General features: G+C 65.1%; 216 protein-coding genes, 4 tRNA genes, 1 other RNA gene, 1 pseudogene and 1 riboswitch (1 of these 223 cut by a window edge). Of the genes and pseudogenes, 133 read left to right on the top strand and 89 right to left on the bottom strand.

Going from position 1 to position 228,529, the window contains the following annotated elements; all coding sequences use genetic code 11:
- The first annotated feature begins 62 nt into the window (after positions 1–62).
- The 4 genes from AC1DCF_RS02120 to AC1DCF_RS02105 all read left to right on the top strand — a co-directional run bounded on the left by AC1DCF_RS02120 (position 63) and on the right by AC1DCF_RS02105 (position 2,047).
- The gene (locus AC1DCF_RS02120; protein ID WP_477209571.1) at positions 63–593 is read left to right on the top strand and encodes a putative immunity protein; all 531 of its coding nucleotides are present in this window, start codon (positions 63–65) and stop codon (positions 591–593) included.
- Positions 594–701: 108 nt separating this feature from the next.
- Positions 702–983, top strand: coding sequence for a type II toxin-antitoxin system RelE/ParE family toxin (locus tag AC1DCF_RS02115; RefSeq protein ID WP_441792443.1), 282 nt, complete (start codon positions 702–704; stop codon positions 981–983).
- Positions 958–1,278: a HigA family addiction module antitoxin gene (locus AC1DCF_RS02110; RefSeq protein WP_441792444.1), complete on the top strand. Its 321-nt coding sequence runs from the start codon at positions 958–960 to the stop codon at positions 1,276–1,278. The genes AC1DCF_RS02115 and AC1DCF_RS02110 overlap by 26 nt, the downstream gene beginning before the upstream one ends.
- A 277-nt stretch (positions 1,279–1,555) precedes the next feature.
- Positions 1,556–2,047: a hypothetical protein gene (locus AC1DCF_RS02105; protein ID WP_477209570.1), complete on the top strand. Its 492-nt coding sequence runs from the start codon at positions 1,556–1,558 to the stop codon at positions 2,045–2,047.
- A gap of 193 nt (positions 2,048–2,240) precedes the next feature.
- Here AC1DCF_RS02105 and AC1DCF_RS02100 read toward each other — a convergent pair whose 3' ends face one another.
- Positions 2,241–2,825 (bottom strand): DapH/DapD/GlmU-related protein, encoded by a 585-nt coding sequence (locus AC1DCF_RS02100; protein ID WP_477209569.1) that lies wholly within the window; start codon positions 2,823–2,825, stop codon positions 2,241–2,243.
- A gap of 147 nt (positions 2,826–2,972) precedes the next feature.
- Between AC1DCF_RS02100 and AC1DCF_RS02095 the strand changes: the two genes are divergently transcribed.
- The 5 genes from AC1DCF_RS02095 to AC1DCF_RS02075 all read left to right on the top strand — a co-directional run bounded on the left by AC1DCF_RS02095 (position 2,973) and on the right by AC1DCF_RS02075 (position 6,318).
- Entirely contained in the window at positions 2,973–3,377 is a 405-nt protein-coding gene (locus tag AC1DCF_RS02095) for a VOC family protein (protein WP_477209568.1), read from the top strand.
- Between the two features lie 291 nt (positions 3,378–3,668).
- Positions 3,669–4,481 (top strand): alpha/beta hydrolase, encoded by an 813-nt coding sequence (locus tag AC1DCF_RS02090; RefSeq protein WP_477209567.1) that lies wholly within the window; start codon positions 3,669–3,671, stop codon positions 4,479–4,481.
- A gap of 169 nt (positions 4,482–4,650) precedes the next feature.
- Entirely contained in the window at positions 4,651–4,917 is a 267-nt protein-coding gene (locus tag AC1DCF_RS02085) for a hypothetical protein (RefSeq protein ID WP_477209566.1), read from the top strand.
- A 400-nt stretch (positions 4,918–5,317) separates the two neighbouring features.
- Positions 5,318–5,542: a hypothetical protein gene (locus AC1DCF_RS02080; protein WP_477209565.1), complete on the top strand. Its 225-nt coding sequence runs from the start codon at positions 5,318–5,320 to the stop codon at positions 5,540–5,542.
- Positions 5,543–5,922: 380 nt separating this feature from the next.
- Positions 5,923–6,318: a hypothetical protein gene (locus tag AC1DCF_RS02075; RefSeq protein WP_477209564.1), complete on the top strand. Its 396-nt coding sequence runs from the start codon at positions 5,923–5,925 to the stop codon at positions 6,316–6,318.
- A 35-nt stretch (positions 6,319–6,353) separates the two neighbouring features.
- On the opposite strand, the gene AC1DCF_RS02070 is transcribed toward AC1DCF_RS02075, so the two are convergent.
- Entirely contained in the window at positions 6,354–6,782 is a 429-nt protein-coding gene (locus AC1DCF_RS02070; protein ID WP_477209563.1) for a YybH family protein, read from the bottom strand.
- Positions 6,783–6,942: 160 nt separating this feature from the next.
- On the opposite strand from AC1DCF_RS02070, the gene AC1DCF_RS02065 reads away from it, so the two are divergent.
- The 6 genes from AC1DCF_RS02065 to AC1DCF_RS02040 all read left to right on the top strand — a co-directional run bounded on the left by AC1DCF_RS02065 (position 6,943) and on the right by AC1DCF_RS02040 (position 12,212).
- The gene (locus tag AC1DCF_RS02065) at positions 6,943–7,563 is read left to right on the top strand and encodes a hypothetical protein (RefSeq protein ID WP_477209562.1); all 621 of its coding nucleotides are present in this window, start codon (positions 6,943–6,945) and stop codon (positions 7,561–7,563) included.
- Positions 7,564–7,682: 119 nt separating this feature from the next.
- On the top strand, positions 7,683–8,177 hold the full coding sequence (locus tag AC1DCF_RS02060; protein WP_477209561.1) for a hypothetical protein: 495 nt from the start codon (positions 7,683–7,685) through the stop codon (positions 8,175–8,177).
- Positions 8,177–9,211 (top strand): DUF6545 domain-containing protein, encoded by a 1,035-nt coding sequence (locus AC1DCF_RS02055; protein WP_477209560.1) that lies wholly within the window; start codon positions 8,177–8,179, stop codon positions 9,209–9,211. Before AC1DCF_RS02060 ends, AC1DCF_RS02055 begins: the two co-directional genes overlap by 1 nt.
- On the top strand, positions 9,192–9,662 hold the full coding sequence (locus AC1DCF_RS02050; RefSeq protein ID WP_477209559.1) for a hypothetical protein: 471 nt from the start codon (positions 9,192–9,194) through the stop codon (positions 9,660–9,662). The genes AC1DCF_RS02055 and AC1DCF_RS02050 overlap by 20 nt, the downstream gene beginning before the upstream one ends.
- A gap of 420 nt (positions 9,663–10,082) precedes the next feature.
- Complete coding sequence (locus tag AC1DCF_RS02045; protein WP_477209558.1) at positions 10,083–10,670, top strand: RNA polymerase sigma factor; 588 nt, start codon at positions 10,083–10,085, stop codon at positions 10,668–10,670.
- A gap of 69 nt (positions 10,671–10,739) precedes the next feature.
- A complete protein-coding gene (locus AC1DCF_RS02040; protein ID WP_477209557.1) occupies positions 10,740–12,212 on the top strand; it encodes a hypothetical protein in 1,473 nt (490 codons plus the stop codon).
- Between the two features lies 1 nt (position 12,213).
- Here the strand turns inward: AC1DCF_RS02040 and AC1DCF_RS02035 are convergent, their stop codons facing one another.
- Complete coding sequence (locus AC1DCF_RS02035; protein ID WP_477209556.1) at positions 12,214–12,693, bottom strand: methyltransferase family protein; 480 nt, start codon at positions 12,691–12,693, stop codon at positions 12,214–12,216.
- A 136-nt stretch (positions 12,694–12,829) separates the two neighbouring features.
- Here AC1DCF_RS02035 and AC1DCF_RS02030 point away from each other — a divergent pair, with 136 nt between their 5' ends.
- Both AC1DCF_RS02030 and AC1DCF_RS02025 read left to right on the top strand, forming a co-directional pair.
- Positions 12,830–13,621, top strand: coding sequence for an esterase/lipase family protein (locus tag AC1DCF_RS02030; protein ID WP_477209555.1), 792 nt, complete (start codon positions 12,830–12,832; stop codon positions 13,619–13,621).
- Entirely contained in the window at positions 13,602–14,186 is a 585-nt protein-coding gene (locus AC1DCF_RS02025; RefSeq protein ID WP_477209554.1) for a hypothetical protein, read from the top strand. Before AC1DCF_RS02030 ends, AC1DCF_RS02025 begins: the two co-directional genes overlap by 20 nt.
- Before the next feature lie 44 nt (positions 14,187–14,230).
- On the opposite strand, the gene AC1DCF_RS02020 is transcribed toward AC1DCF_RS02025, so the two are convergent.
- From AC1DCF_RS02020 to AC1DCF_RS02010, 3 genes are all read right to left on the bottom strand, one after another.
- Entirely contained in the window at positions 14,231–14,935 is a 705-nt protein-coding gene (locus AC1DCF_RS02020) for a hypothetical protein (RefSeq protein WP_477209553.1), read from the bottom strand.
- A gap of 96 nt (positions 14,936–15,031) precedes the next feature.
- Complete coding sequence (locus tag AC1DCF_RS02015; protein ID WP_477209552.1) at positions 15,032–15,673, bottom strand: response regulator transcription factor; 642 nt, start codon at positions 15,671–15,673, stop codon at positions 15,032–15,034.
- Positions 15,670–16,863: a sensor histidine kinase gene (locus AC1DCF_RS02010; RefSeq protein ID WP_477209551.1), complete on the bottom strand. Its 1,194-nt coding sequence runs from the start codon at positions 16,861–16,863 to the stop codon at positions 15,670–15,672. The genes AC1DCF_RS02015 and AC1DCF_RS02010 overlap by 4 nt, the downstream gene beginning before the upstream one ends.
- Before the next feature lie 302 nt (positions 16,864–17,165).
- Between AC1DCF_RS02010 and AC1DCF_RS02005 the strand changes: the two genes are divergently transcribed.
- Positions 17,166–17,639, top strand: a complete 474-nt coding sequence (locus AC1DCF_RS02005) for a hypothetical protein (RefSeq protein ID WP_441792463.1) — start codon at positions 17,166–17,168, stop codon at positions 17,637–17,639.
- Between the two features lie 23 nt (positions 17,640–17,662).
- On the opposite strand, the gene AC1DCF_RS02000 is transcribed toward AC1DCF_RS02005, so the two are convergent.
- Both AC1DCF_RS02000 and AC1DCF_RS01995 read right to left on the bottom strand, forming a co-directional pair.
- Positions 17,663–18,382 (bottom strand): DUF2071 domain-containing protein, encoded by a 720-nt coding sequence (locus tag AC1DCF_RS02000; protein WP_477209550.1) that lies wholly within the window; start codon positions 18,380–18,382, stop codon positions 17,663–17,665.
- A complete protein-coding gene (locus tag AC1DCF_RS01995) occupies positions 18,379–18,732 on the bottom strand; it encodes a metalloregulator ArsR/SmtB family transcription factor (RefSeq protein WP_441792465.1) in 354 nt (117 codons plus the stop codon). The genes AC1DCF_RS02000 and AC1DCF_RS01995 overlap by 4 nt, the downstream gene beginning before the upstream one ends.
- 142 nt (positions 18,733–18,874) lie before the next feature.
- Here AC1DCF_RS01995 and AC1DCF_RS01990 point away from each other — a divergent pair, with 142 nt between their 5' ends.
- The 4 genes from AC1DCF_RS01990 to AC1DCF_RS01975 all read left to right on the top strand — a co-directional run bounded on the left by AC1DCF_RS01990 (position 18,875) and on the right by AC1DCF_RS01975 (position 21,483).
- The gene (locus AC1DCF_RS01990) at positions 18,875–19,435 is read left to right on the top strand and encodes a dihydrofolate reductase family protein (RefSeq protein WP_477209549.1); all 561 of its coding nucleotides are present in this window, start codon (positions 18,875–18,877) and stop codon (positions 19,433–19,435) included.
- 149 nt (positions 19,436–19,584) lie between these two features.
- Complete coding sequence (locus tag AC1DCF_RS01985) at positions 19,585–20,145, top strand: dihydrofolate reductase family protein (RefSeq protein WP_477209548.1); 561 nt, start codon at positions 19,585–19,587, stop codon at positions 20,143–20,145.
- Between the two features lie 64 nt (positions 20,146–20,209).
- Entirely contained in the window at positions 20,210–20,818 is a 609-nt protein-coding gene (locus AC1DCF_RS01980; protein WP_477209547.1) for an SRPBCC family protein, read from the top strand.
- Positions 20,815–21,483, top strand: a complete 669-nt coding sequence (locus AC1DCF_RS01975; RefSeq protein ID WP_477209546.1) for a DUF4166 domain-containing protein — start codon at positions 20,815–20,817, stop codon at positions 21,481–21,483. Before AC1DCF_RS01980 ends, AC1DCF_RS01975 begins: the two co-directional genes overlap by 4 nt.
- Before the next feature lie 171 nt (positions 21,484–21,654).
- On the opposite strand, the gene AC1DCF_RS01970 is transcribed toward AC1DCF_RS01975, so the two are convergent.
- On the bottom strand, positions 21,655–23,283 hold the full coding sequence (locus tag AC1DCF_RS01970) for an HNH endonuclease signature motif containing protein (protein WP_477209545.1): 1,629 nt from the start codon (positions 23,281–23,283) through the stop codon (positions 21,655–21,657).
- A gap of 389 nt (positions 23,284–23,672) precedes the next feature.
- A complete protein-coding gene (locus tag AC1DCF_RS01965) occupies positions 23,673–24,083 on the bottom strand; it encodes a GNAT family acetyltransferase (RefSeq protein ID WP_477209544.1) in 411 nt (136 codons plus the stop codon).
- A 172-nt stretch (positions 24,084–24,255) separates the two neighbouring features.
- On the opposite strand from AC1DCF_RS01965, the gene AC1DCF_RS01960 reads away from it, so the two are divergent.
- Positions 24,256–24,810 (top strand): GNAT family N-acetyltransferase, encoded by a 555-nt coding sequence (locus tag AC1DCF_RS01960; protein ID WP_477209543.1) that lies wholly within the window; start codon positions 24,256–24,258, stop codon positions 24,808–24,810.
- 48 nt (positions 24,811–24,858) lie between these two features.
- Positions 24,859–25,221 carry a zinc ribbon domain-containing protein YjdM gene (locus tag AC1DCF_RS01955; protein ID WP_477209542.1) on the top strand — a complete coding sequence of 121 codons (363 nt, stop codon included), beginning with the start codon at positions 24,859–24,861 and terminating at the stop codon, positions 25,219–25,221.
- 4 nt (positions 25,222–25,225) lie between these two features.
- Here the strand turns inward: AC1DCF_RS01955 and AC1DCF_RS01950 are convergent, their stop codons facing one another.
- Entirely contained in the window at positions 25,226–25,714 is a 489-nt protein-coding gene (locus tag AC1DCF_RS01950) for an anthrone oxygenase family protein (protein ID WP_477209541.1), read from the bottom strand.
- 81 nt (positions 25,715–25,795) lie between these two features.
- Here AC1DCF_RS01950 and AC1DCF_RS01945 point away from each other — a divergent pair, with 81 nt between their 5' ends.
- Positions 25,796–26,734 (top strand): AraC family transcriptional regulator, encoded by a 939-nt coding sequence (locus tag AC1DCF_RS01945; protein ID WP_477209540.1) that lies wholly within the window; start codon positions 25,796–25,798, stop codon positions 26,732–26,734.
- 64 nt (positions 26,735–26,798) lie between these two features.
- Here the strand turns inward: AC1DCF_RS01945 and AC1DCF_RS01940 are convergent, their stop codons facing one another.
- Positions 26,799–27,530 (bottom strand): alpha/beta fold hydrolase, encoded by a 732-nt coding sequence (locus AC1DCF_RS01940; RefSeq protein ID WP_477209539.1) that lies wholly within the window; start codon positions 27,528–27,530, stop codon positions 26,799–26,801.
- A gap of 85 nt (positions 27,531–27,615) precedes the next feature.
- Between AC1DCF_RS01940 and AC1DCF_RS01935 the strand changes: the two genes are divergently transcribed.
- The gene (locus AC1DCF_RS01935; protein ID WP_477209538.1) at positions 27,616–28,314 is read left to right on the top strand and encodes a helix-turn-helix transcriptional regulator; all 699 of its coding nucleotides are present in this window, start codon (positions 27,616–27,618) and stop codon (positions 28,312–28,314) included.
- A 30-nt stretch (positions 28,315–28,344) separates the two neighbouring features.
- Here the strand turns inward: AC1DCF_RS01935 and AC1DCF_RS01930 are convergent, their stop codons facing one another.
- Complete coding sequence (locus AC1DCF_RS01930) at positions 28,345–28,617, bottom strand: DUF2277 domain-containing protein (protein ID WP_477209537.1); 273 nt, start codon at positions 28,615–28,617, stop codon at positions 28,345–28,347.
- 9 nt (positions 28,618–28,626) lie between these two features.
- Complete coding sequence (locus tag AC1DCF_RS01925) at positions 28,627–29,643, bottom strand: NAD(P)/FAD-dependent oxidoreductase (protein ID WP_477209536.1); 1,017 nt, start codon at positions 29,641–29,643, stop codon at positions 28,627–28,629.
- 75 nt (positions 29,644–29,718) lie between these two features.
- Here AC1DCF_RS01925 and AC1DCF_RS01920 point away from each other — a divergent pair, with 75 nt between their 5' ends.
- Both AC1DCF_RS01920 and AC1DCF_RS01915 read left to right on the top strand, forming a co-directional pair.
- A complete protein-coding gene (locus AC1DCF_RS01920; protein WP_477209535.1) occupies positions 29,719–30,303 on the top strand; it encodes a helix-turn-helix domain-containing protein in 585 nt (194 codons plus the stop codon).
- Between the two features lie 101 nt (positions 30,304–30,404).
- Complete coding sequence (locus AC1DCF_RS01915; RefSeq protein WP_477209534.1) at positions 30,405–32,069, top strand: ABC-F family ATP-binding cassette domain-containing protein; 1,665 nt, start codon at positions 30,405–30,407, stop codon at positions 32,067–32,069.
- An 18-nt stretch (positions 32,070–32,087) separates the two neighbouring features.
- On the opposite strand, the gene AC1DCF_RS01910 is transcribed toward AC1DCF_RS01915, so the two are convergent.
- The gene (locus AC1DCF_RS01910; RefSeq protein WP_441791594.1) at positions 32,088–32,435 is read right to left on the bottom strand and encodes a helix-turn-helix domain-containing protein; all 348 of its coding nucleotides are present in this window, start codon (positions 32,433–32,435) and stop codon (positions 32,088–32,090) included.
- 132 nt (positions 32,436–32,567) lie between these two features.
- On the opposite strand from AC1DCF_RS01910, the gene AC1DCF_RS01905 reads away from it, so the two are divergent.
- Positions 32,568–32,918: a metallopeptidase family protein gene (locus AC1DCF_RS01905; protein WP_441791593.1), complete on the top strand. Its 351-nt coding sequence runs from the start codon at positions 32,568–32,570 to the stop codon at positions 32,916–32,918.
- Between the two features lie 27 nt (positions 32,919–32,945).
- On the opposite strand, the gene AC1DCF_RS01900 is transcribed toward AC1DCF_RS01905, so the two are convergent.
- Together AC1DCF_RS01900 and AC1DCF_RS01895 are read right to left on the bottom strand one after the other, a co-directional pair.
- Positions 32,946–33,506: a MepB family protein gene (locus AC1DCF_RS01900; RefSeq protein ID WP_477209533.1), complete on the bottom strand. Its 561-nt coding sequence runs from the start codon at positions 33,504–33,506 to the stop codon at positions 32,946–32,948.
- Between the two features lie 87 nt (positions 33,507–33,593).
- Entirely contained in the window at positions 33,594–34,802 is a 1,209-nt protein-coding gene (locus AC1DCF_RS01895; RefSeq protein ID WP_477209532.1) for an N-formylglutamate amidohydrolase, read from the bottom strand.
- Between the two features lie 108 nt (positions 34,803–34,910).
- Between AC1DCF_RS01895 and AC1DCF_RS01890 the strand changes: the two genes are divergently transcribed.
- The gene (locus tag AC1DCF_RS01890; protein WP_477209531.1) at positions 34,911–35,516 is read left to right on the top strand and encodes an ArsR/SmtB family transcription factor; all 606 of its coding nucleotides are present in this window, start codon (positions 34,911–34,913) and stop codon (positions 35,514–35,516) included.
- Positions 35,513–35,746 (top strand): hypothetical protein, encoded by a 234-nt coding sequence (locus tag AC1DCF_RS01885; RefSeq protein WP_477209530.1) that lies wholly within the window; start codon positions 35,513–35,515, stop codon positions 35,744–35,746. Before AC1DCF_RS01890 ends, AC1DCF_RS01885 begins: the two co-directional genes overlap by 4 nt.
- A gap of 9 nt (positions 35,747–35,755) precedes the next feature.
- Here the strand turns inward: AC1DCF_RS01885 and AC1DCF_RS01880 are convergent, their stop codons facing one another.
- Positions 35,756–36,274, bottom strand: a complete 519-nt coding sequence (locus AC1DCF_RS01880) for a VOC family protein (RefSeq protein WP_441791588.1) — start codon at positions 36,272–36,274, stop codon at positions 35,756–35,758.
- 77 nt (positions 36,275–36,351) lie between these two features.
- On the opposite strand from AC1DCF_RS01880, the pseudogene AC1DCF_RS01875 reads away from it, so the two are divergent.
- From AC1DCF_RS01875 to gcvP, 6 genes and pseudogenes are all read left to right on the top strand, one after another.
- Positions 36,352–36,648 (top strand): annotated as a pseudogene (locus AC1DCF_RS01875) (DUF6597 domain-containing transcriptional factor); the annotation flags it as partial.
- Between the two features lie 15 nt (positions 36,649–36,663).
- The gene (locus AC1DCF_RS01870) at positions 36,664–37,146 is read left to right on the top strand and encodes a helix-turn-helix domain-containing protein (RefSeq protein ID WP_477209821.1); all 483 of its coding nucleotides are present in this window, start codon (positions 36,664–36,666) and stop codon (positions 37,144–37,146) included.
- 178 nt (positions 37,147–37,324) lie between these two features.
- Entirely contained in the window at positions 37,325–37,750 is a 426-nt protein-coding gene (locus tag AC1DCF_RS01865) for an SRPBCC family protein (protein ID WP_477209529.1), read from the top strand.
- 137 nt (positions 37,751–37,887) lie between these two features.
- Positions 37,888–37,985, top strand: a riboswitch (glycine riboswitch).
- A gap of 225 nt (positions 37,986–38,210) precedes the next feature.
- Complete coding sequence (gene gcvT / locus AC1DCF_RS01860; protein WP_477209528.1) at positions 38,211–39,350, top strand: glycine cleavage system aminomethyltransferase GcvT; 1,140 nt, start codon at positions 38,211–38,213, stop codon at positions 39,348–39,350.
- 65 nt (positions 39,351–39,415) lie between these two features.
- Positions 39,416–39,787 carry a glycine cleavage system protein GcvH gene (gene gcvH, locus AC1DCF_RS01855; RefSeq protein WP_441791584.1) on the top strand — a complete coding sequence of 124 codons (372 nt, stop codon included), beginning with the start codon at positions 39,416–39,418 and terminating at the stop codon, positions 39,785–39,787.
- Between the two features lie 62 nt (positions 39,788–39,849).
- A complete protein-coding gene (gene gcvP, locus AC1DCF_RS01850; RefSeq protein ID WP_477209527.1) occupies positions 39,850–42,798 on the top strand; it encodes an aminomethyl-transferring glycine dehydrogenase in 2,949 nt (982 codons plus the stop codon).
- 146 nt (positions 42,799–42,944) lie between these two features.
- Here the strand turns inward: gcvP and AC1DCF_RS01845 are convergent, their stop codons facing one another.
- Both AC1DCF_RS01845 and AC1DCF_RS01840 read right to left on the bottom strand, forming a co-directional pair.
- Positions 42,945–43,751: a CPBP family intramembrane glutamic endopeptidase gene (locus tag AC1DCF_RS01845; RefSeq protein ID WP_477209526.1), complete on the bottom strand. Its 807-nt coding sequence runs from the start codon at positions 43,749–43,751 to the stop codon at positions 42,945–42,947.
- A 37-nt stretch (positions 43,752–43,788) separates the two neighbouring features.
- Positions 43,789–44,436 (bottom strand): alpha/beta hydrolase family protein, encoded by a 648-nt coding sequence (locus tag AC1DCF_RS01840; protein WP_477209525.1) that lies wholly within the window; start codon positions 44,434–44,436, stop codon positions 43,789–43,791.
- A 364-nt stretch (positions 44,437–44,800) separates the two neighbouring features.
- Between AC1DCF_RS01840 and AC1DCF_RS01835 the strand changes: the two genes are divergently transcribed.
- The 4 genes from AC1DCF_RS01835 to AC1DCF_RS01820 all read left to right on the top strand — a co-directional run bounded on the left by AC1DCF_RS01835 (position 44,801) and on the right by AC1DCF_RS01820 (position 50,158).
- Positions 44,801–46,414 carry a peptide ABC transporter substrate-binding protein gene (locus AC1DCF_RS01835; RefSeq protein WP_477209524.1) on the top strand — a complete coding sequence of 538 codons (1,614 nt, stop codon included), beginning with the start codon at positions 44,801–44,803 and terminating at the stop codon, positions 46,412–46,414.
- A gap of 129 nt (positions 46,415–46,543) precedes the next feature.
- Complete coding sequence (locus AC1DCF_RS01830) at positions 46,544–47,473, top strand: ABC transporter permease (RefSeq protein ID WP_477209523.1); 930 nt, start codon at positions 46,544–46,546, stop codon at positions 47,471–47,473.
- The gene (locus AC1DCF_RS01825) at positions 47,463–48,413 is read left to right on the top strand and encodes an ABC transporter permease (RefSeq protein WP_477209522.1); all 951 of its coding nucleotides are present in this window, start codon (positions 47,463–47,465) and stop codon (positions 48,411–48,413) included. Before AC1DCF_RS01830 ends, AC1DCF_RS01825 begins: the two co-directional genes overlap by 11 nt.
- The gene (locus AC1DCF_RS01820) at positions 48,410–50,158 is read left to right on the top strand and encodes a dipeptide ABC transporter ATP-binding protein (RefSeq protein ID WP_477209521.1); all 1,749 of its coding nucleotides are present in this window, start codon (positions 48,410–48,412) and stop codon (positions 50,156–50,158) included. The genes AC1DCF_RS01825 and AC1DCF_RS01820 overlap by 4 nt, the downstream gene beginning before the upstream one ends.
- 93 nt (positions 50,159–50,251) lie before the next feature.
- Here AC1DCF_RS01820 and AC1DCF_RS01815 read toward each other — a convergent pair whose 3' ends face one another.
- The gene (locus AC1DCF_RS01815) at positions 50,252–51,253 is read right to left on the bottom strand and encodes a patatin-like phospholipase family protein (protein WP_477209520.1); all 1,002 of its coding nucleotides are present in this window, start codon (positions 51,251–51,253) and stop codon (positions 50,252–50,254) included.
- Positions 51,254–51,724: 471 nt separating this feature from the next.
- On the opposite strand from AC1DCF_RS01815, the gene AC1DCF_RS01810 reads away from it, so the two are divergent.
- The 3 genes from AC1DCF_RS01810 (at position 51,725) to AC1DCF_RS01800 (ending at position 56,189) form a co-directional block, all read left to right on the top strand.
- Positions 51,725–53,503, top strand: coding sequence for an ABC transporter family substrate-binding protein (locus tag AC1DCF_RS01810; protein WP_477209519.1), 1,779 nt, complete (start codon positions 51,725–51,727; stop codon positions 53,501–53,503).
- Between the two features lie 110 nt (positions 53,504–53,613).
- Complete coding sequence (locus tag AC1DCF_RS01805; protein ID WP_477209518.1) at positions 53,614–55,152, top strand: ABC transporter permease; 1,539 nt, start codon at positions 53,614–53,616, stop codon at positions 55,150–55,152.
- Entirely contained in the window at positions 55,152–56,189 is a 1,038-nt protein-coding gene (locus AC1DCF_RS01800) for an ABC transporter permease (RefSeq protein ID WP_477209517.1), read from the top strand. Before AC1DCF_RS01805 ends, AC1DCF_RS01800 begins: the two co-directional genes overlap by 1 nt.
- A 29-nt stretch (positions 56,190–56,218) precedes the next feature.
- On the opposite strand, the gene AC1DCF_RS01795 is transcribed toward AC1DCF_RS01800, so the two are convergent.
- The gene (locus AC1DCF_RS01795; RefSeq protein WP_477209516.1) at positions 56,219–56,842 is read right to left on the bottom strand and encodes a PH domain-containing protein; all 624 of its coding nucleotides are present in this window, start codon (positions 56,840–56,842) and stop codon (positions 56,219–56,221) included.
- 89 nt (positions 56,843–56,931) lie between these two features.
- Between AC1DCF_RS01795 and AC1DCF_RS01790 the strand changes: the two genes are divergently transcribed.
- The 3 genes from AC1DCF_RS01790 to AC1DCF_RS01780 all read left to right on the top strand — a co-directional run bounded on the left by AC1DCF_RS01790 (position 56,932) and on the right by AC1DCF_RS01780 (position 61,396).
- Positions 56,932–58,728, top strand: a complete 1,797-nt coding sequence (locus AC1DCF_RS01790) for an ABC transporter ATP-binding protein (protein ID WP_477209515.1) — start codon at positions 56,932–56,934, stop codon at positions 58,726–58,728.
- A gap of 170 nt (positions 58,729–58,898) precedes the next feature.
- Entirely contained in the window at positions 58,899–60,809 is a 1,911-nt protein-coding gene (gene typA / locus AC1DCF_RS01785) for a translational GTPase TypA (protein WP_441791570.1), read from the top strand.
- Between the two features lie 143 nt (positions 60,810–60,952).
- Positions 60,953–61,396, top strand: coding sequence for a hypothetical protein (locus AC1DCF_RS01780; RefSeq protein ID WP_477209514.1), 444 nt, complete (start codon positions 60,953–60,955; stop codon positions 61,394–61,396).
- A 25-nt stretch (positions 61,397–61,421) separates the two neighbouring features.
- Here AC1DCF_RS01780 and efeB read toward each other — a convergent pair whose 3' ends face one another.
- The 3 genes from efeB to efeU all read right to left on the bottom strand — a co-directional run bounded on the left by efeB (position 61,422) and on the right by efeU (position 64,860).
- The gene (efeB, locus tag AC1DCF_RS01775; RefSeq protein ID WP_477209513.1) at positions 61,422–62,753 is read right to left on the bottom strand and encodes an iron uptake transporter deferrochelatase/peroxidase subunit; all 1,332 of its coding nucleotides are present in this window, start codon (positions 62,751–62,753) and stop codon (positions 61,422–61,424) included.
- Positions 62,753–63,922, bottom strand: coding sequence for an iron uptake system protein EfeO (efeO, locus tag AC1DCF_RS01770; protein WP_477209512.1), 1,170 nt, complete (start codon positions 63,920–63,922; stop codon positions 62,753–62,755). The genes efeB and efeO overlap by 1 nt, the downstream gene beginning before the upstream one ends.
- 65 nt (positions 63,923–63,987) lie before the next feature.
- On the bottom strand, positions 63,988–64,860 hold the full coding sequence (efeU, locus tag AC1DCF_RS01765) for an iron uptake transporter permease EfeU (protein WP_477209511.1): 873 nt from the start codon (positions 64,858–64,860) through the stop codon (positions 63,988–63,990).
- 370 nt (positions 64,861–65,230) lie between these two features.
- On the opposite strand from efeU, the gene AC1DCF_RS01760 reads away from it, so the two are divergent.
- From AC1DCF_RS01760 to AC1DCF_RS01740, 5 genes are all read left to right on the top strand, one after another.
- On the top strand, positions 65,231–65,920 hold the full coding sequence (locus AC1DCF_RS01760) for a M23 family metallopeptidase (protein ID WP_477209510.1): 690 nt from the start codon (positions 65,231–65,233) through the stop codon (positions 65,918–65,920).
- 37 nt (positions 65,921–65,957) lie between these two features.
- Entirely contained in the window at positions 65,958–66,929 is a 972-nt protein-coding gene (locus AC1DCF_RS01755; protein ID WP_477209509.1) for a PIG-L deacetylase family protein, read from the top strand.
- A gap of 125 nt (positions 66,930–67,054) precedes the next feature.
- Positions 67,055–67,378 carry a ferredoxin gene (fdxA, locus tag AC1DCF_RS01750; RefSeq protein ID WP_345063980.1) on the top strand — a complete coding sequence of 108 codons (324 nt, stop codon included), beginning with the start codon at positions 67,055–67,057 and terminating at the stop codon, positions 67,376–67,378.
- A gap of 15 nt (positions 67,379–67,393) precedes the next feature.
- Complete coding sequence (gene dapC, locus AC1DCF_RS01745) at positions 67,394–68,497, top strand: succinyldiaminopimelate transaminase (protein WP_477209508.1); 1,104 nt, start codon at positions 67,394–67,396, stop codon at positions 68,495–68,497.
- A 269-nt stretch (positions 68,498–68,766) separates the two neighbouring features.
- Positions 68,767–70,071 carry a citrate synthase gene (locus tag AC1DCF_RS01740; protein WP_441791562.1) on the top strand — a complete coding sequence of 435 codons (1,305 nt, stop codon included), beginning with the start codon at positions 68,767–68,769 and terminating at the stop codon, positions 70,069–70,071.
- A 90-nt stretch (positions 70,072–70,161) separates the two neighbouring features.
- Here AC1DCF_RS01740 and AC1DCF_RS01735 read toward each other — a convergent pair whose 3' ends face one another.
- Positions 70,162–72,861 carry a penicillin acylase family protein gene (locus AC1DCF_RS01735; RefSeq protein ID WP_477209507.1) on the bottom strand — a complete coding sequence of 900 codons (2,700 nt, stop codon included), beginning with the start codon at positions 72,859–72,861 and terminating at the stop codon, positions 70,162–70,164.
- A gap of 182 nt (positions 72,862–73,043) precedes the next feature.
- On the bottom strand, positions 73,044–74,024 hold the full coding sequence (dapD, locus tag AC1DCF_RS01730; RefSeq protein WP_477209506.1) for a 2,3,4,5-tetrahydropyridine-2,6-dicarboxylate N-succinyltransferase: 981 nt from the start codon (positions 74,022–74,024) through the stop codon (positions 73,044–73,046).
- Between the two features lie 17 nt (positions 74,025–74,041).
- Here dapD and dapE point away from each other — a divergent pair, with 17 nt between their 5' ends.
- Genes dapE through AC1DCF_RS01715 form a run of 3 tightly spaced genes read left to right on the top strand, consistent with a single transcriptional unit; the run spans position 74,042 to position 76,660 of the window.
- On the top strand, positions 74,042–75,169 hold the full coding sequence (gene dapE, locus AC1DCF_RS01725; protein WP_441791558.1) for a succinyl-diaminopimelate desuccinylase: 1,128 nt from the start codon (positions 74,042–74,044) through the stop codon (positions 75,167–75,169).
- 35 nt (positions 75,170–75,204) lie between these two features.
- On the top strand, positions 75,205–76,425 hold the full coding sequence (locus AC1DCF_RS01720; RefSeq protein WP_477209505.1) for a hypothetical protein: 1,221 nt from the start codon (positions 75,205–75,207) through the stop codon (positions 76,423–76,425).
- Positions 76,426–76,483: 58 nt separating this feature from the next.
- Entirely contained in the window at positions 76,484–76,660 is a 177-nt protein-coding gene (locus AC1DCF_RS01715; protein WP_441791610.1) for a DUF3117 domain-containing protein, read from the top strand.
- 197 nt (positions 76,661–76,857) lie between these two features.
- Here the strand turns inward: AC1DCF_RS01715 and AC1DCF_RS01710 are convergent, their stop codons facing one another.
- Positions 76,858–77,490: an O-methyltransferase gene (locus AC1DCF_RS01710; RefSeq protein ID WP_441791556.1), complete on the bottom strand. Its 633-nt coding sequence runs from the start codon at positions 77,488–77,490 to the stop codon at positions 76,858–76,860.
- 86 nt (positions 77,491–77,576) lie between these two features.
- Between AC1DCF_RS01710 and AC1DCF_RS01705 the strand changes: the two genes are divergently transcribed.
- Complete coding sequence (locus AC1DCF_RS01705; RefSeq protein WP_477209504.1) at positions 77,577–77,972, top strand: twin-arginine translocase TatA/TatE family subunit; 396 nt, start codon at positions 77,577–77,579, stop codon at positions 77,970–77,972.
- Positions 77,973–77,994: 22 nt separating this feature from the next.
- On the opposite strand, the gene AC1DCF_RS01700 is transcribed toward AC1DCF_RS01705, so the two are convergent.
- Entirely contained in the window at positions 77,995–79,827 is a 1,833-nt protein-coding gene (locus AC1DCF_RS01700; RefSeq protein WP_477209503.1) for a PucR family transcriptional regulator, read from the bottom strand.
- Here AC1DCF_RS01700 and AC1DCF_RS01695 point away from each other — a divergent pair.
- The 5 genes from AC1DCF_RS01695 to AC1DCF_RS01675 all read left to right on the top strand — a co-directional run bounded on the left by AC1DCF_RS01695 (position 79,768) and on the right by AC1DCF_RS01675 (position 84,692).
- Positions 79,768–80,706: a hypothetical protein gene (locus AC1DCF_RS01695; RefSeq protein WP_477209502.1), complete on the top strand. Its 939-nt coding sequence runs from the start codon at positions 79,768–79,770 to the stop codon at positions 80,704–80,706. The two genes, AC1DCF_RS01700 and AC1DCF_RS01695, sit on opposite strands and share 60 nt — an antisense overlap.
- On the top strand, positions 80,703–81,812 hold the full coding sequence (menC, locus tag AC1DCF_RS01690; RefSeq protein ID WP_477209501.1) for an o-succinylbenzoate synthase: 1,110 nt from the start codon (positions 80,703–80,705) through the stop codon (positions 81,810–81,812). Before AC1DCF_RS01695 ends, menC begins: the two co-directional genes overlap by 4 nt.
- A 129-nt stretch (positions 81,813–81,941) precedes the next feature.
- Complete coding sequence (locus AC1DCF_RS01685) at positions 81,942–82,871, top strand: ABC transporter substrate-binding protein (RefSeq protein WP_441791550.1); 930 nt, start codon at positions 81,942–81,944, stop codon at positions 82,869–82,871.
- Positions 82,872–82,875: 4 nt separating this feature from the next.
- Complete coding sequence (locus AC1DCF_RS01680; protein WP_477209500.1) at positions 82,876–83,880, top strand: amino acid ABC transporter permease; 1,005 nt, start codon at positions 82,876–82,878, stop codon at positions 83,878–83,880.
- Positions 83,877–84,692: an amino acid ABC transporter ATP-binding protein gene (locus AC1DCF_RS01675; RefSeq protein ID WP_477209499.1), complete on the top strand. Its 816-nt coding sequence runs from the start codon at positions 83,877–83,879 to the stop codon at positions 84,690–84,692. The genes AC1DCF_RS01680 and AC1DCF_RS01675 overlap by 4 nt, the downstream gene beginning before the upstream one ends.
- 6 nt (positions 84,693–84,698) lie before the next feature.
- Here AC1DCF_RS01675 and AC1DCF_RS01670 read toward each other — a convergent pair whose 3' ends face one another.
- Entirely contained in the window at positions 84,699–86,249 is a 1,551-nt protein-coding gene (locus AC1DCF_RS01670; protein WP_477209498.1) for a succinic semialdehyde dehydrogenase, read from the bottom strand.
- 170 nt (positions 86,250–86,419) lie between these two features.
- Between AC1DCF_RS01670 and AC1DCF_RS01665 the strand changes: the two genes are divergently transcribed.
- A complete protein-coding gene (locus AC1DCF_RS01665) occupies positions 86,420–87,370 on the top strand; it encodes a cyclase family protein (RefSeq protein WP_477209497.1) in 951 nt (316 codons plus the stop codon).
- On the opposite strand, the gene AC1DCF_RS01660 is transcribed toward AC1DCF_RS01665, so the two are convergent.
- From AC1DCF_RS01660 to AC1DCF_RS01645, 4 genes are all read right to left on the bottom strand, one after another.
- The gene (locus tag AC1DCF_RS01660; RefSeq protein ID WP_477209496.1) at positions 87,346–87,789 is read right to left on the bottom strand and encodes a PGPGW domain-containing protein; all 444 of its coding nucleotides are present in this window, start codon (positions 87,787–87,789) and stop codon (positions 87,346–87,348) included. The genes AC1DCF_RS01665 and AC1DCF_RS01660 overlap by 25 nt on opposite strands.
- A gap of 180 nt (positions 87,790–87,969) precedes the next feature.
- Positions 87,970–89,121, bottom strand: a complete 1,152-nt coding sequence (locus AC1DCF_RS01655) for an Mrp/NBP35 family ATP-binding protein (RefSeq protein ID WP_477209495.1) — start codon at positions 89,119–89,121, stop codon at positions 87,970–87,972.
- The gene (locus AC1DCF_RS01650; protein ID WP_477209494.1) at positions 89,114–89,695 is read right to left on the bottom strand and encodes a DUF1003 domain-containing protein; all 582 of its coding nucleotides are present in this window, start codon (positions 89,693–89,695) and stop codon (positions 89,114–89,116) included. Before AC1DCF_RS01650 ends, AC1DCF_RS01655 begins: the two co-directional genes overlap by 8 nt.
- A complete protein-coding gene (locus AC1DCF_RS01645) occupies positions 89,682–91,043 on the bottom strand; it encodes a magnesium transporter MgtE N-terminal domain-containing protein (protein WP_477209493.1) in 1,362 nt (453 codons plus the stop codon). Before AC1DCF_RS01645 ends, AC1DCF_RS01650 begins: the two co-directional genes overlap by 14 nt.
- A gap of 56 nt (positions 91,044–91,099) precedes the next feature.
- Here AC1DCF_RS01645 and AC1DCF_RS01640 point away from each other — a divergent pair, with 56 nt between their 5' ends.
- The gene (locus tag AC1DCF_RS01640) at positions 91,100–91,810 is read left to right on the top strand and encodes a YflT domain-containing protein (RefSeq protein ID WP_477209492.1); all 711 of its coding nucleotides are present in this window, start codon (positions 91,100–91,102) and stop codon (positions 91,808–91,810) included.
- 124 nt (positions 91,811–91,934) lie between these two features.
- Here AC1DCF_RS01640 and AC1DCF_RS01635 read toward each other — a convergent pair whose 3' ends face one another.
- Positions 91,935–93,476, bottom strand: coding sequence for an aminopeptidase P family protein (locus AC1DCF_RS01635; RefSeq protein ID WP_477209491.1), 1,542 nt, complete (start codon positions 93,474–93,476; stop codon positions 91,935–91,937).
- 146 nt (positions 93,477–93,622) lie between these two features.
- Here AC1DCF_RS01635 and AC1DCF_RS01630 point away from each other — a divergent pair, with 146 nt between their 5' ends.
- A complete protein-coding gene (locus AC1DCF_RS01630; protein WP_477209490.1) occupies positions 93,623–94,492 on the top strand; it encodes a PHP domain-containing protein in 870 nt (289 codons plus the stop codon).
- A gap of 214 nt (positions 94,493–94,706) precedes the next feature.
- On the opposite strand, the gene AC1DCF_RS01625 is transcribed toward AC1DCF_RS01630, so the two are convergent.
- Entirely contained in the window at positions 94,707–96,428 is a 1,722-nt protein-coding gene (locus tag AC1DCF_RS01625) for a DEAD/DEAH box helicase (RefSeq protein ID WP_477209489.1), read from the bottom strand.
- 221 nt (positions 96,429–96,649) lie between these two features.
- Here AC1DCF_RS01625 and AC1DCF_RS01620 point away from each other — a divergent pair, with 221 nt between their 5' ends.
- Complete coding sequence (locus tag AC1DCF_RS01620) at positions 96,650–97,366, top strand: ferritin-like fold-containing protein (protein WP_477209488.1); 717 nt, start codon at positions 96,650–96,652, stop codon at positions 97,364–97,366.
- Positions 97,367–97,394: 28 nt separating this feature from the next.
- Here the strand turns inward: AC1DCF_RS01620 and zapE are convergent, their stop codons facing one another.
- From zapE to AC1DCF_RS01605, 3 genes are read right to left on the bottom strand one after another with little or no spacing between them, the layout of a single operon-like run.
- Positions 97,395–98,432, bottom strand: coding sequence for a cell division protein ZapE (gene zapE / locus AC1DCF_RS01615; RefSeq protein ID WP_477209487.1), 1,038 nt, complete (start codon positions 98,430–98,432; stop codon positions 97,395–97,397).
- Positions 98,433–98,473: 41 nt separating this feature from the next.
- Positions 98,474–98,782 (bottom strand): hypothetical protein, encoded by a 309-nt coding sequence (locus AC1DCF_RS01610; protein ID WP_477209486.1) that lies wholly within the window; start codon positions 98,780–98,782, stop codon positions 98,474–98,476.
- An 8-nt stretch (positions 98,783–98,790) separates the two neighbouring features.
- Entirely contained in the window at positions 98,791–99,015 is a 225-nt protein-coding gene (locus AC1DCF_RS01605; RefSeq protein WP_441791534.1) for a DUF3107 domain-containing protein, read from the bottom strand.
- Between the two features lie 98 nt (positions 99,016–99,113).
- Here AC1DCF_RS01605 and AC1DCF_RS01600 point away from each other — a divergent pair, with 98 nt between their 5' ends.
- On the top strand, positions 99,114–102,404 hold the full coding sequence (locus tag AC1DCF_RS01600) for an ATP-dependent helicase (protein WP_477209485.1): 3,291 nt from the start codon (positions 99,114–99,116) through the stop codon (positions 102,402–102,404).
- The gene (locus AC1DCF_RS01595) at positions 102,401–105,829 is read left to right on the top strand and encodes a UvrD-helicase domain-containing protein (RefSeq protein WP_477209484.1); all 3,429 of its coding nucleotides are present in this window, start codon (positions 102,401–102,403) and stop codon (positions 105,827–105,829) included. Before AC1DCF_RS01600 ends, AC1DCF_RS01595 begins: the two co-directional genes overlap by 4 nt.
- On the opposite strand, the gene AC1DCF_RS01590 is transcribed toward AC1DCF_RS01595, so the two are convergent.
- On the bottom strand, positions 105,751–107,085 hold the full coding sequence (locus AC1DCF_RS01590; RefSeq protein WP_477209483.1) for a phosphotransferase: 1,335 nt from the start codon (positions 107,083–107,085) through the stop codon (positions 105,751–105,753). The genes AC1DCF_RS01595 and AC1DCF_RS01590 overlap by 79 nt on opposite strands.
- Before the next feature lie 94 nt (positions 107,086–107,179).
- Here AC1DCF_RS01590 and nudC point away from each other — a divergent pair, with 94 nt between their 5' ends.
- Together nudC and AC1DCF_RS01580 are read left to right on the top strand one after the other, a co-directional pair.
- Complete coding sequence (gene nudC, locus AC1DCF_RS01585) at positions 107,180–108,220, top strand: NAD(+) diphosphatase (protein WP_477209482.1); 1,041 nt, start codon at positions 107,180–107,182, stop codon at positions 108,218–108,220.
- Positions 108,217–109,929, top strand: a complete 1,713-nt coding sequence (locus tag AC1DCF_RS01580; protein ID WP_477209481.1) for an ATP-dependent helicase — start codon at positions 108,217–108,219, stop codon at positions 109,927–109,929. The genes nudC and AC1DCF_RS01580 overlap by 4 nt, the downstream gene beginning before the upstream one ends.
- Here the strand turns inward: AC1DCF_RS01580 and AC1DCF_RS01575 are convergent.
- Both AC1DCF_RS01575 and AC1DCF_RS01570 read right to left on the bottom strand, forming a co-directional pair.
- Entirely contained in the window at positions 109,820–110,812 is a 993-nt protein-coding gene (locus AC1DCF_RS01575; RefSeq protein ID WP_477209480.1) for a TOMM precursor leader peptide-binding protein, read from the bottom strand. The genes AC1DCF_RS01580 and AC1DCF_RS01575 overlap by 110 nt on opposite strands.
- A 64-nt stretch (positions 110,813–110,876) precedes the next feature.
- Positions 110,877–112,181, bottom strand: coding sequence for a zinc-dependent metalloprotease (locus AC1DCF_RS01570; RefSeq protein WP_477209820.1), 1,305 nt, complete (start codon positions 112,179–112,181; stop codon positions 110,877–110,879).
- A gap of 210 nt (positions 112,182–112,391) precedes the next feature.
- Between AC1DCF_RS01570 and AC1DCF_RS01565 the strand changes: the two genes are divergently transcribed.
- The 3 genes from AC1DCF_RS01565 (at position 112,392) to AC1DCF_RS01555 (ending at position 117,055) form a co-directional block, all read left to right on the top strand.
- Positions 112,392–113,504, top strand: a complete 1,113-nt coding sequence (locus AC1DCF_RS01565; RefSeq protein ID WP_477209479.1) for a YlbL family protein — start codon at positions 112,392–112,394, stop codon at positions 113,502–113,504.
- 279 nt (positions 113,505–113,783) lie between these two features.
- A complete protein-coding gene (locus AC1DCF_RS01560) occupies positions 113,784–116,699 on the top strand; it encodes a UPF0182 family membrane protein (RefSeq protein ID WP_477209478.1) in 2,916 nt (971 codons plus the stop codon).
- Positions 116,700–116,981: 282 nt separating this feature from the next.
- Positions 116,982–117,055, top strand: a tRNA-Met gene (locus AC1DCF_RS01555).
- A gap of 127 nt (positions 117,056–117,182) precedes the next feature.
- On the opposite strand, the gene AC1DCF_RS01550 is transcribed toward AC1DCF_RS01555, so the two are convergent.
- The 4 genes from AC1DCF_RS01550 to zwf form a co-directional block, all read right to left on the bottom strand.
- Positions 117,183–118,460 (bottom strand): NAD(P)/FAD-dependent oxidoreductase, encoded by a 1,278-nt coding sequence (locus tag AC1DCF_RS01550; protein WP_477209477.1) that lies wholly within the window; start codon positions 118,458–118,460, stop codon positions 117,183–117,185.
- 79 nt (positions 118,461–118,539) lie between these two features.
- On the bottom strand, positions 118,540–119,481 hold the full coding sequence (locus AC1DCF_RS01545) for an aldose 1-epimerase family protein (protein WP_477209476.1): 942 nt from the start codon (positions 119,479–119,481) through the stop codon (positions 118,540–118,542).
- Positions 119,481–121,028 (bottom strand): GMC family oxidoreductase, encoded by a 1,548-nt coding sequence (locus AC1DCF_RS01540; RefSeq protein WP_477209475.1) that lies wholly within the window; start codon positions 121,026–121,028, stop codon positions 119,481–119,483. The genes AC1DCF_RS01545 and AC1DCF_RS01540 overlap by 1 nt, the downstream gene beginning before the upstream one ends.
- A 36-nt stretch (positions 121,029–121,064) precedes the next feature.
- The gene (zwf, locus tag AC1DCF_RS01535) at positions 121,065–122,525 is read right to left on the bottom strand and encodes a glucose-6-phosphate dehydrogenase (protein ID WP_477209474.1); all 1,461 of its coding nucleotides are present in this window, start codon (positions 122,523–122,525) and stop codon (positions 121,065–121,067) included.
- Positions 122,526–122,802: 277 nt separating this feature from the next.
- Here zwf and AC1DCF_RS01530 point away from each other — a divergent pair, with 277 nt between their 5' ends.
- From AC1DCF_RS01530 to AC1DCF_RS01520, 3 genes are all read left to right on the top strand, one after another.
- Positions 122,803–124,203, top strand: a complete 1,401-nt coding sequence (locus AC1DCF_RS01530) for a cytochrome ubiquinol oxidase subunit I (RefSeq protein WP_477209473.1) — start codon at positions 122,803–122,805, stop codon at positions 124,201–124,203.
- Positions 124,204–124,225: 22 nt separating this feature from the next.
- A complete protein-coding gene (gene cydB / locus AC1DCF_RS01525) occupies positions 124,226–125,260 on the top strand; it encodes a cytochrome d ubiquinol oxidase subunit II (protein ID WP_477209472.1) in 1,035 nt (344 codons plus the stop codon).
- A gap of 53 nt (positions 125,261–125,313) precedes the next feature.
- Positions 125,314–125,387: transfer RNA gene (locus AC1DCF_RS01520), tRNA-Met, on the top strand.
- Between the two features lie 90 nt (positions 125,388–125,477).
- Here the strand turns inward: AC1DCF_RS01520 and AC1DCF_RS01515 are convergent.
- From AC1DCF_RS01515 to AC1DCF_RS01455, 13 genes are all read right to left on the bottom strand, one after another.
- Entirely contained in the window at positions 125,478–126,290 is an 813-nt protein-coding gene (locus AC1DCF_RS01515; RefSeq protein ID WP_477209471.1) for an ABC transporter permease, read from the bottom strand.
- Entirely contained in the window at positions 126,290–127,078 is a 789-nt protein-coding gene (locus AC1DCF_RS01510; protein ID WP_477209470.1) for an ABC transporter permease, read from the bottom strand. The genes AC1DCF_RS01515 and AC1DCF_RS01510 overlap by 1 nt, the downstream gene beginning before the upstream one ends.
- Before the next feature lie 62 nt (positions 127,079–127,140).
- Positions 127,141–128,349 (bottom strand): ABC transporter substrate-binding protein, encoded by a 1,209-nt coding sequence (locus AC1DCF_RS01505; protein WP_477209469.1) that lies wholly within the window; start codon positions 128,347–128,349, stop codon positions 127,141–127,143.
- A gap of 52 nt (positions 128,350–128,401) precedes the next feature.
- Positions 128,402–129,511: an ABC transporter ATP-binding protein gene (locus AC1DCF_RS01500; protein ID WP_477209468.1), complete on the bottom strand. Its 1,110-nt coding sequence runs from the start codon at positions 129,509–129,511 to the stop codon at positions 128,402–128,404.
- 131 nt (positions 129,512–129,642) lie between these two features.
- Positions 129,643–130,785 (bottom strand): cysteine desulfurase family protein, encoded by a 1,143-nt coding sequence (locus AC1DCF_RS01495; RefSeq protein ID WP_477209467.1) that lies wholly within the window; start codon positions 130,783–130,785, stop codon positions 129,643–129,645.
- Positions 130,786–130,806: 21 nt separating this feature from the next.
- A complete protein-coding gene (gene nadC, locus AC1DCF_RS01490; RefSeq protein WP_477209466.1) occupies positions 130,807–131,691 on the bottom strand; it encodes a carboxylating nicotinate-nucleotide diphosphorylase in 885 nt (294 codons plus the stop codon).
- Complete coding sequence (gene nadB, locus AC1DCF_RS01485) at positions 131,685–133,472, bottom strand: L-aspartate oxidase (RefSeq protein WP_477209465.1); 1,788 nt, start codon at positions 133,470–133,472, stop codon at positions 131,685–131,687. The genes nadC and nadB overlap by 7 nt, the downstream gene beginning before the upstream one ends.
- Positions 133,473–133,475: 3 nt before the next feature.
- The gene (gene nadA / locus AC1DCF_RS01480; RefSeq protein WP_477209464.1) at positions 133,476–134,792 is read right to left on the bottom strand and encodes a quinolinate synthase NadA; all 1,317 of its coding nucleotides are present in this window, start codon (positions 134,790–134,792) and stop codon (positions 133,476–133,478) included.
- 70 nt (positions 134,793–134,862) lie between these two features.
- Positions 134,863–135,528 (bottom strand): NUDIX hydrolase, encoded by a 666-nt coding sequence (locus AC1DCF_RS01475; protein WP_477209819.1) that lies wholly within the window; start codon positions 135,526–135,528, stop codon positions 134,863–134,865.
- A 215-nt stretch (positions 135,529–135,743) separates the two neighbouring features.
- Positions 135,744–136,499, bottom strand: a complete 756-nt coding sequence (locus tag AC1DCF_RS01470) for a polyprenol monophosphomannose synthase (RefSeq protein WP_477209463.1) — start codon at positions 136,497–136,499, stop codon at positions 135,744–135,746.
- A gap of 5 nt (positions 136,500–136,504) precedes the next feature.
- Positions 136,505–138,049 carry a glycosyltransferase family 39 protein gene (locus AC1DCF_RS01465; protein WP_477209462.1) on the bottom strand — a complete coding sequence of 515 codons (1,545 nt, stop codon included), beginning with the start codon at positions 138,047–138,049 and terminating at the stop codon, positions 136,505–136,507.
- 123 nt (positions 138,050–138,172) lie between these two features.
- Complete coding sequence (locus AC1DCF_RS01460; RefSeq protein ID WP_477209461.1) at positions 138,173–139,537, bottom strand: sensor histidine kinase; 1,365 nt, start codon at positions 139,535–139,537, stop codon at positions 138,173–138,175.
- Positions 139,534–140,208, bottom strand: a complete 675-nt coding sequence (locus AC1DCF_RS01455; RefSeq protein WP_441791508.1) for a response regulator transcription factor — start codon at positions 140,206–140,208, stop codon at positions 139,534–139,536. The genes AC1DCF_RS01460 and AC1DCF_RS01455 overlap by 4 nt, the downstream gene beginning before the upstream one ends.
- 239 nt (positions 140,209–140,447) lie before the next feature.
- Here AC1DCF_RS01455 and AC1DCF_RS01450 point away from each other — a divergent pair, with 239 nt between their 5' ends.
- Positions 140,448–141,278 (top strand): carbon-nitrogen hydrolase family protein, encoded by an 831-nt coding sequence (locus AC1DCF_RS01450; RefSeq protein ID WP_477209460.1) that lies wholly within the window; start codon positions 140,448–140,450, stop codon positions 141,276–141,278.
- Positions 141,279–141,413: 135 nt separating this feature from the next.
- Here the strand turns inward: AC1DCF_RS01450 and AC1DCF_RS01445 are convergent, their stop codons facing one another.
- Positions 141,414–142,613, bottom strand: coding sequence for an aminotransferase class I/II-fold pyridoxal phosphate-dependent enzyme (locus AC1DCF_RS01445; RefSeq protein ID WP_477209459.1), 1,200 nt, complete (start codon positions 142,611–142,613; stop codon positions 141,414–141,416).
- Between the two features lie 694 nt (positions 142,614–143,307).
- Here AC1DCF_RS01445 and AC1DCF_RS01440 point away from each other — a divergent pair.
- The 6 genes from AC1DCF_RS01440 (at position 143,308) to AC1DCF_RS01415 (ending at position 150,425) form a co-directional block, all read left to right on the top strand.
- Positions 143,308–144,153: a hypothetical protein gene (locus AC1DCF_RS01440; RefSeq protein WP_477209458.1), complete on the top strand. Its 846-nt coding sequence runs from the start codon at positions 143,308–143,310 to the stop codon at positions 144,151–144,153.
- A gap of 121 nt (positions 144,154–144,274) precedes the next feature.
- Positions 144,275–146,155, top strand: a complete 1,881-nt coding sequence (locus tag AC1DCF_RS01435) for a S1C family serine protease (RefSeq protein WP_477209457.1) — start codon at positions 144,275–144,277, stop codon at positions 146,153–146,155.
- A 152-nt stretch (positions 146,156–146,307) separates the two neighbouring features.
- Positions 146,308–147,363 carry a glycosyltransferase family 2 protein gene (locus AC1DCF_RS01430; protein ID WP_477209456.1) on the top strand — a complete coding sequence of 352 codons (1,056 nt, stop codon included), beginning with the start codon at positions 146,308–146,310 and terminating at the stop codon, positions 147,361–147,363.
- 2 nt (positions 147,364–147,365) lie between these two features.
- A complete protein-coding gene (locus AC1DCF_RS01425; RefSeq protein ID WP_477209455.1) occupies positions 147,366–148,178 on the top strand; it encodes a CDP-alcohol phosphatidyltransferase family protein in 813 nt (270 codons plus the stop codon).
- The gene (locus AC1DCF_RS01420) at positions 148,165–149,073 is read left to right on the top strand and encodes a glycosyltransferase family 2 protein (protein ID WP_477209454.1); all 909 of its coding nucleotides are present in this window, start codon (positions 148,165–148,167) and stop codon (positions 149,071–149,073) included. The genes AC1DCF_RS01425 and AC1DCF_RS01420 overlap by 14 nt, the downstream gene beginning before the upstream one ends.
- Before the next feature lie 74 nt (positions 149,074–149,147).
- The gene (locus AC1DCF_RS01415) at positions 149,148–150,425 is read left to right on the top strand and encodes a CDP-glycerol glycerophosphotransferase family protein (RefSeq protein WP_477209453.1); all 1,278 of its coding nucleotides are present in this window, start codon (positions 149,148–149,150) and stop codon (positions 150,423–150,425) included.
- Positions 150,426–150,434: 9 nt separating this feature from the next.
- On the opposite strand, the gene AC1DCF_RS01410 is transcribed toward AC1DCF_RS01415, so the two are convergent.
- Positions 150,435–151,325 carry a hypothetical protein gene (locus tag AC1DCF_RS01410; RefSeq protein WP_477209452.1) on the bottom strand — a complete coding sequence of 297 codons (891 nt, stop codon included), beginning with the start codon at positions 151,323–151,325 and terminating at the stop codon, positions 150,435–150,437.
- A gap of 158 nt (positions 151,326–151,483) precedes the next feature.
- On the opposite strand from AC1DCF_RS01410, the gene AC1DCF_RS01405 reads away from it, so the two are divergent.
- Genes AC1DCF_RS01405 through AC1DCF_RS01395 form a run of 3 tightly spaced genes read left to right on the top strand, consistent with a single transcriptional unit; the run spans position 151,484 to position 153,459 of the window.
- Positions 151,484–151,684: a hypothetical protein gene (locus AC1DCF_RS01405; RefSeq protein WP_477209451.1), complete on the top strand. Its 201-nt coding sequence runs from the start codon at positions 151,484–151,486 to the stop codon at positions 151,682–151,684.
- A 32-nt stretch (positions 151,685–151,716) separates the two neighbouring features.
- The gene (locus AC1DCF_RS01400; protein ID WP_477209450.1) at positions 151,717–152,682 is read left to right on the top strand and encodes an ATP-binding cassette domain-containing protein; all 966 of its coding nucleotides are present in this window, start codon (positions 151,717–151,719) and stop codon (positions 152,680–152,682) included.
- Between the two features lie 12 nt (positions 152,683–152,694).
- Positions 152,695–153,459, top strand: a complete 765-nt coding sequence (locus tag AC1DCF_RS01395; protein WP_477209449.1) for an ABC transporter permease — start codon at positions 152,695–152,697, stop codon at positions 153,457–153,459.
- A 34-nt stretch (positions 153,460–153,493) separates the two neighbouring features.
- Here AC1DCF_RS01395 and AC1DCF_RS01390 read toward each other — a convergent pair whose 3' ends face one another.
- The 3 genes from AC1DCF_RS01390 to AC1DCF_RS01380 are packed head-to-tail and all read right to left on the bottom strand — an operon-like array spanning position 153,494 to position 155,774.
- Positions 153,494–154,240: an ABC transporter ATP-binding protein gene (locus AC1DCF_RS01390; RefSeq protein ID WP_477209448.1), complete on the bottom strand. Its 747-nt coding sequence runs from the start codon at positions 154,238–154,240 to the stop codon at positions 153,494–153,496.
- Positions 154,240–155,040, bottom strand: coding sequence for an ABC transporter permease (locus tag AC1DCF_RS01385; protein ID WP_477209447.1), 801 nt, complete (start codon positions 155,038–155,040; stop codon positions 154,240–154,242). The genes AC1DCF_RS01390 and AC1DCF_RS01385 overlap by 1 nt, the downstream gene beginning before the upstream one ends.
- Positions 155,041–155,081: 41 nt before the next feature.
- Positions 155,082–155,774 carry a phosphocholine cytidylyltransferase family protein gene (locus AC1DCF_RS01380; protein ID WP_477209446.1) on the bottom strand — a complete coding sequence of 231 codons (693 nt, stop codon included), beginning with the start codon at positions 155,772–155,774 and terminating at the stop codon, positions 155,082–155,084.
- A 738-nt stretch (positions 155,775–156,512) separates the two neighbouring features.
- Here AC1DCF_RS01380 and AC1DCF_RS01375 point away from each other — a divergent pair.
- The 3 genes from AC1DCF_RS01375 (at position 156,513) to AC1DCF_RS01365 (ending at position 159,486) form a co-directional block, all read left to right on the top strand.
- A complete protein-coding gene (locus AC1DCF_RS01375) occupies positions 156,513–157,565 on the top strand; it encodes an ABC transporter ATP-binding protein (RefSeq protein ID WP_477209445.1) in 1,053 nt (350 codons plus the stop codon).
- On the top strand, positions 157,541–159,115 hold the full coding sequence (locus AC1DCF_RS01370; protein WP_477209444.1) for a hypothetical protein: 1,575 nt from the start codon (positions 157,541–157,543) through the stop codon (positions 159,113–159,115). Before AC1DCF_RS01375 ends, AC1DCF_RS01370 begins: the two co-directional genes overlap by 25 nt.
- Before the next feature lie 83 nt (positions 159,116–159,198).
- Positions 159,199–159,486 carry a DUF3039 domain-containing protein gene (locus AC1DCF_RS01365; protein ID WP_441791489.1) on the top strand — a complete coding sequence of 96 codons (288 nt, stop codon included), beginning with the start codon at positions 159,199–159,201 and terminating at the stop codon, positions 159,484–159,486.
- A 120-nt stretch (positions 159,487–159,606) separates the two neighbouring features.
- Here the strand turns inward: AC1DCF_RS01365 and AC1DCF_RS01360 are convergent, their stop codons facing one another.
- Complete coding sequence (locus AC1DCF_RS01360) at positions 159,607–160,929, bottom strand: nicotinate phosphoribosyltransferase (protein WP_477209443.1); 1,323 nt, start codon at positions 160,927–160,929, stop codon at positions 159,607–159,609.
- 55 nt (positions 160,930–160,984) lie between these two features.
- On the opposite strand from AC1DCF_RS01360, the gene murI reads away from it, so the two are divergent.
- The 4 genes from murI (at position 160,985) to AC1DCF_RS01340 (ending at position 164,223) form a co-directional block, all read left to right on the top strand.
- Positions 160,985–161,854 (top strand): glutamate racemase, encoded by an 870-nt coding sequence (gene murI / locus AC1DCF_RS01355; RefSeq protein WP_477209442.1) that lies wholly within the window; start codon positions 160,985–160,987, stop codon positions 161,852–161,854.
- A complete protein-coding gene (rph, locus tag AC1DCF_RS01350) occupies positions 161,851–162,591 on the top strand; it encodes a ribonuclease PH (RefSeq protein ID WP_441791486.1) in 741 nt (246 codons plus the stop codon). The genes murI and rph overlap by 4 nt, the downstream gene beginning before the upstream one ends.
- Positions 162,588–163,181: an RdgB/HAM1 family non-canonical purine NTP pyrophosphatase gene (rdgB, locus tag AC1DCF_RS01345; RefSeq protein WP_477209441.1), complete on the top strand. Its 594-nt coding sequence runs from the start codon at positions 162,588–162,590 to the stop codon at positions 163,179–163,181. Before rph ends, rdgB begins: the two co-directional genes overlap by 4 nt.
- A 130-nt stretch (positions 163,182–163,311) precedes the next feature.
- Positions 163,312–164,223, top strand: coding sequence for a cation diffusion facilitator family transporter (locus tag AC1DCF_RS01340; RefSeq protein ID WP_477209440.1), 912 nt, complete (start codon positions 163,312–163,314; stop codon positions 164,221–164,223).
- Positions 164,224–164,262: 39 nt separating this feature from the next.
- Here the strand turns inward: AC1DCF_RS01340 and AC1DCF_RS01335 are convergent, their stop codons facing one another.
- From AC1DCF_RS01335 to AC1DCF_RS01320, 4 genes are all read right to left on the bottom strand, one after another.
- Positions 164,263–164,994, bottom strand: coding sequence for a DedA family protein (locus AC1DCF_RS01335; protein WP_477209818.1), 732 nt, complete (start codon positions 164,992–164,994; stop codon positions 164,263–164,265).
- A 99-nt stretch (positions 164,995–165,093) separates the two neighbouring features.
- Positions 165,094–165,771: a DedA family protein gene (locus AC1DCF_RS01330; RefSeq protein ID WP_477209439.1), complete on the bottom strand. Its 678-nt coding sequence runs from the start codon at positions 165,769–165,771 to the stop codon at positions 165,094–165,096.
- A gap of 3 nt (positions 165,772–165,774) precedes the next feature.
- Positions 165,775–166,428, bottom strand: a complete 654-nt coding sequence (locus AC1DCF_RS01325) for a biliverdin-producing heme oxygenase (RefSeq protein WP_477209438.1) — start codon at positions 166,426–166,428, stop codon at positions 165,775–165,777.
- Between the two features lie 179 nt (positions 166,429–166,607).
- Positions 166,608–166,689 (bottom strand) — tRNA-Leu (locus AC1DCF_RS01320).
- 219 nt (positions 166,690–166,908) lie between these two features.
- Between AC1DCF_RS01320 and AC1DCF_RS01315 the strand changes: the two genes are divergently transcribed.
- From AC1DCF_RS01315 to AC1DCF_RS01280, 8 genes are all read left to right on the top strand, one after another.
- Complete coding sequence (locus tag AC1DCF_RS01315; RefSeq protein WP_477209437.1) at positions 166,909–168,135, top strand: CpaF family protein; 1,227 nt, start codon at positions 166,909–166,911, stop codon at positions 168,133–168,135.
- A 1-nt stretch (position 168,136) separates the two neighbouring features.
- Positions 168,137–169,036 (top strand): type II secretion system F family protein, encoded by a 900-nt coding sequence (locus AC1DCF_RS01310; protein ID WP_477209436.1) that lies wholly within the window; start codon positions 168,137–168,139, stop codon positions 169,034–169,036.
- The gene (locus tag AC1DCF_RS01305) at positions 169,033–169,971 is read left to right on the top strand and encodes a type II secretion system F family protein (protein ID WP_477209435.1); all 939 of its coding nucleotides are present in this window, start codon (positions 169,033–169,035) and stop codon (positions 169,969–169,971) included. The genes AC1DCF_RS01310 and AC1DCF_RS01305 overlap by 4 nt, the downstream gene beginning before the upstream one ends.
- 33 nt (positions 169,972–170,004) lie before the next feature.
- A complete protein-coding gene (locus AC1DCF_RS01300) occupies positions 170,005–170,181 on the top strand; it encodes a hypothetical protein (RefSeq protein WP_441791478.1) in 177 nt (58 codons plus the stop codon).
- A gap of 6 nt (positions 170,182–170,187) precedes the next feature.
- Positions 170,188–170,610 carry a TadE/TadG family type IV pilus assembly protein gene (locus AC1DCF_RS01295; RefSeq protein ID WP_477209434.1) on the top strand — a complete coding sequence of 141 codons (423 nt, stop codon included), beginning with the start codon at positions 170,188–170,190 and terminating at the stop codon, positions 170,608–170,610.
- Positions 170,585–171,046, top strand: coding sequence for a hypothetical protein (locus AC1DCF_RS01290; protein WP_477209433.1), 462 nt, complete (start codon positions 170,585–170,587; stop codon positions 171,044–171,046). The genes AC1DCF_RS01295 and AC1DCF_RS01290 overlap by 26 nt, the downstream gene beginning before the upstream one ends.
- Positions 171,043–171,573, top strand: coding sequence for a pilus assembly protein TadG-related protein (locus AC1DCF_RS01285; RefSeq protein WP_477209432.1), 531 nt, complete (start codon positions 171,043–171,045; stop codon positions 171,571–171,573). Before AC1DCF_RS01290 ends, AC1DCF_RS01285 begins: the two co-directional genes overlap by 4 nt.
- A gap of 168 nt (positions 171,574–171,741) precedes the next feature.
- Positions 171,742–172,626: an EamA family transporter gene (locus AC1DCF_RS01280; RefSeq protein WP_441791474.1), complete on the top strand. Its 885-nt coding sequence runs from the start codon at positions 171,742–171,744 to the stop codon at positions 172,624–172,626.
- Between the two features lie 36 nt (positions 172,627–172,662).
- On the opposite strand, the gene AC1DCF_RS01275 is transcribed toward AC1DCF_RS01280, so the two are convergent.
- Genes AC1DCF_RS01275 through AC1DCF_RS01265 form a run of 3 tightly spaced genes read right to left on the bottom strand, consistent with a single transcriptional unit; the run spans position 172,663 to position 175,067 of the window.
- The gene (locus tag AC1DCF_RS01275; RefSeq protein WP_441791473.1) at positions 172,663–173,319 is read right to left on the bottom strand and encodes a pentapeptide repeat-containing protein; all 657 of its coding nucleotides are present in this window, start codon (positions 173,317–173,319) and stop codon (positions 172,663–172,665) included.
- Positions 173,316–173,765, bottom strand: a complete 450-nt coding sequence (locus tag AC1DCF_RS01270; RefSeq protein ID WP_477209431.1) for a nitroreductase family deazaflavin-dependent oxidoreductase — start codon at positions 173,763–173,765, stop codon at positions 173,316–173,318. The genes AC1DCF_RS01275 and AC1DCF_RS01270 overlap by 4 nt, the downstream gene beginning before the upstream one ends.
- 24 nt (positions 173,766–173,789) lie before the next feature.
- Positions 173,790–175,067: an MFS transporter gene (locus AC1DCF_RS01265; RefSeq protein ID WP_477209430.1), complete on the bottom strand. Its 1,278-nt coding sequence runs from the start codon at positions 175,065–175,067 to the stop codon at positions 173,790–173,792.
- A gap of 62 nt (positions 175,068–175,129) precedes the next feature.
- Here AC1DCF_RS01265 and prfB point away from each other — a divergent pair, with 62 nt between their 5' ends.
- From prfB to ftsX, 3 genes are all read left to right on the top strand, one after another.
- On the top strand, positions 175,130–176,242 hold the full coding sequence (gene prfB / locus AC1DCF_RS01260; RefSeq protein ID WP_441791470.1) for a peptide chain release factor 2: 1,113 nt from the start codon (positions 175,130–175,132) through the stop codon (positions 176,240–176,242).
- 95 nt (positions 176,243–176,337) lie between these two features.
- Positions 176,338–177,663 (top strand): cell division ATP-binding protein FtsE, encoded by a 1,326-nt coding sequence (ftsE, locus tag AC1DCF_RS01255; RefSeq protein ID WP_477209429.1) that lies wholly within the window; start codon positions 176,338–176,340, stop codon positions 177,661–177,663.
- Positions 177,660–178,574: a permease-like cell division protein FtsX gene (gene ftsX / locus AC1DCF_RS01250; protein WP_441791468.1), complete on the top strand. Its 915-nt coding sequence runs from the start codon at positions 177,660–177,662 to the stop codon at positions 178,572–178,574. Before ftsE ends, ftsX begins: the two co-directional genes overlap by 4 nt.
- Positions 178,575–178,662: 88 nt before the next feature.
- On the opposite strand, the gene AC1DCF_RS01245 is transcribed toward ftsX, so the two are convergent.
- On the bottom strand, positions 178,663–179,061 hold the full coding sequence (locus AC1DCF_RS01245) for an SHOCT domain-containing protein (protein ID WP_441791467.1): 399 nt from the start codon (positions 179,059–179,061) through the stop codon (positions 178,663–178,665).
- 185 nt (positions 179,062–179,246) lie between these two features.
- On the opposite strand from AC1DCF_RS01245, the gene smpB reads away from it, so the two are divergent.
- From smpB to AC1DCF_RS01225, 4 genes are all read left to right on the top strand, one after another.
- Positions 179,247–179,723: an SsrA-binding protein SmpB gene (smpB, locus tag AC1DCF_RS01240; protein ID WP_441791466.1), complete on the top strand. Its 477-nt coding sequence runs from the start codon at positions 179,247–179,249 to the stop codon at positions 179,721–179,723.
- Between the two features lie 29 nt (positions 179,724–179,752).
- The gene (locus AC1DCF_RS01235; protein ID WP_477209428.1) at positions 179,753–180,490 is read left to right on the top strand and encodes a tyrosine-protein phosphatase; all 738 of its coding nucleotides are present in this window, start codon (positions 179,753–179,755) and stop codon (positions 180,488–180,490) included.
- 132 nt (positions 180,491–180,622) lie between these two features.
- Positions 180,623–180,998, top strand: a transfer-messenger RNA (tmRNA) gene (gene ssrA, locus AC1DCF_RS01230).
- A gap of 106 nt (positions 180,999–181,104) precedes the next feature.
- Positions 181,105–181,521, top strand: a complete 417-nt coding sequence (locus tag AC1DCF_RS01225) for a cupin domain-containing protein (protein ID WP_477209427.1) — start codon at positions 181,105–181,107, stop codon at positions 181,519–181,521.
- Positions 181,522–181,678: 157 nt separating this feature from the next.
- Here the strand turns inward: AC1DCF_RS01225 and AC1DCF_RS01220 are convergent, their stop codons facing one another.
- A complete protein-coding gene (locus AC1DCF_RS01220; RefSeq protein ID WP_477209426.1) occupies positions 181,679–183,016 on the bottom strand; it encodes an HNH endonuclease signature motif containing protein in 1,338 nt (445 codons plus the stop codon).
- Positions 183,017–183,464: 448 nt separating this feature from the next.
- Between AC1DCF_RS01220 and AC1DCF_RS01215 the strand changes: the two genes are divergently transcribed.
- A complete protein-coding gene (locus AC1DCF_RS01215) occupies positions 183,465–186,035 on the top strand; it encodes an ATP-dependent Clp protease ATP-binding subunit (protein WP_477209425.1) in 2,571 nt (856 codons plus the stop codon).
- Positions 186,036–186,172: 137 nt separating this feature from the next.
- On the opposite strand, the gene AC1DCF_RS01210 is transcribed toward AC1DCF_RS01215, so the two are convergent.
- A complete protein-coding gene (locus AC1DCF_RS01210) occupies positions 186,173–186,991 on the bottom strand; it encodes an inositol monophosphatase family protein (RefSeq protein WP_477209424.1) in 819 nt (272 codons plus the stop codon).
- A 121-nt stretch (positions 186,992–187,112) separates the two neighbouring features.
- On the opposite strand from AC1DCF_RS01210, the gene AC1DCF_RS01205 reads away from it, so the two are divergent.
- The 5 genes from AC1DCF_RS01205 to AC1DCF_RS01185 all read left to right on the top strand — a co-directional run bounded on the left by AC1DCF_RS01205 (position 187,113) and on the right by AC1DCF_RS01185 (position 192,843).
- Positions 187,113–187,188, top strand: a tRNA-Lys gene (locus tag AC1DCF_RS01205).
- 412 nt (positions 187,189–187,600) lie between these two features.
- Complete coding sequence (locus tag AC1DCF_RS01200; protein WP_477209423.1) at positions 187,601–189,061, top strand: NAD-dependent epimerase/dehydratase family protein; 1,461 nt, start codon at positions 187,601–187,603, stop codon at positions 189,059–189,061.
- A gap of 49 nt (positions 189,062–189,110) precedes the next feature.
- Complete coding sequence (locus AC1DCF_RS01195) at positions 189,111–189,416, top strand: hypothetical protein (protein ID WP_477209422.1); 306 nt, start codon at positions 189,111–189,113, stop codon at positions 189,414–189,416.
- A gap of 290 nt (positions 189,417–189,706) precedes the next feature.
- Positions 189,707–191,050, top strand: coding sequence for a quaternary amine ABC transporter ATP-binding protein (locus AC1DCF_RS01190; RefSeq protein WP_477209421.1), 1,344 nt, complete (start codon positions 189,707–189,709; stop codon positions 191,048–191,050).
- Positions 191,047–192,843 (top strand): ABC transporter permease/substrate binding protein, encoded by a 1,797-nt coding sequence (locus AC1DCF_RS01185; protein ID WP_477209420.1) that lies wholly within the window; start codon positions 191,047–191,049, stop codon positions 192,841–192,843. The genes AC1DCF_RS01190 and AC1DCF_RS01185 overlap by 4 nt, the downstream gene beginning before the upstream one ends.
- Before the next feature lie 163 nt (positions 192,844–193,006).
- Here AC1DCF_RS01185 and AC1DCF_RS01180 read toward each other — a convergent pair whose 3' ends face one another.
- The 7 genes from AC1DCF_RS01180 to AC1DCF_RS01150 form a co-directional block, all read right to left on the bottom strand.
- Positions 193,007–193,231, bottom strand: a complete 225-nt coding sequence (locus AC1DCF_RS01180; protein ID WP_441792584.1) for a hypothetical protein — start codon at positions 193,229–193,231, stop codon at positions 193,007–193,009.
- Positions 193,232–193,335: 104 nt separating this feature from the next.
- Positions 193,336–193,707 (bottom strand): VOC family protein, encoded by a 372-nt coding sequence (locus AC1DCF_RS01175; protein WP_441792585.1) that lies wholly within the window; start codon positions 193,705–193,707, stop codon positions 193,336–193,338.
- Between the two features lie 183 nt (positions 193,708–193,890).
- Entirely contained in the window at positions 193,891–194,895 is a 1,005-nt protein-coding gene (locus AC1DCF_RS01170; RefSeq protein WP_477209419.1) for an FKBP-type peptidyl-prolyl cis-trans isomerase, read from the bottom strand.
- A gap of 171 nt (positions 194,896–195,066) precedes the next feature.
- Positions 195,067–195,660, bottom strand: a complete 594-nt coding sequence (locus AC1DCF_RS01165; RefSeq protein ID WP_477209418.1) for an energy-coupling factor transporter transmembrane component T family protein — start codon at positions 195,658–195,660, stop codon at positions 195,067–195,069.
- Positions 195,661–195,670: 10 nt separating this feature from the next.
- Positions 195,671–196,351 (bottom strand): energy-coupling factor ABC transporter ATP-binding protein, encoded by a 681-nt coding sequence (locus AC1DCF_RS01160; protein ID WP_477209417.1) that lies wholly within the window; start codon positions 196,349–196,351, stop codon positions 195,671–195,673.
- 3 nt (positions 196,352–196,354) lie between these two features.
- A complete protein-coding gene (locus AC1DCF_RS01155; protein ID WP_477209416.1) occupies positions 196,355–197,059 on the bottom strand; it encodes a biotin transporter BioY in 705 nt (234 codons plus the stop codon).
- A gap of 93 nt (positions 197,060–197,152) precedes the next feature.
- Positions 197,153–198,940, bottom strand: coding sequence for a glycoside hydrolase family 15 protein (locus AC1DCF_RS01150; RefSeq protein ID WP_477209415.1), 1,788 nt, complete (start codon positions 198,938–198,940; stop codon positions 197,153–197,155).
- A 29-nt stretch (positions 198,941–198,969) separates the two neighbouring features.
- On the opposite strand from AC1DCF_RS01150, the gene AC1DCF_RS01145 reads away from it, so the two are divergent.
- Positions 198,970–200,346, top strand: coding sequence for a glucose-6-phosphate dehydrogenase (locus AC1DCF_RS01145; RefSeq protein WP_477209414.1), 1,377 nt, complete (start codon positions 198,970–198,972; stop codon positions 200,344–200,346).
- Between the two features lie 34 nt (positions 200,347–200,380).
- Here the strand turns inward: AC1DCF_RS01145 and AC1DCF_RS01140 are convergent, their stop codons facing one another.
- Together AC1DCF_RS01140 and AC1DCF_RS01135 are read right to left on the bottom strand one after the other, a co-directional pair.
- Complete coding sequence (locus AC1DCF_RS01140; RefSeq protein ID WP_477209413.1) at positions 200,381–200,827, bottom strand: hypothetical protein; 447 nt, start codon at positions 200,825–200,827, stop codon at positions 200,381–200,383.
- Between the two features lie 86 nt (positions 200,828–200,913).
- Complete coding sequence (locus AC1DCF_RS01135) at positions 200,914–201,102, bottom strand: hypothetical protein (protein ID WP_441792593.1); 189 nt, start codon at positions 201,100–201,102, stop codon at positions 200,914–200,916.
- A gap of 162 nt (positions 201,103–201,264) precedes the next feature.
- Here AC1DCF_RS01135 and AC1DCF_RS01130 point away from each other — a divergent pair, with 162 nt between their 5' ends.
- The 5 genes from AC1DCF_RS01130 (at position 201,265) to ilvC (ending at position 208,749) form a co-directional block, all read left to right on the top strand.
- The gene (locus AC1DCF_RS01130) at positions 201,265–203,505 is read left to right on the top strand and encodes a bifunctional alpha,alpha-trehalose-phosphate synthase (UDP-forming)/trehalose-phosphatase (protein WP_477209817.1); all 2,241 of its coding nucleotides are present in this window, start codon (positions 201,265–201,267) and stop codon (positions 203,503–203,505) included.
- Positions 203,506–203,559: 54 nt separating this feature from the next.
- Positions 203,560–205,254 carry a dihydroxy-acid dehydratase gene (ilvD, locus tag AC1DCF_RS01125; protein WP_477209412.1) on the top strand — a complete coding sequence of 565 codons (1,695 nt, stop codon included), beginning with the start codon at positions 203,560–203,562 and terminating at the stop codon, positions 205,252–205,254.
- A 43-nt stretch (positions 205,255–205,297) separates the two neighbouring features.
- Positions 205,298–207,112, top strand: coding sequence for an acetolactate synthase large subunit (locus tag AC1DCF_RS01120; RefSeq protein WP_477209411.1), 1,815 nt, complete (start codon positions 205,298–205,300; stop codon positions 207,110–207,112).
- Between the two features lie 2 nt (positions 207,113–207,114).
- A complete protein-coding gene (ilvN, locus tag AC1DCF_RS01115; protein ID WP_477209410.1) occupies positions 207,115–207,624 on the top strand; it encodes an acetolactate synthase small subunit in 510 nt (169 codons plus the stop codon).
- A gap of 96 nt (positions 207,625–207,720) precedes the next feature.
- Entirely contained in the window at positions 207,721–208,749 is a 1,029-nt protein-coding gene (ilvC, locus tag AC1DCF_RS01110) for a ketol-acid reductoisomerase (RefSeq protein WP_477209409.1), read from the top strand.
- 311 nt (positions 208,750–209,060) lie between these two features.
- Here the strand turns inward: ilvC and AC1DCF_RS01105 are convergent, their stop codons facing one another.
- Genes AC1DCF_RS01105 through AC1DCF_RS01095 form a run of 3 tightly spaced genes read right to left on the bottom strand, consistent with a single transcriptional unit; the run spans position 209,061 to position 211,762 of the window.
- Entirely contained in the window at positions 209,061–209,969 is a 909-nt protein-coding gene (locus tag AC1DCF_RS01105; RefSeq protein ID WP_477209408.1) for a cytochrome b/b6 domain-containing protein, read from the bottom strand.
- A complete protein-coding gene (locus AC1DCF_RS01100) occupies positions 209,969–210,964 on the bottom strand; it encodes an electron transfer flavoprotein subunit alpha/FixB family protein (protein ID WP_477209407.1) in 996 nt (331 codons plus the stop codon). Before AC1DCF_RS01100 ends, AC1DCF_RS01105 begins: the two co-directional genes overlap by 1 nt.
- A gap of 3 nt (positions 210,965–210,967) precedes the next feature.
- On the bottom strand, positions 210,968–211,762 hold the full coding sequence (locus tag AC1DCF_RS01095; RefSeq protein ID WP_477209406.1) for an electron transfer flavoprotein subunit beta/FixA family protein: 795 nt from the start codon (positions 211,760–211,762) through the stop codon (positions 210,968–210,970).
- 209 nt (positions 211,763–211,971) lie between these two features.
- On the opposite strand from AC1DCF_RS01095, the gene AC1DCF_RS01090 reads away from it, so the two are divergent.
- The 5 genes from AC1DCF_RS01090 to serA all read left to right on the top strand — a co-directional run bounded on the left by AC1DCF_RS01090 (position 211,972) and on the right by serA (position 217,067).
- Positions 211,972–213,525, top strand: coding sequence for a M81 family metallopeptidase (locus AC1DCF_RS01090; protein WP_477209405.1), 1,554 nt, complete (start codon positions 211,972–211,974; stop codon positions 213,523–213,525).
- A gap of 64 nt (positions 213,526–213,589) precedes the next feature.
- On the top strand, positions 213,590–214,339 hold the full coding sequence (locus tag AC1DCF_RS01085; protein ID WP_477209404.1) for a copper homeostasis protein CutC: 750 nt from the start codon (positions 213,590–213,592) through the stop codon (positions 214,337–214,339).
- Positions 214,336–214,884 (top strand): DNA polymerase III subunit gamma/tau, encoded by a 549-nt coding sequence (locus tag AC1DCF_RS01080; protein ID WP_477209403.1) that lies wholly within the window; start codon positions 214,336–214,338, stop codon positions 214,882–214,884. Before AC1DCF_RS01085 ends, AC1DCF_RS01080 begins: the two co-directional genes overlap by 4 nt.
- Complete coding sequence (locus AC1DCF_RS01075) at positions 214,884–215,264, top strand: hypothetical protein (protein ID WP_477209402.1); 381 nt, start codon at positions 214,884–214,886, stop codon at positions 215,262–215,264. The genes AC1DCF_RS01080 and AC1DCF_RS01075 overlap by 1 nt, the downstream gene beginning before the upstream one ends.
- Before the next feature lie 210 nt (positions 215,265–215,474).
- Positions 215,475–217,067: a phosphoglycerate dehydrogenase gene (gene serA / locus AC1DCF_RS01070; protein ID WP_477209816.1), complete on the top strand. Its 1,593-nt coding sequence runs from the start codon at positions 215,475–215,477 to the stop codon at positions 217,065–217,067.
- A gap of 69 nt (positions 217,068–217,136) precedes the next feature.
- Here serA and AC1DCF_RS01065 read toward each other — a convergent pair whose 3' ends face one another.
- A complete protein-coding gene (locus AC1DCF_RS01065; protein WP_477209401.1) occupies positions 217,137–217,691 on the bottom strand; it encodes a TetR/AcrR family transcriptional regulator in 555 nt (184 codons plus the stop codon).
- Positions 217,692–217,789: 98 nt separating this feature from the next.
- Between AC1DCF_RS01065 and AC1DCF_RS01060 the strand changes: the two genes are divergently transcribed.
- The 4 genes from AC1DCF_RS01060 to AC1DCF_RS01045 all read left to right on the top strand — a co-directional run bounded on the left by AC1DCF_RS01060 (position 217,790) and on the right by AC1DCF_RS01045 (position 222,522).
- A complete protein-coding gene (locus AC1DCF_RS01060; RefSeq protein WP_477209400.1) occupies positions 217,790–219,337 on the top strand; it encodes an MFS transporter in 1,548 nt (515 codons plus the stop codon).
- Positions 219,338–219,393: 56 nt separating this feature from the next.
- On the top strand, positions 219,394–220,464 hold the full coding sequence (locus AC1DCF_RS01055; protein WP_477209399.1) for a 3-isopropylmalate dehydrogenase: 1,071 nt from the start codon (positions 219,394–219,396) through the stop codon (positions 220,462–220,464).
- Between the two features lie 74 nt (positions 220,465–220,538).
- Positions 220,539–221,666, top strand: a complete 1,128-nt coding sequence (locus AC1DCF_RS01050; RefSeq protein WP_477209398.1) for a branched-chain amino acid aminotransferase — start codon at positions 220,539–220,541, stop codon at positions 221,664–221,666.
- Positions 221,667–221,757: 91 nt separating this feature from the next.
- Positions 221,758–222,522, top strand: a complete 765-nt coding sequence (locus AC1DCF_RS01045; RefSeq protein ID WP_477209397.1) for a fumarylacetoacetate hydrolase family protein — start codon at positions 221,758–221,760, stop codon at positions 222,520–222,522.
- A gap of 157 nt (positions 222,523–222,679) precedes the next feature.
- On the opposite strand, the gene AC1DCF_RS01040 is transcribed toward AC1DCF_RS01045, so the two are convergent.
- Entirely contained in the window at positions 222,680–223,753 is a 1,074-nt protein-coding gene (locus AC1DCF_RS01040; protein ID WP_477209396.1) for an aminotransferase class V-fold PLP-dependent enzyme, read from the bottom strand.
- A gap of 219 nt (positions 223,754–223,972) precedes the next feature.
- Between AC1DCF_RS01040 and AC1DCF_RS01035 the strand changes: the two genes are divergently transcribed.
- From AC1DCF_RS01035 to AC1DCF_RS01015, 5 genes are all read left to right on the top strand, one after another.
- Positions 223,973–224,878 (top strand): LysR family transcriptional regulator, encoded by a 906-nt coding sequence (locus AC1DCF_RS01035; RefSeq protein ID WP_477209815.1) that lies wholly within the window; start codon positions 223,973–223,975, stop codon positions 224,876–224,878.
- Positions 224,879–224,973: 95 nt separating this feature from the next.
- Entirely contained in the window at positions 224,974–225,549 is a 576-nt protein-coding gene (locus AC1DCF_RS01030) for a DUF2510 domain-containing protein (protein ID WP_477209395.1), read from the top strand.
- Positions 225,550–225,599: 50 nt separating this feature from the next.
- Positions 225,600–227,114 (top strand): glutamate--tRNA ligase, encoded by a 1,515-nt coding sequence (gene gltX / locus AC1DCF_RS01025; RefSeq protein WP_477209394.1) that lies wholly within the window; start codon positions 225,600–225,602, stop codon positions 227,112–227,114.
- 2 nt (positions 227,115–227,116) lie between these two features.
- The gene (locus AC1DCF_RS01020; protein WP_477209393.1) at positions 227,117–228,121 is read left to right on the top strand and encodes an NAD(P)/FAD-dependent oxidoreductase; all 1,005 of its coding nucleotides are present in this window, start codon (positions 227,117–227,119) and stop codon (positions 228,119–228,121) included.
- Between the two features lie 235 nt (positions 228,122–228,356).
- On the top strand, positions 228,357–228,529 hold the beginning of the coding sequence (locus AC1DCF_RS01015; protein ID WP_477209392.1) for an HNH endonuclease signature motif containing protein. It continues 1,519 nt past the right edge of the window; 173 of the gene's 1,692 nt are visible here — the first part of the coding sequence; it begins with the start codon at positions 228,357–228,359; its stop codon lies off the right edge, out of view.

Raw genomic sequence — 228,529 nt, 5'->3', positions numbered from 1 at the left:
TTCCGGTTCAACCTCTGGAAAGTGCGGGGCTCAGATCCGCTCTGCTGTGCCAGGATTTGTTCGTGGCATCGATTCAGACCCTCAGCGATTCAGACCGACGTGCCATCGCGCGTTGGGCGCTGGCCTGTGCTGAGCGTGTGCTCCCGCTATTCGACGCTGATGAGGCGGCGGCGGAAGAGATCCGGGATGCGGTTGCTCGCACGCGTGCGTACAGCGCCGGAGAGAGCAGCGCCGCTGACGAGATCAGCAAGCGCCTCGTTGCGGTGAAGGCAGCGAATGCGGCGACCACTCCGGCCGGTACTGCAGCAGCCAGGGCAGTTGCTCAAGCCGCGGCAGTCGCTCACATGGGTGCCCATGCACTAGGCGCGGCCGCGTACGCGACGAAGGCGGTTGCGCTGGCTCACCCGGATCAGCAGGAAGCGGTTCAGGAAGAGATTCGGTGGCAGGTGGCGCAGCTGAGCGAACGTGAGCGATCAGCGCTGCGGCTGCTTCCGCAGCTGGGCGTTGACTCCTCCGGTCCGCTCGGGGTCGGGCTTCTGTCACGTGGCATCCTGGGCGCGACGATCCGGGAGATTCAGGCGCAGATCGGCTAGGTGCCCAGGCGCAGAGTTACTCATCGTGAGGTTGTCAACTGACGGAACGTGGTGGAGCTCCTCTTTAACGTCTAGCGTTATTGACGCATCGCGTTATACACTGTTCCGGTGATCAGATCGTTCGGGAGCAAAGACACCGAGCGGATCTGGCATCAGCAGTACGTCAAGGGTGTCGACCGGGCCGTGCAGCGAGCGACCCTGAGGAAACTCGAGCTCATCCACGCGGCCAAAGACGTGGAGGATCTCCGAATCCCTCCCGGCAACCGCCTGGAACGCTTGGCCGGGAATCGGCGCGCGCAGCACAGTATCCGCGTGAACGCCCAGTGGCGTATCTGCTTCGCATGGAGAGAGGGAGGTGCGGAAGATGTCGAACTCGTCGACTACCACTGAGAGGGACCTAATTGACCCGATCCATCCGGGGGAGATCCTGATGGAGGACTTCATCGAGGGATTCGGGATCACGCAGAATAAGCTCGCTGTCTCGATCGGCGTGCCGCCACGCAGGATCAACGAGATCGTGCACGGCAAACGGGGAATCACGGCCGACACCGCGATCCGTCTGGCCCGGTACTTCGGGACGTCGGAGGAGTTCTGGATGAACCTGCAGTCGAACTACGAGCTGCGGCTTGAGCGCCGAGCTCTACGGGACAAGGTTGCCGCGATCACTCCGCTGAAGGTTGCATGATGGATTGACGTTTCCGTCTCGCGGCTTGGCTGCTGCTCGTGCAGGGCGTGATCATGGAGCTGTCTGTGGCGATCGCGCTGCCGGTACTGGCTGAGCTAGACGCCGGGCCTAGAGCGATGCCGCTCTGAGGTCAGCGTCCGAGGTGCCTATGTCGCAATAGGCAATGAAGGGCGACGCCGCGTCTCGTTGACAATCCACTCCTCCGGATCCTGAGGGGTTATCCACAGGTTCTGGGTTTCGGCCGTTGGAGATGTTGCGCACTCGGCAGGATCGACACATGGGAATCAGATACTACGCATACGCATTCGACGCAGACATGACCGCACTCGCGCTGGCCGATCCGCTGAGTGTCATCAGCGATGACCCGCTGGCAGACGCCTGGGGCATGCCTCACGGTGCACAGCTGGCGGACACGAACTTCGTGCAGTCTGTGCCTAAGACTGACATGTTGTACCTGGACAAGGCATGGTCCTCGATGCAGGCGCTGACTGCTCCGAGCAGGCCAGGTGAGACGCCCCGAGCCGCCTACCGGATGTTCGAGGGGCAGGTCACAATGAATGGATACGGATGGAGTCCCTGGGCGCGAGCTATTGCTCCCGAGGAGGTCGTGGAGATCGCCGAAGATCTCGTTGAATTGCAGCACAGTGTGAGCGACGACATGACGACGGACCACGACGCGCATTACATTCTCGACTTCCTGCAACGCGCTGTGGAGTTCCTGACGCAGGTGGCGGCGTCGAATCGCGGGTTCGCGTACATGATCGGTTAGCGACCGGGCTGACGGGAAGCCTGGCAGTCCGATGACCCATGCGCAGGATCCCGAGGTGTTGGGCCGCGGCGCGCCAGACGTTTCTCCGTGTGGCGACGTGGTGGAGTTCCGCTTCAACGTCTAGGTTTCGCTTGTGCAACAACGCTGCTCAGCCGATTGAATTCGACTGAGCGGGCGGGCAACGATGAGCCGATTAGTCGTCCGACACCGTGCCTACCTGCTTCGCAGGCACTCCGACGACGATCGCCCGCGCAGCCACGTCCTTCGTGACGACGGCCCCCGCGCCCACTACAGCCCCATCGCCGATCGTCACGCCCGGCAGTACCGTGACGTTGGCCCCGAACCACACGCCCCGGCCGACTACGACGCGGGCCGGGTGCATGTCGGCCCGTCGGCTCAGCGACATGTCGTGATTCAACGTCGTGATGACGGCATTGTGGCCGATGAGCGATCCATCGCCGATGTCGATACCGCCCTGGTCCTGGAATCGGCAGCCACTGTTGACAAACACATCTTCACCGAAGCGGATGTTCTTGCCGAAGTCAGCGCTGAACGGTGGGAAGAGCTGGAAGGAATCGGGGACCTCGTGCCCGGTCAACTCACTCATCAGGGACCTGACCTCATCGGGGGAGTGGTAGCGCCCGTTGAGCTCGGCGGTGATGCGCAGCGATTCTTGGCTCGTGGCGTGCATCGCTGCGTGGTGCGGCGAACCTCCGGGGATCGTCTCTCCGGCGTTCAGCGCCGTTAGAAGGTCGTCGAGTCCTTGTATTTCAGCCATGTACCCACGGTATCGCGCCAGAACAGCACCCGAGCTTGGCACCAGTCGTTATTCGGCTAGGGAACGTGGTGGAGTTCCGCTTCAACGTCTAACCCTCGCCTGAGGGGGTTCCTGATCCCGGGCGGATGCATCCGGTAGCGTGTGATCATGGCCATTTTCGATCATCTCGGCATCACGGTCGACGACGTCACGCGGGCGGTCACGCAGTTCGATCCCGTGCTGGCGGCGCTCGGCTTCGCCCGGTACGACGCCAACGGGTCGGTCTCCTGGAACCTTGACGGCGAGCCGGAGCTCATCCTGATGCCGGCTCGGGATCCGGGTACCGGACCGCACCGTCACGGTCGAGTCGGGTGGCAGCACCTGGCGTTCGCCGTCGCCTCACGCGAGGAGGTGGACCGCCTGCATCGGATCGCGACGGACACCGGGTGGACGGTCGTGCGCGACCCGAAGGAGTACCCCCGGTTCAACGACCGGTACTATGCCTCCTTCGTCGAGGACGAAAACGGCATCCGGATTGAGTTCATGCACAACCCACCGCGCGAGGCCGGCTGACTTGGCGCTTTGATCTTTGGTGGGTCGAGACGGCTGATATTCGTCTGCTACTGCGGATGGCAGCGGCGGGTCGCCCCGTGGGCCGACTGACTAGTGGCACCTCTGACGCGGCCGAGAGTTCTCACTGTCAGCGCTCTGCCGCGTGGCCGGCCAAGAGTTGGGCCTACATTTCGTAGAGTTTCGCTCATGCGACTTGAGGTGTCTTCTCTGATTGATCCGGTGCTCTTGTCGCTCGTCGACGAGTCTCGTGCGTTCTATGGACGCCGACGCCCCGGCCACGGGCCACAGAGCGTGAGCGAGCTCGTCGAGGTCCGTGAAGCAATGCCCGTACCTGCTGAGTGCGAGCCGTCCCCGTCGGTAGAGACGGTGAGTGCTGGTGGTCGAAGCGTGCCCGTGCGAATCCACACACCATCGAGTCGACCCGCCACAGGTGTGCTGTTGGAGATTCACACGGGCGGCTTCTACCTGGGCTCCGCCGCGGGAAGCGATGTTCGGAATCGGCGACTCGTCGACGCTCTCGGCATCGCTGTGGTGAGCGTGGACTATCGACTCGCCCCTGAGCATCCATGGCCGGCAGCGCCTGACGATTGCGAGACGGCCGCATTGTGGCTCGCCGAGCACGCCGAAGCGCGGTTTGGCACGACACGACTGGCCATGAGTGGATTCTCCGCAGGCTCCACGCTGGTGACCGCGACACTGATACGGCTACGCGATCGCGGTATTCATGCATTCGGTGGCGCGGTGGTTCAATGTGGCACGTACGATCTCTCCGCGCAGACACCGGCTGGACGCCTCATCGCCGACGAGTTTTTCCTCGGCGCATATGCAGGTGACGCGCCAGATCGTACGAACCCGGACATCTCTCCCATCTTCGCGGAGTTGAAGAACCTCCCGCCGATCCTGATGGTGATCGGCGCAGAGGATGTTCTCTTTGAAGACAATCTCGCCATGACGGCGAGGTTCCTCGCGGCCGGTGTTGAGGTTGACCTGCGCGTCTATCCCGCGTCGCCGCACGCGTTCACGGGGCACGCAACCCCGATGGCGCAAGCCGCCCTAGAGACTATTGAGGAATGGCTTCGAGGTCAGATCGGAGCGAATGTTTAGATCAATTCCATTCGCGGCCACGCTCCGGTCCCGCAGCAGCCCGTCGACATCGAGTGCGGACGGTTTGGGGGACCTTGTGGCTAAAGCGACACTGCGAAGTGGGTTGAGGCGTCATCGCTCCGAGTAGTTGGTCTACATTGAATCGCTACGCCATTCTGGGCGCCGCAGCATGGTCATTCCTGCCGCCGATCTCGATCGAATCCAGCGAGGAACCGCGATGATCGAACGTGCCTGGCTTGCGCCCGCACTCATTCGATCGACGATTGATCTTGAATTTGCTATGGCCGACCGTGAACCTATCGTCGTGCAGCTCTGCCCGATTCCCATTGGCCAGGAGCGTCTCCACTACTTTCGTCCCTTCGAGCTCGGCGCAATCGCCCAGACAATTGATCAGGCGATCCGCGGCGCCCATCTCGAGGAGCACATGGAGTTGTGATCAGCATCATGCTGGCGTCACGGCACGTGCGTCTCTGTCTTCGGTATCCGGTTAGCGGTCATCATGCAAGTACCGCATGTGATTCGGTGGGGGAGGGTCCGAATCGCGCAGGAGACTGCGAGCGCGAGATAGCCTGTCAGACTTTTTTAGCCCGTAGGATTCACACCGTGAGTTCGAGTCAGGTATTTGCCCTCCTGTGGGCGCCGTTCGCGATTGCATTCGGGGTGATATTCATCGTGAAGCGCGCTCGAATATCAGAGATGGCGAGACTCCAACGACGCCAGCAGGGCATCCGTGTATCGGGACGAACTCAATCACCCGCGCTGATGGCGCTGGCTGGCGCACTTTTCGTGATTCTAGGTATCGGTGTATCCATCGGGGCGCTTACGGGGCAAATTCGATGACTGATCGAGGCTGTCTTGGCTGGCTCACCTCACCAAATGGTCGAATTGCAGCGGCGTGGTGGAACATGCTGATCTGCGCCGCCATCGTCGTGGGGTCGATTGTGGTGGGGGCGACACAGTCTCCAGCCGCATTTGCCTTGACTGGTCTCGGTCTGATCGTGGAGTGGCAATTTGTGCGCGGATATCTGCGCGCACGGCAAGCAAAGGCGACCGAAAAATGACCGAGCACTCAGGCCGGTCACCGCTCTACTGGGCGACAGCACTGGTGCTGCTCACGCTGCGCGGCGTCCTTCTGTGGATCGTCATTCCGGTTGGAGTCGTCGCGTGGTTGTTCTTTCACTCATGGATTCAGAGGGCGGCGTTGGGTCGACTTCTATTGAAGTTTCATTCAAGTTCAGCACATCGCGCCATTCCTATTTTCGGATGACACGTGGCGCTCCGAAGGAGAGCCCACGCGCCCAGCCCAGCGCTCTGATCCGGCCCGCTGCTACGGTTGGCCGGTATGGGGAGAATGCGACGACTCGGATTTGCCGTTGTTCTGCTTGTCAGCTTTGCTGTGTCTGGGTGTGCGACTCCGGGAGTCTGCCCCGCCATCGCGTGGATGAACACCGTCCGTATCGAGCTCAATGGGAACGCGGGCAGCGTTGCTGGTATCGAGCTGTGCGCAGACGGTGTGTGTGCCGCGTCTGCTCCCGTTCAGCAGGTACCGGACGAGCCACTGCGGTTGGCGACGGTGATCCCGAAAGATTCGGCGACCTCCGCACCGGCTCCCACGGACATCCCGTTGTTGTTCTCCATCTCCCGCATTGATGAGCGCACGTGGCAAATCTCATTGGACATGGCGACGCCAGAGAGGCTCACGCTTCGCGCGGTCTCCGCAACAGGCGAGGTTCTCGCCGAGAGGGACGTCGCGCTCGAGTGGCGGCGCGTGGGCGGCAGCGAGCAATGCGGCGGACCGAGTGACGCCGGGCCGGTCAGTCTCGATATCCCCGGCTGAGTCGGACCGGAGGGCAACCCCTCGCCGTTGCATGGTCAGGCCGACGGCGGGCTCTGATCCTCGGGCGCCATGTCGCCGTGGCGGTGAACGATCTTCCACTCGCCGTTCTCGCGCCGGTACACGTGGGTCACCCGCACCGTGATCGGCTCGATCGTGCCATCGTCCGCGACAGAATTGAAGCGTTCGAATCCGACGGTGTACGCCATGTCGCCACTGGCTTCGGCGACGTCGACGTCGAATCTGAAGTCGGTGTAGGTGCCCTGACTCAGCCGGTCGGCGACCCACTGAAACGTGCGGCTCACCGCCTCCCACCCGAGGTTGTTCGGCCCCCACGCGCCGAGGAGCGACACGGGGTCATCCCTGGTCCACAGCTTCAGCCTCGGGGCAACATCACCTTCGACCAGCGCCTTTTCAGCTTCAGCTTGTCGACCGAGGAATTGATTGAAGTCACTCTTCTCGTCCACAGTTGCCTCCCTCGTTTTCGAGGGCGATGCTACGCCGCATCTGCTCCGACGTGTGGGCCCCATCATGCGAGAGAACGCAAACGTCAGTTGCAACGCAACTGACAAGGGGGCCGAATGTCGTATATGGCCGCGAGTCCAACGCGAGCACTAGCCTCGAGTCATGGCAACTCTGATCACCGAAGACGACATTGACGATCTCGAGCTTCGCGACCTTGACGAGGCAACCGGCAGCGTGACCGGCGGCGCGGCCGAGCATCTCGAGAAGGCCGCCATCTTCGAAGAGTGGGCGACGGATGCCGACAACTATGAGCTCGGTGACGGCGTCACTCCCGCACACCTCCTGGTTGTGGCTGCCGAGCACTTGCAACTGGCGCATGACATGGCGGAGGCGTTTCGTCTGGCCAGCGCGGCCAGCGAGCATCCGTCGGCACAACGGTTCGAGGCGCATCCCACGCTCATCAGCCTGCACTTGGAGAACAACGAACTCGATGCGGCTGTGGCTCTCGCTGATGAGGTGCGGAAGGGCGGAGCCGACGAACTTGGAATCTACGAGATGATTGCCGAGAGTTTCGAGATGGCCGGAGAAGTCACATTCGCTGAGCGTTGGTTCGCCATTGGGCTTCGAATGCTCGACCGGGTCGGGTTGGAGAGCCCGGGCGATCGATTGTCTCTGCTCACCGGCCGCTACCGCGTGCGCCGCGACGCCGGCAAAGCTCTCGATGTGCTCGACGTCGAGACCGAAGAGCTGCGCATCGAAAGCGGTCTCGATCCCATCGACTAGGCCGCAGCTATCATGGAGAACCTGACGAATCACAGGCTGGCGGTCGCCAGTCATCTCTCAGGTGCGCTGGATCCGGTTTTGGGGGACGCAGCGAATCGACACGAAAATCGGATCCACACGTGAACTACGCAGCACGGCAACAACGCGCTCAAGAACTGGTGCAGGAGATTGACCTCCCGCGCCCCTTGAGCTCGGAACGCTTGCACCACCACATGGAACAGATCCGCGAGAAGAAGATCGTCATCAGGCAGGCGCCTCAGGGAATGATCGACGCTGGAGTCTGCGCCCTCTGGCTCGAAGTGGCCGGTGAAGGATTTGAGCGGATCCACTACGCGCCAACGGACTCCGCTGTCCACCGCCAACAGTTCGTCAACCACGAGTTCGGCCACATGATCCTCAACCACAAGAAGATGGTCATGCCGGCCGAGCGAGTCGCGCTTCTCGCACCCCTCATCCCGATGAATGCGATCGTGTCGGCGCTCTCCAGAAGTAGCTTCACCGATGAGGAAGAGGCAATGGCTGAAGCCATCGGGGACGAACTCGCGATGATCCTTCGGAAGGACGCAGCACTCAGCCGGCAAGGCGCCCAGACCGGATTTGGGCAAGTTCTCTGATGTTTGCTCTGATCGAGTACTCGGTGCTCGCGGCCCTCTGGGGCACGACCCTCCTGCTCATCCCCAGCGCGATCCGCGGAACACGACGTCTGCTCTTCTGGTTCATGCTGGCGTTTTCGGTGACCATGACACTGGTCTCCAGCGGTCCTTACGCCTTCTTCGACGCGCTCATCGGTGGCACTGACATCACGTATTTCATTTTCCATGCCACCGCGATCATCTGTGTGGCGCTTTTCGACTGCCTCATCCAGACGGCGGTTTCGAAAACGGGTCTCACTCGCGCCAGGAAGCTCTTTGCATTCTGGGGATCCACCGGTCTGATCGCCCTCCAAGCGGCGCTCTTCTTTGGCAACGGATGGGAGATTGACGACATCCAGTTTGTCGGCGCCGGCGACTGGCGCCAGTTGCTCTACAGCTTCACAACGTGGATCGCCCTCATGGTTCTCGCCATCTCGACGATGGTTGCCTGCGCGACAGACTTCAAGCGTCAGTCGGACGCGACGATCAAGACCGCGCTCGTGATCATTGCACTGGGCTGCGCCGCAGTCGTGCTCTATGTGGCCATCCAGATAGAGGTCGCCATCTCAAGGGTGGCGACTGGTGACAAGTCCATCACCACGACGGTTGAGCTACTCGCCAATTCAACGCCACTGGCTGCCTCAGTTCTCCTCTCGGTTGGTCTCGGTCTCCGCCTGCTTGTCGGCGTTGCCAAGAATCTGAGTGACGCACGTAGAAGCCGGCGGCTACTCTGGAAGATCACCCCCCTCTGGGAGCGACTGCTCGCTGACCTGCCTGAGCTCAGCATTGAAGCACCGATCTCACGGGTCGACCTCTATTTCCGGGGTAACCACGCCCTGCACCTCCACCGCCGCTACGTCGAGGTTCGCGACAGCCTGCTGCTCCACCCCGACCAGCCACTCTCGGATCGCGAGGCACAGCTCATCCAACGGATCGAAGCTCACATCCGACGCGTATCAGATACATCCACCGGGATCCACAACGACTCGAGGACCAATGAGTACCAAGACGCCTAATGAAGCGGGTGGGGCCGGGACCCCGCAGTCCACGCCACAGCAGGAGCTCGCACGCAAGCTGAACTTGCTGCTCGACGTGGTCGTGGCCGAGGGAAACACTCCGTACACCTACCGTGAGATCGCTGCCGGTCTCACAGCCAAGTCGGTGTCGATCTCGCGGGCCAGATGGCAGTACATGATCAAGGGTGAAGGCCCGCTGGTCAGCGATGTGCGCCTTCTCACTGAGATCGCCAATTTCTTCGGAATCGCCCCCGCGTACTTGCTTGGGTCTGACGATGACCTCCCGGAGCGCATCGATTCTCAGCTGGAGCTGGTTCGCATGATCCGAGTAAAGCGAGTCATCAACTTCGCAGCCCGCACCCTTGGGGACACCTCACCAGAAGCCCTGCGGGAGATCACGAGGCTCCTCGAAGAAGGGATGTCTGGCAGCTCAGACCAGGCAAACGAGTAGCACCATCCATCGCACCTCTCCGACGCAGCCCAGCGCCCGAACGAACGATCGGCCGGGGGCGCCGTCCCATTGGGGTAGGCTTAGACATGTCCAATCTGGGGGGATAAGGGCCGAAGCGCGCCGGGATCCGGGGGACATGCATTGCGGAGCCGGCGCGCTTCACCATTAAGAGCTTCACCACCCGCAGGTGTGAGGCGGATCTCCTGCCACTAAAACGTCCCGCCGCGTGGGGGGACGCGGCGGGACGCAACGTGCCCCTGGAGTGGGGGGACGCCTCAGGGCACGACCCAATTATGGGGGACGGTAGAACCGGGGAGCGAGCCCCACGCCGTTCGGCGTTTCTCGCATTCGAGATGTGCGCCTTGGCGTTTCTCCGCAAGTTGCGTGCAAGATTCGCAACTCGTGTGACACATTCATGTCGTGAAGACTGACAGCGCTGTGCCAGCCGCCGATGCGACCGAGGCCGATGTGACCAGGGGGACGGCGTTGCCCGATGATGATGCCGTGCCAGAGATGCGCCCGGATGCGGCATGGTTCACCGCCGTAGTCCGCGAGCATTCGACAGCGCTGGTGCGCTACTTCGCCCGACGTGGACCGCGCCAGGATGCTGAGGATCTCGCTGCCGAGGTTCTCACGACGGCCTGGCGGCGACGGGACGACGTGCCGCCGGAGGCAGTCCTTCCGTGGCTCTACCGGACCGCGGGGTTCATTCTTGCCAACCAGCGCCGCAAGAATGTCGACATTCCCGTCGAAGAGGTGCCGGAGACCGGCAGCCTGCGCGTCAGCGAGGACCCCGAATTGAGCGCGCTGTTTGACGCCGAACTGCGAGGTGCGTTGGCGAGCGTGGGGGAGCGCGACCGTCAGATTCTGCTCTTGCACGCGTGGGAGGGCCTCGATGGCGCGGAGCTCGCTGCGGTGCTCGGCATTTCCCGATCCGGGGCGGATGCTGCGCTCTCCCGAGCACGCTCGCGACTGCGCGCCGTCTGGAAAGAACGACTCACGTTCTAGCTTGCCTGCAAGGTTAGGGCCGCAGCGCACATATCAGTAGGTGAACCGCACTCACGGAGGGTGACCAACATGAACGACGACACAGAGCGCGAACCGAGCGATCTCGAACCGGGCGACCTCAACCCGAGCGAGCCCGATTCGAACGACCTCGACTCAGGCGACATCGAATCGGGCGACGTTGAACTGATCGCCCGACTGCGTGCGGCCGATCCGGCAGCCGGTGTCGAGCCTCGAGCAGGATTTGCCGATGAGGTGCTCGCCCGCACTCTGGCAGAGTCGACGGCAGCATCCACGACCGAAGCAGCATCCACGACCGACGCCACATCCACCCCGGCCCCGGTCTCCGACCTCACCGCCGAGCGCGCTCGCCGACGCCCACTCTGGCTTCCGCTGGTCGCTGTGGCAGCGTCGCTCGCGCTTGTCGGCGGTGCCGGATTCGGTATCGGAGCGTCGATGAGCGGAGCCACGAACTCCGCCGATGGTGCGGCTCCGCCCATCACGCTTCAATCGGGCACGGGCACCGGGGCCGGCGGCACGGCGCCTGGCATGGGCCCAGCGCAGAACGGTCCGGTTCAGCCCGGCTTCGCTGGCGCCGCGGGAGCAGGGGGTGCGCAGTCGAAGCTGTCGGCGGGCGGGGCGTCCGACATGGTCTCCCCGTACGGATTCGGCCGCAATAACTTCAGCTCGTCGGGGCTCTCCTCTGCAGCGGGTACGGCATCGGCGTATACCTATGACGCACGCGCGTCGTCGAATGCCGAGACTGTCGCCGCACTCGCCGGAGCGCTCGGTGTCGAGGGAGCGGCCGAGATCAAGGATGGCTCCTGGCAAGTGGGTTCGCAGGACGGAACGTCACCGTCGCTCATGGTGAGTCTCGACGGAACGCTCAGCTTTTACTATTCTGACCCGCGGTCCAACCCCTGGGAGTGCGGAGATGGCACCACTCCCTGCGAGCCGCCCACCGATCTCCCGAGCGAAGACGCTGCGATCACTGCCCTGCGCTCGTTGGTTGCCGCAGCGGGACGCGACCCCGGCGCGTTCGACTTCACCTCAGAGTCCTGGGAGGGCTCGTTCACGCGGAATGCCCAGGCGTGGCCTGTCGTCGACGGCAAGCGTGTCGACCAGTCGTGGTCGCTGGAAATCACTAACGCCGGTGTCGTCAGCGCTTCCGGTGCACTCGCACACATCGTGCCCCTCGGTAACTATCCCGTCGTCAGCGAGCAAGAAGGCTTCAAGCGCCTGTCGGACCCCCGGTTCGGTGCCCAGATGACGATCATGCCGATGGCTATGCGTGCTCAGACTGATGTCGGGCCCTCCGAGTGGGTGCCCCCGACCGAGCCACCGGCTACCCCGGCAACAGGCACCTCGCTGGCGTGGCCGGTAAACAACGTCGACATTGTCAGCGCACGTCTCGGGCTCGCAAGCCAGTGGCAGCCCGATGGGACCGTCTTGATCGTTCCCGCCTATGAGTTCACGGATGCCGGTGGCGGCACCTGGTCTGTCATTGCGGTCGCCGACTCGAAGCTCGACTTCGCGACCAAGTAGCTCATTCTTCGCTCGGCGGTCGCCGCAACCGGCCGAGACCCGGTAAGAAACGCCCGACGCGCGACGCATAGTCGCGGTAGGTGGGATGCGCGGCAGCCAACATCCGTTCTTCCCAGCGCGCCTTGCCCGAGAGCAGCGCCACCAGCGCGAGCCAGAGCAGAATGTGCCAGACGGATGCGCCGTACAGGGTGAGGCCGAGGCCGAAGGTGAGAAACCCGGTGTAGATCGGATTGCGGATGTAGCCGTACACGCCGCGGGTAGCCAGCTGTGTGTTTTCGCGGGGGATCGGGCTCGCCGTGAACGCCGAGCCGAGGGCCAGCGTTCCGGCCAGCATGAGCGCCAGGCCGACTGCATCAAGCACGAGCGACGCGAGCACGAGCAGCGCCCCGCGCGGCCAAAGTGCGCCGTGGGGAATCAGCAAGAGTGCGGCGAGCAGCACAATCTGCAGGGTGACGAGTCCAAACGCGAGTGCACGTTTCATGATGTGAGCGTACGCCGGTGCACCGGTCAGCCGGAGAAACCGCAGGCATCGGCCGCATGCGCGATGATGAAGTCATGTCAGTGTGCTCAGACGGGGATTGCGCCACCGACCTCATCGTCGAACAGGTGAGGTGCCGATGCTGACCTTTCGCCAGCTATCGTCCTGGGGTCTCGACTACGTCTATGCCGGCGTGCAACAGGCCCGCTCCCTTGCTCACCGACGCAGTCCGACGCAGTTCGACGAAGGGGACCCCGGTCTGCCGGCCATCGTGCTGCTACCCGGCGTCTACGAGACCTGGCTGTTTCTGGAGCCCGTCGCGCGCCGCCTCAATGCCCGCGGGTTTCGGGTCTTCACCGTGCCGGAGCTGGCCTCCAACCGGATGCCGGTGCCGCGTTCCGCCGAGATCGTCGCGTCGGAATTGCGACGGCTTCAGGCCGACCACGGAATCACCGAGTTCGTTCTTGTTGCTCACAGCAAGGGTGGACTGATCGGCAAGCACCTGATGCTCGATCTGTCGGGCCCGCCGCACGACCCCCAGTCGACGGGCGCAGTGCGAGGAATGGTCGCGATTGCAACACCATTTTCAGGCTCCAGGTACGCGCGGTTCATGCTCTCCCGAACATTGCGGGCGTTCTCGCCGCGCGACTCAGTCGTGCGTGCCCTCCTCGAACAGTTGCAGGTCAACGAGCGGATCGTTTCGATCTACGGCGAGTTCGATCCGCACATCCCGGGAGGCAGCGGGCTAGACGGCGCACGCAACATCGAGCTCCCCGTCAACGGACACTTCCGAATTCTGCAGAGTGAGCTGCTGATCGCGACGGTCGAGCAGGAAGTCAGCGCGATCTCGCGCCGCATCGGCGATGACACAAGCGAAGACGCAAGCGAGGACACGAGAGAGGATGCGGCGGATGAGTCGCCCGAACGCTGACCGAGACGGCGACCAGGATGCTGGCCGAGACGTCGGGCCGAAGTCTGACGAGGCGCTCGCCGCAGACATCCGTCGCAGTCTCGACCGCGCCGTCGAAACGCTCAGCGCGGCCGGTGCTCGGGATGAAGCGCACGGCCGGTACATCGCACCTCACAAGGTGCTGTTCTTCACCAAGGAGGCCGCGCTGGCGCCCGCCGGTCGCGTCTGGCGACTCGGAGTCTTCCTGCTCGGCCGCGATGGAACGCTCTACGCGACGGGAACCACCACCCGGGCGGTCGAACCGGGCCGGGCCGGCTACCAATCCCAATCGGCTGAGGAGCGTCGCGCCTACCGGGCCGCAGCGTTGAAAGGGCACTTTGCCAAGGGGGAGACAGTGAACTTCGATGCGCCCGAAATTGCGACGGATGCCGCGAGTTTCCATGAGTCGACCGGCCCACTCTTCTTGCGTGGCGGGCGCGCACTCGTGCGTTGGAATACCTCGGTGGCCGACGAGATGGCGATCGACTTCGACAGCTATCTCGCCGAGCGCGTGAGTCTGCTGATCGATCCGCCCGGGGGAGCCTGAGGCCTGCGGACGTCGGTCGGCAGCTGGCTGCCTGAAGGCAGTCGCTACCAGTTGCGGTCTACAGTGTCACGCCACCGGCGGAGGGTGCCGGCGTTTCCGTAGAGGGCGAGTCCAATGCCGAGCGCGATCATCAGGAGGAATTGGATGATGGCGGCGCCAGTCCATACGCCAAGGATGACGGGGGCGAGGGCTTCATAGGTACGGGCGAAGCCCGGCGGAAAGAGGCCAAAGGGAAAGTAATCGAGGCAGGCTCGCACGATGCCCCATCCGACGACGACGGCAGCACCCCACCGCAGGTACCGGGGGATAAGCCGGACCCGCGCGATCACTGCCACGGCGAGGACGGCCGACACGGCCGTCAGCACGTTGAAAAAGATCACCACGTCAAACAGCAAGTCCGCGAGATCCACCGGCGCACTGCTGGAAAAGCGAAGAAACAGATCGAGCGCGACGGGTGCAAGCCCGAGTACCAGGAGTGCGGACTGCCCCCACCGTGAGCCGCCGACGATGTCGCCCTCCCCGCGCAGCCCGAAGGCGAGAATGATCAGTCCGATGGCGAGCACAAGCGACGAGAGCAGATCGAGCGGGCCGGTCCAGAACATGGGGAAGGTTCCGCCATCGAGCGAGCCCAGCGTCACCACGAGTGGCAGTAGCCCGGCCACGACGATGGCAAGTCCACCCCACGTTGTCGTGAAGTGAGTAGTGGCGGATGGCGCCGCCTCTGGCTGCGAGTTTGGTTCAGTCTGCATGTGCTTCCCCCGAGCTCAGAATGATTCTGCGCTCACCTTAGCGCTCGGCTGCGCACCGGCGGGGTTGTGCGAACGCAGTGAGGATCTGGTGAATCTCTAGATCCAACCGTGTTGCCATGCCCGCTCGGCGGCATCGTGCCGGGAGACCGCATCGAGCTTGGTCATGGCCGAGGAGAGGTAGTTGCGCACTGTTCCGGATGCAAGGTGGAGCTGGTCGGCGATCTGTTGCACTCCCAGTGCGCTGCGGCTGACGCGCAGCACATCGAGCTCGCGATCGGTGAGCGGGCAACGATCCGCGGTGAGTGCCGCTGCGGCAATCTCATGGTCGATGTAGCGCTTGCCGGCAGCAACATCGCGAATGACGTTGGCCAGTTCTTCGGCCGGGGTCGACTTCGGCACGAACCCTGAAACGCGGGTGGCGAGTGCCCGTCGCAGCACGCCCGGTCGGGCATGACGCGTGACGATGATGACCCGGGTGTTGACCGTTGACAGGATGCGGGCGGCAGCTTCGAGGCCGTCGGCCTGTGGCATCTCAAGGTCGAGCAGACAGATGTCGGGTCGGGTCTCGATCGCAAGCTCGACGGCGGTCACACCGTTGTCGGCGCTCGCCACGACCTCGATGTCCGGCTCCAACCCGAGCAGTGCTTCGAGCGCGCCGCGAATGAGGTGCTCGTCGTCGGCGATGAGCAAACGGATGCGGCGCGGCGCTGGTGCTGAAACAGCTGCACTGTCGCTCATGATGTGACCCCGTGCTGAGTCGGAACTTGCAGGCGCAGCGTGAACCGATCGTTTTCACCGTCGATCCTGGTGTCGAACTCTCCGCCGAGCCCTATGACGCGTTCCCGTAAGCCGGCGAGGCCGGACCCCGGCGTTCGGCTCGGCTGGCCGCCCTCGACGAGACCGTTGTTGCTGATTTCCAGTGTGCAGACGTCTCGTCCCAGGCGCAGGCGAATTATTGCGTGACTCGCAGCACTGTGTCGCAGAATGTTGGTCGTGGCCTCGCGCACGGCCAGTCCGAGCGCTCGGCGCACCTCGGCGCTGGGCGCTGGCGCTGAGGTGCCACTGTCGCCGTCGGCATCGAGATTCAGTTCGCATTCCGCTCCGGCTGCAAACAACACCTCGCGGGCGTTCCCAATTTCGTCGTCCAGCGCGATCTCGCGGTAGCCGGAGACCAGCAAGCGTGTCTCGTCGAGGGCCTGCTTGGCGATGATGCGGGTCTCATGGATGTTGGCCCGGGCGGCCTCGATATCGATGTCAAGCATCCGCTCGGCCAGCTCAGACTTGAGTGCGATCACCTGCAGGTGGTGACCCTGAATGTCATGCAAATCTGAGGCGAACCGCAGACGTTCGTGGGCGACGGCGAGCTCGGCGGAGGCGCGCCGGTGTCGGTCAAGCTCCACCACGATCTCCCACCACCACAGGCCGCTGAGCAGCATGGCAGGGAACAACGCTCCGTAGGTCAAAAGCAGCCAGGAATTGTTATTGAGCGGAATTTCTGGTGCGGTTCCGTTCAGTGCAAGGGCGAGAAACGGATGAAGCACGACCGCCACAATCCCGCCCGCCAGCAACAGCCGACGCCGGCGCTTGTGCAGGAGGCAGGCCATCAGGCACAGCGCCATCCACAACGGGAACGCGGAAATGACGCCGAGACCCGGCGTGAGAAGGCCAAGAATCCACGCGAGGGCGGGCGGGGCGAGCAGCGCAATCGTCCAGGCGGGGTGGGGCAGGCCGCCGCCCCGTCCGCGTTGCAGAAACCAGCAATACCGCAGCTGGACCGCCGCGGAGACGAGGATTGCCACGAGCACCGCGCCGTCGAGCGGGTTGCGTGAAGAAGAGAAGGTCGACGCGGACATCAGCACGAGAAATGCCGCGAGCACAACGACGACGAAGGCGATCGAGCCGAGGGTGTATGTCCAGGTGGCGTGCACGCCTCGCCCATGATCGAGTTGAACCGGCTGCGAAGAGCGGGCCATCCCGACTGAAGCCCCGGCCAGTGCAGGTTCTTGCGTGCGAGCGCGTCGGGCAAGCGTCGGCATCAGGAGCGCACCCACGGGTGTCGGGGAGCGAGAAGGGCAAAACGGTGCATGTCGACCAGCGTAGGGCAGTGACATTTGTCACGTACTTGTATGCAGAATCACCACAAATGCGGTGACACCACGGCACTACTTCGGCTGCCGGGGCGTCGACAGGATGGACCTATCGCTTCACTCCACCACGAAAGGCACTGCCGATGATTCCCGCTCTGCAAGACTTCACTTCCTCCTTCCCCGAGTTTCTCCAGTGGGTCGGCGTGATGCTCGTCGCAGCCATTCCCTTCGTCGACTCATACTTCGGCTCGGTGATCGGCATTCTCGCCGGGGTCACTCCGGTGGTCGCGATTGCTGCGGCGATCGTGGGCAACATCATCTCGATGATGATCTTCGCGCTCACCGCGCATCGAGTACGCGTGGGTGTCCTGAACGGAAAAACGCCGCCGGAGGAGTCGTCTCGTCGGCGGAAGGTGCGGGCCTGGTTCGACAAATACGGCGTGGCCGGGGTGAGCCTGGTGGGGCCGGTGATTCTGCCGAGCCAATTCACTTCAGCGGCCATGGTGTCGTTCGGTGCCCCGAAGAATTCCGTCATCCTCTGGCAAATCATTTCGATCACGATCTGGGGTGTCGTCGTCGGCACGCTCGCCACGGTCGGCATCACCCTCAGCCGCTAGTGACGCTGAGTCGCTAGCAGCGGCTACCCGTTGCGTGAGTCGAGGCTCTGCGGCGCACTCCACGTGATCGGCACATCGCGCATGACCAAAACGTTGTCGAGCACGGCCGAACCGGCGGGCAACGCGTCGAAGAACGAGGATTCAACGGCGACGGCGGTTCCCGGAGCAACTCGCCACTGCGTTGTTTTCAACTGGAGCCCTTCGAGTGCGCGTCCGTCGTGAGAGGGCGACCAACCGATCGACCCGTTCTGGAAGAAGACCGAGGCATCCGTCACCGTGTCGAAGAGTGAGCTCGTCCAGTTGTCGGTGATCTCCACATCCGCCCGCACGTTCGTATCGGCAGAGGTCATCGTCACCTGCACGCGCTCTGGAGTTTCGGCGCCGCTGAAATTGGCGTGCTTGTGGACTCCGGGAAAGAGCCGGCCACCCACGACAACCGGCAGCCATGAGGCGCTGTGTCTCTCGGGAATGTAGACCCCGGCATGGGTTCCGGATGCGTCGTCCCACTCGACGGCGATGCGGTGCGCTGCGTTCTCGGCACCCCAGCCGACCGGGGGAGCGAACCAGGTGGGGCGCAGCGCGCCGAGGCGAAGCAGGCAGATGCCGGCGACCGCGCTGTCGTTGACCAACTGGGGACGTAGAGATGCGGGCAGCAAAGACTGGGCCACGACCGGATCGAGTCGGTAGTTGATGAGGAGGCGACGCTCAATGGTCGCGGCCAGGTTCGGGGCCCGGTATCTCATGCGCGGTCGGCGCCTTCAGCGGCTGCGCCAATCGACGCAGGCTGCTTCGTTGGGGGCCGGATGCTCCGCAGCAGCATCTGCTCCGGGCAGACCGACGAAAGAAACTCGCCGACTGATAGAGCGAGGCGGTCGCCCACCAGGGAGTAGAGAATGCGGTTCGCGTCGCGTCGCTCGGTGACCAGTCCGGCGACTCTCAAGATAGACAGGTGCCGCGAGATTGTGGGCCCGGAACTCGTGAACCGGGCGGCGATCTCGCCGGCCGCCATCTCGCCATCCTTCAAATCTTGGAGGATCTGGCGGCGGGTGGGGTGTGCCAGGGCGGTGAAGATATCAGCGGTCGACTCGGACATGTTCGCAATCTAGCACTAATGCTAAATAGCAAGCAAGGGTGATGATGATGTTCCGGTCAGTGTCGCTCAGCTGGTTGCCGGTGCAGGCGGTCGGACTTAGGGTCGTCGTGTCGTTCATCGTTCCGAACCCTGGAGGTTTGCCATGACCAATCTCAGCTACTCGATGTTCTCGTCACTCGATGGATACATTTCGGATGCGACGGGCAACTTCGATTGGGCCGAGCCGAATGAAGAGGTGCATGCCTTCGTGAACGACCTCGAGCGCTCGGTCGGAACGTATCTCCTCGGGCGTCGGATGTACGAGACGATGTTGTTTTGGGAGACCGCCGACACTCTGGTCGACCCACCCGGCGTGATTTGGGACTTCACCCGCATCTGGCAAGCCGCCGACAAGATCGTGTTCTCAACGACATTGGATGCGCCAACCAGCGATCGCACCGAAATCGAGCGCAGCTTTGACCCGGAGTTGATTCGGCAACTGAAGCGGACGTCGGAACGGAGCATCTCCGTCGGTGGTCCCGGTCTCGCAGCGCAGATGATGCGGGCCGGCCTGGTCGACGAGCTACAACTGTTCATCGTGCCGATTCTGATCGGCGGTGGAACACGGGCGTATCCCGATGACCTGCGCCAATCGCTTGAGCTCGTCGGCGAGCGTCGTTTCGACAACGGCATGGTCTACCTGAACTATCGCGTCACGGCCTGACTGCTCTTTCGTGCCTGGCACGCAGCGCAGAGACGGTTGCCGGCGCGGGCAGTCGGTTTTACTCTCGTCGTGAGTCGCGCGCTTCGTTGTCGCTGTGTTGTGTGCCGCTTGACGCATGTTTCGTGTTTTCTACACCGGGGAGGTTTGTCATGGCCAAACTCGTCTACATTGTGAACTTGTCGCTCGACGGTTACATTTCGGATGCCACGGGCAGCCTCGATTGGACGACGCCGAGCGACGAGATGCTCGAGTTCATCAACGACCTGGTGCGGCCGGTCGGTACCTACCTCTACGGGCGCCGGATGTACGAAGCGATGGTGTACTGGGAAACGGCTCACACCCTCGTCGACGCGCCCGCTGTCGAAAAAGACTTCACGCACATCTGGCAGGGGGCCGACAAGATTGTGTTTTCGACGACGTTGGATGCGCCGTCCAGCGCTCGAACTGAAATTGAGCGCCAGCTTGATCCTGCGTTGGTTCGGCAACTGAAGCAGTCCTCGGAACAGGATCTCACCGTGGGCGGTCCTGACCTCGCAGCGCAGATGTTGCAGGCTGGGCTGGTTGACGAACTGCAGCTCTTTGTCGCGCCGATCCTGCTTGGCGGGGGAACCCGCGCGTTTCCCGACGGGCTGCTCCAGTCGCTCGAGCTCATGGGCGAGCATCGCTTTGAGAGTGGAACGACCTACCTGAACTATCGCGTCATGGAGTGATCGCCGTTTCGATGCCTGACTCGCAATCAGCGATGTGACGTGAGAAGTACGACATGCTGTCGGTATGGGGGCTCAGAGAATCTATGTCGAGATCACAATCAATGCTGATTGCGACCGGGTATGGGAACTCACCCAGAACACCGACTTGCACCCCCGCTGGGATCTGCGGTTCAGTACCATCACGCCGTCGGGATCCCTGCCGAGCGGAGGCTATCGCTTCGACTACGCGCGTCGAGTGTTCTGGCACACGATCGTCGGCACCGGCACCACGATCGGCGAGCTGACCCGGCCCGACGGCACGCGCACTTCGGCCCTGCGGTTCACGACAACCGACCGGGTGTCGCCAATCGGCGAGGGACGTGGATACTGGCGCTATGCGCCCGGCCCCGACGGAACGACCTTCGCCACCGGATTCGACTACGAACCAGGCTGGGGCGGTTTCATCGACCGTGTTGTCATGCGGCGACTCATCGGCTGGATGACCGCGTGGAGTTTTGACCGGTTGCGCATCTGGGTAGAGTCGGGCATCGAGCCCGAACGTTGGTCGCTGGCATCCGTCTTCGCTTTCTGGAAACCAGACCGCCCACGCGCTTCGCGCTGTCGCAGGCAGCTGCACGACCTGCGGGCATCGACCAAAGCGCCGCAGACGCTCAACATTCTGGAGGCGCCATGAGCTCGATCTTTGAGCAAGCGATGGGTGCAGACTTCGACCGGCTTCATCCCATGCTTCAGCGCCGATTCGGGGTCGGACTCGATTCCGGATATGGCTGTGTCGGGCACGGCACGATGTCACAGATCAGGAGGGGGCCATGGTGGGTTGTTCCGTTTCTGTATGTCGGAAAAATTCGCAATATCCTGATCCCCGACAGCGGCGCCGACGTGCCGTTCACTATCGAGAACTATCCCTATCTCGACCCGTATGGTCGCGAGACCGTGACTTTCGTTCGTGAGTATCGGGTGCGGCGAAAGCCGAGTCGATTCGATGCGACGATGATCTTCAGTGATGGGCGAGTGCTGGACTATTTGGGCACTCATCAGCATCTCGCTGTCGATCTTGATCTCGCGGTCGGGCCCGAGGGTGAGCTTCTCCTGCGCTCAGGTGCTCAGCGTTTCTATGAGGGACCCATTGCGTTTCAGTTTCCGATGCTGTTCAGCGGGCGGGCCGAGCTGCGCGAGTCATTCGATGACGAAAAGAACGTGTTTCGAGTGCGCCTCGAGGTGCGCAACAAGGTATTCGGTTTTCTCTTTGGATACGAGGGCGAGTTCAGCTGCGAGTTTCCGCCGGCCTCTGATGCCGTGGAAAGGCTGAAACCAGTGAGGCACGAACGACGAGTCTAGGGATCTGTGAGCGATGGCAAGGTCGCGAGTCCGCGCGGCCCCAGCCTTCTCGGTGATCGAGGAGCACCCGACGGAGTCGGCCGCATCTCGAGATCCCGTGACCCGATCCCGGGAACGCGGTCATCCCGGTGGTCGAGCCTGTCGAGACCCGGCGAGCCGGTCCCTGGACCGCTACCGGCCGAGGGTGGTGTGGGCGCGGTGTTGGTTGGCGGGGAGCCAGTCTCCGCCGAGTCCCATCCAGGGTGGTGCCTTGACCTGCACGGCCCCGTCGACGAGTTGGATCAGCCAGCCGGAGGTGTCGATGGTGTGGTGGTGGTACCAGCAGAGGGCGACGCCGTTGTTGATGTTCGTTGGGCCGCCGCGGTACCAGGGGATGACGTGGTGCATCTCGGCCCAGTTGGGCGGGGACAGACAGCCGGGGATGACGCAGCCGCCGTCGCGGGCGAGGATCGCCCGGCGTTGCACCCGGGTGAAGAACCGCGTCGTCATGTCGAGCTGGAGCACTTCACCGTTGGCGGCGAAGACGATCTTCTGCATCCCGCCGGCGCAGACCAGGCGTTGCACGGTGCTGATCGACAGGGGTGCCTCGACGCCGTCGGCCCAGCCGACCCCGGTGCCGTCGAGGAGATCGGTCGCGTTCACGTGCACCATCACGGTCGGTGCCGCCCCGCCGAGTTTGGGTGTGCCGGCGTCCCGGGCGGCGGCATCGAAGACCCCGCGGAGGATGTCGGCGCGTTTCTCGCCGCCGGTGCGGGGATCGAGGGCGTCGAACTGGTCGGCGCCGGGAATGACCTCGCCGGCGTCGATCCGGGCCTGCTCCTCAGCCTCGTGCGTGGCTTGTTCCTCCGCGGTCGGGAACCGGCCCGGCTCCGCCGGAACCGGCTGCGAATGAGCCGAGGTTGAGTGAGCGCTGAGGTAGGTGTCGAAGATCCCGTTCATCACCCCGCGGAGCTCCGGGGTGACCCCGCCGCGCAAGGGGTAGAGTCCGTCGCGGAATGGGCCGAAGCCGAAAGTGCTGCGCACCTCCATTGCGGTGCCGTCGGCCGGGGCGGTGCCGTCGGGGTCGAGGAGCGCCTTCCACTGCAGCACCTGCCCGCGGATCAGGTCCGCCGGGAACGCGAACCCCGCATTCGGCAGGCCCTCGTTCTCGGCCGTAATGGTGCCGGTCGCCGAGGCAACCAAACCGCGCTCGGCCGCATCGACCGCGTCCGGGGCGAGAAAGCTCGGCAAGTCGGACAATCCGGTGACGATCTGTTCGGCCGCATCGACCCCGATGGTCCCGGCGGTCAGGGCGTCGGCGACGACCGGGTAGCGGGGTGGCAGGGTCGCGCCGACCACCTGGGTGGTCCGGGTCTTCGCGCCGAGCCTGACCCGGCGTTTCGCCTCCCGGGCGGACACCCGGGTGACCATCGTGAGCAGGTCGGTGCCGGTCGCACAGCCGCGCGTGCGCGCCAGAGACTCGTTCTGGGTTCGGGTGTCCGAGCGCGCGTCAATGTCGGCGGCGAGGGCGACCCGGCCGGCATCCGTCAACCGGCCGACCGCTTCCATCGACCCGAGCAGGGTCAGCACGTCGTCGTCGGTGCGGAGATGCGAGTCGAACCCGGCCAGCACGCCCGCCATGAGGGTCGCGGTCAGCTCGAGCGAGTCAACAGTCGAAAATCCGCTCGCCATCATCGCGGAAAGCTCAAGGGTCTCGGCGCCCGAGAACCCAGATGTCAGAGCGGAAACCTGCGCCATGACCGCGGCCACCGGAGTGTCGGTGGTCGGGGTGATGATGAGGGAAACAGGCTCTGATTCCATGCTTCAATTCTCTCAAAACAGGAACTGGAATACGAGCATTTCTCAGAATCGGTGGATAACTTTTCTAACATACGTTCTGTGGAGGAGCGCGCCCTCAACCCCGAGAAGCAAGCCTCAGAACGGGTGAGTTCAGAGGCCGGCTCGCGGGATCTCGACAGGCTCGATCACCGGGGCCGAGTTTAGGGGCCGGCTCGCGGGATCTCGACAGGCTCGATCACCGAGGGGCCGAGTTCAGGGGCCGGCTCGCGGGATCTCGACAGGCTCGATCACCGAGGGGCCGCGTTCAGAGGCCGGATCACGGGATCTCGAGATGCGGCCTCCTGCGTCGGTTGCTCCTCGATCAACGAGGAGCAGACCAAAACGCTACGCGTCCGATTCCCGCCCGTCGATCAGACCAGCCACTTCGCCCGCACCGTGACCGCGGCATCCTCATACCCGAGTCGATCGTAGAAGCCGATGACCGCCTCATTTCCGGTGCGCACCATCAGTTGAATCTTGACCGCACCCTGGTCACGCAACCAGTCCTCTGCTGCCGCCATCAGTTGCACACCGATGCCCTGGCCACGTCGGTTCTCCTCGACGGCGAGATAGTAGACCCAGCCCCGGTGCCCGTCGTGGCCGACCATGACCGTGCCGATCAGGCATCCGTCGTCAAAGCCACCCAAAACCGTCGACGTCTCACCGTCGAGAGCTCGCCGAAAGTCGCCTTCCGGCGAATTCCATGGTCGGGTCAGGCCCGCGCTGCGCCAGAGGGCGGCCGCGTCGTCGGAGTCGGCAAGAGTGAGGCCGGTGATCTGCATCCCTCTATCCTGACGGACATCGCTCCGTTCGCGTGTCGTTCAGTCCGTCCGTAGGAAAACACACCGCTGCAAATATCGGCCTGGTCCAACGGATGAGGCGGCTAGCCTGGGAGAACGACAGCCCGTCCAGAGGCACGTTCGATGGCTGGGGCGCACACCGATGGAGTTTGAAATGGTCTCACCCCTGATGATGCGACAAGATGCCGCGCTCTGGACGCCCCTTGAATCTGAACGCCTGACCGTTCGTCGGCCGGTGGCCGGCGATAGGGCGAGCGCTATCGCGATCCACGTTGACCCTGCGACGAACGCTCATCATCCGGCGCCTGAGTCGGTGACCGAGGAGAGCTCGGCAGCGCGGTTCGACGCAATGCTTCAGCATTGGAATCGTTACGGCTTCGGCGTGTGGGCCGTTGCTGAGCGTTCCCGGCCAACAGAGGTCATCGGCTTCACCGGGGTGACACATCGAGTGGTGCACGGGCGTGATGCGCTCAATCTGTACTACCGGTATCGCCCGAGCGCCTGGGGAAAGGGGTTCGCGCTTGAGGGGGCGAAGCTCGCTGTGGCGCAGTCAGTCGAACTGCTGCCCGGACTTCCGGTGACCGCGTACACCACGCCCGACAACGGTGGTTCGTTGAAGACTGCACAGAAGGCCGGACTTGTGCGCGCACCGCAACTCGACGAAGTGCACGCGGGGTACACCGACGTGTACCTGACGCTCGGCTGGTAGCCGGAGCAGGGGCACTGAGCCCCCGTTCCGCTCGGCTACGGTTGAAAGGTGAATGAGACGCTTCCCCTGTGCCCCGAATGCTCCAGCGAACACGCCTACGAGATGGGTGCGCTTCTGGTCTGCCCGATGTGCGGCCACGAATGGGCGGCAACTTCGGCGGATGCCGACTCCGACGCCGATGAGGTAGCCGGAGAACGCGTCATCCGCGATGCCGTCGGCAATATTCTCGCCGACGGAGACACCGTCTCGGTGCTCAAAGACTTGAAAATCAAGGGCAGCTCCAACGTGATCAAGGTCGGCACGCGCGTGCGCGGCATCCGCTTGACCGATGGCGTTGGCGACCACGACATCGATTGCCGCATCGAAGGCGTGCAGATGCAGCTCAAGTCCAGCGTGGTGAAAAAGGTCTAACTGCTCAGCCGGAGCTGCGCGCGAGTGACGCCGCCAGCACCGTCGCTCCGATCAAGGCTGATGCTCCGCGCAGCAGATTTGAGCGGCTCCAGCGCCGGTCAAAGCGGCGCCAGGCCCCGGCGACGTCCCGATCCCCAGCGTTCAGCCGGGCAAGCGAATTGTTCAGCGGCACATTGCTCACGACCGTGATGCCGAAGGCCGCTATGGCCAGACCGGCGCCGATGATTCGCCCCACCCCGTCGTCGGCCGCCCGGCCAGTCACGAGTTCGGCGACGACGACCGCCGCCGCCGTCGCGGCGCTCCCGAAGAACACGACCATAAATGGCAATCGCACGGCCGCGATGTTGATCCGCTGCATCGCCACCACCGAATCGGCGGCCGGAAGCGTACGGAGCACGGGCATAACCATGGCGGAGAATGCCAGGTAGACGCCTCCGGCTGCTCCGGCCGTCACTGCCGCAATTGTCGTTGTTGTGTCAAGGATGCTGTTCATGACCCCAGTAAAGTCACCCCCACGAGTAGTTTCCATAGTTGAAGCGCGACATTTGATACGCGTTCGTCTAGTCTCTGGGGCATGGACCCGCTTTCTCATCTGCTCGACGGGCCGCGCGCCAGCCGTGCTTTCGCTCTGCGCGTGACGATGGATGCGCCGTGGTCGATCCACGTGCGCGACCGGGCGCCGCTCACACTCATGGCGGTACTGGCGGGGCACGCGTGGCTTGTCGCCGATGGCGAAAGTCTCGAGCTCGTGCCCGGCGACGTGGCCATTGTGCGCGGACCCGAACCGTATCTCGTCGCCGACGATCCGTTGCGCGCCCCGATGGTGATTGTGCATCCTGGCCAGCGCTGCACCACACCGGCCGGTGACGAGGTCACCCTCAGCATGACCCAGGGGGTGCGCACCTGGGGAAACGCGGCGGCCGGCGAAACGACGTTGCTCATCGGCACCTATGAGACGGATGCCGAGGTCAGCTCCTTGGTCACCGCGGCACTGCCTCGCGTCGGCACGGTACCGGCCGGCCACATTGAGCCGGCACTCCTCGACATCCTGAACACCGAGATCACGACCGCGGCTCCGGCGCAGAGCGCCGCGATCGACCGGCTTCTCGACGTGCTGCTGGTTCACGCTGTGCGCGCGTGGACACAGCTGCACCCGGAGCAAGCCTCAGGCTGGCTGGCCGGCAGCACTGACCCGCTCGTGGCCAGCGCACTTGATCTGTTGCATGAGGCTCCGGCCGCGACCTGGACGGTCGAGACTCTGGCCCGCGACCTCAATGTCTCGCGGGCTACCCTGGCCGGGCGATTTCGCCGCGTCATCGGTGAGCCGCCGATGGCCTACCTCACGAAGTGGCGGATGATGCTGGCGAGTGAATCGTTGGCTGATCCGCGGGTGACGACCGCTCAGATCGCCACCGACGTCGGCTACGGCAGCCCGTTTGCCCTGAGCACCGCATTCAAACGACAGTTCGGCGTCAGCCCGACCGAGTACCGCCGCCGCCGCTTTCAGGCCTAGATGTACTGACCGGACACGTTGATCAATCATCGGCCAACCGTCATCGACAACGAGGCGGGGCACTTCAGTTCGTTCGAGAAGCCTCTGACTGAATGGCCTTGGCGAGGTCGCGGGGACTGCTCCACATAGGCCAATGGCCCGTCGGGAGGTCAATGACGTCGAGGTGTTCAAGGTTCGCGACTTCAGTGAACATGGGATGACCGGTTTGGGCCAGCTCTAACACCTGCGCACTAGGGATTGAGCAACAGATCAGGGTCGTCCGGACCTTGCGGCGGGCGTCGTTGGTGAGCTCGATGGACTGACGAAGCACGGGACCGGGCTCAGGGACGGCTCGGGCCCGAAACTGCTCGAGGACCTCTTTGGTCAGGCCTTCGAGGCTCGCCTGCTGTGCGAGGACGTCGAAGGGCGGCAGCGGAAGCTCCTCCATCTCCTCCGGGAGGTCTGGGGCGAAGACACTTCCCGTCGCCACAGGGCCGGAGTCGACCCACACTACCCGGTGGACAAGCTCAGGGTATCGGTCCATGACGAGGCTGACGGGAGCGTTAGCCCCACTGTGAGCGACGAGAATTGCAGGCTGATTACCGTGTTGAGTAATGACGCCCAGGATTGCTTCAGCCTGGGCGTCGAGGGTTTTAGTCGCACGCTCAGGGTCGTGCGCGTCGAGACCGGGCAGTGTCATCGCGATGGCACGAGGACGGTCGGTTTTCAGGTGTTCAAGAACTTCATCCCACGCCCAAGCGCCCAGCCAGTGGCCGGCGATGAGAATGATGGTCGGACTGCTCATAGCGGTTGTCATGTCACAACCCTCGCAGGCCCTATGGACAATGGTATGTCACTATTTATGTCATGATTTATGTCATGAATTTGCCTGGGTCTGAGCAGTGAAGCGAGCAGAACGGCTCCATGCTCTTTCAGAGATGTTGCGCCGCAGCGGCACGCGGGGGGTCTCCGCCGAACGGATGGCGAGAGAGTTCGAGGTGTCCGTGCGCACAATCAAGAGAGACCTCGATGCGCTGGAGAACAGCGGTGCGCCACTATGGTCGCGCCCAGGTCCTGGCGGTGGCTACGGATTGGCTATCGGCGCGTCCCTGCCACCCGTTAGCCTGTCCCCAGCGCAGGCCGTGGCGCTCATGGCAGCCGTGTCCGCTGCACCCGATGCCCCCTACGCCGATCTGGCAGCAGCCGGTATCCAGAAGATCCTGGACGTCCTCGATCCCAGAACCCGAGCAAGAGCTGACGAGCTGGCCCGCCGTGTGTGGGTCAACGCGCTTCCCTCGTCCTCGCGCGCGATTAAGTCGGCACTGGAGGAGGGGATGGCCGAGCAGCGGGTAATCCGTATTCGCTACACATCGAGAGACGGGACCACGACCACCCGTGACATCGAGCCCGTGCTGTTCGCCTCCACGAACGGCCAATGGTACTTAATTGGATGGTGCCGAATGCGCGACGCAATGCGATGGTTCACCGTGTCGCGCATCGAGCAGGCCACCGTAACTAAGGCGGCCTGCAGCGGCCACACCATCCGCGAGGTCGGAGAACCCCCAGCGAACGCCAGACCGGTACACGGTCGTGGCGAGTGAGCCACTCAATCAACGTCTCGGTCAGTACACCTAGACGACGGCGAATCGCTCGGACGAGCGAGCCTTCGCCTTGGCTGCCTCGACCTCACGATTCTTCGGTGGGGCTGTCGTCACGAGATCCGCAAGCAGATGCCGGGTGATGTGGGCGATCTCGGCGACTGCACTCTCAAACGCCGCCTCATTGACCTTCGACGGCTTGCTTGAGCCGCTGATCTTCCGCACAAACTGCAGTGCTGCCGCATGCACCTCGTCATCCGTGGCGGCCGGCTCGAAGTTGTGCAGGGTATGGATGTTTCGGCACATGCATTAAGGCTAGCTAGCCGAGCGGACTTCGGGAAGGCTTCGGTGCGCCTCCACCGCTTCCTGCAGTTCCTCGGCGATCAGGTCGGCATTGATCGCAGCGCCGGCCACTAAACCGCCCGACGCCGCGGTGACAACCTGGGCGGTGAGATCCGTCACATTTCCGGCCACCCACACCCCGGGCATCTGGGTCAGGCCTCTCGCATCCGACTCGACGAAGGTTCCGATCCCACGTGGGTCAGCGCTGACGGCCAGGCCGAGGCTCTCGACCACGGTCGTGCGGGCCGTGAAGTTTGGCGCCACGACCAGTGCCTGGATCGGATGCACCGAGCCGTCGCTCAGAACAGCAGCGCTGAGCGCGCCATCCGTCGTTCTGACCGATTCGACGGTGCCGCCGACCACCTTGATTCCCCGGGCGGCAAGCTGCTCAACCTGCTCGGCGGTCAGAGCCGGCGCGGTGTGAGAAAAGAACGTGATCTGCGCGCTCAGCTGTCGAAACATCATCGCCTGGTGCATGGCCATCGGGCCCGTCGCGAGGATTCCGATCGACTGGTCCCGCACCTCCCAGCCGTGGCAGTACGGGCAGTGCAACACATCGATGCCCCAGCGTTCCCGCAGGCCGACGACATCCGGAAGCTCGTCGACGAGCCCCGAGGCGAGCAGCAAGCGGCGCGCACGGATGCGGCTGCCATCGTCAAGAAAGACGGTGAATCCAGTTTCGTCACGGCGCGCACTCGCGGCGGTTCCCGAGATGATGTCGGCGCCGAAGCTGCGTGCCTCCTCCCGGCCGATCCGCACCAACTCCGTCGGAGCGATGCCGTCGCGAGTGAGAAAGTTGTGCACCCCGGCGGCCGGGGCGTTGCGCGGTTCGCCCGCGTCGATGACCATGACCCGCCGACGGGCGCGCCCCAGCGCCACCGCCGCGCTCAACCCGGCGGCCCCTCCGCCGATGATGACCACATCGTACTGGCCAGTTGATTCGCCAGTCTTCTGCTCCTGCGTGCCCGGTTCTTGTGTGCTGTTCGTCATTGTGACCTCCTCATTCATCGTCGGCCGGTTCGGCATGGGTGGCAAGTTCTGTTGCCGATCTGGCAAAATGGCTGCATGGATGATTCGACCGAAGAAGTGCTCACCGCTGTCGGGCCTCGGCTGAAGGCGCTGCGCATTGCCCGCCACGAGACGCTGGCCGATCTCTCCACCGCCACCGGAATCTCCGTCAGCACCCTCTCGCGACTCGAATCCGGGCAGCGGCGCCCGAATCTCGAACTGCTCCTGCCGCTCGCCCGGGCACACGGTGTTCCGCTCGATGAACTGGTCGGCGCGCCGGCAACCGGCGACCCCCGCATCCACATCCGTCCGATCTCACGCAAAGGCCGCACAATTCTGCCGCTCAGCCGTGGAGCAGGTGGGCTCCAGGCGTTCAAGACCGTGATTCCCGCCGGGGCGCCGGAGACCAACGTCGTCACGCAGGTGCACGAAGGCTACGAGTGGATGTACGTGTTGCGGGGCCGGCTTCGGCTCGTCCTCGGCGAGCTCGACTTCGTTCTCCCCGCCGGCGAGGCAGCCGAGTTCGACACCCGCACCCCGCACTGGTTCGGGCGCGCCGACGCCGAGGGCGTCGAGTTTCTGAGCCTGTTCGGTCGCCAGGGCGAACGGATGCACGTGCGCGCCCGGCCGGGTAAGAACTGACCGGGCCAGCCGGTGCTCGGGCCGACCGCCCGCCGCCACTCAGCGGCCCGCGCCGCGCCATCCCGAATCAAACCGGTCGCCACCAATGACAAGATTGAACAATGACCGCAACACTCGTGGCCCAAGGCCTGGCCGGCGGGTACGGCCACCGCACCCTCTTCGATTCGCTTGATCTCACCGTCGCCCCGGGCGACGTCGTCGGAGTCGTCGGCGCGAACGGCGCCGGAAAATCCACGCTGCTCCGACTGCTCGCCGGCATCGACGAGCCGCAGGCCGGCACCATCACGCTGTCTCCCGCCGATGCCTTCGTCGGGTGGTTGCCTCAGGAGCACGAACGCGTCGCCGGCGAGACGATCGCCGACTATGTGGCCCGTCGCACCGGGTGCGCCGAAGCGACCCGTGACATGGATGCCGCGGCGGCAGCCCTCGGCGATCCCTCACTGGCTGCGGAGGGCGCCGACCCCGCGGATGTCTACTCGTCCGCTCTCGACCGCTGGCTCGCGAGCGGCGCGGCCGACCTCGACGAACGCCTCCCGGTCGTACTTGCCGACCTCGGACTCGAGCTCGGCACCGACATCGCCGAAAACGCCCTGATGACCTCCCTCTCCGGCGGCCAGGCGGCGCGCGTCGGGCTGGCCGCCCTTCTGCTGTCCCGTTTCGACATCGTGCTGCTCGACGAGCCCACCAACGACCTCGACCTCGACGGCCTCGAACGACTCGAGACTTTCGTGCGCGGTCTCCGCGGCGGCGTCGTGCTCGTCAGTCACGACCGTGAGTTTCTGGCGCGCTGCGTGAGCCGAGTGCTGGAACTCGATATCGCGCAGGGCGCCAATCGCGTGTTCGGCGGCGGCTACGACTCCTACCTCGAGGAGCGAGCGACGAACCGTCGGCACCAGCGCGAGAAGTATGACGAGTTCGCCGACAAGAAGGCCGACCTCGTTTCGCGGGCGCGAACCCAGCGCGAATGGTCGAGCCAAGGCGTGCGCAACGCCATGAAGAAAGCGCCGGACAACGACAAAATCAGGCGCAAGGCATCCGTCGAGTCGAGCGAGAAGCAGGCCCAGAAGGTGCGCCAGATGGAGAGCCGGATCGCCCGTCTCGACGAGGTCGAGGAACCCCGCAAAGAGTGGCAGCTCGAGTTCACCATCGGTTCAGCGCCCCGCTCGAGCTCGGTCGTGTCGACGCTCAGCAATGCCGTCTTCCGGCAGGGCTCCTTCACGCTCGGCCCGGTCTCCGTGCAGGTGAACGCGGGGGAGCGGATCGGAATCACCGGCCCGAACGGTGCCGGAAAGTCGACCCTGCTGCGGGCACTGCTCGGCCAGCAGCAGCCGGACGAGGGCACCGCAAGCCTCGGCGCCAGCGTGAAGATCGGCGAAATCGACCAGGCCCGCTCGCTGCTCGCCGGCTCCCAGCCGCTCGCGGTGAGCTTCGAAGAACTCGTTCCCGACTTGGCGTCGGGCGAAGTGCGCACGTTGCTGGCGAAGTTCGGCCTGAAGGCCGATCACGTGAACCGCCCGGTCGACGAGCTGTCGCCGGGGGAGCGCACCCGCGCCGGACTGGCCCTGCTACAGGCGCGCGGCATCAACCTGCTCGTGCTCGACGAGCCGACGAACCACCTCGACCTGGCGGCGATCGAACAACTCGAGCAGGCACTGGAGTCCTACGACGGCACGCTGCTGCTGGTCACCCACGACCGACGGATGCTTGCCACGGTTCAAACCGACCGGCACTGGCGGGTCGAGGCCGGCCAGGTGAGCGAGCTGTAGCCCGGAGGCTGACGGAGCCTAGCGCCCCTGGCGCTTCTTGAACGGCTTCGGCTGGCCCTTCACGGCGGGAGTGCGACCCTTGCCCTTCGAGGCCTTGGCCTTGCCGCCGGCCGGAACGACCTGCTTCTTCGCCGGGGCGGGCGCAGCGGCGAGCTCCTCCTTCGCTTCGGCGAGAAAGAGGTTGCCGATCTTGGTCAATCGGGTTCCGTTGTCGTCGCGGGTGAAGAGCGGATGCCCGACCTCGGTTTCGAGTTTCTCGATCGACGAGTAGAGCGAGGCGAGGGGAATGTTGAGCTTGTCGGCCGCGCGCGGAAAGTGCAACTCCTCGGCGACTGCGACGAAGTTCCGAAGCAGGGTGATGTTCACGGAGAGCCTTTCTTGTGGTCCGCGCGAATCGCGGCCCCCTCTAGGCTACGCGTCTCAGGCCGAGTGTTCGTTCGGTTGAGGAGGCCGTCGCGGCCGCTCGCTCCTCGACCACCGAAGTGGCAGGATGTGCGCATGATCGAAATCTCGGACGAAGAGTTCGAAAAAATGGTCGTCGAAGAATACGACGCCATCCCCGACGACATGGTCGGCGAACTCGAGAACGTGGCAATCCTGGTGGAAAACCAGCCGATCGGCGAACGGCCACGACTCTTCGGGCTGTACACCGGGCATCCGCTCACGAACCGGGGAATGTACGGCTACGGTGAGTTGCCCGACCGCATCACGCTCTACAAGAACAACATCCAGGAGCACAGCGACACCCTCGAGCAGCTGCGCCAACGCGTGCGTATCACCCTCGTGCACGAGATCGGCCACTACTACGGGCTGAACGACGCGAAACTCCGCGAGCTCGGCTGGGCCTAGTCTCGTCGTCGGTCAGGGCGTCTCGCCTCAGGCGCGTGAGTTGTAGAGCTCCCGCGCGCGTGCGACGTCGACGGCACCCCCGTCATCGATCAGTAGAAACGACTCGGTTTGCCACCTCTGGGTGGCAGCGGCCTGACGGCTCGTCGTGGCGACCCAGCTCGGGTACACCCGAAAACCGCGCTTGCCCCCGACCCCGCCGACCGACATGACCCCGCGCTCGCGCAGCGTCTCGCGTGAAAACACGAACTGCCCGAAACGATCGCCCTCGCGCACCGAGATGACGAGCACGTCACAGTGGTCTGCGCTGTCGAACGGATGCGTGGCGCCATCGGCCCCGCGCTTCCAGACCGCGACGAACAGACCATTCTTGGTCGGAGTGAGCTTCGCGACTCGCGACAGGACGTCGAGGCCGTCGAGCTGAAAAGTGACCGAGCCATACTGCGCGTTGTCGTCCTCGACGTTCGGACCACCGCAGACGAACCCGCACGGGTCGTAGACCAGCGTTTTCACCGCGACGAGATCAGCGGGAACTCCCGCACCGGTCGCCCAGAAATCGCCGCTGACATTCATCGATTTCGCATTGCTCACACGATCAATCCTCGCCGACTCTGTTCGCCGACCTTGACACGTGCGGTCGAGTTTGCCTGGCAGACCGGGGAAACTCGACCGCAGCGCTCAAACTCGGCGGGGTGAATGGGGCGAAGAAGCAGATGCCGTCGTCCGCGTCGCTGCACGGTACCGATCCCACGACGCCTTGCATGCCTGCGCGATCCGGTCTACGCGCTGCGGATCCGGCTCTACCCATCCGGTTCCCGGCTGCATGATCGCCCGGGTGTTGGCGCGGCCGAGCAGGTACTCCCGCCGAAACTCGGCCTGCACGGCGCTGAGCACGAGGCCGGCGGCATCCGCCACCGGGGCGAGTTCGCGAAAGCGAGCGCCGGCCCGGATGATCTCGAATCCACCGAGGTACGGCTTGTTGAGCGCCACTGCCTCGGGGGAGTCGACGGCGAAACCGATTCGGTGCGCAGCGGCGAGGCTGCGCATCAGATCGGGACGCATGGTCAGCGGGTCGTCGCCGCGTGGCTCACCACGCGACTCACCACGCGACTCACCACGCGGCTCACCACGCGGCTCGCCGTCGGCGTCACCCCGGTTCGACAACGCGACAACCGACGGCAATCGGTCGGCCTCGTCGCGCGGAACGTCCACCGCGCCATCGGGTGTCGTCGTGTGGTTCATGGTGTCGTGGAACGACAGCGTGCTGAAGCTGTGCGGAGTGTCACCGCCGCGAGCCCGTTCGAGTTTGATCTCGACGAAACGTTCGATCAGGGCATCCCGGGTCGTCTCGTAGATGCCGACGCCGTGAGTGGCGACCTCGGTGAATGTGTCGGCCAGCCGGTTCAGGGCGGCCGCGTCATCCGGCGGGAGAAGCAGTGGAAAGTTCGAGAATGTGACGGGCCGCACCGCGTCGACACCGCTCAGATCGACGGGGTTGCCCGCTCCGGCCTCCGCGATCCGGGCGAAGGCCTCCCGCAAAGCGGCACGCAGGTCGGCGGGCTTCTCCCGATTGGGGTCACGGATCATCCGTGGTTGCGGGTTTTCAACGTAGACGATGCGCGGATCGATCTCCGCCCAGCGCCGCACGATCGCGCTGGTCGAATGATCGGAAAAGTCGAATTGCAGCCGGCGCGTAAACGCGGGATGCAGAAACTGTGCCAATTCCTCGGGAATCGCCGCGCCCGCGTGCGGGCAGCTGACCAACAAATCCGCCTCTTCGATCGCCTGCTCGAGGTCGCGGTCATCGGGGTCGGCGTAGAAGGTGATGTCGGATGCCGTGAACACGGTTCCGGCCGGAATCAAGAGTGGAGCGCCTGCGTCCGTCATAGCTCTGAGACTATCCAGGAGGGCTGGCGAACGGGAGGGGTGGCTGACGATCTCTCAGGATGCAAAGAAATACTTGCAAATAAATCTTTGCAACGTTATCTTTGCATTATGGACAATGACACTCAGCCTGAGATACGCGCCAGTCGTCAGCTGGACATGGAGAGCCTGAAAGCACTGGCGCACCCCCTCCGGGTGAAGATTCTCGACACGTTGTCGACCTACGGTGATTTCACTGCCAGTGGCCTCGCCGAGCGACTGGGGGAGTCGAGCGGGTCGACCAGCTACCACCTGCGTCAACTCGAGCGCCATGGATTCGTGCGGGAGGTCGCGGGCAAGGGCACCGGTCGCGAGCGCTGGTGGGCTCGTATGCCGGGGGCGATCAATCTCGACGCGTCGGAGCTCTTCGACACCCCAGCGAACCGGGCCGTCACCAGGACTGTGGTGCGCGAGTTCGAACGAAGCCGTTCAGGCCTGCTCAGCGATTTTCAGGATCGGGGCTTGGAAGTGCTGCCTCCCGAGTGGTTGGCCGGCAGCGTGGTGTCCACGGTCAGTCTCAAATTGACGACTGAGCAACTCAAGGAAATCTCACAGCAGTGGGACCGCTTCGTCGAAGCGCACATCGATCAGTATCGCGGCCAGACCGGCCCGCACCTGCGCCCCGTGCAGATTCACTTCAACGCGTTCCCCGTTGTTGACGGGGAGGAGAGTGTGTGACCACCATGACCGCATCAGTCACTCCGACTCAGTATCGGTTCATCGACCCTCAACCTCGGTTCCTCGACCGTTTCGTCGTCACGCTGAGCCTCGCGATGCTCGACTGGGCGCGCCGGCGGGCCGACCGGGCATCCATCAGTCGCGAGCAGCACGATCGACTGCTCAGGCGGGCCGCCGAAATCCAGCGGCGCGAACACGATTCGGCTAAGCGAGCCACCCGCGTCATCTAGCCTGCCTGATCAGTTGTCCGGCGGGGTTTGAGTCTCTGCCCATGCTGAGACGCGGCGTGCGCTCTCTTCCTCGGAGACGTCTTCAACCCGTGTCATGATCGACCAACGGACTCCAAAAGGATCACGGATACTCGCGAACCGGTCTCCGGACACGAATGTGCTCAGCGGCTCACGGATGAGTGCGCCGGCGGCTTCCGCTCGTCGCACCACGGCATCTACATCCTCGCGGTACAGGCCAAGGGAGTAGCAGTCGCCATCACCGGCGGGAGCAGGCACCAAACCGTAGACGGCGTTTGGTTCGCCAAGCTGCAATCGCCCGTGACCGAAATCGAGTTCGGCGTGGACGACGACGCCGCCCATTTCAACAACGTCCACCACCCGCGCTCCGAACACGTCGCGGTAGAACTCGACCGCTTCTTTGGCCCGAGCGAGAGTCAAGAACGGTGTCAAGCTGGATGATCCATTCGGGACGCCGTGGGTGGTGTGCTTGCCGTGCGCGGCTACGGTGTGGATGGTGTGTTCAGTCATGACTTCAATCTAGAAGCCGATGAAAAGCTTCGCTTGATGATTCACGACAGTTTCAGCGTGACATGTAGGGGGTCAGTGTGAAGAATGAATGGCGCGGGACTCTCTACCCGGCACGGCTGCCGACGCTGCACCGACTTCCCGCGCCCGTAGGAATTTCGGGATTGGTGCGTTGGTTCTGGATCCCTGAATGGGACATCGCGCCGGGTCGAGTTTCACGGCAAGAGCTTCTCCCGTTTCCAGCCTGCAACCTGGTTGTTGATCCGGAATTCGTCGGATTCTCCGGCCCTTCGACACGGCGATCGTTTCGAGACCTTGAGGGCCGAGGATGGGCAGTTGGCGCGCTACTGCGCCCCGCCGCCGTGCCCCACTTCGTTGCAAGACCGAGTGAGGTGCGTGACTCCTCTACAGAGTTCAACGCACCAGATCTGCGCGCGGCGGTCACCACAGCTATGACCGCTGACCGCGATGGTGAGTCACGTCGTGGTCAGGCCGTTTCTGCCTTCAGCGCTTGGGTCGTCGATAACATTGGCGCGCCAACACCCGAGGGCACCATGGCCAACGCCCTGGCGGACCTCATTGACAGCGATCCTTCGATCACCCGCGTCGAACACGTGGCCGAACGACTCAGCATGTCAGTGCGAACAGTGCAACGACTGGCCGAGCGCTATTTCGGACTCCCACCCCTCACCTTGATCCGACGACGTCGACTCCAAGAGGCTGCGGAACTGCTCCGCACCGAACCCCGCATATCCGTCGCCGCCATCGCGGCGGAACTCGGATACGCTGACCACGCGCACCTCGCGAACGAATTCCGCGACACCATCGGTCTCACGGCCAGCAGTTATCGACGAAGCAATCCTGGCACTCGATAGTTCTCGTCCTGACTGTCCGATTCAAGGCTCTCGGACCAGAGGATCGACATCGTGAGTGCGTCGACATCGTCGCCGTCAAATCATTCGCCCGTCTTGCACGATCCTTGTCGCCACACTTGTCTGGCGCGGGGTGGATCCGACGCATGGCAAGGTGTAAACCGGTGGCATGGTCCGGATCATGAACACCATCGATATCGACGCGTCGACCGAGCAGGTCTATTCGGCCCTCCGAACTCTCGACGCCTACCCGACCTGGCTCAGGCACTCAACGGTGTACCGCGGCACGAAGATGCCAACGCCCCAGGCGGGAGCAACACTCACCTATGAAGACTCGACCATGGTCGGTCGAATGCGCGGCGAACTCGTTGAAGACGTGCCCGATCACGCGCTGCAATTTCACCAGAGCAAGCCGTCCGGCAGCCTGGATGCGCTCATCCGCTACGACCTGGACGCCGCTGAAACAGGCACACACCTCACCCGGGTCGGTGAGCTGACGACCCACGGGATGCTCCGCATGGTGCAGCCGATCCTGCTGCGAATGGCTGCCGCCGAAAGCGAGCGCACCATGAAGTCGCTGAAGACTCACTGTGAACACAGCACATGATTCGCCGTCGCCGCTCGGCTGGCCTGACAACCGGCTCACCGTTTGGGTGCGAGCCCCGAATCTGCCGCTAGGCTGTGATCGCAGTGTTTTTCGCACCTCCGCGACGAGCAATGCCCATAACTTAACAACTGGCCATCACGGTCGATGCGGGAGAATTCGACGTCGCAAGACGAGCGAACACCGAAGGAGCAATCCTCCCCGACAATCTCTCAGGTACGCGTACCGCATCGAACTGGCCACTCTGAAAAGCGGACGAGCGAAGCGAGTTCGGATCGAGCCTGTCGAGATCATCGACAGCCTGATCCGCTCGGCGCCTGTCCCGCCCAAGGTGAAAGTCCAGCCCTCTCACGAGAGCTGCGACGAAGCTCTCAGGCCTGACGACAGAGGGGGAGTTCCCACGGGGTTCAATCGAACCCCGCGACTCTTGCCATCCTCCTGGGTGGTGACGACCGGAGAACTCATGACCTCTGCATCAGAAAACCAGCCCGAAGAACGCTTCTCCCCGCTGCACCAGGCTCACGTCGACGCCGGTGCCAGCTTCACCGACTTCGCCGGTTGGCAGATGCCGGTGCGTTACTCGAGCGATCTCGCCGAGCACCATGCCGTGCGCTCCGCAGCCGGGCTGTTCGACCTGTCGCACATGGCCGAGATCGAGGTCTCAGGGCCGGATGCCGGTGCCTACCTCGACTTCGCACTGGCCGGCAAGCTCTCGGCCATCGACCTGCTCCAGGCCAAGTACAGCCTGCTGCTGAACGAGGCCGGCGGCATCATCGACGACGTCGTCGTGTACCGCACGGGGGAGATCAGCTACCTCGTCGTCGCCAACGCCGGCAACCGATTCCCCGCCGTCGAGGCGTTCACCGCCCGCGCCGCCCGCTTTGACGTGACCGTCACCGACACGAGCGACGATGTCGCCCTGATCGCGGTGCAGGGCCCGAACGCGCTGGCCATCCTGCAGGCCACCGCCGGCTTCACCGTCGACGGTGACCTTGAGCCGCTCAAGTACTACCGGGCGATGCGCGGCGCGTTCAACGGCATTCCCGTGCTCATCGCCCGCACCGGCTACACCGGCGAGGACGGCTTCGAGCTTTACATCGACGTGCCTCACGCCCTCGCGCTCTGGGAGGCGCTCGCCGCAGCCGGTGAGGCTCACGGCCTGGTTCCGGCCGGACTCGCCAGCCGCGACACGCTGCGCCTCGAAGCCGGCATGCCGCTCTACGGTCACGAACTGGGCACCAAGACGTTCCCGGCCCAGGCGGGTCTCGGCCGCGTCGTCAACCTCGCCAAGGAGACCGACTTCATCGGTCGTGCCGCGAGCGAGGAAGGCCCGAGCGCCGACGCCCGCGTGTTGGTCGGCCTCGTGGCCGAGGGCAAGCGTGCCGGCCGTGCCGACTATGCGATCTTCGCCAGTGCCGAGTCGACCGAGCCGGCCGGAGTGATCACGAGCGGCGCCCTGTCCCCGACCCTCGGACATCCGATTGCCATGGCCTACGTCGCACCGTCGCTTGCCGGCCAGGGCACCCAGGTTTACGTTGACGTGCGCGGAACCCGCATTCCCGCCACTGTCACGCAGCTCCCGTTCTACAAGCGTCAGAAGTAGCATCAGCGGCAGAAATGCCCAGCATCACAAACACTCCACCATTCACCCCTCCGAGAGGACACCCCATGGCCGACAAGACTGAACTCAAGTACACCGCAGAGCACGAATGGCTCGACATCTCAGGCGACGTCGCGACCGTGGGCATCACCGCCTACGCGGCTGAGAAGCTCGGCGACGTCGTGTTCGTCGAACTTCCTGCGGTCGGCTCCGCCGTCGCATCCGGCACCGTCGTCGGCGAGATCGAGTCGACCAAGTCGGTCGGCGAGCTCTTCGCTCCGGTCAACGGCACCGTCACCGAAATCAACGACGCCGTCGTCGACAGCCCCGAGCTGGTCAACAGCGACCCGTTCGGCGACGGCTGGTTGATCAAGGTCTCCTTCACCGAACTGCCGACCCTGCTCAGCTACGACGAGTACACCGCCCTCGTCGGCGAGTAATCTCCCCTCCCACCCCGCACATAGACACCACCGGCCAACCAGAACGCGCAGGTTTTCACTCAATGTCACAGGCTCCTTCCACTCCGGAATTCTCACCCGCAGAATTCGCCGGACGGCACATCGGCACGGATGCCGCCGCCCAGTCACACATGCTTGCCACGCTCGGCTACGACTCGGTTGAGTCGCTCGTCAACGCGGCAGTGCCGGCGTCGATTCACGTCGACGCCTTCCGCGCGGAGGGCGACAGCACGTTGCCTCCCGCCGCCACGGAACGGGAGGCCATCACGGAGCTCCGCGCTCTGGCCGGCCGCAACACGGTCAAGCGTTCGATGATCGGTCTCGGCTACTACGACACGATCACCCCCGCCGTGATCAAGCGCAATGTGCTCGAGAACCCGAGCTGGTACACGGCCTACACGCCGTACCAGCCCGAGATCTCGCAGGGACGCCTGGAAGCGCTCATCAACTTCCAGACGATGATCGCCGACCTGACCGGCCTGACCACGGCCAACGCGTCGATGCTCGACGAGTCGACCGCCGTCGTCGAGGGCATGTTGCTCACGCGCCGTGCCTCGAAGTCGGCGACCCACCGTTTCATCGTCGACGCCGACGCGCTGCCGCAGACCAAGGCTCTGCTGGCCAACCGGGCGGATGCCGTCGGCATCGAACTCGTCGAGGTCGCGCTCGATGAGTCGACCACTGCTGAAAGCCTCGGCGACCACTTCGGCATCTTCGTGCAGTACCCCGGCGCGTCTGGTCGCGTCTGGAACCCGGCCGGCATCATCGCCGCATCGAAGGCGCAGGGCGCCCTCGCCGTCGTCGCCGCCGACCTGCTCGCCCTCACCCTCATCACCTCGCCCGGTGAACTGGGCGCGGACGTCGCCGTCGGCACCAGCCAGCGTTTCGGTGTGCCGATGGGCTTCGGCGGCCCGCACGCCGGCTACATGGCCGTGCGCAAGGGCTTGGAGCGTCAGCTTCCGGGTCGTCTCGTCGGTGTGAGCGTCGACGCAGCCGGCCACCCCGCCTACCGCCTGTCGCTGCAGGTGCGCGAGCAGCACATCCGTCGTGACAAGGCCACCTCGAACATCTGCACCGCCCAGGTTCTGCTGGCCGTCATGGCCGGCATGTACGCCGTCTACCACGGCCCGTCCGGCCTCAAGGCGATCGCCGAGCGCGTGAACGAGCGAGCCGGCCAGCTGGTCGCCGCTCTCGGTGCCGCGGGTGTGACCGTCGTCAACGACACCTTCTTCGACACCGTCCGCGTCACGGTCGCCGGCCGTGCCGCCGAAATCGTCGCCCGCGCGGCCGAGTCGGGGGTCAACCTGCACCAGGTCGACGCCGACACGATCAGCATTGCCGTCGACGAGACCACGACCGCGGCCGACCTGACCGCAGTTCTCGGCGCATTCGGCGCCCGGGATGCCTTCGGTCACGTCGAGCTCACCGCCGTCGTCTCTGGGCTCCCGGCCGAGCTCGCCCGCACGAGCGAGTACCTCACGCACGCGGTGTTCAACACGCACCGCTCGGAGACGAGCATGATGCGCTACCTCAAGCGCCTCGCCGACTACGACTACGCACTCGACCGCGGCATGATCCCACTGGGCTCCTGCACCATGAAGCTCAACGCGGCCACCGAGATGGAAGCCGTCACCTGGCCCGAGTTCGCCGGGGTTCACCCGTTCGCGCCGCGCGCCGACGTCGAGGGCTACCTCGAGCTGGTCAACCAGCTCGAAACGTGGCTCACCGACGTCACCGGATACCACTCGGTCTCGCTGCAGCCGAACGCCGGCAGCCAGGGCGAGCTCGCTGGCCTCCTGGCCATCCGCGGCTTCCACCTCTCGAACGGTGACACCGAGCGCACCGTCTGCCTGATTCCGTCGAGCGCACACGGCACCAACGCGGCCTCCGCCGTGCTGGCCGGCATGAAGGTCGTCGTCGTGGCCTGCGATGAGCTCGGCAACGTCGACCTCACCGACCTGCGCGCGAAAATCGCCGAGCACGCCGAGCACCTCGCCGCGCTGATGATCACCTACCCGTCGACGCACGGCGTCTACGAGCACGAGGTCACCTCGATCACCGACGCGGTTCACGCGGCCGGCGGCCAGGTCTACGTCGACGGCGCCAACCTCAACGCCCTGCTCGGCTTCGCCCGGTTCGGCGACTTCGGCGGCGACGTCTCGCACCTCAACCTGCACAAAACGTTCTGCATCCCGCACGGCGGCGGCGGTCCCGGTGTCGGTCCGGTCGCAGCCAAGGCGCACCTGGCTCCGTTCCTGCCCGGGCACCCGCTCGCGCAGAGCACCGACCACTACCTGGTCGCGGGATCGTCAGATGCCGTTGCGGATGCCTCGGCTACCACGATCGAGCACCGTGGCGGACCGGTTTCGGCCGCGCCCTACGGCAGCCCGAGCATCCTGCCGATCTCGTGGGCCTACGTGCGCATGATGGGTGCCGAGGGTCTCAAGCAGGCCACCGGCGCCGCAGTTCTCGCCGCCAACTACGTGGCCAAGCGCCTCGAGGGTCACTTCCCGGTGCTCTACTCCGGTGACAACGGTCTGGTCGCACACGAGTGCATTCTCGATGTGCGCCCGCTGACCGAAGCCACCGGCGTGACCGTCGACGATGTGGCCAAGCGCCTCATCGACTACGGCTTCCACTCGCCGACCATGAGCTTCCCGGTCGCCGGAACCCTGATGGTCGAGCCGACCGAGAGCGAAGACCTCGGCGAGATCGACCGTTTCATCGACGCGATGATCGCGATCAAGGCCGAAGCGGATGCTGTTGCTGCCGGAGTCTGGCCGGCCGACGACAACCCGTTGCACAACGCGCCGCACACCGCGCAGTCTGTGATCGAGGGGGAGTGGGAGCACCCGTACGAGCGGGCCGTCGCCGTCTACCCGGTGCACACCCTGGTGCGTAACAAGTACTGGCCGCCGGTGCGTCGCATCGACCAGGCCTACGGTGACCGCAACCTGGTTTGCGCGTGCCCGCCGCCGGAGGCGTTCGAGTAAACCCGAGCTTCTCACTGAGCGAGCCCCCTGTGTGGGGTTCCGCGAGACCGCAGTTGTGGTCGCTTTCCGCGAGGAATAGCGACCACAACTGCGGTTTCGCGTTAAGGGGAAGCTTGGAAAGCTCGGGAAGTTTGGAATCGGGGGAACTAGTTGGTGGGGGACGGAGATGGGGTCGGGGGCGGGGCGGGGGCCAGAAGGTCCGGCCACCAGAGCAACGCCAGCGGATAGCCGACGAACGAGACGATGTCGATGATCCAGTGCGCGATCACGAGCGGCATCGTGCGTCCCCACCGGGTGTAGAACCAACCGAACACGACGCCCATCGCGACGTTTCCGAAGAACGGACCGATGCCCTGGTAGAGGTGATAGCTGCCACGCAGCGTCGCCGACGACAGGATGATCGTCCACTTCGACCAGCCCAACTCTTTCAGCCGGGTGAACAGATAGCCCACCACGATCAGCTCCTCGGTCAGCGCCGAGCGCAGGGCGGAAAAGATCAGAATCGGAATCGTCCACCAGAACGTGTCGAGCGGAGCCGGCACGACAGCGACGGTGAAGCCGAGTGCCCGGCCGGCGAGATAGAGCGCGAGACCCGGGATGCCGATCACAAGCAGCAGGCTCAGCCCGCTGAGCAGATCTTTCCCCGGCTGGGTGAAGTCGAAACCGATCCGACGGAATGCGCTCTTTCCGGGCAGCCAGAGCAAGTAGAGCACCAGCGCGACGCCGAACAGATCGAAGAAGATCGCCAGGAATTGATACGTGAAGTCGAGCCACTCGCGGGGCGACTGCGAGGCATTGAGCGTGGCCGACTGCTCCGACAACGGGATCGGGGCGGTCAGCCTCGCGATGATCGAGACGATCGAATACACCGCGGATGCCCCGAGCGACAGCCCGAGCACGATGATCACTTCGACGCGAAGCCGGGTCCTATTGAGTTCGAGCGTGTTGGTCACGAAGGTCAGTTTCGCATCTCCGACGCCCGAACCGCGATCACCTTACCGATTGAAGAAACCCGAGTACCGACTCGACCACCAGTGCCGTCACCGCGTCGGCATCGAGGGGCGACGACTTCAACACGGCCAGGGAGTGATCGGCTCCGGGCACGGCCACCACGCGGATGCCCGCCCGATCGGCAGTTTCAGAAGACACGACCGCCGCACTGCCGAACGTGTCCCGCTCGCCTTGTACGACCAGCACCGGCACGGTCGGCTGGAGCAACTCGTGCAGACGGGAGCTCTCAGGCTTGCCGGGCGGATGGAGCGGGAACGAGAGACAGACGATGGCGGCCGCGTTCACAGCATCCGCTGTTCGACAGGCGACGCGGGCACCGGCACTGCGTCCACCGGTGACCAGCGGGAGTCGACCGGCGAGGTCGACCACGAGCGGGGCGGTCTCGAGCCAGGCGGTATCGAGCGCGGCCGGGCGCGGTGCCACCTTCTTACCGGCGACCCGCCACGGCTGCTCGTGTCGCACAACGGTGATGCCGTGCCGGGGGAGTTCGGCAGCGAGAGCGACGAGGTCACGGGAGCCGATTCCGCCGCCGGCACCATGGCCCAGCCACAGCACGGCTCGGGCATCGGATGCGACGTCGACGGTCAGGCGCCCCGGCCCGAGCGAGGTGGGTGCGGCGAGTTCCATGCTCAGAAGCTATCAACGCGCCCGCCCAGTGAGAAGCCGTGGTCATCTTTGCATCCCCGCTGACCGAACGTGCGTTCAGTGACCGGTCTCTTACTGCATTTGGTTGCGTTTGTACGCAGCGGATCGCGGAATTGGCGGATTGGCTGCACAAAAGCTGCAAAAACGCCCTCTGTCGATAACAACTTCCCTCAGAGTTTGGAAATCGGCGCGCCTCTCTTTAGGGTCATTAACCATCCCCCTTATTAGGTCGCCCTCGTTGAGGTCGCCCTCATCTGGGTCGCCCTCACTGAGGGTCTGGAACTATCAAGCGTGGAAGCGAAGCCACAAGCGACGCTCCCACGCATACTTTTGCACTGGAGGAACATTGAAAAACAGGAGACTTGGCATTGTCGCCATCGCTCTGGCCACGGCGGGAGCGCTCGCGCTCACCGGTTGCGCCAGCGGCGAGAAGAAGCCGGCATCTGCCGGTGACGCCACCGCTATCGTGACCACCAACGGTTCGGAGCCGCAGAACCCGCTGCTCCCCGCCAACACCACTGAGACGGGTGGCGGCAAGATCGTCACGTCGATCTTCGCCGGACTGGTGGCTTACAACGGCAAGGGCGAGATCGTCAACGATGTCGCAAAGTCGATCGAGTCCGATGACGCCCAGCACTGGACCGTCACGCTCAAAGAAGGCCAGACCTTCACCAACGACGAGCCCGTCGACGCGAACTCGTTCGTTGACGCGTGGAACTACGCAGCACTGGCCAGCAACGCCCAGGGCGCTTCGTACTTCTTCGACAACATCGTCGGCTACTCAGGTGAAGCTGACTCTGCACTGACCGGCCTCAAGGTTGTCGACGACACGACCTTCACGGTTGACCTCCTCGCCCCTGAAGCTGACTGGCCGCTGCGCCTCGGCTACTCGGCGTTCATGCCGCTCCCGAAGGCCGGCCTCGCCGACATGAAGGCGTTCGGCGAGAACCCGATCGGTAACGGCCCGTACATGCTGGCCTCCGACAAGGCCTGGGTCCACAACGAGAAGATTGATCTCGTCACGAACCCGAAGTACGACGGTGTGCGCAAGCCCAAAAACGGTGGCCTGAGCATCATCTTCTACGGCACCCTGGACCCGGCCTACGCCGACGCACAGGGCGGGAACCTCGACGTTCTCGACGCAGTTCCCGACTCCGCGTTCGAGACCTACAAGGCAGAGTTCGGCGACCGTTCGGTCAACCAGCCGGCCGCTATCTTCCAGGCGATGAACATCCCGGGCTACCTCGAGCACTTCAGTGGTGAAGAGGGCAAGCTGCGTCGTCACGCCATCTCGATGTCGATCAACCGCGACGAGATCACGAAGGTCATCTTCCAGGGCACCCGTACCCCGGCAACCGACTTCACGTCGCCGGTTATCGCTGGCTACTCTGACAAGCTCAAGGGTGCCGAGGTTCTCGAGTACAACCCGACCGAAGCGAAGAAGCTGTGGGCCGAGGCCGACGCCATTTCTCCGTACACCGGCACCTTCGACATCTCGTACAACTCCGATGGTGGACACCAGGCCTGGGTCGACGCTGTGGCAAACAGCATCGTCAACACGCTGGGCATCCAGGCCGTCGGCAAGCCGTACCCGACGTTCGCCGCTTCGCTCGATGACCGTGAGCAGCAGAAGCTGACCGGCGCCGTGCGCTCCGGATGGCAGGGCGACTACCCGTCGCTGTTCAACTTCCTCTCCCCGCTGTACCAGACCGGTGCAGGCAGCAACTACGAGGGTTACAGCAACCCCGAGTTCGACCAGCTGCTGAAGGAAGGCGCAACCGCGCCGACCGTCGAGGACGCGACGAAGAAGTTCCAGGCTGCACAGGAAGTTATGCTGAGCGACCTGGCGACCGTTCCGCTGTGGTACTCCAACGTCGTCGGTGTCTGGTCTGACCAGGTTGACAACGTCGTGTTCGGCTGGGACTCCGTGCCGCTGTACAACGAGATCACCAAGGGCTAGTCCTTCTTACTAACCCAGATTCCGGGGTAATCCGGCTGTCCGAGCGCGTTCGCGCCTCGGACAGCCGGGTGACCTGGATCATTCAGCGATTGTGATCTCAATGCTCCTTCCTAACAACGGAGGATGCTAATGCTGTGGTACACCGGCAAACGTATTCTCCAGATGCTTCCCGTCTTCTTCGGTGCGACATTCCTGATTTATTTCATGGTGTTCTCACTGCCGGGTGACCCGATCGCCGCTTTGTACGGCGACCGTCCTCCGGCCCCTAATGTGATTGAGGCGGTTCGGGCCCAGTACAACCTCGACAAGCCCTTCATCGTTCAGTACCTGATGTACATCGGCGGCCTCTTCCAGGGCGACCTCGGAACCACGTATTCCGGACGCCCCGTCGCCGACGTCATGGCAGATGCCTTCCCGATCACCCTGCGACTGGCCACCCTTGCTTTGTTCTTTGAGGCAGTGTTCGGCGTTTTGATCGGCTTGATCGCCGGTCTGCGCAAGGGCAAGTGGTTCGACGCGAGTGCTCTCGTCGTGAGCCTGCTGCTCATCTCGGTGCCGACGTTCGTCATCGGTTTCGTGCTGCAGTTCGTCTTCGGCGTTCAACTCGGCTGGGCGCGAACGACCGTGAGTGGTGATGCGCCGTACAGCGAGCTCATCCTGCCCGCTATCGTGCTCGCATCCGTGTCGTTCGCCTACATCGTGCGGCTCACTCGCGCGAGTGTGTCTGACAACCTCAACGCCGACTTCGTGCGCACCGCAACGGCCAAGGGTTTGTCCCGCCGCCGCGTCGTGACCGTGCACGTGCTGCGTAACTCGCTGGTACCCGTCGTGACGTTCCTGGGTGTTGACCTGGGTTCGTTGATGGTCGGTGCGATCGTGACTGAGGGAATCTTCAATATCAACGGAGTGGGCGGGACCGTTTACCGAGCAGTGAAGCTCGGCGAGGGCCCGACGGTTGTGTCGTTCATCGCGGTGATGGTCATCATCTTCGTGGTGGCGAACCTGCTCGTTGACCTGCTTTACGCACTGCTTGACCCGAGGATCCGCTATGCAAAATAGAAACTACCGATCCCAGGAACACTACGTCGCGCCACTCGAAGACACGCCGATCGCCCCGATCGACCGTCTCGACGATTCCGAGAAAGCCCGCAGCACGTGGGCGGATGCTTGGGATGCGATGCGTCGACGTCCTTCCTTCTGGATCTCGTCGGCCTTGATCGTGCTGATTCTGGTCGTGGCTGCGTTCCCTGGGCTGTTCGCCCAGGTCTCGCCGAACCTGAACTGCCAGCTGGCCAACAGCAACGGTGGACCGGAAGCCGGGCATCCGCTCGGATTCACTCGCCAGGGCTGTGACGTCTACTCGCGAATCATCTTCGGGGCCCAGGCCTCGGTCATGGTCGGTGTGCTGGCGACGCTGCTCGTCACGATCAGCGGTGTGATCATCGGGGCGCTGGCCGGTTACTACGGTGGGTTCCTCGACACGTTCGTCTCGCGCGTTGGCGACATCTTCTTCGCGATCCCCACCGTGCTCGGTGCGATCGTGCTGATGTCGGTGCTGCCCGAGCGCACGCCGGTCACCGTGGCGTTGGTCTTGTCGATCTTCGCCTGGCCGCAGATCGCCCGCATCATGCGTGGTGCGGTGCTCAGTGCGCGCCAGTCCGACTATGTGATGGCCTCGACCGCTCTCGGTGTGTCGAAGTTCCGCATTCTGGTGCGGCACGTGGTTCCGAACTCGATCGCTCCGGTGATCGTGGTCGCGACCATCTCGCTGGGAACGTTCATCGTCGCCGAGGCGACCCTGTCGTTCTTGGGTATCGGGTTGCCGCCGAATGTCATGTCCTGGGGCAACGACATTGCTCAGGCGCAGACGTCGATTCGCACGAACCCGCAGATTCTGCTTTACCCGTCTGCGGCGCTGTCGATCACTGTGCTTTCATTTCTGATGTTGGGCGACGTTGTTCGCGACGCTCTTGACCCGGCGGCGAGGGCCCGACGATGACACTTCTCCTCAATGAAACCGAGGGTCAGCACGTTGACACCTCGAACTCACCGCTCCTGCAGATCCGCAACCTTGAGGTCGGCTTCCGCACGCAGCGCGGGCTCGTTCCCGCGGTGCGCGGTGTCGACCTCACCCTCTACGCCGGTCAGACTTTGGCCATCGTGGGGGAGTCCGGTTCCGGCAAGACGACGACCGCACAGTCGATCATCGACTTGCTTCCCGGCACCGGTCAGGTGACAGGCGGTCAGATCCTCTTCGAGGGTCGAGACCTGACCAAGCTGTCGCCGAAGGAGATCCAGGATGTGCGTGGTCGCCTGATCGGCTATGTTCCGCAGGACCCCATGTCGAACCTCAACCCGGTGTGGAACATTGGTTTCCAGGTGGAAGAGGCGATCAGGGCCAACAACGTCGCCCAGGGCAAGGATGTGCGCCTGCGCACCATCCAGGTTCTGCAGGAGGCCGGCCTCAGCGATGCTGCCGAACGACTCAAGCAGTACCCGCACCAGTTCTCCGGTGGCATGCGCCAGCGGGTACTGATCGGGATCGGCTTGTCCTCGCGTCCGAAGCTGCTGATTGCCGACGAGCCGACGAGCGCTCTGGACGTCACCGTTCAGCGCCAGATCCTCGACCACCTCGGCACACTCACCCGTGACTATGGCACCTCGGTGCTGTTCATCACGCACGACCTCGGCCTCGCCGCGGAACGTGCGGAGCAGCTCGTCGTCATGTACAAGGGCAAGGTCGTCGAGTCGGGGCCGTCGCAGGAGATCCTGGCCGACCCGAAGCATCCGTACACTCAGCGGTTGGTTTCTGCTGCGCCGAGCCTGGCGTCGCGTCGAATCCAGACGGCCAAGAGCGCGGGTGCCATCGACCGGGAGGTCTTCGGCGAAGGCTCACTTGATGAGACACTGATCGCTCGTGCCGCTTCGCGTGAAGAGGCAGCGCCGGCGACCGATCTGATCTCGGTGCAGTCGGTCTCCAAGACCTACCGCATTCGTCAGCAGGGCCTCAAGTACAAGGAGCTGCAGGCGGTCAACGAGGTCTCGTTCGGGATTCAGCGCGGCACCACGACGGCTCTCGTCGGCGAATCCGGGTCGGGCAAGTCCACGGTCGCGAAACTGATTCTGCAGCTCGAGAGCATCACGAGCGGCCGGATCGAGTTCGACGGTCAGGATGTCGCCGGGCTGAAGGGCGCCGAACTGCTGAAGTTCCGTCGCCGTGTGCAGCCGGTCTTCCAAGACCCGTATGGCTCGCTCGACCCGCAGTACAACGTCGGTAACACGATTGCTGAACCGTTGTTGGCGCACCGCGTCGGCACGGCGAAGGAACGCCAGGCCCGGGTACTCGAGTTGCTCGACCAGGTGTCGCTGCCGGCGTCGACCCGCTACCGCTACCCGAGCGAATTGTCGGGTGGGCAGCGTCAGCGCATCGCCGTGGCACGCGCTCTGGCGTTGAAGCCGGACGTGCTCGTGCTCGACGAGGCGGTCTCGGCGCTTGACGTCTTGGTGCAGGGTCAGGTTCTGAACCTGCTCACCGAGCTGCAGAGCGAACTCGGTCTCACCTACCTCTTCATCACTCACGACCTCGCGGTCGTGCGTTTGATCGCAGACAACGTCTGCGTGATGAAGAAGGGTTCGATCATCGAGGCGGCGACGACCGATGAGGTCTTCGACAACCCGCAGCAGAGCTACACGCAGGAACTCCTGGCCGCCATTCCCGGCGGAAACTTCGAGTTCGGGCGTTAGAACGCACTCGGGGGAGCACCCTCAACCGCTGGGCGGCACCACACTGTGGTGCCGCCCAGCGGCGTTAACGCACGATGCACTGATTCGGGGGCGTCAGCGCCAGAACTCCGTGAGTTGCTCGGCACAGGCTCTGCCTTGGTCGTAGCCCGCTTGAGCAGCGGGCGGACGCGTCGACAGATCCATCATGTTGCTGCCGAATGCGTCGAGTGAGGCGCTGTCCGGCACGATGATCTCGACTCTGCTGCCGCCGGCGCGGAGTTCGTCGACCTGAGCTGCGAGATGCATGCCCCATTCCAGCGGTGCCCGTGATCGGCCGCCAAACGGTGACAGCACCAGCACCCGCCCGTATCCGGCGGCCAGATCGGCATTCTCGCTGGATCGCCGGTAGCCGCCGTCGATGAAACGGTTGTCCCCGATCCGGTGGGGAGCGCCACTGGCACAGCTCGCGGCGACGGCATCCACCAGGTCGACCCCGCTGTGGCGGTCGAACACGACGGGTTCCCCGGTCTGGGCGTCGACCGCCGTGAGGAGGATCGTTCGTTGCGGCCAGTGCTGGTTGGGCAGTCGGGCTGCGACGGTGGCGCGCCACTGCGATTGCCCGGAGCCGTCCGACATCGCATCCAATTCGAGCGCTGCCGCACCTAGTTTCCGGCGCATGTCGGCCGCATCTTCAGCGGCGGCGATGATGTCGCTCGTCCTCCGCATCTGGTCGGACACGGGCCGAAGGGCGTCAGGTCCACGGTCAGACCCGGCCGGGCGAGGCCGCTGCGGGGGTGCGGCGGACAGGATGTCGGCGAGCAGTCGGGCCGGGTGTGCGCTCGTGATCTGCGCCGCGGCCGTCGCCCCGGCCGATGTGCCGATGATCAGGTCGGCCTCGGTCACGTCCAACCCGGCATCGAAGAGACCGGCGATGACGCCGATCAGCCAGGCATTGCCTGCTGATCCACCACCGCCGAGGACCAACGCTCGCTCGCGCACGGGCCGCGCATCGTCGGCCTGCTGCCGATCCAGATCGGACGTCGACCGGTCGGATGTCGGCCCGTCGGAGGTCGTCGCCCCGCTGAAGTGCCGAGTTGAAAAAGGTGTTGTGTTCATGGGAATCGCCTTTCGCGAATTGCCTGGAGGGCGCTCCCTGTGGCGACTACGTCAGTCGCGCGATCGTGCACTGCGGGGGAGCACCCACTGCGGATACTGCGTTCATGGGACTCACCTCCTGCCGATAGACCACGATCGCCAAGACGCTAGCACGCCCGCGACGCGTTGCGCATCCTGCGGAGCCGGGTTGTACGTTTCGCGCTCGAAAACGCCGCTGACCTCTCGGTCTGGAGGGGAGTGGGGTGCGCATACCACACGGTTGATCATTGTGTAGCGTTTCACCGTAACCGGGTGGCCATTTGTTGCTTCTTTTGTCGAAGAGGCGCAACAATGTGTCGCTCACGTCACTGCTTGGTAACGATTGGCCCCATGTTGGGGTCAATTTCGCAGCGTTGTAACTAGGGTCATCTGTAATCGAACGCCAGGTGCACTCGTTGCGCCTGGCGTCACGCTCTCTTACGAGGAGGAACTGTGCGCATTAAGGGAAAGGCTCGCCTGGCAGTCACTGCGATTGCCATAGCCGGGGTTGCAGCGTTGTCGCTGTCCGGTTGCACCACCGCACCAAAGACGGAGCCGACGGCTGCAGCAGGGGGAACGGCGACGGTTGCCGTCGTCAACGAGTTCACATCGCTTAACTCACAGACCCCCCAGGGCAACCTCGACACGAACGGCCAGGTCGGATACCTGAACGGTTCGTACGGCACCGGATTCCAGTACATCGACAACAACTTCAAGATCGTTCACGACGAGAAGTTCGGCAAGATGGAAAAGACCTCCGACGACCCGTTGACCGTGAAGTACACCCTCAACAAAGACCTCAAGTGGTCTGACGGCGAGCCGATCACCGCCGACGACATGGTGTTGGCCTGGGCCATCGCTTCTGGGTACTACGACGACGCCACCATCGACCCGGCATCGGGCGAGGTGTCCAGCGGAAACCAGTACTTCTCGATCGCGGCCAGCACGGCCGGCCTCGACACGACGGCGTACCCGACGGTCGGCGACGACAATGAGTCGATCGAACTGGTCTACTCCAAGCCCTACGTGGACTGGGAGCTGGTCAACCCGATCGCTCAGCCGGCGCACATTGTGGCGAAGAAGGCCGGTCTCGCTTCGGCTGCCGACCTCACCAAGCTGATCGAGGGACTGCCGAAGGGCGACCCGGCAGCGCCGGCCGCGCCGAACGCTGACTTCAAGAAGGCTGCTGACTTCGTCAACACCGGCTATGATCTCACGGCCTTCCCGACCGACCCCGACCTTCTCGTCGCGAGCGGCCCGTTCGTGCTGTCGGCCTGGACCCCGGGACAGTCGCTCACCATGACCCGCAACGAGCACTACGTTGCCGGCCTGATGCCGAAGGTCGACAAGATCGTCTTCCGCATCATCGGTGACGCGAACGCCCAGGTCACTGCACTGCAGAACGGCGAGGTCGACATCATCAACCCGCAGGCGTCGGCAGACACCCTCGCCGCGCTGAAGAGCGCGAACGCCACGATTCTTTCGGGCGACCAGGTCTCGTACGATCACCTCGACCTCACGTTCAGCACCGATGGTGTTTTCGCCGACAAGAGCGTGCGTCAGGCATTCCTGAAGACGATCCCGCGTCAGCAGATCCTCGACGCGATCGTGACGCCGGTCAACCCCGACGCCAAGGTGCTCGACTCGCAGCTCTTCCTGCCCAACCAGGACGAGTACGCCGCCACCGTCAAGAACAACGGGTCGAGCGAGTACAGCAAGGTTGACATCGAAGGCGCCAAGGCGCTCCTGGCCGGCAAGACCCCCGAGGTCAAGCTGATGTACAACACGACGAACCCGAACCGGGTCGACGAGTTCCAGGCCATCCTCGCCTCGGCCACTGAGGCCGGCTTCAAGATTGTGGATGCGGGTTCGCCCGACTGGAGCAAGAAGCTCGGCGACGGTTCGTACGACGCCGTGCTGTTCGGTTGGATTGCCCCCGGTGCCGGTACCTCAGGCATCCCGCAGATCTTCGGACCTGTCGGCAGCGGTGGCAACTACAACAACTACGACGGAACCGGCGACCTGGCAATCGAAACTCAGTCAACTCTCGACAAGTCGGCGTTGACCGACCTGGAGCTGCAGATTGACAAGCAGACCTTCGACGACGCCTACGGTCTTCCGCTGTTCCAGCTGCCCGGCATCTTCGGAACCAGCAGCAAGATCGACGGAGTGAAGTTCATGGGCAACCAGACCGGACCGTTCTGGAACTTCTGGGAGTGGTCAGTCAAGTAATCGCGACATGAACCGGTCCTCGCGCACCGTGCGCGGGGACCGGTTTCGTGACGAAGGGCAGATTCTGCCCCGCCATGATCAACCACCGCTCCAGTGAGGTAGCCCATTCAATGGTGAGTTTCATCCTGCGACGAGTTCTCGTCTCCGTTCTCATTCTTCTGGCGGCATCATTCTTGATGTACATGCTTGTCGCCTTTTCGGTCGATCCGCTCGACGATCTCCGCAGCAGCAACGCTGCCAACAAGGATCAGCTGATCGCAGCCCGGATCCAGCTTCTGCACCTCGACATCGCGCCGCCCGTGCGCTGGGCACTCTGGCTCACCGGAGCGGCCGGATGTCTGATCCCCTTCGCCAACGCCTGCGACCTGGGTCCGACGATCGCCAACGCTCAGGTGATCGACCTGCTGCCGAACGCTCTGAGCTCCACGGTGCAGCTCGTCACCCTGGCGCTTCTGCTGGCGATCATCTTCGGAATCACGATCGGCATCGTGACGGCCCTGCGCCAGTACAGCGGTCTCGACAACACGATGACCTTCATCAGCTTCTTCCTCTATTCCCTCCCGGCGTTCTTGGTCGCAGTGCTGCTGAAAGAGTTCATCGCGATCTCCTTCAATAACTTTCTCGGTGATCCGGTGGTGTCGGCGTTCTGGGCACTCGCCATCGGCGTGATCGTCGGCGCAATCTGGCAGTCGCTCATCGGCGGCGCTCGTCGGCAACGTCTCGCAGTTTTTGTGGTCTCGGGTGCCAGCACAACACTGATGTTGTGGTTCATGTCCGCCACCGGATGGTTCATGACCCCGGGAATCGGGCCGGTCGCGATGATCGTGCTTGTTGCGGCCATCGCCGTGGGAGTCACCGCCCTCGTGGCGGGCATCCGCCAACGCCGGGCGCTGCTGACCGCCGGGATCAACGGGGCGATTGCGATCATTTGCTATTTCGCACTGCAGCCGCTGTTCGACATTTCGAGTGCCGGAACCATCGCCATCCTGGGTATCGCCACGGTGGCGGTCGGCTTGTTGAGCGGGTTTCTCGTCGGCGGCTACGACCGCGGGCAGAACATGCGAGTGGGGGTACTGACCGCGGTTCTCTCGGCCGCGCTCATCCTGCTTGACCGCTACATGCAGTCATGGCCCGCGTACCTGGCCGAAGGTCAGATCAACGGCCGCCCCATTGCCACCGTCGGGTCGGTCACCCCGAATCTGGACGGCGATTTCTGGATCAGCGGCATCGATAGCTTCACCCACCTGCTGCTGCCGACCATCACGCTCCTGCTCATCTCGTTCGCCGGTTACACCCGGTATTCCCGTGCCGGGATGCTGGAGGTGCTGAACCAGGACTACATCCGTACGGCGCGGGCCAAGGGGCTTCCGGAGCGCACGGTCATCGTGCGCCACGCATTTCGCAATGTGCTCATTCCCATCACCACGCTGATCGCCTTCGACGTGGGGGCGCTGCTCGGCGGGGCGATCATCACCGAGACGGTCTTCGCGATTCCCGGAATGGGGTTGCTCTTCAACCTCGGACTCCGTCGCGGTGACCTGAACCCGGTGATGGGCTATTTCTTGGTCATCGCATCGATGGCAATCTTGTTCAACTTCCTGGCAGACCTGGCGTACGCCAGCCTTGACCCGAGGGTGAGGGTTCGATAATGGCACTTGACACACAGGTGAATGGAAGCGGCAACGGCGGCAACGGCGACGGTGCCATCTCCACCGGAAAGGCGCCCGAAAGCCAGGGACGGCTGATCTGGCGACGCTTTCTCGGCAACAGAATCGCGGTGACCTCCGGGGTGCTCGTGGTGCTCATCATCCTGTTCGCCATCTCAGCGATCGGGATCGGTCCCATTCCGGGATGGTGGAAGTACGGCTATACCGAGCTGAACCCGCAGGTCAACAATGGGGCGCCAACACTGAGCCTGATTCMCACCTGGCTCGGCGGCTCCGGAATCACGCTCGGCGAACATCCGTTCGGCCAGAACCGGATCGGCAAGGACTACTTCGCCATGACCATGCGCGGAGTTCAGAACTCGGCTCTCGTCATGGTGGTGCTCGGCGGTATCGCCAGCATCGTCGGTGTCGTGGTCGGTGCCGTCGCCGGGTACTACCGAGGCCGGGTCGACGCGATTCTGATGCGTATCACCGACGTCTTCATCGTCATCCCCGCCCTCGTCGTCGGTTCGGTCGTCGGTTACTTCGCCGGCAACCTCGGCGCGTTTCTCTTGGCCCTGATGCTCGGATTCTTCTCCTGGATGGGCATCGCCCGGTTGGTGCGCGGCGAGTTCCTCTCGCTTCGCGAACGCCCCTTCGTGGAGGCGGCCCGGGTCGCCGGTGCGTCGGATCAGCGGATCATTTTCAAGCACATCCTGCCGAACGCGATGGGCGTGGTCATCGTTTCCTCGACGCTGATCATGGCCTCCGCCATCCTGTTGGAGACCGCACTGAGCTTCCTCGGCTACGGTATCCGCACGCCCGACGTGTCGCTCGGCCTGTTGATCAGCTCCAACCAGTCGGCGTTCCAGACCCGGCCCTGGCTGTTCTGGTGGCCCGGATTCTTCATCGTCGCCCTGGCATTGCTGGTGAACTTCGTCGGAGACGGCCTGCGCGATGCCTTCGACCCGCGCCACCGTCGTTTCAAACTGAGGATGATGCAGGAGCAGCTGCTGGAACCCGGCGAGGACCGCGAATGATGCTCATTCCGGCGAGCTCGCCGGCCTCGCTAGCGGGCCAGCGACCCCACCAGGGTCGCGAGGGCCAGTGCGCTCAGCACGACAATCATCATCGTGTGGCGAGTGATCAGCACCGGGGTCTCATCGGCCACACCGGCTTCGACCAGACCGTGGTCGCGCAGTGCCGTCCACCGGCTGCGCACCACGGCGGCGGCCTGACCGGATTCGGTGTTGATCAGATCTCCGGGGCGAACCTCGGCGGAGGCCGGCAGGCCCGCCTGGGATTCGGAGCCGGTCGATCGCGAGTTGCGCACACCGGTCACATGTCCGGGAGCCGGCGCCGCCCAGGCCACGTACTTGTGGCCGGGGGTGTACAGCGTCAGGGCGTACTTGGTGTCGACGTTGATCAGAGCGGCCCACGGGATGTGGATGGTGCGAAAAACGTTTCGCAGCTCGACGCCGTCGTCGGTGACGGCGGTGTACGGGCGCCACAACGCCTCCCAGGCGAGAACGCTGAAGAAGGCGGCCGGGATCAGCGTGAGCAGCGACGCGCCGGGACCGACGAAGAAGAGGCTGCCCGCGATCAGGGCGGCAATCACCCAGACACACACGGCAAGGATGCGATTGAAACGCGACGAGATCTCGACGCGGTCTCCCGGGATGTAAGTCTGCATTTTTCTATGCTGACAGCTTGTGGACCCACGCGGAAATGCACGACGACGCCAGGCGCATCCGCGCAGGGCGTGAAATGGAGCACATTCTCATGACCGACACACTCCTGACCGACACCGTGACGGGACACCCCGTCTTGGAGGTCACCGATCTCAGCGTGGACTTCGGCGTCGACGGCGTCTGGATTCCCGCGGCCAAGAAACTGAACTACTCGATCAAACCGCGCGAAGTGTTGGCGATCGTGGGGGAGTCCGGCTCCGGAAAGAGTGCCAGCTCGATGGCCGTGCTCGATCTGCTTCCGCAGAACAGCCGCATTTCCGGAAGCGTCAAGCTCGACGGTCGCGAGCTTCGCGGTCTCAGCCCGGCGCAGATGCGCCGCGTGCGCGGCCGCCAGGTGGCGGTCATCTTCCAAGAGCCGATGACCGCGTTGAACCCGGTCTACACGATCGGATTCCAGATCGTCGAGACCCTGCGGCTGCACTTCGGGATGTCGCCGAGCCAAGCCAAAACGCGGGCGCTGGAGCTGCTCGACATGGTCGAGCTGCCCGACCCGATGAAGGCATTCAAGTCGTACCCGCACCAGCTCTCCGGCGGTCAGCTGCAGCGGGCGATGATCGCCCAGTCGATCTCCTGCGACCCCAAGCTGCTCATCGCCGATGAGCCGACCACGGCACTGGATGTCACGGTGCAGGCCGAGATCCTCGACCTGCTGCGCAATCTGCGTGACCGCCTCGACAGCGCCATTCTGCTGATCACTCACGACATGGGGGTGGTCGCCGATCTCGCCGATCACATCGCCGTGATGCGCAAGGGACTGATCGTCGAGGCCGGCCCGAGCGCGCAGATCTTTGCCACGCCGCAGCATCCGTACACGATCGCCCTGCTCCAGGCTGTTCCCTTTCTCGGGCAACGCGACAACGAAGAGATCGACACCACGGCCAGCCTGGCCATCGGGAGTGAACTCGAGAACAGCGTCGACTTCGCGGCACGTGTTGAGATCAATGAGCGTCTGGCCGAGGTTGCCGCGCAAGCCGCCGCAGAAGACACCCGCCGGGTTGTCGTCGAGTTCGACAATGTCGCCATCGAATACCCGAAGAGCGGCCATGTTCAGGCGTTCCGTGCCGCCGACGGCATCAACTTGAAAATTCGGGAAGGCGAGGTCGTCGGCCTGGTCGGCGAGTCAGGCTCGGGCAAGACCACGCTGGGCCGGGCCGCGGTCGGCTTGCTTCCGATCACCGAAGGGCGCCTGGTCGTTGCTGGGGAGGATCTCTCTCATGCCGGCCGTGAAGACATCCGTCGGTTGCACAAGAATGTGGGAATCGTCTTTCAGGACCCCTCGTCGTCGCTCAACCCGCGGTTGCCGATCGGGGACAGCATCGGCGAACCGCTGCTGCTGGCGAAGCGATTCTCCGGTGCGGATCTGAATGCCGAGGTTGAGCGTCTCCTCGACAGCGTCGAGCTGCCGCGCAACTACCGCAGCCGTTACCCGCACGAGCTTTCCGGAGGGCAGAAGCAGCGGGTGGGCATTGCCAGGGCGCTGGCCCTCGGACCGCAGGTGCTGGTGGCCGACGAGCCGACCAGCGCCCTGGATGTCTCGGTTCAGGCGCGCGTTCTCGTGCTGTTGCAGGCGTTGCAGAAAGAGATGAACTTCGCCTGCCTGTTCATCACCCACGACTTGGCCGTCATCGATGTGCTGGCCGATCGGATTGCGGTGATGCACCACGGCAAACTGGTGGAGACGGGGACCAGAGACGAAATTCTGCGTAACCCCAAGGAGGCATACACTCAGCGGTTGCTTGCTGCGGTGCCGCTGCCCGACCCGGCCAAACAGCGTGAACGACGTCTGCTCCGTCAGGAACTGCGCGCGGTCGCCTCGAAAACGGAATAGCGGGCTTCGCGTCGCGCCTCGTGCCCGCGCGCCTAGCAGGTGCTGGAGCTCCGCGCTAATTTTCAGGGTTCGTGCGGTAAGATCGTCAGTCGGGCCACCTTCTGGCCACACTTCCATTCTTAGTCGCACGCGACATTTTGCGGCAGCAATTCTTTGTGAGGAACTCTTTTATGGCGATTGCCACGCGCAATAACCTTCGAAACGTAGCAATCGTTGCCCACGTTGACCACGGCAAGACCACGCTCGTTGACGCGATGCTTCGCCAGACGAACTCGTTCGCCGAGCACGCGCACCTCGAAGAGCGTGCCATGGACTCCAACGAGCTCGAGCGCGAAAAGGGCATCACGATCCTCGCCAAGAACACGGCGATCTCGTACAAGGGCAAGCACGCCACCGACGGCCCGATCACGATCAACGTGATCGACACCCCCGGCCACGCCGACTTCGGTGGCGAGGTCGAGCGCGGTCTGTCCATGGTTGACGGCGTTGTTCTGCTCGTCGACGCCAGTGAAGGACCGCTGCCGCAGACCCGCTTCGTGCTGCGTAAGGCACTCGAAGCCAAGCTTCCCGTCATCCTGCTGGTCAACAAGACCGACCGTCCGGATGCGCGCATCGAAGAGGTCGTCGGCGAAAGCCAGGACCTGCTCCTCGGTCTCGCCAGCGACATGGCTGACGACGTTCCCGACCTGGACCTCGACCTCGTGCTGAACGTGCCGGTTGTCTACGCTTCGGGCCGTAACGGTGCCGCAAGCCTGACCCAGCCCGCCAACGGCGAGCTGCCCGACAACGATGACCTTGAGCCGCTCTTCGAAGCGATCCTCGAGCACATCCCCGCTCCGGTCTACGACGACGAGCACCCGCTGCAGGCCTGGGTCACGAACCTCGACTCCTCGCCGTTCCTCGGTCGCCTCGCGCTGCTGCGCATCTTCCAGGGCACCATCAAAAAGGGCCAGACGGTCGCTTGGATCAAGCACGACGGATCCGTACACAACGTGCGCGTCACCGAGCTGATGATCACCAAGGCACTCGACCGCTACCCGGCCGAAAGCGCTGGCCCCGGCGACATCGTTGCCGTTGCAGGTTTCGCCGACATCACCATTGGTGAGACCCTGGCTGACCCCGAAGACCCCCGTCCGCTGCCGACCATCACGGTTGACGACCCGGCCATCTCGATGACCATCGGTACCAACACGTCGCCGCTGATCGGCAAGATCAAGGGCCACAAGCTCACCGCCCGCATGGTCAAGGACCGTCTGGACAAGGAGCTCGTCGGTAACGTCTCGCTCAAGGTTCTCGACATCGGACGCCCCGACGCCTGGGAAGTTCAGGGACGTGGCGAGCTCGCTCTCGCCATCCTCGTCGAGCAGATGCGTCGCGAAGGCTTCGAGCTGACCGTCGGCAAGCCGCAGGTTGTTGTCAAGAAGGTCGACGGCAAGGTTCACGAGCCGTTCGAGCACCTGACCATCGACGCACCGGAAGAGTACCTCGGTGGCATCACCCAGCTCCTCGCCACCCGCAAGGGCCGCATGGAGAACATGGCGAACCACGGCACCGGCTGGGTTCGTATGGAGTTCATCGTTCCGTCGCGTGGCCTCATCGGTTTCCGCACCGAGTTCCTGACCACCACCCGTGGCACCGGTATCGCCAACGCGATCTCGCACGGCTACGAGCCCTGGGCCGGCACCATCAACACGCGCAACAACGGCTCGATCGTTGCTGACCGCTCAGGTGTTGTCACCCCGTTCGCCATCATCGCTCTGCAGGAGCGCATGAGCTTCTTCGTGAACCCGACCGAAGAGGTCTACGAAGGCATGGTCATCGGCGAGAACTCGCGCGCCGACGACATGGACGTCAACATCACCAAGGAAAAGAAACTGACCAACATGCGTCAGTCCACGTCCGACACCTTCGAGTCGATGACCCCGTCGAAGCAGCTGACGCTCGAGCAGTGCCTCGAGTTCGCTCGCGAAGACGAGTGTGTCGAGGTCACCCCCGAGGTCGTGCGTATCCGCAAGGTTGAGCTCGCCGCTCAGGCTCGTGCGCGCAACACCTCGCGTTTGAAGAAGCAGGACGCCAACTAACAGCTGTGCGCTGACTGTTGACAGCCGCCCCTCCCAGCTTCGGGAGGGGCGGCTGTGTTTAACTTGACCGTGAAGTGACTTGACCTTGATCTGAGTGAAATTGCCGTGCGTGAACTTCATGCCGCCGACGAAAGAAGACAATCATGACCAGAATTCGACCGGCCATCGGCATCCCTCTCGCGCTCGTGCTTGCCCTGGCAGCTGGACCGATGCTGAGCGGATGCTCCAGCGTGGGTGGGCTCGTCAACGGTGCGGTGCAAGACGCCTCAGGCGGCAGTGTCAGCCTCGGTGGAGCGCTGCCGAAGGGCTGGCCGGACGAGGTGCCGGTCATCGACGGGGAGATCCTGCTCGGAGCGGGAAACACCGCCGACGGGCAGACGGGCTGGGTCGTCACCATCAAGTCGACCGCGGCAGACCCGGTGGCCGACGCCCAGGCGCAGCTGGAAGCCGCAGGGTTCGTCACGGACGCGAGTGGTTCGACGGGCGGAAACGGCGCCGTAGCGATGAAGAACGACGCGTACACGGTGGTGTTGGTCGGCAACGCGGACGGCGTGCTCTACACGGTGATGCCGCTGTCCGCGAACTAGTTCGGCTCGCGGGATACGCCGCGAGTCAGGCGAAGAGCGGGGCCCCGACGTAGCTCCCGGGGCGCGCCCCAGGGGGCACCGCGAAGAGTGCTGAGCTGACGTGACGGATGTACTCGTTGAGGGCGTCGTTTCGGGCGAGATTCAGTTGCACTGTGGTGAACTGCTCGGGTTCGCGCTGGAACGAGATGAAGAAGAGTCCCGCCTCGAGGCGACCGAGTGCATCGTTGCCGTCGACGAAGTTGTAGCCGCGCCGCAGCATCCGAATGCCCGAGTTCTCGGTCGGATGCGCCAATCTGACATGCGCGGTCGTCGCGATGAGCGGCTCGTCGCCGCGCCCGGTCACCTCGAAGTCGGGCTCGGTGAACTCGGTGCCGCCGGAGAGCGGGGCACCCTCGCCCTTGTTGCGACCGATGACCGCCTCCTGCTCACGCAGAATCGTGCGGTCCCAGGTCTCGATGGTCATCCGGATGCGCCGGGTCACCAGGTAGGATCCGCCGGTCATCCACGCGGCACTGTCACCCGACTGCACCCAGACCTGATCGTTGACGGCGGCCGGTTCCTCGGCCTTGATGTTCGCCGTGCCGTCTTTGAAGCCGAAGAGATTGCGCGGGGTGGCCTGGCTGGTGCTCGTTGACGAGGTGCGCCCGAAGCCCAGCTGCGACCAGCGCAGTGCCGCCCGGCCGAACGCGATGCGGGAGAGGTTGCGGATGGCGTGCACAGCCACCTGGGGGTCGTCGGCGCATGCCTGGATGCAGAGGTCACCGTCGCTCGCCGCCGGGTCGAGCATGTCGCCCGGAAAATGGGGGAGCGTGACGAGCTCAGCCGGCCGGCGGGCGGCGAGGCCGAACCGGTCGACGCCATCCGTCGTCGAGAAGAGCGTCGGACCGAAACCGAAGGTGATGGTCAAGCCCGACGGGGGAAGGCCCTGCGCCTCGCCGGTGTCCTCCGGCGGAGCGTCGTAGGGCCCGCTGACCGCGCCGTATTCGCCGATGTCTTTTCCGGCGGTCATGGCCGCAGCGGCAATCGTCCAGTCCTGCAGCAGCTCGATCAGGTCGGCGCGGGTCGCCGAGGCGGACATGTCGAACGCAGCGAAATGCAGGCGGTCCTGGGCGGGCGTGACGATGCCGGCCTGGTGCGTGCCATAGAAATCGTAGGAGCGCGTCGCGGATGCAGTGGCGCCCGATCCGGCCCCCGTTGCCGCCAGCACGGCGCGGTCGGCCGCGATGCCGATTCCGATGCCCGCCACGCCGGCCCCGGCCAGGCCGAGCAGCCCGCGACGGGAAATCCCGGCGGGTTTCCCGGCGGGTTTCCCGGCAGGTTTCCCGGCGGGTGGGGAAGGCGTGGTGGAATCAGTCATCAGAGAACGAGCGTAGCCGTGAGCTGGTTGAGCGGTTCACCGAGTGCGTTGACCTGGTCGGAGAGCGCCTTGATCTCAGCGGGGCTGAGTTCGGTGTACAGCGTGAAGCCGTCACCGACGCGCTGGGCGTCGAGCAGGGTCTGCAGCGAAGCGAACTCGGTGTCGAGTGTGTCGGCGAGGTTCTGATCCTTCTCGACGACCATGTCGCGCACGCCGGCGTAGAGCACCTTCGCGCCGTCGACATTGGCCTGGAAGTCCCAGAGGTCGGTGTGTGACCAGGCTTCTTCTTCGCCGGTGACCTTGCCGGTGGCAACCTCATCGAGCAGGCCGATGGCGCCGTTGGTCTGCTGCGCGAGCGTGAAGGTCAGGTCCTGCACCTTCGTGTTGAGCGTGGCGGTGTCGGCAAGGAGCAGCTCAGTGAGGTGCGCGCGCTTCTCGGCCGGGTACGCGACGAAGCCGGCCTCCGCGTCGGCGGGCCAGAGATCCTTCTCGATCGCGTGCCAGCCGGTCCATTCCTGGCCCTCTTCGAGGTCGGCCTCGCGCAGGTCGAGCTTCGGGTCGAGGTCGCCGAACGACTCGGCGATGGTCTCGACGCGCTCCCAGTGGGCGCGCGTTCCGGCGTAGAGGCTGCGGGCGGTGTCATCGTCGCCGGCCACATAGGCGGCGGCGAACGCGTCGGTTCCGGTGACCAGCTGGGCCACCTGATCCTTCACATACGAGGCGTAGTTGACGTTGGCGGCGTCGATCTGGGCGGCGAGGTCGATGTCCGGCGCGGCCGCGGCATCCGACTTCGTCACGGTGAAGGCGGTCTTGCCGATGCCGTCGCCCACCATGCCGGGCTTGCACGCGGTCAGGTAGCTGCCCGCGGCGAGCTGCACGACGAGGTCGCGGCTGAGGCCGGGACCGATGTTCTCCACTTCGCCGACGATGCGCAGGCCGTCTTCGCCGAGCAGGTAGAACTCGGTCACCTGGTCGCCGCTGTTGGTGACGGTGAACCGGGCGTTACCGGCCGGAACTTCGGCAGCGGACACTGTGCACGCGTCGGCGCTGCTGTCGACGGTCAGCGCCGCGTGACCGGCATCCTTTGTCGGCGCGTTGGCGACGCAGCCGGTGAGAGAGAGCAGGCCGACAGCCGACACAGCGGTGAGCAGGAGGAGACGGGAGCGCATAGAAGTCCTTCGGAACGGGAAGAGGGAAGACAGGATGTGGGGGAGCGGGGTGGGACGGGAGAAGATCAGTGTGCGGCGATGACCGGCGTGGCACCCGTTGCGGGCTGGGCAGCAGGGATTGTGGCCGCGCGAGGTTTGCCGCGCCGACTCTTCACGATGAAGAGGGTCATGGTGGGCACGACGTAGGAAATCCAGACGGCCAGTTCCAGCCAGGTGGTGGCCGGCGAGAAGTTGAAGAAGCCCTTCAGTAGGGTGCCGTACCAGCTATCGGGCGGGATCGTGGCGCTCACGTCGAAGGCGAGGTTGTGCAGCCCGGGCAGGATGCCGGCCTCCTGCAGGTCGTGCACGCCGTAGGAAAGCACGCCGGCCGCGACGACGATCAGGATGCCGCCGGTCCAGGTGAAGAACTTCGACAGGTTGATCTTGAGCATGCCGGCGTAGATCAGCCAGCCGAGGGCGACGGCGGTGACGATTCCGAGGGACGCGCCGACCAGCGGAAGTGTCGTCTCACCCGTCGCCTTGACGGCGGCCCAGATGAAGAGTGCGGTCTCGATTCCTTCGCGGCCGACCGCGAGGAACGCGACGATGACCAGTCCGAAACCGCTTCCGACGAGATGGCGGTCGATGTTGCCCTGCAGGTGGCCCTTGAGGTCGCGAGCCGTGCGCAGCATCCAGAACACCATCCAGGTGACGAGGCCGGTCGCGACGATCGACAATACTCCGCCGATGGTCTCCTGTGCTTCGAACGAGAGGCCGTAGGTGCCAAACGTCAGCAGGGCGCCGATGCCGAGTGCGAGAAGAACGGCAAGCCCGATCCCGGCCCAAATGCGCGGCAGAACATCTTTGCGGTCGATCTTGACGATGTAGGCGATCAGGATGGTGACGATGAGTACGGCTTCGAGACCTTCGCGCAGGCCGATCAGATAGTTTGCGAGCACAGGACTTCCTGGGAATGTTTGTTGGGGGGATGGTAAGGCTAACCTTACGTCCCCAACTGTAACCGCTGGTTTCGGGGCTGTCCATTTCTTTTTCCTCAGCCGTAACAAACAAGCGTGCAGGGTCGCACTCGGGTGATGCACGGGTCTCTTGCCGGTTCTACGGAGCTTGGCGGGCTAACGTGGCTGACTTATTGCCCGAACCCAGGTGCCGCTTGGCTGCCGCTGAACCCGAAACGATATGCCCCTTCTTCGCTCTGTCCGTTCACCCGCCCGCCGCACGTCGACCACTCGTCACGACCACGCATCACGCCGAACCTGGCGCTCCCCGCTCTCCTCTTCTTTCACTTCGGTCGTTCTCACCGGAGTGGGAATGGTGGTGGTCGGGTCGCTGACCATGGCCCCGTCGCTTCCGGCGACGGCGCTCTCGGCGTCGGATGCAGCGGCGACGACATTGGCACTGCCGCTGCCGACCACAACGGAAAAGAGCGCATCGCTCGTCGGCGCTCAGAATGTGGTCCTCGCCGACTTTGCTCCTCAGACGATCGCGCGTGACGGTTACAGCTCAGAGGCAGCTCCGCCACCACCGCCCCCCGTCGTCGAAGCTGCTGCTGCAGCACCGGCGGCACCGGCAGCCGGTGGAGGCGTGCAGTGGCCATTCCCGCAGGCGGTTCGGATCAGCGACGGCTTCGGTCCGCGCAGCGCTCCCTGCAGCGGTTGCTCGACCTTCCACGACGGGCTCGACATGAACGCCGGCGACGGCGCCTCGATCGGCTCGATCGCCGATGGTGTCGTGGTCACCTCGACCGACGACGGCGGCGGATACGGCGCCTACGTCGAGATCGAATCCGTCGTCGGCGGCGAGACGGTGACGGCGCTCTACGCGCACATGCAGCTGGGTTCTCGCGGAGTCTCGGTCGGTGAGCACGTCACGGCTGGTCAGTTCGTCGGACTCGTCGGCAGCACCGGTCAGGCGACCGGCCCGCACCTGCACCTCGAGCTGTTCCACACCGACGGTGTGCGCTTCGATCCCTACTCTTGGCTGACCGAGCACGCGGGCTAGCTTCGATGCTGCCCGCCCCGCCGACTAGGCTTCGACTGTGATGGTCATGTCCGGCAGCGATGAACGCGTCGCCTTTGTTGTTGCTCGCCCCGGCGATGAATCGCTGATGACCGGCGGAACGATCGCCCGCCTTCGTTCGGACGGATCGCGGGTCGCGGTGCTCTTCGGCCAGGCCGGCACCGAGGATCCCTCGGCGACACGCGCGGCCCTGACCGCACTCGACGTCGACGACTGGATGATCGTGCCCGCCCTGTCGGGTCAATCGATTGAAGACGAAGACCGCGAGCTTGACGGGCTGATGCTCGACCTGCTCACCGATTTTGGGGCGACGGCAGTCGTGATCGGCACCGACGATGATCGGTTGCGGGCGGCGGCCGTGCTCGCTGCCGAAAAGACCGGCGTGCCGGTGTTTCTGAGTCGCCGGGTCGCCGCCGACGTCAACCAGCGGGTGAAGGCGATCGACGTCAGCGATCAGATCGACACGAAGCTCCGGGCGGTTGCGGCCTACCCCGGTCGATGGTCGGTGATCGACCATGCCGTGCGAGCGCCCGATGGCACGCTGCAGAGCGTCAGCGGAACCGAAGCGTTCGTGCAGATCAGTTCCCCGCCATCCGGGCGACTGTCGATGACGGCTCCGTCGGCGTCGCCGCTGGAGCGCATCGGTGGGGGAGTGCTCGCGCTGGTTCTCGGCGCACTGTTCGGGCTGCTCGGAACCCTGGCCCATCTGGCGACGTTCTCGATCGGTTCTGTCGAGATTCCGTACGGATTGATCCTTGCCCTGGTGGCGACATCCGCTCTGCTGATCGGACTGCGCTTGGTGTTTCACGACCGGCTGATGGTCCTGCTTGCCGCAATCGGGATGCTCGGCATGATATTTCTGCTGTCGCTGCGCAGTACGGGCGGCTCCGTACTCATCCCGCAGGGGCTGACCGGACTCATCTGGACCATTGTTCCGACCCTGGTCGCAGCACTGGTCATCGCCTGGCCGAAGCTGCCCGCCAAGCACTGAGGCAACCGGCCGGGCGGAGGTCGCGGCGCCGGTGCACAACACGCCAGCACACAACACTCGTATCAAGCAGACCCCTCTTCGAGGCATAGACTGGATATCCAGCTCGTGAAGGGAACCTCACCACCGTGACGTATGTCATTGCTCTTCCTTGCGTCGATGTCAAAGACCGTGCCTGCATTGATGAATGCCCGGTCGATTGCATCTACGAGGGGGAACGCTCGCTCTACATCCACCCCGACGAATGCGTCGACTGCGGTGCGTGTGAGCCGGTCTGCCCTGTCGAGGCTATTTATTACGAAGACGACCTTCCCGAACAGTGGGCTGACTATTACAAGGCGAATGTCGAATTCTTCGACGACATCGGTTCCCCGGGTGGAGCAGCCAAGATCGGCGTGATTCCCAAGGATCACCCGGTGATCGCCGTGCTGCCGCCGCAGGTTCAGCACTAGCGCGCCGGCTGCCCGATGCTGAAGCAGCTTCCTGACTACCCGTGGGACCAGATGGCCCCGTTTGCCGAGAAGGCACGGGCCCATGTCGGCGGCATCGTCGACCTGTCGATCGGTTCGCCCGTCGACGCCACGCCCGCGCTGATCAGGCAGGCACTGGCCGAGGCGACGGATGCGCACGCCTACCCGCAAACGGTCGGAACGCCGGCTCTGCAGCGGGCCATCATCGACTGGTACGCGCGCCGCCGCGGCGTGACCGGACTCGCGGCCAGGAACGTGCTGCCGACGATCGGCTCGAAAGAGCTCGTCGCCCTGCTCCCGTTCATGCTCGGGATTGGCGAGGGCGACACGATCGTGCACCCGCGCGCGGCCTACCCGACCTATGAGATCGGTGCTGCCATCGCCGGCGCCACCGCGCTCGCCTCCGACGACCCGGCCGAATGGCCGGCCTCGACGAAACTGATCTGGCTGAACAGCCCCGGAAATCCCGACGGCCGGGTGCTCTCGGTCGCTGAACTGCGCACCGCCGTGGCCCGCGCACGAGAACTCGACGCGGTGATCGTCAGCGACGAATGCTATGCCGAGCTCGGCTGGGAGGCGCCGTGGGACACCGAACCGATTCCCAGCATCCTCGACCCGCGGGTGGTCGGCGAGAGCCGCCACAACGTACTGGCCATTTATTCGCTGAGCAAGCAGTCGAACCTCGCCGGCTACCGCGCCGCCTTCGTGGCCGGCTGCGGCTCGTTGATCGCTCGGGTGTTGACGGTGCGCAAGCACGCCGGCTTGATGCTCCCTGCGCCGTTGCAGGCCGCCATGGTCGTGGCCCTCGGCGATGACGCGCACGTCGCCGCGCAGAAGGAGCTCTACCGCGCCCGCCGCGCGGTGCTGCTGCCCGCGCTGCAGGATGCCGGCTTCCGCATCGACAACAGCGAGGCCGGACTCTACCTCTGGGCGACCCGGGGCGTCGACGCCTGGCAGACGATCGCCGAGCTGGCCGAGTTGGGCATCCTCGCCGGACCCGGCCCGTTCTACGGTAGTTTCTACCCGCAACACGTGCGGTTCTCGCTGACCGCGACCGACGAGCGGATCCAGGCGGCGGCGGAGCGACTGCGTAGCCGGTGATCGAGCCGGTCGAGATCTCCGCCGGCCGGCCTTGCGAGGTCGGCCTACGTGGTCACTTCGACGAGCTCAGTACATCGCTCGACATGCTCGACCACCGGTGTTGTGGACTATATCCAATGGAAAGCGACTGCTTTTAGCGGATGCCACAGTAGGCTGCTGGGCGGCTTAGGCTGTAGTCGGTTGCCCGCCACACACCATGAGTGTGTGCTGCGGATCGCCAGAGAATTAACCGGTTGCCCCGACAGGGCACTACTACTCAGGGAGACCCCGTGGGCGACGAGCGAACAGCATCCAACGAGCCGCAGAAGGCAACGCTCACCTATCCGGGCGGCACAGCCGAGTTCCCCATCTTGCGCAGCGTTGATGGCGCATCCAGCCTCGACATCTCGACGCTGACCCGCCAGACCGGGCTCACCACCCTGGACTACGGGTTCGTGAACACCGCGGCGACGCGTTCCTCGATCACCTACATCGACGGCGAGCAGGGGATTCTGCGCTACCGCGGCTACCCGATCGAGCAGATCGCGCACAACTCCAGCTTCCTCGAAACCGCCTGGCTGCTCATTTACGGAGAACTGCCGACGCCGGCCGAACTCGACGACTTCGACAACCGCATCCGTCGTCACACCCTGCTTCACGAAGACCTGCGCCGCTTCTTCGACGCCCTGCCGCACAACGCGCACCCCATGTCGGTGCTGTCGAGCGGTGTCTCTGCCCTCTCGACGTACTACCAGGACTCGCTCAGCCCGAAGGACCCGGCCCAGGTCGAGATCTCCACGGTGCGCCTGCTCGCCAAGCTTCCGGTGATGGCCGCCTACGCGCACAAGAAGAGCATCGGTCAGGCGTTCCTCTACCCCGATAACTCGCTGAGCTTCGTCGACAACTTCCTCAAGCTGAACTTCGGCACGCTGGCCGAGCCCTATGAGGTCAACCCGGTGGTCAGCAAGGCGCTCGAGCGCCTGCTCATGCTGCACGAGGACCACGAGCAGAACGCGTCGACTTCGACGGTGCGCCTTGTCGGCTCGACCGAAGCCAACCTGTTCGCGTCGGTCTCTGCCGGCATCAACGCCCTCTTCGGTCCGCTGCACGGTGGCGCCAACGAGGCCGTGCTCTCGATGCTCGCCGACATTCAGGCATCCGGTGAGGGTGTCGCGAAGTATGTCGAGCGCGTGAAGAACAAGGAAGCCGGCGTCAAGCTGATGGGCTTCGGGCACCGCGTCTACAAGAACTACGACCCGCGCGCCAAGCTCGTCAAGGAAAGCGCCCACGAAGTGCTCGCCGCTCTCGGCGTGCAGGACGACCTGCTCGACATCGCGATGGAGCTCGAGCACTACGCGCTCAACGACGACTACTTCAAGGAGCGCAAGCTCTACCCGAACGTCGACTTCTACACCGGTGTCATCTACAAGGCCATGGGCTTCCCGACGCGGATGTTCACGGTTCTGTTCGCCATCGGTCGCCTGCCCGGCTGGATCGGCCACTGGCGCGAGATGAACACCGACCCGGCCACCAAGATCGGCCGCCCGCAGCAGTTGTACGTCGGATCCCCGGCGCGCGACTACCCGCAGCGCTAGTAGTTCGTTGATCGAGCCTGTCGAGACCCGGTGAGCCCATCTCCGAACGCGGGTTGCGTTTGAGGGTTGGCTTGCGGGAGTTCGACAAGCTCAATCACCGGGCGGCGACAGCGTGAGCGTGTCTGTCGCCGCCTTCTTCACGGCTTCCAGATCGAAGAGCCACGGCCGGGTCTGATGGTTCTGCCACAGTGGCGTCTGATCGGTGTAGTTCGGGTGGAATGCGTGCCCGGAAGCCCCGGTCAGGTTCACCCAGGTTGAGCTGTCGAAATCGGCCAGGCTCACGACCTGACGCATCGACGGCACCCAGTCGACGGTGTAGCCGACCGTGGCGTCCCAGCCCACCGCGTTGACGACCGACGATCCGCCGGCCACCTGGTAGGGCCCCCGGTTGAAGAGCCACTCGAGGGGGCCGATGCCCGACGTGCCAAAGCTCGCGTTGGTCAGTTCGAGAGTGTGAATCGATCCCCAGCTCCATCGTGACGTCTTCGCGCCCATCAACTTCACCCCTTCGTCTGACGCCTTCTCCAACACTTTCGCCAGGGTGTCGTCGCGTCCCACCGTGCCGAGCTTCGCGCTGGTCCACCAGGGGTCGTCGGGCCGGTCGAGCAGGGTCGCGATGACGGCGAAGGAGCGGTCGCCGCCGGTGAGCGCGGTTCCCTCGGGAAGCGAGTCGAAGACATCCGCCAGAAGGTTGCGCCAGACGATGCTGAAGTACGCGGCGGCGGCACTGTCGGCGTCGAGGTTGTAGTCCCAGTCCGTGAGGAGGCGCTGGGCGTCGGCCGTGGCCCCGGTCACCGTCAGTTTCTGCAGCACCGGCGCGAGCGTTGCGGCGGCGGCGCTGTAGTTGTCGGCTTGAATGCGGCTCATGTCGGCGGTCGTGAGCGGGGTGCCTGAATCGAGCAGTTTCTGCAGTCGCAGGGTGATCTGCTCGGCTCGATAGCCGAGATCCCAATCCTCGGTGATCATCACCGGGAATGCAGCGTCGACCGCCGCATTGTTCGCGGTGACGATGTAGCCACTTGCCGGGTTGTAGCTGTTCGGCAGTTGATCGAACGGAACGAACCCCGTCCAGCCGTAGTCGCTCGTCCAGCCCGGAACCGGAACCGTGCCGTCTCCGGTGCGTCGAATCGGGATGAGCCCCGGGGCTTGGTAGCCGATGTTGCCATCGACGTCGGCGTAGATGAGGTTCTGCGAAGGAACGTCGAAGAGCGACGCTGCGGCCCGGAACTCGTTCCAGTCGCCGGCCCGGTTGAGGGCGAAGATGGCGGATGCCGTGCGTCCGGGGGTGAGGGCGGTCCACTGCAACGACAACTGCGCCGTCGTCTCCGGGGCATCGGCCGCGGCATCAGTGGCGGGTGGCTCCGGCACCCCGTCGACCGACGGATAGTCCTCCGCGATGCTGCCGAATTGGCTGGTCAGCCCGCTGACCAGCGGGCCGTGCTCGGTCGCGCGAATCTCGATCTTGACGTCGGGGCCGCCGGCAACCTTGATCTTCTCGCCACGCACGGAGAGCGGCTTGAGGGCGCCGTCGAATTCGTAGTTCGGGCCGGTGACCCGTTCGAGGTAGAGATCCGCGACGTCCGGCCCGAGGTTGGTGAACCCCCAGGCGATGCGGGAATTGTGCCAGATGATCACGCCGGGCAGCCCGGAGAAGCTGTAGCCCGCCACGTCGAACGGGCACTCGACGCTCACGGCCTCACAGCGCAGGCCGACCTGGTACCACACCGAGGGCATCACGGCACCGAGGTGCGGGTCGTTCGCGAGGATCGGCTTGCCGGTGTCGGTGTGCGCTCCGGAGATCACCCAGGAGTTGGAGCCGATCTCGCCGCCGGCTGGGCCGAGCAGCTCAGGTACGGAGGCCAGGGCGGCACGCAGTTCGGCCAGGGGAGTGCCGAGCGCGGTCGACAGGTCCTGGTCCGATGCGAGAGGGTCGGGCGTCGAGGCGGTGTCGGTGGATCCCGTGTCGGTAGTCTCCGCTGATGCCCCATCAGTGGTCTCACCTGTCGTCGCGTCGCCAGTTGTCGCGTCGCCTGTCGTAGCGTCGGTGGTTTCAGCCGCCGCCGCCGGCACGGCGTTCTCGACGATGGTCGGATGCGTCGCATACGGGTAAGCGGGATGCAGAAGTGCCATGTCGTCGTCAGACAGTGTCGGTGCGAGCAGGGCCCGGTCGATCTCATCATCGAGGTTTGAACGCAAATCCCAGGCCATCGCCTTGAGCCAGGCCACTGAGTCGGCGGCGGTCCAGGGTTCCGGCGTGTAGTCGGGATTCTGGATGGCGAGTGTCGCGTACTCCAAGGAGAGGTCGGCGCCCTGGTGAGTGGCCAGGTAGGCGTTGACGCCGCGAGCGTAGGACTCGTAATAGCTGAGGGAGGTGGGATCGAGCAGTTTCACTTCCTGCTCGGCGACGGCGCGCCATCCAAGAGTCCTGACGAAGGTGTCGGTGCCGATCTGGCTCTCGCCGAAGAGTTCAGACAGTCGCCCGGCGGTGACGTGTCGTCGAAAGTCCATTTCCCAGAACCTGTCCTGAGCGTGAACGTAGCCTTCTGCAAGAAACAAATCGGTGGCGGTGGAGGCGACGATCTGCGGGATTCCGGCATTGTCGCGATAGACGGTGACGTCGCCCGCGAGCCCGGGCAGATTCAGGGTGCCCGACAAAGTGGGGAACGACCGGGTCACCGTCCAGGCTCCCAGACCGGTCGCAATGAGCCCGAGGCTCAGCACGATTCCCAGCGTGATGAACAGCGCCCTCAGTCGACTGGGGCGTCTGCTGCGCGGTGCATCACTTCCCACATCACTCCTTCGTGATAGTCAGGTGTAAGGAGACTACAGAAGAACCGACGCCGGGGGCAGAGGCCCGGTGCAGTTGCCCGTCGCCTCGACCGCAAATGTCACCGTATGCCGCACGATGTGTGCGGCATACGATGACACCTGTGCAATTCTTGCGCCCTTGGCTACACCCGAGGGCGTGCGGGTTAGGCGTGCAGCGCCTCGTTCAACTGGATGCCGCCACCCGAGCGCGGCAGCGCCTCAACGGCGCCGCTGATCGAGTTGCGACGGAAGAGCAGGTTCGGCACACCGGAGAGCTCCACGGCTTTGATGCTCTGCATCGCTCCGTCGGCGGTGCGCGGCTCATCGGGCAGCAGCACCTTGGTGCCGGCCGTGACGTAGAGGCCTGCCTCGACCACGGTGTCGTCGCCGATGGAGATTCCGACGCCGGAGTTCGCGCCGAGTAGCGCCCGCGCGCCGATCGCGACGCGCTGGGTTCCGCCGCCCGACAGCGTTCCCATGATGGATGCGCCGCCACCGATGTCGGCGCCGTCGCCCACGACGACGCCCTGCGAGATGCGCCCCTCAACCATCGAGGCGCCGAGCGTACCGGCATTGAAGTTGACGAAGCCTTCGTGCATGACCGTGGTGCCCGGGGCCAGGTGGGCGCCGAGGCGCACCCGCGAGGCATCCGCGATGCGCACGCGGTCGGGAGTCACATAGTTGAGCAGCGGCGGAAACTTGTCGACGCTCGTGGCCTGGATGCCGTGGCGCACGAGCGCGGGACGCAGACGGTCGAAGTCGGCGGGCAGCATCKGGCCGGCGTTGGTCCAGACCACGGTCGGCAGGTGACCGAAGATGCCATCGAGGTTGATGCTGTTGGGCCGGACGAGCAGGTGGGACAGCAGGTGCAACCGAAGGTAGGCATCCGCCGTGCTGCGGGGTGCCTCGGTGAGGTCGATCTCGACGGTGATGGCCTCGATGCGCACGGCACGACGGGCGTCATCACCGGCGTGCTCCTCGAGCTCGGCCGGGACGATCCAGCGGTCGCGGCCGGCGGGCAGCTCACCGAGCTGCGGAGACGGGAACCAGGTGTCCAAAACGGTGGAATCCTGGGCGATTGTGGCCAAGCCATACCCCCAGGCGTGCGACGAAACGGGGGAACCTGAAGAGGAAGCTGTGACCATAGCTCTAGATTAGTAGAGTGCCCCAGAACACTGCGCCCAGCGCCTCCGCCGCCCCCACCACGCCGTCAGCTCTCGACCTCACCGCCTCGTCGGTGGAGATTACCCGAGTGCTGTGCGACATCGAGTCGGTGTCGGGCAACGAGACGCTGCTGGCCGACCTGATCGAGCAGGCGCTCGCCGGTTACGACCACCTCGAGCTGATTCGAGACGGCGACACGATCGTCGCGCGCACGAATCTCGGCCGCGCCCAGCGCGTCGTGATCGCCGGACACATCGACACGGTTCCGCTGAACAACAACCTGCCGACCCGCACCGAGGTCATCGACGGCGTCGACTACCTCTGGGGCCGCGGCACGGTCGACATGAAGGCCGGCGTTGCCGTGCAGTTGAAGCTCGCGGTGGAGCTGAGCGACCCCTCCGTCGATCTGACCTGGATGTGGTACGACAACGAAGAGGTCGACTCGTCGCTCAACGGTCTCGGCCGTCTCGCACGCAACCGTCCCGATCTTTTCGTCGGCGACTTCGCCATTCTCGGCGAGCCGAGCAACAGCCAGGTCGAAGGCGGCTGCAACGGCACCCTCCGGGTCGAGGTGCGCGCCTTCGGGCTGCGGGCGCACTCCGCGCGCGCCTGGATGGGCGAGAACGCCATCCACAAGATCGCCCCCGTTCTGAACATCCTGGCCGCCTACACTCCGCGTGAGGTCGAGGTCGAGGGGCTCGTCTACCGCGAGGGCTTGAACGCGGTCGGCATCAGCGGCGGCGTCGCCGGCAATGTCATTCCCGACGAGGCAATGGTGCACGTCAACTACCGGTTCGCGCCGAGCCGCACCGCCGCGGAAGCGGTGGCTCATCTGCGGGAGCTGTTCGACGGCTTCGAGGTGACCGTCATCGACGAGTCGGAGGGCGCTCGCCCCGGACTCGACGCGCCCCTGGCCCTCGAGTTTCTGGCTGCCGTCGGCGCCCAGCCCCGCCCGAAGTACGGCTGGACGGATGTCGCGCGCTTCTCCGCACTCGGCATCCCGGCCGTCAACTACGGGCCAGGCGACCCGTCGAAAGCACACGCCGACGACGAGCGCGTGGCCATTGCACAGATCGACGAGTGCGAGCGCGGCCTCCGCACCTGGCTGACCGCCGCAGAGCGGTGAGTCAGGACGTGGCCTCGCCCGCGACTTCGCCGGCGATGTCGCCGGCTACCGCTGCCGCGGCATCCGCATTGCCCGCGCGCTGGCGTGCCCGGTACCGGCTGACCCCCTGGTGGACCAAGGTCATCGTGGTCTGGGCGCTGTCCCGCGTCGTCACCACGACCCTGATTCTCATTCTGGCCAGCGTTCAGGGCGACAACCCCTGGACCGGCGCGCATCCCACCTACCTGCAGTTCGCGAACATGTGGGACGGACTCTGGTACAACATCGTCGCCGTCTCCGGCTATCCCTCCGTGTTGCCGGTCACCGAGACCGGCCACATCGCCGAGAACGCCTGGGCGTTCATGCCCGCCTACCCGATGCTCGTTCGGCTGCTGATGCTGATCACCGGGCTCGGCTGGGCCCCGCTCTCGGTGTTCGTGTCGCTGGCCTTCAGCCTGGCTACCGCCCTGCTGTTCTACAAGCTGATGCTCCGCGTGCTTCCCGCATCGACGGCGCTCTTCTCCGTCGTGCTGTTCTGTGTCGCCCCACTGTCACCGCTGCTGCAATTCGGCTACGCCGAGTCGATGTACCTCTTCTTGCTCACGCTCGCGCTCATGCTGCTGCTCGACCGGCGCTACGCACTGCTCTTCCCGGTGATCGCCGTGATGGCCGTGACGCGGCCGAGCGGCCTCGCCTTCGCCCTGGCGCTCGGCCTGCACGTGGTCTACCGCTTCGTCGTGCGCCGCAGAGACCCGTTCCCGATGCGTGAACGGATGCTCGCGGCATCCGTGGCCCTCTTCAGCGCGGTGATGGGCTTTGCCTGGCTGCTGGCGGCCTGGGCCGTGACCGGCTCGATGTCGTCGTATACCGACACGGAACTCGCCTGGCGCTCGGCCTACATCGGCTACCAGGAGCTCGTGCCGTTCACCGCCTGGTTCCAGAGCGGGGGCTGGTGGCTCGGCCAGCCGTTCGGCTCGATCGTCGTGATCGCACTCATCCTGGCATTCACCATCTTCATGTTCTCGCCGCCGGTTCGAAGACTCGGGGTCGATCTGCGTTTCTGGGTGGCGAGCTACGCGCTCTACCTGCTCGCGGTCTTCTTTCCGCAGTCGAGCACATTCCGGTTGCTCATGCCGATGTTTCCGCTGCTCGGCGCGATCGCGATCCCGCGCAACCTGGCCTATCGAATCGCTCTGGTCGTGCTCGGAATCGCTGGTCAGTGGGGGTGGCTTCTGATCGCCTGGGGTGTCGACGGCGCCGACTGGACACCGCCGTGATTATCGGTTAGCGCCTGGGATGGTCGATAATAGAACCAAACGAATGGAAGGGGAGTTCATGGCGGCCATGAAGCCACGGACCGGAGACGGACCAATGGAGGCTGTAAAGGAGGGGCGCCTCATCATCGTGCGGGTACCGCTCGAAGGGGGAGGCCGGCTCGTCGTCTCTGTGAACGACGCTGAGGCCAAGGAGCTTCACGATGCACTTGCTGGGGTTGTCAACCCGGCCAGCTAGCCACAAGATTCACGAAGAACGGCTGCGCGATGACTGCGCAGCCGTTTTTTTGTGCCCGGTCGTTTTGTGCCCGGTCGTTTTGTGCTCGGTCGTTTTTTTGCTCAGTCGAGCCGGACACACCGTCACAGGATGCATGAGAAACGGCTGCGCGAAGACGCGCAGCCGTTTCTTGTCTGCCTGGTGGCGTGTCTGCCGGGTCAGGCGCGAATCTTGGTGATCTGCAGCAGGCCGTCGCCGACGGGGGAGAGCGCGCTGACCACGGCGTTGGAGGCGGCGATCTCGGTCACCAGGGTGCGGAATCCGGTCGCGACGTCATCGCGCTGTGCGGGGTCAGAGACCCGGCCGCGCCAGAGAGCGTGAGCCACGAGCACGGTTCCGCCCGGGCGGGCAAGGCGCAGACCGTGTTCGACGTATTCGATGACCGACTGCGGGTCGGCGTCGATGAAGACGATGTCGTAGGAGTTTTCGTTCATCCGCGGCAGCACATCAGCGGCCTTGCCGGTGATCAGGCGCACGCGCTTGGCTGGGATGCCCGCATCGAGAAAATGCGCGCGAGCGTGCTGCTGGTGGTCGACCTCGGTGTCGATCGAGGTGAGCGTGGCACCGGGGGCGCCGGAGAGCAACCAGATACCGGAGACGCCGGCACCGGTTCCCACCTCGAGAATGTTCAGGGCACCGGTCGCCGCGGCGAGCACGGCAGTCTGCGCGCCAACGGCGGGGGAGATCGCGTCGATGCCGAGTTCCAGCGACTGTGCTCTGGCGCGGGCCACGGCATCGGATTCGACGACCAGGTCGTCGGAAAATTTCCAGTTCAGTTCTTTTTCAGACACGTCGCACTCCAGTAGATGTATGGGATAAGCCTATTGCCGCCGGGCCAATGGTTCGGGGAGGCCTCGCCGCGGGTTATTCTGAACTCATGTTTGGATTGACGTTCGAGAAGGTGCTGATCATCGGGGTCATCGCTGCCTTCCTGATCGGTCCCGACAAGCTGCCGCACTACACGGCCCAGTTGGCTCGGCTTGTGCGCAGCCTTCGTGACATGGCGAACGGTGCCAAGGATCGCATGCGCGACGAGATGGGTCCAGAGTTCGACGACCTTGACTGGAAGAAACTTGATCCACGGCAGTACGACCCGCGCCGCATCATCCGTGAAGCGCTGACCGACGACACCACAGTTTCGTCCACGACGACGGAAGCCGCTGTCATCACCCGGAGCCCGAACCCCGAAGGCGCTTACCTGCAGCGAAAGCGTGCCAAAGAGGCCTCCCTCGCGGCGTCGGAGCCCACCCCATTCGACTCTGAGGCGACCTAGCCGTCTGTTTGCTGGTCGACGGTCAGCCGAACTCGATCACCCGCAGGCTCAACCAGAGCAGCAAGGTGTCATCGGGATTGTCGAGATCGATGCCGAACAGCTCGTGAGCCCGGCGCAACCGGTAGCGCAGCGTGTTCTGGTGGAGCGAAAGCCGGGCGGCGGTGACCGCCGAGTCCCGGCCACAGCTCAGATACGTCAGCAGCGTGTGCGCATAGTCGGAGCCGGTGCGCCGATCGTGCTCCACCAGGCGGGTGGCCTGCGGCGACGCCAGATGAGCGGTGTCCCGAAAGACCTGCGCAAGTTCGAGGATGCTCAATTGGCTGCGCACCTCGCCGGCACTGGCGACGGATGCCGCGCCCGGCCGGTCGGAGCGCAGCAGGAGCACCAGGTCGGCGTCGTGACGCGAACGGCTGATCTGACCGAGGGAGTGCGCGGCTGACCCGATCGATGCGAGCACCTCGACCTGCAACGAGGACGCAGCCCGCCCGACCAAGCGCTCCGCCATCGCCCGAGTGCGTTCGGCGCCCGCTGCGGATCCGGTGAACAGCGAGTAGACGGTGTTTCCGATGACCACGCACTCGGTGCCCTGCTGGTGCGCCTCGCACTGCATGGCGATCAGGTCGATCAGCCGCCCCATCCGGGTCTCCTCGCCCACCGAGGTGAACCGGGGCTGGAAAGCCACAACAATCGACCCGCTGTCGGTGTCGATGCCCAGCTGGTCGACGATGAGCCGCGAGTCCTCGCCGCCCTCGAGGAGTCGCCGCAGCAGGTCGCCGCGCTGCTGTTTGGCGAGATCTGCGGCATTGCGGGCGTGAAGCATGTGCAGGGCGGCGATGTCGGCGGCGCGCTCAAGCGCCCGGTGGTCCTCCACATCGAACTCGCCATGCGCATCGACAACCCAGATCGAGCCGAGCGGTTGCGACCCGGCCCGCACGGCTACCGCCAGCCGGTCGAGTGCAGGGGGAACGCCCGGCACGTGCACGGCTCCGGTTGCCCGGAACATCTCGGCGTACTGCTCGGCGTTCTCGGGAAGGAACGGCACCTGCCGCCCCAGGATGCCGACCCGGCGGTCCTCATCGATCGGCTGGTCGGCGATTGTCGAATAGGCCAGCACCCGTTCCTGCAAGTCCTCGATCGCCGTCGCGCCGCCCACGAGCGCGGCAATCGAGTTGGCGAGGGCAAAAAGGTCGCCGACGGCCAGGCTCGAGAAGGAGCTGGCCGATTCGGCGCTGGTCGCGAGTGCCGACGCGATCAACACATCGGCCTGTCGCCAGTCGATCTCGTCGTCGGCGACAATGAGCGCGATCTGGGCGGCATCCGCGATCGCGGCCAGCGGTCCCAGATCATGGCTGAGCGACTTGACCACGACGGCACCAAAGCCGTGGGCCGCCGCCGCGCGAACAACCTCGGCGGTTTCGGGCGCACCCGGATGCAGGCCGATTCCGAGCAACACCCCGTCGGGAGCGCCGGTGAGCGGGGCCCAGCGCTCGTAGAGGGTGGGCTTGACGCGCGCCAGTACCGGATCGGTGCCGATCGTGGCGAGATGCAGCCCTGAACCGTCTAAGACGAGCAGGAGCTCCCCAACCCGCAGCCCGCTCGGTGCTGCGGTCGGTGCGGCCGTCAGTGCTGTCGCCGCGGCTGACGCCACCGCTGACGCCGGCGCTGTTTTTGACGTTGTCGCTTCGGCATCCATTGGACCACCGTACGGGAGCATTGTGCTGCACAACAGCGCGGCCGTGAAATCTTCGTGCCGCACGCCGACGACGCCGGGACATCGATCGATCACACTGATCGCATGCTCCAGAACGTCGATCTCCTCTCGCTCGCCGCCCAGGCCGCGAATGCCGCTGCTCACGCGGCCGAAGCCTCACGGATGCGCCTGGTCGACGAACACGAGATGTCGCGCTTGAGAGACGTCGCCGACCTGCTCATCTCGGTGTGGGGCACCTCAGAGCACGGTGCTCCGATTCCCGCCGACCTGTTGCGCAGCATCAGCCACGCCGGCTGCAACGTCAGCACGGCCTACGACGCCGCCGGAGTCTTGTCGGGAGCCGCGGTGGGCATCGTGTCGCCCGATCGCGACTCGGTCTACTCGCTGATCGCCGGCGTGCGTCGCGGGCTGGCCGATGTCGGCGTCGGCTTCGCGCTCAAGCAGCACCAACGGGCCTGGGCGCTGGCACGAGGACTGACCACCATGGAATGGACCTTCGACCCGCTGGTCAGCCGCAACGCCCGGTTCAACTTGACCAAACTCGGTGCCACGGCCTCGGAGTACATCCCGAACTTCTACGGGGTGATGGACGACGAGATCAATGCCAATGATGAGACGGATCGTCTCGTCGCGATCTGGTCGTTGACGAGCGAGCAGGCAATCGCGTGCAGCGAACGGCGACCCGAGACGGTGGAGCTGCCTGAATTCGGCCCGGGCGACGTGCGGGCCGTTGGGCCTGACGGGCAGCCGGTGCTGATTGAAGCGGACGGCTTTGACTGGTGCAGAGTTCCGACCGACATCGTCGCTCTGCGCGTCAGTGATCCGGCTGCCGCAGCGGCATGGCGCCAGGGCATCCGCACGATTCTGACCAGCGCTTTCAACAGCGGTTCGGTCGCACGCGGCGTGACCCGAACGAGCTGGTACCGACTCGACAGCCCACTCGACAGCTCACACGACGGCTCCCACGACAGCCCACACGACGGCTCCCACGACAACTCACGCGATAACGGAGGACAAGCATGAAGATCGAGAACATCGAGATGCGTCGGGTGACGTTGCCGCTCGTGACACCATTTCGCACGTCGTTCGGAACAGCGTATGAACGCGAGACCACACTCGTGCGGGTCACCACGGCGAACGCCGAGGGCTGGGCCGAACATGCCGCAGAACCCGACCCGCTCTACAGCTCGGAGTTTCTCGACGGCGGTGATCTCGTCATCCGTGACCACCTGATCCCGCGGCTCCAAGCGCTCGGCGACCGGCTCACGGCCGAACGGGTCGCCACCGCGCTCGCCCCGGTCAAAGGGCACCCGATGTCGAAGGCCGTGCTCGAGACCGCCATCCTGGATGCCCAGCTCAAGGAAACCGGCGTCTCCTTCGGCGACCATCTCGGCGCCGTGCATGAGCGTGTGCCGGCCGGAGTCTCGGTGGGAATCATGGACTCACTCGAGGAGCTTCTCGATGCCGTCGGCCGCTACCTGGACGAGGGCTACCTGCGGATCAAGTTGAAGATCGAGCCCGGTTGGGATGTTGTGCCGGTGCGCGCGGTGCGTGAACGATTCGGCGATGACGTGCTGCTCCAGGTCGACGCCAATACCGCGTACACCCTCGCCGACGCCCGTCATCTGGCCAAACTCGACCCGTTCAACCTGCTCCTGATCGAGCAGCCGCTGCCTGAAGACGACCTGCTCGGACACGCCGGCCTGGCCCAGCTCATCACCACCCCGGTCTGTCTGGACGAGTCGATCGAATCCGCCCGCGACGCGGCAGCCGCCATCGCGCTCGGCGCCTGCAGCGTGATCAACGTCAAGCCGGCGCGCGTCGGCGGGTACCTCGAAGCCCGGCGCATCCACGATGTCGCCGCGGCGAACGGGGTTCCGGTCTGGTGCGGCGGGATGCTGGAGACCGGCATCGGCCGCGCGGCCAACGTGGCCCTTGCCGCACTGCCGAACTTCGTGATGCCCGGCGACACGTCGGCGTCGAACCGGTATTACACGCAGGATCTGACCGCCCCGTTCGTGTTGGAGGACGGCCACCTGGCTGTGCCCACCGGCCCCGGCATCGGCGTCGACGTGTTGCCCGACGTACTGAACGAACTGACGACCAGGACGACCGACATCCGTTTCTAGCCCCTGTCGCCCCACGCAGCACAAACTCGGTCGACCGCCCCGCACAGCCCCCGAATCGCCCCACCCGACACCCGTGACGTGCCGACCGATGACGTTCAGCACCTCGCACACAACCCAGGAGTGCCGTACATGAAAACCTCAGCTCGCCACCAATTCTCCGTCACGATCGCGGCAGCACTCGGCCTCGCCGCCGCCCTCGCGTTGTCGGCCTGTTCGGCGACGGGAGACCCGGCCCCGACGTCGGCTCCGCCGGCCGCCGACGTCGACCCGGCAGCATCCGCCGCGCTGCCTGCCGCATTCAAGGAGGCGGGAGTGATCAATGTCGCCTCCGACATCCCGTTCCCGCCGATGGAGATGTTCGACGAGAACCAGAACCTCACCGGATTCGACTACGACCTCGCGCAGGCCCTCGGCGCACGGCTCGGCGTGAAAATGGAGCTGCAGACGCAGGCCTTCGACAGCATCATCCCCTCGCTCCAGTCGGGCAAGCACGACGTGATCATGTCGGGCATGAACGACACCCAGGAGCGTCAGAAGACCCTCGACTTCGTCGCCTACATGCACGCGGGCTTCTCGATTCTGGTGATGGCCGGCAACCCGGAGAACATCACGACGGTGCTCGACCTCTGCGGCAAGGATGTCGCGGTGCAGAAGGCGACGGTGCAGGCCGAGATCTTGCACGGCTACGACGAGCAGTGCATCGCGGCCGGGTCCACGCCGATCAAGACCATGGAACTGCCGATCGAGACCGACGTGCAGACCGCCGTGCGCTCGGGCAAGGCCGTCGCGGATGTCGTCGACTCCGCTGTCGCCGCGTACGCCGCGCAGACCGCCGGCGACGGGGAGATCTTCGATGTCGTCAAGGACCCCGACAACCCGTCGGGCTACAACCCGCTCTACACGGGTATCGGCATCCTGAAGAAGAACAACGACCTCGCGCAGGCGTTGAACCTGGCCATGGAGGCGGTCATCGCCGACGGCACCTACGAGAGCATCCTGGCGAAGTACGACCTCACCGACTTCGGCATCGACGCTGCCGGCATCAACCTCGGGAAGTGACCTGATGTCCACTGCCCTGACGAGCGAGCGTCCGTCGGAGGTGAACACCGACGGGGTCGACCCTGACGACATCGTCGCCGTGCCTCTGCGGCATCCATGGCGATGGGTGGTGGCGGTACTGCTGCTGGCCACCCTGGTCACCCTGGCCGTCTCCCTCTGGGAGAACGAGAACGTGCACCACCCGACAATCAGCGAGTTTCTGTTCAACCCGCGCATCCTCTCCGGTGTGGTGCTCACCCTGGTGATCACCGTCATCGCGATGGTCGTCTCGTCGGTGCTCGGCGTGCTGATTGCCGTGATGCGGCTCTCCAACAACCCGGTGATGAACGTGCTGGCCTGGTCGTATGTGTGGGTGTTCCGCGGCACGCCCCTGCTGATCCAGATCGTGTTCTGGGGCTACCTCGGCCTGCTCTACGCCCAGATTTCGCTCGGCGTTCCGTTCACCGACTTCACCCTCTTCTCGATCGACACGAACACGTTGATCCCGGCGTTCACCGCCGGCCTGCTCGCGCTCACGCTCAATCAGGCGGCGTACTCGGCGGAGATCATCCGGGCCGGGATGCTGTCGGTCGATCAGGGCCAGTATGAGGCCGCCTACTCGGTGGGCATGAGCCCCACCTTCACCCTGTTCAAGGTGGTGCTGCCCCAGGCCATGCGGGTGATCATCCCGCCGATGGGCAACGAGACCATCTCGATGCTCAAGAACACCTCACTGCTGTCGGTGATCGCGGTGCTCGAGCTGTACACGGTCGCCACCCAGATCTCGTCGCAGAACCTGCGTCAGGTGGAACTCCTCATCGTCGTCAGTTGCTGGTACCTGTTCTTGACCTCGGTGCTGTCGATTCCGCAGTACTACCTGGAGCGTCATTACGGGCGCGGGAATGCGCGCAGCCTGCCGCCGACTCCGATCCAACGGGTCAAGGCCGCACTCGGACGCGGCCGTCCGGCCGGCATCGTTCCCGACCCCATCAATCCCGCGCAGGTCGTCACTCAAGGGGCCCACTCATGACCGAGACGCTGCAGTCCAATTCGGCCACAAACATCCCGGCCCCGCCCGCACCGGTGCCGTTGCTCTCGGCCCGTCAAGTGCGCAAGAGCTTCGGCGGCGTGCAGGTGCTGAGGGGGATCACGCTCAGCGTCAACGCCGGCGAGGTGATGTGTCTGCTGGGCCCGTCGGGCTCCGGAAAGTCCACGTTTCTGCGCTGCATCAACCACCTCGAACGTATCGACGGCGGCCGTATTTCGGTCGATGGGGAACTGATCGGCTACGCGCAGCGGCAGAACCGCATCTATGAGATGAATCCGCGGGAGGTGGCACGGCAGCGCCGCGGCATTGGAATGGTGTTCCAACGGTTCAATCTCTTTCCGCACATGACGGCGCTCGAGAATGTCACCGTCGCGCCGATCGGAGTGAAGAAGCTGCCGAAGCAGCAGGCGACGCAGCGTGGACTCGATTTGCTCGACCGGGTCGGCCTGGCCGATCTCGCCCAGTCGTATCCGGCGCAGCTGTCGGGTGGGCAGCAGCAGCGGGTCGCGATCGCCCGGTCACTCGCGATGGATCCGAAGCTGCTGCTCTTCGACGAGCCGACGAGTGCGCTCGACCCCGAACTTGTCGGCGATGTGCTCGACGTGATGCGCGCGCTCGCCGCCGACGGAATGACCATGATCGTGGTCACCCACGAGATCGGTTTCGCCCGCGGGGCCGCTGACTCGGTCGTCTTCATGGACGGGGGAGTCGTCGTGGAATCCGGGCCGCCGGCCTGCGTACTCGACAATCCGCAGAACGAGCGCACGAAGGCGTTTCTGAACAGCGTGATGTAGCGCGGCCTAGCGCCGGCGAACCGCCTTCAGCACACCGGCCAGCAACACCATCGGACCGGCCAGCTGCGCAAACTCATGACCGAAACGCGGCAACTGCAACAGCCCCGTCGCACGAGAAACCGTGATCGCGTCGACGAACCGCAGCAGCCCCTCCGGGCCATTGCGGCGGCCGAGGCCCGACTGCTTGATGCCGCCCATCGGCGCGGCCACCGACGAGAACGAGCCGCGGTAACCCTCATTCACGTTCACGCTGCCGGCTTCCAGAGCTGTCGCCACCCGGAGCCCGCGCTGGGGCGAGCCGGAGAAGACCGAGGCGTTCAGTCCGTAGTTGCTGTCGTTGGCGGCGAGAATCGCCTCCTGCTCCGAGTCGACGATCGATACTGAGACGACCGGGCCGAACGTCTCTGACGCGAAGCAGTCCATCTCCGGAGTGACGCCGGTGAGCACCGTCGGTTCGAAGAAGAACGGTCCGAGATCGGGTCGGGCCCGCCCGCCCGCCTGCACCGTGGCGCCCTGGTCGACGGCGTTCTTCACATGGGCCGTGACCCGGTCGAGCTGGGCCTGTGAGGTGAGAGAGCCGACGTCCGCCGTGTAGTCGAACGCCGAACCGAGCGCGAGGTTCTTCGTCGTGGCCACGAACTCGTCGAGGAAGCGGGCGGCGACACCGCGCTCGACATAGATGCGCTCGGTCGAGACGCAGAGCTGACCGAGCGACGAGAAGCAGGCGGATGCCGCATCGACGGCCGCCTTCGTCGGGTCGACGTCGTCGAGAATGATCAGCGGGTTCTTGCCGCCGAGCTCCAGCGAGGCGCCGGTCAGGGTGGTCGCGGCCTGTGCGGCAACGATCTTGCCGGTGGCGGTCGACCCGGTGAAGCAGATGTAGTCGGCATCCTGGGTGACGGCGCCGCCGATCGAGGGGCCGTCACCGGTGACGATCGCCCAGAGCTGCTCGGGCACTCCGGCGTCGATGAACGCGCGGCGCAGGGCGAGGATGGACAACGCGCCCTGGTTGTCGGCCTTCTGCACGACGCCGCAGCCAGCCGCGAGGGCGGGCACGACATCCATGGCGGCCAGGCTGAACGGGTAGTTCCACGGCGTGATCACGCCGGCGACGCCCTTGGGCCGGTAGCGCACGCGCGTGGTGATGACGAGGGGAATGCCGGCCCGGCGCCGCCCGCCGCGGAGCACCCCGTATGCGGCGAGAGCGTTGAAGCGGGTGACGGAGGCGGCTTGGAAGACTTCCTCGAAGGCCTGCCCGCGTGTCTTGCCGGTTTCGGCCTGCAGGGTGTCAAGAAACAGCTCCCGGCGCTGCAGCAGCAGATCGTGGGCACGCAACAGAACCGCGCGGCGGTGCGCGAACCCGGCCCGCGCCCAGGCGATCTGAGCCAGCCGAGCGCGGGAGTAGGCATCCTGCACATCGCTCACACTGCTCGTGGGAAGGTCGTGCAGCAGAGTTCCGGTGAACGGTGCGATGACCGGCACCGACTCTCCCGACGTGGTGGTGACGTCGCGGGTGAGTTCAGAGGTGAGCGTGTGTTCCAGCAGGGAGGCGGGCATGACGGTCAGTCTAGGTCAACTGACCCACTTGGTGGCAGGGAGTTTCTGGCGAAGAAGTTCTGGCTGGGTTTTGAGTCGACCGAGGTGCACGCGGACGCCTGCACGAACTTGGCAGGATTTCGACGGCCCGATCGATTGTGCACGCGCCGGCGAATCGCCAGGCTGTCAGGATGACGACCCAATACCGAGCCAGCTTCGATGCGACAGTGACCTTTTCGAACGGGGGCGGCCTGAGCGCAGAGGGATTCCGGGTCGACATCCCGTCCCGCGAGACGTCGACGGATTTGATCGGCGCGCTCTTCGTCGCCTCGCTCGGTTTGCTCATGGCCGAGTCGGTGACCCTGCGCAATGTCGAGATCGTCGCCGAACCGCACAAGGGAACGCGCGGGGGACCGAGCGATACGGCCGCGGCTGGCGACGCTCGACGTGGTGGCGGCCGGGCCGCTTCGGCTCCGAAGCGTTTCGTCGAGCTGAGCCATGTCATCCGGGCGGGGGAAACGACCTACCCCGGCCTTCCTGCGCCGGAGACCACCCCGCACCTCACCCGGGAGGCCTCACGAAGCCTCTATGCGGAGGGCACCGAGTTCGCCATCGACCGCATCTCAATGGTCGGCAACACCGGCACCTACCTGGACAGCCCGTTTCATCGCTACGCGGACGGGGCGGACCTCGCCGGAGTGCCGTTGACGCGACTCGTGGATCTTCCCGTTGTGGTCGTCCGCACGGGCGGAAGCGGCGCGCGAGCCGTGGACGTCGGCCACCTCGCGGCATTCGACGTCAGCGGATGCGCGGTGCTCCTGCACACGGGAGGCGACCGCGACTGGGCACAGCCGAGCTACGCCGTCGACGCCCCGTACCTCACCGAGGCGGGCGCGCGGTGGCTCGTCGAGCACGATGCGGCGCTCGTCGGGATCGATTCGGTCAACATCGACGACACCAGCAGCGGGGGCGCGCGACCGGCGCACAGTCTGCTGCTCGCCGCGGGCATCCCCATCGTCGAACATCTCACCGGGCTGGGAGACGTGCCCCCGCACGGGGCCACCTTCACGGCCGCGCCGCCGCTCGTCGAGGCATTCGGCACGTTTCCGGTGAGGGCCTACGCGACCGTTCCCGTCGGATAGTCTCGCGCAGCCTCCGCCTCCGCCTTCGCCGCCTCCGCCTTCGCCGCCTCCGCCTTCGCCGCACGGTGAGCCTGGGCCTTTCTCACGGCGGCCCGCGCGGCCTTGTTCATCGTGGTGCTGGCCTTCTTCGCGCCTGCAAACTCGGTGCCGAGCAGCGCCAGGCCGCCCAGGGCGATCAGGGAGCCGGGACCCGGCAGGGGGATGAGGAGTACCCCGAGTACGACGGTTCCGGCACCGGTGACTCCAACCGTCGTGCGATAGACCCGATTGGCCGTGGGATGGCGGCCGATTCCCGCGCGCACACTCGTGAATGCGCGGACCGCGGGGCCTCTCCGCGGCGGAGTGTCAGCTGTGGGCTCGCCGCCGACCGGGGGAGTACCGAAGTTGGACTCGGTCGCCGGACGCTGACGTGGCTGCATGCCTTCATCGTAGCCAGCCGCACTGCGTGCATGGATTTGCCCGAGATCAGGCTGGGCGCGGGCTATCCCGGCTGGCGAGGAGTATTACGCGCGCCCAGGGGGATAGACCGCGCCGGCGCGAGGCAGAACAACGCAAGGCGGAGCAACGCGAGGCAGCAAGCGGATGTCCCGGCCGCGACCCTAGAACCGCGGACTGATCCCGAGACTCCGCCCGGCCAAACCACGGGAGCGCGTCGCCAGCTTCGCAGCGACCGACTCAATCGCGACGGCCGCCGGATCGGACGGGTCGGCCAGCACGACGGGCGCGCCGATGTCGCCACCGGTCCGCAACGCCACGCTGAGCGGCACCTGCGCGAGCAGCGGCACCGGGCTGTCCTGGCCGGCCGAGAGTCGCCGGGCGACCTCCTCGCCGCCGCCGGAGCCGAACAGCTCGAGCACGGTCCCGTCGGCTTGCGCGAGGCCCGACATGTTCTCGATCACGCCGTAGATGGTCTGACCGGTCTGCCGCGCCACGATTCCGCTGCGCTCCGCGACATCGGCCGCTGCGGCCTGCGGAGTCGTCACGACGAGTACGTCGGCGTGGGGGAGCAGCTGGCCGACCGAGATGGCGACGTCGCCGGTGCCGGGCGGCAGATCCAGCAACAGGATGTCCAGATCGCCGAAGTAGACATCCGTCAGAAACTGGGTGATCGTGCGGTGCAGCATCGGTCCGCGCCAGGCGACAGCCGCCGCGGCATCATCGATGAACATCCCGATTGAGATGACTTTCACATCGTGCGCGACCGGCGGCAGGATCATGTCGCCGACCTGCGTCGGCTTCACGGACAGACGCGAACCGCCCTCTGAGCTGTCGACGAGACCGAGCAGACCGGGGATGGAGAACCCGTAGACATCCGCGTCGATGATGCCGACGGCCAGGCCACGTTTCGCCAACGCGACGGCGAGGTTCGCGGTGATTGTCGACTTGCCGACACCGCCCTTGCCGCTGGTCACCGCGTAGACGCGGGTCAGTGAATCGGGCCCGAACGGGTTGCTGCGCACGGCCTTGTCGCCGCGCAGTTTCTCGGTGAGCGCCTGCCGTTGTTCGCGGGTCATCACCGACACCTCGACCGTGGCGTTGCCGGCGCCGGCCACGGACTCGGCAGCCTTCAGCACATCCGATTCGATGCGCGTCGCCGCCGGGCACCCGGCAATCGTCAAACGGATGCCGACGGTCACCTGCCCGGCGGCATCCTCGCTCACGCCGGCCACCATGTCGAGATCGGTGATCGGTTTGCGGATCTCCGGATCAATCACGCCGGCCAGTGCGGCCAGCACGCGCTCCTTAAGCACTCGTCGAACGCTCGGTCAGCGCTGCAGCAGTAGCAGTCGCAGCAGCAGCGGTCGATTCGTCGGCCTCGGCCAGCGCCTCCTGGTCGCGCTCGTCGAGGTGCTCGATCAGGCTGCGGAGTTCGGCACGAATGAAGTCTTTCGACGCCATGTCCTTGATCGCGAGCCGCAGGGCAACGACTTCGCGGGCGAGGTACTCGGTGTCGGCAAGGTTGCGTTCGGCGCGCTGACGGTCCTGCTCGATCTGCACCCGGTCACGGTCATCCTGCCGGTTCTGCGCGAGCAGGATCATCGGGGCCGCATAGGACGCCTGCAGGGAGAGCATCAAGGTCAGCGCGATGAAGCCGAGCGCGATCGAGTCGAAGCGCAGCTGCTCGGGTGCCAGGGTGTTCCACAGCATCCAACCGACGGCGAAAACCGTCAGCCCGACCAGAAACCAGGGAGTGCCCATGCCGCGGGCGATCGACTCGGTGAAACGACCGAACCGGTCGCTGCCCGGTCCCCGGGTGGGAAAAGTGCTCTGACGCAGCCCCTTGGGCGTGTCGAGGCGGATGTCTGACTTGTTAGCTCGTGCCACGTCGACTCCTCCTTCCGCCCGGAACTGGGCCCTTCGCGTCTTGTCCGCCCGGAAGCGGGATGCTGCCGGTGGCCAGCATCGTGCGTGCGGCAGCGCGACGTCTTACGTCGTCGTTGCCGTCCTGACTTCGCCAGTCATCCGGGAGCAGATAGTCGAGAACGTCATCAATTGTCACCACCCCGACGAGGCGATGGTTGTCGTCGACGACAGGCACGGACACTAAATCGTAGCTGGCCAGGATGCGTGACACCTCAGCGGCCGACGTGTCGGCGGTCACGGGCTCGAGGCCAGAGTCGAGCAACGTGCCGAGCCGTTCGTGCGGAGGGTAGCGCAGCATCCGCTGAAAATGCACCATGCCGAGAAAGCGGCCGGTCGGCGCCTCGTACGGCGGCAGCGTGACGCAGATCGCTGCACCGAGCGCGGGAGCGAGGTCATGGCGACGGATGAGGGCGAGGCCTTCGGCGACCGTCGCGTCGGCCGAGACGATGATCGGCTCGGTGGTCATCAGGCCGCCGGCGGTGTCGGGGGCGTAGGAGAGCAGAAAACGCACGTCTTCTGCCTCTTCGGGCTCCATCAGGTCGAGCAACTGCTCGCCGCGGCCTTCGGGCAGCTGCGCGATCAAGTCGGCGGCATCGTCGGGCTGCATGTGGTCGAGCACGTCAGCGGCCCGGGCGTCACCGAGGGTGGCGAGGATGCCGACCTGGTCGGTTTCCGGCATCTCCTCGAGCACGTCGGCGAGGCGGTCATCGGAGAGCTCTCCGGCCACTTCGTACATGCGCTCTTCGGGCAGGTCGAGCAGGGTGTTGGCGAGGTCGGCCGGCTTGAGATCGGAGTAGGTGGCGATGAGCTGCTCGGCCGACTGGGCTTCGCCCACGGTCGACTTCTCACGCACCTCGCCCCAGGTCGTGAACGCCGTCGCACCCTTGGCGAACGGTGACGCACTGGTCTTGGGCCGGCGCACGAACAGCTGGCTGATCGCCCATTCGCCCTGGTCGGTCTCTTCAATCGCAACATCTTCGACCGTGGCGTCGCCGGAACCGTCGTTGAACAGCACCTTGCGACCGAGCATCTCGGCGATCACGCGCACTTCGCCGCCGCGCTGCTCGAACCGGCGCACATTGATCAGACCCGTGGTGATGATCTGGCCGCTGCCGATGCTCGTCACTCGACCGATCGGCAAAAAGACGCGACGCTTGCCGGGGATCTCAACGATGAGGCCGACTACCCGGGGCGGGTCGCTTTTTCGGTACACGACAAGTACATCGCGCACCTTTCCGACCCGATCCCCAGCGGGGTCGAAAACGGTGCAACCGGCCAAGCGGGCGACGAAGACTCTGGAGGCACTCACAGTACAAATGTAGGCCACTCACCAGGGAACTCCGGCGGTCGTGAAAGAATGGCGACATGAGCAATATGAGTCAATTCGGCGCGCGACGTCCGCTCGTCTCTCCTGTCATGCCGACGGGAGAGGTCGTGGCCACCTATGTCACCTACGCGGAGGCACAAGCCGCGGTCGACGTCTTGGCGAAAGCAGACTTTCCGGTGCGTCAGCTGTCGATCGTCGGCAACGACCTGAAAACGGTCGAGAGCGTCACCGGCAAGCTGAGCTACGGCCGGGTGGCGCTCGGCGGCGCGGCCTCCGGCGCCTGGCTCGGAATCTTCTTCGGCCTGCTCTTCTTCATCTTCTCTCCGACGGGTTCGAGTCTGCCCTTTGTCTTTGCCGCCGTGCTGATCGGTGCCGGCTTCGGCATGCTGTTCGGCCTGGTCAGCTACGCGCTGAATCGCCGTCGACGCGACTTCACCTCGACGATGCAGGTCATCGCCACGAACTATCAGGTGATCGTCGACCACGCTCTGGTGAACAAGGCGCGCAACATGCTCTCGGGGCAGGGTGTCGCCGAGAGCGAAACCGTTGACGTGCCGCATCCGTCTGACCCGCCACGCGCCTATGTGGCACCGACCTACCAGCCGGGCGCCTATGGGGAGTCGGTGCCGCCGGCGACGTCTGCCGACGACGCGACTCCGGGGTCTGACGCAGCCGATGCCGGGGCCGACGCGCCGGAGCAGTCGGCCCAGCCGGGTCAGACCGGACCGACGCAGGGTCCCGCCGCGTAAATACCGCAGCGTAGACACCGCCGCGCGAAGAACGGCCTGACCCGCGACGCAAAATCGCCGCCGCTCCCGAGAATCGCCGTTGCAACGGCGACTCTCGGTCGTGGCGGCGATCCTCGAGCGATTGCTACTTCGTGAGCGTCGCGATCCAGGCTTCGACATCCGACGACGTGCGCGGGATCGCGGCCGACAGGTTCTCGGCGCCATCCGCGGTAATCAGGATGTCGTCCTCGATCCGCACGCCGATGCCGCGGTACTCGGCCGGAACCGTAAGGTCGTCGGGCTGGAAGTAGAGGCCGGGCTCGATGGTGAAGACCATGCCGGGCTCGATCACGCCGTCCATGTACATGTCGCGACGCGCCTGAGCGCAGTCGTGCACGTCGAGGCCGAGGTGGTGGCTGGTGCCGTGCACCATGTAGCGGCGGTGGTGGCCGTTGCTGGGCTCCAGGGCTTCCTCGGCCGTGACCGGAAGCATGCCCCACTCTGCGGTGCGACGGGCGATGACGTCCATGGCCGCGGCGTGCACCTCACGGAACACGGCACCCGGGCGAGCCGCGGCGAACGCGGCATCCGCGGCTTCGCAGACCGCGTCGTAGACCCGGCGCTGCACCGCGGTGAACGTGCCGTTGACCGGAAGCGTGCGGGTGATGTCGGCCGTGTAGTAGCTGTCGAGCTCGACACCGGCGTCGATCAGAATCACGTCGCCGGGGCTCACCGGTCCGTCGTTTCGGGTCCAGTGCAAGATGCAGGCGTGCGAGCCGGAGGCCGCGATCGTGTCGTAGCCGACCGTGTTGCCGTCGGCGCGGGCACGCGTGTTGAAGACACCCTCGACCAGGCGCTCACCGCGCTGGTGGGTGCTGGAACGCGGCAGGTCACGGATGACGTCGTCGAAGCCCCGCGCAGTCGCCGCGACGGCGAGACGCATCTGTTCGATCTCGTAGGCATCCTTGACGAGGCGCAGCTCCGACACGTCGCGGGCCAGCAGGTCGTCAGGTTCGTGCTCGCCGTTGATCTCCACGCTGAACGGGCTGTCTGAGGCGTTGTTGCTCAGCACTCGTTCTGCGGCGAAACGCAGACGCGCCTCGTCGACCTTGAGAGTGAGTGCCGGGTCGGCTTCGCGGATGACGAGGGTCGAGCTGTCGACGGCGGTGAAGACGGCTGCCAGGTCGGCGATGCCGCGCACCTCGAGGCCGAGGTCGCTGGCGACCTGGGCGATCGACGGACGGGGTCCGATCCAGAACTCGCCGATCTCCGCGTTCGCGTAGAACTCGTCGGAGTCGCGGCCGGCGCGCTCACGGAAGTAGAGCGTTGCGGTGTGACCCATGTCGGCGGGCTCGAGCACCAGCACGGCACCGGGTTCGGAGTCGCTGCCCCAACCGGTGAGGTGCGCGAAGCCCGAGTGGGCGCGGAACGCGTAGTCGGTGTCGTTCGAGCGCTGCTTGAGGCGCCCGGCCGGAATGATCAGACGCACTCCCGGGTAGAGCGCCGAGAGCTTGGCACGGCGCGTTGCCGCGAACGAAGCCTGTTCCCGTGCCGACGGCAGAACGTCAGTGCGTTCGGCCCATCCGGTGGAGATGAAGTTTTTGAACCCGTCGGAGCTCGGGGTAGTCGAACGGTTCTCGTTCGAGCGCGGGGCGGGGGAGATTCCGGTGTCGGTGCTATCAGCCATGCGCCCATTCTTTCACCGCCAGCCCGGCTCGTGCTGTGTGCAGGGAGGGGAGCCGGCGGCGCGTCGAGCTTCTCGCCGGAATCTGCGCCACACGGGCGGTGCGCCGGGGCCATCGTGCGGCCGGTCGACCCCAGTAACATAGGGGAATGAACGCTGAGAGACGATTTGTGGGTCCGATCGACCTGCACACGCACTCGCGCGTTTCCGATGGAACCGAAACCCCCGGTGAACTCATCCGTGCCGCCCATGCGGCGGGTCTGGGCACCGTCGCACTCACCGATCATGACTCGACGACCGGCTGGGCCGAGGCGTCCGCCGCCGCGCGCGAGGTCGCCATCACGCTCATTCCCGGTATGGAGTTCAGCACACGCCAGGGCTATGCCAGCGTGCACCTTCTGGCCTACTTGTTTGACCCGACGGATGCCGGCATCCTCGACGAGACCGCGCGCATCCGTGAAGCGCGGCACACCCGAGCCGAGGCGATGGTCGCGCGCATCGGCGCCGACTATGCGCTGACCTGGGACGACGTGCTCGCCCAGACGACGCCGGGAACAACCATCGGCCGCCCGCACATCGCCGATGCACTCGTTGCGCGCGGCGTGGTGCCCACGCGCAGTGACGCTTTTGAGGGAATCCTGCACTGGCGGGCCGGCTACTACCAGCCGCACTACGCGCCTGACCCGTTGCACGCGGTGCAGCTGGTGCGGGCGGCCGGGGGAGTGCCGGTGCTGGCGCATCCGGCCACCCGGGGTGTGGGCGACCTGATGGACGAGGCGCGTCTGGCCGAACTCGTCGAGGCCGGCCTCTTCGGCCTGGAGCTCGACCACCGCGAGAACAAGCCGGAGGCGAAGGCGCGGTTGGCTGTGCTGGCTGCCCGGCACGGCCTGTTCGTCACCGGTTCGAGCGACTATCACGGTGCGGGCAAGCCGAACCGTCTGGGCGAGAACACGACGGCTCCGGAGGTGCTGGACGCGATCATCGCGCAGGGCGCCGGTTCGGCGCCGATCTTCGCCTGATCGGCGCCGACACTCCGCTGCCCCGCAACCTCCCGTTCGACGGAGATTTCTGAGAATCGGGCCGGTTTTGCCCCGATTCTGTCTGATTTCGCACGAATCTCCGTCGAATGGGCGACCGAGAGCGGCTTCACGACGGGTGGCCGCACGACTGCATGCCCACAGAAAAACGGCCCGCCGCATCCGAAGATGCAACGGGCCGTTCGTGTCGCAAGGACTAGACCTGCGGGGGAGTCTCTGAGTGGTGACGCACGCGGCGACGCGGGGCGCTGTTGCCGTCGCGGTGCTCAATGCCGCCACCGTCGTGGGTGCCGGCGGCCGAGACGGCCTCGGGCGCTGCCGGGTTGGTCACACGGCTGACGCGGTTGCGCGTGCGGGTGCGACCCTCGCGGATCTCCGGCTGGTCGGCCGAGGTCGGCTGGATCGTACGGTTCGCCTCGGTGCGGGGCTCAGTGCGGGTGGTCTCGGTGCGCGGGGCATCCGAGCGTCCGCCGGAACGGCCGCCGCGGGAGGAGCGTGAACGGCTGGAGCCGGTGCGCTCGCCCTCGACCGCGGTGCCTTCGGCGCGAGCGCCATCGGTACGCGCGCCCTCGGTGCGCGGTGCGCCGGAGCGACCAGAGCCTGACCCACCGCGACCTGAGCCACCGCGACCGGAATCGCCGCGACCTGAATCGCTACGACCGGAGTCGCTGCGACCGCCACGACCCGAATCCGAGCGACCGGGGCCGCTGCCGGCCACGACCTCCTTGATCGGGGTCGCACGCAGGCGTCCCTTGGAGCCGGCCGGAATGTTCAGGTCGGTGAAGAGGTGCGGCGACGACGAGTACGTCTCGGTCGGCTCCGGCTGACCGAACTCGAGCGCGCGGTTGATGAGCGCCCATTTGTGCAGGTCGTCCCAGTCGACGAACGTCACGGCGATGCCGGTCTTGCCGGCACGTCCGGTGCGGCCGACGCGGTGCAGGTAAGCCTTGTCGTCTTCGGGGATGGTGTGGTTGATCACGTGGGTGACGTCGTTGACGTCGATGCCGCGGGCTGCGACATCCGTGGCGATCAGGATGTCTTTCTTGCCGGCCTTGAACGCGGCCATGGCGCGTTCGCGCTGTTCCTGGTTCAGGTCGCCGTGCACGGCCGCAGCGTTGAAACCACGGTCGTTGAGTTCTTCGACGAGCTTGGCTGCGGCACGCTTGGTGCGCGTGAAGATCACAGTCTTGCCGCGGCCCTCGGCCATCAGAATGCGGCCGATCACTTCGTCTTTGTCCATGTTGTGCGCACGGTAGACGAGGTGCTCGATGTTCGCCTGCGTGAGGCCCTCATCGGGGTCGGTCGCACGGATGTGGATCGGCTTGGTCATGAAGCGGCGCGCGAGGGCGACGATCGGGCCGGGCATCGTGGCCGAGAACAGCATGGTGTGGCGGCCGGCCGGGGTCTGAGCGAAGAGCTTCTCGATGTCGGCGAGGAAACCGAGGTCGAGCATCTTGTCGGCCTCATCGAGCACCATTTCGCGCACGTTCTTGAGGTCGAGCAGACGCTGGCTGGCGAGGTCGAGCAGACGGCCCGGGGTACCGACGACGATCTGCGCGCCGGCCTTGAGCTGTTCGACCTGACCTTCGTAGGCCTTGCCGCCGTAAATGGAGACGATCTTGGTGTCGCGGTTCTTGGCGGCGAGCTCGAGGTCTTCGCTCACCTGAACACACAGTTCACGGGTCGGCACGACGATGAGCGCCTGCACGCCGGGTTCGGGGTTCAGGCCGAGGCGCTGGATCAGCGGGAGGCCGAAGCCGAAGGTCTTACCGGTTCCGGTCTTGGCCTGGCCGATGATGTCCTGGCCGGCGAGAGCGAGCGGAATGGTCTGGGTCTGGATGGGGAACGGCTCAACGATGCCTTTGTCGGCGAGAGCGTCGACCATGTCCTGGTCAATATTAAGTTCGGAGAAAGTCACGAATGTATGCCTGTCTTTACTGAAGAAGAGGGTTGCGCCCGTCTTCTGTTTCAGGCGCATGATCACCGATCCGATGCCGGGGATGTGAGGCCAGCTTACCGAACGGGCCTGGCAATCTCCGTGAAGCGCCTCCTCTTTCTGTATGGGGGGCCCTGCGAAGTCGCCGTTCGCGTCACGAAGATCGCCGCAGCCCGCCCGCTGTGACGCTCTAAGCTGGGCACGTGGTCTCATGGTTTGGTCGACGCGCGAAGCGCCTGGAGATCCCGCGCCTGACGGGCCGCGGGGAGTCCCTGCCGACGATGAAAGTCGATCTCGGAGAGCTCGTCCCGCCGCTGCCACAGTTTCTCGGCCAGGCCGCATACATGGAGCTCGGCGTCTTCGAAAGCCTGGCCCAGGCCGCGACGGCCGCCCCCACGGTGACCGTCAAAGGACAACTGAGCCGTTCGGCCGGGCTCGCCCTCGCCAAGCATGAAGCACTCGTCGGCGAGCTGCGCCGCCACGGCTCGGATCCGGCCGAGGCGATGGCTCCCTTCGCCGCGGAACTCGACGCTTTTCGACGGATGCGAGCCGGCGCGACCTGGCCGGAATCGTTGATCGGCTGCTACCTGACCACGGGCCTTCTCGACGATTTCTTTGCGGCCCTGGCCGTCGGTCTGCCGGGTGACACCCGCTCACGCGTGGTGAAGATCATTGAGCAGGATGCGGGTTTCGCGGTGGTCGTGACCGAGGTCACCCGAGCAATCGCTGCGGACCCGAAACTCGCGTCGTCGTTGGCGCTGTGGGGTCGACGTCTGGTCGGCGACACTCTGCTCATCGCGCGGTCGGCTTTGCATGTCTCCGGTGACCTCTCCCGCGATGAGTCACGGATCGAGCCGGTCTTCACCGAGATCATCGCCGCGCACACCCGCCGAATGGACGAGCTCGGCCTGACGGCGTAGCCGCTCAGACACGCTCAGACGCGCTCGCTTACCTCGCGCTCCGCAGCAACGCGAGCCTGCTGTGCAGTCGCTCGGCATCGCGCAGTCCGGCCGCGCCGGAGATCTCACTGCGTGAACTGTCACTGATGACGTGGAGCGTCACATCCCGATCGACGAGCACGTCGATGATGTGGGCGAATCGCTGGCGCGCCTGCGGCGTCGCGGTATGTAGCGGGGGGAGCCCTTCGATGACCCAGGTGTGGAACTCTCTCGACCAGATCAGATAGTCGAGGATCGACGTGTCGCCCTCGCAGAGGTCGTCGAAGTGAAACCAGACGTGACCGGCGTCTGCGCGGCGTGCGGTGAAATGATGCCCGTTCGTCGACAGCACGGTCTCTTCGGCCGCGGTCGGACGTCGGAGGTCGCCGGGGGAGAGTTCGTCGAGTTCGGCCTCTGAAACCCAGAAGCCGCTGACGAACCCGGACTCGCGCGGAGTACGAGCGGGAACATCGGTGCGACGGTAGTCGAGTGTGCCGCCGAGTTCGACGGTGTCGAGGTGCGCCCCGATGAGGGCAATCGCCGGTTCGGCCAGCGAATGAAACTCGCGGCTCGGCAGAAGGTCGTCCGGCGCGCTGTTCGACGTGGCGATGAGCAGGATGCCGCGGTCGAACACGGCCTGCAGCACCCGGCCGAGCATCACGGCGTCGGCGGGATCGTGCAGATGAACCTCGTCGAGGTAGAGCAGCTCGAGGTCGCCCAGCATCTCGGCGAGAGCGAACTCGATGGCATCCGGACGGTCAGCGGAAACCGAGCCGGCGGACCGGGCCCGCCAGATGGCCTGGTGCAGATCGTGCAGCAGATCGTGCACGTGGATGCGGAGCTTGGCCGTGGTCGGCGCTCCGGCAAAGAAGGTATCGCAGAGCCAGGTCTTGCCGCGTCCGACCGAGCCGTGCACGTAGAGCCCGCGCCGGGCATCCGCGTTTTCGGAGTCAGCCGTCAACGACGAGAGCACCTCGTCGAGCCGGTCGACGAGGTGCTGCTGGTCCGGATCAAGGGCGCGGCCCGTTGCCAGGGTCGTCACCGACACGGTGCGATCATGAACACGGTGAAGTCATCCACACGGTGCGATCAGGATGTGCGCGGTGCGCCCGACCTCATCAGCGTGTGCAGCAGAGCAGTGTCGCCCTGCTGACGCTGACGGGTCAGCAGCAGGTCAACGCCCACCGTCACTGCGGCAGCGATGGCGAACGTCACCCACCAGATCCAGCCGCCGTCCCACTTCAGGCCGAGCCAGGTCAAAGCGACCCAGACGACCGAGGCGAGTCCGGTGGCGAATGCGGGAATCAGCACAGCGCCCTGTGTCGCGCGGCCCGGAAGGGAATAGCGCACGATCAAACCGATCAGGGCCCCGCCCAGCGCGACGAAGAGCAGTTCCATCGAAATGCCTAAGCGACGAAACCGACGCGGCGCGACTCTTCTGAGCCGAGTTCCACGTACGCGAGACCGACGGACGGAACGACGTAGATGCGGCCCTTGTCGTCGGAGAGCTTCAGATATCCCGCGGGGTCGGCGAGCGCTGCAGCAACGGCTGCCTCGATGTCCGCTGCCGGCTGCGATGTTTCGAAGTTGATCTCACGGGGAGTGTTGAAGATGCCAATGCGGATGTCCACTAGATGCGCCTTTCGTTGCCTACCCGCTCAGATTACGACAGAACCGCACGGGTGCCGCACAGCGTTCACTGTCGGCGCAACCGGCTACCGTTGAAAACGTGAGCAGAATCGGACCCGAGGCAGCGACAGAACTCCCCGTCGACAGTGCGACCGATCCTGTGCTCACCCCCGTGCTTGCGCCTGTACGTGACCCAGCGCTCGACCCGTCCCAGGCAGCGGTTCTCGGCCTGCCCGACGGCATCTCAGGCGCCGTGATCGGAGCCCCCGGCAGCGGAAAGACGACGACCCTCATCGAGGTTGTCGCCGATCGGGTGCTTCGTCGTGGCTATTCGCCGAGCGAGGTACTGGTGTTGGTGCCGACGCGGTCGGGCGCCGCAACGCTGCGCGACACGCTGGCCCTCCGATTGGGGGTTCCTACTCAGGGCCCGCTCGCGCGCACCGCGAACTCTGTCGCATTTCAGATCGTGCGCGATTCCGTCTCCCGCTCCGGTGGGGTGAGCCCGACTCTGCTCACCGGTGGCGAGCAAGACCAGATCATCGCCGAATTGTTGCAGGGTCACCTCGACGAGAAGACCGGGCCGGCCTGGCCGACGACGCTCGGCCCCGAGGTCCGACGGCTGCGCGGTTTTCGCACGGAGCTGCGCGACCTGATGATGCGCGCCGTCGAGTACGGTGTGTCACCCGAGCGTCTCGCCGACTGGGGGCGGCAGACGAACCGGCCAGAGTGGAGCGCCGCCGCCGAGTTCATCCGCGGCTATGAAGAGGTGAAAGACCAGACACGGCCCGGGCAATACGATTCCACCGAACTCGCGCAATTCGCCACCGCGCTGGTGCACGACGCGCCAGCGGGCACGGCCGGGCAGTCGACACTCGGCGCCTTGGCCGGCCTGCGCCTGATCATCCTCGACGACGCTCAAGAAGCCACGCAGGCCACCCTCGCGTTGCTGGCCCAGTTCGCGGCTCGCGGCGTCGCGATTCTGGCCGTCGGCGACCCCGACCTCTCGACCGGTTCGTTCCGTGGCGCGCATCCGGATGCCCTCGGCCGGCTGGGCTCCTACCTCGGCCGTCCAGACGTTCAGACTTTCACCCTCGGCTCCGTCTACCGGCACGGGGGCGCCGTGCGCGCCGTGGTGCGGGAGGCCACGAGCCGGATCGGCACCGCCGCCGCCGGCACGCAGCGTGCCGCGACCGTGGCGTGCGCGGATGGCGCGGAGGCGGGTGCGGCGACGGAGTTGGAATCCGATTCCTCGGCCCCGACCGATCTCGTGCAGACGGTGGTGGTGACGAACCCCGCCGAACAGCTCGCCGTCATCGCCCGGCGCTTGCGCGAGCGGCATCTTCTCGGCCGGGTGCCGTGGGGGCAGATGGCGGTCGTCGTGCGCACCGGATCCCTGGTTCCGGCGCTCTCGAAGGGCCTCGCCTCGCTGGAAGTTCCCACCCAGGTCGCCAGCGCACAAACCGCGCTTCGCGACGAAGCGGCTGTGGGCGCCTTCATCCTCGCGCTCGAAGTGACTCTGGGCCGTAAGGCCCTTGATGCCGAGGCCGCGACGGCGCTGCTCAGCGGCCCGCTCGGCGGACTCGACCCGATCACTCTGCGCCGCCTCCGGGCCGCTCTGCGGCAGCACGAGCTCGCCGGCGACGGAACCCGCAGCGCCGACGAACTGCTCGTCGAGGCACTCCAGGTGGCCGACGCCTTGGCCACGATCGACAACCGCACCGCCCGCAAAGCCACGGCGTTCGGTGCAAGTCTGCGCGCCGCATCCGCCGAATTCCAGGCCGGCGCGACCATCGAGGAACTGCTCTGGGGGCTCTGGCAGCGCAGCCGTCTCGCCGATATCTGGTTCGAACAATCGGCCGGCACCGGCATCGTCGCCGATGAGGCCAACCGCAACCTCGACGCCGTCGTCGCGCTGTTCTCCGCCGCTCAGCGCTTCGTCGAGCGCACTCCGCATGCCCCACCCGTGCTTTTTCTCGAACACCTCGTCGACACCGATGTGCCGGAAGACACCCTTGCGCCGCGCGCCCAGAACGACGCGGTCATCGTCGCAACCCCGAGCGCGGTGATCGGGCGCGAGTTCGATCTCGTCGTGCTCGCCGGCGTGCAAGAGAACGTCTGGCCCGACTTGCGGGTGCGCGGTTCGCTGCTCGGCGCCGGCGACCTCGCCGCGGTCGCCAGCCACCAAGATCCCGACGCGGCCGATGCGCGCACCGGTGTGCTGCACGACGAGCTGCGGATGTTCGCCCAGGCGACCTCACGAGCCCGCCACGAGGTTCTGGTCACGGCGATCGCGAATGAAGACAATCAGCCGTCAGTATTTCTGCGTCTGCTTCCCGAGCCAGACAGCAGCCCAGAGACCCTTGCTCGTTACCCGCTGTCGCTGCGCGGCATGGTGGGACGGCTGCGCCGCGACCTCACCACCGCGGTCGGTCCGCGCGTGAGCGACGACCAGATCACCAGCCGCCGGGCCAACGATGCAGCCGCCACCCTCGCCCGCCTCGCTCGCGAGAGTGTCGCCGGTGCGCATCCCGACGAGTGGTACGGCTTGAAGACCCAGAGCACCCTGCGCCCGCTCAACGACCCCGAACCGCGCAGCGACGCGCAGGGCAACGAGCAGTCCGGTGACGACCCGGTGCGGGTTTCCCCGTCGAAGATGGCCTCATTCGAGGCCTGTCCGCTGCACTGGCTGATCGGCCAGGTCGGCGGCGGCGGCAGCAACACCGCGGCGAACCTCGGCACGATCATTCACACGGTGATGGAGCGGGCGACGGATGTGACGCCAGAGGCCCTCTGGACGGGGGTGAACGAGCGCTGGGACGAGCTCGTTTTCGACGCCGAATGGCAATCCCGGGTGGCCAAGCTCGAGGCTCGGGCGTTGACCGATCGGCTCGCCTCCTACCTGGCCGATTTTGATCGCGACGGCGGCACGCTGCTGAGCGCCGAGGGTAAATTCACCCTCGACGTCGACGGAGCCATCCTGTCGGGCACCGTTGACCGGGTCGAGCAGCTCAGCGACGGCCGGGCCGTCATCGTTGACCTGAAGACCGGAAAGGGCGACCCGATCAACGACGCCGGCGTGGCCGAGCATCCGCAACTCGGCGCCTATCAACTCGCCTTCCAGGAAGGCGCCATCGCCGGGATTCCCGACGGAGCCGACCTCGCCGGCGCCCGCTTGGTCATCGTCTCCTCGGGAACGCAGAAGAAGAACTACCGCAACCCGACTCAGCAGCCGTTCACTCCCGAAGAGCTCGACGCCTTCCGCACGAGGGTGAAGAACGACGCGGTCGGGATGGGCGGCGCGGTCTTCGTCGCCGAGATCGCCTCGCACTGCCTCGACCCGTGGTCGTTCGGGTCATGCCGCCTCCACATCATCAAGCAGGTCAGTTCATGAGTCACGCCCCGAACCCCGCCGAGACGCCGCCGAACTCCGCCCCACAAATTTCTGCCCTGCAGATCGCCGAAGCGCTCGGGATGTTCCCGCCGACCACCGAACAGCAGGCGGTCATCGAAGCCCCCCTCGCCCCGACGCTCGTCGTGGCCGGGGCCGGCAGCGGCAAGACCGAGACCATGGCGAACCGGGTGCTCTGGCTGCTGGCCAACGGGCACGCCCGTCCCGATCAGATCCTCGGCCTCACCTTCACCCGCAAGGCCGCCGGCGAGCTCGCCCAGCGCATCAACGGGCGCATCGAACAACTTGACGCAGCCGGGTTGTTGCCGAGCCGTCAGCCGAGCGCCGAGGAATCAAGCGTCGAGGTATCAGGCGCTGCCGTGTCTGTCGAGGGCGCCCGCGACGCCTCCGACCTGTTCAATACCCCCACGGTCTCCACCTACAACTCCTTCGCCAGCCGCCTGTTCAGCGACAATGCGCTCCTGCTCGGCCGCGAGCCGGAGTCGGTGCTGCTCACCGAGACATCCGCCTGGCTGCTGGCGCGCAGCGTCGTGATTCAGCACGGCGATGACCGCCTCGTTCCGTTCGGCAAGAAACTCGACGCGGTGACGGATGCCGTGCTGCAGTTCAGCCGGGTGCTCGCCGAGAACCCGCCCCCGTTTGTGCCAGGCGAGCCGCAGCAGCCGCACGATCTGGCCGGCTTGGCCGACAGTTTCGGCTATTTGGCCGACCTTCCATACGGCTCCACCCGCAAGACGAAACCCTACGACTCCGTCATCGAGTCGTTGGCCGCCGTCGCACCGTTGCCGATCCTGGCCGAACTGGCCGAACTGTACCAGGCCGAGAAGCGCCGGCAGGGGCTGATCGAGTTCTCCGACCAGGTCTCGCTCGCCCTCCAGGTGTGCCAGCGGGTCGATCGGGTCGTCGCCGGCTACCGCGACCAGTTCCGCATCGTGCTGCTCGATGAGTATCAAGACACTTCTGTGCTGCAGACCGAGCTGCTGAGCACCCTGTTCGCCCACCACCCGGTGATGGCCGTCGGCGACCCGCATCAGTCGATCTACGGCTGGCGCGGTGCCAGCTCCGCGAACCTGCTGGGCTTCTCACAGGACTTCGCGGGGCGTGCGAACCGTGACGCCCCGACCATGTCCTTGTCGTACACCTGGCGCAACCCGTCGTCGGTGCTGGATGTCGCGAACGCGCTCGTCTCGCCGCTGTCCGAGGCCCTGCGGGCCAAGCCCAACGGAATCCAGGTCGACACGCTCAAGGTGCCGGCCGGAAAAGAAGCGGGTCGCGTCGAAGCGGCACTGACCGAGACCCTCGCCGAAGAGGCGGCGCTCGTCGCCCGCTGGTTCGCCGAACGGATCACCGTTGGTGGGGGTAAGACCGGAGCGATGCTGTTCCGGGCCCGCCGCGAGATGGAACTGTTCGCCGACGTGCTGCGCGCCCACGGGGTGCGTGCCCATGTGTTGGGGCTCGGCGGGCTGCTCTCCACGCCCGAAGTGGCGGATGTCGTCAGCGTGCTCCGGGTCGTGCACGACCCGGCGTCGGGAAGCGAACTGATCAGGCTGTTGACCGGCGGGCGTTGGCGGATCGGACCGCGTGACCTGCAGGCGCTGTCCGGGGTGGCGAGTTGGCTCGCCTCCCACGACTGGGCGCAGCAGGCGCTCAGCGACGAGCTCAAGGCCAAGCTGCGGGCGTCGGTCGCCGATGAGGAGACCAGTTCGCTGGTCGACGCCCTCGACTTCGTGGCCACCGCATCAGAGTCGCACAGCCAGCTCGCCGGGTTCAGCGAAGACGGACGCGAACGCTTGCGCGCCGCCGGTCGTCAACTGGCCTGGTTCCGCTCACGGGCCGGGTTGCCCCTTCTCGATTTCGTGAGGCTGATCGAGCAAGAGATTCTTCTCGATGTCGAGCTGGTCGCCAACGAGACCTTCGGGCTCGGCCTGGCCAACCTCTATGCGTTACATGACTGCATCTCTGCATTTCTCGACAGCGACGAGCACGGCACGCTCGGCAGTTTTCTGCGCTGGCTCGGCCGGGCCGAGCGTCAGGACGACATGGGTCCCCGCGGCGAGGCAGCAGAGGCCGACGCGGTGCAACTCCTCACCATTCACGGTTCGAAGGGTTTGGAGTGGGACTACGTCGCCATTCCGAACCTGGCCGAAAAGAGCCTGCCGGCCGCGGCCAGAGACGGCGCCGGCTGGCTGCGTTTCGGGGAGCTGCCCTACCCGATGCGCGGCGACCGCGACGAGTTGCCGGAGCTGCGCTGGACGCTGCACGACACCCAGCTGTCGTTCGACGCTGAGTTCAAGCAGTACAAGACCGCGCTCACCGAACGGCATGAAGCCGAGGAGCGCCGCCTGATCTACGTGGCCACGACGCGGGCCCAGCAGGAGCTTCTGCTCACCGGCGCATTCTGGGCGAACGGAACCACCCAGCGCACGGCAAGCCGCTACCTCGTCGAACTCGTCGAGGCCGGATTGATCCCCGAGCTGCCGGCCGTGAGCAGCTTCGAAGAGAAACCGGAGAGCGCCGAGTCCGGAACCGACGAGTGGCCGTTCGACCCGCTCGGCACACGTCGTGTCGTGGTCGAAACCGCCGCCGGGTTCGTCAGCCGGGCCCTGGAGTCGCCGGTGGATGCCGACACCGTTTGGTCTCGCGATGTCACCCTCTTGCTTGAGGAGCGGGCGCTCCGCCTGGCCGGGAGCACGACGGTCCCGCTGCCGACACGCATCCCCGCATCACGGTTCAAGGATTACGTCGACGACCCGGCCGCCGTCGCGGCAGGGCTTCGGCGCCCGATGCCCGAACGGCCGTACCGGGCGACCCGGCTGGGCACCCTGTTTCATTCCTGGGTCGAAACGCGCTCGGGCGGCGGGGCCTCTGCCGATCTGATCGACGTCGGTTTCGGCGAGCTTGACCTTGATTTCGATCTGATCGCCGAGGGAGCGGAGGATGGCACAGCGTCGACCGGCGCCGACGCGACCGAACCGCTGCCGACCGGCGACACCACTTCGACTGAGCTCGCCCGACTGCAGGCGACGTTCGAGCGGTCGCCGTGGGGGAGTCTGCAACCCGAAGAAGTCGAGATCGAGATTCACCACGTGCTGGCCGGCCAGGTGTTCATTTGCAAGCTCGACGCCGTTTATCGCACCGCGACGGGCTACCAGGTGGTCGACTGGAAGACCGGGAAGGCGCCGAAGAACGCGGCAGACCTCGAACTCAAGCAGACGCAGCTGGCCCTGTACCGTCTGGCCTATGCCAGCTGGAAGGGGATCGATCCCGATCTCGTCGACGCCGTGTTCTACTTCGTCGCCGACGACACCGTGATTGCTCCCGTTCGGATCTACTCCGAAGAGGACCTCGTCGAAGCCTGGGCCTCGGTGGAACGAGCGGTCAGCTCTTCAATATCTTCGAAGGAGTAGGCGACAGTCGCATTCGGGTCGCCTTCACCGTCAAGTTCGGCGAACGGGTCTGATCGGTCTCGTTCTCCGGAGTCGTCGTCAGCAGTGCCCGATGCGCTCTCTGAACCCGACGAGTGGGTCGTATCGGCCCCCTCGCGCGTCTCCGCGGAATCAGCATCGGCCGACTCCTCGAACGGGTCACGCAAGGAAGCGAACTCGGAACGGTCGAAACTGTCGGTGAGCATCGCCGAACCGTGCGGAGACGCACCTGCGTCCCGACCGAGCGAGCTGTGCGGCGTCGCGTCGAGAAGGGTCTCGACGTCAGCGACATCGAGAACCGGGCCGGTGTCGGTCGAGAGCGATTCCATCGTGTTGCTGTGAACCGTTTCGACCAGGCCATCGAGCATGACGACGGCATCGTCGACGATCTCCTGGTTGCGGGTGTCTGAGCCGTGCAGCAACCAGCGGGCCAGCTCGAGTTCGGCATAGAGCAGCGCACGCTGGGTCAGGCGGGGGTCGCCGCCCTGACGGGCGGCGAGGTACGAGGCCACCGCGGTCTCGGCGGCTTCGCCGCGGGCGGCGAGCAACCAATTCAGGTCGCGGGCGGGGTCACCGACGCTGAGCGCCGACCAGCCGAGAATGCCGGAGACGGCATCGTCGACGATGAGGAAGGACTCATCGCTCAGCGAACCGTGAACCACCGTGGGCGCGAACTGCCAGAGCGAGTCGTCGTCGGTGGCCTGTTCCCAACGGCGCAGCAGCGCAGCGGGCAGGTAGCCGGTCTCTGCCGCCCGGTCGATCAGGGCGATCGTGCTGGTGCGGCAGTCGAGGGCGGTCTGCTGAGGAAGGCCGGCGTCGGCGATGAATGCGGTCGGCAGTCCGTGGATGGCGGCGATCGAGCGACCGATGGAGCCCGAGACTCCGACGTGGCCGGTCAGGGCATCCGTCTCAAAGGAATCGCCGGGCAGCAGTTCGTAGAGAACCGCGCGGGTCGGTCCGGCCGGCGCTTGGCCGACGAACTCGGGCACGTCGAACGGCAGCCTGCTGCGATTGCCGACGGTGAGGGCGCGCAGCGCCACCAGGTCGGCCGACTGCTCGGTCTCGGCTGCCTGCGAACGGGGAACCCGAATGATGAGCTCTCGTCCGTCGCGGTCGATGATGAGCGCTGAGTCGAAAAGTCCGTGGGCGCGCTGGCTGTGCGCGCGAGCCTGGGCGACGTCGAGCCCAGGCAGAGCGGAGGTGGCCAACGCGGCTAGAGTGAGATGGGATCTGGCCATGCCTTCTAGGTTAGGTCGAGTTGCGTTCCGCGCGCGCGTACGCCACGCCAGCACAGAATTTCGGCGCACCAGCCCCGAACTCGAAGGGGACACCGTGTCATTCGACTTTTCAGCGCAGCTTCCGCTGTCCCGCCACGCAATTGACCGGGATCATGCGGCCCGCGGCAACACCGATTTGATTGCTCAACTCTGGGCGGATGCGTCCACGCGCGTCGTGCCGCTCTGGCGCGGCCGGGCGTTACTGGCCGCCCCGGAAACTGCCGGTGCGGAGCCCCCTCGTCTGGACCTGCTTTCACCGGACCAGCTGGGTGACACCACCCTCTGCGTCTACCTGGGCCGCTCGCTTGATCCCGCCTCCCTCGAACCCGTCGGAACACCGATCGTCGCGGCCGTTCTGAACGATGGCGCTGCCGCCCTGCTGCAGCCCGACGAGTCACGCTGGGCGTCACTGCGCACGGTGGCCGCCACCCTCTCCGACCGTGACGCGGGAGCCTTTGCCGAAGCAGTCGGCGTCGTCAACTGGCACGACTCGCACACGCACTGCCCGCGCTGCGGCACTGCGACAGACGTTGAGGACAGCGGCTGGACGCGACGCTGCCCGCAGGATGGCAGTCAAGTGTTTCCCCGCACCGATCCGGCGGTGATCGTGCTCATCACCGACGATGACGATCGGGTGTTGCTCGGCTCCAACGCGATGTGGGAGAACAACCGCTACTCGCTGCTCGCCGGATTCGTCGAACCGGGGGAGTCCCTGGAGGCCGCGGTGATTCGTGAGATGCACGAAGAATCGGGCATGCGGGTGACCGACGCGACCTACCTCGGATCCCAGCCGTGGCCCTTCCCAGCCTCGATCATGTGTGGCTTCACCGCGCGACTCGCCGCCGATCAATCACCGGTCGCCCTGGTGCCCGACGGTGAAGAAATTCTCGACCTGCGCTGGTTCAGTCGCGCCGATCTGCGGGCAGAGGGCGAGAGTATCCTGCTGCCCGGCCCGTCGTCGATCGCGCGGGCGTTGCTTGACCGGTGGCTGGCTGAGGGGCACGACGACGATTCCACTGGCGTCGGCGACGCGGCCCCCTCGACCGGCTCCGCGTTCGCGACAGCCGGACTCGACGCACCGCAGGCGAACCGATGAGCGCACCCGACGCGCTGCTCGCCGGACTCGACGACCAGCAACGTGTCGCCGCCGAGGCTCTGACCGGACCGGTCTGCATGCTGGCCGGCGCCGGAACCGGCAAGACCCGAGCGATCACCCACCGGATCGCCTACGGCGTGACCACCGGCGCCTACGCGCCCAACCGGGTGATGGCGCTCACCTTCACCTCGCGCTCCGCGGCGGAACTCCGCGGCCGATTGAGGCAGCTCGGCGCCGGCGGTGTCGCCGCGCGCACCTTCCACGCGGCCGCGCTCTCGCAGCTCAACTACTTCTGGCCGCACGTCGTCGGCGGTCAAGTTCCACGGTTGCTCGACGGCAAGGGGCGCTTGCTCGGCCACGCCGCCGAGGTGTTGAAGCTGAAGCTCGACACCCCGACACTGCGTGACCTCGCCGCCGAAATTGAATGGCGCAAGGTCTCGGGCCTCAGCATCGAGCAGTACGCCGCCGGAATCGCGTCGCGCACCCTGCCCGGCCGGCTGGACGTCGACCAGGTCGCCGCCCTGCAAGAGACTTACGAGCGGCTGAAAGACGAGCGCAAGCAGCTCGACTTCGAAGACGTGCTGTTGGCCATGGCGGGCATGATCGAGAACGAGCCGTCGGTCGCCTTTCAGGTGCGCGAGCAGTACCGCTTCTTCGTCGTTGACGAGTACCAGGACGTTTCGGCATTGCAGCACGACCTGCTGACCCTCTGGCTCGGCGACCGCCGAGACCTCTGCGTGGTCGGCGACGCCAGCCAGACCGTTTACTCGTTCGCCGGTGCCCGCAGCGAGTACCTGCTCGATTTTCCGAAGCACTACGAGGATGCGACGGTCGTGCGCCTGGAACAGAACTACCGGTCGACACCGGCCATCGTCGCCACCGCGAACCAGTTGATGCGGGGTCGCGCCGGTGCGCTCACCCTGCAGGCGGCTGTGCGCCAGGCCGGCCCCGAACCGACCGTGCGCGACTTCCCGACTGACATGGCCGAGGCGCGCGGGGTCGCCCAGCAGATCCTCGAGCTGATTGAGGCCGGGACGCCGCCCGAGAAGATCGCGGTGTTGTACCGCCTCAACGTGCAAGCTGCGGCGCTCGAGACGGCGCTCGGCGACGTCGGTGTGAGCTTTCTGATCCGCGGGTCGAAGCGGTTCTTCGACCTTCCCGAGGTGAAGCAGGCGGTGATGCAGCTGCGCGCGGCATCCGTGTCGATCGTCGGCGAGCCGCTCTTCAAGTCGGTGAGTGACGTGTTGCGTTCGCTCGGCTGGAGCCAGACCGCGCCCGAGGCTCCGGGTTCGGTGCGCGACCGGTGGGAGTCGCTCAACGCGCTGATGGGTCTGGTCGACGAGGCGCCGGAGGGAACCACTTTTCGGCAGTTCACCGACGAACTCATGGAACGCCAGGCCGGTCAGCACGAACCGACGGTCTCGGCCGTCACCCTGGCCACGCTGCACTCTGCGAAGGGCCTCGAATGGGAGGCGGTATTCGTGATCGGGTTGTCCGAGGGGCTCGTGCCGATCAGCTACGCCACAACCTTCGAGCAGATCGACGAGGAACGCCGCCTGCTGTACGTCGGCGTCACGCGGGCCAGGCGGATGCTGGCGCTCAGCTGGTCAGGATCAGGCCGCGATCAGCGCGCCCCACGGGAGCGATCGCGATTTCTGACAGAGCTCGGCATCCGCAGCGCCCGTGTCGCCGGTGCGCGCGGCGCGTGATCTGACCCGTTGCCGCGTCGAGCTGGAGCGATGCGGCGGTGAACTCTGATCTGCCCGTCTCGATCCGGTCCGCCACGATGCCGGCCACCAGCGCCGCGACCTCCATGCTGATTCGTGCGGTTTCGGTCGGGGCGAGGCGGTCAGAGAGCTGGTAGGCGATCGCCGGCCAGGCAGGGTCGGCATCGATATGGTGCAGCTCAAGGCAGTACAGGCAGGGCCCGACCCCCGGTTCGACGAAGGGGCCGATGCTCACCTGACTGTCGCCGAACAGCACCGGCAGGTGCGGAATGTCGCGGCGCAACCACTGCCCGTGCCGGCGCGGATCAAGCGCATAGTTTCCGATCACGAGGGCGACCATGGCCGTTGCTTTCGGCGTTGCCGTCACTGCCGCGCCGACGTGGGCACGTTTCTGCGGATGACGATCGTCGTGCGGGCTACTCAACGGGTCGAGGGGCGAGGCCGTGACCACCTGGATCCCGAGTCCGAGCACGGAGTGTGCGATGCCGTCGGCCGTCGGTCCTACGCCGTCAATGCAGACCACAGTCCGGGCCGGGGAATCGGGCCCGCTGGGCGGGTCGGAGTGCGGATCTCGGCCGGGCCGCGGTTCGGCCACCTGGTCACCGCGGGTGCGATCCTCGCCCGTCAGCTCCAAGGCGGGCCGAAGCGCCCTCAGCAGCGCTGACAGTTCGGCGTCGGTGGCCCCGACTTCCCGGCTCATCATGACGATGCTCGAGCGTGGCAGGCCGACACGCAAGAGATTCACGACGCGCTCAAGGGCCGTGGAGACGTGGGTGACCACCGCAATCGGTCGGTCGATACCGATCTGGATGCTGTCGGGCGTGCGCCAGACGACCGGGTACTGGGGGTTCAGCCGGATGACCATGCCCCCGATGATGCCTCAGCGCGCGCCTGTGCCGTGCGATCTGTCCACAGGCGCTCGCATGTGACTAATGCTCGTGCGGCCGATCCGTTCCCTCATCGCGCAACAGGTCTTCGAGTGCCTGGTCGATTTCGTCGAGCACCGGCGCTTCGCCGGAGGCCGTCGACGTCAGTCGGGCCACGAGCGCCTGCGGGTCGTCAAGGTCTTCGGAGGTGGGAAGAATGTCGGGGTGTGCCCACAGGGCGTCCCTGGCTTCGTTGCCGACGGCATCCGTCACGGCCTGCCACATGGCTGCCGCGTCGCGCAGCCGCCGCGGGCGCAGTTCCAACCCGACGAGGGTCGCGAACGCCGACTCGGCCGGCCCGCCCGATGCCCGGCGGCGCTTGACCGTCTCGGCAATCGCGTCGGCCTTGGGCAGTCGGCTCGTTGCCTCGCGCGTGACGACATCGACCCAGCCTTCGACGAGGGCGAGCATCGTCTCGAGGCGGGCGAGAGCGGCAAGCTGTGACTCGGTCTTCGGCGGGATCAACGAACCGTCGACCATGGCCTGGCGCAGCTCTTCGGGATTCGACGGGTCGAACCCTTCGGCCAGATCTTCGAGTTTCGACGAGTCGATGCTGATGCCGCGCGCGAAGTCCGTGATCGAGCTGATCAAGTGAAGTCGCAGCCACCGGGAGTGGCGGAACAGGCGGGCGTGGGCGAGTTCGCGCACGGCCAGATAGATCTGCACCTGGTCGGTCGGAACATCGAGGCCCTCGCCGAACTCGGCGACGTTCTGGGGGAGCAAAGTCGCCTGTTGCTCGCTGAGCAACGGGATTCCGACGTCGCCGCCGGAGACGACCTCACTGGCGAGCTGGCCGATGACCTGGCCGAGCTGCATCGCGAACAGGGTGCCGCCGATGCTGCGCATCATCTGGCTTGCGCCGGCGATCATGCTTTGCAGTTCTTCGGGAGCCTGCTCGGTGAGCACGCGGGTGAGCGAATCGGAGATGCTGCTCGCCACCGGCTCGGCCATCTGTGTCCAGATCGGCGTTGTCGCCGTGACCCATTCCTTGCGGGTCATCAGGCGTGGGGGAGTCGTGAGCTCGGCGACCGAGATCACGTCGTCCAGCCAGAGCGCGGCAATGTTGAACGCGGCGTCGAGCTGCGTGCGCTGCTCAGTCGTCGCGTTGAGCTGGCCGGCAGCGGCGCGCTCCTGGCCCTGCTGAAGGGCGATATCCCAGTTGATGCCGCCATCGGCGCCTCCGCGCAGAGCGCCCTGAAGCTGGTTCATCAGCGCAGCGACGCTGGCCGGGTCGTTAGGCAGCCCCGCGGCCCCCGCCAGCTGGCTGGGGTCGATTGACGACTTTCCGCTCAGGATGTCGCGGAGCATGTCCCGAAATTCGTCTTCAGGATTCTGACCCTCATCGGGTCGGGTGTCGTCGTCCACTTCAGGCACCTCTCAGTTGCTTACTTCTACGCTAGTCCGAGAAACCCGGCCATGACTGGGAAATGTCCTAGGCTTGAGGGCTCAGGTGTCCGCCCGTCGCGAACACCACTTGCCGCAACGCCTCCCGCATCGCGGATCCACGGAAGGAGCACGGTGGCTCTCTTCACCGACGATCACACGGGGCTGCATGGTCAGCCCACCCGCCGCTTGCGTGTCGGCTGGATCGTGCTCCTCATCGCTGTTGTCTGCGGACTGCTTCTTGCGATGGTTCCTTCGCCGTACGTGATCGAACAGCCCGGCCCGGTATTCGACACGCTGGGCTCGGCCAAGAACGCCGACGGCACAGAGGTGCCGTTGATCACGATCGAAGACCAGAAGACGTTTCCCACCGACGGCAGCCTGAATATGCTCACGGTCTCAGTGGTCGGCAACCCCGACCAACGCGTGAGCTGGCTCCAGGTCGCCGGCGCGTGGTTCAACCCCGACAAGGCAGTGGTGCCCCTCGAGGCGGTGTTCCCGCCGAACGTGACCACCGAGCAGCGAAACACCGAGAATCAGGCAGCCATGGTGGACTCGCAGCAGGAGGCCATCGCTGCAGCGTTGACGCACCAGGGCATCGGCTACTCGACGAACGTCGCGGTGATGTCTCTGACCAGCGATTCAGCGGCCACAGACATCCTGAAACCGAACGACCAGATCATCATGGTGAACGGTGCGCCGATCGCCGACATCACTGACCTTCGCGCCGCCCTGAAGGCCAACGGTGCCGGAAACCCGGCAGCGTTCGGCATTGTTCGCGACGGCGAAGATGCCACGGTCGAGATCACACCCGTCGAGAAGGATGGCGCCGTGATCGCCGGCATCAACGTGAAGACCGACTACGAGTTCCCGTTCCCGGTCACGATTGAGCTGAACAACGTCGGCGGTCCGAGCGCTGGCATGATGTTCGCGCTCGGCATCATCGACAAGCTCACGCCCGAGTCGCTGACCGGCGGAGCCGACATCGCGGGAACCGGCACGATCGACCCGGCCGGCACTGTCGGCCCGATCGGCGGAATCCAGCAGAAGATGGTCGGCGCGAAAGACGCGGGAGCCAAATGGTTCCTGGCTCCCGCCGCGAACTGCAATGAGGTCACCGGTCACATTCCTGACGGGCTCCACGTCTTTGCCGTCGAGACGCTCGATGACGCGACCACTGCGCTGGACGCGGTGAGTTCTGGACAAGACCTGGACGCTCTCCCCACGTGTCCTGTGAGCGCTCCGTAGACGAGGATTTCTGAGGCATGCTTATCGAGCCTTGCTGACGCAGGAGTCGGCTCGGGCACAAGCTGGCCGAGAGGTCGACTGGGCCTGAGCTGGCGTTTCTCCGGAGCGTTTGGTTAGGCCTGCCGGCCGTCAGGTCGGCTCGGCACAAGCTGGCGTTTCTCTGGAGAACCGTCGAGGTCTGTCGGCCGAGAGGTCGACTGGACCTTAGCTGGGAATTTTCTCAGGAGCGCTTGTCTAGGATGGGGGCGACCCTGATTCAGTAGAACAAGAGGCCATTTCGTGACATCAGCACCCTCAGCAGACGCTCCACGGCGGAGTCGAGCTCCACTCGCTATTACAGCGGCGATCATCGTGGGGTTGGTGGTCGTGTTCTTCATCGTCGCCGGCCTCTACACCGACGTTCTCTGGTTCGACCAGCTCGGCTTTCTCAGCGTCTTGACCACTCAGTGGCTGGCCGCGGGAGTCATGTTCCTGATCGGCTTCGTCGCGATGGCCGTTCCCGTCTGGGTCAGCATCCAGTTGGCTTATCGCCTGCGCCCGATCTACGCGAAGCTGAACTCTCAGCTCGACCGCTACCAGCAGGTCATTGAGCCGCTGCGTCGCCTCGCCATGTGGGGTCTTCCGACGCTGCTCGGTCTGTTCGCCGGCGTCGCCGCGGCGACACGCTGGCAGACCACTCTGATGTGGCTGAACCGTACCGAGGTCGGCCGGGTCGACCCGCAGTTCCACTTCGACCTGTCGTTCTACCTTTTCGACCTGCCCTTTTATCAGTCGGCGCTGGGCTTCGCCTCCGCCGTCGTGCTGATCTGCGCGCTCGTCACCATTGCCACCTGCTATCTCTACGGGTCCCTGCGCATCAGCGGGCGTGAGGTTCTGATCTCGAAGGCCGCGCGCGTTCAGATCGCCGTCACCGCCGGCGTCTACCTGCTGCTGCAGGCGATCAGCATCTGGCTCGACCAGTACTCGACGCTGACCGACACCAACGATCTGATCACTGGCGCCGGATACACCGACGTCAACGCGACGATCCCGGGCCGCGCCATCCTGGCCGGCATCGCCGCCGTTGTGGCGATCCTCTTCCTCGTGACTGCGATCATCGGTCGCTGGCGCCTGCCCATCATCGGCACGGTGCTGCTGATCGTCTCGAGCCTGCTGATCGGTTCGCTCTACCCCTGGGTCGTGCAGCGGTTCCAGGTCGACCCGAGCGCGAAGACGCTGGAATCCGAATATATTCAGCGAAATATCGACCTCACCCGGGATGCCTACAACCTGTCGAAGATCGACGTTGTTCCGTACAACGCGAAGACGACGGCCGAGCCCGGCGCCCTGCGCGCTGATGCGGAGACCACGGCGAACATCCGTATTCTCGACCCGGCCATCGTGAGTGAGGCGTTCAGTCAGCTCGAACAGTTCAAGCAGTACTACCAGTTCCCGTCGAACCTCGACGTCGACCGGTACACGATCGACGGCAAGTCGCAGGACACCGTTGTGGCGGTGCGTGACCTCAAGCTCGCCGGCTTGAACGCCGGCAATACCTGGGTCAACTCGACCGTCGTCTACACCCACGGCTATGGGGTCGTAGCGGCCTATGGCAACCAGCGCACCGTCGATGGCCAGCCGGTGTTCCTGGAGTCGGGCATCCCCAGTGTTGGCTCGCTCGGCAAGTACGAGCCGCGCGTCTACTTCGGTGAGACGTCGCCGACCTACTCGATCGTCGGCGCTCCGAAGGGGGCCAAGCCGGTTGAGCTTGATTACCCGTCGGGAACCGATGGTGCGCAGCAGACCTACACGACCTTCACAGGTAACGGTGGGCCGAAGCTCGACAACGTGTTCACGAAGCTGATCTACGCGCTCAAGTTCCAGTCCGAGCAGATCTTCTTGTCGGACTCGGTGAACAAGGATTCGCAGATCCTCTACGATCGCGATCCGATCGAACGCGTGAAGAAGGTTGCGCCGTATCTCACTCTCGACACGGACGCGTATCCGTCGGTCGTCGATGGCAAGATCAAGTGGATCGTCGACGGCTACACGACCTCGGCGAGCTACCCGTACTCCACGCCGGTCGGCCTGAGTGCGGCTACCGCCGACACCGAGAACCCCGCGCAGCCTTACGCGCTTGACCAGATCAACTACATGCGCAATTCGGTCAAGGCGACTGTTGATGCCTACGACGGTTCGGTCACGCTCTACGCCTGGGACACCGAGGACCCGATCCTGAAAACCTGGGAAAAAATCTTCCCGTCGACCGTCAAGCCGATGAGCGAGATGAGTGGCGACCTGATGAGCCACGTGCGCTACCCGGCCGACATGTTCAAGGTGCAGCGCGCCATGCTCGGTCAGTACCACGTGACCGACCCCGGTTCGTTCTACTCGCACGATGACGCCTGGACCACGCCGAACGACCCGGTGTCGCCGGTGGCGAACCCGACGCTGCAGCCGCCGTACTTCCTGACGATGCAGATGCCCGACCAGAAGGCGCCGTCGTTCTCGATCTACTCGACGTTCATTCCGGATGCGTCCGGCGCGACGAGCCGCAACGTCTTGACCGGCTACCTGTCGGCCAACGCGGACGCCGGTTCGACGAAGGGGGAGCGCGCCGCCGATTACGGCAAGCTGACGCTGCTCACCCTGCCGAAGGATGACACGGTGCCGGGCCCCGGCCAGGTGCAGGCGAAGTTCAACGCTGACCCGACAGTCTCGACTCAGCTGAACTTGTTGAAGCAGGGGCAGTCGAAGGTGCTCAACGGCAACCTGCTCACCCTGCCCGTCGGTGGCGGTCTGCTTTATGTTCAGCCGGTCTACGTGCAGTCGACCGGTGGCAGTGGATACCCGCTGTTGCAGAAGGTGCTCGTGGCCTTCGGCGACCAGATCGCGTTCGAAGACACCCTCGACACCGCACTCAATGTGTTGTTCGGCGGCGTCTCTGGAGCAAATGCCGGTGACACGACTGTGCCGCCGTCGACCGGATCCACCCCTGGAACGGGAACGGCTCCGGGCAACGGAACCGGCACCCCCGGAACATCGACCGGCAACCCGGCAACGGATGCTGAGCTGCGCAGCTTGCTCGATGTGGCCAAGCAGGCCATGGCCGACAAGCAGGCCGCACTGGCGGCAGGCGATTTCGCCGCCTACGGTGTCGCCGACAAGAAGCTGTCTGACACCATCGCGCAGATGCTCGCGTTGCTGGGCGAGTAAGCGTTGAGGTAGCAGTCGCCGATCGGCCTCGCCGAGAATCGATCTGACGAAATGGGCCCGGCCGGGCGTGGACCTCCACACCCTGCCGGGCCCTTCGCGTTCTCGATCGCTCGCCGGCCGATGTATCGCGAGTGCGGTCAAATGGTCGCTCTGAAGGGCGCGCAAGCGACCATTTGCCCGCACTCGCGTGTGCGGGCGTCCCGGATTCGCAGCGTCCGACCGCCCGAATGGGGGTCTTGTGGTCACGAGTGTTTCAGACGTGTGGTAACTTTGTTCTTGTAGCGCGGGGTGGAGCAGTTCGGTAGCTCGCTGGGCTCATAACCCAGAGGTCGCAGGTTCAAATCCTGTCCCCGCAACGGATGGTGCAGATGCACCCGATGGCCCGGAATCATTAGATTCCGGGCCATTTGTGATTTCAGCGCCAGCGATGAGATTCGCTTCCGGCCTCTTCTGTCTTCTCGGCACGAACGCACTACTTGCGGGTCACAGCTCCAGGTTGGGACGATCGGATGCGTCGTCCGACCACGCGATCCGGCCCACCGATTCTTCGAGTTCGAGGTCTGCGGCGCGTGCGTGGTGGATGTAGTCGTCGGCCCAGTTCATCAGGGCATCGCCCTTCTCGTGGAAGCCCGACAGGAGCGCGCCGTGCAGCCCGAGCCAGGCGGCAAAGGCGAACGGGCCCTCCAGCTGGTGGCGGTGAGGGCCAACCTCGGCGACCGCGGCGTTGCGGCCGATCATCGCCATGATTCCTTTGTCGTGGTAGTGGAACGGAGCCGGGGTTTTTCCATCCCGGAGCGCACGGATATTCTTGCCCACCCAGGCGCCTGACTGCTGGGCGACGGACCCGAGCTGCGGGAACGTCCCGCCCGCCGGGTCGGGCACGTTCGCGACATCGCCGATCGCGAACACGTCAGGGTGTCCGGGAACGGTCAGGTCGGCGGAGACGTCGAGACGCCCGCCTCGGCCAGGCGTGATGCCGGTGAGGGCCACGAGCGACGCGCCTGAGATGCCGCCCGCCCAGATCACGGTGTCGGTTGCGACCGTCGATCCGTCCGACAGGGTCGCCGAATCGATGTCCACGGAGGACACCGCGACGCCGAACGTCACGTCGACGCCCATCGTGGTCAGCTTTCCCAGCGCATAATGGTGCGAGCGATCCGTGAACGGGGCGAGCAGTACCTTCCCGAGTTCAACCAGGCGCACCGTCGCCTGCCCGACGAGCTTCCCGTCGTCCCGAAGAGCCCGGAAGAGTTCGGCGAGGGCCCCTGCGATCTCGACACCGGTCGCCCCACCGCCGCAGATGACGACTGTCAAAGCGCCGTCACTGTCCGGTTTGCTCAGCTCGCGAAGCCGATCGCGGAGGTGCCGGCGAAGCAGCTCAGCGTCCCGCACCGTATACAGCGGGAAGGCATGCTCGGCGGCCCCGGGGACGCCGAAGAAGTTCGCCTGCGAACCCGCCGCGAGCACAAGCTGATCGGCGGGGCCGAAGGTGCCGGCATCCGTCGTGACGGTTCTCGTGTCCACGTCGATCGCGGTGACCTCGCCGGTGACGACGGTGACCTGCGCCCGGTCACGGAACATTCTTGCGAGGGGTCGGGCGATGTCTTCCGCCGGAAGTTGCGACGTCGCGACCTGGTAGAGCAGCGGCTGGAACTGGGTGTAATCGTGACGATCGATGAGTGTCACCTCGATGCCGTTCTTGGCCAACTCGGCAGCGCAGGCCGCGCCTGCCATCCCGCCTCCTGCAACGATGACGCTCATGATCCTCCTGTGCGACGGGGCCGGGACGGGCGAAGGTGCGCCCTCATAACCGGCACGAATTCGAATTGGTAGATGGTTGTCATCGTGAGACCGACGTCCGCAATCCCCAGCTGCCACGCCAGGATTCCCCGGGTGCGAGATCTAGCAGGTCGACTCCGCTGCGCAGGGCATCCGGTGGGCAGGTCATCGGCTCGATCGCGATGGCGGCACGGCGGCGCTCGCCCTGACCCACCAGGTCCGCTGTGTAGACCATCAGGTAGCGGTAGCCGCCGTCGACCCACAGTTCGACAGACCGGCCACTGTCCGGATCGAACAGCCGGGCGGTGGCGCGACCATCGAGGTCGTGCGCGAGGTCGCCGAACGCGGTATCCAACTCCTGTGACAGGATGCGCCGAGCCTGGGTGAAGTCCCGTGGCGTCCCGGCCACGGGGAGCATCGTCGCCCGTTCTGCTGGCTCGTCCGGATCAAGAATGGCCGTCCCTGGAACGGTCAGCTCGAGGGCGTCCACGGTCAGGCCGAGCGTGAGGTACGGGTGGAATCCGACGCCGAAGGGGGCCGACTCATCATCCGTGTTGACCGCGGTGAACGTCACCGTCAGCCCGGACCGGTCCAATAGATAATTGATCTCGAGGTCGAGCTGCCACTCGTATCCGGGCTGTGGCCGAACCGCGCAGGAGAGCGTGATCTGGTTCGAATCGTGGCGCAGTGGGGACCAATCCAGCCAGCGCACCAGCCCGTGGATCGCGTCGTGCCGGGCGGGCTCGTTGAGCGGAGCCTGACAGTCTCGCCCGCCGTAGGTGTATCGACCATCCGTGAGACGGTTCGGCCACGGCGCGAGCACCTGGCCTCGACCATCTGTGCACCGTTCGTCGGTCGGGAAGCCATCGACGACGTCGCGCCCGTCGACCGTGAAGGCGCGGAGAGTCGCGCCGACCTGGCTGACCTGCGCCTGCGCGTCGCCCCAGGCGATCTGGAACTGCTCGCCAGAGGGTTGCCGTCGACGTGCATGTTCTTCCGTCATCAGCCGAGCCGAGCGAGCAGATGGTCGCCCACGCGCAGGGCATTAGCCATCGCGGTGAGACCGGGATTCACCGCCCCGATGCTGGGGAAGAAGCTCGTGTCGACCACGTACAGGTTGTCCACCTCGTGAGCCTTGCAGTCGGCGTCCAACACCGACGTCGTGGGATCGTTGCCGAAGCGCACGGTACCGGCCTGATGGGCGCAGCCGGCGATGGGGATGTCATTCTTCATGTAGATGTCGCGGGGGATCAGGTGGTCAGGATGCATTCCGAGGTGACTGAGGTGTTTCTTGACCCGGCTGTAGAGCTGTTCGAGAGGCTCTCGGTTGTTCTGCGTGTAGCTCAGTACGACGTTTCCGTCTTTACCCAGCGTGACGCGATTGTCAGGGTCCGGGAGGTCCTCTGCCGAGAGCCAGAAGTCGACCGCGTGCTCTGCCATCTCTTTGAGAGTGAAACCGGGCGCGAGCTTGGCGATGTGCTGCTCGCCCCGATACATCGGAGGTGAGGATTTTCCGACCATCTGCACGTTTCCCATGGGGTACGTGAAGTCGTCGTCGCCGAGGTACCAGTCATTCAAGCCGAGAGTCTTCTGGAAACGGGTCTCGTTCTTCTCCGTAGAGATGGCGAGGAAGGCCCGACTGTTGTGGAAGACGTAGTTGCGACCGACCTGATCAGACCCATTGGCCAGTCCGTTCGGGTGCCGGTCGTTCGCGCTGGACAGCAGTAGTTTCGCGGAGTTCGCCGCCCCGGCCGAGATGACGACGATCGCACCGGTGAATCTCTGTTCGGTGCCGTCGACGTCCGCGACCACGGACGTGACTGTGCGGCCGGACGGATCGGTCTCGAGTCTTCTGACCTCCGCATTGCGCACGAGTGTGACGTTGGGGTGCGCGATTGCGGGGCGCACGCCGATCACATCGGCGTCGGACTTCGCATGCACCAGGCACGGGAATCCGTCGCACGTCGCGCAGCGGATGCAGACGCTGAAGGCGGGGTTCGCCTCGTCGAGCATGATCCCGTTGGGGGAGTGGAACGGATGCAATCCCACTTTGCCCAGGTCATCGAAGAGCTTCTGGATGCGCGGCTCGTGAGACACCGGCGGGTAGGGGTAGGGCCCGCCGGGCGGGTCCGAAGGGTCCTCTCCGCGGATGCCGTGCACCTGGTACAGCTCCTCGGCCTGCGCATAGTAGGGCTCAAGATCTCCATACTCGATCGGCCATGCCGGCGAGATCCCGCCGTGGTGCTTCAGCTCGCCGAAATCCGCCTCACGGAGCCGGTACAGTGCTGCTCCGTAGAATTTCGTCGCCCCGCCCACGAAGTAGTGGACCTGGGGCTGGAAGGACTTTCCCTTCTTGTCATACCAGGTGTCCTTCGAGACGTAGCGGTTGTCGACGAAGACGGCGGTGGCATCCCAATTCTCGGCTTCCCGGGGCAGCCAGTCGCCGCGTTCGAGGATCAGCACCCGCTTGCCTGAAGGCGCCAGCCGGTGCGCGAGGGTCCCTCCGCCGGCCCCGGATCCCACAATGATGACGTCATACTCATCGGCCATGAGTTTCTCCTCAGGTGGTTTCGTTATTCGAGAGACTCAGTGGGGAGCCTCGGTCGGCGTGACGATCCAGGGACCGTGCCATCCGCCGTGGCGCGCAACGAGAGTGGATGCGATTGCGGGCCCCCATGTTCCGGGAGCATAGGGATGCACGGGCGGTGGGTTGTCGATCAGCGGCTGCATGATGCGCCAGTTCTCCTCGACCTCGTCCTGTCGTTTGAAGCGGCGGGAGTCGCCGACGATCGCGGCGTGCAGGAGCACCTCGTACGGCGTTGCGCCCTCGCCGCCCTCATCGGCGAATTCCGCGTCAAGGGTGATCGCCTGCGGGCCCCGGCCATCGGCCCGATGGGCGTCGACAATCACCCGGGCACCGGTGGAGGGATCCAGCTTCACGACGAACTCGTCGCGCACAGGGGCTCGGCCGTCACCGGCGCCGCCGAGCCCGACGTGGACGGGAGGCGGCGCCCGGAAGACAATGCGCAATTCGGTCTGGGTGACGGGGAGTTTCTTGCCCGTGCGGATGTAGAACGGGACGCCTGCCCACCGCCAGTTGTCGATCTCGAGCCGCACAGCCGCGTAGGTTTCGGTCGTCGAGCCTGCGGCGACTCCGTCGATGTCCTGGTATCCGTCGTACTGACCTCGGACGTAGTGAGCGGGGTCGGCGGCTTTCACGGCTCGGAACAGCGTCACGACCGCGTCGTGCAGCGCGTCCGGGCCCCCTCCGGAGGGCGGCTCCATCGCGGCCGCGGCCACCACTTGCATGAGGTGGTTGACCATCACGTCGCGCAGCGCACCGACGGGGTCGTAGAAATGACCTCTGTCTTCCACACCGAATTCCTCGGCCATCGTGATCTCCACGCACTCCACGTAGCTTCGGTTCCACAGCGGTTCGAGCACGGTATTGGCGAAGCGGAGGTAGAGGATCTCCTCGTAGCCCATCTTCCCGAGGTAGTGGTCGATTCGGTACAGCTGGGCCTCGTCCAGGTACTGGTGCAGTTCGCCTGCCAGCGCCTTCGCGGATTCGAGATCGTGGCCGAACGGCTTCTCCACGACAACGCGGGCCGCGGTCGTGAGACCGGCCTCCGCGAGTCCCTGGGCGACCCTGCCGAAGAGGAAGGGGGGGATCTCGAGGTAGAAGACCGGGTGCTTGGCGCCGCTGATGGCCTCGCCGACCCGTTGGTAGGTTGCCGCGTCGCCGAAGTCGCCCTGCACGTAGGCCAGCCGCCCGGCGAGCCGTCCGAACGCCGCCTCGTCCAGCACCTCTCCCGTTGCGACGATCGAATCCCGTGCATGCTGCACCAGGCGCTCTAGCGTCCAGTCGTCGACGGCGACGCCGACAATCGGACAGTCGAGCAAGCCTCGGAGTTCCAGCCGGTACAGCGAGCGGAATGTCATGACCCGGGCGAGGTCGCCCGTTATCCCGAAGACCACCAGGACATCGGCGACCTCCGACCACTGGTCGGGCGCAGGGGCCATCTCCGGCGAAGGTGAAGGGGGCATCGGAGTCTCCATACGTGAGTAAGTCGCGATTTTCGACCTTTATACTCCGCCCGCGGAGCCCGCGATACCCGCGAGAGAGAAAATGGCGGAGTGGTGCACCAGTCGTCCGCACGTGCGCTGAATTCGTCGCGAGACGTCGAAGTGTGTGCCGGAGCGGAACTGCTCTTGCCCTCTGCCGAGACCGGGGTGACACTGGGTGCGGCTGCTGCGTCCGACTTCGTTGGCGGGCTGGCTTGTCCGAACCTAGTTCGAGTGGATCGGTCGAAAGACGACGGAGGTGACTGATCACATGGACCCGACAGACCTCGCCCGCATCCAGTTCGCGTCGACGAGCATCTATCACTTCTTCTTCGTTCCCGTGACCATCGGACTGGCGTTCCTCATGGCCATCCTCCACACCAAGTGGTATCGCACGCGTGAGATCCGGTTCGAGCGTCTGACCCGCTTCTTCGGAACGCTTCTGCTGATCAATGTCGCAATCGGCGTGGTGACGGGGCTCGTGCAGGAGTTCCAGTTCGGCATGAACTGGTCGGCCTACTCTCTATTCGTCGGTGACGTCTTCGGCGCACCGTTGGCGATGGAAGGACTTGCCGCATTCTTCCTGGAGTCCACGTTCCTCGGGCTCTGGATATTCGGCTGGAAGGTGCTGCCGCGCGGCGTCCACCTGCTCTCGGCGTGGCTCGTCGCGGTGGGGGCGATGTTGTCGGCGGCGTTCATCATGGCGGCGAACTCGTGGATGCAGCATCCGGTCGGCTATACGACGGACTCGGATGGTCGCCCCGTGCTCTCGTCGATCGGGGACCTCTTTACCAACCCCGTGTTCATTTGGGGGTACATCCACGTGATCCTCGCCTCGCTCGTCACGGGTGCGGTCGTGATGCTCGCGGTGTCGGCGTGGCAGCTGCGACGAGGGCATCTGGCCTTCAAGACCTCGGCGCTGGTGTCGCTCATCGTGCTTCTTCCGGCGTCGGCTCTCGCGCTCGGGGTCGGCAGCCACCTCGGGGTGATCGAGGCGACCTACCAGCCGATGAAGATCTCGGCCGCGGAGGCCCAGTGGGAGACCTGTCAGCCGTGCTCGTTCTCGCTATTCCAGATCGGCGGATTCGAGAGCTCGGACGAGGAGCCGATCAAGATCCTGCAAGTTCCGCACCTGCTGTCGCTGCTGGCGACCGGCACATGGGACGGCGAGGTCGTCGGGTTGAATGAGCTGCAGGCGCAGGATGCGGCTCAGTACGGCCCGGGGAACTATGTGCCCGACGTGCGCATCCAATACTGGTCGATGAGGGTGATGGCCTACCTCGGCACCGTGTTCTTCCTCGTCTCGCTGTGGGGGGTGTGGCTGGCCGCCCGCAAGAAATTACCGACCTCCCGGGTGTTCCTGTTCGTCGCGACGTGGGCCATACCCCTGCTCTTCGTCATGAATACCGCCGGATGGCTGCTGACCGAGAGCGGGCGCCAGCCCTGGATCGTCCAGGGGCTCATGAAGACAGCGGACGGGGTGTCAACGACCGTCTCGGCCACGGAGATCATTGTGAGCCTCGTGGCGTTCTTCGTGGTTTACCTGTTCCTGATCGTGCTCGACGTCGTTCTCATGCTCAGGTACGCCCGTCGCGACCTCGAGGCTCCCGAGGAAGACCTCGCGAGTGACGACCGTGACACTCCTGCCCTGACCTACTGACGTGACCCGCTGAGGAGGACTCGTGAATCTCGCAGACGTATGGTTCGTCATCATCGCCGTCTTCTGGACGGGGTTCTTCGTGCTCGAGGGCTTCGACTTCGGAGTCGGTGCATTGCACGCGGTGATCGGCCGATCCGAGACCGAGCGCCGGACGGCGATCAACACGATCGCCCCGTTCTGGGACGGAAACGAGGTGTGGCTCGTGGTTGGTACCGCGGCGATCTTCGCAGCGTTCCCGGCCTGGTACGCCACGTGGCTGTCTGCGCTCTACCTCGGCGTCCTGGTTCTGCTCATCGCGCTCATCGCGCGTGGGATCGCACTGGAGTGGCGTGGCAGAGGCCGCGGCCATTCCTGGCGCGGAGCATGGAGCGTCGGGCTCAGCGTCGGAAGCGTCGTGGCCCCGCTCGTGATCGGAATGGCGCTCGGAGCGCTGCTGGCCGGACTTCCCATCAACTCGGATGGTGCATTCACCGGCAACGTCTCGGACATCTTCTCGGGATTCAGCGTGTGGACGGGCCTGACGCTCGTCGCGCTGTGCCTGTTTCATGGCGCGACGTTCCTCGCGATTCGCACGACTGACGACCTCCGGCAGCGCGCAACCCGCTGGTCGGTGACTCTGGGCATCGTCGCGCTGGTGATGGTCGCCGTGTTCGCGGTCTGGACATCACTCATGGCCCAGCCGGGATGGCCGTCGTACGTGTTGCTCGCGGCCGCGCTGCTCGCGATCGTCGCGGCCCTGTCGGTCGCGCGGCGAAGCGAGAAGGGCACCTTCACATCGACGGCGATCGCGATCGCGGCGACCGTCGGCTCGCTGTTTGCGAGTCTCTTCCCCGACGTTCTCGTGTCGAGTACCGCAGCCGAGTACAGCCTCACGGTGGCAGCGAGCGCGTCGAGCGAGTACGCGCTCACGGTGATGACGATCGTGGCCGCTGTCTTCTTCCCGTTGGTGCTGATCTACCAGGGCTACACCTACATCGTCTTCCGCAAACGTGTGGGAGGCGGTCCGATACCCGCCGACCGGATCGAGGAGCCTGACCTGATCGGCCCGGGGGAGTGACGAGCGCACGTGGTCTACGTGCCTGAAAACGTCAGGTAGTATTGATCTTGTAGCGCGGGGTGGAGCAGTTCGGTAGCTCGCTGGGCTCATAACCCAGAGGTCGCAGGTTCAAATCCTGTCCCCGCAACAGATGGCAGTTCTCGAAACAGCCACACGAAATCGCTCCTGAGATTCTCAGGGGCGATTTCGCGTTTCCGGGCCGGTTTCGCACGGCGCACTAGATCCGACTCGTCGTCGAGTCGTCTGAGAAGCGCTGCGCCAGCCAGACGGGCACAACCGCGAGCAGCACCAAGACCGCCGCGACCACGTTGACGACGGGCGCCTGGTTCGGGCGGAAAAGGTTGTTGAAGATCCAAAGCGGCAGAGTTTGGATGGTCGGTCCGGCCGTGAATGTAGTGACGACGATCTCGTCGAAGCTGAGCGCGAAGGCGAGAACGGCGCCGGCAATGAGCGCACCGCGCGCGTTCGGCAGAGTGATACGCCAGAACGTTTGCCAGCCGGTTGCCCCGAGGTCGGCGGACGCCTCCTCAAGTGAGCTACCCATCCGTCGAAGCCGTGCCTGCACGTTGTTGTAGACAATGACGATGCAGAAGGTGGCATGGCCGATGATGACGGTCGCGAGCCCGAGCGCGACGCCGAGTGGGCCGAGCACCTGCACGAAAGTTGCATTGAGTGCGATGCCGGTGACGATCCCGGGGAGGGTGATCGGAAGGATGACGAGGAAACTGATCGTGGCGCGGCCGAAGAACACGTAGCGCTGCACAGCGAACGCCGCCATGGTACCGAGCAGGAGCGCGATCAGCATGGCGCAGAGGCCCGCGACGACCGAGATGCCCAACGCGTTGAGGGCGCCGCTGCTCGTTGCGGCTTTCTGCCACCATTCGAGGGTGAAACCGGTGGGCGGAAAGCCGAAGGTGCGTGAACTGTTGAACGAGTTCAGCACGATGATCAGCAGCGGGATGTAGAGGAATGCGAGCCCGACCACCATGCAGACGGTAAGGGTTAGGCGCAAGGGAATGGGGAGTTTCATCAGACATTCTCCAAGGCTCCGGTGCGTCGCAGTGCGAACAGGTACAGGACGATTGCGGTGAGGGGGATGAGTGACAGCGTTGCCGCGAACGGCAGATTGTTGGCGGTCACGAGCTGGCCATAAATGAGATTCGCGAGGAGTTGGGTCTTGCCTCCCACGATCCCGACGGCGATGTAGTCGCCGAGCGTGAGCGAGAAGGTGAAGATGGAGCCGGCGGCGATGGCGGGGAACACCAGCGGCAGTACGACCGACCGCACGGTGCGCCAGGCGCTCCCGCCGAGGTCGAGGCTTGCCTCGATAAGAGAATTTGAGACGCGATCAAAACCCGCGTAGACCGGAATGATCATGAAGGGCAGCCACAGATAGGCGAGCGTGATGACGGTAGCAGGCAGGCCATATCCCGGTGTGATCCCGCCGGTCACAAAGGCGAGCGGGCCGTTCGGAGCGAGCAGGGTTCGCCAGGCGTACGCCTTCACCAGATAACTTGCCCAGAGTGGCGTGGTCACCGCGACGAGCAGAATCAGTCGCGCCCGGGGTGAGGCGACCTTGCTCATGTAGAGCGCCATCGGAATGGCGATCACGGCGTCGATCACAGTCACGCCGACGGCGACGAGGACGGTGCGCAGGGTGACCAATCCGAAGAGTGGGTCGGTGAAGAGCCGGGCAAGGTTGTCAAGCGTGAAGGTATGCTCGACCGCTCCGGTGAAGTCATTGACCGTCCAGAAGACGGAGAAGAGCATGACCAGGATTGAACCGAGGTACATCACCACGAGCCACAGCAGCGGCACGCTCAGGAGTAGCGCGAGCCGCGCTTTGGGCCTGGAGGAGAGATAGCTGGGGGGTCGCGCAGCTACCCTCTGATCTGCTGCCACGCGTTCACCCAGTCGGAATACGAGGTGCAATTGTCACCACTGCCGTCGAGGCACTGCGTGGTCGGCGTCGTCCAATAGTAGATTTTCGCCGCATAGTCAGCATCGGTGGCGTGGTAGGTCGTGCAGAAGTTGGGATCGCTCGTTTCCTTGCACGCGAGCGTCTGGGCGGGGGCTTCACCGAACCACTCGGCGACCTGGGCATTCACCGTGGGCGAGGTGATGTAGTTCATCCACTCGTACATGCAGTTCGGGTGCTTGGCCTTGGTAGACACCATCCAGGTGTCCGACCATCCGGTCACGCCCTCCTTCGGCACGACGGTCTCGACCTTGATCTTGGCGTCGGAGTTGATCAGATTCGCGATGACTTGCCAGGTGGTGCCGACCACCGAGCTGCCGGACTCGAACGCCTGCACTTCTTTCGTGAAGTCTGACCAGTATTCACCGACGTTCGCGCTCTGCTTCTTGAGGAGGGCGACCGCGGCGGCGAGCTGCTTATCCGTGAGCGAATAGGGGTCGGTGATGCCGAGATCCGGCTGAGTCGCCTTCAGATAAAGTGCGGCGTCCGCGATGTAGATGGGGGAATCGTAAGCGGTGACTTTGCCCTTGTAGGCGCCAGAGTCGGTGAAAACCGACGACCAGGATGTCGGTGCCGGCGATACGGCAGACGGAGTGTACATCAGCAGATTCGCTCCCCAGCCGTGCGGGATCCCGTACGCCTGGCCGTTGACCGAGTTCCACGAGCCGTTCTTGAGGAACGGGGAGATCGTCGTGTAGTTGGGCACCAGCTTGGTGTTGACGGGAGCGACGTCGCCGGCGTAAATCAGACGAAGTGTCGCGTCTCCCGAGGCCGACACCCCGTCGTACTGGCCGGTGCGCATGAGCGCGACCATGTCGTCAGACGTCGCGCCGTAGGTGGTGTGCACCTGGCAGCCGGTCTGCGCCTCGAACGGATGCACCCAGTCAACGGAAGGATCGTTCGACCCGTCCTCGGCGTAGCCTGCCCAGGCGATCAGATTGAGTTGTCCCTCGCCCGCGCCGAGCGAGCTGGCCATCGATTCCTTCGGCGGCTCCGCTCTCGTGGTTCCAGAGCTGTTCGGGGTGCCACCCGACGAACACCCGGACAGGAGCATCGCTGCCGCTAAAACGACGGCCGAACCCGTAGTTGCCAGGCGAATCATCCTTTTCATGAGGGGAGCCTCTCTTCTCGTGCCTGTCTTCGGCGCTCCGGTGACAGCCCGGTCAGTCGGAGATTCTTCGGAAGGCCGCTTCCGGCCAACGAAGTGTGACTTCGGCACCGCGTCGGATGCCGGTGTCGATGCCGCCTTCGGCATTCAGCACGGTGGCGCTAAGGGTGAGCCCGGCAGGCCCGTCGACGACGATGCGCGTGACCGAACCCGCATAAACAACATCGCGAACAATCCCATCGATATGGAGGGTATCCGTCGGCGTGGGTTCACCCCGAGGCACGATCGCGACCTTCTCCGGGCGCACCGCGAACGACCCGGTCTTACCGAAAAGTGCACGGGCGGAATCCGCCCCGATGAAATTCGACGAGCCGACGAAGGCCGCGACGAATGCAGTCGCCGGATACTCGTACACCTCGTGCGCCGGGCCGAGCTGCTCGATCTGCCCATTATTGAAGACGGCCAGGCGATCGCAGAGCGTCAAAGCCTCGTCCTGGTCATGGGTCACGAAGACGAACGTGATGCCGACCTCCCGCTGGATGGCCTTGAGCTCAAGCTGCATCTGCTCGCGCAGCTTGAGGTCGAGCGCGCCGAGCGGCTCGTCGAGCAGCAGCACTTTGGGCCGCTTCACCAGGGCGCGAGCGAGCGCCACACGTTGGCGCTGGCCGCCGGAGAGTTGCGTCGGCCGACGGCTGTCGTATCCACCGAGACGCACCATCTCGAGCGCTTCAGCAACCCGCCGGATGCGTTCGGCCTTCGGGACCTTGTCGACGAGGAGACCGTATTCGATGTTCTTCGCGACGGTCATGTGGGGAAAGAGCGCGTAGTCCTGAAAAACCGTATTGACGTCGCGTCGGTAGGAGGGAAGCGTGGTCGCGTCGGTTCCGCCGAGAAAGACCGAACCGGAAGTCGGAGTCTCAAAGCCCGCAATCATCCGGAGCACCGTCGTCTTTCCCGAGCCAGACGGCCCGAGCATGGCGAAGAACTCTCCATCGAAGACATCGAGATCGATTCCGTCGACGGCTGTCACCGGGCCGAACGACTTGCGCAGCGCGCGCAGTGAGATTTGCGGGGTTGGAATCCGCTTTTCGCTGCTCCCGGTGCCTGACGAATCGAAGCCGGGTTGATCACCGGTCGCAGCTTCTGTGGTGCGGGTCTCTGTCATTTCCACCCTCTCGGGCGAACGGTTTCAAGTGTCAGTTGAGTGCAATGCAACCACTCCGGAATACCGCCGTCAACCATCCCGCATGCCGGTCGTGCCGGTGCACAGGAGTGGCCCATTGCTGGGTTGTCGGCTCAGCCTCCGAGACGCGCCACGGCGTTGACGGCCGAGCGAACGGATGCCACCGTCTCGGCCACCTCATCGGCTGTCGTCGACGCCGCGAGGGTGAACCGAACCGCGGTCTGAGCGACGGTCGCCTCGATTCCGAGTGCCGTCAACACATGCGAGGCCTCATCGCTTCCGGCGGCACAGGCCGACCCGCTCGAGCAGACGATCCCGCGACGTTCGAGCTCAAGCAGCACCGCCTCCCCACTCGTGCCCGGAAACACGAAGGAGGCAGTGCCGGGCAACCGGTCGGTGCGATGGCCGGTGAGGAGGGAGCCTGGAACACCGCGGAGCACGCCGTCGATGAGGGCGTCGCGAAGAATCGTGGTCTCGGCTGCCGCCGTGAGCCGCTCAGCCTCGGCCAAGCGCAGGGCCGTGGCCAGCGCGACAGCGCCGGCGACATTCTCGGTGCCGCTGCGTTTGCCGCGCTCCTGTCCGCCGCCGTGCAGCACCGGTTCGAGCGGGTGGCGTCCGCGCACGAAGAGCGCCCCGATTCCCGCCGGCGCGCCGACCTTGTGTCCCGAGATCCCGAGCGCGTCAACGCCCAGCGTCGTGACGTCGAGCGGCAGCCAGCCGGCGGCTTGCACCGCGTCGGTGTGAAACGGAACGCCCCGGGATCGAGTCACCGCGGCCAGTTCAGCGAGCGGTTGAATCGTGCCCACCTCGTTGTTGGCAAATTGCACCGAGACGAGGGTCGTGTCGTCACGGATGACGGCGGCGAGGTCGGCGGGATCAACGAGCCCCGTCGCATCCACCGGAAGAAACGTGATCTCAAAACCGTGAACACGAGCCAGATAGTCAGCCGACGCCAGCACGGCTTCATGCTCGATCGGGGTGGTGATGAGGTGCTTGCCCCGAGGGGCGCCGAGCGCGATTCCCTTGACCGCGAGATTCGCGGCCTCGGTGCCGCCGCTCGTGAAAACGACCTCACCGGGCCGAGCTCCGAGCACCGCCGCAACCTCGCGCCGAGCGGCGGCTAGGGCTGCGGCCGCTGCTTCACCGCGCTGGTGGTGGCTTGACGGATTGCCGAAACCGCCGGTCAGGAACGGCCACATTGCTTCCAGGGCTTCGCGGCGCACGGGGGTGGTCGCGGCATTGTCGAGATAGATCATGAGCGTTGAATCTGTGACGGGTCAGACGATCGGCAGGTCGACAGAAGCCGGTGGGGGAGTGATCACAACGTCGAGCCCGAGATCGAGCGAGTGCACGCTATGGGTGAGTGCGCCGACCGAAATCACATCGACGCCCGTGGCGGCGATCGAGCGGACGGTTTGCAGGTTGACCCCGCCGCTGGCCTCGACGATCGCGCGCCCCGCGACGAGAGCCACGCCGGTGCGCAGGTCAGCGGGGCTGAAGTTGTCGAGCATGATCGTGTCGACACCGGCGGAGACGACCGGTTCGATCTGGTCGATCCGGTCGACCTCCACCTCCAGGTGCGTGGTGTGCGAGAGTCGCTCCCGCACCTGTCGCAGAGCGGTGGTCACATCGAGGCCGCCGGCGGTGAGAATCGCGAGGTGATTGTCCTTGGCCATGACCGCGTCGGAGAGGCTGAACCGATGATTGTGGCCGCCGCCGTCCCGAACCGCCTGGCGTTCCAGCACGCGCAGGCCCGGGGTGGTCTTGCGCGTGTCGACGATGCGGGCGCTGGTGCCTTCCGCCTCCGCGACGTAAGCGGCGGTGAGGGTGGCGACGCCGCTCATCCGCTGCACGAAGTTCAGGCCGATGCGTTCGGCTTGCAGGATGCCCCGGGCTGAGCCCGAGACAACAGCGAGCGTGTCGCCGGCGGCGAACGCGTCGCCATCGGTGACCTGCAGCGTGACCGTGATCGCGGCATCCGTCAGCCGGAACGCCGACTCGAACACCGCACTGCCGCTGAACACGCCGGGTTCGCGGGCGACCAATGCCGCCGTCGCGGTGGCGGCAGCGGGAATGAGCATCTCGCTGGTCAGGTCGCCCCAGGGCGCGTCTTCGTCGAGTGCGGCGCGAACGATGGTGTCGATGGAATGGCTGGTCAGCATGCGAAGGCCTCCTCGGCCTGGGGAACAGAGTGAACGGCGAATAACCCGGCAGCGGTCGTCGGCTCAGAATCAGTGGGGAGCAGCCAGGTGGCTGCCGTCGTCGAGTCGGCTGTCGTCAGGTCGGCACGACGCCAGGCACGCGAGAATGCGCGCTCGGGCCGGGTAAGCACGAAGTCGGCCCGGTGGTGTGCGCCGCGGGACTCCTCCCTGGCGCGGGCGGCGGCGACCGTCAGCTGGGCGAGCAGCAGCAGATTGGCGTCTTCGCGTTCGGTCATGGTCAGAGGTTCGGATGCCGGGGCACGGGTGTGCCAGCTGGCGAGCGTGGCCGTCGCCGCGTCGAGCCCTGCGCCGGAGCGGTGCACCCCCGCGCAGCGCCACATCAGGTCGGCGAGAGTGGCGCGGCTGAAAGTTTCGTTGGTTGAGCTCGTCGAAACCACGTGAGTCGATCTCTGAACGCGGGCGGCGTTCGAGGGCTGTCCGAAAAGGGTCTCGACAAGCTCGACCACCGGGGCCGGCTCGAGCAGTCTGACGGGCGCAGCGACGGCGGGCCCGTCGAGCGCGCGCACCGCACGATCGGCGAAAACTGCGGCCTCGAGCAGCGAGTTCGAGGCGAGCCGGTTGGCGCCGTGCGCTCCGGTGCGGGCGACCTCGCCGATTGCGAAGAGGCCGGGCAGCGTGCTGCGGCCCCAGTGATCGGTGACGACGCCACCCATCCAGTAGTGCGCGGCCGGGGCGACCGGAACGGAATCGACCGCCCAATCGAGGCCGACGGCTGCACACGCGGCGGTGATCGTGGGAAAGCGGGACTCCAGCTTCCTACGACCGATCATCGTCGCATCAAGGCGCACCGGTTCACCATCCTGCGCCTGCATTTCGGCGGCGATCGCCCGGGCCACGACGTCGCGCGGAGCGAGTTCGGCGTCGGGATGCACGGCGAGCATGAACCGTTCGCCGCGGGCATTCCGGAGCACCGCCCCTTCGCCACGCACGGCTTCGGACACGAGAGGTGTGCCGGGCACCGCGAGAGCGGTGGGGTGGAACTGATAGAACTCCAGGTCGGCGACTGCGGCTCCGGCGCGCCAAGCGGCCGCAACACCGTCACCCGTCGCGACCGATGGGTTCGTGGTGTGACGGTACAGCGCCCCCGCGCCACCGGTGGCGAGGATGACGACATCCGCGTTGATCAAACGCGTGCTCTGGCCACCGCCTCCACGGGTGCCGGCGACAGTCGCCCCGCCGACAGCCGCGCTGGCGAGGAGGGCACCGGTGACGACGCCACCCTCCACGACAAGGTCGGCGAGCATCGTGTGTTCCTTGATGCGCAACGAGCCGGGCCGCGTCGGCCCCGGGAGTGCACTGCGTCGGCGCACGGTGGCGATGAGGGCGGCCTCGATGGCGGCCCCGGTAGCGTCTCCGCCGGCGTGCAGCACGCGCGAGCGCGAATGCGCGGCTTCCAGCCCACGACGAAGGCCCGACTCGTCGTGATCGAAGTCGACACCGAACCTGATCAGATCCCGCACCCGGGCCGGCCCTTCACCGCAGAGCACACGCACGGCGGCAACATCGTTCAGCCCGGCGCCGGCGAGCAGAGTGTCCTGCACGTGGGCCTCAACCGAATCGCCCGGAAAGAGCGCGGCGGCGATGCCGCCCTGCGCATAGCGGGTGTTGCTTTCGGCCAGCTCTGCTTTTGTCACCAGGGTCACCGAATGGCCGGCATCGGAGGCCCGCACGGCGGCGAGCAGCCCGGCGAGGCCGCTGCCGACGATCAGCACCKAGGTCATGGTTCAGACTCCGGCTGGGGCGGCGACCGGCGGCAGGGCGGCCAGCATCCGCTCGAGGGCGAGCTTCGCGTGCGTGGCAACGTCGGCGTCGACGGCGATGCGGTTGAGCACGGCGGCGGGGTGTTCCGCGGTTCCGACCAGCGCTTCGAGCACCCAGGCCAGGTAGCCCGCGTGGATGCGGTACATAGTGGAGCACGGGCAGACCACCGGGTCGAGGCAGAAAATGGTGTGTTCGGGGTGTTCGGCAGCCAAGCGCTGCACGAGGTTGATCTCAGTGCCGATGGCGAAGGTCGATCCGGCCGGGGCCGCGGCGATCGCCTTGCGGATGTAGTCGGTCGAGCCGTACTCGTCGGCCGCATCGACGACAGGCATCGGGCACTCGGGGTGCACGATCACGCGCACGTCGGGGTAGTCCTGGCGCGCCTTCTCGATCTGGTCGACCGTGAATCGCTTGTGCACACTGCAGAAACCGTGCCAGAGAATGACCTGTGCGTCGTCGAGCTCGGTGGCGGTGTTGCCGCCGAGGGGGCGGTTCGGGTTCCACATCGGCATCTTCGAAAGTGGCACCCCCATCGCCTTCGCGGTGTTGCGCCCCAGGTGCTGGTCAGGGAAGAAGAGCACCCGCTGGCCGCGCTCGAAGGCCCACTCGAGCACGGTCTCGGCGTTCGACGAGGTGCAGACGATGCCGCCGTGCTCACCACAGAAAGCCTTGAGGGCGGCCGAGGAATTCATGTAGGTGACCGGGATCACGGGAACGCGGCCATCGGCATCCGGCTCGGTGCCGTAGACCTCGCTCAGCTGCTCCCAGCATTCGGTGACCGAATCGATGTCGGCCATATCGGCCATCGAGCAGCCGGCGGCCAGGTTCGGCAGGATCACGGCCTGGTCGGGCCCCGACAACAGGTCGGCCGTCTCGGCCATGAAGTGCACGCCGCAGAACACGATCGCCTCGGCGTCGGGGCGGCTGCGCGTCGCCTGCGCGAGCTGGAACGAGTCGCCGACGAAATCGGCGTGCCGCACGACTTCTTCACGCTGGTAGAAGTGGCCGAGCACGACGATGCGGTCGCCGAGCGTCTCTTTCGCCGCACGGATGCGCAGGTCGAGTTCGTCGGCGGATGCGGTGCGGTACTCGGCCGGCAGCTCACCCTGGCGCGGTGAAACGGTCGGAATCACGTCACCCATTGACGAGCCGGGGCCGTAGCCCGGAACACCGGAATCGAACTCCCACGGACCCTTTGCCAGGTCGGGGCTGCAAGTGCTGCCTGCAGCGCTGCCGGTGCTGATGAGCCGAATTGTCGTGTCGACGGATGCGTTGGTCATGGTGGTTCTCCCGGAGTGGGTCGTGCGGGGTGGGCCGTACGGGGTGGATTGTGGAGAGGTGAGCGAGGGGCTAGGAATTCGGGGTGGGAATCGGACGTTCCGGAATCGGTCGCTCCGGAATTTCAGAGGGGCGGCGCCCCGATGGCGCCGCGCTTGCGGAGAGCAGCTCGGCGTTGTAGCGATAGAGCCGGGGCGGTCGATTGCGGGCGCCGGCGAGTCGTTCGCCGGTGTCGACGACCGACCCGGAGGCCTCCATGCTGCGCCGGAAGTTCGCCGGATCGAGTGGCTTCTGCAGGACTGCCTCGTGTACCTCCCGCAACTGGGAGAGCGTGAAAGTCTCGCCGAGAAAGGCGTGGGCGATGCGGGAGTACTCCATCTTGGTGCGCAGGCGCCAGAGCGCGTATTCGACGATGCGGTTGTGGTCGAAGGCCAACTGCGGCAGGGCGTCGGCGGGAAACCACCGCACGTTGTCGCCGACGGCGACCTGCGCCGCCTCATCCGATTGCACGAGAGCCCAGTAGACAACGGAGATCACGCGTCGGCCGGGGGAGCGGTCAAGCGCGCCGAAAGTGTAGAGCTGCTCGAGGTAGGTGGGCGTGAGGCTCGTGGTTTCGCGCAGGGTGCGTGCCGCTGCGGTGGCCAGCTCTTCATCGTCGGGCAGCCAGCCGCCGGGAAGCGCCCAATGCGATTCGAATGGTTCGCGTGTGCGTCGCACCAGCGGAAGCCACAGGGTCATCAGGCCGGATGTCGCGTCTGGGCGCAGCGCGAAGATCACCGTCGACACCGCAAGGGTGGTGCCCTGGTTGTCGACACGATGCTGCTCGGATGCCACGGTGAGGACCCATCTAGTAAAGGTTGTAAAGACTTTAACTCAGTGGGTCCATCATATAGTCATTCTGACCAGAACTCATCCCCGAATCTCTTCGCGGCAGTGACGCGCTTGTGCGAAACTCAGGCCCGGCGCGTGGGCGCCACTGCGGGAACCTCGCTGGCGCGCACCACGCCCTGACCGGTGAGCCCCCAGATTGTGACTCTCCCCATCGCCTCGAGCACGATCTTGCTACTCATCTTCGAGGAACCGTGCGTTCGCTCGACGAACGTGATCGGAACCTCGACCACGGTCAGACCGGCCCGCACAGCATGAAGCAACATGTCGATCTGAAAGCAGTAGCCGTGACTTTCGACGCTGGAGAGCCGCATCCGTTCCAGGGCATGTGCCGTGTAAATGCGGTAGCCACCGGTCACGTCGCGTTGCTGCAGACGCAGCAGAATCCGCGAGTACGTTGAACCGCCCTGTGACAGCATCCGACGGTGCCACGGCCAGTTGACGATGTGGCCGCCGGGAACCCACCGCGAGCCCATCACCACGTCGGCGCCGGCGCTCGCCGCCAGCAAACTCGGCAGTTGTTCCGGCAGATGGGACCCATCGGCATCCATCTGCACGAGGGTTTCGTAACCGCGCGAGAGTGCCCAGGTGAACCCCTCCAGGTAGGCGGCGCCCAGCCCGTTCTTGGCGGAACGATGCAAGACATGCACGCGTGGATCCTGCGCCGCCAACGTGTCGGCGAGTATCCCCGTACCATCGGGCGACGAATCGTCGACAATGAGCACCTCGGCATCGGCGACGTTCGCGCGAACGCGCGAAACAATCGGTTCGAGGTTGTCAATCTCATTGAAGGTCGGAATGATGACCAGCGTATGTGGCATGGGGGCTACCTCGTCATTTCGATTATTGTAGTGCGATTCACGGTGGTGGTCACGGCTGCGGAAAAGCCCAGGTTTTCAAGGTCGTGCACCGAGGTGCCGGCCACGGATTCGGTGCTTCCGACGTTCTCGAGAAGCCAGACTGTGTTGGTGCCGGCGAGTTCATTGGTGACGGATGCCAGTGGCACCGTTTGATCCCACAGGCCGCCGGTCTGCTGGAACGGCGTTGCGAGTGTCACGTCCTGCAGTCCGTTGAAGGCCGTGGGGTAGAGCCGGAGCGCCAAGCGTGGTAGTCGCGACGGACGCACGCTGTCATCGAAGATTACCGCGTCACCCGGATGCGCATGGGCCGCGATCACCGCTGCTGCCTGGCGCCAATCGCTGCCGTCTTTGGCAAAACCCGTGCGCTGGGAGAGATAGATCGGCGCGACCACTACGACGAGCAGAAGCACTGCCGTGGCCTGAAGCCAGCGTTGCCCGAGACAGACAATCCCGATGGCGATCGCGATCGCCAGGGCCGGTGTGCAAAAAGAGAGATAACGCTGGGTGTACATCGGTGCGATCAGCCGAGTGCCGATCAAGAGCAGCGAGCTTGGCACGATGATCCAGGCGAGCAGCACAACGAGAGCGGGGCGTACAGCCGGCTCAAGTCCGCGAAGCCGGCCGGGAAAGAGAAACACCGTGACGAGTGCCAGCGCGACGAGGCCCCACGCGAGAACGGCGACCGGCGTGCTGACAAACCATTGGTCGACGAGTGCGGTCACCAGGTCGGGTGGGGGGCGGCGGCCGATGAACGAGATTTGGTCGTGCTGCGCGAGGCCGTAAACCACCACGGGAGCGGCGAGCAGAATTCCGATTCCGGTGGCGGCGAGCCAGCTGCGCCACAGGGGGCGTCGATTCTCTTTCGGTGCCCACAACCAGACGGCGAGTGCGTGAATCGGAATGAGCAGCACCAAATAGAGAAAGACGTAGACACCGAAGGCGCCGAGCGCGGCGTATGCGGCCCAGAGACCACGTCGCATCCTGACGCTGGTGGTCGGCAGGGCCGCGTGTCGCAGCACGTGCAGGAGAAGCACGGTCAGCCAGATTGCGCACGCTGTCGCGATGGCGGTTGACCGGGCTTCGGCGCCCATGTAGGTGACCCGCGGGAGCACCGCGAAGACGAGAGCGGCGACGATCGCCACTTCGGCGGTGAAGAGTCGCCGCGCCAGCACTGCGGTGCCCATCGTCGCCAGCCCGATCGCGAGGGCGCTGGGGAGACGCGTGGCGAGTTCGGAGGTGCCGAAGACCTGAATCCACAAGTGCAGGAGGAGGTAGTAGGTGCCATGTACGGCATCGACGGTGCCGAGCATCTGAAAGAGCGACGGTAGTGAACGTTCGGCTGACATGACGCTGGCGGCTTCGTCGCCCCAATACGACGGGTTCCACGAGCCGGCCAAAGAGACGACTGCGCCGATGGCACCGAGCACAACCGCCGTACGGGTGAACCGGGGGTTCGGCGTCAGGGCACGCGGCGCACGGGTCGTCTCGGCCGGATTCGCGAATGTGGTCACGCTCTTGACGCTAGGGGGAGCAGGTTAACGATTGGCTGCGCACGGAGGGCGTCCTCCTTCGAAGGCTCTCAGATACGAAGGCTCTCAGAATCGGGGGTCGCATCAGCCCGGATGCAGGGGAGATCAGCCCCGATGCCGGGGGAGACGCGCCTCGACGGCCAACCCTGTTCCCGTGTTCGAGACCGAGATGGTGCCGCCGGCACGTTCGACGATCGCGTGAACCACAGCCAGGCCGAGCCCCGACCCACCCGAACCGCTCGCGCGGGAGTCGTCGGTGCGTGAGAACCGGTCGAAGGCCACGGCAAGAAACTCTTCGGGCATGCCGGGCCCGGTGTCGACGACGCGCGCCACAGCGACGTCGCCCTGCCTGGACAAGCTGACCGTCACGGTTCCGCTCGAGCCCAGCGCGACGAGGGAGTTGGTGATCAGGTTGTCGACGAGCTGACCCATATTGGTGCGGGAGAGCGTGTAGCGTCCGTCTGTATCGTCGCCGGCGATCTCAAATTCGATCTCGAGTTCGCGAAAATTTCGGGTCATTCGCGCACGGTCGACGGAGCCCATCACCTCGGCGACCAGCCCGTTCCAATCGGTCTCTGTCGGAGCCTGATCACTCTCCAGTTTCGAGAGTTCGAGCAAGTTCGTGGCCAGCCGGGAGAGCCTGTCGACGGTGACCGACGCCTCGTCGATGTCCCTCAGCAGCGCCGGGGCATTGCCGGAGTCCAGATGCGCCAACTCGAGCTGGGTCTTCAAGACGGCCAGTGGTGTGCGCAACTCGTGACTGGCATCCGACACGACCTGCTTCTCACGGTCGACGCCGCGACGCAGCCGCTCGATGAAAGCGTTGAGCGTCACGGCCAGCTGGCTGACCTCGTCACGCCCGGCCGGCACGGGCAGCTGAGCGGATGCGCCGACCTCGCTCAAACTCTCGGCCTCCTCGCGCAGCCGGTTCACCGGGCGCAGTGCGGCGCCGGTGAGCAGCCAGGAGGCGATACCAAAGCCGCCAATCAATACGATGGTGCCGGTGAGCAGAACGCCGGTGAGTTCGTCGAGAAGCAAGGCGAGGGCTTCTTGATTGCGTGCAGTCACGATGGTCCAGGTGCCGTCGGTCGTCTCGACCGGGGTCGCCATCACCAGGTAAGTGGAGTGTCCTGCTTGAATCTCGCGCGGCGGTCCCTCGAGCTGGGCCAGCATTTTCGTGTGCGAGGCAAGGCTGAGCGGCAAGGTCGACTCTTGAACGAGGCCGGTCGGATCCACCACGGCGACGAGCTGGCCTTCGCCGGGAACTTCGACTGTCGAGCCCGGCGCGGCGAGGAGGCCCGAGACGATGGGTGCCGCGTCGCTCTTCAGCAGGCTCGCGGTGGTCTCGGCGAGGATCGACTGCACCTCGAGGCGGAAAAAGAACGCGGCCGTACTGAACAGCACCGCCGCGATGAAGAGACTCCCGAGGGTGATTCGTGCCCGGATGGACAGCCCGGGCAGGCGTCTCATTCCGTCAACTCCACGGTGTAGCCGGTGCCGCGAACGGTCACAATGCGGATTCCGGCCACAGACGAGTCGATCTTGCGACGCAGGTAACTGATGTACTGGTCGACGATATTCGGGTCGATGTGCAGGGTGCCGTCCCAGATCTCCTCGAGGATCGTTGCCCTGTCGACAACCCCGCCGGCGCGGCCGCAGAGCAGCCGAAGCAGCGCGAACTCCTTGGGGCTCATGGCAACGGTGTGACCGGCCACGCTCACCCGAAGGTCTCGAGAATCGAGCACGAGGTTTCCGAGTTCCAGGGTGAGCTGCGCTCCCATCGACTGCCGCCGTAGAAGCGCGCGCACTCGAGCGGTGAGCTCGGCGAAGGCGAACGGTTTGGTCAAGTAGTCGTCTGCGCCGCTGTCGAGGCCGAATACCCGGTCTTCGACGGTGTCACGTGCGGTGAGGAGTAGCACCGGCATGGTGTTGCCGGTCTCCCGGATGCGGCGGCACAGCTCGAATCCTGACATCTGCGGGAGCATCACGTCGACGGCCGCCAGGTTGAAGTCTTCGTGGGCGACCGCGATCAACGCATCCATGCCGCTGGCGACCCGGTGGACCTCATAGCCCTCGGCGGTCAGACCGCGTTCAATCAGTGAGCCCATCTGCTCATCGTCTTCAACGACCAGGATCTTCATTGCAGCACCCTTCAGAGCTCTTCCGGCACAAGTCGCCGATCAGCCGCCCTCGCCGATTCTGAACGGAGATCGCGGCACGTGCAACTTTCTCACACGCGATCGATTGTGTCAGCCTCCTGGCGCAGCACTGCCCGGCAGCGCGGTGCGTCATCGCGGGGATACCGCCGACCGTGGGCAGTCGTTGCGCGGGCAATCGTCGACCCGGAGGCGCACGGGCAGCGCGCCGATAGGCTGACGACATGGTCGAAACTCACACCTCGGAGGCTCCCACGCCTGTCGGTATCGCCGTCTGCCAGTTTCGGCCGGGTGCCGATGAGGCAGCAAATCTCAGCGAGATGCGTCGATTGGCTGCGCTCGCCGCTTCGCGGGGTGCTGCGCTCGCCGTGTTTCCCGAGTATTCAGCGTTCTTCGAACCGACACTCGGCCCCGCGTTCGTCACCGCTGCGCAGTCGCTCGACGGCAGTTTCGTCACCGCAATGACTGACATGGCCCGCGACCTTGGAATCTTCGTCGTCGCCGGAATGCTCGAGGCGACGAGCGACCCGGCCCGTTTCTCGAACACGCTTGTCGCCGTATCGCCCGACGGGCTCCTGATCGCCACCTATCGCAAGCTTCACCTGTATGACGCCTTCGGCGACCGGGAGTCGAACTGGGTCGTTGCCGGTGAGATCGAGCAACCGGAGACCTTCACCGTTCACGGTCTGACGATCGGGTTGCAGACCTGTTACGACATCCGTTTTCCCGAAGTCACCCGGCGACTGGTGGATGCCGGCGCTGACGTCGTGCTCATTCCCGCCGAGTGGGTGCGTGGCCCGCTCAAGGAACATCACTGGCGCACGCTCGTGACCGCGCGCGCGTTGGAGAACACGATCTATGTCGCGGCGGCCGATCACACGCCGCCGGTGGGCGTGGGCAACAGCATGATCGTCGATCCGATGGGTGTCGAGCTCGCCACCGTCGGCGAGATCACAGACATCGGCATCGCCTGGGTGTCGGCGGAGCGCATCAGCGCCGTGCGGGCGATCAACCCGGCCCTGGCCCTGCGTCGATTCACGGTGGTCCCGCGCTGACTTCGGTGGTTCGCTGACTCAAGTGCGCACGTGGTGATCCCGTGTGGGCGCGCTATGTAAAGGAGGAGATTCTGCGACACGCCGACCTGACCCGCCGGTCGTGATCGGTGTGTCGCAGAATCTCCTCCCTTGCGTTCAGCGCGCCGAGAGTGCGGCGAGCTGCAGCGCAGCCTGCTCCAAGACCTCAACCCGCTTGCAATAGGCGAAACGCACGAGCGACGCGTAGCGGTGACGGTGGTCGGGCGAGGTGAACGCACTCAGCGGTACCCCGACAACGCCGGCGAGCTCGGGCAGTGCGCGGCAGAACTCGGCGCCTTCTGCGTAGCCGAGGCTCTGGGCATCCGCCACGATGAAGTAGGAGCCCTGCGGTACCGTGATCTCAAAACCCGCGGCGCGCAGGCCGGTGGCGAGCAGATCCCGCTTGGCGGCCAGGTCTGCCGCGATGCCGGAGTAGAAGGTGTCGGGCAAATCGAGTCCGCGGGCGATCGCCGGCTGAAACGGCGCCCCATTCACATAGCTGAGGAACTGCTTGACGGCGAGAATCGCGGTCACGATCGGCGCCGGAGCGCTCAGCCAACCGATCTTCCACCCCGTCGTGTTGAACGTCTTGCCCGCCGACGAGATGGTGATCGTGCGTTCGGCAGCGCCGGGCAAGGTCGTGATTGGGATGTGCGGAACGCCGAACGTGAGGTGCTCGTAGACCTCATCGGTGACGATGAGCGCGTTGTGACGGTGCGCGAGGTCGACAATGAGCGCGAGAGTCTCGGCGCTGAAGACGGTGCCCGTTGGGTTATGCGGGTTGTTGATGAGGATGAGACGAGTGCGGTCGGTGATCGCCGCCCGCAGTTCGCTCTCATCGGGCTGAAAGCTGGGGGAGTGCAGGGGCACGGTGCGGTGGATGCCGCCGCCCAGCGCGATCAGGCCGCCGTAGGCGTCGTAGAACGGTTCGAACGTCACGACTTCGTCGCCTGGTTCGAGCAGTGCGAGGATCGTCGCCGCCAACGCCTCGGTCGCGCCGGCGGTGACCAGGATCTCGGTAGCCGGGTCGACCGCGAGTCCGTAGAAGCGCTGCTGGTGGCGGGAGATGGCGTCAAGCAGGATCGGATCGCCGCGTCCGGGCGGGTACTGGTTCACTCCGTCGGAGATAGCCTGGCGCGCGGCGTCGAGCACCTCGGCCGGTCCGTCTTCGTCAGGAAACCCCTGACCGAGGTTGATCGACCCGGTGCGCCCGGCAAGCGCACTCATCTCGGCGAAGATGCTGGCGGTCACGCTGCCGTCGGCGGCGAGCAAACCGGCTCCGCGGGCGGTGCGCTGCCAAGCGCCGGTAATCGTCATTTCGCAACCTGCATGCCCTCAAAGCTACGACATTCCTCGAGGCTGAGGTGTGCGGACGCGGGGGAGAGGTCGACAGACCTCGCACAACCTGTGGATAGTTTGCACCTGTGGGTGCCGATCTGCCCTAACGTGTCGGCATGCGCACTGTGAGTGGGGGCCGTCACACCGCTGCTGACGCTGTGCGTGCCCGCACCGGACTGCTCCTTGTCGCCGCGGCGTTGGTGTTGAGCGGATGCGCGTCGGCCCCGGATCCCGTTCCCTCAGAATCGCCGTCGGCTGCGGAACCGGTCTTTGCCTCTGATGAGGAGGCGCTCGCCGCGGCGACGGAGGCGTATGCCGCGTACCAGGTGATGTCCAGTGCGATTGCACAGCAAGGTGGAGAGGACCCGAATCGGATGAAGGAGTTTGCGACCGGGCAGGCTCTCGAGGCCGAGTTGGAGTCGTTCACAGGACTGGCGGATTTGGGGCTCCGAGGGCTTGGCGAACTGCGATTCGATTCGATGACTATTCAGGAACTTGATTCAGACGGCGGAACCCTTACCGCTTATCTCTGTTTGGACGTTTCTAACACAGACGTAGTCGACTCGAATGGTGCGAGTAGGGTCCCGGCTGATCGAGTTGACCGACTTCCACTTGAAGTGCACTTCATTCATTCCGATGGCCGTTCACGGCTACTCGTCGAAAGATCTGAATCATGGCTTGGCGAGAACTTCTGTTAGGGACGATTGTTGTCAGTGTGGTGGCGGTTGGCATCCCTGGTATCAGCTTCGCTGCTGCCGCCGATCGGAATGAGTCTTGCGTTGGCTGGGGCGCTTCCCTAGGCAACTGTCAGAACCCTCCCGAGTCAAACGGCTCGATCAACGGCGGCGGCGTCGACGTCTCGGCCGGCATCGAGTCCGGTTCGAATGGATCCGGCAACGAGAACTCTGAACCCGATGAGAGCGCCGGGCCCAACGATCTCGGTGGAAATGCCGGCACAATCGGCGCGCCCGACGCCATTGATCGCGAGGACTATGTGATCAATTGCATCCCGAACTCGCCGTGCGATCCGAATTTCACGGTGAGCATCAGTGACCTGGTGAACTTCACTCCGGCCAAGACCTCCACCGGTATGGAGCCAAACGGCTGGGCGGTGGTCGGCCTCCCCGCGAACTTCATGGCTCGGGCATCGGCACACACCCAATCTGGACAGCTCCTCGGGTTCCCGGCCGACGTTCGATTCACACCGGTCGGCTATCGGTGGAGTTTCGGCGATGGCACGACGGCGACCTCGGCCACCGGCGGATCGACCTGGGGCGACCAAGGTTTGCCCGAGTTCTCCGACACGGTGACAAGTCATCGTTTTGCGGAATCCGGATCATTCGTCATCGTCGGAACCGTGATTTACACAGCGGAGTATCGGTTCGCCGGCCGCTCATGGCAAGGGATTGCCGGTACTCTGGCGGTATCGGCTGATCCGTTCACAGCGGTTGCCGGACAGGCCAAGACGGTGCTCGTGAACGACGAGTGTCAGGCCGATCCACGCGGCCCAGGCTGCTGAATCGCACGACCCGTCACGACCCCAAGCAAGGTCACGGCTTCGCCATTGAATGCTCTCAGTCCTCGCATATAAAACGTTCAGGTTCGAGGGCGAAGCTATCAACGCTTGGAAGGAGCACCCCATGACCGACAGCACCAACGAATCAGGCACCACCCCCGAAACGCAGGGCGACGCAGTTGCCCAGAGCGACGCCGGTGCCGTCGAAGTCAACTCGGCCGGCGAAGCAGTGGTACCCGCTGCAGCTCAGCCCGTTGCAGCAGAACCAGCCGCCCCCGAGGCGGCCCAGCCCGTAGCAGCCCAGCCCGTAGCAGCACAGCCCGTTGCAGCTCAGCCCGCAGCGGCAGCCCCTGCTGCGGCAACCCCCGCAGCTCCTGAGACACCTGTCGTCCCAGCTGTCCCCGTCGCGCAGACCCCGGCACCGACGCCGGCACCGACCCCTGAAGTTCCCGCTGCCCAGACTGAAGCCCCCGCGGTGCAGCCTGCCGCCCCGGCCGCCTCTGTCCCCCCGGTCACCCCGGCAGCAGCCGCGCCGCACACCGCCGCGCCTGCCGCCTACCCCGCGCAGTCGGCTCACGCATCCCAGCCGGCTCAGCCAGTAGCATCCGGCCAGCCCGTAGCATCCGGCCACCCGGCCCCGCCCGCTGCCCCGACCGGAGCAACCTCCGCCTACCCGACCGACGCCTTCGGCCGCCCGCTCTATGCCGGAGCACCCGACGCGAACGGCGTCCCCGCCTACGCCACGGAGAACGGCTACCCGACAGAGCCGATTCCTCCGCTGAAGAAGAAGGACCCGGCCCGCCGCAAGGGAACCGCGACGGTCATCGCCGCTCTCGCCATTGGAGCGATCCTCGGTGGCGCATCGGGTGCCGGCGTTGTTGCGCTGACCGGCAGCAACCAGAGCAACTCCGTTCCGGCGAGCCAGTCACAGGGCGCCCAGAACGTCGTCGTGAACAACACCCAGAGCGTCAACGAAGTGACGGCAGTCGCAGCAAAAGCATCGCCGAGCGTTGTCACGATCAACGTGTCGACCTCGAACGCAGGCGGCACCGGATCCGGTGTGATTCTCACCGAAGACGGCTACATTCTGACCAACACCCACGTGGTGACTCTGGATGGCGCCTCCGCCGACGGAACGATCAAGGTCACGGCCCAAGACGGCACGATCTACGACGCCAAGCTCATCGGTACCGACCCGACCACCGACCTCGCCGTGATCAAGCTGACCGGAGCCTCAGGACTGACGCCGATCGCCTGGGCCGACTCGAGCAAGCTCAACGTCGGTGACTCGACGGTCGCCATTGGCGCTCCGCTCGGCCTGTCCGGCACCGTCACGACCGGAATCGTCAGTGCGCTGAACCGCAGCATCACCGTTGCATCGTCAGCCGCGCCGACCTCGCCCGACACGACGACCCCCACCCCGCAAAACGGCGGCGGCCCGTTCGATTACTACTTCGACAACGGCAACGGAAGCCAGCAGCCGACCGCGGCCAGCACCAGCATTTCGCTGCCCGTGATCCAGACGGATGCCTCGATCAACCCCGGCAACTCCGGTGGGGCCCTGCTCAACAGCAAGGGCGAGTTGATCGGCATCAACGTAGCGATCGCCAACGCGAGTTCGGGCAGTTCTACAGCTTCCGGAAGTATCGGCGTCGGTTTCGCACTTCCTTCCGACCTCGCTAAGCGCATCTCCGAAGAGTTGATCAAGAGCGGCGCGGCAACTCACGGCCTGCTCGGCGCCAGCGTCGGCGACGCGGCAAGTGTCGAAAGCAGCACGACGGTCGGTGCTCTGGTGAGCGCCGTCACCGATGGTGGGCCTGCCGCCTCGGCCGGACTGCAGAAGGGTGACATCATCACCAACTTCAACGGTGTGCCGATCACCGATGCGACAGACCTCACCGCTCAGGTGCGGGCCCAGGCTGCCGGGTCGAAGGCCGAACTCACCTACGTGCGTGATGGCAAGGCAACGACGATCTCCGTCACACTCGGATCACTGTCGAGCTAGTCCAGCTCAGCGCCTGATCCTTCCTCGCTTCTGCGCCGCCGGTTTCGACCGGCGGCGCAGAGGCATTTTTGGTGTGCCCGCGATGCAGGCGGATCCGGCAGCTTCAAAAGTCGTGCCTGATAGGCTCAATCGACTTTAAGACGAATGGAAATATGGCAGACCAGTTGCACCGAACCGGAGACGAACCGCTCATTGGCGTCTCCTATGTGATGCCGGTGCTCAATGAAGTGACTCACGTGCGTGCCGCAGTGAACAGCCTTCTGAACCAGGACTACGACGGCCCGTTCGAGGTCACTCTGGCCCTCGGTCCGAGCATCGACGGCACGACCGAACTCGTCGAAGAGATGGCAGCGGTCGATCCACGCATCCGCGTCGTCCCCAATGAGATCGGCTCGACTCCCGCCGGCCTGAACACCGCAATTCGCGCCTCCGTTTACCCGGTGGTGATTCGAGTTGACGCTCACTCGGTGCTCCCGCGCGACTACGCCCGGATTGCCGTCGAGACGCTGCAGCGTACCGGCGCCGATAACGTTGGCGGCATCATGGACGCCCGGGGCGAGCATCCCTTTCAGAAGGCGGTGGCACGCGCCTACGGCACCCGCGTCGGACTCGGTGGAACGCCGTTCCATGTCGGGGGAGCGGAAGGCAAAGCAGACACCGTCTACCTCGGCTGCTTCCGCCGCGAGAGCATTCTCACGGTCGGACTTTTCGATGAGAGCATCAAGCGCGGCCAGGATTGGGAACTCAACCGCCGCCTGCGCGAGGCCGGAGGCACCGTCTGGTTCACCCCCGCGCTGAAAGTGCTCTATCGCCCGCGGCCCAGCCTGTCCCGGCTCGCCAGGCAGATGCTCTCGACGGGGCTCTGGCGTGGCGAATTGGCCCGCCGTTTTCCGGCCTCGAACGGCCTGCGCTACTTCGTGCCGCCGGTCATGGTCGTCGGCACAATGCTGGGTCTGCTGCTCGGAATCGCTGGAATTGTGCAGGCTGCCCTGGGCGCTACGCCGTGGTTGTTGCTGGGATTCGTAGTTCCAGCGGTCTACCTTGTCTTCGTGATCATTGCGACAATTCTGGTTACGCGCCCTGACGGGTTTCGTTCCTCGCTCTGGTTTCTCATAGTCTTGCCGTGCATTCATTTTTGCTGGGGCATCGGGTTCGTTCTCGGATATCTGAAGCTCACCAGCAACATCACGGCACACACGGGAAGATAACTATGCAGCCAGGTACACCGGCGGATTCCCGTCCCAGATCGCTTGCCGAACTTCGCGCCGTCACCCAGCCGCCCGAGGTACGGATGCGTGCGAACGCCGAGCACTGGACGGCCTCGCTCTACCTGCGCGACCTGTCGCCCTATCTCACCTGGATACTGCTGAAGACGCGCATCTCGGCGAACGGCGTGACCGGGCTGATGATCCTCGTCGGCTGGTCCACAGCCGCCGCCTTGCTCATTCCCGGGATCTGGGGTGCGGTACTGGCCTTGGTGCTTGGCCAGCTGCAGATGCTGGTCGACTGCTGCGACGGCGAAGTCGCCCGGTGGCGCAAGACCTCCTCGCCGGCCGGTGTGTTTCTCGACAAGGTCGGTCACTACACGACGGAGGCGTTGATCCCGATCGCCTTCGGCATCCGGGTTGCCGCCTACCCGTTCGAAGCGCCGGCCGATTTTCTCTGGACGACGCTCGGGCTGCTGCTCGCGCTACTGATCGTTCTGAACAAGGCACTCAACGACATGGTGCATGTGGCCAGGGCCAACGCGGGCCTGGTCAAGCTTGCCGACACCCACGGCGAGAAGGCACCGACGTCGAGCCTGCTCGCGCGGGCCCGCCGCTTCGCGCGTTTCGTGCCGTTCCACCGCCTCTACCACTCGGTCGAACTCACCATGGTGATCTTCGCTTCAGCGGTGGTCGGCTTGATCTTCGGGGAACCCCTCGTCGACCGGATCGTGCTCATCGTGCTCGTTCCGCTCGCCTTCCTGGCACTCGTCGGGCATTTCATTGCAATCATGGCGTCGAAGCGTGTCCGCTCCTAGCCTCGGCGGCCCGGCCTCCGCAGGCCCGCCACTGCCGACGGTCGGCGTCGTGGTGCTCACCCAAGGCACCCGTCCCGACGACCTCGAGCGGGGCATCCGCAGCATTCTTGCCCAGCAGGATGTCGAGCTCGACATCGTCTGCGTCGGCAACGGCTGGGAGCCGACCGGGCTTCCTGAAGGAGTCGCCGCGCTCGCGCTGCCGGTGAACCTCGGCATCCCGGCCGGCCGCAATCGCGGAGTCGCGAAGGTCACCGGGGAGTATCTCTTCTTTCTCGATGACGACGCCAGCATTCCCGACCCGCATTTCCTACGTGACGCGATCGCCACGCTGAAGAACGACCCCTCGATCGGTTTGCTGCAGCCGCGTGTCGTCGATCCGACCGGCATCACCTCGCCGCGCCGGTGGATTCCCCGCATTCGCAAGGGTGATGCCACGCACTCCAGCCCCGTCTTCTCTGTCTGGGAAGGCGCTGTCATCCTGCCCCGCGGGGTGTTCGACGCGACGGGAGGCTGGGCCGAGCCATTCTTCTACGCGCACGAAGGCATCGAGCTGGCCTGGCGGGTCTGGGACCAGGGCCTGCGCGCCTGGTATGCCGGGGATCTCGAAGCGAATCACCCGGTGATTCAGCCCACGCGCCACGCCGACTACTACCGCCTCAACGCGCGCAACCGGGTCTGGTTGGCCCGTCGCAATCTGCCCGCTCTGTTCGTTCCCCTCTATGTCGGCTCGTGGACCGGGATCCAGATTCTGCGTTGGGCCCGCAACCGGTCTGCACTGTCGGCCTGGTTCGGCGGATGGCGGGAGGGCTGGCGCGAAGATCCCGGCATGCGAACGCCGATGTCGGCCCGCACCATCTGGCGGATGGCCCTGGCCGGTCGGCCGCCGATCGTCTAACGATTCGCTACGGCTGAGCCCGTTCGGGGCACATTGTGCGAAGGCGCACCAGATGAAATCTGTAGGCTTGACGAGTGGGTATTCAGAGAGACGTCAGGCTGGCAATCAAACTGGTCAAGGACGTCTCGGCGTCGCGCAAAGCGAAGGGAATCCTGACCAGCCGGCTCGCTGTCCAGGCTCCGCTTCCGCCACATCACTTCAAAATCGCCGTCTATTTCGCCGACGGCCCGGTCAATCTCTACCAGATGCGCCAGTGGTACAAACCGCTCGCCAAGCTCGCTGAGACCTGGCCGGTCGTGATCTTGAGTCGCACCGGCGGCGGCACGCTCAATCTGATGGCCGAATCGCCGGTCCCGGTTGCGTTCGTGCGCAAGGTGACAGACCTCGAACAGGTCATAGCCGAGCAAGACATTCGCATCGTGTTCTACGTCAATCAGAACGCCAAGAATTTTCAGATGATGCGCTACGGGCGCCGCTGGCACGTTTTCATCAACCACGGTGAGAGCGACAAAATGTACATGACCACCAACCAGTTCAAGGCGTACGACTATGCCTTCGTCGCCGGCGACGCGGCGCTCAGCCGCCTCGACAAGGTGCTCTGGGACTACGACTTCGACAAGCGCGCGCTGAAGATCGGCCGCCCGCAGGCCGACTACTACAGCGGCGAGTTGCCCTACACGCCCGACGACCGCGAGGTGGTGCTCTATGCGCCGACCTGGGAGGGTGACCGGTCTGCGGCGGCCTATGGTTCCATCGCCACGCACGGTGTCGCGTTGGTGACGGCTCTGCTGAAGACCGGCCGCCACCGTGTCATCTATCGCCCGCACCCCCGCAGCGGTGTCGTCGACCACGAATATGGCGTCGCGAACAAGCGCATCGTCCAGGCGATCGCCGCCGCCAACGCGCGAGACGCCTCGGCGCAACACATTTACGACACCGGGGCAGATCTCGGCTGGCAACTTTCTGCAGCGGATGTCGCAATCGTCGACATCTCGGCAATGGTCTACGACCGTCTCGCCGCCGGAAAGCCGCTGATGATCACACGGCCGGCAAACCCCGAGGCGCAGATCGACACCGGGGGATACCTGTCTGACTGCGAATGGTTGCTGGCCGACGATGCGTCACAGGTCGTCGATGCGCTGGAGAAACTCACCCACGATAAGACGGCAGAGGCCAGGCTCGCGATGTGGGTCGAACGCTACTTCGGCGATCCGACGCCGGGCGCAGCGACAACTCGGTTCCACGGTGCCGTGCAACACCTGTTCAACGAGTGGGATCGCTTCGCCGCGATTCACGCGGCAGACGGGGAGATCGACGAGCTCGAGAAAGAACCGGACGGAGAGCCGGTTTAACCGATCCGGTCAGGCGGATTCAGCGGGATCCTGTGGCGCGGGTGCGCCGCGCGGTCCCCGGCGTAGCGTGGGTGGCACCATCCGTGGCAGCACGGCTCGAGCTCCGCTGCTGATCCGCACGATGCGCAGGGTCGCGGCGTTCCGCACGGTGACGGTGCGTACGATTGGTTCGAGTTCGGGCCGGAAATAGGGCGGAACCTGCCCGAACGCGAGTCGCGAGGAATGCAGAACTCGTTTGCCCAGAATGTGATTGCCGGCGCCGCCGATGACCGCACCGACGCCGAACGGCACTGCTTTGCCGATGAAGCTCGCACTGCCGCGCGCGGCGAACTGGCGAATGAACGAGCTCTTCAGCTTGTCGGTCAAGGGTCCCATGATCGCGCGGGGGATGCTGGTGGCCACGAGCTCGCCCCAGTAGGCGTTGAGACCGATGCCCCGGCCCGTCGCTTGTCCGGCCAGTTGCCGTACCAGGTCTGATCCTTCGCGGCCGAGCATCATCGTCATCACCAGTGCGCGCGCCCGGTCGGGGTCCTCCACCGCGATACCGTGAACCTCGCTCACCGATTGTGCGAAGAGGGCGGTGGCCTCGAGAAAACCGGCGGTCTCAACGCCGGACAGGATCAGGGTGACGCCGGTGCCGACGCCGGGAATGATCGCGCTCGCGCCGACCGCCGCGCCACCCGTGGTGACGGCGGCGAGGTAGCGACGTTCGAGAATGCGAATGAGTTGCGCAGGGCTTGCGTCGGGGTTGCGGCGACGGATGCTGCGAATATGCGCGAGCACCACGGGCCGGTGGATCGCCATCACCCGGTCGATGCCCGTGACGACGCGCGGGGGCAGCTGCCCGCCCTGCGGGGTGCCGCCGGTTGGGGAGACGATCGGCTTCGGTTTCCTGGCCATGGTTCGAGCTTAGATGCTCGGCGAACCTCCTGCCTGGGACTGTGGGGCGTCGACGTGAGGCCATCACAGTGAAGGTGTGGGGTATCGCACCGCGAGTACCGAAGCTAGCCTTGTGCCGTCGGAGCAGTCGGACGAAACGCGCTCGGGCGGAGGATCAGATGACAACGGATGGCCGGACACGGATGATCGTGCGGGAAGGGCCGTGGGGCTTCATCTTCCTCTTGGCGTATGTCGGGGCCGCGATCTACTTCATTTCGATTTCGGACGGATCCTTCTGGGCCGTCATCCTCGGTTTGCTTCAAGCCGTGGTCTGGCCGGTCTATGTGATGTACCACGTACTGCTGCTGATCGGCGCCTGAACGGGCCGCTACCGACGAGATTGGAGCGACGGATGATTCACGCCAGAGGACTTGCCCGAACATTCAACACCCGCCGCGGGCGAGAACGCATCTCCGTGACGGCGGTCGCCGGCGTCGACCTCGACGTCGAAGAAGGCGAGATCGTGGGTTTTCTCGGCCCCAACGGCGCCGGAAAGACAACAACACTGCGCATGCTCAACACGCTGTTGAAACCCACGGCCGGAAGCGCGACGGTGGCCGGTTTTGATGTGGCCCGCGACCCGGTAGCGGTGCGCCGCAGCATCGGCTACGTCTCACAGAGTGGATCGACCGGAAGCGAGGCGCGGGCCGGCGAAGAGGTCGTCGACCATGGTCTCCTCTACGGGATCCCGCGTGACCAGGCGACTCAACGAGGCAAGGAGCTTTTCGAGCAGCTTGATCTGGGCGGCATGTGGACACGGCAACCCAAGACCTTGTCGGGCGGTCAGCGCCGACGTCTCGACATCGCGATGGGTCTCGTGCACGATCCGAAACTGATCTTTCTCGACGAGCCGACAACCGGACTCGACCCGCAGGCACGCGCGAACCTGTGGGAACACATCTCGGCCCTCCGCACCCAGCAGGGGAGCACGATCTTTCTGACGACCCACTATCTCGATGAGGCCGATGCGCTGTGCGACCGGGTGCTGGTGATCGATCGCGGGGTCATCGTGGCCAGCGACACGCCGGATGCGCTCAAGCGCCAGATCTCGGGCGATCTGATCGAATTGGTGCTGAGCAACCCGGCCCATGCGGCTGTCGCCGCCGAGCGGCTTGGTCGAGTTGTCGGCGACGCGGTCGTCACCAGCGAGGGAAACATCGTCAGTCGGCGTGTTCCGAGCGCCGGAGCCGAACTGCCCGGACTGCTGCGTGAGCTGGATGCGGCCGGCGTTGCGTTGGAATCCATCGAAGTGCGTCGCCCAACCCTCGACGACGTCTTCCTCACCGTGACCGGGCGCTCCCTGCGCGAAGACGCCTGAACGGAACATGCCATGCTCTTCGCCACCGAAACCGGGATCATCTTTCGCCGTCAGATGCGCCTCAACCTACGAAATCCGGCCTGGGTGATCATCGGGCTCGCCCAACCAGTGCTCTACCTCGCACTCTTCGGGCCGCTGTTGACGCCGCTCGCACAGCAGATCGGCGTCGCGAACGCGTACACATTCTTCGTGCCCGGCCTGCTCGTGCAATTGGGACTGTTCGGGGCGTTGTTCGCCGGGTTCGGCCTCATCGCCGAGTGGCGTGAAGGAGTGATCGAAGCGGAGCGGGTGACGCCGGCGAGCCGCACAGCGTTGCTTCTCGGGCGCATCCTGCGCGACGTGGTGCTCCTGTTCGTGCAGGGAGTGTTGTTGATCGCGCTGGCCTTCCTTTTCGGTCTGACCGGGTCGCTCGAAGGAATGGCCCTTGGCTTGCTACTCACGATGCTGCTCGGCGGAGCCTGCTCGGCGGCGTCGAATGCGCTGGCTCTGACCACCAAGAGTGAGGACGTGCTCGCGCCCATTCTGAATAGCATCGCGCTTCCGGTGCTGCTGCTCTCGGGCATCCTGTTGCCAATCAGCACTGAGACCGGTGCTCCGCAGTGGCTGGTCACGCTGAGCGATTTCATGCCGACCAAGTACATCGTGAATGCGATCCGCGAACTGTTCGCAGGGGAGTTCTGGAACATCACCGTGTTCTGGGGAGTCTTCTGGACCCTCGTACTTTTCGCGGCAGGACTCTTTGTCGGAACCCGTACATTCCGCAAAGAGAATGCTTGATCGGGCCAGCCCACCGACAGGTCAGGCGGCGGAGTCAGCGCGCAGTGACGCCGTATTCCAGGTTGTAGCGCGCGAGAACGTCGTCGATCGGACCGTCGAGCACAAGGGCGCCTTTATCGAGGTAGAGCCCGCGGGTGCAGAACCGGCGGAGGTCGCGTTCGTTGTGGGAGACAATGAAAAGTGTGCGCCCGCCGGCGAGGAGTTCTTCAATGCGGCGGTAGCACTTCTCGCGAAATGCCTTGTCGCCGACAGCCAACACCTCGTCGACGAGGATGATCGGCTCCTCGAGCCGAGAGATCACGGCGAAGGCGATGCGCACCTTCATGCCGCTGGAGAGATGCTTGTACGGAGTGTCGATGAAGTCGCGGATCTCCGCGAACTCGATGATCTCGTCGAAACGGTCCGCGATCTGCTTGCGGGTCATCCCATGCAGGCCGGCGGTCAGATAGACGTTGTCGCGCACGCTGAGGTCATCGACGAAGCCGCCGGTGATCTCGATCAGGGGCGCGACTCCCTCCTTGACATTGACAGTTCCCTCGTCGGGGAGAACGACGCCCGTGACGAGTTTGAGCAGCGTCGACTTACCCTGGCCGTTTCGGCCGACGACGCCGATCGCCTCGCCGGGCTGCACGCTGAATGAGACCGAGCGCAAAGCCCAGAACTCGCCGGGACGGCTGCGACGTTTGCGGCTCGCGAAGAGATCTTTGAACGTGCGACGACTGCGTCGATTGCGTCGGAACCGGATGCCGACATCCGTCAAAGCGATGACAGGCGAGGTCACTAGATCTCCTTCAGAACTGCGCGCTCGGTGCGTGTGAAGACGAAGATCCCGAGCGCCAGGATTGCGACGGAGACTGCGGCGCCGACGCCGACGGTGAACCAGTCGAGCTGTTCGGGGAAGAACGCGGAACGGTACAGGCTGAAGATGCCACTGAGCGGGTTGAACGCTGCCCAGAAGTGCAATTCCGGCGGCAGATCAGTGGTGGCGTAGATGATGGGGGAGGCGTAGAAGAGGAACCGCAGCACCAGCTTCACTGCGCGCTCGAGGTCGCGGAAGAACACGACGAGCGGGGCGACGATCAAGCCGACCCCGGCGGTCAGAATGGCCTGGATGATAATGGCGAGCGGAAAGAAGATCGCGTTGATGTTGAGCGGCGCCTGGTAGATCACCGCGAAAAGCGCAAGCACCGGCAGCGAGGCCAGAAACTCGATGCCCTTCGAGAGCACAAGCCGGTTCACCCAGATGGTGCGTGGGATGCGGGTCGACCGGATGAGCTTCGACTCACGCAGGAATGCGCGAGTGGAGTCTGAAACGGCGCCGTTGAACCACATCCACGGCAGCAGCGCGGTGAGCAGGAAGATGATGTACGGGTCTTCGCCGACGGAACGCTGAAAAATCTGTGTGAAGACGAACCAGTAGATCCCCGCCATCACCAACGGGTCGAGAATCGACCAGAAATACCCGAGCAGCGACGTTGAGTACCGTACGCGCAGGTCGCGCTGGGTCAGCAGCCACAGCGAATGGCGGTACCGCGCGAACGGTGTGCGCTGCTCGGGGCGCACGTCGGCGTAGGTGGTCACACCGTCAATCGTAGAGCGCGCTTCGAAGGTCGACGTGCAACCTAGACGAAGAGGTTGGCGCGTTCGAGGTCTTCGGCGAAGTCGACCTCGACGGCGTAGAGGTCGGAGATGTCGACCGGCTCGACGAGAAGACGGTTCTTCTCGATCGCGAGTTCGATGCCACGCTCGAAGTAGTCCTGGTCGCCGACCTTCGCGAGGTGGTGAAGCAGGATCGCCTTGTCGGCGCTCGAGATGTAGTTGATTCCGACGGCCTCGCCGAGTCCGTTCTTGACGGTCTTGGAGAGTTCCTTGATGTAGCCCTCTGCGCTGGTCGTGTACTTGACTTCTTCGTCAGAGACCTTCGAGGTGTTCACCGTCACGAACGACTGGTCGCGAGCCATCATTGCTGCGGCGCGGTCGAGGATGGTCGGGTCGAAGACGACGTCGCCGTTCATCCAGAGCACGCCGCCGGGGCCCGATGCCTGCAAGGCGCGCATCAGGCTCTTCGACGTGTTGGTCTGGTCGTACTGCTCGTTGTACACGAAGGATGCCTGGGGGAACGCTTCGATGATGTGCTCGAGCTTGTAGCCGACAACGATGGTGACCTTGGCGTTGTTGCCGAAGGCGTGAGCAATGTTGTCGAACTGCTGGCCCATGATCGTGCGGCCGTCGCTGAGTTCAGTGAGCGGCTTGGGCAGGGAACGGCCGAGTCGGCTTCCCATGCCTGCTGCAAGAATGACTACCTGGGTGGTCACGATTATCTCCTCAAGAAAGGTGTGGGTGATCAACGCAGAGGCTTCAATTTCTGAAGATTTCGCTCCGGGTTCACCCAAAAGTTCAGATCAAGACACACCGTTATGCCTCCGCCAGACTATCCGGACTGCCTGAACACGCATAGTGAAAGGCCTTGACGTGTCCAATTCGTGACACTCCATGGAGGGTTTTCACAGGTTACGCGGGATCGAGGCGGGGCGCCAACGGGCGTCGTCGGGGCTTGGTAGGTTTGCTTGGTGACTTCTTTGCCCCCTACTCCTGAGCCTGACAAGCCGACGAGTGGCGAGCGTGCCTCTGGCACCGCGCCAGGAGGAGGGAGCGCCGCAGCGAAACCTGCCGCGAAGAAGCCTGCAGCGAAACGGCCTCCCGTGAAGCGGCCAACATCAACACCGCCTGCTGCCGCGACAAATTCCGGTACTGACCTCGGTACGGACTCCGGCGCTTCCGAGGCCGCTGCGCCTCGAGCCGCGTCAAAGACGGCCGCGACCAAACCGGCCGCAGCCAAGACTGGCGCGCCTGCTGCGGCGAAGCCCGCCGGAGCGAAACCAGCGGCGGCGAGACCAGCAGCAAGGAAGCCTGCTGCGGCGAAGAAACCGGCAGACACTTCGGCCGCCCCTGAATCGCCGGCGGCACCCGCGGCGAAATCGCCGGCGGCTCGAAAGCCTGCGGCAGCGAGGAAGCCCCCTGCGACCCGTTCCACTTCCGCGAAATCTCCCACGGTGACGGCCGCATCGACTCCCACCGCCACTCCCGCAACGACGACGCCGGAGCTTGTCACCCCGGTCGGTCGCACTCTTCCCGAGTCGTACCCGCCCGCCGCTGACGGCGCCTCCGCCACCTCGGCCGCGACGAGCGGTGCCGTCGCGACGCCTCCGTCGCCCGCGCCCAAGACCGCGGCGCGCTCGCGCACCGCCACCCCCCAGCGTGAAACAGCCGCGCGCACGACCGCGCGCCCTGCTACCCCGTCCACTTCGACATCCACCGGAGCATCCGCCGAGGCATCGGCGCCTGCTCCCGTCGTGCTCGCCGTCGACGGGCTCGTCAAGCGATTCGGCCAGATGACCGCTGTCTCTGGCGTCAACCTGGAGGTGCGTGCGGGGTCGTTCTACGGAATTGTCGGCCCGAACGGCGCCGGCAAGACCACGACGCTCTCGATGGTGACCGGACTCCTCCGTCCTGATGCCGGGTCGATCCGGGTTCATGGCATCGACGTCTGGTCGCAGCCGATCGAGGCGAAGCGCGTGATCGGCGTGCTCCCCGACCGGCTGAGACTCTTCGACCGGTTGACCGGCGCCCAGTTGCTCCACTACTCAGGCGTGCTGCGCGGCCTCGACGGCGACACGGTGCGCACGCGCTCCGCAGACCTCGCTGCCGCGTTCGGCCTCGAAGACGCGTTGAACCGCCTCGTCGCCGACTATTCGGCGGGTATGACGAAGAAGATCGCGCTGGCCTGCGCCATGATTCACTCGCCGCGGGTGCTCGTGCTCGACGAACCGTTCGAATCGGTCGACCCGGTCTCCGCGGTCAACGTGACCGAGATTCTTCAGAAGTACGTGGCGAGCGGTGGAACTGTGCTGCTGTCCAGCCACGGCATGGACATGATCCAGCGCGTCTGCGACCATGTCGCGATCATCGTGCAGGGTCAGGTTCTGGCATCGGGAACCGTCGACGCCGTGCGCGGTAAGAAGTCGCTGGAAGACCGGTTTGTGGAACTTGCCGGCGGGCGCAAGGTTGCGGAAGGCATGGAATGGTTGCACAGCTTCTCGGACTGAAGCTCAGGCTCCTCGCGAACATCTTTCGGCGGAGCCCGTGGCAGGTCGTCGGCGTCATCGTCGGGCTGCTCTATGGGCTCGGCTTGGCCGCGGTGTTGTTTCTCGTTTTGGTMAGCCTGCGGTTCGTCGGCGACGTCGAACTTGTTCGCGACTCGTTGATCGTGCTCGGATCGCTGGTTGTGCTCGGATCGCTGGTGGTCCCGTTGGTGTTCGGAATCGACGACACGATGGATCCGCGGTCCTTCGCGCTCTTCGGCATCCCGAACCGCACCCTGTCCTTCGGGTTGGCGGTCAGTGCGTTGATCGGTGTGCCCGCACTCGCCCTGACGATCATTCTGCTCGGAACCGTGGTGACCTGGTCGTATGGCGTGCTGGAGACCATCCTGGCGATCATCTCCGCGGCGCTTCTTCTCGGAACCTGTGTTCTAGCGGCACGAGTGAGCACCGCGGTGGGCGCATTCGTGCTCTCAAGCCGACGCTCCCGAGAGTTCATGGGCGTCGCCGGCGTGCTGCTTCTCGTCATCCTGTCGCCCATCGTCGTTCTCCTCGTGTCGATCGACTGGGGCACCTCAGGTGCTCGCCTGGTCAGCGAGTTCGCGGGCATTCTGGGCTGGACCCCACTCGGTGCGGCGTGGGCGGTTCCCGGCGACGCTGTGACCGGGGAGTGGGGACCCGCGCTTCTGAAGCTGATCATTGCCGCCGGCACGCTCTGGCTGCTCTGGCGTGCCTGGGCCCACCTGGTTGAACGGATGCTGGTGACCCCCGGTCGCGAAGCCCCGGTCAAGGCCTACGGCGGGCTCGGCTGGTTCGACCGCCTGCCGGATTCCCCGGTCGGTGTCATTGCGGCACGCAGCTTCACCTACTGGGGCAGAGATTCCCGCTACTGGGTGTCATTGATCATGATTCCGATCGTGCCGATCATCGCGCTCGTTCCGCTGTCGATCGCCACGGTTCCGACGCAATACCTGGCCTTGCTCCCGGTTCCGCTCATGTGCGTGTTCCTCGGGTGGACCATGCACAACGATGTCGCCTACGACAGCACGGCGATCTGGCTCCACGTCGTCTCCGGCACGCGCGGACTCGCCGACCGAATCGGCCGCTTGGCCCCGGCGCTTATCGTGGGCATCCCGTTGATCGGTCTCGGTTCGGCAATCAGCATCGCACTCTTCGGGGACTGGTCGGCACTGCCCTCGATGCTCGGCGTCAGCACCTGCATCCTGCTCACCGGGATCGGTCTCTCGAGCTACACCTCGGCGCGGTTCCCGTATCCGGCCACGAAGCCGGGGGACAGCCCGTTCGCGCAGCCCCAGTCCTCCGACAGTGCGTCGGCGCTCATTCAGGCCTTGACCTTCCTCGGCTCGATCGTTCTTTCACTGCCGGCGATCATCGCTGCGATTCTCGGAATCATGGGCGACCCGTCCTGGCACCGGGTCGCCTTGTTCAGCGGTATCGGCATCGGTCTGGTCGTCGTCGTTCTCGGCGTGTGGCTGGGCTCCCGAACCTTCGATCGTCGCGGTCCGGAGATCCTCTCCTCGGCACTGCGCGCCTGATCGCCGTCGCCCCTCGCATCGCCCGGTCGCACCGCCCCGGTGTTGCGATGGTTGCTTTCAGGTCTGATCGCTAAACTTGAGACATGACTGAAGACTTCCGCGCAAGCATCGCAGACCCCGGGCAGCCTGGCGGCGGCACGTCTACCCTCGACCGCGAACTCGAAGAGCTGCTGAACCAGGAGCAGATCGAGCCGGGCGACCACGAGCGTTTTTCGCACTACGTTCCGAAGAACAAGATCATGGAATCCGCGTTGACCGGCAAGCCGGTGCGCGCGCTCTGTGGCAAGAAGTGGCTGCCGGGCCGTGACCCGGAGAAGTTTCCGGTGTGCCCGTCGTGCAAGGCGATCTACGAAAAGATGAAGGCCGAGTAGACGGATCTGGCCTCGACAAGCTCAATCATCGGGAGGAGAATTCCTCGGTGGTCGAGCTTGTCGAGACCCTCTCGGGCCGATCCGATGATTGGTGCAGGAGTGTGCACCGTCAATCGCGTCCTAGCGATAGACAGTCGGGATGACCGGCTCGCCACGTCCCAGCCGGAACGCATCGACCGGGAGTTCGCGCATCACCGACGCATGGTGCGCCCGCGCACGGGCGGTGCCGGAGTGACCGAGATAGCGCTCGTCGACCTGGCCATCGGCGATGAGCGGCACCAGTAGCCCGCGTTCGAGACCGTTCGTTGAGACGAACTCTGGCTCGCCGGCCGGACCGTCGCCGAGCAACACGATTTCTTCGCGGGCGGTGCCTGTGGCATCGAGGCGACGCACCGCATCCTTGCGCCCGCCGACCGAGGCCTTCGCCGCTGACGTCTTGGCGACGGGAATCCACGCCCCCGCGTCGTTCTTGTGGGCGACGAGCTTGTAGACCATGCCGGCGGCCGGTGCGCCCGACCCGGTGACGACCGAGGTGCCGACGCCGAACGAGTCGACGGGCGCGCCCGAGAGCGCCGCAATCGAGTACTCATCGAGATCGCTCGTGACGGTGATGCGGGTGTTCACCGCGCCGAGGGCGTCGAGCTGAGCCCGGGCAGCGGCCGCGACGATCGGAAGATCGCCGGAATCGATGCGGATGGCGCCGAGCTGGATGCCCGCCACCTTCACCGCCATGTCGATGCCGCTCTCGATGTCGTACGTGTCCACGAGTAGGGTGGTGTTCGCTCCGAACGCTTCGACCTGAGCGCGGAAAGCGGCCTCTTCGCTGTCATGGAGCAGAGTGAATGAGTGGGCGGCGGTGCCCATCGTGGGAATTCCCCAGGTGCGGCCGGCCTCCAGGTTGCTGGTTGCGGCGAATCCGGCGATGTAGGCGGCGCGGGCCGCTGATACGGCGCCGAATTCGCTCGTGCGGCGGGAACCCATCTCGGCGATCGGCCGGCCGAGGCTGACCGAGACCATGCGGGCCGCCGCACTGGCGACCGACGTGTCGTAGTTGAGCACGCTGAGGATGAGTGTCTCGAGAATCACCGCTTCAGCGAAGGTGCCTTCGACGACGAGGAGCGGCGAGCCCGGAAAATAGGCTTCACCTTCGCGATAGCCCCATATGCTGCCGTTGAACGAATAGTCGGCGAGCCAGTCCAACGTGGGGGAGCGCACTACCTCGTTGTCGCGCAGCCATGAGAGCTCGGCGTCGGTGAATCTGAACTGCTGTATCAGCTCGAGAAGGCGGCCGGTGCCGGCGACGATGCCGTAGCGGCGGCCGTCGGGAAGACGTCGGGCGAAGGCCTCGAACATGCACTCCCGGTGTGCCGTGCCGCTTTGAATTGCCGCATCCACCATGGTGAGTTCGTAGCGGTCGGTGCGAAAGGCTGAGGACTCGGTCACGCAAGAAGCCTAGCCTTTCGAGACCGGATGGCTTGCCCGACTAAGCTTGATTCTTGTGACTGACGCGCCAATTGGGATCTTTGACTCAGGGGTCGGCGGGCTGACCGTCGCTCGGGCGATCAAGGATCAGTTGCCGAACGAATCGATCCTCTATATCGGCGACACGGCGCATTCGCCGTACGGTCCGAAGAAGATCGCGGATGTACGGGGCTACGCCTTGCAGGTTCTGGACGATCTCGTCGCACAAGACGTCAAGATGCTTGTCATCGCCTGCAACACCGCCTCGGCCGCGATGCTCAGGGACGCCAGGGAGCGCTACAGCGTTCCCGTGATCGAGGTGATTCAGCCGGCCGTGCGCCGCGCCGTCGGAACGACCCGGAACAACCGGATCGGCGTCATCGGCACGGCCGGGACCGTGAAGTCGCGCGCCTACGACGATGCGTTCGCCGCGGCCACCCAGATCACCCTGTTCAGCCAGGCCTGCCCGCGCTTTGTGGAGTTCGTCGAGGCCGGCGTCACCACCGGTGACGAGGTGCTCGCCGTGGCCGAGACCTACTTGGCACCGCTGAAGGAGTCGAACATCGACACCCTGGTGCTCGGCTGCACGCACTACCCCTTTCTGAAGGGCGCAATCTCCTACGTCATGGGAGATTCAGTCTCGCTGGTCTCCAGCGACACCGAGACGGCAAACGACGTCTATCGCATCCTCGTCGGCCAGCAGCTTCTCCGCACCGCCTCGTCGGCTCCGACCTACCGGTACGAAGCCACGGGGGCCAGCGCCGACGAGTTTCTCGACCTCGCCCACCGATTGATCGGTCCGGAAATTTCCCAGGTCGACCTGATCGAGACCGGTTCCCTGGCACTCGGCGACCTTGCCAATTTTGCTACCACCACACTGCCCACCCCTCTCAAGGAGAACTCGTGACCGACATCCTGCGCGCCGATGGCCGCACCCCCGACGAGCTGCGCCCCGTCACGATCGAACGCGGCTGGAGCGCCCAGGCCGAGGGATCGGCACTGATCTCCTTCGGCCGCACCAAGGTGCTCTGCACCGCGTCATTCACCAACGGAGTCCCGCGATGGATGGCCGGAAAAGGCAAGGGCTGGGTGACGGCCGAGTACTCGATGCTTCCGCGCTCGACGAACTCGCGCATGGACCGCGAGTCGGTCAAAGGCCGCATCGGCGGCCGTACGCACGAGATCAGCCGGTTGATCGGTCGCAGCCTGCGCGCTGTCGTCGACATGAAGGCACTGGGCGAGAACACCATCGTCATCGACTGCGATGTCTTGCAGGCCGACGGTGGAACCCGCACCGCCGCGATCACCGGCGCATACGTTGCCCTGGCTGACGCTTTGGAATGGGGCCGGAGCAAGAAGTTCATCGGTCAGAAGGCCCAGCCGCTGATCGACAGCCTGGCTGCCGTCTCCGTCGGCATCATCGACGGCGTACCCATGCTCGATCTGGAATACACCGAGGATTCACGCGCCGAAACCGACATGAACGTGGTCGTCACCGGTCGCGGGCTGTTCGTCGAAGTGCAGGGCACGGCCGAAGGCGCTCCCTTCGACCGCCGCGAACTCGACTCCCTGCTCGACCTCGCCCTGGCCGGTGGAATCACCCTGACCGAGTTCCAGAAGAAGGCGCTGGCGGTCTCGGCATGACCCAGATCGTTCTCGCCACTCACAACCAGCACAAGGTGGAGGAGCTGAGGCGCATTCTCGCCGTCCAGCTGCCGGGCGTCGAGGTGCTCGCCTACGATGGCCCTGAACCGGTCGAAAACGGCGCCACCTTCGCCGAGAACGCGCTGATCAAGGCGCGTGCGGCGGCGGCGCACACCGGTCTTCCGGCGATCGCCGACGACTCGGGAATCTGCGTCGACGTGCTCGGCGGGTCACCCGGCATTTTTTCTGCGCGCTGGGCCGGACCGGCCAAGCACCCGATCGAGAACCTGGAGCTGCTGCTCTGGCAGATCAGCGACATGCCCGACGAACACCGTGCCGCCCACTTCACCTGTGTCGCGGCGGTCGCGCTGCCCGACGGCACCGAGTCGCACGTGACCGGCGAGTGGCCGGGGCGCATCCTGCACACCCCAGCCGGCGGCGGGGGGTTCGGCTACGACCCGATCTTCCAGCCGGATGGGCACGAGGTGTCGGCTGCCGAGTTGCCTCAGCAGGTCAAGGATTCCGAGAGCCACCGCGCCCTCGCCTTCGGTGAATTGGTCCCGGTTCTCGTGTCGCTGCTGGGAAGCTGAGCCTTTTCACGACGGGGCGGCAACTCGAGATTCTCTCGGTTGCCGCCCCATTTTCGTTGCTGAGAACAACACTCATTCCCAACTAGCGCCTGGGCTGGAGATTGGGCGGAACGGCTCGTACGGTTGAATCATGGCCCACGATCATTCACATTCCACGAGCACGAATCGCACGCGCCTATCCCTGGCGATCGGCATCGTGTCGGTGGTGCTCGTGGTGGAGATCGTCGGGGCCTGGGTCTCGGGATCGTTGGCGTTGCTCGCCGATGCGGGACACATGTTCTCTGACCTCGCTGGTCTCATCATCGCGCTTACCGCGACGGTGGTCGCAGCCCGTCCGGCCACCGACCGGCAGACCTTCGGCTATCAGCGCGCCGAGGTCTTCGGTGCCTTGCTCAATGGGCTGATCCTGCTTGCCGTCGCCGCCTTCGTCGTCGTCGGCGCAGTCACCCGGCTGGTCTCTCCGACCGAGCCGGATGTTCACGGCACTCCGATGCTTATCGTGGCGGTGATCGGCCTGGTCGCGAACTGTGTGGCGTTGCTGCTGCTGCGACCGGCGGCGAAGTCCTCGATCAACATGCGCGGCGCCTACCTCGAAGTGCTCGGTGACGCCCTCGGATCCATCGCCGTCATCATCGCGGCCGTCGTCATCCTGACCACCGGTTTCTGGCAGGCTGACGCGATTGCCTCGTTGCTGATCTCGGCGATGATCGTGCCCCGCGCCTACTCACTCCTGCGTGATGTGGTGCGGGTGCTGAGCGAATCGGCGCCGGCCGACACCGATGTCGCCGAGATTCGCGCCCACCTGCTGGGCACAGCGGGTGTGGTTGCGGTGCACGACGTGCACGTCTGGGCAATCACGTCAGGTGCCCATGTCTTCACCGCACACATTGTGGTGGAGTCGAAGGTGCTCGATTCTGGTGGGGCTGGTGCACTGCTCGACGAGCTCTCCGCGTGTCTCTCGCACCATTTCGACGTCGAGCATTCGACGTTTCAGCTCGAGCCGGCCGAGCATGCGGCCCACGAGGATCACACGCACCTGTGAACGGAGCGGCTGCAGCGGGCTGCGAGCCGGTGAGGCCGTCTATGCCTCGTGCTTGCCGTCGTGGTCGATCTCAAATGCCTCCGGAGGCAGGATGAGCGAGTCGGTCGGCGGCTTCGCTTCGGCCTCAGCGCTGGCGCGCTTGGCCTTGGCCGCCGACTGCAGGTAGTGAACGATCGTCGGGATCAACGTGACGACGACCGCGCCGATCAGGATGATGTCGATGTAGCTCTTGACGAAGTTCGCGACCGGCGGGATCAGGTTCAGCATGTAGCCGAAGTAGGTGAGGCCGGCGCCCCAGATCATCGCACCGATGAAGTTGTAGAGCGTGTACTTGCGGTAGTTCATATGCCCGACGCCGGCGGCCACCGGCGCGAAGGTGCGCACGATGGGCACGAAGCGGGCGAGGATGACGGCCAGGCCGCCGAACTTCTTGAAGAACATGTTGGTGCGTTCAACATTCTTGATGCTGAACAGACCCGACTCTTTGCGCTCAAAGACCCGTGGGCCGAACTTGTGCCCGATCAGGTAGCCGACTTCCCCACCCAGGAAGGCGGCCAGACCGATGGCCAAGCAGACCCACCAGATGTCGATCATGATCAGGCTGCCGGTCAGCAGGCCGGTGATCACGAGCAGAGTATCGCCGGGAAGCAGGAATCCGACGAGGAGCCCGGTTTCAGCGAAGACGATCGCACACACCACAAGGAGTGCCCACGGTCCGGCAGAGTTCAGGATGACCTCTGGGTCGAGCCACGGAATCAGTGAGGTGTGAATCACGGGGATACTCCAGAATGCGTCGGTCAGATTGGCCAGGCGGCGGGAAAGTTGTGCTGGGTACAGGCTAACGCTAAAGCCTGCTTCTCCTCCCGTGGGTTAGCCCCCTGAACTGTGCTCCGGTTCAGCATCGGCCACGGCCGCGGCCCGGGTCTCGAGCCGATCCCGCCGCCACGCACGGTAGCCGAAAATGATCGATGCGACGATGAAGAACCCGGCGATGACGTAAGCGGCATTCTTCACGCCGGGAATTGACGCGGCGTAGTACCCGATCAGGGTCATTCCGGTGCCCCAGGCGAGAGCTCCGACAAGGTTGCTGCTGAGGAACTTGTAGTAGTTCATACGACCGACGCCCGCGATCACCGGAACGAACACACGGCCCCAGGGCATGAAGCGGGCGATGACCACCGACCACCAGCCGAATTTTCGGTAGAACGACTCGGTCTTGACGATTGCCGCTTGGGTGCGCCGGCCGCCGCGGCGGTCGAGGTAGCCGCGCCCATACCGGCGACCGAGCAGAAACCCGACTTGATCGCCGAGAAAGGCTGCGATCCCGGTGCCGATCGCGAGAATGGCAATGTTCAGATTCGAGCTGGAGGCCGCGACCAGGCCGGCACCGAAGAGCAGCGAGTCGCCGGTGACGAACGGGATGAACACGCCGAGGAACAGGGCGGTTCCGGCGAAAACGAGTCCCCAAATCACCAGGTAGAAGAGAACGGCTCCGCTATGCCCGAGAAAGTCGCCCAGCTGATCGTCGAGCGCTGAAGCGTAAAGCACTGCCTAGTCCAGCAGGGCGTCGAAGAGCGAGCCGTTGAACGTGAAGGAGGCATCCACTTCGCGCACCAGCAGGTCGATGTCGTCGGAGCTCAGCGTGAGGGCGTTCATGCCTTCACGGTAGCCACGCTTGTACGTGACGACGCTGTCGATGGACTCGAAGCGGTAGAAGCTCAACTGTTCCGGGGTTGCCGCGTAGTGACGCGCGACGAGAGCGGAAATCGCCTGGCCGCCGGAGAGATCGCCGAGGTAGCGGGTGTAGTGGTGGGCGAGCACCTGCACGCCGTCGGCCTCACCGAGTGACTTCAGGTGTTCGGCGTACGCAACAGTCGCGGCGAGCGGCGGGTGGGACTCACGCCAGTCGGCAGCGCCGAGTGCGACGAGGTCGCTTTCGATCGAGGCCATCCGGGCCAGCTTCGGGTCGAACAACGCTGAGAGGCCGGGAACGCTGTCCAGGTTGACGCGCAGTACTGCTTCTTCGAGCACCTCGTAGAGCCAGCCGTACTGGGCCAGGTAGCGGGTGTAGTCCGCGAGTGAGAGCTTGCCGCCCATGAGGTCGGTGATGAACGAACGCTGTTCCGTTCCGCGGTGCTGCTCACTGGAGCTGGCGCGGATGAAGGCCGCAAGATCGAAGTCGGCCTCGGTCAGTGTCGAAGTCATGGGTCGCCCGTTCTCGATAGAAAGTTTGGTAAGGCGATCCTAACCTATGGAACTGGGAGGTGGCCAGCAGCGCCCTGCAACCCGGCTCGATGGCGGCTGAATGCGGTGGGGCTCTGCGCCGAGGCGGCTGAACGCAGAAGGCCCGAGCGCAATGAGATGCGATCGGGCCTGACGCGCTGTGCGGGAGAGGGGACTTGAACCCCCACGCTCGAAAGCACAGGAACCTAAATCCTGCGTGTCTGCCAATTTCACCACTCCCGCGAATGCCGTACTAGTGTACTGGGCCTGCAGCCCCTGCCCGGTCCGCCCGTGCGCCCGTGAGGTGCCACCTTCTGCTAGTCAGAGCGCCTTCGCACTAGCAAGAGTCGGCACCTCACGGGCCGGGGGAAACGGTTCGAGCCGGGGGAGGTGGGCAGACCGGAGGCGTCGGCCTGTGGATAAGTTCTGCCTGATGTGGCGGCACAAGGGCATCATTCAGGGATGAGTGAAGCGGCGCGCATCATCACTGAGCAGGTTCGGGTGCGGCTGCGTCATGAGGGTGTCGATCTCGCGGCCGATGGCGCGCTCGCTGACCACTACGTGCGTGACGAGGTGCAGCGGTACAGCGAGTTGGCGCTCGGCGGGGCGCATCCGCTCATCGCTGACGAAGGCCAGACAACCAGGGAAGCCGTTGCGGCGCTGACCGGCTACGGGGTGCTTCAGCCCCTTCTGGATGACCCGAGCATCGAAGAGATTTGGATCAACGCGCCGACTCGGGTGTTCGTGGCGAGAAATGGGCGGGCCGAGCTCACCCCGTTGGTGCTGACCGACCAGGTCGTGCGCGACCTTGTTGAACGCATGCTGCAGGCCTCGGGGAGACGGGTCGACCTGTCGTCGCCGTTCGTTGATGCGTCGTTGCCCGACGGTTCTCGGCTGCATGTCGTCATTCCGGATGTGACGCGTGCGCACTGGTCTGTGAACATCCGCAAGTTCAYGAAACGGATCAGAACCCTGACCCAGCTGGTGGAGAGTGGCTCGCTCACGGCACAGGCGGCAGAGTTCTTGCGGATGTGCGTGCTGGCCGGTCAGAACATTCTGGTGTCGGGTGCGACACAGGCCGGAAAGACAACGCTGCTCAACACCCTGCTGTCCTGCATCAGGGCCAACGAGCGGGTCGTCACGGTCGAAGAGACATTTGAACTTGACCTGGCCGCACGCGACGTGGTCGCCCTGCAGTGCCGACAGGCGAGTTTGGAGGGCACCGGCGAGATCACCCTGCGGCGGTTGATCAAGGAATCACTGAGGATGCGTCCGGATCGGCTGGTCGTCGGTGAGGTGCGCGAGGCCGAGAGTCTCGACCTGCTGATCGCCTTGAACAGCGGCTTGCCTGGAATGTGCTCGATCCACGCGAACAGTGCGCGAGACGCCCTGGCGAAACTGTGCACGCTCCCACTCTTGGCCGGAAATAATATCGACTCGGCTTTCGTGCTCCCCACTGTGGCGGGGTGCATCGACATCGTCGTGCATTGCGAACTCAATCGGCACGGTCACCGGCGGGTGACCGAGATTATTGCGCCGAGCGGTCAACTCTCCGGGTCGATGATCGAGGCGAGCCCACTCTTCCTGATCCAAGACGGCGTGCTCCAGCCGACCGGCGGGCATCCGACGAAGCTCGTCAAGTTTCAGGCCGCCGGTCTCGATCCGGCGATGGTGCTCGGAGGGCGGTGACATGAGCGTGCTGGTGGGTTTATTGCTCGGAGCGGGCGTGCTGCTTGTCGCGTCACCATTCTTGTGGCCGAAGGGCGCGGGGCTGGCGGCGGGCGCGACTCTGACCGGTGAGCCTATGATGACGGACCGAGGGCCTAGCCTGGGCGCGCGGGGTCGGGCGCGGCTCGCCCAGGCCGGGTTCGCCCGTGTGACACCGGGTGCCGTCATGGTCGTTTCGCTCCTCCTCGGCATCGCCTGCGCCGCGCTCGCCGAAGCCATCCTCGGTGTTCGGGCCCTGTCCATCGCCGTCGGCCTCGGCGCGGTGGCGCTTCCTGCCCTGGTCGTGTTGCGGCGAGCGCGAGCGCGGCGCCGGGCCAACCGCACGGTCTGGCCGGATGTCGTCGATCACCTGATCTCAGGGGTGCGCTCCGGGCTGGCCCTGCCCGACAGCGTGAGTAGTCTGGCGCACTCGGGACCGCCGGCAACCCGGGAGGCCTTCGCCGGATTCGAACGAGAGTATCGGGTGACCGGTAATTTCGCCCATTGCGTCGATCAGCTGAAGGAAGCCCTGGCCGACCCGATCGCCGACCGAATTCTGGAGACGCTTCGAATGGCGCGTGAGGTCGGCGGCAGCGACTTGACGCTTGTCTTGCGGAGTCTGGCCGGGTGGCTGCGCCAGGATGCGGCGACCCGGCTTGAGGTCGAGTCACGGCAGTCGTGGATTCTGAACGCCGCGCGGCTCGGGGCGGCCGCGCCGTGGATCATCCTGATTCTGCTGACCACGCGGCCCGAAGCCGCTTTCGCCTACAACACTCCCGCCGGCACGGCCGTGATCGTCGGTGGCCTGATCGTGTCGGTGGTGGCGTACCGCATCATGATTGCGGTCGGTCGTCTGCCTGAGGAACGGCGCTGGTTTCGATGAATGCTTCGGTGGCGTGGGGCGTGTTTCTCGGCATCCTGCTCGGGGTTGGTCTGTGGTCGTTGGTGAGTCTCGTGCCGCGGTTCGGGCGACCGCGTCTGGCCCAACGGGTTGCGCCGTACATCCTTGACGTGTCGGCTGAAGCCCGTGCCTACCATGGGCGCACGACGCTGAACCCACTGCCGGTGTTCGGCTCGCTCTTCTCCCCGATGATCAGGCGACTGACAGCGGTTCTCGGCTACATTCTTGGCGGTGCGGACACCCTCGGTCGGCAGTTGCGGCAGGCGGGGTCGCGACAGGGTGTCGACGAGTTTCGAACCGTTCAGGTTCTCTGGGCGCTGACCGGCAGTGCGCTCGGCCTGGGGCTCGTGCTGGTCAGTCCAGCCGCACAATCGCTGCCTCTCGTCGCGCGGGTGCTGCTGGTCGTGACGACCGGGATGGCCGGTGCGTTGCTTCGAGGGTGGCTGCTCCAACGCGCCGCCCGGGCACGGCTGGCCCGTATGAGGAGTGAGCTTCCGACCGTTCTGGAATTTCTGACCCTGTCGTTGTCGGCCGGGGAGGGCATCCTCGATGCGTTGCGGAGGGTAGCGGCGACGAGTTCGGGGGAGCTGTCCCGGGAGTTGGCCGGCGTTGTCGCTGACGTTCACACCGGCATGCCGCTTGCCGCATCACTGACCGCACTTGCCCGTCGCATCCAGCTGCCGGCTCTCACCCGGTTCGTTGATCAGGTGACTGGTGCATTGGACCGCGGAACCCCGCTCGCCGAGGTCTTGCGGGCTCAGGCTCAGGATGCGCGGGACGAGGCGAAGCGAGACTTGCTCGAAGCGGCGGGCCGCAAAGAGATCTCGATGATGATTCCCCTGGTCTTTCTGATCCTCCCGCTCTCGATCCTGTTCGCGATATTTCCCGGTCTGTTCGTCTTGCAGGCCGGATTCTGATTCCATCCACGTTTCTACAGAAAGGACCACATCATGTCCGTGTTGTCGCGTCGATTCCACAGCGGGGTAGCCGACGAACGAGGGGATGTCCCCGGCTGGGTTCTGATCACCCTCATGACCGCGGCATTGGTGATGCTGATCTGGGGGTTGGCCGGTCCGGCGCTCGCCGGAATCTTCCAACAAGCGATCGATCGCGTCTCTGGCATGTGAGTCATCATGACCGTGCGCACGCGGTGGCGACGGGGGATGCGGCGGGCCGACATTTGTGCCGACTCCGGGTCGGCAGTCGTCGAGTTCGTTCTCGTCGGGTCTCTCTTGACCGTGTTGACCCTGTCGGTACTGCAACTGGCGTTGGCGCTGCATGTGCGCACGACGCTGCTGGATGCCGCCGCCGAGGGAGCACGGTACGCCGCGCTCGCCGACAGCGGGTTGGCAGAAGGAGCGGAGCGCACGAAAGACTTGATCACGACAGCGGTGGGGTCGACCTATGCGACCGGGGTGGCGGCGGCCTATGCGCAGAGCGCCGGGCACCTCACCGTCGAGGTGCAGGTGACGGCGCCGCTCCCACTTCTCGGCATGCTCGGTTTCGACCGGGGGTTGAGGGTGGTGGGGCATGCGGTTGTCGAGACACTGGAGTAGTGACGACGGGTCGGCGTCGCTCGAGTTCATTACCGTCGGAATGATCCTGCTGGTACCGCTCGTCTACCTGGTGCTCGCGCTGTCGGCAGTTCAAAGCGGGGCGCTCGCCGCCGAGGGTGCGGCGCGGCAGGCGGCACGGGTGTTCGTGCTCGCGCCCGACGAAGCCGCGGCTCGGGATCGTGCCGAGCGCGCCGTCGAGGTGGGGCTCGACGACTACGGCATCAAGGCGGACACCGCCCAGGTCGGGATTGCGTGCAGTGCCGCGCCGCTGACCTGCCTGACTCGCCAGGAGTCCGTGACAGTTACCGTGCGCATCCGCGTCGCATTGCCCCTGGTGCCCGACGTGCTCGCTCTGCACAACGTGGCGTCGATTCCGCTCGAAGCACGGGCGACCCAGACGGTCTCCCGGTTCTGGGGTGCGGGAGCGACCGAATGACCAGCAGAAGACAGCGTCCCCACCCGCGTCGACCAGCCGCCCGGTTGAACCGATGGCTGGTTTGCCGGCTGCGCAGTGGGCACGCGCCCGCGGATGCCGATGCGGATGCCGATGCCGGGTCCACCCTGCTGCTGACGATCTTCTACGGCTTTCTGGCGACGGTGCTGATTCTGACTTGCGTCGCCGCCACCTCGCTCTACCTCGAACGCAAACGACTCTTCACCCTCGCGGATGGTGCGGCGCTCGCCGGAGCGGAAGCCTTCGACCTCGACGATGTCACGGTCGAGGCGGGGGAGCTGCGGGCTCGCCTCGAATCGTCCCGGGTCGAGCAAGCGGCGGAGGAGTACCTGACCGCGACCCCGCAGGCCGGATTCGATGACTTGACGATGGTCAGCGCGGCGAGTCCCGACGGCCGAAGCGCGACGGTGTCGCTGCGGTCCACCTGGCGACCACCGGTGCTGGCGCTCCTCCTGCCCGCCGGCATCCCGCTCGACGTCACGGCGGTCGCCCGGTCGGTGTTCTGGTGACACCGAGTTCAGGTATCACCGGGTTCCGCCAACGCCGGCTGGGCGCACAACCGCTCGACACGCCCGTCAGCACTTTCGTGCCTGCTGGTAACAGGCGGGTACAGGCATCCGGGAGTGACAGGCGGGTACCCTCGGAGGGCGCCGAAACTGGCGTCGGCAAGGAGAATTGTGACGACCAGGCGAGACCGGGCGATCGGTGCGGGAGCACAGGTTGCCACCGAAGTCAGCATCAACTTCGGTTCGGCTCTGGCGGGGCTCGTCATTCCGGTGGTGGGTGCGCCCGTCGTCGTCGCGGCCCGACAGATCGTGATGGTCTGCGCGGTGCTGCCGTTCTACCGGCCCCGGCGCGAGACCTTTGTCTGGCACCGGCTCTGGCCGGCCCTGGCACTCGGACTCGTGCTCGCGGTGATGAATGTGGCCTTCTATGAGGCGGTCGACCTGCTGGGTCTCGGCATCGCCGCCACCATCGAGTTCCTGGGACCGTTCGCGCTGGCGTTGGCCAGCTCCCGGCGCCTACTCGACGTGATCTGCGCGGCCTGTGCGGGTGGCGGTGTACTGCTGCTCACCTGGACCGACGGTGAGCTGAGCCCGCTCGGCATCGGCTTCGCGCTGCTCGCCGCCGCTGCCTGGGCCGCCTACATCCTGCTCACCCGCCGGGTCGCCATCGACCTACCGGGCCTGGAGGGAATCTCGATCGCGGGCCTGGTGAGTCTCGCCCTGGTGCTTCCGTACGCGCTGGTCACCATCGACTGGTCGGCACTGAACTGGGGAGTGATCGGGCTGCTCTTCGCCGTCGGCGTGCTCTCAAGCGCCTTCCCGTACACCGTCGACACCTTCATCCTCCGACGCATCACCCCACGGCTCTACGCGATCATCACGAGCTGTGGCCCGGCGATCGCTGCTGGGTTCGGCGTGCTGGTGCTGGGGGAGTCGTTTGAACCGCACCAGGTCGTCGCGATTGTCATCGTCTGCGCGGCGGCGGCCGCTGCCATCGCCACGCAGCGAGACGTGCCGAAGTCTGACCTCGAACGCACCGCGAACGCGCTGACCTAGCTCGACACGCGAGCCAGCGAGCGACGCGACAGGGAACTATTCGACGCGGATGCCGAGATGCGCCGCGAGAACCGGCGCGAGGAGGGCGAGCTGAGCGTCATCGATGGTGGCACCCCGCAAACCTTCAAGACCGTGGATGGCACTGAAGTCGGTCGAACGCAGGTCGACATCCTTGAGCTTGGCGCCCGTCACATCGAGAGTGCCGACGCGGCAGTTGCGCAACTCAAGACGCTGAATGGTGGCGCTGCCGAGATCGAGTTCTTCGATGATGCAGTCCGAAAGCAGAACATCGGTGAGGTTCGCATTGCGCAGATTGACGAAATCGAGCTTGGAGCCGTCGATCTGCACCGATCGCATCGTGGCCTCGTAGGCCTCGACCGAGCCGAGCCGTGAGCGCTCGATGCGCACGTCGCGCCAGGTCGACCGGGGCACGCTGAAAATGGGAGCCTGCAGGTCTGAAGCCACGCACTCAGTGAAGCGGGCACCACGCAACTTGGTTTCATTGAGCGAGAGGATGCGAAACTCGCACTCGCTGAAGCTTGTTCCGGTCAAGTCGCGCCCTGCGAGTTCTGCCCCGGAGAAACGCTCGCCCTCACGGCTGTCGCCGCTGAGGAGGTCGCTGACGTCGGCATCCACCAGGTTGTCCAACACGATCGGGTCGAGGACGGGCGGCTTCGTTGCCTGACGCTTCATTTTGCTGCCGTTTCAACGGGTTCGAGCACGAAGAGAGGAATCTCACGGTCGGTTTTGGTCTGGTAATTCGCGTAGTCGGGGTACGCGGCGACCGCGCGCTCCCACCAGAGCGCCTTCTCGTCACCGGAGACCTCGCGAGCGACCGCGTCGAATGTGTGCGGGCCATCCTGCACCTCGACGGACGGGTGCGCGAGAACGTTCGCGTACCAGGTGGGGTTCTTTGCGGCGCCGCCCAGCGAGGCGACCGCGGCGTAGACGCCATCGTGCTCGACCCGCATCAGCGGAACCTTGCGCACGGCTCCGGATGTCTTGCCCAGGGTCGACAGCACAATGACCGGCATTCCCCGCAGCGTCGTGCCCTTCGTTCCACCCGAGCTTTCGTAGAGTTCGACCTGGTCTCTGACCCACTTCGACGGACTGGGCTTGTATTCTCCGGTGAGGGGCATCCCTCTATTGAATCGCACTTTTCTTCAGGAATGTTGCCGGGGTGCCGCCGGGCGTCTCGGCGCATAGCGGGGGAGATAACGGCCGAGCACTGCCGCACCGATGAGGCCGACGATTCCCATCACCCCGCTGGCCACGCCGAGCGATGCCACTGCAATCATCGCGGCGACGGCGAGCGGCGCAGTCGCGCTCCCCAGATCGCCGGTGAAACGCCAGGCGCCGAGAAACGGGGCCGGATTGTCGGGCGGCGCGAGATCGGCGCCGACGGTCATCAGGAGTCCGCTGCCGATGCCGTTGGCCAGCGCGAGAAACATCGCCACCCCGATGAACCAGCCGACATTGTTCGGCAGGTTGTGCGTGAAGGCGAGAACGAGAAAGCCGAGCCCCATCCCGATCATCGAGGGGAGTGCCGTCCACATTCGGCCGAAGCGATCCATGATCTGGCCGCTCGCGTAAAAGAGGGCGAAGTCGAGTCCACCGGCAATCCCGATGATCAGGGCGATGGCGGGGGCGTCGATGCCGATACTGACCGCCCAGAGCGGCAGAATCACCGTGCGGCTTGCGCGCAGTGCACCGACCAGGCCGGCGCCGGTGCCGAGCCTCAACAACACCGCGCGGTGCATCCAAATCGAGCGAAAGAGCCCGTGCGACTCTTCGGCCACGAACTCGGCGCCTGCATGCTTCACCGTGCCGTCGGGTGCGGCGGCGAGCTCGGGGGCGCCGAACAGACGGTCGGGGTCGGGCAGCAGCAGCAAGACGGCCGCCGCACCGAGGCAGCAGGCGATGAACACCCAAAAGACGGCCTGGGTGCCGCCGGTCAGGCTGATCAAGCCGGCGGCGATAAACGGCCCGACGAACCAGCCGGCCCGAAAGATGCCGCCCAGCGTTGACAATGCTCGCGCCCGGTAGGCCAGCGGCACGTAGCTGGTCATGAACGCGTGACGGGCCAGTGCGAACACGGCTGTCGCGATGCCGACCACAAAGATTCCGATGCCGAGCACGAGCGGGTTGGGCGCCATGATGCAGACAAGCACGGCGACGATGGTGAGAAACGAGGCGCCGATCATCGAGTTGCGTTCCCCGATGCGCGAGACAAGCCAACCGCTCGGGATGTCGCCGATCAGCTCGCCGAGCATGACCATCGCCGCGATGAACCCGGCAATCGCCAGGCTGGCGCCCAGGTTGTGAGCGACAAGCGGGATCAACGGGATGATCGAGCCTTCGCCGATCGAGAAGAGCAACGTCGGCAGAAAAGCTGCCACAGCAACCCCGCGCAGGCTGAAGGAGCGATCGGCAGTTGTCATAGCGGTGTCGATGCTACGCCAGGGCCGTGTTGCCGCGTCTGCCCGGTAGGCTGGACCACGACATGATTGAGCTGGATTTCTCGGAGCAGATCGCCGCGTTGCGGGCCACGTTTGGCGACATCCGGTCGGTGATCGACATTGATCGACTCCGCGCCGACATCGCTGACCTCAGCGAGCAGGCCGGCGTGCCTGACCTCTGGGACGACACGGAGCGCGCCCAGAAGGTGACGAGTGCGCTCAGTCATCGTCAATCAGAGCTGGCGCGCATCGAAAGCATCGAGCGTCGCCTCGACGACCTCGAGATTCTGGTCGAAATGGCCAACGAGGGCCAGGGTGACCAGGATTCCGCCGACGAGGCGACGGCTGAGCTGAAGAGCATCCAGAAGATCCTCGGTGAACTCGAAGTGCAGACGCTGCTGAACGGCGAGTTCGACCCGCGCCCGGCCGTCATCACGATTCGTGCCGGCGCCGGTGGCGTCGACGCCGCCGACTTCGCCGAAATGCTCATGCGCATGTACCTGCGCTGGGCCGAACAGCACAAGTACCCGACGAGTGTGCTCGATGTGAGCTACGCCGAAGAGGCCGGCATCAAGTCGACGACCTTCGAAGTAGATGCCCCCTACGCGTTCGGCACGCTGAGCGTCGAAGCCGGCACCCACCGCCTGGTGCGGATGAGCCCCTTCAACTCCGCCGGCAAGCGCCAGACCTCCTTTGCCGCGGTCGAGGTGGTGCCTCTGATCGAGCAGACCGAGTCGGTCGAGATTCCCGACAACGACATCCGGGTCGACGTCTTCCGGTCGAGCGGCCCCGGCGGCCAGTCCGTGAACACCACCGACTCCGCCGTGCGCATCACCCACCTTCCGACCGGCATCGTCGTCAGCTGTCAGAACGAGAAGAGCCAGATTCAGAACCGTGCGGCCGCGATGCGCGTGCTGCAGTCCCGGTTGCTGCTGGTGCAGCGTGAGCAGGAAGCCGCGACCAAGAAAGAGTTCGCCGGCAACATCACGGCCAGCTGGGGCGACCAGATGCGCAGCTACGTTCTCGCGCCCTACCAAATGGTCAAAGACCTGCGCACCGACTACGAGGTCAACAACCCCAGCAACGTGTTCGACGGTGACCTCGACGGTTTCATCGCCGCCGGCATCCGTTGGCGCAAGCAGAGCCCGAAGGACTGATGCGGCACGGTTCTGCCGACTTCGACGGGTGAGCTTGTGACGACACGGTATGTCGCAGTGGTAAAAACCGCCAGCATGCTTAGGCTCGATAAGCCATGATCCGTTTTGATCACATCACTAAGCAATATCCCGGGACGAACCGACCGGCACTGAACTCCATCGACGTTGAAATTCTGCGCGGCGAGTTTGTGTTCCTGGTCGGCGCCTCCGGGTCCGGAAAATCGAGCTGTCTTCGACTGATGTTGAAGGAGGAGAAGCCGACAAGCGGCAGCATTCACGTGCTGGGCCAGGACTTGCGGTCGATCTCCAACCGCAAGGTGCCGTATTTTCGGCGCAATCTCGGCGTCGTCTTTCAGGACTTCCGCCTGCTGCCGAACAAGACGGTCTACGACAATGTCGCGTTCAGCCTGCAGGTGATCGGAAAGTCGCGCGGCTTCATTCAAGAAGCGGTGCCCGACACCCTGCAGATGGTCGGCCTGTCTGAGAAGTCGCGTCGATTCCCGCACGAGCTCTCCGGCGGTGAGCAGCAGCGCGTTGCGATCGCGCGTGCCATCGTCAACAAGCCGCAGATTCTGCTGGCCGATGAGCCGACCGGAAACCTCGACCCCACCACGAGCGCCGGCATCATGGCTCTTCTGGCGAGCATCAACGAGGCGGGGACCACCGTCGTGATGGCCACCCACGAGGCGGGCATCGTCGACAAGATGAAACGCCGTGTGATCGAGCTCTCCGGCGGTCAGATCGTGCGCGATGAGCGCCAGGGCGGCTACACCACGACCGCGATCCAGACGATTGTTACCGCCCCGAGCACGCCGGCACCCGCTCCGGTAACGCCGACGGCGGATGACTCTGGTTTCGTTCGACCCGTCGTCGCGGCTCCGGTCGCTGCTGCAGTTGCAGCGCCCGTCGCGGCGCCACGGGCCGCTCCGGTCGATGCGGCACCAGCGGCACCCGTTGCTGCGCCGTCAAATCCTGTCGACTCCGAGGCGCGGAGCGCGGCTCAACCGCCGCTCACGCACCCCTCTGCGATGCCGATTGTTCAGTCGATGCCACCGGCCGCCCCGGTCGCGGCACCGATGGACCGGCCCGCTGCCGAGCAGATCTTCCACCCGCCGGCCCGACCTGTCGCCCAGCCGATCACCGGGCCGTTGGTGACGCCGCCGCCCGCGACGCAACCACGTGTCACAGCGTCGACCGAGCCGGTGTCCGCACCGCTCGCCGAGCCAACAGCTGAGGCATCGGCGCCGATCGTCGGCGATCAGCTTCCGGCAGACACCGGGCGCATCATGACGCGACCCGGACTGCCGGTGACCCAGCACGAGATTCCTGAACAGCTCACTCTCGCCGAAAAACTGGGCCTGCGAGCTCCGGGCGAAAAGCCTGACCAATCAGGGGAACAGATTGTAGGACCCACCCGATGAGACTCGGACTTGTTCTTTCCGAGGCGTCAAGTGGCCTGCGCCGCAACGTCTCGATGGTCATCTCGGTGGTGCTCGTCACCTTCATCTCCCTGACATTTGTCGGTGCGGCGATTCTCATTCAGATGCAGATCGGCCAGATGAAGACCTACTGGTACGACAAGGCCCAGGTCGGCATCTACATGTGCACCTCGTATTCGACAGGGGAGACCTGTGTCGGCGGCGAGGCGAACGATGAGCAGCTCGCGGCGGTCGAAGCACAATTGCAGGGCCCGACCCTGTCGCCCTTCATCGAAAAGTACTTCTTCGAGAATCATGAGGAGGCGTTCAAGAACTTCCAGAAGCAGTTCGCCGGCAACCCCGTCGCCGACTATGCGACTCCCGACCAGTTGAACCAAACCTTCTGGGTCAACCTCAAGGACCCCTCGCAATCAGATGTCCTCAGCGAAAGCCTGTCGGGGATGCCGGGGGTGGAGAACGTGCAGGATCAGCGCAAGTATCTCGACCAGATCTTCTCGGTGCTCAACGTGGCCAGCTACACAGCGATCGGCATCGCAGCCCTCATGCTCGTTGCCGCCGTGCTTCTGATCGCGACGACGATCAGACTGTCGGCGTTCTCGCGTCGCAAGGAGCTCGGCATCATGCGACTTGTCGGGGCGTCGAACCGGTTCATTCAAACCCCCTTCATTCTGGAGGGTGTGTTCGCCGCACTCCTCGGATCGATCCTGGCCGGAGGGGCCATTGTCGCCCTGGTGCACTGGTTCGTGCAGGGATATCTCAGTCAGCGCCTGCTCGGGTTTGCGCTCGTCGGTCTCGACGATGCGCTGCTGGTGGTGCCGATGCTCGTGGTACTTGGCGCGGTGCTCGCCGCCCTCTCGGCCAACTTTGCGATCTCGCGCTATCTGAAGGTCTAACGAACTCAAGATCCAATGCAGAACGGCCAGGCGACATCCGCCTGGCCGTTCTGTTTTGTCTGTGCCGTTGCTGTGCTGTCGCTCCCGACTATGCAGTCTGGTGCTCGAGAGCGCGTGCCTTGAGCGTCGCGAACTCTTCTGCGGTGATCGTGCCCGAGTCGAGCAGTGCCTTCGCCTTGGCGATCTCGTCGGCGGCGCTGGACCCGGCAACGGTCTTGATGTACGTCTCGGTCTCCTGCTGCGCCTGCTGAGCAACGCGCACCTGACGTTCGGCCATGCCCCTGCCTCGCGCGATGAGGTAGACGAGAACCGTGATGAATGGCAGGAAGATCATGAAGATGATCCAGAGTGCCTTCCACCAGCCGTTGAGCTTGTGGTCACGGAACAGGTCGCCGATCACTGCGAAGAGGGCGAACAGGTAGGCGATGAAGGCGAAGCTCCAGAAGAAGAGCCAAATGACATTCCACACATCACTCCAAAAACTCATGACTGCCTCCCTCACAACAGAGCACCATGCTCCGTGGCTAAGAACCTAGTGGGTCGGCTCCGCATTCGTACAGAGTGACGCGCTTTCACGGCCCGATCGACCGATAGACTGATGGGCTCTGTGGCGCTCGGTCGCAGAGCATCGGTGCGATCCAGAGCATCACCCAGACATTCAAGGAGCAACTCGTGCCCAGGGAAAAAGGCGAAAAGGTCGTAGCGACCAATCGCAAGGCCCGCCACGACTATCACATCGAAGACACCTACGAGGCCGGAATGGTCTTGAGCGGAACCGAGGTGAAGTCGTTGCGTGCCGGACGGGCCTCCCTTGTCGACGGGTACGCCTTCATTGAAGGCGGCGAGGCCTGGCTCGACGCTGTGCACATTCCGGAGTACTCGGCCGGAACCTGGACCAACCACCCGCCGCGGCGCAAGCGCAAGCTGCTTCTTCACAAGCAGGAGATCGTCAAGATCAGCCACAAGACCAAAGAGGGCGGCTACACCCTCATTCCGTTGAAGATTTACTTCTCCGACGGTCGCGCCAAGGTCGAGATCGCCGTGGCGAAGGGTAAGAAGGAATACGACAAGCGCCAGACGCTTCGTGAGCGTCAAGACAAGCGTGAGTCTGATCGGGCGATTTCGGCTCGAAAGCACCTCGGCGACTAGCCGAGGATTCACCGACAGAGCGGGTGGGCATGGACAGCACGGTTCGCATTCCAGTTGACGGAACATTCAATCTGCGGGAGCCTGCGGGCTACCGAGCGGCCCACGGCATCACACGCAGTGGTGTGCTCTACCGATCAGATGGGCTGAAGAGCCTGACCGATCGCGGGCGCGAACAACTGGTCGAACTCGGGGTTCGCACTGTCATCGACCTGCGTGACGATTTCGAACGCGAGATGCAGCCTGACGCGCTCGACGGTCTCGAAATCGAAACCGCGCACATCCCGGTGTATGAGGGAAGTGCCGCGGCGAACAGCGGTCCGGGAATCACGCTGCCGTCGATGTACGAAAGCATCGTCGTCGAGCACGGTGAAGTCGTCGTGAGCGCTCTGCGCCTGATCGCTTCGCCCGAGTCCGGGCCGGTACTCGTGCACTGCACGGCAGGCAAGGACCGGACGGGAATTGTGGTCGCGTTGGCCTTGCGCGCGGTCGGGGTGGCCTCGGATGTCGTCGTTGCCGACTACGCGCGCTCCGAGTCGAACCTGGCGGGGGAGTGGCTGGAGGCGATGATTGCCCTGACCTCGCGTTTCGGTATCGCTGATACCCCACGACTGCGCGGCATCATGGGATCGACGCCGGCGTCAGTGATGGAAGGTCTACTTGCGCTCATCGATGAGAAGTACGGATCGGTCACCGATTACCTGCTGGCGCAGGGCTTCAGCACTGACGAGCTGCAGCAGCTCGACGCGAAGCTGGTACGGCCGGCATAGAACCTCACTGTCGAGTGTTGTACAGTGAGGAGTTGCAGAGCGCGAGGGTTGACCTCGTCTGCTGCATTTGGAAATTCAACAGTGTGTGACAGTAACCCACTTCAACGCCGGAATTCGGCGCGAGGTGTGCATGGGGATGATCGGTTTCGACACTGCCTGCGCAATTATGAGAAGCGGGTCGAGGATGCAGGGTTATCTCGTAAACGATCTCTGCAAAACAATAAGTGCCAATTCAAAGCGCACTGACTTCGCCCTCGCTGCCTAAGCGAGCGCACTAAAGAAGTCCGTCAGACCGGGAATGCTCTCTACCCGGACCCTGGCGCAATTTAGAGAGATTGCTTCTACATTGAGCCGCGGGGTGTAGAGGGACTCAAACGAAGGCTGGGCTTGTCGGATTAGGTGCCAGTGGCAAATTCCGGAGCCGAGTAGAACGATTTCACTGGATACACCCGTAGAAGGCATATGACCACAGCAGTGGACCGGGGTTCAATTCCCCGCATCTCCACCATCGGTTGCTGTCACACACTCTTGAGCATCTGCTCCGAACAAGAACAAGGCCGCCCTTCCGGGCGGCCTTGTTCTGTCTGGGGCTCAACAAGACGAAGGAAAATCGGATGTCAACGATGTCACCGGAAAATGTTCCCGCCGCTGTTCCCGCCGCTGTTCCCGCGAGTGGTTCCGCCGTTCTCGTGTCTGGTGCCGCCGGCATCCCGCTTGGCGAACGCCAGCCGAAACCGACTTCGACGACACCGGGTCAGACCGAGGCCGCTGTGACGTCGTGGAGCGCCGACGGCTTGGAGACGGGGATCTGGGAAGCCGGGCCCGGCGAGTTCACGGCCACGCGCGTCGGCTATCACGAGGTCTGCCAGATTCTGAGTGGGCGGGCCACGATCACCGAGGAGAACGGCACGGTGCTTGAGCTCGCCGCCGGCGACCTCTTTGTAACGCCCGCCGGTTGGCGCGGAACCTGGCTGGTGCACGAGACGCTGCGCAAGGTCTACGTCATCCAGTCGCTGCCGCCGACGCAGTAGCTCGGTGACCTAGACCTCGACTGTATGTAGTCGAAGTTGTGTCGCGAGATCGGCTCGCGGGATCTCGAGCACTTGCTCCCAAGCTCGCGCGCTTCTCGATCAGCGAGACGGGGTCGACCAGCGCAGGAACAGCGCGGTCAACGCGGGACGACCTCGATTAGAACGGCGCGATGTCGCTGTTGGGATGCACGTCTGGGGGCGGCGTGCTGGGCCCGATGCGGTGTTCGGGTTCGGTCGTGTACCGGTGCCCGGTCGGTGAGGTCCAGGTGATCGTGCCCGCGTCGTCTTGCACATAGGACCAGCCGATTTCGTGTTTGTCCCGGTGGTTCTTCGGGCAGAGTGAGGCCAGGTTGGTGAGGTTCGTTTCGCCGCGGTGGCCGTTCTCCCAAAACGGGATCGAGTGGTCGATGTCGCAGTCCGCGGCGGCCCGGCCGCACCCGGGTGACCGGCACGTCGCGTCCCGGAGCCGCAGTGCCGCCCGGAGGTCGGCCGGTGGGGTGTAGCGGTCGCGGCCGACGGAGAGGAACGCCCCGGTTTCCGGGTGGGTGAGCACCCGCAGCCAGCCGGGTGAACTGCCGGCGAGTTCCCGGGCCGTGTCGAGGTCGATCGGCCCGTACCCTTCAAGCACCGGCGGCTCGTCGCTGCGGCCGAGCAGGGTCAACGCCGGGACCAGGATCACCACGTCCGCCTTGATGCCACGGCGGTGCTTCCGGCGGCTCCGGCCGGTGCCGGTCGCCACCGCGTCATCCCCGGCGCCGTCGCCGTCGGTTTCGTTCCCGTCATCGCCATCGTCGGCCTCGTCCCGGTCGAGGATCAGGTCGGCGAGCACATCCGCTTTCAACTGGGTGAGGGTGCGCGGTTCGTCGGCCCGTTGCAAGCCGCGGGCGGTGTTCGTCAGCCGGGTGCAGATCGCCTGCGCCCGGGCGGCGGGCAGGAACGCACTGAGGTACGCCATGCCGTCGGCGGCCGGTTCGAAGAACACCGCCCGGTCCGCGACGCTCTTCTGATGCCGGGCCGTGATCGATTCCGGGTCCAACCGCTCCCGGGCCTTGCGGGTCTTCTGCGCGAACCTCGACACGATCAGATTCCCCGCGCCGGGCAGCACCGCCTTCTCGAGCGCGGCCCGGTCCGCCGGACTGAGCGTGAACGTCTGGTCGGCGAGCACGGTCGCGTGCCGGTAACTGATCTGCCCGCTCTGCAACGCCGCGAACGTGTCCGGCAGGGTGTGAATGAGCGCCTGGCCGATCGCGATCTGCGTCTCCATGGTGCGTTCCGGCACGCGCAGCGCGCAGGCCAGTTCGGTCACGAGCACCCGCCGGTTCGCCCAGCGCTGCCGCAGGGTCGACTCGGTGACCGGGAGCGTGGTCAGGTTCTCACTCATAAGCCGCGCCCGGTCGATGGCGACGGCGGTCTCGGCGGCCAGCACGGCCTGTTTTCGGTGCAATTCGGCGACGAGATCGACCTGTTCGCCGAGACGATCCAACAATGGGTTCATACCTTGAAGTCTTCCAGGCACCACCGACATCCCACCGACACGAAAGACCCGCTGACCAGGGGTTGTGGACAACTTTCCGACCCGGCGCCTGTGGAGGGCGGGTCGGCGAGAGGGCCGAGTCTGAAGGCTGGGTCACGGGGTCTCGACAGGCTCGACCGCCGGCGCGGGGTATCCCGCTGGGCGCGCGGTAGACACCGCGCCCACGGGGATACCCCACGCCCAGGTCGGGTCGCGGCGCCGAGGCTCCGCCGCTCCGGAGGCACGACCCGGGCAAAACGCCTCATTTCCTGATGTCGGTACCGCCGAACTCGGTGCGGTGCGGGATTCCGATGGTTTCGCCAGCCGCGAAATGATCGCGAAGCGGCAGGGCCATCTGAACGAGCCGGGAATGAAATGGGCAGACCGACGTTAACTTGAGTCGAAGGCACTCAAGTTTCTAGGAGGACAGATGCCCACTTTCTTCGGCGCAGATGGTTCCGGCAGCGGTTCGTTCGACGAATTTCTTGCTCGCTACCTGCAGAGCCAGCGCGCGGCCCAGCCCGTGCGACCCATTGATCTCACCCGGATGCTCAGCCGCCGCACGCACGAGGTGCTCGCCCAAGCTGCTGAGTTCGCCGTCAGTCACGGCCATTCCCACGTTGACGCGCTGCACATTCTGCGCGTGATGCTGACGCTTCCGGCCGCGACCGCAGCGCTCACCAACGCCGGACTCGACCCCGAAGCGATCGTGAAGGCTGTCGAACAGCGGCTTCCGGAATCCTCGGACGAACGCGCCACGACACCGCCGGCCTTCACCCCGTCGGCTCAGCGCGCCCTGCTTGACGCCCACCAGGTGGCACGCTCGTTCGGTTCGACCTACGTCGACCCCGAGCACCTCTTCTTCGCGTTCATGGTGAATCAGGATGCCCCCACCGGCCAGATTCTCGCCGCCGCCGGTGTCACCCCGGCTGCGTTGCAGGCCGGGGCAGAAGGCGCGGCGCAGGCAGCCGCGACCGCCGCGGCGAACCCCGGCCAGGCATCCGTGGATTCTGACACTCCCATGCTCGACCTCTACGGAACCGACCTGACCGAGAGTGCCCGCGCGGGCCGGCTCGACCCCGTGATCGGGCGCGCCGAGGAGATCGATCAGACGGTCGAGATCCTGTCTCGGCGCACCAAGAACAACCCGGTCCTGATCGGTGAGCCCGGCGTCGGAAAGACGGCGATCGTCGACGGCCTCGCGCAGGCGATCGTCGACGGCCACGTGCCCGAGCAGCTGCGAGGCAAGCGTGTGATCTCGCTCGACCTGGCCGCCATGCTCGCCGGAACCCGTTTCCGGGGCGACTTCGAGGAACGTCTGACCAAGACGATGGATGAAATCAGTGCGCGTTCGAGCGAATTGATCATCTTCATCGACGAACTTCACTCCGTGGTCGGTGCCGGTGCGGCCGGTGACGGCGGCATGGACGCCGGAAACATTCTCAAGCCACGCCTCGCGCGCGGCGAGCTGCACCTCGTCGGTGCGACCACGCTCAAGGAGTACCGCAAGGTTGAGAAGGACCCGGCTCTCGAGCGCCGTTTCCAGCCGGTGACGGTGGGGGAGCCGAGCATCGAAGACGCCGTGCAGATTCTCGACGGGTTGAAAGACCGCTACGAAGAGCACCACAACGTGACCTACACCGACGCGGCGATTCGCACCGCCGTCGAGATGTCGGCGCGGTACATCACCGAACGATTCCTTCCCGACAAGGCGATCGACCTGATTGACCAGGCCGGTGCGCGGATGCGCCTGAAGCTGGGCTCTGTCGTCGACGTGAGGGCGTTGCGCGAGCAGATTGCCGCTCTTGAGGAGCAGAAGTCCGCTGCGGTTGACGCGGAGCAGTATGAAGAGGCGTCGCGGCTGCGCGACGAGATCGACGCTGTCCTGGCGAAGATCGCTTCGGTCGGCACCGTTGCACATGCAGGGGAGACATCCGTCTCTGCCGTCATCGACGAAGCCGAAATCGCCGAGATCATCGCGCGAGCGACGGGCATCCCGGCTAGTCGCGTGACCGCTACCGATCGTGACCGGCTTGCGCGGCTGGAAGATGACCTGCACCAGCGTCTTGTCGGACAGGATGACGCGGTGAACGTGATCGCCAAGGCCGTGCGGCGCAACCGCACTGGCATGGGCGACGCGGGTCGACCGGTCGGAAGCTTCCTGTTCCTCGGCCCGACGGGTGTCGGAAAGACCGAGCTGGCGAAAGCTCTGGCAGAGTCACTGTTCGGTGATGAGAAGTCCATGCTGCGTTTCGACATGAGCGAGTTCAGCGAACGGCACACCGCCAGCCGGCTCGTCGGCGCCCCTCCCGGTTACGTCGGCTACGACGAAGCCGGACAGCTCACCGAACGGGTGCGGCGTAATCCATACTCCGTCATCCTGCTCGACGAGATTGAGAAGGCCCACCCCGACGTCTTCAACCTGCTGTTGCAGGTGCTCGACGACGGACGCCTGACCGACGGTCAGGGGCGCACCGTCGACTTCCGCAACACGGTGATCATCATGACCTCGAACCTGGGGTCTGAGTTTCTGGCCAGCCGCAGTGGCGCGCTGGGGTTCATCGCCGAGACGGATGGCGCCGGCAACGGGTTCGGGTCGGAGAAGGCTCTCCGTGACCGGGTGATGGGCAAGCTGCGTGAGGCGATGCGGCCGGAGTTCCTCAACCGCATCGATGAGATCGTGCTGTTCCAGAAGCTGGACCAAACCCAACTCCGCCAGATCGTGCGACTGCTACTGAACCAGACCGAGCGTCGACTGCACGCGCAGGACATGGCCCTCGTCATCAGCGAGGATGCGATCGACTGGATCGCCGAGCGTGGCTACGAGCCTGAGTATGGGGCTCGGCCGCTGCGCCGCGTCATTCAGCGGGAGGTCGATGACCGTATCGCAGACCTGCTGGTGGCGTCGTCGGTGCTGCCCGGTGGGGTGGTCTCGGTGTCGGTCGACGGCGACGCGCTCGTTGTCGGCCCGGCTCAAGCCGAAGTGCCGATGGCCGCCTAGCAGCGGCGACTGCGCGCTGGCGCGGAGCGCTGTGGCGTGGGGAATCCCGGTGGGCGTGCGCGATGGTGCACGCACACCGGGATTCGCACGCCCAGGTGTCGGGCGCCAGCGAGACCCGGCGGGTCGGCCCGCGCGAGCTAGTGTGTCGTCGCAGTGCCGAGCGCGGCAAGAGTTGCGTCGTGGAGCAACCCGTTGGTGGCCAGCGCGCTGCCATGCCACGGGCCATCCTGGCCATCGACCGACGTGAAACGTCCGCCGGCCTCCTGAATGATCGGCACGAGCGCAGCCATGTCGTACGGTTTGAGGTCGAACTCACCGGCGATGTCGAGCAGGCCCTCGGCAAGCATCATGTACGACCACATCTCGCCGTAGGCGCGGGTGCGCCAGACCTGGCGGGAGAGGGCGATGAGCGGTTCCAAATGACCGGCGACATCCCACTGCTGGATGCTGTTGTAGCTGAGCGAGGCGTCGGCGAGATCGGAGACGGCCGACACCTGCAGGCGTACGGGAGCGGCATCCGGTGTGCGCTCGTCGGACATCCACGCGCCACCGCCGGTCGTCGCCCACCAGCGCTTGCCGAGAGCCGGCGCGCTGACGACGCCAACCACGGGCACGCCGTCGACGGCGAGTGAGATCAGCGAGGCCCAGATCGGCACACCGCGCAAGAAGTTCGCTGTGCCGTCGATCGGGTCGATGATCCACTGACGCTGCGTCGAGCCCTCTGCGCCATATTCCTCACCGAGAATGCCATCCTCGGGCCGCGCTTCGGCGAGACCTTCACGGATGGCCCGCTCCACGGCCTGGTCGGCATCCGTCACGGGTGTGCGGTCGGGCTTGGTCGTGACGACCAAGTCCATCGCGGTGAAGCGCGAACGTGAGATCGCATCTGCTGCATCGGCCAGCTTCAGTGCAAGCGCGAGGTCATCGGACAGGGAGAAATTGGTGGGTTCAGTCACACCCACCACGATAGTGATTCAGGCGTGACGCGCCCGGCATTTCGCCGATTTGGTATCTGACGTATGCCTGATGTTATTGTTGATCTCGGTTCGGACAGCGGAAGTTGAAAGAAACCAGCACGCACCTCTAGCTCAATTGGCAGAGCAACTGACTCTTAATCAGTGGGTTCCCGGTTCAAGTCCGGGGGGGTGCACCACAAACCCCCGGCAGATGCAAATCTGGCCGGGGGTTCTTTCGTTTCCGGGTGTCTTTTCCCGAACACTCACTCAAGCACGGGGTCGCTGCCGGCCCCGTGTCGACGACGCGGCCCGCGAGCCATCGGCGCGATCATCACGACCGTGGGGATGCTGGGCTACATCGCCAAGGGGATCGCCCTCAGCCTCGTCGGAATACTCTTTGTCGCCGCGGCTGTGACCTTCGATCCCAGCAAGGCGCCGTGATCCTGACGCTCGTCGGTATCGGACTCATTGCCTATGGGGCCTATTGCTGTGCGCGGGCGCGCTTCACCCGATTGTCCTGAATCGAACGAGCCAGAATGGCGGAATTAGAAACCGAATGTCGTAAGCTTTTCGCAGTTTCGAACTCTCCCTCGCAACGAACGGAAAGCAATGACGATCTCCGAGCCACAGTCACGCACGACCGTGTTTCTCACCGGCGCCACGGGCAACTGGGGCCGCGCCACGCTGCGGGAGTTCCGGTCCCGGGCGGACCGCATCGACATCATTGCGCTCGTGCTGCCGACCGAGCGCGATCGCGAAGCCCTCGTCGAGTTCGCGGACATGCAGAACCTGGAGGTCGTGTTCGGCGACCTCACCGACTACGCCTCCGTCGAGTCGTGCGTGCGACGCGCTGACATTGTGCTCCACGTCGGCGCTATCGTGTCGCCGCTGGCGGACGAGAACCCGGTGCTCGCGCACAAAGTCAACGTCGGCAGCATGGAGAACATCATCCGCGCCGTCGCCGCGCAGCCCGACCCGAGCCGCATCGGAGTGGTCGGCATCGGCTCAGTCGCCGAAACCGGTGACCGCAACCCTCCGCACCACTGGGGACGCATCGGAGATCCCATCCGCGTCTCGCAATTCGACGAATACGGCCAGAGCAAAGTCATCGCCGAGAAGCTGCTTGTCGACTCCGGACTGCCCAAGTGGGCCTGGTTGCGCCAGACCGGCATCTTCCACCCGGGCCTCTTCGAGATGCACGACCCGATCATGACCCACACCCCCTTCGCCGGGGTTCTGGAGTGGGTGTCGGCCGAAGATGCCGCCCGCCTGCTCGCTCATCTCTGCGACCCGCAGGTGCCCGCGGAGTTCTGGGGCGGCATCTACAACATCGGCGGCGGCGAGGGATGGCGCATCACCAACTGGGAGCTTCAGACCAGAATCAGCGCCGCAGTCGGCGTGAAGGATGTGCGGGGCTGGTACGACCGCAACTGGTTTGCGCTCAAGAATTTCCACGGTCAGTGGTACACCGACAGTGATCGGCTGGAGCAACTCGTGCCGTTCCGACGCGACACCATCGATGCGGCGCTTGCGCGCGCCGTCGAGGCGCTCCCGAAATCGGCACGCTCTGCCGGCCGCGTGCCCGCATGGATCGTGCGGAACTTCGTGATGAAGCCGGTCACCCGCAAGCCGCGCGGAACGATGGCGGCCATTCGATCGGGAAACACAACCGAGATCAACGCTCACTTCGGCTCGAAAGAGAAATGGGAGGCGATCGGGGACTGGTCGACGTTCGAAGTTCCCCGGCCCAGCCGAATCCCCACCCAGCTCAACCACGGTTATGACGAATCGAAAGACCCGTCCGAGTGGTCAACGGCCGACTACGTGGATGCCGCATCCTTCCGAGGCGGGCGACTCATCACCGACGACGTGGTCGTCGGCGACGTCGCCACACCGTTGACCTGGGAGTGCGCGTTTGGGCATGAGTTCACCGGCAGCCCCCGGCTGATTCTCACCGGCGGACACTGGTGCCCCGAGTGCGTGAAGACGCCGGCGGACTACCCGCTGCAAGCCGTGCACAACCCGTTTCTCGCCCAACTCGAACAGGTTCCCACGCGCCAAGCCGTCTGAGGCAAGCAGGCCGGGCCCCGAGCTCGCCTCGCCGCCATAGGCTGTGGACGTGAATCCATCGACACCCCTGCCGCGCAACCGACTCGAGCTCGTACTCGTCAAGCCCGCACTGGGCTGGTTCCCGAAGCCCACTGTCGTGCTCAATGGACGCGGTCAGCCTGCGCAGTGGGGGAGCGGCACCTGGCAGATTGGTGACGCTGGGTCGGCAACGATCCAGGTCTTTCTCTTCAACCGGCTGTGGAAGTACGGCGTTGCAGACTTCACGATCGGTGCTGAGCCGCCGGCAGCGCTCGTCTATTCGGCGCCCTGGCTGCCTTTTCTCCCGGGAAAACTGCGCGTTCGAACTGCGGGCTAGGGCACTCACTTTCACGCACAATCTGCTGCGCAGACCCACTCACAGTCTTTGCAAAATTGCTGTCTGCTAGGCTGAATCTCGGTCTACTGACCCTCACCCAGGACGCGACCACGCTGATTCATTGATGTTTCGGGCGTGTGCGTAAGGTGAGGCCCTGACGGAAGCGATCCCATGATCGCCCCAGCCGGCGCCGATTAAGGTGCTGCAGTCATGGCCTACCCGTCTGCAAGTTACGAGCGCATGCCGCCTCGGTTCTTAGCAGAATTGTGCGCGCATGCGCCGGAGAATCCGTGACTGAAACCATTGCCGTCAAGGCAGAACATTTGTACAAAGCGTTTGGCCGCCGGCCGAACGAGATCGTCAAAAAACTCGAAGCAGGCGCATCACGCGCCGACCTGGCAGCATTCGGTACCGCCGCTGTCATTGACGCTTCGTTCGAAGTGAAAACCGGCGAGATCTTCGTCGTGATGGGACTGTCGGGCTCCGGCAAGTCAACGCTCATCCGAATGCTGAACGGCCTCCATGAGGCGACCAGCGGCACCGTCACCGTCGGTGGCGTCCCGATCACCGGGGTTCCCGCTGCACAGCTGCGCGACGTGCGCCGCACCAAGATTTCGATGGTCTTTCAGCACTTCGCCCTGCTGCCGCACCGCACGGTGATCGACAACGTGGCGTACGGACTTGAAGTGCAGGGTGTGCCGCGTTCCGAACGGTTGGAGCGCGCCCGCACCATCATTCGCCTCGTCGGCCTCGACGGCTGGGCAGACAGCTTGCCGTCAGAGCTCTCGGGCGGGATGCAGCAGCGTGTGGGTCTCGGACGGGCCTTGGCTGCCGACACTGACGTGTTGTTGATGGACGAGGCGTTCTCAGCGCTTGACCCGCTCATCCGCCGCGAAATGCAAGAGCAGCTCCGTGAGCTGCAAGCTGAACTCGGCAAGACGATCATCTTCATCACCCACGACCTCAACGAGGCCATGTTCCTCGGCGACCGCATTGCCGTGATGCGCGACGGTCGCATCGTGCAGATCGGTACCCCAGACGAAATTCTCACCGACCCGGCGAATGACTATGTCGCCCAGTTCGTGCAGGATGTCGACCGGGCTCGCGTTCTCACCGCATCCGGTGTCATGGAGCCGGCGAAGTCCGTCGTCTCGGCCTCGGCCGGCCCGCGTGCCGCGCTGCGCACCATGCGCGACCTGCAGACCTCTGCCGCGTTCGTGGTCGGCACCGGCCGCAAGCTCATCGGCGTTGTCCACGACAAGGACGTCATGCGCCAGGTGAAGGCCGGCGAGACCGACCTGGGCCGCATCGTGCGCAACGATGTGGCGACCATCGAACCCGACGCCCACCTCAGCGACTTGTTCGAACTCTCCGTCGAGAGCCCCCTCCCGGTTGCTGTTGTCGATGACAAGCAGCGCCTGCTCGGTGTCATTCCCCGCGTCACGCTGCTTGCCGCGCTGGGGAACGTGCCGGCGAACACGGGTGAGCTCGAGATCGTCCAGCCGCCCGCCACGTATTCGATGGACGTGATCACCGAAACGCTGCGCGAGACGGCACCTGCCGCCGCTGCGGCCGCCGCGGAGGTAGCCGCCTCCACCCCGGCGTTGGCCGGAACTGAAGGAGGTTCGCGATGAACGACATCCGTCTTCCCATCGGCACCTGGGCTGAGGCCTTCGTGCAATTCATCACCGACGTCTTTCAGCCGGTGTTCAACGTGATCAGCGCCATCTTCGGCGGCTTCTACGAGGGCGTCGATCTGCTCCTGCAGACCCCGCCGTTCTGGGTGCTCGTCGTGTTGATCGCCGCACTGGGAGTCTGGGCGCGAGGCTGGGTCTTCGGGGCCGGAACCGCCGTAGGGCTCCTTCTCATCGCTGGGGTCGACCAGTGGGCAAACGCCATGGACACGCTGGCACTGGTCCTCGTTGCCGCGATCATCGCGATCATCATCAGCGTGCCGCTCGGCATCCTGGCTGCACGATCGAGCACGGCGTCGAAGATCTTGAAGCCCGCGCTCGACTTCATGCAGACCATGCCGGCGTTCGTCTACCTGATTCCCGCGCTGATCCTGTTCCGCGTCGGTGTCGTTCCCGGCATTGTGGCGACGATCATCTTCTCGCTGGCTCCCGGCGTTCGAATGACCGAGCTCGGCATCCGCGGCGTTGACAAGGAAGTTGTCGAGGCCGGTCACGCCTTCGGCGCCTCGCCCCGTCGCATCCTGCGCCAGATTCAGCTTCCCCTTGCGGCTCCGACCATCATGGCCGGCGTCAACCAGGTGATCATGCTGTCGCTTTCGATGGTCGTCATCGCCGGCATGGTCGGCGCTGGTGGTTTGGGTGGCCAGATCGTGCAGGCTCTGAGCCGAATCGACGTGGGCCTGGGCTTCGAAGCCGGTCTCTCTGTCGTGATCCTCGCCATCCTGCTCGACCGCCTCACCGCGTCTCTGGGAACGCCCAGCCCGAAGCGTCTCTTTGCTCGGTCCGCGGCGAAAGCACAGGCGAAGTCCGGCGCGCCGGCCAGTCGGCTGCGCAAGGGGCTCATCGCGACCGGCGCTGCGGTGGTCGTTGTCGCACTGGCCGTCACCGGAGTGACCGCTGCAAACTCGAGTTCCGACTCGGCCGGCCCCGGGAACGGCGACAAGAAAGACCTCAAGATCGCCGTCTTCAACGGCTGGCCGGAAGGCGAGGCTGCCTCCTATCTCTGGAAGAACATCCTGGAGGATCAGGGCTACAACGTCGACCTCGAATACGCGGATGCCGGCACGGCGTACATCGGCCTCAGCGCCGGAGATTACGACCTGGTCCTTGACTCCTGGCTGCCGACCACGCACCAGGCGTACATGGAGAAGTACGGCGACAAGCTTGTTGACCTGGGTTCGTGGAATGAAGATGCTGCCAACTTCATCGCCGTGAACGCGGATGCCCCGATCGATTCGCTCGAGGAGCTCGCGGCCAATGCCGACCTGTTCGACAATCGCATTGTGGGTATCGAGCCGGGCGCCGGTCTCACCGACGCCACCGAGCAGAACGCGATTCCGCAGTACGGACTCGGCGGTATGGACTTCGTCACGTCGTCGACACCGGCGATGCTGTCTGAGCTGAAGGCCGCCATGGATTCCGGCGAGAACATCGCCGTCACGCTGTGGGCGCCGCACTGGGCCTACGACGAGTTCGACCTGAAGAACCTCGCAGACCCGAAGGGTGCGCTGGGTACGACCGAGTCGATTCACTCGATCGGCAGCCTGTCGTTTGAGAAGGACTTCCCGGTTCTCTCCGGCTGGATCAAGGACTTCAAGCTCGACTCCGACAAGCTGTACGGACTGGAGAACGTCATGTTCAACGGTGACGCAGCGGGAGCCGGTGACTACGATCCCATCGTGAAAAAGTGGATGGTCGAGAACAAGGATTATGTCGCTGAACTGACGGACTAGGCCTCTCAGGCCCTGTCGGCGACAGGACGAAAGAACGGCGTTCGGGATTCGTATCACGGACGCCGTTTTACGTGCCCTGTCGATGAAACCGTGCCCTGTCGATGAAACCGTGCCGTTTCACCGAAACAGTGAGCAGCACATTCCTGTCAGGGGTGCTTCGGCCTTAGCGCTGGCGCGTTTCGACCCACCGGTAGACGGCGCCGGCCACCGAGCGGGGCGCGGCGTCGAGAATCCAGAGTCCTTCGATCCGGCGTCCACGACTGTCGATCGGGTCGACGAGCAACGCCGGCAAGTCTCCGTGACGGTCGGGCGTGAGCTCGATCCGTGGAGCGAAGCGCGGGATGTGCGGGCCGGTGAGCGATGCGGCGATCGAGCGCGTAGGTGTCATGATGCGTAGTTCGTCCTCCGATAGGGGCCTTTACGAGCACTATCGTCTGCCGTGCCAAAGCGGTTAGCTACGCCGGAAAGGTCTGCCTTGGTCGGGTACCGAGCTCAGGGGCGCGGCGGGAGCTCTTGCAGCGCCCAGGTGTTGCCGTCGGGGTCGGAAAAGCCGACGAAGCTTCCCCAGTCCAGCACCTGGACCTCGCTTGCCTCGACGCCGTTCGCCACCAGGTGCGCGCGGGCTTCTTCGGCATTCGGCACGACAATCTGAATGCCGAGCTGGCTGCCCGGCTTCATCTCAGTGATGCCCGTGCCCAGCACGATCGAACAGGCCGAACCCGGCGGTGTCAACTGAACAAAACGCAGATTCTCATTCACTTGCACGTCAAAATCGTCGTGAAAGCCGACTTGGTCGACGTAGAACGCCTTGGCACGGTCGACATCGCTGACCGGCACGGCGACGAGCTCGATTTTCCAGTCCATGATTCGTTCTCCTCCCTCTGCAGTGATGAGCGCGGCCGGTGCCGCATTCGCCCTGCATGCTACTCACGCTTGCGAGCGGCCAGAAGGGCGAGCCCCGGAAGCGGGCAGAAGAAAAGGCGGCCCGACACCGAACGAAATCGTTCGAGTGTCGGGCCGCCTGTTGTGCTGCTGAGGCCTCGAGGCCTACTTCGCGGCGGGAGTCGTGCCCAGGATGTCGACGACGAACACGAGCGTGTCGGTGCCGCCGATTCCGGCGTTCGGAACTCCGGCAGCGCCGTAGCCGTCACCCGGGGGAATCACGGCCATGACCTGCGAGCCGACGGTCTGACCGACGAGTGCCTTGCCGAAGCCGGGAATGACACCCGAGGTTGGGAACGAGGTGGCGCCCTCCGTCTTCCACGATGAGTCGAAGGTCTTGCCGCTGGCCCAGATCACTCCGGTGTACTCGACCGAGACGGTGTCGCCCTCGCCGACGACGGCTCCGTCACCCTTCTTGAGTGGAGCGATCTTCAGCTCGGCGGGGGGATCGGTCTTCGGGATGGTGATCGTGGGCGCGCCATCCTTGGCCAACTTGACCGTCGGCAGGCCGGCTTCCGGCTGCACATCGGCGCCATTCGCCTTCGCCAGCACGACCGGGGGAGCGGAGACCTTGTTGACGTCGATCACGAAGATCATCGAATCCTTCGCGCCGATGCCGAAGCCGCTCGAGCCCTCGGTGCCGAAGCCGTCGGCCGGAGGCATCACTGCGACGACGCGGTCACCGCTGACCGAGCAGTTCACCGCGGCCACCAGGCCGGCGATGTACTTCGTCTTGTCAACGCTGAGCTGGGTGGCCTTCGCGTCGGCACCGTACTCCGTCGTGTCGATGGTCTTGCCGGTCGTGGCGTTGTAGGCGGTGTACGAGACGTCGAGCACCGAACCGGTCTTGGCGACCTCTTTGCCCTTGCCTTCGACGACGACGGAACGCTCAGTCGACTTCGGCGACGCGAGCGGGGTCTTGAACGTCACCTTGGGGCTGGTGCCGAAGTCGCCGGTCACTTTGACCGAATCCGAGATCTTGCCCGGTGCGGTGCATTCTGCCGACGAGGCAGTTTTAGAATCGGCCGAGGGGTTCGACACGGTGCTGCTGCAGCCGGTCAGCGCCAGGGCGGCGCCGGCAATGACGAGGAGTACTGGAAGTTTGCGCACGAAAAATCTCTCTATAGGTCAACGTTACGGATGCAGACGTATCGATCAAGGATGCCGTCTCCGTCTATGCAGAACCTGAGTGCAGCCTGAGCGGACGCCCAGCATGGTCGACGTCATGCTCTCACACGACGGTGCGAATCTGACGGATGCCGATGGATGCCGACGGCCGGCTCAGTCGTCGAAGCCGCGAGCGATCAGCGCCTCACCGAGCGCGTCGGCGGCGTAGAGGGAGCGCACGACAACCGGCACCGCGAGCGCCAACAGTGAGCCGCGGGTTCCTCTGGCCTTCCGCGCTTCGAGCACCTCCGTGACGATGTCGGCGAGGAGTGGGATGCAGCGGATGGTGAGGGCGACGAGCAGCCCGACCCGGTCGCCGTCGATCCACCGGTTGAACGGACGCAGCATCCGCTCAAACGTCTCCAACACCGAGGAGACCGGCGTGGTGAGAGTGAAGAGCGCGGCGAGCGCCACGGCAATGAGAAGTCGCGCCGCCATAAGCCCGGCGACGAGCCACCCGGCGAGCAAGCCCTGGATGGGAACCACGATCACCAGCATCCAGAGAATGGGAGCGATCTGGCGGGCGGCCGCGCCGGCCGGCACCCGGGCCATGACGAAGAGCGCCGCGACGAGAAGGGCGGCTCCGCCGAGGAGCAGCGGATCCTGAATCGTGCTCACCACGATCGCGCCGACCGAGAGTAGAAGCAGCTTCAAACCGGTCGGTGCCCGGTGAATTACCGAGGTGCCCGGAGAGTAGAGGCCGATCATGCCAGGCCGCTCATGCAAGAAGCTCGCGGTAGGCGTCGAGGGCGACGGCAGGAGTTCCGTCGGCGGCGACCCGGCCGTCTTCGATCACGATGACACGGTCGAAGTCGGCAAGGAGGTCGAGCTGATGGGTGACGACGATGAGCTGCTGGGGGAGCGATCGCAACAACTCGCCGATCTGACGGGTGTTGCGCGCATCCAATAGCGTCGTCGGCTCATCGGCGATGACCACATCGGGTTCGGCAACGAGCACGGCGGCCAGGGCCAAGAGCTGTTTCTGTCCGCCCGACAAACGATGCGCCGGATGAGAGGCGTGTGCGGCAAGCCCGAATCGCTCGAGTGTCAGGGCGGTGCGGGTCGTAATCTCATCCTTGGTCAGCCCACGTCGGCGCAGCGTGAAGGCCACATCTTCCTTGACCGTCGGCATCACAATTTGATTGTCGGGATTCGTGAAAACGAACCCGACACGGCGCCGCACTTCACGGGCGTGACGGGAAACGTCGACGCCGTCGACACTCACCCGTCCCTGCTGCGGAGTGATGAGACCATTGATCAGTCGCACCAAGGTCGACTTGCCCGAACCATTGGCTCCGACGATGCCAATCCGGTGTTCGGCAAGCGTCAGGCTGACGTCCTGCAGCACGCGGCGCTCCCCGAACGCGTGGGAGATCCCGTCAAAGGCGATGAGTGCCATCGGTTAGCCAACGGCCGGCGCGGAGGGTGCGTCGACGTCCGCGTGGACGGCGGGGGCATCCGTCAGAGCATCCGTCCCGCGACGACGCACCGGGATGAGCCCGGGGTAGGCCTTGTGCACTTGACGAGCCACGAGCACGGTGACCACGACCTTGAGAAGGTCGCCGGGAAGGAACTTGAGGCTGTCGGTGAGCGCCACCCAGATGGGGATGTTCAGGTTCCACGCCGTGACGGGAACGCCGATCAGGTAGACGGCGACGATTCCACCGAGCGCAGTGGCGCCGAGTGCCGGCCACAGCGGGTATTTCGGCAGCAGCCGCGCCGTGAGGTATCCGATGACTGCGGCGCCAAGAAGCCAGCCGTACAGGTAGCCGGCTGACGGCGAGGTGGTGAACCAGACCAGACCACCGCGGCCCCCCGAGAGCAGGGGAAGGCCCGCCGCCGTCAGTACGAGCAGCAGCAGCACGGCGAGAAAGCCTTTTCGTGCGCCGAGCAGGGCGCCGGCCAGCATCACTCCGAGGGTCTGGAAAGTCAGCGGCACCGCGACGGCGCCCAGGCTGATCGCGCCCGGAAGGCCCAGCGCGGCAATCAGCGCAGCAAAGATCGCGATCTGTGCGAGATCGCGGGCGGTCAGGGTGCTTCGGCGTCGCGGAGTGCGGCCTTCGCGAGGGGCGGGCGGTGTGGCAGTGGCGTCAAGCGAGGAGGGCATGTTCATCAATCTAGAATTCGCCGGAGTGCCGGTGGCGGCGAAGGTCTACAAAGAATCCTTCGAATCTCTAAAACGGGCGCGGCGGATGCTGCGTCAGCGGCAGGGCGAATCGGTGCCGCCGACGATCGCATCGGCCGCGCGCACCAGCGCCAGGTGCGACAGCGCCTGCGGGGTGTTGCCCGCCTGATGCCCGTTCGTCACGTCGTATTGCTCAGACAGCAGACCGACGTCATTGACACAGCCGACGAGTCGATCCATCAATGTCGTCGCATCCTCGTGTCGCCCCGAAGCCGCATACTGCTCGACCAACCAGAACGAGCAGGCGAGAAACGGGTTTTCGCCCGGGGTGAGCCCATCGACCGATTGCTCGTCGCGGTAGCGCATGACGAGTCCGTCCCGCAGCAAATCAGACTCAATCGCTGCGACGGTGCCGAGCATGCGCGGATCGTCGGCGGAGCAGAACCCGACCTGGGGGAGCGCAAGCAGCGACGCATCGACCTGTTCACTGCCGAAGAACTGGGTGTAACTGTTTCGGGCTCTACTGAAACCGCGCTCTTCGATGTCGCGCCGGAGTTGATCGCGGAGTGCCGTCCACCGCACCAGCGGACCTTCCATCCCATGCTCGGTGATCGCCCGCACCGCACGATCGAACGCCGCCCAGACCATCACCCGCGAGTGGGTGAACTCACGAGCCGGCCCCCGTGTCTCCCAGATGCCGTGGTCTAACCGACGCCAGTTCTTCTCCAGAAAGGCCATCAACGAGCGCTGGAGCGGCCAGGAGAACGCTGACTCCGTCACCCCGGCGTTACGTGCGGCGTGAAGCGCCACCATCACCTCCCCGATCACATCAAGCTGGAACTGATCGACCGCGGCATTGCCGACCCGCACCGGCGACGACTCCCGATAGCCGGGCAGGCTACTCAGCTCGCGCTCGGGCAGGAAGCGCTCACCGGCGAGCCCGTACATGATCTGGACATCGTTGGGATCACCGGCGACGGCGCGCAGCAACCAGCCGCGCCACCCTTCCGCCTCATCGGCGTAGCCGTGCGAGAGCAACACCTCCAGCGTCAGGGAGGCGTCCCGCAGCCAGACATAACGGTAGTCCCAATTGCGGTTGCCGCCGAAACTCTCGGGGAGGGACGTCGTGGCGGCGGCGGCGATGCCTCCGGTGTCCACATGGGTGAGGGCCCGCAACACCAGCATCGAGCGCACGACTTCGGCGTGATAGGCCCCTTCGTGCCGGCACGAACGCGCCCAGCCATCCCACCAGTCGGCGGTGCGGGCGAGAGCGCCGGCCACGTCGATCTGCTCTGCCGTGCGATGGTGCGAGGGGTACCAGGTCATCTGGAGGTCGACTGACTCACCCGCATCCACTCTGAACTCGGAAACGTGCCGATGGTCAGAGGCGTGAAGCTGGGGACCGCGCACCACGATCGCGTCGGGCCCGGCGATGGCGATGAGCCCATGCCCGCTTTCGCCGCGCAGCTGACGCACCCAGGGCACGGTCGAGCCATAGCCGAAACGGATGCGCAGGTCCTGGTGCATCTCGACGGTGCCGCTCAGGCCGCGCACCCACCTCACGATATCGGCGCGGCGATCCGCGGATGGCATGAAGTCGATGACCTCGACCTGGCCGGTCGCGGTCGTCCAGAGCGTTCGCAGGATGAACGAGTCGCCCACGTACGAGCGGGAACAGGTGGCATCCGGATCGCTGGGGGCAAGCAGCCAGCGGCCGTGCTCCTCATTGCCGAGGAGGGCGCCGAACATCGAAGCGGAGTCGAACCGCGGCAGACAGAGCCAATCGATACTGCCGGTGCGGCCCACCAACGCCGCAGAACGGGAATCGCTCAGCAGTGCATAGTCCTCAATATTGAGTGCCATAACGCCATCCTGACAGCTACGGTGGGTCAATGGTGCAGTCAATTTCGACTCTTCTGATCCTGGGCGCGAGCGGCGATCTTTCGGCCCGGCTCCTGCTGCCGGCACTCGGCCAGGTGTTGACCCGGAACCCCGAGCGGCGATTGCACGTGATCGGCGCCGCGAGCGATGCGCTCTCGGCTGCCGAGTGGCGGCAACTCCTCCGCACGTCATTCGCCTCGGCCGAGGCTTCGGGCGCCGCCGTTGACGCCGTGGTGGCGACGTCGACGTATCACCAGACCGACGTCACCGACCCCGAGTCGCTCGCCACACTTCTCGCCGAGTGTGAGGGCGTTCCGGCGATCTACTTCGCCTTGCCGCCCGCCGTGACCTCGCTGGTCTGTGCTGCGCTTGCCGAGGTCGACCTGCCGGCCGGCACCGAGTTGGCTCTCGAGAAGCCGTTCGGCGTTGACGAGGCGGGCGCTGTGGCCTTGAACGCACAGCTGGCGGCCCTGGTGCCAGAGGAACAGACGTTTCGCGTCGACCATTTTCTCGGCCGGTCGACGGTGTTCAATCTGCTCGGCCTGCGGTTCGCCAATCGCATCTTCGAACCGCTCTGGAACAACGAGCACATTGCGCGAGTCGACATCGTCTATGACGAGCAGTTGGGTCTCGAGGGGCGGGCCGGCTACTACGACAAGGCCGGTGCACTCGTAGACATGATTCAGAGCCACCTTGTGCAGGTGATGGCCGTGATCGCGATGGAGCCGCCCTCGACGCTCGGGGCAGCCGACCTCCGCGATGCCAAGGGAATCGTGTTGCGCGCGACGCGGGTGCGTGGCGGGAGCCCGAGGCGGGCGAGCCGGCGAGCGAGATATGGAGCGGGAGTCGTCGAGGGGAATCCGCTTGCGGCCTACGTCGACGAGCCGGGCGTCGTACCCTCCCGCGCGACAGAGACGTTGGCCGAAGTGACATTCGAGATCAATACGTGGCGCTGGGCGGGAGTGCCGTTCACGCTGCGATCCGGCAAAGCCCTGGGGGAGCACCGCCGTGAGATCGTGGTGACCTTCAAACCGGCCTCGCACCTTCCGGTGGGTCTCCGGGGGAGGGACGACCCGACGGTGCTGCGCATTGCCCTGGCTCCCGACGAGATGTCTCTTGAAATCAACGTCAACGGCTCAAGCGACCCTCATGAGCTCGAGCGAGCACTGCTCGCCGTGACGTTCGGGCCGGGCGAACTTCTCGCCTACGGTGAGGTGCTCGAGGGCCTTCTCGACGGCGACCCCGCGTTGTCGGTGCGTGGTGACGCCGCGGTGGAATGCTGGCGTATCGTCGCCCCCGTTCTGGCCGCGTGGCGTGACAACACCGTGCCGCTGGAGGAGTATCCGGCGGGAACCGCCGGTCCGGCCGAATGGGCGCCGCTCGGCTGAGGTGCGGCGAGTCGACGGGGGGTCAGGCTGGGGGTCAGGCTGCGACGAAGCTGCGTGCTTCAGCGGATGCGACGGCCGGGGCCGCTGTGCCGACATCCGCTGTGCCGACATCCGCTGTGCCGACAGCCGCTGTGCCGGCAGCTGCAGTGGTGGCGGGCGCATCGGCCCACACCGTGATCGGCGCAGGAGACCAGGGCAGAGCAGTCGGTTGTGCTTCGACTTCTCCACGTAGCGCGGCGGTGTTCACGCGCAAGATCGTGGCGAGCGTCGCAGCGATCTCTTCGGCCTTGAGGCCATGGAAGATGGCATCGGTGTCGGTCGTTGATCGAGGAACCAGGGTCCACTCGCCGTCGGTGCCGAGAATCTGTGCGATTCGTTCGTGCAGCAGCTCGTAAACGCGTTCACTGCTCAGCTCGGGTACCGGCGTTTGGATGACGGGAGTGTGAATCACGGGTGCGACACGACGTCGACGACCGAACATGATAAGCCCCTTTCCCAAGAACCAGCCACCCTTAGTTTCGCTGGTTGGGTGCCGTTTGGGGGGTTGACACGCCGGGAAACAGTGAGTTAGTGCTCGATCTGGCGCTCATCGGCGTCTTTGATCACGGTGCCGATGGCGATCGCCGCGCCCAGTCCCCAGCTGATCCAGATCAGGATCAAACGCCAGTCGCGAGGCCCGTGACGTGTGGCTTGCACAGCACTCCAGCCGCTGCTGAGCACGCCGATCATGGCTCCGCTGAAAATAAATCGTCGCATTGTGGCCTCCGAGAGACAGGCTACCCGTCGGGAGCGCATCGGTGGCCGCAGACTTTTATGCCACGGATCGAATGTCACATTCAAAGTCCATGCTGAGCAGTGGCTGGTAGCCTCGGGGTGATCAATGGTGTGTCCTTCTCGATACACCGGAATGGATGCGTTATCTCACATTCTGCCGATTCTCCAGTTCTGAGCGAGCGAGCTGACACCTTCTCCCTTGTCGTCGTCTCGAATCGTCTTCCGGTCGACCATGAGGTCGCACCGGACGGAACCGAGTCCTGGCGAAAGTCTCCCGGTGGCCTGGTGACGGCGCTGGAACCCTTGATGCGTGAATCAGAAGGTGCCTGGGTGGGCTGGCCCGGGGTGGCAGACCGTGATTTTGAGCCGTTCTCCAACGACGGAATCTCGATTGTGCCGGTGCGGCTGAGTCCCCAGGACGTGGAGTTCTACTACGAAGGATTCTCGAACGACACCCTGTGGCCCCTCTATCACGACGTCATCTCCCCGCCGAGTTTTCACCGCGAATGGTGGGACTCCTACGTCACGGTGAACAGGCGCTTCGCCGCAGCCGCTGCTGCGGTGGCCGCTCCCGGCGCAACGGTGTGGGTTCAGGACTACCAACTGCAACTCGTTCCGCGGATGCTGCGCGACGCACGGCCAGACCTCGTGATCGGCTTCTTCAACCACATCCCCTTTCCGCCCTATGGAATTTATTCGCAGCTGCCCTGGCGCAAGCAAATTCTCGACGGACTGCTCGGCGCCGACCTGATCGGCTTTCAGCGGGTGGCGGATGCCGGCAACTTCTCCCGCGCCGTGCGTCGCCTCTTCGGCTACCCCACCCGCGGCACCGCCATCGACGTCCCCGACTCGGCCCAGCATTCCCGCCGGGTCATCGCCCGCCATTTCCCGATCTCCATCGACTCCGCCAGCTTCGAGGAACTGGCTAAGCGTCCTGACATTCAGGAGCGGTCCCGTCAGATCCGTGAGGAACTCGGCAACCCGAAGACGATCATGCTCGGCGTCGACCGGCTCGACTACACCAAGGGAATCGGTCATCGGATCAAGGCCTACGGCGAACTCCTGGCGGAGGGAAGCCTGTCCGCCGAGGACGTGACTCTTGTTCAGGTGGCGAGCCCCTCCCGGGAGCGGGTTGCCGCCTATATGGATTTGCGCGACGAGATCGAGCTGGCTGTCGGACGCTTGAACGGCGACCACTCCACCATCGGTCACCCCGCGATCAGCTATCACCACCACGGCTATCCCCGCGAGGAGATGGTGGCCCTCTACCTGTCGGCCGACGTCATGCTCGTGACCGCGCTCCGCGATGGCATGAACCTCGTGGCCAAAGAATACGTCGCGGTGCGTTTCGACAACGACGGCGTGCTGGTGCTGAGCGAGTTTGCCGGGGCATCGGATGAGCTGAAACAGGCCATCCTGATCAATCCGCACGACATCGAAGGCGTCAAGGCGGCAATCTTGACGGCCGTGAACATGCCGAAGCGTGAGCGCACGCGACGGATGCGCGCCCTGCGCCGCAAAGTGTTCGACAACGATGTCGCAGCGTGGTCTGCGTCGTTCCTGGAAACCCTGACCGGTGGCGCCAAGGTGGCGGCCGGGGTTCCGGAAAACCTGGTCGCCGGGCTGAGAGAGTTGGCAACGACGCCCAGCCTGCTTGTGGCGCTCGACTTCGACGGCACCCTGGCGCCGCTGGTCGATGAACCGGAGAACGCCCGCGCCGCCGACGGCGTCGCCGAAGCCGTACAACGCCTGCTTCAGCTTGACGGTGTGCGAGTGGCATTCGTGTCGGGTCGGGCGCTGGTCAGCCTGCAGCATGTCGCAAACCCGCCAGAGGCCGTGCTGCTCACCGGATCGCACGGTATCGAGGTGAAACTCGACACTCCGACCATCGAGCTGAGTCTGGTTGCCGCGGAGCTCGAACAGCTGGAGACGCTGTCACGTGTGCTCGAACGCATCGCCGGATCCGTCGCCGGTGCCTGGGTGGAGAGCAAGCCGGCCGGCATGGTTCTGCACACTCGACTCACCGCTCTCGGGGAGGGAGATGCTGCACAGCGCGAGGCGCGCGCCCAGCTCAGCGAGATTTTGCCGACCCTGACCGTACGCGAGGGCAAGAACGTTCTCGAGTTCTCGGTGCGTTCACGAACCAAGGGGGATGCCATCGAACAGCTGCGCGCCCACACCGGTGCCGACCGCGTGATGTACGCCGGCGACGACGTCACAGACGAAGATGCATTCGCGGTGCTGCGAAGTGACGACCTGGGATTGAAGATCGGGCCGGGGGCCTCCCTGGCCGGCTACCGGGTGCAGGGGCCGGATGAGATGGCCCAAGTTCTCGCGCTGCTGGCCGATTTTCGGGCGGCGGCGGTCGCGGCGCGCAACCTCTGAGCGGCCGATTCCAGGTGCGACAGCGGGCCGTCGGGGAGGTTCTAGACTCTTTGCATGCCTGAGTTCGATCTGAAACCGAGAAGCCGCGTCGTCACCGACGGAATCGAAGCCACTACGTCACGCGGAATGCTCCGCGCTGTCGGTATGGGAGATGCTGACTGGGAGAAGCCCCAGATCGGTATTGCGAGCTCGTGGAACGAGATCACTCCGTGCAACCTGTCGCTCGACCGCCTCGCGCAGGCGTCAAAGGAAGGCGTGCACTCCGGCGGAGGCTACCCGCTGCAGTTCGGCACGATCTCCGTCTCCGACGGCATCTCCATGGGCCACGAAGGCATGCACTTCTCGCTCGTCTCCCGCGAAGTCATCGCCGACTCCGTTGAGACCGTGATGATGGCCGAGCGCCTCGACGGGTCCGTGCTGCTCGCCGGTTGCGACAAGTCGCTGCCCGGCATGCTGATGGCTGCCGCTCGCCTCGACCTGGCCAGCGTCTTCCTCTACGCCGGATCAATCGCACCCGGCTGGGTGAAGCTCTCCGACGGCACCGAAAAAGACATCACCATCATCGACTCCTTCGAAGCCGTCGGCGCCGTCAAGGCCGGCCGGATGAGCGTTGAAGACGCCAAGCGCATCGAATGTGCGTTTGCCCCTGGCGAAGGCGCCTGTGGCGGCATGTACACCGCCAACACCATGGCGAGCGTCGCCGAGGCTCTCGGCATGAGCCTGCCGGGCTCGGCCTCGCCGGCCTCCGCCGACCGTCGCCGTGACTACTACGCGCACCGCTCGGGTGAGGCCGTCGTGAACATGCTGCGTCTCGGCATCACCGCCCGCGACATCCTGACCAAGAAGGCGTTCGAGAACGCCATCGCCGTGGCCATGGCGTTCGGCGGTTCGACCAACGTCGTGCTGCACCTGCTCGCCATCGCCCGCGAGGCCGAGGTCGACCTGACCCTCGACGACTTCAACCGCATCGGCGACACGGTTCCGCACATCGGTGACCTCAAGCCGTTCGGCAAGTACGTGATGAACGACGTCGACCGTCACGGCGGAGTCCCGGCCGTCATGGCCGCGCTGCTCGAGGCCGGTCTCATCCACGGCGACGCGCTCACCGTCACCGGCAAGACCGTGGCCGAGAACCTCGCCGAGATCAACCCGCCGGAGCTCGACGGCGAGGTCATCCGCACCCTCGACAACCCGATCCACGCCACCGGCGGCCTGACGATCCTCAAGGGCACCTTCGCTCCCGAGGGAGCCGTCGTGAAGACGGCCGGCTTCGACGCCTCCATTTTCGAGGGCCCGGCGCGCGTGTTCGAACGCGAGCGCGGAGCCATGGATGCTCTGACCGAAGGCAAGATTCAGAAGGGCGACGTCGTCGTCATCCGCTACGAAGGCCCCAAGGGCGGCCCCGGCATGCGCGAGATGCTGGCCATCACCGCGGCCATCAAGGGCGCAGGCCTCGGCAGCGATGTACTACTATTGACTGACGGTCGATTCTCAGGCGGCACAACCGGACTGTGCATCGGCCACATAGCACCCGAAGCGGTGGACGCAGGTCCAATCGCATTCGTGCGCGATGGTGATCTCATACGGGTCGATATCGCAGCTCGCACGCTCGACCTACTTGTCGACCCTTCCGAGCTGGCCACCCGCCGAGAAGGCTGGGCTCCACTTCCCCCGCGTTACACCCGCGGTGTTCTCGCCAAGTACGCCAAGCTTGTTCACTCAGCTGCCGAAGGCGCAATCACCGGGTAATTCGCACCCACCATCCGTCACCGAAGTTGGGACATCACCCCTCATGACCACGGAATCTTCGCCCGTGCCATCCCCATCCACCCCGCACCCGCCGACTGTCGGCGCGACGGAACCAGAGATCATCTCCGGTTCCGACGCGATTCTGCGCAGCCTGTCGAAGCTCGGCGTCACTGACGTCTTCGGCATCCCCGGCGGCGCCGTCATCCCGTTCTACGACGCGCTCATGGCTCAGGATGCGATCCGTCACATCCTGGTTCGCCACGAGCAGGGCGCCGGTCACGCTGCAGAAGGCTACGCCTCGGCCAGCGGACGCGTCGGTGTGGCCATCGCCACGTCCGGCCCCGGTGCCACCAACCTGGTCACCGCCATCGCGGATGCCTACATGGACTCGGTTCCGCTGCTCGCGATCACCGGTCAGGTGTTCTCGACGCTGATGGGAACCGACGCCTTCCAGGAAGCGGACATCGTCGGCATCACCATGCCGATCACCAAGCATTCCTTCCTGGTGCGTCGCGCTGAGGACATCCCGGCTGCCGTCGCATCCGCGTACCACATCGCCTCGACCGGTCGCCCGGGCCCCGTGCTCGTCGACATCACGAAGGACGCGCAGCAGAACATGGCGCCGTTCATCTGGCCGCCGAAGCTCGACCTGCCCGGCTACCGCCCCATCACCAAGGCGCACGGCAAGCAGGTGCAGGCGGCGGCTCAGCTGCTCCTCGACGCCAAGAAGCCCGTGCTGTATGTCGGTGGCGGCGTCATCCGTGCGGGCGCATCGGCCGAGTTGCTCGCGCTGGCTGAGGCGACGGGGGTTCCCGTTGTCACCACGCTGATGGCGCGCGGCGCATTCCCCGACTCGCACACGCAGCACCTCGGCATGCCGGGCATGCACGGCACGGTTCCGGCCGTGCTCGCGCTGCAGGAAAGCGACCTGATCATCTCGCTCGGCGCGCGGTTCGACGACCGCGTCACCGGCAAGGCGTCGGAGTTCGCACCGAACGCGACAATCGTTCACGTCGATGTTGATCCTGCGGAGATCTCGAAGATCCGCATGGCTGACGTGCCCATCGTTGGCGATGCCAAGGACGTCATCGCTGACCTCACCGTTGCATTCGCTCAGGCGAAGGGTGACGCCGACACCGACTACGCCGACTGGTGGACCTACCTGAACAACCTCAGGGAGAAGTTCCCGCTCGGCTACTCGGAGCCGGCCGACGGCCTGCTCGCGCCGCAGTACGTGATCAAGCGCATCGGCGAGCTGACCGGACCGGAGGGGGTCTACGCTGCCGGCGTCGGCCAGCACCAGATGTGGGCCGCCCAGTTCATCAAGTACGAGCGCCCGAACTCCTGGCTCAACTCCGGTGGAGCCGGAACCATGGGCTACTCGGTTCCCGCAGCCATGGGTGCCAAGGTGGCCGAGCCCGACCGTGTGGTCTGGTCGATCGACGGCGACGGATGCTTCCAGATGACGAATCAGGAACTCGCCACCTGCACGATCAACAACATCCCGATCAAGGTGGCGATCATCAACAACTCGTCACTCGGCATGGTGCGCCAGTGGCAGACGCTGTTCTATGACGGACGTCACTCGTTCACCGACCTGAACACCGGGCACGACACGGCGATGGTTCCCGACTTTGTGAAGATGGCTGACGCGTACGGTGCCCTCGGCATCCGCGTCACCCGTGCCGACCAGGTCGACGACGCGATCAAGCTGGCCCTGGCGACGAACGACCGCCCGGTCGTCATCGACTTCGTGGTCAGCCGCGATGCGATGGTCTGGCCGATGGTGCCGCAGGGTGTCAGCAACAGCCAAGTCCAGTACGCCAAAGACCACGCACCCACCTGGGAAGAGGAGTAACCATGAGCACCCACGTTCTGAGCCTCCTCGTTGAGGACAAACCCGGTCTGCTGACTCGTGTCGCCGGCCTGTTCGCCCGCCGTGGCTTCAACATTGAAAGCCTGGCCGTCGGTCACAGCGAGATCGAGGGTCTGTCCCGGATCACGATTGTCGTTGACGTCGAAGACCAGCCGCTCGAGCAGGTCACCAAGCAGCTGAACAAGCTGATCAACGTGATCAAGATCGTCGAGCTCGACCCGGCACAGTCGGTGCAGCGCGAACACCTCTTGATCAAGGTGCGCGTTGACAACTCGACGCGTTCCCAGGTGCTCGAAGCCGTCACCCTGTTCCGGGCGCGGGTCGTCGACGTGGCAACGGATGCCGTTGTCATTGAGGTCACCGGCGACACCGGAAAGACCCAGGCGCTGCTTCGCGTGCTTGAGCCCTACGGAATCAAGGAGCTGGCGCAGTCGGGCCTGCTCGCCATCGGTCGCGGCTCCAAGTCGATCACCGAACGCGTTTTCAAAAACTAAAACAAACACCCGGAGATCGAGCTTGTCGAGATCCGGGTCTCGACCGGTTATCGAGCCCGTCGAGATACGACCAACGATAAACAAGGAGAACTACTCGTGTCTGAGATTTACTACGACAAAGACGCTGACCTGTCGATCATCCAGGGCAAGAAGGTTGCCGTCATCGGCTACGGCTCGCAGGGCCACGCCCACGCGCAGAACCTGCGCGACTCGGGTGTCGAGGTCGTCATCGGCCTGAAGGCCGGCTCGAAGTCGATCGTCAAGGCTGAGGAAGCCGGCTTCACCGTGCTCTCCGCCGCCGAGGCATCCGCCTGGGCTGACGTCATCGTCATCCTCGCACCCGACCAGGTGCAGCGTCACCTCTACGCCGACGACGTCAAGCCGAACCTGGCCGACGGCAAGGCCCTCGTCTTCGGACACGGCTTCAACATCCGTTTCGGCTACATCGAAGCGCCCGAGGGCGTCGACGTGGTCATGGTTGCTCCGAAGGGCCCGGGGCACACCGTGCGTCGCGAGTACGAAGCAGGCCGTGGCGTTCCCGTCATCGTCGCTGTCGAGAAGGACGCGACCGGCAACGCTTGGCCGCTCACCCTCAGCTACGCCAAGGCGATCGGTGGCCTGCGTGCCGGCGGCATCAAGACCACGTTCACCGAAGAGACCGAGACCGACCTGTTCGGTGAGCAGGCTGTGCTCTGTGGTGGCGCTTCGCAGCTCATCCAGTACGGCTTCGAGGTTCTGACCGAGGCCGGCTACCAGCCGCAGGTTGCGTACTTCGAGGTTCTGCACGAGCTCAAGCTCATCGTTGACCTGATGTGGGAGGGTGGCATCGCCAAGCAGCGTTGGAGCGTCTCCGACACCGCTGAGTACGGCGACTACGTCTCCGGCCCGCGCGTCATCGACCCGAGCGTCAAGGAGAACATGAAGGCCGTTCTCGCCGACATCCAGAACGGTGCATTCGCTGACCGCTTCATCAAGGACCAGGACGCCGGAGCTCCCGAGTTCCTGGCACTCCGCAAGAAGGGCGAAGAGCACCCGATCGAGGCCACCGGCCGCGAGCTGCGCAAGCTGTTCGCCTGGAACGCCTCGAACGACGACGACTACGTTGACGGCGAAGCTGCTCGCTAACTCTGAGACATGAAGAGGCCCGTCCCGACTTTGTCGGGACGGGCTTTTTTTGTTGGTCAAGCGGATGATCGCCGGGATGGTTGGTGCGCTCTGTTTCGTTGGTCGAGCTTGTCGAGACCTCGTGAGTCGGCCTCCGCACGGTCACGTCTGCAGGTCGGCCGCAAGAGGTCTCGACAGGCTCGACCACCGGATTCCGGCGCATACGGTCGTTTCACGCTTCGGAGGAGATTGTGCGACACACCACCCGGCACCGCCGGTTCGGGACGGCGTTTCGCAGAATCTCCTCCTTTGCGTGCGAGGAAGCGACTTGACTAGCGCGTGACCGTTCCGAACGGGGCCGCGATCGCACGGATGACGAGGGGCCGCACCGCTGCCCACGCTGCGACCATCAGCACCGCCGAGAGCGCGAAAATGATCGCACCAGCCCAGCCGTCGCCATCCTGGGCCGCGTACATATGGTTGAGGTTGCGCAGCGCCCCGGTGGCCAGCACCAGCGTCACGTGCACGACCACGAACGCGACGAAGAACAGCATCACCGGAAAATGTACGGCACGGGCGAGTTGAATCGGGTACAGCCGATTGAGGGTGGCGGACTCTGGGGGCCAGAACAGCGACATCCGGATGCCGGTCAGAATCGCCAGGGGAGCGGCGACAAACACGACGGTGAAGTAGGCGAGCAGTTGCAGGCTGTTGTAGTTGATCCAGCCGTTCTCTGTCGGCCAGTCCAGCGACGCGTACTGCAGCGCGACCGAGACCGCGTTCGGGAAGACATCCCAGCTCGTCGGAACGATGCGCGCCCACTGGCCGGTGACCAGGATAAGCACGACGAAGACGAGGCCGTTCAGCAGCCAGAGCGCGTCGACCACGAGGTGCAGCCACAGGTAGAGCCGTAGTTTCTTGGGCGGGGCACCCGGCCGGCGGCGGCGAGGGGCCCAGAATCCTTCCGGCCGTCGATTCGTGCGCACCAACCAGCCTGAGCGAACGATCAGCACGAGAAAGAGGGCGTTCAGAAAATGCTGCCAGCCGAGCCAGGCGGGAAAGCCGACGGGTGTGCCGGCCGGGAGCGGCGTCTCCCCGGGATAGCGCGTCATGAAGTCCTCCACCGCGGGAAGAGTACGCAGCCCCTTCGCGGCAAGAATGATCAGCGCCATCAGGGCGAGCGCAGCGGGAATCTGCCAGCGGAGCCGGGCCCAGCGTTGTCGGTCCACCGCAGCAGCCATCACTCGCGCGCGCGCCGCTGAATCGCAGCGATCAGTTGCGGCACGACGACGTTGATATCGCCGACGACGCCGAAGTCGGCGATTTCGAAAATCGGGGCGCTCGAGTCTGTGTTGATGGCGACGATCGTCTTGGCCGTTTGCATCCCGGCCCGGTGCTGGATGGCTCCCGAGATTCCGAGCGCGATGTACAGCCGCGGCGACACCGTCGTTCCGGTCTGCCCGACCTGGCTCGACGCCGGCACATAACCGGCGTCGACGGCGGCCCGTGAGGCGCCGACGGCGGCGCCCAGCGCATCGGCGAGCTGCTCGACAAGCACGAAGTTCTGCTGTGAGCCGAGGCCGCGACCTCCGGAGACGACGATTGACGCTGCGGCGAGTTCTGGGCGGCCGGGCGTCGACGGCAGCGGCGCGACAGCGGTGACGGATGCCGCCGGTACAGTGACCGTCGCCGTCGCGCGGATGATCTCCGGGTTCGAGGGGCTGAGGGATCCGTCGAATGCGCCGGCGCGCACGGTGATGACCGGCGGGCCGGCGGAGACCACCGAATCGACGGAATAGGCGCCACCGAAAACCGAGTGTTCAACGACGATTTGGTCGTCTTCCCAGCGCACCCCGACGGCGTCGACGGCGATGCCGGAACCCACTCGAATCGCAAGCCGGGCCGCCGCCTCCCGGCCGTCGACGGAGTGTGAGGTGAGAACAGCGACGGGGGAGTACTCGGCGACGCCGGAGAGCAGCGCCTCGACCTGCGGCGCCACCAGGCGTGACCGGTCGGTTTCGACGAGGTGCACGGTCTCTGCGCCCATGCGGCCGAGCGTGGCGACAAGGGCAGACTCGGAGCCCGCCCCGGAGTCTGCCCCCGCGGTTCCTGAGGGAGCGACGGCCACGACGGCAACGGGAGTCCCCAGCAGCGCTGCGGCGGCGAGAAGCCCGGCGGCAGTGGAGGCGACCTCACCGCTCGGGGTGAGATCAATCAGAACCAACACAGTAGGCATGGGCTACGTCCGATCAATCAGCTTGCCGTCAAACAGAAAGGTGGCGAGCTGGTCGCCGGCCGTGCCGTCGTCGACGATCGTGACTCCGGCCGCCTTCGTCGCTCGCTCAGTGACCGTCAGCACGCGGGTCGAGGCCTGGGCACCGGTCGCATCGCTGCCGGCGTCGGTGAGGCCCACATCGGCCGCGGTCAGGGCGTCAATTTTTTTCTTCTTGGCTTTCATGATTCCGCGAAATGTCGGGAAGCCGGGTTCGGCGGCCCGCTCGGTCACCGAGACGACGGCGGGGAGCGGCGACGTCACGCTGACCACACTCTGCCCGGAGTTACGTTCGCCGCTGACGCGGTCGGCGCCAACGGAGACGGAATCGAGAAAGGTGAGATGGGGGATTCCGAGGAGTTCGGCAACCATCGCCGGCACGACGCCGCCTCGGCCATCGGTCGACTCATTGCCGGCGATGACGAGATCGAAACCCGATGTGGTCAGAGCCGCGGCGATCGCCCGTGCCGTTTGTACGACATCCGCGCCGATCAGGAGATCGGCCTGAACGTGGATCGCTGAGTCGGCACCGAGCGCGAGTGCCTTGCGCAGCGTCGCAGTGGCCGAATCCGGTCCGATCGTCAGCGCAACCACCTCGGAGCCGGTCATCTCCTGATGAAGCAGCGCAACGGCCAGGGCGCGCTCATCGATCTCGTCGATGACCGTCTCACTGCCCGCACGATCAAGCCGGCCGGTCGCGGGGTCGAGGCGTCGCTCACCCCACGTGTCAGGGACTTGCTTGACGAGAACAACAATCTTCATTGACAGCTCCTTCGAGCCGACTTCGTGTTGTCAGATGCTCACTCGACTCGGTCGGCGGTCTCCTCCGCTTCGAGGATCGCTCACGTTGAACCCACGGTAGCGCACGACCGGCAGCTGAATCGTGCAACGCGCACGACCACAATCTCAAACACGAAAGAATAGATGAGATGAATACCGATGCGAACGAACAGCCAGGGGAGAGCCGGACCATGACAGTCGAGGCATCAGAAGTGTGGTCTGGTCCACTTGACCCCGTCGAGGACGGTGGCCTGACGCGTCCCCGGATCGGCATCGCCGGAATCGCGATCGAGTCGAGCACCTTCTCTCCGCACATCAGCGGCGATGAGGCGTTCACCGTTCGCCGCGGCGAGACACTGATGAGCTACTACCCGTTTTTGACGCCGGGAAGCGAGCTGCGCGCCGCCGCCGATTGGGTGCCGCTGATGCAGAGCCGTTCGATTCCTGGTGGCGCTGTTGCCGCCGAGACCTACGCGTGGATGAAACAGGAGATTCTCGACGGCATCCGGGCCAACGCCCCATTCGACGGTTTCTATCTGGACATCCACGGCGCCATGAGCGTGGTCGGCATGACCGACGTCGAAGCCGACCTCGCCCACGCTGTGCGCGAAGTCCTCGGCCCCGACGTGCTCGTTTCGACCGCGATGGACTTGCACGGCAACGTGTCGCGTGAGCTCCTCGACGAGGTGGACCTGATCACCGCGTACCGGATGGCGCCGCACGAAGACGAATGGAACACCAAGGAGCGCGCCGTCTTCAACCTGCTCGGTCAGCTGCGATCCTCGGTCGGAAACGACCCGCAGGCCCGCCGGCCGTTCAAAGCCTGGCTGCAGGTGCCGGTCTTGCTGCCGGGCGAAAAGACGAGCACCCGAATCGAGCCCGCGGCGAGCCTCTACGCCGAGGTTCCGAAAATCGAAGCCCTCGACGGTGTGCTCGACGCCGCACTGTGGGTCGGCTACGCCTGGGCCGACGAACCGCGCTGTCAAGCTGCAGTCGTCGTCACCGGCTACGACCGCGCCCTGATCCAAGCCGAGGCCTCCCGGCTGGGCCGACTTTACTGGGACGCTCGCGACGACTTCGAGTTCGTCGCCGACGCTCTTCCGCTCGACGAGTCGATCGCGGCCGCCCTGGCCGCGCCCGACGTGCGCCCGTTCGTCATCTCAGACTCCGGTGACAACCCGACCGCCGGGGGTGCCGGCGACGTCTCCTGGACGCTTGGCCGGCTGCTGGCCCGCCCCGAGTTTCACGACGGCAGCATCAGCGTCATCCACGCCTCGATCTTCGACGAGGCTGCGGTTGAACAGGCCGTCGCGGCCGGCCTCGGCGCGCACGTCGACCTGTTGGTCGGCGGCCGCGTCGACCCGGGTCCCTCCGGCCCCGTCGCACTCTCCGGCACGGTCTTCTCGATCACAGAGGGCGACCCGGATGCAGGTACCCAGGTCGTCATCGTGGCCGGCGGCGTGCACGCGATCATCACCTCGAAGCGCAAGCCGTTCCACCACATTGCGGACTTCACACTGCTGGGCCTCGATCCGCACGCCGCGGACATCGTCGTGGTGAAGATCGGCTACCTCGAACCGGAGCTCTACGATCTGGCCGTCGGCTGGAAACTCGCCCTCACGCCCGGAGGCGTCGACCAAGACCTACTGCGTCTCGGCCACCATCACCTCGTGCCCGGCGTCTTTCCGTTCGACACGACGGGGACTCCGTCGCTGGACGCGATCGTGGTGCGCCGCGGAGACTGACCGGGTCGCAATCGAGATAGCGTAATCACACGGGGTGAACCCCACCCGAAACTCAAGGAGAACAATGCCGTCATCTGCACCAGCCATTGAAATCGCAGTTCAGGATGTCGATGGCCTCGGCATCGCACTGCGGGCCGGCGCCGACCGCGTTGAACTCTGCAGCGCCCTGGGCCTCGGCGGCCTCACCCCGTCGATTGGCACGATCGAGATGGCTGTCGAGGCGGCGTCAGCGGCCGGCCACCCGAACTATGTGAACGTGTTGGTACGCCCGCGCGCCGGCGGATTCGTCTACTCGGCGAGCGAAATCGCGACGACGGTGCGGGACATCCGTGCTGCCGCAGCGGCAGGTGTCGGCGGCATCGTTGTGGGGGCATTGCACGCTGACGGAACCGTTGACACGGCTGCGACCCGCGAGTTCATCGCGGCCGCCGACGGCCTGACCGTCACCTTTCACCGCGCGATCGACATCGGCACCCGGCAGCTTCAGGTTCTCGACCAGCTGATCGACCTCGGCGTCGCGCGGGTGCTGACCTCCGGGGGAGCCCCGCGCAGCCTGGACGGTGCGGACATGCTGCGCCAGATGGCGCAGCATGCCGACGGACGACTCCAGATCATGGCCGGCGGTGGTGTCACTCTGGAGAGCATTCCGGCATTGCTCGCAACGGGAATCGACGCCATCCACCTCTCCGCCAAAAAGGCCGCCCTGTCGCTCGCGCCGAGCGGCCCCGGCGGGGGAGCTGCTGACTTCGACGTGACCGACGAAGAACTTGCCCGTGCCGCAGTCAACGCCGTGCGCAGTACTCTGGAGAAATGAGCGCGAAGCAGGACAACGACGCACTGAGCTGGGCCGGCGACGACGATCCGACCCTCGTCGCCAGTGACGCGGACGGTCACGCCGGCCAGGCCCCTGACGAGTCGATGACGTCGGCAGCGGCTGTCGATGAATTGCCGGAAGGCTGGACCGCTGTGGGAACCCCAGCGGGGGCCGGCAGCACGACCGCAGCGGATGCCGACGCCGGCACCACCCACATTGCGACGCAGCACCTCGGTGCCGCGGACGACGCTCCACCGCCGAGTTCGGTCGCCCTTGTCGGGATGGGAGTGCTCGGCGGCATTTACATGCTGTACACCGTCGGCTGGTTCATCGGAACGTCTCGCGTCGGAAACCCGATCGTCGACCCGGTTGGTCAGTTCATGTTCTCACTCGGTGCCTGGCTCGCCGTCATCGCCCCACTCGTCTGGTTCGGTGCCGTGTACTGGCTGACCAACGACCGCCCACGGCTTCGGATGGTCTGGCTGCTCATCGGGGTTGTGCTGCTCGCACCACTTCCCTTCATTTTCGGCGTAGGGACAGTCTGATGAGCGATACCGCGTCACACACCGGCGACCACGACATCGTCCAGGCCGAGACGAGAACACGCGCTCCGATCTGGATCACCATCGCCCTCGCCGTGCTGTTCGGGCTCTTCTACGTCTACGACGTCTGGGAGGCGATCGGCAACCTCGTCGGGCTCAATCTGACCGCTCAGAGCCTCGACACTCAGCTCAGCGGTTTCGGCTGGACTGTACTGATCTTCGCGGTGCTGATGCCGCTTCTCGTGTTCGGCATTGCCCTCGTGATCGGGCGCCGTCGAAGTGCGGGTGCACAGGCAGTGATCTTCTTCGCCGGGCTGTGCCTCGTCGCGGTGCTCTCCATCGACATCATCGTGATGTTCGGCCTCGGGCGTCTGATCGTTTGAGGCGCCTGATCGTCTGAGACGCCTGATCGTCGAGGCAAGACGAACAGTGCGGCGGGGCGCACACCCCGGACAGATTGCCGGTCACAGGACGTCACCGTGCTCATTCGAGCATTCGGCAGCCGATAGAGTATTTCCATATCTGGCGCCCCATGGTCGCGGCGCAAGCTCCCGTACGCAATCGAAGGATCTATTGTCGTGTCAAACGAAGCCGTGTCGAAACCAGTTGTACTGATCGCTGAAGAACTTTCGCCCGCCACAGTCGATGCTCTCGGCCCCGATTTCGACGTGCGCAACGTCGACGGAGCCGACCGCAGTGCACTTCTCGCCGCGTTGCCCGCCGCATCCGCCGTCTTGGTGCGTTCCGCCACCAAAATGGATGCCGAAGCCATCGCCGCAGCACCGCTGCTGAAGGTCATCGCGCGTGCCGGTGTCGGCCTCGACAACGTCGACATCAAGGCGGCCACCGCTGCCGGCGTCATGGTCGTCAACGCCCCGACGTCGAACATCATCTCCGCGGCCGAACTGACCGTTGGTCACATTCTCAGCCTGGCCCGCCACATCCCCGCCGCCCACGGCGCACTGGCCGAGGGTCAGTGGAAGCGCTCGAAGTACACCGGTATCGAGCTGTACGAAAAGACCGTCGGCATCGTCGGCCTCGGTCGCATCGGCGCCCTCATCACCGCACGCCTGCAGGCGTTCGGCGTGAACGTGATCGCCTACGACCCCTACATCACCTCCGCGCGTGCGCAGCAGCTCGGCGTGACCCCGGTGAGCCTCGACGAACTGCTCGAGCAGTCTGACTTCATCACCATCCACATGCCGAAGACCCCGGAGACCACCGGAATGATCGGTGCCGAGCAGCTCGCCAAGATGAAGCCGACCGCGTTTGTCGTGAACGTCGCCCGCGGTGGACTCATCGACGAGGATGCGCTGCATGACGCGCTCGTCGCCCGCACCATCGGCGGCGCCGGCCTCGACGTCTTCGTGAGCGAGCCGCCCACCGGCTCGCCGCTGCTCGGCCTCGACAACATCATCGTCACCCCGCACCTCGGTGCCTCCACCGATGAAGCTCAGGAGAAGGCGGGCGTCTCGGTGGCCAAGTCGGTGCGCCTCGCGCTCTCCGGCGAGCTCGTTCCCGACGCGGTGAACGTGGCCGGCGGCGTCATCGACCCGTACGTGCGCCCCGGCATCCCGCTGGTCGAGAAGCTCGGCCAGGTCTTCTCCGGGCTCGCTTCGCACAGCCCGCTCACCAGTGTCGACATCGAGGTTCACGGCGAACTGGCCGCCTACGACGTGAGCGTGTACCGGCTGGCTGCGCTCAAGGGCATCTTCACCAACGTGGTCAGCGAGACCGTCTCCTACGTCAATGCGCCGCTCCTGGCTGAGCAGCGTGGCATCGCGGTGCGGCAGATCACCGATGCGGATTCCCCGGAGTACCGCAATGTGATCACCCTGCGCGGCGCCCTCGCGGATGGCTCGCAAGTGTCGGTCTCCGGCACGCTGACCGGCACCAAGCAGATCGAGAAGATCGTCGAGATCAACGGCTACGAGGTGGAGGTTCCCTTTGCGAAGAACCTCATCGTGATGCTCTACACCGACCGCCCGGGCATCGTCGCTGTGTACGGCAGCGTCTTTGGCGAGGCAGAGATCAACATCGCCGGCATGCAGATCGCGCGCCACGTCGCCGGCGGAAAGGCGCTCAGCGTGCTGACCGTCGACTCCCCGGTGCCGGCCGGCCTGCTCGCATCCGTGCGCGATGCGATCGCTGCAGACCTGATGGTTGAGATTGACCTGACCGACTAGGTTTCAGATCGCGAAAGGAGGGCGGGCCGTGATGGCTCGCCCTCCTTTGTGTATGCCCGACGGGTTGACTCAGTCGCGCTTCGGGATGACGCGCGCAATCACCGCGAGCAGGCCGTCGAGCCCGGCGGGTGACAGGTAGTCGACCGTGCTGTCTTTCGCATCGGAGACCGTCGACTCGTAGAAGAGACCGTCGCTGATCAGCGCGATCATTTGGGCGACGTCGCGGTCGCCCACGGCCTCTTCGATGACCGCGACCCAGTCGCGACGAAAACCGGCCAGCATGTCTTTGGCCTGCTGGTGCGACCCCTGAGCGAGCCGGGTGACCGCGACGAAGGTGCGGTCGAACGGCGTGCCGGCGCTGGCTGAGGTGCGGATCAGAAAGTCGACGGCGCCGGCCGGCGCCGAACGGATGTCTGCAATGTCTTCGGCGACCAGATCGCTGAGTCGAGCGAGCAGGCCGTCGATCAGCGCCGCCTTCGATCCGAAGTGGTAGAGCAATCCTCCCTTGGAGACACCGGCGGCTGCGGCAACGCCCTCAAGGGTTGCCGCACGCTCTCCGTGCTCGATCAGGAGCTCCTCAAAAGCATCGAGGAGGCGATCGCGCGTGGGGGTGATGCTGGCCATCTGGCCATCGTAGCGAGAAGATTGTGGAGGCATGTTTACTACTGTACCGGCTGGACGGTATAGTAGTTTTGTCCACTCGAACAAGAAAGCAGCTTTCCGTGTCCTCCCACACCGGCTCACACCCCACTACGAAGTCCGTCCCGGTCGAAATCGACGGCCCGCGCGCCGGTCGCCGTGGATGGTGGGCGCTTGCCGTCCTGATGCTTCCGGTGCTGCTGATCTCCATCGACAACACCGTGCTGAACCTTGCGCTGCCGTCGATCTCGGAAGACCTCACGCCGAGCGGCACCGAGTTGCTCTGGATGATCGACATCTACCCGCTCGTGCTCGCCGCGCTGCTCGTCTCGATGGGCAGCCTCGGTGACCGGGTCGGACGTCGCAAGCTTCTCCTGATCGGTTCGGCCGGATTCGGTGTCGTCTCGGTACTGGCCTCCTTCGCGACAAGCATTGAGATGCTCATCGCTGCGCGTGCCGCCCTCGGTTTCTTCGGCGCCATGCTGATGCCGTCGACGATGTCGCTGCTGCGCTCCGTTTTCACCAACCGTGACCAGCGCCGCCTGGCGATCGCCGTCTGGGCGAGCGGATTCGCGGCGGGTAGCGCGTTCGGGCCGGTCATCGGCGGGTTCCTGCTCGAGCACTACTCCTGGGGCTCGGTCTTCTTGCTTGCCGTGCCGTTCCTGGTGCCGCTGTTTATCTTTGCGCCGATCCTGGTGCCGGAATCGAAAGACCCGGATCCGGGCCGCATCGACGTCATCAGCATCCTGCTGTCGCTTGCCGCGATGGCTCCGATCGTGTTCGGGATCAAGACCTTCGCCGAACGCGGGTTCGAAACGGTTCCCGTTGTGTCGGTGCTGATCGGACTCGTGGCCGGCTACCTGTTCGTGCGTCGCCAGAAGCGCCTCAGCCACCCGATGCTTGATCTGCGTCTCTTTCAGAAGGGTGCCTTCAGTGGTGCCATCGGCGTCAACCTACTGAGCGTCGTTGCCCTCGTCGGCGGGCTCTTCTTCATCTCGCAGTACCTGCAGCTCGTGTTGGAGCTGTCGCCCCTCGTGGCCGGGCTCGTGCTCGTGCCGGGTCTGCTCGTGATGATCATCGCGGGACTTGTCGTTGTGCCGATTGCGCGCCGCGTGCGCCCGTCGGTTCTGATCCCCATCGGTTTGCTGATTACTGCCTCCGGGTATGTGTCTGTCGCGCTTCTCGGCGACGGGATCACGGCGCTCGGAATTGCCATCGTCTTCGTGGCGTTCGGCATCGGAATCGGCGCCGCCGAGACCGTGTCGAACGAACTCGTGATCGCGAACGCTCCTGCCGAGAAGATGGGTGCGGCATCCGCAGTCAGCGAGACTGCCTACGAGCTCGGTGCCGTGCTCGGAACGGCGATTCTGGGCACGATCATGACTGCGGCCTACCGCAACACGGTCGTGATCCCGGAGGGACTGACCCCCGAACAGCAGCACGCGGCTCACGAGACGCTGGGTGGTGCCGTGGCGGTGGCCGAACAGCTGCCCGCCGGACCCGCTGAGGCCCTGCTCGAATCGGCACAGCACGCCTTTGCCAGTGGCATCGGCCCGACGGCCTGGATCGGTGCGGCACTCGTTCTCTCAGCCGCTGTCGTGGCGGTGACCACACTGCGGAAGGCGCGATAGAGCTGCAGCTCGCAGTAGGGTTTAGCTACCGAAATCATCACAACCCACGGAGCCCTATGTCTCGCCGAATCACACTCGCTCTCATTCCCGGTGACGGGATCGGCCCGGAGGTCGTCTCCGAAGCCGTCAAGGTGCTCGACGCTGTCGTGCACGGAGAAGACGTGGTTTTCGAGAAGACTCACTTCTCGCTCGGCGCGGCACGGTTCCTCGAAACGGGCGATGTGCTCACGGACGACGACCTGGCAGCAATCGCCTCGCACGATGCGATCCTGCTGGGCGCCGTCGGCGGCGTTCCCGGAGACCCGCGTCTGGCCAACGCCAACATCGAACGTGGCCTGCTGCTCAAGCTGCGCTTCTCGCTCGACCACTACGTGAACTTGCGCCCGAGCGTGCTGTTCCCCGGCGTGGCGAGCCCCCTCGCCGCACCCGGCGACGTCGACTTCCTTGTCGTGCGTGAGGGAACCGAGGGTCCGTATGTCGGAAACGGCGGCGCCATCCGTCAAGGCACCCCGCATGAGGTGGCCAATGAAGTGTCGGTGAACACGGCGTTCGGCGTCGAGCGCGTCGTGCGCTTCGCCTTCGAAGCGGCACGTGCGCGTTCGCGCAAGAAGCTCACCCTCGTGCACAAGACGAACGTGCTCGTGTTCTCAGGCAGTCTCTGGCAGCGCACCGTGAACGCGGTTGCCTCCGAATACCCCGACATTTCCGTCGACTACCTGCACGTCGACGCGGCGACGATTTTTCTCGTCACAAATCCGAGTAGATTTGACGTCATCGTCACCGACAACCTCTTTGGCGACATCCTGACCGATCTGGCTGCCGCGATCAGCGGAGGCATCGGACTTGCGGCCTCCGGGAATATCAACCCGGACGGTCGCTTCCCCAGCATGTTCGAGCCGGTACACGGTTCGGCTCCCGACATTGCGGGCATGCAGCTGGCCGACCCGACGGCGGCCATCCTCTCCGTGTCACTGCTTCTCGATCACCTCGGTCTGACTGAAGCGGCTTCCCGCGTGAGAGACGCCGTCACGGCCGACATCGCAGCTCGCTCCGAGGGCGCTGCCGCTGGGGTGCCCCGCAGCACGGCGGCGATCGGCGATGCAATCGTGACCAGGCTCAGCAACTAGCCGCACGAGCAGCTGACCCGCAGACGACGCTGATGAACAGACGATAGAGATTCGGAAAGAGCAAAGGGACTCCAATGAGCCAGACAGACTCCGCTACAGCACCCACCACCACGTTTCCCCTCAGCTTCGCGCTGACGCCGTCAACGACGGCTCGCGCTGACGCGGAACGTGATGCGGTGCTTGCCGACCCCGGGTTCGGCAAGCACTTCACCGACCACATGGTCACCATCGACTGGAGCATCGGTGAGGGATGGCACGACGCTCGCGTCACGCCTTACGGACCGCTGCAGATCGACCCGGCCTCGGCGGTGCTGCACTACGCCCAGGAGATCTTCGAAGGGCTCAAGGCCTACCGTCACGCCGACGGTTCGATCTGGACCTTCCGCCCCGAGAAGAACGCCGAACGTCTGCAGCGCTCAGCGCGTCGTCTCGCGCTGCCGGAACTCTCGGTCGCCGACTTCATCGAATCGGTCAAGCAGCTCGTTGCCGTTGACGGCCAGTGGGTTCCGTCGGGTTCCGAGTCGAGCCTGTACCTGCGCCCGTTCATGATCGCCAATGAGAACTTCCTCGGTGTGCGTGCGGCCCAGACGGTTGCCTACTACGTCATCGCCAGCCCGGCCGGCGCCTACTTCGCCAACGGTGTCTCACCGGTGAAGATCTGGCTTTCAACCGAGTACTCCCGCGCCGGTCGCGGTGGTACCGGTGCAGCCAAGTGCGGCGGAAACTACGCCGCCTCGCTGCTGCCGCAGATGGAAGCGGCCGAAAACGGATGCGCCCAGGTGCTGTTCCTCGACGGCGAAACCGGCACTCACATCGATGAGCTCGGTGGCATGAACATCTTCTTCGTGCATGGCACCGACCGCCTGGTCACCCCGCGCCTGACCGGAACGATCCTCGAGGGCGTCACGCGAGCGAGCATCATCCAGCTTGCCGAGGACCGCGGCATGACCGTTGAGGAGCGCGACGTGTCGATCGAGGAGTGGCGCGATGGCGTCGCATCCGGATCGATCACCGAGGTCTTCGCCTGCGGTACCGCTGCAGTCGTCACGCCGATCTCGCAGCTCAAGGCTGCCGACTTCACCATCGGTGACGCCGACGCGCCCGCCGGTGAGATCACGATGGCGCTCCGCGAGGAGCTCACCGACATTCAGCACGGCCGTCGCCCCGACCGTCACGGCTGGCTCACCCGCCTCGACGCGTAGGGTGCACTGCGAGCGGCGGCCCGGCCGCCGCTCGCACCATCACCTCTGCACTACTTCGCTGTTTGCTCCACCCCTCACTGACTGGATTCACATGAAGATCGCACGCTTCTCGCACCTTGGCGGCATCGCCTTCGGAATCATCGACGATGACGCCCTTGTCGTGTTGAAGGGCGACCCGATGTTCGCGGGCTTCGAGCCGACGGGGGAGCGCGTCGCCCTGTCGGGTGCCAAGCTTCTGGCACCGGTGATTCCGCGCTCGAAGGTCGTTGCGGTCGGCAAGAATTACCACGATCACGCGGCGGAGATGGGCGGCGACGCCCCGGCCGACCCCCTGCTGTTCCTCAAGCCGAACACCTCGGTCGTCGGTCCCGATGACGCGATCGTGCTGCCGCCGCAGTCGGATCAGGTCGAGCATGAGGGTGAACTGGCCATCGTGATCGGCAAGATCGCCAAGAACGTCAGCGCCGCAAACGCGGACGCCTACATTTTCGGGTACACCGTCGCCAACGATGTGACGGCGCGTGACCTGCAGAAGTCCGACGGCCAGTGGGCCCGGGCGAAGGGCTTTGACACGTTCTGCCCGATCGGCCCGGTGATCGAGACCGAGTTCGACCTCGACGACGCAACTCTCGAGACTCGCGTCAACGGAGACATCCGACAGTCAGGTGCGCTCACCGACATGGTTCACGACGTCGCGAAGATCGTCGAGTATGCGTCGAGCGTGTGGACGCTGCTGCCCGGCGACATCATCCTGACCGGCACCCCGGCCGGAGTCGGTCCGCTCGTCAACGGCGACACGGTTGAGGTCTCAATCAGTGGCATCGGCACCTTGCGCAACACGGTCGTTCGCCCGTAGCGCGACTCGTCGGTCGAGCTTGACGTCTCTCGTTGGTCGAGCTTGTCGAGACCTCGTGAGCCAGTCTCGAGACCCGGTCACGGGATCTCGACAGGCTCGATCACCGGTGCGGCTCGATCAACGGTGCGGCTCGATCAGCCGTGCGTTCGGTCAGCGGTCAGCGGCCGAGCGCCGTCAGGACATCGGCGACATCGTCGGCACTGTTCCAGAGGTGGAAGGCGACTCGTGCCCGACCGGCGCGCACCGACGCGGTGATTCCGGCCGCGGCGAGCCGGGCGACATCGCCGCCGTCGGCATCCGGCCAGGTGACGATCGCTTGACCGGTGCGAGCGATGCCGAGGCCGTCGCAGAGTGCGTCGCCGAGTCCGACCGTGTGATCGCGAACTTCTGCGATGTCGAGTCGGCGAAAGAGGTCGATCGCCGGGCGGGCACCGACCCAGGCCTGCCATGCGGGGGAGACGTCGAATTGGCGGGCATCGTCGGCCAGGTTCATCTCGGGGCCGTAGCAGGATGCCCAGGGGTCGCGTCCGGCATACCAGCCGACCTGGTTGGGGCGAAGTTCGGTTTGAAAATCGGGGGAGACGGTGAGGAAGGCGACGCCGCGCGGCGAACACAGCCATTTGTAGGCGTGGCAGGTGGTCGCGTCGAACTGGGACGCATCCACCGGCAGCCAGCCGGTCGCCTGCGTGGTGTCGCAGAAGGTGCGGGCGCCGTGAGCTCGCGCTGCGGCGGTGATGGCGGTGGCATCGGCGATGGCGCCCGTCGCCGACTGCACGAGCGAGAAGGCGACGAGCCAGGTGGCCGGGCCGATGCTCTCGGCGAGCTCGGCGAGCGGGGCATGCCGCACGGTGACTCCGCGGTGTGCGTGGGCGAGGAAGGGGAAGACCATCGAGCTGAAGTCGCCGTCGACGCAGAGCACTTCGGCTCCGTCGGGTACCGACGCGGCGATCATTCCGGCCATTACTGAGACCTGGGAGCCGATCGCGACGCGGTCGCGGTCGATACTGACCAGTTCGGCAAAACTGCCGCGCACCTCTTCGACGATGTCGCCGTAGCCGGCGGCACTCACGCGGGCGTGCGCCCAATCGGATGCGTCGGCAGTGAGCGCTGCAACGGTGTCGCGACTCGGGAGGCCGAGGGTGCAGGCGGCGAGGTACCCGCGCCCGGCGCTGAAACGGGACTGGGCTTCGGCCAAGGTCAGTGCGGGGATGGCGGTGGTGCTGGAGGACATGCTTCAAGCATGTTCCGGGCGGATTCATTCGACAACCGCAGCATTGCGATGCAAAGCATAAGCAACCGTTATTCTATGGGGATGACCGTGCTCCCGACTGCACCCCTGACCGTGCTCCCGACCCCGGCTTCGGCTGCGCCTGTGTCAGCACCCCTGGCGCCTGCGTCCGCTGCACTTCCCCTGACCGGACTCGACCTGGACGCCCACTCTTTGCGCGCGATGCGTGCGGTGTCTGAACTCGGCTCGATCACCGCTGCCGCGACGGCACTGGGATACAGCCAGCCGGCGATCAGCCAGGTGCTGAAGCGTCTCGAGCAGCGTCTGGGGATGCCGGTCGTCGAACGTGTCGGCCGCGGGGTGCGACTGACCGAGGCGGGTCGGGTTCTCGCACGCCATGCCGTGGCGGTGACGACGGCGCTCGAGGCTGCGGCGGGGGAGCTGGCCGAGTTGCAGGGGTTGCGCGCGGGCCGGGTGCGGATCGCGGCATTCCCGTCGGCGTCGGCGACCCTCGTTCCCCAATTGTTGGCCCGTATGGCGGCCGGGCATCCGGAGATCGGATTCACGTATCTGGAGGCGGAACCGCCGGAGGCGGTTGCCGCGGTGCGCGACGACCGCGTCGACCTGGCGATCACGTTCAGCTACCCGGGAGATCGTGACGACCCGCATCCGGGCAGCGCACAGGGGCTCCGTCATGTCGCGCTCTGCACCGACGAGATGCTTCTCGTGCTGCCGACCGGGCATCCGGCGGCGGCGGCCGAGCAGGTCGATCTGGCCGGACTCGCCGACGAGAACTGGATCGGCGGCTGCCCGCGCTGCCGCGGTCATCTGCTGCAACTGTGTGATCAGAGCKGTTTCGTGCCGCGCATCTCGTATGAGACGGACAATGTTGCTGCGGTGCTCGGGCTGGTTTCGGCGGGAATCGGCGTCGCGATGCTGCCGCGGATGGCGTTCGGGTCGGCGTTCGGGTCGGCGTCGGCGTTGGCCGGAGTCGAAATCCGGTCGACGGGAGCTCGCGAACACCGCACGGTGCATGCGGTCACGGCGGTTGGCGGCGAGCGGATGCCGGCTCTCGCGGCAGCGCTGGTTCAGCTCGCTGCGCTGACCGGATGTGGTTCGGCCGGCTGAACGTGCCGCGTCTGCGAGCTGCGACGACGGGTCCGAAGACACCGATAGTGTGATCGTGACGGGCGCGACGCCGAACGTCTCTCAGAGGGGGAACAATGACTGCAGCACCGGGTTGGTATGCCGAAACTGAAGGATCGACTCGCCAGCGTTGGTGGGACGGCACCCGGTGGACCGAGCATGTCCAGGATCCGGCATCGAACGTCTACGCTGCTGTGGCCCGCCCGGCCGTCGACGCCACGACTGCCGTCTACGGGCCATGGATCTGGCTGATCACTCTGCTGCCGCTCACCACGCTTCCCGTGCTTCTGGCCTGGGACACCAAGGCGTACATGCTTGCCTCGATGTCGGGAGAGCTGGTTCTCGACGGGGGCTACATCGCCCTTCAGCTCGTCAGCTGGGTGTTGTATGCCGGGGTCGTGGTCTGTGCCTTTTTCGACCACCGGCGGCTCGTCGCCCTCGGCTATGCACGTCCATTTCACTGGGCGTGGACGTTTCTCTCCAGCATTGTCTACATCATCGGCCGTTCGGTAGTTGTCAAAAAGCAGGCCGGCCGTGGATTCGCACCGATCTGGGCGATGATCGCCGTCTTCGTTGTGGAGATCGTGATTGCGATCGTGAAGATGTTCGACGCCATGATGCTCGTACTCGAGATGGCCCCGACCCTCTCCTAGAGAGAGCACGCCGCACGACCGTCGTGCCCACTCGTCTAGAATTGACAGTGATGTCTGAGACAACTGCACACCCATTTTCCGCTGCGACCGGCGCCGATGTGCGCGTTCGCTTCTGCCCGTCGCCCACCGGAACGCCGCACGTCGGTCTGATCCGAACGGCCCTCTTCAACTGGGCGTACGCCCGGCACACCGGCGGCAAGCTGATCTTCCGCATTGAAGACACGGATGCCGCGCGCGACAGCGAGGAAAGCTTCGGCCAGATCATCGACGGTCTGCGTTGGCTCAAGCTCGATTGGGACGAAGGCGTCGACGCCGGAGGCCCGCACGGCCCGTACCGCCAGTCCGAGCGCTACGACATCTACCGCGACGTCATCGCACAGCTCGTCGAGTCCGGCCACATCTACGAGAGCTTCGCAACCGGTGAAGAGATCGAGGCGCGCAACGTTTCGCTCGGCCGCGACCCGAAGATGGGTTACGACAACTTCGAGCGCGACCTCTCCGACGAGCAGAAGGCCGCCTTCCGTGCCGAGGGCCGTTCGCCGGCGCTCCGTCTGCGCGTGCCCGACGACGACCTCTCCTTCGACGACCTGGTTCGTGGCGAGATCACGTTCCCGGCCGGTTCGTTCAGTGACTTCGTCGTCGTGCGTCCGAACGGACATCCGCTCTACCCGTTCGTGAACCCGGTCGACGACGCTCTGATGGGCGTCACGCACGTGCTGCGTGGCGAGGACCTGCTCTCGTCGACCCCGCGCCAGATCGCGCTGTACCACGCGCTGATCGACATCGGACTGACGACCTTCGTGCCGCGTTTCGGTCACCTGCCCTACGTGATGGGCGACGGAAACAAGAAGCTCTCGAAGCGCGACCCCGCCTCGAACCTGTTCCACCACCGTGATCGCGGCTTCATTCCCGAGGGCCTCGTCAACTACCTGGCGCTGCTCGGCTGGTCGCTCACGCACGACCGCGACGTGTTCTCGATCGAAGAGATGATCGCTGCGTTCGACGTCGAGGACGTCAACCCGAACCCGGCCCGCTTCGATGTGAAGAAGGCCGAGTCGATCAACGGCGACCACATCCGTCTGCTCGAAGTCTCCGACTTCGCCGCGCGCACCGTGCCGTACCTCGTTGCAGCCGGGGTGCTCAGCGAGCCGCTCACCGACGCCCAGCAGGCCATCTTGGCTGCCGCCGCCCCGCTCGTGCAGGAGCGCATTGCGCTGCTCGGTGAGGCCCCGGCCATGCTCGGCTTCCTGTTCACGACCTCCGACGCGCTGGTGCACGAGACGGATGCCCTCGGCTCGCTCCCGCAGAACGCCGCCGAGATCCTCGCGGCATCGGCAGCTGCCCTCGGAGATATTCCCGAAACGGAATGGACCACTGAGCGCGTGCACACCGTACTGACCGAGACGCTGATCGAGACGCTGGCGTTGAAGCCGCGCGTCGCCTTTGGACCGCTGCGCGTCGCCATTTCGGGACGTCGTGTGTCGCCACCACTGTTCGAATCGATGGAGATCCTCGGCAAGTCCGAATCGCTCGCTCGCCTCGCGCGTCTGTCGGCCACGCTGTAGGCATGACCGCACAGTACGACGTCGTTATTGTCGGCGCGGGCCCGGCGGGGCTCGCCGCCGGGCTCAGCCTGGTGCGAGCCCGCCGACGCACGCTTCTGATTGACAGCAATCGGCCGCGCAATGCGGCGACGCTGCATTCGCACGGTTTCATCACTCGTGACGGGGTGTCGCCGCTGGAGCTGCGCCGCCTCGGTCGGGAGGAGTTCGAGGCCTACCCGGCTGCGGAGTTTCATTCGGGGCTGGTGCGGTCGGTGGAGTTGCTCGATGTGGACCGTGAAGGTGAAGCGGGTCAGGGTTCGGCGGCTGCCGTCGGTGCCTGGGATTCCGTTGATCTGTCGGACGATCAGCCGCGGTTCCGAATCACGACGCGCGGCTTGCGCGGCGCGCCGAACCTTGATGTCACGGCGCGCACCGTCGTGATCGCCACCGGGCTCACCGAGACGCTACCGGCGCTGCCGAGCATCCGTGCCTGGTACGGAACGAACCTGCACAGCTGCATCGACTGCGACGGCTACGAGAAGGCGGATGCCGCCCTCGCGCTGGTCGGCGAATCGAACGACCTCGCGGAGAGGGCTGTGCTCATCTCGCAGTGGACCAACGATCTCATCGTCTTCACAAATGGCATCGGTGAAGTGACCGACTCCGAGCAGGCGAAGCTGCAGGTGCGGGGCATTCGTGTCGACCGCCGTCGGATCGTTGACATCGTGGGGGAGCGCGGTGCCATGACCGGTATCGAACTCGAGGACGGCGAGATTGTGGCGCGCGAAGCTGGCTTTGTTCGTCCGGGCTGGACGCCGACAATCGACTATCTCGAGCCGTTGATCACCGAGCTGCACACCGACGACGAGGGTCTCATCGTCGTGGACGAGCATGGTCGCACCTCGATCCCGGGCCTCTACGCGGCGGGGGACTCGACGCCTCCCGGCCCGGAGCAACTCATGGTTGCGGCCGGGAGCGGCGCGCACGCGGCGGCAATGCTCAACCGGGACTTGCTTGGTCCGCTCTAGTCGACTCCGCTGCCCGCTCCGCCGGCCCCTCGTGAGCCAACCTCCAAACGCACCCCTCGCGTTGCCCGACCCCACCCGGCCCGCGTGAGCCGACCTCCAATCGCACCTATTTCGGTGGTCGAGCTTGTCGAGACCTCGCGAGCCGACCTCCAAACGCGACTGACGTCCATCTCCGATTGTCAACCCCTCGGCCGTTCTCGGGGTCGATGTCGGTGGTGTCCGGTTGAGTGGAGTCATGGATCAGCTGGAGCTGTTGCAGGATCACGAGGTCGATGACTTCGGGGTGTTCGACGGGCTCGCCCCGTTCGATTTCCCGTTCGACGCGTTCCCTTTCAACGCGTCGCCGGCCGACTTCCCGGGTTTCGTCGACGGCCCACTGCCCGATGACCCGGGCGATGGCTCGAAACG

The organism is Leifsonia sp. 10L418, from assembly GCF_056395445.1.
Note: the sequence above shows the minus strand (reverse complement) of the source record. Positions and strands in the feature narration are given on the sequence as shown.

Coding starts and splice junctions, on each gene's coding strand:
- AC1DCF_RS01815 (WP_477209520.1), bottom strand. CDS start 51,253: ATGAACACAACACCTTTTTCAACTCGGCACTTCAGCGGGGCGACGACC.
- AC1DCF_RS02100 (WP_477209569.1), bottom strand. CDS start 2,825: ATGGCTGAAATACAAGGACTCGACGACCTTCTAACGGCGCTGAACGCC.
- menC (WP_477209501.1), top strand. CDS start 80,703: ATGAAGATCGAGAACATCGAGATGCGTCGGGTGACGTTGCCGCTCGTG.
- AC1DCF_RS01575 (WP_477209480.1), bottom strand. CDS start 110,812: ATGGTCATCCGGCTGAACCCCCAGTACCCGGTCGTCTGGCGCACGCCC.
- AC1DCF_RS01310 (WP_477209436.1), top strand. CDS start 168,137: ATGAGCGTGCTGGTGGGTTTATTGCTCGGAGCGGGCGTGCTGCTTGTC.
- AC1DCF_RS01430 (WP_477209456.1), top strand. CDS start 146,308: ATGGCAGACCAGTTGCACCGAACCGGAGACGAACCGCTCATTGGCGTC.
- AC1DCF_RS01435 (WP_477209457.1), top strand. CDS start 144,275: ATGACCGACAGCACCAACGAATCAGGCACCACCCCCGAAACGCAGGGC.
- AC1DCF_RS01020 (WP_477209393.1), top strand. CDS start 227,117: ATGACCGCACAGTACGACGTCGTTATTGTCGGCGCGGGCCCGGCGGGG.
- AC1DCF_RS01570 (WP_477209820.1), bottom strand. CDS start 112,181: ATGCTCCGCGACATCCTGAGCGGAAAGTCGTCAATCGACCCCAGCCAG.
- AC1DCF_RS01820 (WP_477209521.1), top strand. CDS start 48,410: ATGACACTTCTCCTCAATGAAACCGAGGGTCAGCACGTTGACACCTCG.
- AC1DCF_RS01470 (WP_477209463.1), bottom strand. CDS start 136,499: ATGCCACATACGCTGGTCATCATTCCGACCTTCAATGAGATTGACAAC.
- AC1DCF_RS01550 (WP_477209477.1), bottom strand. CDS start 118,460: ATGAGCGTCATCGTTGCAGGAGGCGGGATGGCAGGCGCGGCCTGCGCT.
- AC1DCF_RS01090 (WP_477209405.1), top strand. CDS start 211,972: ATGACAGTCGAGGCATCAGAAGTGTGGTCTGGTCCACTTGACCCCGTC.
- AC1DCF_RS01940 (WP_477209539.1), bottom strand. CDS start 27,530: ATGACAACCGCTATGAGCAGTCCGACCATCATTCTCATCGCCGGCCAC.
- AC1DCF_RS01460 (WP_477209461.1), bottom strand. CDS start 139,537: ATGAGACGCCTGCCCGGGCTGTCCATCCGGGCACGAATCACCCTCGGG.
- AC1DCF_RS01895 (WP_477209532.1), bottom strand. CDS start 34,802: ATGACGGACGCAGGCGCTCCACTCTTGATTCCGGCCGGAACCGTGTTC.
- efeO (WP_477209512.1), bottom strand. CDS start 63,922: ATGCGCTCCCGTCTCCTCCTGCTCACCGCTGTGTCGGCTGTCGGCCTG.
- efeB (WP_477209513.1), bottom strand. CDS start 62,753: ATGACTGATTCCACCACGCCTTCCCCACCCGCCGGGAAACCTGCCGGG.
- gcvH (WP_441791584.1), top strand. CDS start 39,416: ATGGCCGACAAGACTGAACTCAAGTACACCGCAGAGCACGAATGGCTC.
- AC1DCF_RS01105 (WP_477209408.1), bottom strand. CDS start 209,969: ATGGCTGCTGCGGTGGACCGACAACGCTGGGCCCGGCTCCGCTGGCAG.
- prfB (WP_441791470.1), top strand. CDS start 175,130: ATGATTGAGCTGGATTTCTCGGAGCAGATCGCCGCGTTGCGGGCCACG.
- ftsX (WP_441791468.1), top strand. CDS start 177,660: ATGAGACTCGGACTTGTTCTTTCCGAGGCGTCAAGTGGCCTGCGCCGC.
- AC1DCF_RS01295 (WP_477209434.1), top strand. CDS start 170,188: ATGACCGTGCGCACGCGGTGGCGACGGGGGATGCGGCGGGCCGACATT.
- AC1DCF_RS01825 (WP_477209522.1), top strand. CDS start 47,463: ATGCAAAATAGAAACTACCGATCCCAGGAACACTACGTCGCGCCACTC.
- AC1DCF_RS01425 (WP_477209455.1), top strand. CDS start 147,366: ATGCAGCCAGGTACACCGGCGGATTCCCGTCCCAGATCGCTTGCCGAA.
- AC1DCF_RS01880 (WP_441791588.1), bottom strand. CDS start 36,274: ATGACTGAACACACCATCCACACCGTAGCCGCGCACGGCAAGCACACC.
- AC1DCF_RS01400 (WP_477209450.1), top strand. CDS start 151,717: ATGATTCACGCCAGAGGACTTGCCCGAACATTCAACACCCGCCGCGGG.
- AC1DCF_RS01680 (WP_477209500.1), top strand. CDS start 82,876: ATGTCCACTGCCCTGACGAGCGAGCGTCCGTCGGAGGTGAACACCGAC.
- AC1DCF_RS02085 (WP_477209566.1), top strand. CDS start 4,651: ATGGTCATTCCTGCCGCCGATCTCGATCGAATCCAGCGAGGAACCGCG.
- AC1DCF_RS01505 (WP_477209469.1), bottom strand. CDS start 128,349: ATGAAAAGGATGATTCGCCTGGCAACTACGGGTTCGGCCGTCGTTTTA.
- AC1DCF_RS01075 (WP_477209402.1), top strand. CDS start 214,884: ATGAGCGATACCGCGTCACACACCGGCGACCACGACATCGTCCAGGCC.
- AC1DCF_RS02105 (WP_477209570.1), top strand. CDS start 1,556: ATGGGAATCAGATACTACGCATACGCATTCGACGCAGACATGACCGCA.
- AC1DCF_RS01540 (WP_477209475.1), bottom strand. CDS start 121,028: ATGGCCGATGAGTATGACGTCATCATTGTGGGATCCGGGGCCGGCGGA.
- AC1DCF_RS01100 (WP_477209407.1), bottom strand. CDS start 210,964: ATGCCTACTGTGTTGGTTCTGATTGATCTCACCCCGAGCGGTGAGGTC.
- AC1DCF_RS01660 (WP_477209496.1), bottom strand. CDS start 87,789: ATGCAGCCACGTCAGCGTCCGGCGACCGAGTCCAACTTCGGTACTCCC.
- AC1DCF_RS01270 (WP_477209431.1), bottom strand. CDS start 173,765: ATGCCCCTCACCGGAGAATACAAGCCCAGTCCGTCGAAGTGGGTCAGA.
- AC1DCF_RS01145 (WP_477209414.1), top strand. CDS start 198,970: ATGGTGCAGTCAATTTCGACTCTTCTGATCCTGGGCGCGAGCGGCGAT.
- AC1DCF_RS01175 (WP_441792585.1), bottom strand. CDS start 193,707: ATGGACTGGAAAATCGAGCTCGTCGCCGTGCCGGTCAGCGATGTCGAC.
- AC1DCF_RS01610 (WP_477209486.1), bottom strand. CDS start 98,782: ATGGAACTGCTCTTCGTCGCGCTGGGCGGGGCCCTGATCGGTTTGATC.
- gcvP (WP_477209527.1), top strand. CDS start 39,850: ATGTCACAGGCTCCTTCCACTCCGGAATTCTCACCCGCAGAATTCGCC.
- AC1DCF_RS01795 (WP_477209516.1), bottom strand. CDS start 56,842: ATGCAGACTTACATCCCGGGAGACCGCGTCGAGATCTCGTCGCGTTTC.
- AC1DCF_RS02020 (WP_477209553.1), bottom strand. CDS start 14,935: ATGCAGACTGAACCAAACTCGCAGCCAGAGGCGGCGCCATCCGCCACT.
- AC1DCF_RS01980 (WP_477209547.1), top strand. CDS start 20,210: ATGGGGGCTCAGAGAATCTATGTCGAGATCACAATCAATGCTGATTGC.
- AC1DCF_RS02110 (WP_441792444.1), top strand. CDS start 958: ATGTCGAACTCGTCGACTACCACTGAGAGGGACCTAATTGACCCGATC.
- AC1DCF_RS01055 (WP_477209399.1), top strand. CDS start 219,394: ATGTCTCGCCGAATCACACTCGCTCTCATTCCCGGTGACGGGATCGGC.
- AC1DCF_RS01225 (WP_477209427.1), top strand. CDS start 181,105: ATGTCAACGATGTCACCGGAAAATGTTCCCGCCGCTGTTCCCGCCGCT.
- AC1DCF_RS01275 (WP_441791473.1), bottom strand. CDS start 173,319: ATGAAGCGTCAGGCAACGAAGCCGCCCGTCCTCGACCCGATCGTGTTG.
- AC1DCF_RS01155 (WP_477209416.1), bottom strand. CDS start 197,059: ATGCCCTCCTCGCTTGACGCCACTGCCACACCGCCCGCCCCTCGCGAA.
- AC1DCF_RS02035 (WP_477209556.1), bottom strand. CDS start 12,693: ATGAAACGTGCACTCGCGTTTGGACTCGTCACCCTGCAGATTGTGCTG.
- AC1DCF_RS01450 (WP_477209460.1), top strand. CDS start 140,448: ATGGTCGAAACTCACACCTCGGAGGCTCCCACGCCTGTCGGTATCGCC.
- AC1DCF_RS01150 (WP_477209415.1), bottom strand. CDS start 198,940: ATGGCACTCAATATTGAGGACTATGCACTGCTGAGCGATTCCCGTTCT.
- AC1DCF_RS01475 (WP_477209819.1), bottom strand. CDS start 135,528: ATGACCCTGTGGCTTCCGCTGGTGCGACGCACACGCGAACCATTCGAA.
- AC1DCF_RS01140 (WP_477209413.1), bottom strand. CDS start 200,827: ATGTTCGGTCGTCGACGTCGTGTCGCACCCGTGATTCACACTCCCGTC.
- gcvT (WP_477209528.1), top strand. CDS start 38,211: ATGACCTCTGCATCAGAAAACCAGCCCGAAGAACGCTTCTCCCCGCTG.
- AC1DCF_RS01715 (WP_441791610.1), top strand. CDS start 76,484: ATGGCGGCCATGAAGCCACGGACCGGAGACGGACCAATGGAGGCTGTA.
- AC1DCF_RS02055 (WP_477209560.1), top strand. CDS start 8,177: ATGTTTGCTCTGATCGAGTACTCGGTGCTCGCGGCCCTCTGGGGCACG.
- AC1DCF_RS01960 (WP_477209543.1), top strand. CDS start 24,256: ATGGTCTCACCCCTGATGATGCGACAAGATGCCGCGCTCTGGACGCCC.
- AC1DCF_RS01455 (WP_441791508.1), bottom strand. CDS start 140,208: ATGAAGATCCTGGTCGTTGAAGACGATGAGCAGATGGGCTCACTGATT.
- AC1DCF_RS01500 (WP_477209468.1), bottom strand. CDS start 129,511: ATGACAGAGACCCGCACCACAGAAGCTGCGACCGGTGATCAACCCGGC.
- AC1DCF_RS01705 (WP_477209504.1), top strand. CDS start 77,577: ATGTTTGGATTGACGTTCGAGAAGGTGCTGATCATCGGGGTCATCGCT.
- AC1DCF_RS01365 (WP_441791489.1), top strand. CDS start 159,199: ATGACTGAAGACTTCCGCGCAAGCATCGCAGACCCCGGGCAGCCTGGC.
- AC1DCF_RS02015 (WP_477209552.1), bottom strand. CDS start 15,673: ATGAGCGACAGTGCAGCTGTTTCAGCACCAGCGCCGCGCCGCATCCGT.
- AC1DCF_RS01085 (WP_477209404.1), top strand. CDS start 213,590: ATGCCGTCATCTGCACCAGCCATTGAAATCGCAGTTCAGGATGTCGAT.
- AC1DCF_RS02080 (WP_477209565.1), top strand. CDS start 5,318: ATGACTGATCGAGGCTGTCTTGGCTGGCTCACCTCACCAAATGGTCGA.
- AC1DCF_RS02040 (WP_477209557.1), top strand. CDS start 10,740: ATGAACGACGACACAGAGCGCGAACCGAGCGATCTCGAACCGGGCGAC.
- AC1DCF_RS01640 (WP_477209492.1), top strand. CDS start 91,100: ATGAGCAATATGAGTCAATTCGGCGCGCGACGTCCGCTCGTCTCTCCT.
- AC1DCF_RS01135 (WP_441792593.1), bottom strand. CDS start 201,102: ATGCGACGATTTATTTTCAGCGGAGCCATGATCGGCGTGCTCAGCAGC.
- AC1DCF_RS01595 (WP_477209484.1), top strand. CDS start 102,401: ATGAGTCACGCCCCGAACCCCGCCGAGACGCCGCCGAACTCCGCCCCA.
- AC1DCF_RS01995 (WP_441792465.1), bottom strand. CDS start 18,732: ATGTCCGAGTCGACCGCTGATATCTTCACCGCCCTGGCACACCCCACC.
- AC1DCF_RS02095 (WP_477209568.1), top strand. CDS start 2,973: ATGGCCATTTTCGATCATCTCGGCATCACGGTCGACGACGTCACGCGG.
- AC1DCF_RS01080 (WP_477209403.1), top strand. CDS start 214,336: ATGAGCGCGAAGCAGGACAACGACGCACTGAGCTGGGCCGGCGACGAC.
- ilvD (WP_477209412.1), top strand. CDS start 203,560: ATGCCTGAGTTCGATCTGAAACCGAGAAGCCGCGTCGTCACCGACGGA.
- AC1DCF_RS01590 (WP_477209483.1), bottom strand. CDS start 107,085: ATGGCCAGATCCCATCTCACTCTAGCCGCGTTGGCCACCTCCGCTCTG.
- AC1DCF_RS01045 (WP_477209397.1), top strand. CDS start 221,758: ATGAAGATCGCACGCTTCTCGCACCTTGGCGGCATCGCCTTCGGAATC.
- AC1DCF_RS01790 (WP_477209515.1), top strand. CDS start 56,932: ATGACCGACACACTCCTGACCGACACCGTGACGGGACACCCCGTCTTG.
- AC1DCF_RS01840 (WP_477209525.1), bottom strand. CDS start 44,436: ATGGAACTCGCCGCACCCACCTCGCTCGGGCCGGGGCGCCTGACCGTC.
- AC1DCF_RS01095 (WP_477209406.1), bottom strand. CDS start 211,762: ATGAAGATTGTTGTTCTCGTCAAGCAAGTCCCTGACACGTGGGGTGAG.
- AC1DCF_RS01965 (WP_477209544.1), bottom strand. CDS start 24,083: ATGCAGATCACCGGCCTCACTCTTGCCGACTCCGACGACGCGGCCGCC.
- AC1DCF_RS01975 (WP_477209546.1), top strand. CDS start 20,815: ATGAGCTCGATCTTTGAGCAAGCGATGGGTGCAGACTTCGACCGGCTT.
- nadC (WP_477209466.1), bottom strand. CDS start 131,691: ATGCTGACCAGCCATTCCATCGACACCATCGTTCGCGCCGCACTCGAC.
- AC1DCF_RS01220 (WP_477209426.1), bottom strand. CDS start 183,016: ATGAACCCATTGTTGGATCGTCTCGGCGAACAGGTCGATCTCGTCGCC.
- AC1DCF_RS01215 (WP_477209425.1), top strand. CDS start 183,465: ATGCCCACTTTCTTCGGCGCAGATGGTTCCGGCAGCGGTTCGTTCGAC.
- AC1DCF_RS01635 (WP_477209491.1), bottom strand. CDS start 93,476: ATGGCTGATAGCACCGACACCGGAATCTCCCCCGCCCCGCGCTCGAAC.
- AC1DCF_RS01685 (WP_441791550.1), top strand. CDS start 81,942: ATGAAAACCTCAGCTCGCCACCAATTCTCCGTCACGATCGCGGCAGCA.
- AC1DCF_RS01160 (WP_477209417.1), bottom strand. CDS start 196,351: ATGGCACTCATCGCCTTTGACGGGATCTCCCACGCGTTCGGGGAGCGC.
- AC1DCF_RS01545 (WP_477209476.1), bottom strand. CDS start 119,481: ATGACGGAAGAACATGCACGTCGACGGCAACCCTCTGGCGAGCAGTTC.
- AC1DCF_RS01925 (WP_477209536.1), bottom strand. CDS start 29,643: ATGACGAACAGCACACAAGAACCGGGCACGCAGGAGCAGAAGACTGGC.
- AC1DCF_RS02000 (WP_477209550.1), bottom strand. CDS start 18,382: ATGAGATACCGGGCCCCGAACCTGGCCGCGACCATTGAGCGTCGCCTC.
- AC1DCF_RS01665 (WP_477209497.1), top strand. CDS start 86,420: ATGACGACCCAATACCGAGCCAGCTTCGATGCGACAGTGACCTTTTCG.
- AC1DCF_RS01290 (WP_477209433.1), top strand. CDS start 170,585: ATGCGGTTGTCGAGACACTGGAGTAGTGACGACGGGTCGGCGTCGCTC.
- AC1DCF_RS01410 (WP_477209452.1), bottom strand. CDS start 151,325: ATGGCCAGGAAACCGAAGCCGATCGTCTCCCCAACCGGCGGCACCCCG.
- zwf (WP_477209474.1), bottom strand. CDS start 122,525: ATGCCCCCTTCACCTTCGCCGGAGATGGCCCCTGCGCCCGACCAGTGG.
- dapC (WP_477209508.1), top strand. CDS start 67,394: ATGCTGAAGCAGCTTCCTGACTACCCGTGGGACCAGATGGCCCCGTTT.
- AC1DCF_RS02075 (WP_477209564.1), top strand. CDS start 5,923: ATGAACACCGTCCGTATCGAGCTCAATGGGAACGCGGGCAGCGTTGCT.
- AC1DCF_RS01285 (WP_477209432.1), top strand. CDS start 171,043: ATGACCAGCAGAAGACAGCGTCCCCACCCGCGTCGACCAGCCGCCCGG.
- AC1DCF_RS01305 (WP_477209435.1), top strand. CDS start 169,033: ATGAATGCTTCGGTGGCGTGGGGCGTGTTTCTCGGCATCCTGCTCGGG.
- AC1DCF_RS01865 (WP_477209529.1), top strand. CDS start 37,325: ATGAACACCATCGATATCGACGCGTCGACCGAGCAGGTCTATTCGGCC.
- AC1DCF_RS01805 (WP_477209518.1), top strand. CDS start 53,614: ATGGTGAGTTTCATCCTGCGACGAGTTCTCGTCTCCGTTCTCATTCTT.
- AC1DCF_RS01050 (WP_477209398.1), top strand. CDS start 220,539: ATGAGCCAGACAGACTCCGCTACAGCACCCACCACCACGTTTCCCCTC.
- AC1DCF_RS01720 (WP_477209505.1), top strand. CDS start 75,205: ATGTCGCCGGCTACCGCTGCCGCGGCATCCGCATTGCCCGCGCGCTGG.
- AC1DCF_RS02065 (WP_477209562.1), top strand. CDS start 6,943: ATGGCAACTCTGATCACCGAAGACGACATTGACGATCTCGAGCTTCGC.
- AC1DCF_RS01065 (WP_477209401.1), bottom strand. CDS start 217,691: ATGGCCAGCATCACCCCCACGCGCGATCGCCTCCTCGATGCTTTTGAG.
- AC1DCF_RS01165 (WP_477209418.1), bottom strand. CDS start 195,660: ATGATCGGCCTCTACTCTCCGGGCACCTCGGTAATTCACCGGGCACCG.
- AC1DCF_RS01325 (WP_477209438.1), bottom strand. CDS start 166,428: ATGACTTCGACACTGACCGAGGCCGACTTCGATCTTGCGGCCTTCATC.
- rdgB (WP_477209441.1), top strand. CDS start 162,588: ATGACCCAGATCGTTCTCGCCACTCACAACCAGCACAAGGTGGAGGAG.
- AC1DCF_RS01675 (WP_477209499.1), top strand. CDS start 83,877: ATGACCGAGACGCTGCAGTCCAATTCGGCCACAAACATCCCGGCCCCG.
- AC1DCF_RS01235 (WP_477209428.1), top strand. CDS start 179,753: ATGGACAGCACGGTTCGCATTCCAGTTGACGGAACATTCAATCTGCGG.
- AC1DCF_RS01760 (WP_477209510.1), top strand. CDS start 65,231: ATGGTGGTGGTCGGGTCGCTGACCATGGCCCCGTCGCTTCCGGCGACG.
- AC1DCF_RS01890 (WP_477209531.1), top strand. CDS start 34,911: ATGGACAATGACACTCAGCCTGAGATACGCGCCAGTCGTCAGCTGGAC.
- AC1DCF_RS01780 (WP_477209514.1), top strand. CDS start 60,953: ATGACCAGAATTCGACCGGCCATCGGCATCCCTCTCGCGCTCGTGCTT.
- AC1DCF_RS01970 (WP_477209545.1), bottom strand. CDS start 23,283: ATGGAATCAGAGCCTGTTTCCCTCATCATCACCCCGACCACCGACACT.
- ftsE (WP_477209429.1), top strand. CDS start 176,338: ATGATCCGTTTTGATCACATCACTAAGCAATATCCCGGGACGAACCGA.
- AC1DCF_RS01990 (WP_477209549.1), top strand. CDS start 18,875: ATGACCAATCTCAGCTACTCGATGTTCTCGTCACTCGATGGATACATT.
- AC1DCF_RS01340 (WP_477209440.1), top strand. CDS start 163,312: ATGGCCCACGATCATTCACATTCCACGAGCACGAATCGCACGCGCCTA.
- AC1DCF_RS01030 (WP_477209395.1), top strand. CDS start 224,974: ATGACTGCAGCACCGGGTTGGTATGCCGAAACTGAAGGATCGACTCGC.
- AC1DCF_RS01630 (WP_477209490.1), top strand. CDS start 93,623: ATGAACGCTGAGAGACGATTTGTGGGTCCGATCGACCTGCACACGCAC.
- AC1DCF_RS01495 (WP_477209467.1), bottom strand. CDS start 130,785: ATGATCTATCTCGACAATGCCGCGACCACCCCCGTGCGCCGCGAAGCC.
- AC1DCF_RS01405 (WP_477209451.1), top strand. CDS start 151,484: ATGACAACGGATGGCCGGACACGGATGATCGTGCGGGAAGGGCCGTGG.
- gltX (WP_477209394.1), top strand. CDS start 225,600: ATGTCTGAGACAACTGCACACCCATTTTCCGCTGCGACCGGCGCCGAT.
- AC1DCF_RS01695 (WP_477209502.1), top strand. CDS start 79,768: ATGCTCCAGAACGTCGATCTCCTCTCGCTCGCCGCCCAGGCCGCGAAT.
- AC1DCF_RS01040 (WP_477209396.1), bottom strand. CDS start 223,753: ATGTCCTCCAGCACCACCGCCATCCCCGCACTGACCTTGGCCGAAGCC.
- AC1DCF_RS01830 (WP_477209523.1), top strand. CDS start 46,544: ATGCTGTGGTACACCGGCAAACGTATTCTCCAGATGCTTCCCGTCTTC.
- AC1DCF_RS01985 (WP_477209548.1), top strand. CDS start 19,585: ATGGCCAAACTCGTCTACATTGTGAACTTGTCGCTCGACGGTTACATT.
- AC1DCF_RS01915 (WP_477209534.1), top strand. CDS start 30,405: ATGACCGCAACACTCGTGGCCCAAGGCCTGGCCGGCGGGTACGGCCAC.
- AC1DCF_RS01440 (WP_477209458.1), top strand. CDS start 143,308: ATGGCTTGGCGAGAACTTCTGTTAGGGACGATTGTTGTCAGTGTGGTG.
- AC1DCF_RS01120 (WP_477209411.1), top strand. CDS start 205,298: ATGACCACGGAATCTTCGCCCGTGCCATCCCCATCCACCCCGCACCCG.
- AC1DCF_RS01905 (WP_441791593.1), top strand. CDS start 32,568: ATGATCGAAATCTCGGACGAAGAGTTCGAAAAAATGGTCGTCGAAGAA.
- typA (WP_441791570.1), top strand. CDS start 58,899: ATGGCGATTGCCACGCGCAATAACCTTCGAAACGTAGCAATCGTTGCC.
- AC1DCF_RS01515 (WP_477209471.1), bottom strand. CDS start 126,290: ATGAAACTCCCCATTCCCTTGCGCCTAACCCTTACCGTCTGCATGGTG.
- AC1DCF_RS01300 (WP_441791478.1), top strand. CDS start 170,005: ATGTCCGTGTTGTCGCGTCGATTCCACAGCGGGGTAGCCGACGAACGA.
- AC1DCF_RS01930 (WP_477209537.1), bottom strand. CDS start 28,617: ATGTGCCGAAACATCCATACCCTGCACAACTTCGAGCCGGCCGCCACG.
- AC1DCF_RS01950 (WP_477209541.1), bottom strand. CDS start 25,714: ATGAACAGCATCCTTGACACAACAACGACAATTGCGGCAGTGACGGCC.
- AC1DCF_RS01180 (WP_441792584.1), bottom strand. CDS start 193,231: ATGACACCTACGCGCTCGATCGCCGCATCGCTCACCGGCCCGCACATC.
- AC1DCF_RS01200 (WP_477209423.1), top strand. CDS start 187,601: ATGACGATCTCCGAGCCACAGTCACGCACGACCGTGTTTCTCACCGGC.
- AC1DCF_RS01445 (WP_477209459.1), bottom strand. CDS start 142,613: ATGACGATTACCGGCGCTTGGCAGCGCACCGCCCGCGGAGCCGGTTTG.
- AC1DCF_RS02030 (WP_477209555.1), top strand. CDS start 12,830: ATGCTGACCTTTCGCCAGCTATCGTCCTGGGGTCTCGACTACGTCTAT.
- AC1DCF_RS01395 (WP_477209449.1), top strand. CDS start 152,695: ATGCTCTTCGCCACCGAAACCGGGATCATCTTTCGCCGTCAGATGCGC.
- nadA (WP_477209464.1), bottom strand. CDS start 134,792: ATGACCAACGCATCCGTCGACACGACAATTCGGCTCATCAGCACCGGC.
- AC1DCF_RS01185 (WP_477209420.1), top strand. CDS start 191,047: ATGAACGACATCCGTCTTCCCATCGGCACCTGGGCTGAGGCCTTCGTG.
- ilvN (WP_477209410.1), top strand. CDS start 207,115: ATGAGCACCCACGTTCTGAGCCTCCTCGTTGAGGACAAACCCGGTCTG.
- AC1DCF_RS01920 (WP_477209535.1), top strand. CDS start 29,719: ATGGATGATTCGACCGAAGAAGTGCTCACCGCTGTCGGGCCTCGGCTG.
- AC1DCF_RS01265 (WP_477209430.1), bottom strand. CDS start 175,067: ATGACAACTGCCGATCGCTCCTTCAGCCTGCGCGGGGTTGCTGTGGCA.
- AC1DCF_RS01945 (WP_477209540.1), top strand. CDS start 25,796: ATGGACCCGCTTTCTCATCTGCTCGACGGGCCGCGCGCCAGCCGTGCT.
- AC1DCF_RS02025 (WP_477209554.1), top strand. CDS start 13,602: ATGAGTCGCCCGAACGCTGACCGAGACGGCGACCAGGATGCTGGCCGA.
- AC1DCF_RS01580 (WP_477209481.1), top strand. CDS start 108,217: ATGAGCGCACCCGACGCGCTGCTCGCCGGACTCGACGACCAGCAACGT.
- AC1DCF_RS01670 (WP_477209498.1), bottom strand. CDS start 86,249: ATGCCCGCCTCCCTGCTGGAACACACGCTCACCTCTGAACTCACCCGC.
- AC1DCF_RS02050 (WP_477209559.1), top strand. CDS start 9,192: ATGAGTACCAAGACGCCTAATGAAGCGGGTGGGGCCGGGACCCCGCAG.
- AC1DCF_RS02005 (WP_441792463.1), top strand. CDS start 17,166: ATGATTCCCGCTCTGCAAGACTTCACTTCCTCCTTCCCCGAGTTTCTC.
- AC1DCF_RS01245 (WP_441791467.1), bottom strand. CDS start 179,061: ATGAGTTTTTGGAGTGATGTGTGGAATGTCATTTGGCTCTTCTTCTGG.